The organism is Caballeronia sp. NCF2 (genome assembly GCF_023631205.1).
Taxonomy (GTDB): domain Bacteria; phylum Pseudomonadota; class Gammaproteobacteria; order Burkholderiales; family Burkholderiaceae; genus Caballeronia; species Caballeronia zhejiangensis.
Genome location: NZ_JALQDN010000054.1, coordinates 112893 through 342408 on the forward strand (window position 1 = coordinate 112893; position 229516 = coordinate 342408).

Annotated in this window: 212 protein-coding genes, 1 tRNA gene, 2 pseudogenes and 3 riboswitches (1 of these 218 running past the window's edge); of the genes and pseudogenes, 91 read left to right on the forward strand and 124 right to left on the reverse strand. The window is 63.8% G+C overall.

Annotated elements, in window-relative coordinates; translation table 11 throughout:
* Positions 1-104: 104 nt before the first annotated feature.
* Complete coding sequence (locus NCS02_RS18155) at positions 105-1481, forward strand: ethanolamine ammonia-lyase subunit EutB (protein WP_250440660.1); 1377 nt, start codon at positions 105-107, stop codon at positions 1479-1481.
* On the forward strand, positions 1478-2236 hold the full coding sequence (gene eutC, locus NCS02_RS18160; RefSeq protein WP_250503029.1) for an ethanolamine ammonia-lyase subunit EutC: 759 nt from the start codon (positions 1478-1480) through the stop codon (positions 2234-2236). Before NCS02_RS18155 ends, eutC begins: the two co-directional genes overlap by 4 nt.
* Here the strand turns inward: eutC and NCS02_RS18165 are convergent.
* The 3 genes and pseudogenes from NCS02_RS18165 to NCS02_RS18175 form a co-directional block, all read right to left on the reverse strand.
* Positions 2233-4095, reverse strand: a pseudogene (locus NCS02_RS18165) (sigma-54-dependent Fis family transcriptional regulator). The gene eutC and the pseudogene NCS02_RS18165 overlap by 4 nt on opposite strands.
* Before the next feature lie 118 nt (positions 4096-4213).
* Positions 4214-4387, reverse strand: a complete 174-nt coding sequence (locus NCS02_RS18170; protein WP_008353131.1) for a DUF1328 domain-containing protein — start codon at positions 4385-4387, stop codon at positions 4214-4216.
* Positions 4388-4548: 161 nt separating this feature from the next.
* Entirely contained in the window at positions 4549-5706 is a 1158-nt protein-coding gene (locus tag NCS02_RS18175) for an OpgC domain-containing protein (RefSeq protein ID WP_250503031.1), read from the reverse strand.
* Between the two features lie 268 nt (positions 5707-5974).
* On the opposite strand from NCS02_RS18175, the gene NCS02_RS18180 reads away from it, so the two are divergent.
* Both NCS02_RS18180 and NCS02_RS18185 read left to right on the forward strand, forming a co-directional pair.
* Positions 5975-6715, forward strand: coding sequence for a TerC family protein (locus tag NCS02_RS18180; RefSeq protein ID WP_008353127.1), 741 nt, complete (start codon positions 5975-5977; stop codon positions 6713-6715).
* 56 nt (positions 6716-6771) lie between these two features.
* Positions 6772-7980 (forward strand): glycosyltransferase family 87 protein, encoded by a 1209-nt coding sequence (locus tag NCS02_RS18185; RefSeq protein ID WP_250503032.1) that lies wholly within the window; start codon positions 6772-6774, stop codon positions 7978-7980.
* 6 nt (positions 7981-7986) lie between these two features.
* Here NCS02_RS18185 and NCS02_RS18190 read toward each other — a convergent pair whose 3' ends face one another.
* The 5 genes from NCS02_RS18190 to cbiE are packed head-to-tail and all read right to left on the reverse strand — an operon-like array spanning position 7987 to position 12167.
* Complete coding sequence (locus tag NCS02_RS18190) at positions 7987-8394, reverse strand: DUF4186 domain-containing protein (protein ID WP_250523255.1); 408 nt, start codon at positions 8392-8394, stop codon at positions 7987-7989.
* A gap of 4 nt (positions 8395-8398) precedes the next feature.
* Positions 8399-9127 carry a precorrin-4 C(11)-methyltransferase gene (gene cobM, locus NCS02_RS18195; protein ID WP_250503033.1) on the reverse strand — a complete coding sequence of 243 codons (729 nt, stop codon included), beginning with the start codon at positions 9125-9127 and terminating at the stop codon, positions 8399-8401.
* Positions 9124-9855 (reverse strand): cobalt-precorrin-6A reductase, encoded by a 732-nt coding sequence (locus NCS02_RS18200; RefSeq protein WP_250503034.1) that lies wholly within the window; start codon positions 9853-9855, stop codon positions 9124-9126. Before NCS02_RS18200 ends, cobM begins: the two co-directional genes overlap by 4 nt.
* Positions 9852-10949: a cobalt-precorrin-5B (C(1))-methyltransferase gene (locus tag NCS02_RS18205; protein WP_250503035.1), complete on the reverse strand. Its 1098-nt coding sequence runs from the start codon at positions 10947-10949 to the stop codon at positions 9852-9854. The genes NCS02_RS18200 and NCS02_RS18205 overlap by 4 nt, the downstream gene beginning before the upstream one ends.
* A gap of 6 nt (positions 10950-10955) precedes the next feature.
* Positions 10956-12167, reverse strand: coding sequence for a precorrin-6y C5,15-methyltransferase (decarboxylating) subunit CbiE (gene cbiE, locus NCS02_RS18210; protein ID WP_175979434.1), 1212 nt, complete (start codon positions 12165-12167; stop codon positions 10956-10958).
* A gap of 76 nt (positions 12168-12243) precedes the next feature.
* Positions 12244-12432, forward strand: a riboswitch (cobalamin riboswitch).
* 64 nt (positions 12433-12496) lie between these two features.
* On the opposite strand from cbiE, the gene cobG reads away from it, so the two are divergent.
* The 4 genes from cobG to cobJ are packed head-to-tail and all read left to right on the forward strand — an operon-like array spanning position 12497 to position 16749.
* Positions 12497-13765, forward strand: a complete 1269-nt coding sequence (gene cobG, locus NCS02_RS18215) for a precorrin-3B synthase (RefSeq protein WP_250519918.1) — start codon at positions 12497-12499, stop codon at positions 13763-13765.
* A complete protein-coding gene (locus tag NCS02_RS18220; protein WP_008353117.1) occupies positions 13758-14384 on the forward strand; it encodes a precorrin-8X methylmutase in 627 nt (208 codons plus the stop codon). The genes cobG and NCS02_RS18220 overlap by 8 nt, the downstream gene beginning before the upstream one ends.
* Positions 14381-15109 carry a precorrin-2 C(20)-methyltransferase gene (locus NCS02_RS18225; RefSeq protein ID WP_250503037.1) on the forward strand — a complete coding sequence of 243 codons (729 nt, stop codon included), beginning with the start codon at positions 14381-14383 and terminating at the stop codon, positions 15107-15109. The genes NCS02_RS18220 and NCS02_RS18225 overlap by 4 nt, the downstream gene beginning before the upstream one ends.
* Complete coding sequence (gene cobJ / locus NCS02_RS18230) at positions 15097-16749, forward strand: precorrin-3B C(17)-methyltransferase (protein ID WP_250523256.1); 1653 nt, start codon at positions 15097-15099, stop codon at positions 16747-16749. Before NCS02_RS18225 ends, cobJ begins: the two co-directional genes overlap by 13 nt.
* Positions 16750-16763: 14 nt before the next feature.
* Here cobJ and NCS02_RS18235 read toward each other — a convergent pair whose 3' ends face one another.
* The 6 genes from NCS02_RS18235 to cobW form a co-directional block, all read right to left on the reverse strand.
* Positions 16764-17219, reverse strand: coding sequence for a type VI secretion system amidase immunity protein Tai4 (locus NCS02_RS18235; RefSeq protein WP_250456831.1), 456 nt, complete (start codon positions 17217-17219; stop codon positions 16764-16766).
* A complete protein-coding gene (locus tag NCS02_RS18240; RefSeq protein ID WP_250503039.1) occupies positions 17216-17689 on the reverse strand; it encodes a type VI secretion system amidase effector protein Tae4 in 474 nt (157 codons plus the stop codon). Before NCS02_RS18240 ends, NCS02_RS18235 begins: the two co-directional genes overlap by 4 nt.
* Positions 17690-17860: 171 nt before the next feature.
* Positions 17861-18430: a vWA domain-containing protein gene (locus NCS02_RS18245; protein ID WP_250435925.1), complete on the reverse strand. Its 570-nt coding sequence runs from the start codon at positions 18428-18430 to the stop codon at positions 17861-17863.
* 119 nt (positions 18431-18549) lie between these two features.
* Complete coding sequence (locus NCS02_RS18250) at positions 18550-19557, reverse strand: magnesium chelatase ATPase subunit I (RefSeq protein ID WP_250503040.1); 1008 nt, start codon at positions 19555-19557, stop codon at positions 18550-18552.
* Positions 19554-23330 carry a cobaltochelatase subunit CobN gene (gene cobN / locus NCS02_RS18255; RefSeq protein WP_250523257.1) on the reverse strand — a complete coding sequence of 1259 codons (3777 nt, stop codon included), beginning with the start codon at positions 23328-23330 and terminating at the stop codon, positions 19554-19556. The genes NCS02_RS18250 and cobN overlap by 4 nt, the downstream gene beginning before the upstream one ends.
* A 5-nt stretch (positions 23331-23335) precedes the next feature.
* Positions 23336-24421: a cobalamin biosynthesis protein CobW gene (gene cobW, locus NCS02_RS18260; protein WP_250435930.1), complete on the reverse strand. Its 1086-nt coding sequence runs from the start codon at positions 24419-24421 to the stop codon at positions 23336-23338.
* A 121-nt stretch (positions 24422-24542) separates the two neighbouring features.
* Positions 24543-24800: riboswitch (cobalamin riboswitch) on the reverse strand.
* Positions 24801-24867: 67 nt separating this feature from the next.
* Here cobW and NCS02_RS18265 point away from each other — a divergent pair.
* The 4 genes from NCS02_RS18265 (at position 24868) to NCS02_RS18280 (ending at position 27668) form a co-directional block, all read left to right on the forward strand.
* Positions 24868-25272, forward strand: coding sequence for a cobalamin biosynthesis protein (locus tag NCS02_RS18265; protein ID WP_250519919.1), 405 nt, complete (start codon positions 24868-24870; stop codon positions 25270-25272).
* Between the two features lie 249 nt (positions 25273-25521).
* Positions 25522-26124, forward strand: coding sequence for a cob(I)yrinic acid a,c-diamide adenosyltransferase (gene cobO / locus NCS02_RS18270; protein ID WP_175979443.1), 603 nt, complete (start codon positions 25522-25524; stop codon positions 26122-26124).
* A gap of 3 nt (positions 26125-26127) precedes the next feature.
* The gene (locus NCS02_RS18275; protein ID WP_250503043.1) at positions 26128-27426 is read left to right on the forward strand and encodes a cobyrinic acid a,c-diamide synthase CobB; all 1299 of its coding nucleotides are present in this window, start codon (positions 26128-26130) and stop codon (positions 27424-27426) included.
* Complete coding sequence (locus NCS02_RS18280) at positions 27423-27668, forward strand: DUF1289 domain-containing protein (protein ID WP_008353096.1); 246 nt, start codon at positions 27423-27425, stop codon at positions 27666-27668. Before NCS02_RS18275 ends, NCS02_RS18280 begins: the two co-directional genes overlap by 4 nt.
* Positions 27669-27702: 34 nt before the next feature.
* Here the strand turns inward: NCS02_RS18280 and NCS02_RS18285 are convergent, their stop codons facing one another.
* Together NCS02_RS18285 and NCS02_RS18290 are read right to left on the reverse strand one after the other, a co-directional pair.
* A complete protein-coding gene (locus NCS02_RS18285; RefSeq protein ID WP_250503044.1) occupies positions 27703-28485 on the reverse strand; it encodes a CbtA family protein in 783 nt (260 codons plus the stop codon).
* A gap of 9 nt (positions 28486-28494) precedes the next feature.
* Positions 28495-28728, reverse strand: coding sequence for a CbtB domain-containing protein (locus tag NCS02_RS18290; protein ID WP_034471940.1), 234 nt, complete (start codon positions 28726-28728; stop codon positions 28495-28497).
* Between the two features lie 29 nt (positions 28729-28757).
* Positions 28758-28884: riboswitch (cobalamin riboswitch) on the reverse strand.
* Positions 28885-28932: 48 nt separating this feature from the next.
* Here NCS02_RS18290 and NCS02_RS18295 point away from each other — a divergent pair.
* From NCS02_RS18295 to hmuQ, 3 genes are read left to right on the forward strand one after another with little or no spacing between them, the layout of a single operon-like run.
* Positions 28933-29499, forward strand: coding sequence for a histidine phosphatase family protein (locus NCS02_RS18295; protein WP_250503045.1), 567 nt, complete (start codon positions 28933-28935; stop codon positions 29497-29499).
* Positions 29500-29558: 59 nt separating this feature from the next.
* Positions 29559-29930, forward strand: a complete 372-nt coding sequence (locus NCS02_RS18300; RefSeq protein WP_034471935.1) for a DUF1428 domain-containing protein — start codon at positions 29559-29561, stop codon at positions 29928-29930.
* Between the two features lie 50 nt (positions 29931-29980).
* On the forward strand, positions 29981-30295 hold the full coding sequence (gene hmuQ, locus NCS02_RS18305) for a heme-degrading protein HmuQ (protein ID WP_008353090.1): 315 nt from the start codon (positions 29981-29983) through the stop codon (positions 30293-30295).
* Positions 30296-30403: 108 nt separating this feature from the next.
* Here hmuQ and NCS02_RS18310 read toward each other — a convergent pair whose 3' ends face one another.
* Positions 30404-30727: a hypothetical protein gene (locus NCS02_RS18310; protein ID WP_008353089.1), complete on the reverse strand. Its 324-nt coding sequence runs from the start codon at positions 30725-30727 to the stop codon at positions 30404-30406.
* Between the two features lie 128 nt (positions 30728-30855).
* Positions 30856-31797, reverse strand: a complete 942-nt coding sequence (lhpI, locus tag NCS02_RS18315) for a bifunctional Delta(1)-pyrroline-2-carboxylate/Delta(1)-piperideine-2-carboxylate reductase (RefSeq protein ID WP_250503046.1) — start codon at positions 31795-31797, stop codon at positions 30856-30858.
* Positions 31798-32028: 231 nt separating this feature from the next.
* Here lhpI and ppk2 point away from each other — a divergent pair, with 231 nt between their 5' ends.
* Positions 32029-32925 (forward strand): polyphosphate kinase 2, encoded by an 897-nt coding sequence (ppk2, locus tag NCS02_RS18320; RefSeq protein WP_008353084.1) that lies wholly within the window; start codon positions 32029-32031, stop codon positions 32923-32925.
* 20 nt (positions 32926-32945) lie between these two features.
* Here ppk2 and NCS02_RS36485 read toward each other — a convergent pair whose 3' ends face one another.
* From NCS02_RS36485 to NCS02_RS18345, 5 genes are all read right to left on the reverse strand, one after another.
* Positions 32946-33329 carry a hypothetical protein gene (locus tag NCS02_RS36485; protein ID WP_308196618.1) on the reverse strand — a complete coding sequence of 128 codons (384 nt, stop codon included), beginning with the start codon at positions 33327-33329 and terminating at the stop codon, positions 32946-32948.
* 1 nt (position 33330) lies between these two features.
* Positions 33331-34830 carry an efflux transporter outer membrane subunit gene (locus NCS02_RS18330; RefSeq protein ID WP_033537058.1) on the reverse strand — a complete coding sequence of 500 codons (1500 nt, stop codon included), beginning with the start codon at positions 34828-34830 and terminating at the stop codon, positions 33331-33333.
* Positions 34831-34835: 5 nt separating this feature from the next.
* Positions 34836-38036 carry an efflux RND transporter permease subunit gene (locus NCS02_RS18335; protein ID WP_008353078.1) on the reverse strand — a complete coding sequence of 1067 codons (3201 nt, stop codon included), beginning with the start codon at positions 38034-38036 and terminating at the stop codon, positions 34836-34838.
* A 31-nt stretch (positions 38037-38067) separates the two neighbouring features.
* Complete coding sequence (locus NCS02_RS18340; protein WP_175979449.1) at positions 38068-39264, reverse strand: efflux RND transporter periplasmic adaptor subunit; 1197 nt, start codon at positions 39262-39264, stop codon at positions 38068-38070.
* 92 nt (positions 39265-39356) lie between these two features.
* The gene (locus tag NCS02_RS18345; protein WP_008353075.1) at positions 39357-40175 is read right to left on the reverse strand and encodes an alpha/beta hydrolase; all 819 of its coding nucleotides are present in this window, start codon (positions 40173-40175) and stop codon (positions 39357-39359) included.
* A gap of 217 nt (positions 40176-40392) precedes the next feature.
* Between NCS02_RS18345 and NCS02_RS18350 the strand changes: the two genes are divergently transcribed.
* The 4 genes from NCS02_RS18350 (at position 40393) to NCS02_RS18365 (ending at position 42716) form a co-directional block, all read left to right on the forward strand.
* Positions 40393-41403, forward strand: coding sequence for a LysR family transcriptional regulator (locus tag NCS02_RS18350; RefSeq protein ID WP_008353073.1), 1011 nt, complete (start codon positions 40393-40395; stop codon positions 41401-41403).
* 38 nt (positions 41404-41441) lie between these two features.
* Positions 41442-41972, forward strand: a complete 531-nt coding sequence (locus tag NCS02_RS18355) for a GNAT family N-acetyltransferase (RefSeq protein ID WP_008353072.1) — start codon at positions 41442-41444, stop codon at positions 41970-41972.
* A 189-nt stretch (positions 41973-42161) separates the two neighbouring features.
* The gene (locus NCS02_RS18360) at positions 42162-42533 is read left to right on the forward strand and encodes a DUF4148 domain-containing protein (RefSeq protein WP_008353071.1); all 372 of its coding nucleotides are present in this window, start codon (positions 42162-42164) and stop codon (positions 42531-42533) included.
* Between the two features lie 15 nt (positions 42534-42548).
* A complete protein-coding gene (locus NCS02_RS18365) occupies positions 42549-42716 on the forward strand; it encodes a hypothetical protein (protein WP_250503047.1) in 168 nt (55 codons plus the stop codon).
* 45 nt (positions 42717-42761) lie between these two features.
* Here NCS02_RS18365 and NCS02_RS18370 read toward each other — a convergent pair whose 3' ends face one another.
* Complete coding sequence (locus tag NCS02_RS18370; RefSeq protein ID WP_250503048.1) at positions 42762-45284, reverse strand: adenosylcobalamin-dependent ribonucleoside-diphosphate reductase; 2523 nt, start codon at positions 45282-45284, stop codon at positions 42762-42764.
* A gap of 181 nt (positions 45285-45465) precedes the next feature.
* Between NCS02_RS18370 and mobB the strand changes: the two genes are divergently transcribed.
* Positions 45466-45990, forward strand: a complete 525-nt coding sequence (mobB, locus tag NCS02_RS18375; protein WP_008353068.1) for a molybdopterin-guanine dinucleotide biosynthesis protein B — start codon at positions 45466-45468, stop codon at positions 45988-45990.
* Here the strand turns inward: mobB and NCS02_RS18380 are convergent.
* The 4 genes from NCS02_RS18380 to NCS02_RS18395 all read right to left on the reverse strand — a co-directional run bounded on the left by NCS02_RS18380 (position 45987) and on the right by NCS02_RS18395 (position 49517).
* A complete protein-coding gene (locus NCS02_RS18380; protein ID WP_033537076.1) occupies positions 45987-46187 on the reverse strand; it encodes a DUF2783 domain-containing protein in 201 nt (66 codons plus the stop codon). The two genes, mobB and NCS02_RS18380, sit on opposite strands and share 4 nt — an antisense overlap.
* A gap of 8 nt (positions 46188-46195) precedes the next feature.
* Positions 46196-47875: an FAD-dependent oxidoreductase gene (locus NCS02_RS18385; protein ID WP_250503049.1), complete on the reverse strand. Its 1680-nt coding sequence runs from the start codon at positions 47873-47875 to the stop codon at positions 46196-46198.
* Between the two features lie 288 nt (positions 47876-48163).
* On the reverse strand, positions 48164-48946 hold the full coding sequence (locus NCS02_RS18390; RefSeq protein WP_250503050.1) for an IclR family transcriptional regulator: 783 nt from the start codon (positions 48944-48946) through the stop codon (positions 48164-48166).
* Positions 48947-49007: 61 nt separating this feature from the next.
* On the reverse strand, positions 49008-49517 hold the full coding sequence (locus NCS02_RS18395) for a cupin domain-containing protein (RefSeq protein WP_250503051.1): 510 nt from the start codon (positions 49515-49517) through the stop codon (positions 49008-49010).
* 88 nt (positions 49518-49605) lie between these two features.
* Here NCS02_RS18395 and NCS02_RS18400 point away from each other — a divergent pair, with 88 nt between their 5' ends.
* Positions 49606-50337 (forward strand): ABC transporter substrate-binding protein, encoded by a 732-nt coding sequence (locus NCS02_RS18400; protein WP_250503052.1) that lies wholly within the window; start codon positions 49606-49608, stop codon positions 50335-50337.
* Positions 50338-50351: 14 nt separating this feature from the next.
* Positions 50352-50774: a GNAT family N-acetyltransferase gene (locus tag NCS02_RS18405; protein ID WP_008353060.1), complete on the forward strand. Its 423-nt coding sequence runs from the start codon at positions 50352-50354 to the stop codon at positions 50772-50774.
* Between the two features lie 50 nt (positions 50775-50824).
* On the opposite strand, the gene NCS02_RS18410 is transcribed toward NCS02_RS18405, so the two are convergent.
* Positions 50825-51514, reverse strand: a complete 690-nt coding sequence (locus NCS02_RS18410; protein WP_250523258.1) for a DJ-1/PfpI family protein — start codon at positions 51512-51514, stop codon at positions 50825-50827.
* 120 nt (positions 51515-51634) lie between these two features.
* Between NCS02_RS18410 and NCS02_RS18415 the strand changes: the two genes are divergently transcribed.
* Together NCS02_RS18415 and NCS02_RS18420 are read left to right on the forward strand one after the other, a co-directional pair.
* Positions 51635-52621 (forward strand): GlxA family transcriptional regulator, encoded by a 987-nt coding sequence (locus NCS02_RS18415; RefSeq protein ID WP_250503054.1) that lies wholly within the window; start codon positions 51635-51637, stop codon positions 52619-52621.
* Positions 52622-52797: 176 nt separating this feature from the next.
* Positions 52798-55719, forward strand: coding sequence for a bifunctional diguanylate cyclase/phosphodiesterase (locus tag NCS02_RS18420; protein WP_250519920.1), 2922 nt, complete (start codon positions 52798-52800; stop codon positions 55717-55719).
* A gap of 9 nt (positions 55720-55728) precedes the next feature.
* Here NCS02_RS18420 and NCS02_RS18425 read toward each other — a convergent pair whose 3' ends face one another.
* Complete coding sequence (locus NCS02_RS18425) at positions 55729-55965, reverse strand: hypothetical protein (RefSeq protein ID WP_250435947.1); 237 nt, start codon at positions 55963-55965, stop codon at positions 55729-55731.
* A 121-nt stretch (positions 55966-56086) separates the two neighbouring features.
* Here NCS02_RS18425 and NCS02_RS18430 point away from each other — a divergent pair, with 121 nt between their 5' ends.
* Both NCS02_RS18430 and pqqA read left to right on the forward strand, forming a co-directional pair.
* Complete coding sequence (locus tag NCS02_RS18430) at positions 56087-56320, forward strand: DUF2795 domain-containing protein (RefSeq protein WP_008353051.1); 234 nt, start codon at positions 56087-56089, stop codon at positions 56318-56320.
* Positions 56321-56788: 468 nt separating this feature from the next.
* Positions 56789-56863 (forward strand): pyrroloquinoline quinone precursor peptide PqqA, encoded by a 75-nt coding sequence (pqqA, locus tag NCS02_RS18435; protein WP_008353049.1) that lies wholly within the window; start codon positions 56789-56791, stop codon positions 56861-56863.
* Positions 56864-56927: 64 nt separating this feature from the next.
* Here pqqA and NCS02_RS18440 read toward each other — a convergent pair whose 3' ends face one another.
* The 9 genes from NCS02_RS18440 to ehuR all read right to left on the reverse strand — a co-directional run bounded on the left by NCS02_RS18440 (position 56928) and on the right by ehuR (position 66632).
* Positions 56928-57203 (reverse strand): hypothetical protein, encoded by a 276-nt coding sequence (locus NCS02_RS18440; protein WP_241814105.1) that lies wholly within the window; start codon positions 57201-57203, stop codon positions 56928-56930.
* Positions 57204-57290: 87 nt separating this feature from the next.
* On the reverse strand, positions 57291-58709 hold the full coding sequence (locus NCS02_RS18445) for an aspartate aminotransferase family protein (RefSeq protein WP_008353047.1): 1419 nt from the start codon (positions 58707-58709) through the stop codon (positions 57291-57293).
* 47 nt (positions 58710-58756) lie between these two features.
* Positions 58757-60235 (reverse strand): NAD-dependent succinate-semialdehyde dehydrogenase, encoded by a 1479-nt coding sequence (locus NCS02_RS18450; RefSeq protein WP_250503056.1) that lies wholly within the window; start codon positions 60233-60235, stop codon positions 58757-58759.
* A 195-nt stretch (positions 60236-60430) separates the two neighbouring features.
* Positions 60431-60910 (reverse strand): Lrp/AsnC family transcriptional regulator, encoded by a 480-nt coding sequence (locus tag NCS02_RS18455; RefSeq protein ID WP_175979575.1) that lies wholly within the window; start codon positions 60908-60910, stop codon positions 60431-60433.
* Between the two features lie 4 nt (positions 60911-60914).
* The gene (gene doeB, locus NCS02_RS18460) at positions 60915-61937 is read right to left on the reverse strand and encodes a N(2)-acetyl-L-2,4-diaminobutanoate deacetylase DoeB (RefSeq protein ID WP_250435951.1); all 1023 of its coding nucleotides are present in this window, start codon (positions 61935-61937) and stop codon (positions 60915-60917) included.
* Positions 61938-61941: 4 nt separating this feature from the next.
* Complete coding sequence (gene doeA / locus NCS02_RS18465; RefSeq protein WP_250503057.1) at positions 61942-63168, reverse strand: ectoine hydrolase DoeA; 1227 nt, start codon at positions 63166-63168, stop codon at positions 61942-61944.
* 11 nt (positions 63169-63179) lie between these two features.
* Positions 63180-64184 (reverse strand): cyclodeaminase, encoded by a 1005-nt coding sequence (locus NCS02_RS18470; protein ID WP_175979463.1) that lies wholly within the window; start codon positions 64182-64184, stop codon positions 63180-63182.
* A 4-nt stretch (positions 64185-64188) separates the two neighbouring features.
* Positions 64189-65154 carry a hydroxyectoine utilization dehydratase EutB gene (gene eutB / locus NCS02_RS18475; RefSeq protein WP_250456852.1) on the reverse strand — a complete coding sequence of 322 codons (966 nt, stop codon included), beginning with the start codon at positions 65152-65154 and terminating at the stop codon, positions 64189-64191.
* Positions 65155-65234: 80 nt separating this feature from the next.
* Positions 65235-66632: a MocR-like ectoine utilization transcription factor EhuR gene (ehuR, locus tag NCS02_RS18480; RefSeq protein ID WP_250519922.1), complete on the reverse strand. Its 1398-nt coding sequence runs from the start codon at positions 66630-66632 to the stop codon at positions 65235-65237.
* A gap of 226 nt (positions 66633-66858) precedes the next feature.
* Between ehuR and ehuB the strand changes: the two genes are divergently transcribed.
* Genes ehuB through ehuA form a run of 4 tightly spaced genes read left to right on the forward strand, consistent with a single transcriptional unit; the run spans position 66859 to position 69971 of the window.
* Positions 66859-67713 carry an ectoine/hydroxyectoine ABC transporter substrate-binding protein EhuB gene (gene ehuB, locus NCS02_RS18485; RefSeq protein ID WP_175979466.1) on the forward strand — a complete coding sequence of 285 codons (855 nt, stop codon included), beginning with the start codon at positions 66859-66861 and terminating at the stop codon, positions 67711-67713.
* Between the two features lie 49 nt (positions 67714-67762).
* On the forward strand, positions 67763-68455 hold the full coding sequence (gene ehuC, locus NCS02_RS18490) for an ectoine/hydroxyectoine ABC transporter permease subunit EhuC (RefSeq protein ID WP_008353030.1): 693 nt from the start codon (positions 67763-67765) through the stop codon (positions 68453-68455).
* A gap of 5 nt (positions 68456-68460) precedes the next feature.
* Positions 68461-69120: an ectoine/hydroxyectoine ABC transporter permease subunit EhuD gene (gene ehuD, locus NCS02_RS18495; protein ID WP_208456975.1), complete on the forward strand. Its 660-nt coding sequence runs from the start codon at positions 68461-68463 to the stop codon at positions 69118-69120.
* A 26-nt stretch (positions 69121-69146) separates the two neighbouring features.
* Positions 69147-69971 carry an ectoine/hydroxyectoine ABC transporter ATP-binding protein EhuA gene (gene ehuA / locus NCS02_RS18500; protein WP_284504347.1) on the forward strand — a complete coding sequence of 275 codons (825 nt, stop codon included), beginning with the start codon at positions 69147-69149 and terminating at the stop codon, positions 69969-69971.
* A gap of 29 nt (positions 69972-70000) precedes the next feature.
* Here ehuA and NCS02_RS18505 read toward each other — a convergent pair whose 3' ends face one another.
* Positions 70001-71407 (reverse strand): cytochrome c peroxidase, encoded by a 1407-nt coding sequence (locus tag NCS02_RS18505; protein ID WP_175979468.1) that lies wholly within the window; start codon positions 71405-71407, stop codon positions 70001-70003.
* Positions 71408-71608: 201 nt separating this feature from the next.
* Between NCS02_RS18505 and NCS02_RS18510 the strand changes: the two genes are divergently transcribed.
* The 3 genes from NCS02_RS18510 to NCS02_RS18520 are packed head-to-tail and all read left to right on the forward strand — an operon-like array spanning position 71609 to position 74196.
* The gene (locus tag NCS02_RS18510) at positions 71609-73171 is read left to right on the forward strand and encodes an FAD-dependent oxidoreductase (protein WP_250503060.1); all 1563 of its coding nucleotides are present in this window, start codon (positions 71609-71611) and stop codon (positions 73169-73171) included.
* A gap of 10 nt (positions 73172-73181) precedes the next feature.
* Positions 73182-73799, forward strand: a complete 618-nt coding sequence (locus tag NCS02_RS18515; protein WP_250456855.1) for a UdgX family uracil-DNA binding protein — start codon at positions 73182-73184, stop codon at positions 73797-73799.
* Between the two features lie 16 nt (positions 73800-73815).
* The gene (locus NCS02_RS18520; protein WP_008353024.1) at positions 73816-74196 is read left to right on the forward strand and encodes a DUF3175 domain-containing protein; all 381 of its coding nucleotides are present in this window, start codon (positions 73816-73818) and stop codon (positions 74194-74196) included.
* Between the two features lie 66 nt (positions 74197-74262).
* Here the strand turns inward: NCS02_RS18520 and NCS02_RS18525 are convergent, their stop codons facing one another.
* Positions 74263-74424 (reverse strand): hypothetical protein, encoded by a 162-nt coding sequence (locus NCS02_RS18525; protein WP_167561849.1) that lies wholly within the window; start codon positions 74422-74424, stop codon positions 74263-74265.
* A 177-nt stretch (positions 74425-74601) separates the two neighbouring features.
* Here NCS02_RS18525 and NCS02_RS18530 point away from each other — a divergent pair, with 177 nt between their 5' ends.
* Genes NCS02_RS18530 through NCS02_RS18540 form a run of 3 tightly spaced genes read left to right on the forward strand, consistent with a single transcriptional unit; the run spans position 74602 to position 76579 of the window.
* Positions 74602-74769, forward strand: coding sequence for a hypothetical protein (locus NCS02_RS18530; RefSeq protein WP_250435961.1), 168 nt, complete (start codon positions 74602-74604; stop codon positions 74767-74769).
* Between the two features lie 22 nt (positions 74770-74791).
* Positions 74792-76111: a PQQ-dependent sugar dehydrogenase gene (locus tag NCS02_RS18535; RefSeq protein WP_008353020.1), complete on the forward strand. Its 1320-nt coding sequence runs from the start codon at positions 74792-74794 to the stop codon at positions 76109-76111.
* Complete coding sequence (locus NCS02_RS18540; RefSeq protein ID WP_250503061.1) at positions 76112-76579, forward strand: hypothetical protein; 468 nt, start codon at positions 76112-76114, stop codon at positions 76577-76579.
* Between the two features lie 27 nt (positions 76580-76606).
* Here NCS02_RS18540 and NCS02_RS18545 read toward each other — a convergent pair whose 3' ends face one another.
* Positions 76607-78802, reverse strand: a complete 2196-nt coding sequence (locus NCS02_RS18545; protein WP_250503062.1) for a hybrid sensor histidine kinase/response regulator family protein — start codon at positions 78800-78802, stop codon at positions 76607-76609.
* Positions 78803-78999: 197 nt separating this feature from the next.
* Positions 79000-80202 carry an ammonium transporter gene (locus NCS02_RS18550; protein ID WP_250503063.1) on the reverse strand — a complete coding sequence of 401 codons (1203 nt, stop codon included), beginning with the start codon at positions 80200-80202 and terminating at the stop codon, positions 79000-79002.
* Positions 80203-80515: 313 nt separating this feature from the next.
* On the opposite strand from NCS02_RS18550, the gene NCS02_RS18555 reads away from it, so the two are divergent.
* Positions 80516-81310 (forward strand): crotonase/enoyl-CoA hydratase family protein, encoded by a 795-nt coding sequence (locus tag NCS02_RS18555; protein WP_250503064.1) that lies wholly within the window; start codon positions 80516-80518, stop codon positions 81308-81310.
* A gap of 13 nt (positions 81311-81323) precedes the next feature.
* Positions 81324-81974 carry a phosphoribosyltransferase gene (locus NCS02_RS18560; RefSeq protein ID WP_034471932.1) on the forward strand — a complete coding sequence of 217 codons (651 nt, stop codon included), beginning with the start codon at positions 81324-81326 and terminating at the stop codon, positions 81972-81974.
* Here NCS02_RS18560 and mdeB read toward each other — a convergent pair.
* A complete protein-coding gene (gene mdeB / locus NCS02_RS18565) occupies positions 81971-84679 on the reverse strand; it encodes an alpha-ketoglutarate dehydrogenase (RefSeq protein WP_250456860.1) in 2709 nt (902 codons plus the stop codon). The two genes, NCS02_RS18560 and mdeB, sit on opposite strands and share 4 nt — an antisense overlap.
* A gap of 139 nt (positions 84680-84818) precedes the next feature.
* Between mdeB and NCS02_RS18570 the strand changes: the two genes are divergently transcribed.
* From NCS02_RS18570 to NCS02_RS18580, 3 genes are all read left to right on the forward strand, one after another.
* Positions 84819-85349, forward strand: coding sequence for an Lrp/AsnC family transcriptional regulator (locus NCS02_RS18570; RefSeq protein WP_008353006.1), 531 nt, complete (start codon positions 84819-84821; stop codon positions 85347-85349).
* A 158-nt stretch (positions 85350-85507) separates the two neighbouring features.
* Positions 85508-86320, forward strand: coding sequence for a mechanosensitive ion channel family protein (locus NCS02_RS18575; protein WP_250435972.1), 813 nt, complete (start codon positions 85508-85510; stop codon positions 86318-86320).
* An 82-nt stretch (positions 86321-86402) separates the two neighbouring features.
* Positions 86403-86567, forward strand: a complete 165-nt coding sequence (locus tag NCS02_RS18580) for an FmdB family zinc ribbon protein (RefSeq protein ID WP_008353004.1) — start codon at positions 86403-86405, stop codon at positions 86565-86567.
* A gap of 3 nt (positions 86568-86570) precedes the next feature.
* On the opposite strand, the gene NCS02_RS18585 is transcribed toward NCS02_RS18580, so the two are convergent.
* From NCS02_RS18585 to NCS02_RS18595, 3 genes are all read right to left on the reverse strand, one after another.
* On the reverse strand, positions 86571-87473 hold the full coding sequence (locus tag NCS02_RS18585) for a LysR family transcriptional regulator (protein WP_350029895.1): 903 nt from the start codon (positions 87471-87473) through the stop codon (positions 86571-86573).
* Between the two features lie 199 nt (positions 87474-87672).
* The gene (locus tag NCS02_RS18590; RefSeq protein ID WP_175979479.1) at positions 87673-88437 is read right to left on the reverse strand and encodes a ParA family protein; all 765 of its coding nucleotides are present in this window, start codon (positions 88435-88437) and stop codon (positions 87673-87675) included.
* A gap of 231 nt (positions 88438-88668) precedes the next feature.
* Entirely contained in the window at positions 88669-89178 is a 510-nt protein-coding gene (locus NCS02_RS18595; protein ID WP_175979480.1) for a DUF1269 domain-containing protein, read from the reverse strand.
* Between the two features lie 173 nt (positions 89179-89351).
* Between NCS02_RS18595 and NCS02_RS18600 the strand changes: the two genes are divergently transcribed.
* Together NCS02_RS18600 and NCS02_RS18605 are read left to right on the forward strand one after the other, a co-directional pair.
* Positions 89352-90227, forward strand: a complete 876-nt coding sequence (locus tag NCS02_RS18600; RefSeq protein ID WP_250503066.1) for an ATP adenylyltransferase family protein — start codon at positions 89352-89354, stop codon at positions 90225-90227.
* 54 nt (positions 90228-90281) lie between these two features.
* Complete coding sequence (locus NCS02_RS18605) at positions 90282-91328, forward strand: S1C family serine protease (RefSeq protein ID WP_250440693.1); 1047 nt, start codon at positions 90282-90284, stop codon at positions 91326-91328.
* Positions 91329-91381: 53 nt separating this feature from the next.
* On the opposite strand, the gene NCS02_RS18610 is transcribed toward NCS02_RS18605, so the two are convergent.
* Complete coding sequence (locus NCS02_RS18610) at positions 91382-91672, reverse strand: hypothetical protein (protein ID WP_008352995.1); 291 nt, start codon at positions 91670-91672, stop codon at positions 91382-91384.
* A gap of 282 nt (positions 91673-91954) precedes the next feature.
* On the opposite strand from NCS02_RS18610, the gene NCS02_RS18615 reads away from it, so the two are divergent.
* On the forward strand, positions 91955-92128 hold the full coding sequence (locus NCS02_RS18615; protein ID WP_160172894.1) for a hypothetical protein: 174 nt from the start codon (positions 91955-91957) through the stop codon (positions 92126-92128).
* A gap of 64 nt (positions 92129-92192) precedes the next feature.
* On the opposite strand, the gene NCS02_RS18620 is transcribed toward NCS02_RS18615, so the two are convergent.
* Complete coding sequence (locus NCS02_RS18620) at positions 92193-92567, reverse strand: hypothetical protein (RefSeq protein WP_175979482.1); 375 nt, start codon at positions 92565-92567, stop codon at positions 92193-92195.
* A gap of 255 nt (positions 92568-92822) precedes the next feature.
* Here NCS02_RS18620 and NCS02_RS18625 point away from each other — a divergent pair, with 255 nt between their 5' ends.
* The gene (locus NCS02_RS18625; RefSeq protein ID WP_250503067.1) at positions 92823-93257 is read left to right on the forward strand and encodes a hypothetical protein; all 435 of its coding nucleotides are present in this window, start codon (positions 92823-92825) and stop codon (positions 93255-93257) included.
* Between the two features lie 11 nt (positions 93258-93268).
* Here the strand turns inward: NCS02_RS18625 and NCS02_RS18630 are convergent, their stop codons facing one another.
* Together NCS02_RS18630 and NCS02_RS18635 are read right to left on the reverse strand one after the other, a co-directional pair.
* Positions 93269-93475: a hypothetical protein gene (locus NCS02_RS18630; protein WP_250503068.1), complete on the reverse strand. Its 207-nt coding sequence runs from the start codon at positions 93473-93475 to the stop codon at positions 93269-93271.
* 232 nt (positions 93476-93707) lie between these two features.
* Positions 93708-93854: a hypothetical protein gene (locus tag NCS02_RS18635; RefSeq protein ID WP_160172893.1), complete on the reverse strand. Its 147-nt coding sequence runs from the start codon at positions 93852-93854 to the stop codon at positions 93708-93710.
* Between the two features lie 296 nt (positions 93855-94150).
* On the opposite strand from NCS02_RS18635, the gene NCS02_RS18640 reads away from it, so the two are divergent.
* Positions 94151-95089: a DMT family transporter gene (locus tag NCS02_RS18640; protein WP_250503069.1), complete on the forward strand. Its 939-nt coding sequence runs from the start codon at positions 94151-94153 to the stop codon at positions 95087-95089.
* Between the two features lie 14 nt (positions 95090-95103).
* Here the strand turns inward: NCS02_RS18640 and NCS02_RS18645 are convergent, their stop codons facing one another.
* Positions 95104-95319 (reverse strand): helix-turn-helix domain-containing protein, encoded by a 216-nt coding sequence (locus NCS02_RS18645; RefSeq protein ID WP_008352988.1) that lies wholly within the window; start codon positions 95317-95319, stop codon positions 95104-95106.
* Between the two features lie 589 nt (positions 95320-95908).
* Between NCS02_RS18645 and phaP the strand changes: the two genes are divergently transcribed.
* Positions 95909-96475 (forward strand): TIGR01841 family phasin, encoded by a 567-nt coding sequence (gene phaP / locus NCS02_RS18650; RefSeq protein WP_250503070.1) that lies wholly within the window; start codon positions 95909-95911, stop codon positions 96473-96475.
* Positions 96476-96524: 49 nt separating this feature from the next.
* Here the strand turns inward: phaP and NCS02_RS18655 are convergent, their stop codons facing one another.
* From NCS02_RS18655 to NCS02_RS36320, 4 genes are read right to left on the reverse strand one after another with little or no spacing between them, the layout of a single operon-like run.
* On the reverse strand, positions 96525-96893 hold the full coding sequence (locus tag NCS02_RS18655; RefSeq protein WP_033537083.1) for a DOPA 4,5-dioxygenase family protein: 369 nt from the start codon (positions 96891-96893) through the stop codon (positions 96525-96527).
* Positions 96894-96947: 54 nt separating this feature from the next.
* Positions 96948-97295, reverse strand: a complete 348-nt coding sequence (locus NCS02_RS18660; protein WP_175979484.1) for a hypothetical protein — start codon at positions 97293-97295, stop codon at positions 96948-96950.
* Positions 97292-98803, reverse strand: coding sequence for an FAD-binding oxidoreductase (locus NCS02_RS18665; protein WP_250503071.1), 1512 nt, complete (start codon positions 98801-98803; stop codon positions 97292-97294). Before NCS02_RS18665 ends, NCS02_RS18660 begins: the two co-directional genes overlap by 4 nt.
* Positions 98803-98931: a hypothetical protein gene (locus NCS02_RS36320; RefSeq protein ID WP_268811676.1), complete on the reverse strand. Its 129-nt coding sequence runs from the start codon at positions 98929-98931 to the stop codon at positions 98803-98805. The genes NCS02_RS18665 and NCS02_RS36320 overlap by 1 nt, the downstream gene beginning before the upstream one ends.
* Before the next feature lie 130 nt (positions 98932-99061).
* Here NCS02_RS36320 and NCS02_RS18670 point away from each other — a divergent pair, with 130 nt between their 5' ends.
* The 4 genes from NCS02_RS18670 to NCS02_RS18685 all read left to right on the forward strand — a co-directional run bounded on the left by NCS02_RS18670 (position 99062) and on the right by NCS02_RS18685 (position 104254).
* Positions 99062-100465: an aminotransferase-like domain-containing protein gene (locus NCS02_RS18670; protein WP_008352982.1), complete on the forward strand. Its 1404-nt coding sequence runs from the start codon at positions 99062-99064 to the stop codon at positions 100463-100465.
* A 24-nt stretch (positions 100466-100489) separates the two neighbouring features.
* Positions 100490-102823: an ATP-dependent DNA helicase gene (locus tag NCS02_RS18675; protein ID WP_250503072.1), complete on the forward strand. Its 2334-nt coding sequence runs from the start codon at positions 100490-100492 to the stop codon at positions 102821-102823.
* Positions 102824-102942: 119 nt separating this feature from the next.
* Positions 102943-103437 carry a hemerythrin domain-containing protein gene (locus NCS02_RS18680; protein ID WP_250436001.1) on the forward strand — a complete coding sequence of 165 codons (495 nt, stop codon included), beginning with the start codon at positions 102943-102945 and terminating at the stop codon, positions 103435-103437.
* 82 nt (positions 103438-103519) lie between these two features.
* A complete protein-coding gene (locus tag NCS02_RS18685; protein WP_033537062.1) occupies positions 103520-104254 on the forward strand; it encodes a 2OG-Fe(II) oxygenase in 735 nt (244 codons plus the stop codon).
* A gap of 18 nt (positions 104255-104272) precedes the next feature.
* On the opposite strand, the gene ribA is transcribed toward NCS02_RS18685, so the two are convergent.
* Entirely contained in the window at positions 104273-104941 is a 669-nt protein-coding gene (gene ribA, locus NCS02_RS18690) for a GTP cyclohydrolase II (RefSeq protein ID WP_008352974.1), read from the reverse strand.
* Between the two features lie 144 nt (positions 104942-105085).
* On the reverse strand, positions 105086-105844 hold the full coding sequence (locus NCS02_RS18695; protein ID WP_284504349.1) for an NADPH-dependent F420 reductase: 759 nt from the start codon (positions 105842-105844) through the stop codon (positions 105086-105088).
* A gap of 152 nt (positions 105845-105996) precedes the next feature.
* On the opposite strand from NCS02_RS18695, the gene ahpC reads away from it, so the two are divergent.
* A complete protein-coding gene (gene ahpC, locus NCS02_RS18700; protein ID WP_008352971.1) occupies positions 105997-106560 on the forward strand; it encodes an alkyl hydroperoxide reductase subunit C in 564 nt (187 codons plus the stop codon).
* Between the two features lie 147 nt (positions 106561-106707).
* Positions 106708-108294: an alkyl hydroperoxide reductase subunit F gene (ahpF, locus tag NCS02_RS18705; RefSeq protein ID WP_008352970.1), complete on the forward strand. Its 1587-nt coding sequence runs from the start codon at positions 106708-106710 to the stop codon at positions 108292-108294.
* A gap of 62 nt (positions 108295-108356) precedes the next feature.
* Here the strand turns inward: ahpF and NCS02_RS18710 are convergent, their stop codons facing one another.
* Entirely contained in the window at positions 108357-109586 is a 1230-nt protein-coding gene (locus tag NCS02_RS18710; protein WP_250503074.1) for a sensor histidine kinase, read from the reverse strand.
* Positions 109587-109868: 282 nt separating this feature from the next.
* Between NCS02_RS18710 and tam the strand changes: the two genes are divergently transcribed.
* Positions 109869-110648: a trans-aconitate 2-methyltransferase gene (gene tam, locus NCS02_RS18715; RefSeq protein WP_250503075.1), complete on the forward strand. Its 780-nt coding sequence runs from the start codon at positions 109869-109871 to the stop codon at positions 110646-110648.
* 3 nt (positions 110649-110651) lie between these two features.
* Here the strand turns inward: tam and NCS02_RS18720 are convergent, their stop codons facing one another.
* On the reverse strand, positions 110652-111587 hold the full coding sequence (locus NCS02_RS18720; RefSeq protein WP_008352964.1) for a LysR family transcriptional regulator: 936 nt from the start codon (positions 111585-111587) through the stop codon (positions 110652-110654).
* Positions 111588-111754: 167 nt separating this feature from the next.
* Between NCS02_RS18720 and NCS02_RS18725 the strand changes: the two genes are divergently transcribed.
* The 3 genes from NCS02_RS18725 to NCS02_RS18735 all read left to right on the forward strand — a co-directional run bounded on the left by NCS02_RS18725 (position 111755) and on the right by NCS02_RS18735 (position 117191).
* On the forward strand, positions 111755-113338 hold the full coding sequence (locus tag NCS02_RS18725) for an aldehyde dehydrogenase (NADP(+)) (protein WP_250503076.1): 1584 nt from the start codon (positions 111755-111757) through the stop codon (positions 113336-113338).
* A 543-nt stretch (positions 113339-113881) separates the two neighbouring features.
* Positions 113882-115828 carry a zinc ribbon domain-containing protein gene (locus NCS02_RS18730; protein ID WP_250503077.1) on the forward strand — a complete coding sequence of 649 codons (1947 nt, stop codon included), beginning with the start codon at positions 113882-113884 and terminating at the stop codon, positions 115826-115828.
* Positions 115829-116051: 223 nt separating this feature from the next.
* Positions 116052-117191, forward strand: a complete 1140-nt coding sequence (locus NCS02_RS18735; RefSeq protein WP_008352958.1) for a TAXI family TRAP transporter solute-binding subunit — start codon at positions 116052-116054, stop codon at positions 117189-117191.
* A gap of 10 nt (positions 117192-117201) precedes the next feature.
* Here NCS02_RS18735 and pdxR read toward each other — a convergent pair whose 3' ends face one another.
* From pdxR to NCS02_RS18760, 5 genes are read right to left on the reverse strand one after another with little or no spacing between them, the layout of a single operon-like run.
* Complete coding sequence (gene pdxR / locus NCS02_RS18740; RefSeq protein ID WP_250503078.1) at positions 117202-118653, reverse strand: MocR-like pyridoxine biosynthesis transcription factor PdxR; 1452 nt, start codon at positions 118651-118653, stop codon at positions 117202-117204.
* 21 nt (positions 118654-118674) lie between these two features.
* Positions 118675-119040 (reverse strand): type II toxin-antitoxin system VapC family toxin, encoded by a 366-nt coding sequence (locus NCS02_RS18745; RefSeq protein WP_008352955.1) that lies wholly within the window; start codon positions 119038-119040, stop codon positions 118675-118677.
* Positions 119034-119252 (reverse strand): ribbon-helix-helix domain-containing protein, encoded by a 219-nt coding sequence (locus NCS02_RS18750; RefSeq protein WP_008352954.1) that lies wholly within the window; start codon positions 119250-119252, stop codon positions 119034-119036. The genes NCS02_RS18745 and NCS02_RS18750 overlap by 7 nt, the downstream gene beginning before the upstream one ends.
* A 47-nt stretch (positions 119253-119299) precedes the next feature.
* The gene (locus NCS02_RS18755) at positions 119300-119563 is read right to left on the reverse strand and encodes a helix-turn-helix domain-containing protein (RefSeq protein WP_250503079.1); all 264 of its coding nucleotides are present in this window, start codon (positions 119561-119563) and stop codon (positions 119300-119302) included.
* Positions 119560-120990: an aminotransferase-like domain-containing protein gene (locus NCS02_RS18760; RefSeq protein WP_175979496.1), complete on the reverse strand. Its 1431-nt coding sequence runs from the start codon at positions 120988-120990 to the stop codon at positions 119560-119562. Before NCS02_RS18760 ends, NCS02_RS18755 begins: the two co-directional genes overlap by 4 nt.
* Before the next feature lie 151 nt (positions 120991-121141).
* On the opposite strand from NCS02_RS18760, the gene NCS02_RS18765 reads away from it, so the two are divergent.
* Together NCS02_RS18765 and NCS02_RS18770 are read left to right on the forward strand one after the other, a co-directional pair.
* On the forward strand, positions 121142-123457 hold the full coding sequence (locus NCS02_RS18765) for an FdhF/YdeP family oxidoreductase (RefSeq protein ID WP_250503081.1): 2316 nt from the start codon (positions 121142-121144) through the stop codon (positions 123455-123457).
* Positions 123447-123863, forward strand: a complete 417-nt coding sequence (locus tag NCS02_RS18770) for a hypothetical protein (RefSeq protein WP_250440703.1) — start codon at positions 123447-123449, stop codon at positions 123861-123863. Before NCS02_RS18765 ends, NCS02_RS18770 begins: the two co-directional genes overlap by 11 nt.
* A gap of 71 nt (positions 123864-123934) precedes the next feature.
* On the opposite strand, the gene NCS02_RS18775 is transcribed toward NCS02_RS18770, so the two are convergent.
* The 8 genes from NCS02_RS18775 to NCS02_RS18810 all read right to left on the reverse strand — a co-directional run bounded on the left by NCS02_RS18775 (position 123935) and on the right by NCS02_RS18810 (position 140101).
* Complete coding sequence (locus tag NCS02_RS18775; RefSeq protein WP_008352950.1) at positions 123935-126673, reverse strand: MGH1-like glycoside hydrolase domain-containing protein; 2739 nt, start codon at positions 126671-126673, stop codon at positions 123935-123937.
* 84 nt (positions 126674-126757) lie between these two features.
* A complete protein-coding gene (locus NCS02_RS18780; protein WP_250503082.1) occupies positions 126758-128695 on the reverse strand; it encodes an amylo-alpha-1,6-glucosidase in 1938 nt (645 codons plus the stop codon).
* Positions 128696-129557: 862 nt separating this feature from the next.
* Entirely contained in the window at positions 129558-130838 is a 1281-nt protein-coding gene (locus tag NCS02_RS18785; protein ID WP_250503083.1) for a DUF445 domain-containing protein, read from the reverse strand.
* A gap of 11 nt (positions 130839-130849) precedes the next feature.
* Positions 130850-131269: an ACT domain-containing protein gene (locus NCS02_RS18790; RefSeq protein WP_250458001.1), complete on the reverse strand. Its 420-nt coding sequence runs from the start codon at positions 131267-131269 to the stop codon at positions 130850-130852.
* Positions 131259-137072, reverse strand: a complete 5814-nt coding sequence (gene uvrA, locus NCS02_RS18795; RefSeq protein WP_250440712.1) for an excinuclease ABC subunit UvrA — start codon at positions 137070-137072, stop codon at positions 131259-131261. The genes NCS02_RS18790 and uvrA overlap by 11 nt, the downstream gene beginning before the upstream one ends.
* Before the next feature lie 177 nt (positions 137073-137249).
* On the reverse strand, positions 137250-138140 hold the full coding sequence (locus tag NCS02_RS18800) for an alpha/beta fold hydrolase (RefSeq protein ID WP_250523259.1): 891 nt from the start codon (positions 138138-138140) through the stop codon (positions 137250-137252).
* Positions 138141-138203: 63 nt separating this feature from the next.
* Entirely contained in the window at positions 138204-139328 is a 1125-nt protein-coding gene (locus NCS02_RS18805; RefSeq protein WP_250503085.1) for a succinylglutamate desuccinylase/aspartoacylase family protein, read from the reverse strand.
* Positions 139329-139330: 2 nt separating this feature from the next.
* Positions 139331-140101, reverse strand: a complete 771-nt coding sequence (locus NCS02_RS18810; protein ID WP_008352936.1) for a transporter substrate-binding domain-containing protein — start codon at positions 140099-140101, stop codon at positions 139331-139333.
* Positions 140102-140215: 114 nt separating this feature from the next.
* On the opposite strand from NCS02_RS18810, the gene NCS02_RS18815 reads away from it, so the two are divergent.
* Positions 140216-141139 (forward strand): LysR family transcriptional regulator, encoded by a 924-nt coding sequence (locus NCS02_RS18815; RefSeq protein ID WP_250503086.1) that lies wholly within the window; start codon positions 140216-140218, stop codon positions 141137-141139.
* Here the strand turns inward: NCS02_RS18815 and NCS02_RS18820 are convergent.
* The 15 genes from NCS02_RS18820 to NCS02_RS18890 all read right to left on the reverse strand — a co-directional run bounded on the left by NCS02_RS18820 (position 141124) and on the right by NCS02_RS18890 (position 154830).
* The gene (locus tag NCS02_RS18820) at positions 141124-141627 is read right to left on the reverse strand and encodes a DUF6496 domain-containing protein (protein WP_008352931.1); all 504 of its coding nucleotides are present in this window, start codon (positions 141625-141627) and stop codon (positions 141124-141126) included. The two genes, NCS02_RS18815 and NCS02_RS18820, sit on opposite strands and share 16 nt — an antisense overlap.
* A 73-nt stretch (positions 141628-141700) precedes the next feature.
* Entirely contained in the window at positions 141701-143512 is a 1812-nt protein-coding gene (locus NCS02_RS18825; protein ID WP_250458006.1) for a TadE/TadG family type IV pilus assembly protein, read from the reverse strand.
* Positions 143488-144234, reverse strand: coding sequence for a TadE/TadG family type IV pilus assembly protein (locus tag NCS02_RS18830; RefSeq protein WP_250503087.1), 747 nt, complete (start codon positions 144232-144234; stop codon positions 143488-143490). Before NCS02_RS18830 ends, NCS02_RS18825 begins: the two co-directional genes overlap by 25 nt.
* Positions 144231-144725 carry a TadE/TadG family type IV pilus assembly protein gene (locus NCS02_RS18835; RefSeq protein WP_008352927.1) on the reverse strand — a complete coding sequence of 165 codons (495 nt, stop codon included), beginning with the start codon at positions 144723-144725 and terminating at the stop codon, positions 144231-144233. The genes NCS02_RS18830 and NCS02_RS18835 overlap by 4 nt, the downstream gene beginning before the upstream one ends.
* Complete coding sequence (locus NCS02_RS18840; RefSeq protein WP_250503088.1) at positions 144722-145597, reverse strand: tetratricopeptide repeat protein; 876 nt, start codon at positions 145595-145597, stop codon at positions 144722-144724. Before NCS02_RS18840 ends, NCS02_RS18835 begins: the two co-directional genes overlap by 4 nt.
* A complete protein-coding gene (locus tag NCS02_RS18845; RefSeq protein ID WP_175979507.1) occupies positions 145594-146559 on the reverse strand; it encodes a type II secretion system F family protein in 966 nt (321 codons plus the stop codon). Before NCS02_RS18845 ends, NCS02_RS18840 begins: the two co-directional genes overlap by 4 nt.
* Entirely contained in the window at positions 146556-147530 is a 975-nt protein-coding gene (locus NCS02_RS18850) for a type II secretion system F family protein (protein WP_175979508.1), read from the reverse strand. The genes NCS02_RS18845 and NCS02_RS18850 overlap by 4 nt, the downstream gene beginning before the upstream one ends.
* On the reverse strand, positions 147527-148951 hold the full coding sequence (locus NCS02_RS18855; RefSeq protein WP_008352923.1) for a TadA family conjugal transfer-associated ATPase: 1425 nt from the start codon (positions 148949-148951) through the stop codon (positions 147527-147529). The genes NCS02_RS18850 and NCS02_RS18855 overlap by 4 nt, the downstream gene beginning before the upstream one ends.
* Positions 148951-150171: a CpaE/TadZ family protein gene (locus NCS02_RS18860; RefSeq protein WP_008352922.1), complete on the reverse strand. Its 1221-nt coding sequence runs from the start codon at positions 150169-150171 to the stop codon at positions 148951-148953. The genes NCS02_RS18855 and NCS02_RS18860 overlap by 1 nt, the downstream gene beginning before the upstream one ends.
* Positions 150172-150191: 20 nt before the next feature.
* A complete protein-coding gene (locus NCS02_RS18865) occupies positions 150192-150578 on the reverse strand; it encodes a CpaD family pilus assembly lipoprotein (protein WP_175979509.1) in 387 nt (128 codons plus the stop codon).
* 10 nt (positions 150579-150588) lie between these two features.
* On the reverse strand, positions 150589-151977 hold the full coding sequence (locus NCS02_RS18870; protein ID WP_033536724.1) for a type II and III secretion system protein family protein: 1389 nt from the start codon (positions 151975-151977) through the stop codon (positions 150589-150591).
* 245 nt (positions 151978-152222) lie between these two features.
* Positions 152223-153185, reverse strand: coding sequence for a Flp pilus assembly protein CpaB (gene cpaB, locus NCS02_RS18875; protein ID WP_250503089.1), 963 nt, complete (start codon positions 153183-153185; stop codon positions 152223-152225).
* A 12-nt stretch (positions 153186-153197) separates the two neighbouring features.
* Complete coding sequence (locus NCS02_RS18880; protein WP_008352914.1) at positions 153198-153707, reverse strand: A24 family peptidase; 510 nt, start codon at positions 153705-153707, stop codon at positions 153198-153200.
* 32 nt (positions 153708-153739) lie between these two features.
* Positions 153740-153925 (reverse strand): Flp family type IVb pilin, encoded by a 186-nt coding sequence (locus NCS02_RS18885; RefSeq protein ID WP_175979510.1) that lies wholly within the window; start codon positions 153923-153925, stop codon positions 153740-153742.
* A gap of 473 nt (positions 153926-154398) precedes the next feature.
* Entirely contained in the window at positions 154399-154830 is a 432-nt protein-coding gene (locus NCS02_RS18890; RefSeq protein WP_250503090.1) for a low affinity iron permease family protein, read from the reverse strand.
* Between the two features lie 54 nt (positions 154831-154884).
* On the opposite strand from NCS02_RS18890, the gene NCS02_RS18895 reads away from it, so the two are divergent.
* Positions 154885-155457, forward strand: coding sequence for a DNA-3-methyladenine glycosylase (locus NCS02_RS18895; protein WP_008352911.1), 573 nt, complete (start codon positions 154885-154887; stop codon positions 155455-155457).
* A gap of 4 nt (positions 155458-155461) precedes the next feature.
* Here the strand turns inward: NCS02_RS18895 and NCS02_RS18900 are convergent, their stop codons facing one another.
* The 4 genes from NCS02_RS18900 to NCS02_RS18915 are packed head-to-tail and all read right to left on the reverse strand — an operon-like array spanning position 155462 to position 160050.
* The gene (locus NCS02_RS18900) at positions 155462-156652 is read right to left on the reverse strand and encodes an ABC transporter substrate-binding protein (protein WP_008352910.1); all 1191 of its coding nucleotides are present in this window, start codon (positions 156650-156652) and stop codon (positions 155462-155464) included.
* Positions 156653-156683: 31 nt separating this feature from the next.
* On the reverse strand, positions 156684-157391 hold the full coding sequence (locus NCS02_RS18905) for an ABC transporter ATP-binding protein (protein ID WP_249798690.1): 708 nt from the start codon (positions 157389-157391) through the stop codon (positions 156684-156686).
* Entirely contained in the window at positions 157388-158173 is a 786-nt protein-coding gene (locus NCS02_RS18910; RefSeq protein WP_250503091.1) for an ABC transporter ATP-binding protein, read from the reverse strand. Before NCS02_RS18910 ends, NCS02_RS18905 begins: the two co-directional genes overlap by 4 nt.
* On the reverse strand, positions 158170-160050 hold the full coding sequence (locus NCS02_RS18915) for an ABC transporter permease (protein WP_250503092.1): 1881 nt from the start codon (positions 160048-160050) through the stop codon (positions 158170-158172). Before NCS02_RS18915 ends, NCS02_RS18910 begins: the two co-directional genes overlap by 4 nt.
* A gap of 201 nt (positions 160051-160251) precedes the next feature.
* On the opposite strand from NCS02_RS18915, the gene NCS02_RS18920 reads away from it, so the two are divergent.
* The 3 genes from NCS02_RS18920 to NCS02_RS18930 all read left to right on the forward strand — a co-directional run bounded on the left by NCS02_RS18920 (position 160252) and on the right by NCS02_RS18930 (position 163315).
* A complete protein-coding gene (locus NCS02_RS18920) occupies positions 160252-160443 on the forward strand; it encodes a hypothetical protein (RefSeq protein ID WP_008352906.1) in 192 nt (63 codons plus the stop codon).
* 147 nt (positions 160444-160590) lie between these two features.
* Positions 160591-161925 (forward strand): glutamine synthetase family protein, encoded by a 1335-nt coding sequence (locus tag NCS02_RS18925; protein ID WP_008352904.1) that lies wholly within the window; start codon positions 160591-160593, stop codon positions 161923-161925.
* Positions 161926-161938: 13 nt separating this feature from the next.
* On the forward strand, positions 161939-163315 hold the full coding sequence (locus tag NCS02_RS18930) for an aspartate aminotransferase family protein (RefSeq protein WP_250458013.1): 1377 nt from the start codon (positions 161939-161941) through the stop codon (positions 163313-163315).
* Here the strand turns inward: NCS02_RS18930 and NCS02_RS18935 are convergent.
* Both NCS02_RS18935 and NCS02_RS18940 read right to left on the reverse strand, forming a co-directional pair.
* Entirely contained in the window at positions 163299-164195 is an 897-nt protein-coding gene (locus NCS02_RS18935; protein WP_250503093.1) for a LysR substrate-binding domain-containing protein, read from the reverse strand. The two genes, NCS02_RS18930 and NCS02_RS18935, sit on opposite strands and share 17 nt — an antisense overlap.
* 67 nt (positions 164196-164262) lie before the next feature.
* Positions 164263-165216 (reverse strand): 2-hydroxyacid dehydrogenase, encoded by a 954-nt coding sequence (locus NCS02_RS18940; RefSeq protein WP_008352899.1) that lies wholly within the window; start codon positions 165214-165216, stop codon positions 164263-164265.
* Positions 165217-165470: 254 nt separating this feature from the next.
* Here NCS02_RS18940 and NCS02_RS18945 point away from each other — a divergent pair, with 254 nt between their 5' ends.
* The gene (locus NCS02_RS18945; RefSeq protein WP_250519925.1) at positions 165471-166853 is read left to right on the forward strand and encodes an MFS transporter; all 1383 of its coding nucleotides are present in this window, start codon (positions 165471-165473) and stop codon (positions 166851-166853) included.
* A gap of 52 nt (positions 166854-166905) precedes the next feature.
* Here NCS02_RS18945 and NCS02_RS18950 read toward each other — a convergent pair whose 3' ends face one another.
* Positions 166906-167541 carry a TetR/AcrR family transcriptional regulator gene (locus NCS02_RS18950; protein WP_175979518.1) on the reverse strand — a complete coding sequence of 212 codons (636 nt, stop codon included), beginning with the start codon at positions 167539-167541 and terminating at the stop codon, positions 166906-166908.
* A 151-nt stretch (positions 167542-167692) separates the two neighbouring features.
* On the opposite strand from NCS02_RS18950, the gene NCS02_RS18955 reads away from it, so the two are divergent.
* From NCS02_RS18955 to folE, 4 genes are all read left to right on the forward strand, one after another.
* Positions 167693-168124, forward strand: a complete 432-nt coding sequence (locus NCS02_RS18955) for a YybH family protein (RefSeq protein WP_008352894.1) — start codon at positions 167693-167695, stop codon at positions 168122-168124.
* 14 nt (positions 168125-168138) lie between these two features.
* Positions 168139-168582 (forward strand): VOC family protein, encoded by a 444-nt coding sequence (locus NCS02_RS18960; RefSeq protein ID WP_008352892.1) that lies wholly within the window; start codon positions 168139-168141, stop codon positions 168580-168582.
* A 72-nt stretch (positions 168583-168654) separates the two neighbouring features.
* On the forward strand, positions 168655-168858 hold the full coding sequence (locus NCS02_RS18965; RefSeq protein ID WP_008352891.1) for a hypothetical protein: 204 nt from the start codon (positions 168655-168657) through the stop codon (positions 168856-168858).
* 91 nt (positions 168859-168949) lie between these two features.
* Positions 168950-169600, forward strand: coding sequence for a GTP cyclohydrolase I FolE (folE, locus tag NCS02_RS18970; protein ID WP_008352890.1), 651 nt, complete (start codon positions 168950-168952; stop codon positions 169598-169600).
* 70 nt (positions 169601-169670) lie between these two features.
* On the opposite strand, the gene epsC is transcribed toward folE, so the two are convergent.
* On the reverse strand, positions 169671-170663 hold the full coding sequence (epsC, locus tag NCS02_RS18975) for a serine O-acetyltransferase EpsC (RefSeq protein ID WP_239294389.1): 993 nt from the start codon (positions 170661-170663) through the stop codon (positions 169671-169673).
* Between the two features lie 111 nt (positions 170664-170774).
* Complete coding sequence (locus NCS02_RS18980; protein ID WP_250523260.1) at positions 170775-171008, reverse strand: hypothetical protein; 234 nt, start codon at positions 171006-171008, stop codon at positions 170775-170777.
* 272 nt (positions 171009-171280) lie between these two features.
* On the opposite strand from NCS02_RS18980, the gene NCS02_RS18985 reads away from it, so the two are divergent.
* Positions 171281-171895 carry a DUF3005 domain-containing protein gene (locus tag NCS02_RS18985; RefSeq protein WP_250503094.1) on the forward strand — a complete coding sequence of 205 codons (615 nt, stop codon included), beginning with the start codon at positions 171281-171283 and terminating at the stop codon, positions 171893-171895.
* A gap of 75 nt (positions 171896-171970) precedes the next feature.
* Here the strand turns inward: NCS02_RS18985 and NCS02_RS18990 are convergent, their stop codons facing one another.
* A complete protein-coding gene (locus NCS02_RS18990) occupies positions 171971-172123 on the reverse strand; it encodes a hypothetical protein (protein ID WP_008352886.1) in 153 nt (50 codons plus the stop codon).
* A 152-nt stretch (positions 172124-172275) separates the two neighbouring features.
* On the opposite strand from NCS02_RS18990, the gene NCS02_RS18995 reads away from it, so the two are divergent.
* The 3 genes from NCS02_RS18995 to NCS02_RS19005 all read left to right on the forward strand — a co-directional run bounded on the left by NCS02_RS18995 (position 172276) and on the right by NCS02_RS19005 (position 173946).
* Positions 172276-172728 carry a hypothetical protein gene (locus NCS02_RS18995; protein ID WP_175979520.1) on the forward strand — a complete coding sequence of 151 codons (453 nt, stop codon included), beginning with the start codon at positions 172276-172278 and terminating at the stop codon, positions 172726-172728.
* Between the two features lie 107 nt (positions 172729-172835).
* Positions 172836-173438: a short chain dehydrogenase gene (locus NCS02_RS19000; protein ID WP_175979582.1), complete on the forward strand. Its 603-nt coding sequence runs from the start codon at positions 172836-172838 to the stop codon at positions 173436-173438.
* 82 nt (positions 173439-173520) lie between these two features.
* Entirely contained in the window at positions 173521-173946 is a 426-nt protein-coding gene (locus NCS02_RS19005; protein ID WP_034473104.1) for a GNAT family N-acetyltransferase, read from the forward strand.
* Here the strand turns inward: NCS02_RS19005 and NCS02_RS19010 are convergent.
* The 5 genes and pseudogenes from NCS02_RS19010 to NCS02_RS19030 all read right to left on the reverse strand — a co-directional run bounded on the left by NCS02_RS19010 (position 173943) and on the right by NCS02_RS19030 (position 179685).
* Positions 173943-174881 carry an SMP-30/gluconolactonase/LRE family protein gene (locus NCS02_RS19010; RefSeq protein ID WP_250440726.1) on the reverse strand — a complete coding sequence of 313 codons (939 nt, stop codon included), beginning with the start codon at positions 174879-174881 and terminating at the stop codon, positions 173943-173945. The genes NCS02_RS19005 and NCS02_RS19010 overlap by 4 nt on opposite strands.
* Before the next feature lie 28 nt (positions 174882-174909).
* Positions 174910-175963 (reverse strand): annotated as a pseudogene (locus NCS02_RS19015) (HipA N-terminal domain-containing protein).
* On the reverse strand, positions 175963-176217 hold the full coding sequence (locus NCS02_RS19020; RefSeq protein WP_250503095.1) for a helix-turn-helix domain-containing protein: 255 nt from the start codon (positions 176215-176217) through the stop codon (positions 175963-175965). Before NCS02_RS19020 ends, NCS02_RS19015 begins: the two are co-directional and overlap by 1 nt.
* Before the next feature lie 136 nt (positions 176218-176353).
* Positions 176354-177931 (reverse strand): aldehyde dehydrogenase (NADP(+)), encoded by a 1578-nt coding sequence (locus NCS02_RS19025; RefSeq protein ID WP_250503096.1) that lies wholly within the window; start codon positions 177929-177931, stop codon positions 176354-176356.
* A gap of 224 nt (positions 177932-178155) precedes the next feature.
* Complete coding sequence (locus NCS02_RS19030) at positions 178156-179685, reverse strand: MFS transporter (RefSeq protein ID WP_250503123.1); 1530 nt, start codon at positions 179683-179685, stop codon at positions 178156-178158.
* Between the two features lie 338 nt (positions 179686-180023).
* On the opposite strand from NCS02_RS19030, the gene NCS02_RS19035 reads away from it, so the two are divergent.
* Both NCS02_RS19035 and NCS02_RS19040 read left to right on the forward strand, forming a co-directional pair.
* Complete coding sequence (locus NCS02_RS19035; RefSeq protein WP_008352872.1) at positions 180024-180743, forward strand: helix-turn-helix domain-containing protein; 720 nt, start codon at positions 180024-180026, stop codon at positions 180741-180743.
* A gap of 165 nt (positions 180744-180908) precedes the next feature.
* On the forward strand, positions 180909-182207 hold the full coding sequence (locus NCS02_RS19040; RefSeq protein ID WP_008352871.1) for an SUMF1/EgtB/PvdO family nonheme iron enzyme: 1299 nt from the start codon (positions 180909-180911) through the stop codon (positions 182205-182207).
* Positions 182208-182225: 18 nt separating this feature from the next.
* Here the strand turns inward: NCS02_RS19040 and tatA are convergent, their stop codons facing one another.
* From tatA to NCS02_RS19055, 3 genes are all read right to left on the reverse strand, one after another.
* Complete coding sequence (gene tatA / locus NCS02_RS19045; protein WP_008352869.1) at positions 182226-182429, reverse strand: Sec-independent protein translocase subunit TatA; 204 nt, start codon at positions 182427-182429, stop codon at positions 182226-182228.
* 234 nt (positions 182430-182663) lie between these two features.
* Positions 182664-184880, reverse strand: a complete 2217-nt coding sequence (locus NCS02_RS19050; protein WP_250503097.1) for a TonB-dependent receptor — start codon at positions 184878-184880, stop codon at positions 182664-182666.
* A 241-nt stretch (positions 184881-185121) separates the two neighbouring features.
* Positions 185122-186339 (reverse strand): PepSY-associated TM helix domain-containing protein, encoded by a 1218-nt coding sequence (locus tag NCS02_RS19055; protein WP_250523261.1) that lies wholly within the window; start codon positions 186337-186339, stop codon positions 185122-185124.
* Positions 186340-186596: 257 nt separating this feature from the next.
* Here NCS02_RS19055 and NCS02_RS19060 point away from each other — a divergent pair, with 257 nt between their 5' ends.
* Positions 186597-188762 (forward strand): TonB-dependent siderophore receptor, encoded by a 2166-nt coding sequence (locus NCS02_RS19060; protein ID WP_502800887.1) that lies wholly within the window; start codon positions 186597-186599, stop codon positions 188760-188762.
* Positions 188763-188932: 170 nt separating this feature from the next.
* Positions 188933-189856: a sterol desaturase family protein gene (locus NCS02_RS19065; protein ID WP_250503098.1), complete on the forward strand. Its 924-nt coding sequence runs from the start codon at positions 188933-188935 to the stop codon at positions 189854-189856.
* A gap of 63 nt (positions 189857-189919) precedes the next feature.
* Here the strand turns inward: NCS02_RS19065 and NCS02_RS19070 are convergent, their stop codons facing one another.
* Complete coding sequence (locus NCS02_RS19070; RefSeq protein ID WP_250503099.1) at positions 189920-191482, reverse strand: MFS transporter; 1563 nt, start codon at positions 191480-191482, stop codon at positions 189920-189922.
* 143 nt (positions 191483-191625) lie between these two features.
* Here NCS02_RS19070 and NCS02_RS19075 point away from each other — a divergent pair, with 143 nt between their 5' ends.
* Positions 191626-192345 carry a hypothetical protein gene (locus NCS02_RS19075; protein ID WP_250503100.1) on the forward strand — a complete coding sequence of 240 codons (720 nt, stop codon included), beginning with the start codon at positions 191626-191628 and terminating at the stop codon, positions 192343-192345.
* Here the strand turns inward: NCS02_RS19075 and NCS02_RS19080 are convergent.
* Both NCS02_RS19080 and NCS02_RS19085 read right to left on the reverse strand, forming a co-directional pair.
* Positions 192281-193459, reverse strand: a complete 1179-nt coding sequence (locus NCS02_RS19080) for a porin (protein ID WP_008352860.1) — start codon at positions 193457-193459, stop codon at positions 192281-192283. The two genes, NCS02_RS19075 and NCS02_RS19080, sit on opposite strands and share 65 nt — an antisense overlap.
* A gap of 117 nt (positions 193460-193576) precedes the next feature.
* Positions 193577-193984: a hypothetical protein gene (locus NCS02_RS19085; RefSeq protein ID WP_008352859.1), complete on the reverse strand. Its 408-nt coding sequence runs from the start codon at positions 193982-193984 to the stop codon at positions 193577-193579.
* 267 nt (positions 193985-194251) lie between these two features.
* On the opposite strand from NCS02_RS19085, the gene NCS02_RS19090 reads away from it, so the two are divergent.
* Positions 194252-194509 (forward strand): hypothetical protein, encoded by a 258-nt coding sequence (locus NCS02_RS19090; protein ID WP_033536715.1) that lies wholly within the window; start codon positions 194252-194254, stop codon positions 194507-194509.
* Positions 194510-194585: 76 nt separating this feature from the next.
* Entirely contained in the window at positions 194586-196982 is a 2397-nt protein-coding gene (locus NCS02_RS19095; RefSeq protein WP_008352857.1) for a phosphoketolase family protein, read from the forward strand.
* Position 196983: 1 nt separating this feature from the next.
* On the opposite strand, the gene NCS02_RS19100 is transcribed toward NCS02_RS19095, so the two are convergent.
* Both NCS02_RS19100 and NCS02_RS19105 read right to left on the reverse strand, forming a co-directional pair.
* Positions 196984-199248, reverse strand: a complete 2265-nt coding sequence (locus NCS02_RS19100; protein ID WP_502800888.1) for a mechanosensitive ion channel family protein — start codon at positions 199246-199248, stop codon at positions 196984-196986.
* A 138-nt stretch (positions 199249-199386) separates the two neighbouring features.
* A complete protein-coding gene (locus tag NCS02_RS19105) occupies positions 199387-200010 on the reverse strand; it encodes a TetR/AcrR family transcriptional regulator (RefSeq protein ID WP_008352853.1) in 624 nt (207 codons plus the stop codon).
* A 272-nt stretch (positions 200011-200282) separates the two neighbouring features.
* Between NCS02_RS19105 and NCS02_RS19110 the strand changes: the two genes are divergently transcribed.
* From NCS02_RS19110 to NCS02_RS19120, 3 genes are read left to right on the forward strand one after another with little or no spacing between them, the layout of a single operon-like run.
* On the forward strand, positions 200283-201404 hold the full coding sequence (locus tag NCS02_RS19110; protein ID WP_175979529.1) for an efflux RND transporter periplasmic adaptor subunit: 1122 nt from the start codon (positions 200283-200285) through the stop codon (positions 201402-201404).
* Positions 201401-204523, forward strand: a complete 3123-nt coding sequence (locus NCS02_RS19115) for an efflux RND transporter permease subunit (RefSeq protein ID WP_250503102.1) — start codon at positions 201401-201403, stop codon at positions 204521-204523. Before NCS02_RS19110 ends, NCS02_RS19115 begins: the two co-directional genes overlap by 4 nt.
* Entirely contained in the window at positions 204520-206055 is a 1536-nt protein-coding gene (locus NCS02_RS19120; RefSeq protein ID WP_250458026.1) for an efflux transporter outer membrane subunit, read from the forward strand. Before NCS02_RS19115 ends, NCS02_RS19120 begins: the two co-directional genes overlap by 4 nt.
* Here NCS02_RS19120 and NCS02_RS19125 read toward each other — a convergent pair.
* From NCS02_RS19125 to NCS02_RS19135, 3 genes are all read right to left on the reverse strand, one after another.
* The gene (locus NCS02_RS19125; RefSeq protein WP_250519926.1) at positions 205980-207272 is read right to left on the reverse strand and encodes a chloride channel protein; all 1293 of its coding nucleotides are present in this window, start codon (positions 207270-207272) and stop codon (positions 205980-205982) included. The two genes, NCS02_RS19120 and NCS02_RS19125, sit on opposite strands and share 76 nt — an antisense overlap.
* Positions 207273-207363: 91 nt before the next feature.
* The gene (locus NCS02_RS19130; protein ID WP_250519927.1) at positions 207364-208365 is read right to left on the reverse strand and encodes a sulfate ABC transporter substrate-binding protein; all 1002 of its coding nucleotides are present in this window, start codon (positions 208363-208365) and stop codon (positions 207364-207366) included.
* 95 nt (positions 208366-208460) lie between these two features.
* Positions 208461-209060 carry an RBBP9/YdeN family alpha/beta hydrolase gene (locus NCS02_RS19135; protein WP_250436067.1) on the reverse strand — a complete coding sequence of 200 codons (600 nt, stop codon included), beginning with the start codon at positions 209058-209060 and terminating at the stop codon, positions 208461-208463.
* A 159-nt stretch (positions 209061-209219) separates the two neighbouring features.
* Here NCS02_RS19135 and NCS02_RS19140 point away from each other — a divergent pair, with 159 nt between their 5' ends.
* From NCS02_RS19140 to NCS02_RS19170, 7 genes are all read left to right on the forward strand, one after another.
* Positions 209220-210026, forward strand: a complete 807-nt coding sequence (locus tag NCS02_RS19140; RefSeq protein WP_250436068.1) for a GntR family transcriptional regulator — start codon at positions 209220-209222, stop codon at positions 210024-210026.
* 68 nt (positions 210027-210094) lie between these two features.
* Positions 210095-211831, forward strand: a complete 1737-nt coding sequence (locus NCS02_RS19145) for a fumarate reductase/succinate dehydrogenase flavoprotein subunit (RefSeq protein WP_250458028.1) — start codon at positions 210095-210097, stop codon at positions 211829-211831.
* A gap of 10 nt (positions 211832-211841) precedes the next feature.
* Positions 211842-212087, forward strand: a complete 246-nt coding sequence (locus tag NCS02_RS19150) for a 4Fe-4S dicluster domain-containing protein (RefSeq protein ID WP_008352838.1) — start codon at positions 211842-211844, stop codon at positions 212085-212087.
* Positions 212088-212104: 17 nt separating this feature from the next.
* A complete protein-coding gene (locus NCS02_RS19155) occupies positions 212105-213511 on the forward strand; it encodes an ABC transporter substrate-binding protein (RefSeq protein WP_250503105.1) in 1407 nt (468 codons plus the stop codon).
* 4 nt (positions 213512-213515) lie between these two features.
* Positions 213516-214334, forward strand: a complete 819-nt coding sequence (locus tag NCS02_RS19160; RefSeq protein ID WP_208456974.1) for an ABC transporter permease — start codon at positions 213516-213518, stop codon at positions 214332-214334.
* Positions 214331-215161 (forward strand): ABC transporter ATP-binding protein, encoded by an 831-nt coding sequence (locus tag NCS02_RS19165; RefSeq protein WP_175979536.1) that lies wholly within the window; start codon positions 214331-214333, stop codon positions 215159-215161. Before NCS02_RS19160 ends, NCS02_RS19165 begins: the two co-directional genes overlap by 4 nt.
* Entirely contained in the window at positions 215158-216159 is a 1002-nt protein-coding gene (locus NCS02_RS19170; protein WP_250503106.1) for a HEAT repeat domain-containing protein, read from the forward strand. The genes NCS02_RS19165 and NCS02_RS19170 overlap by 4 nt, the downstream gene beginning before the upstream one ends.
* Here NCS02_RS19170 and NCS02_RS19175 read toward each other — a convergent pair.
* The 10 genes from NCS02_RS19175 to fdnG all read right to left on the reverse strand — a co-directional run.
* Positions 216125-217924, reverse strand: a complete 1800-nt coding sequence (locus NCS02_RS19175) for a RecQ family ATP-dependent DNA helicase (RefSeq protein ID WP_250503107.1) — start codon at positions 217922-217924, stop codon at positions 216125-216127. The two genes, NCS02_RS19170 and NCS02_RS19175, sit on opposite strands and share 35 nt — an antisense overlap.
* 70 nt (positions 217925-217994) lie before the next feature.
* A tRNA-Sec gene (locus NCS02_RS19180) sits at positions 217995-218090 on the reverse strand.
* A 67-nt stretch (positions 218091-218157) separates the two neighbouring features.
* Positions 218158-218775: a DedA family protein gene (locus NCS02_RS19185; RefSeq protein ID WP_008352832.1), complete on the reverse strand. Its 618-nt coding sequence runs from the start codon at positions 218773-218775 to the stop codon at positions 218158-218160.
* A 22-nt stretch (positions 218776-218797) separates the two neighbouring features.
* Entirely contained in the window at positions 218798-220801 is a 2004-nt protein-coding gene (locus NCS02_RS19190) for a VTT domain-containing protein (protein WP_008352831.1), read from the reverse strand.
* Between the two features lie 27 nt (positions 220802-220828).
* Positions 220829-222736, reverse strand: a complete 1908-nt coding sequence (selB, locus tag NCS02_RS19195) for a selenocysteine-specific translation elongation factor (RefSeq protein WP_250523262.1) — start codon at positions 222734-222736, stop codon at positions 220829-220831.
* Positions 222733-224178 carry an L-seryl-tRNA(Sec) selenium transferase gene (selA, locus tag NCS02_RS19200; protein ID WP_008352827.1) on the reverse strand — a complete coding sequence of 482 codons (1446 nt, stop codon included), beginning with the start codon at positions 224176-224178 and terminating at the stop codon, positions 222733-222735. The genes selB and selA overlap by 4 nt, the downstream gene beginning before the upstream one ends.
* Positions 224175-225149 carry a formate dehydrogenase accessory protein FdhE gene (gene fdhE, locus NCS02_RS19205; RefSeq protein ID WP_250436075.1) on the reverse strand — a complete coding sequence of 325 codons (975 nt, stop codon included), beginning with the start codon at positions 225147-225149 and terminating at the stop codon, positions 224175-224177. The genes selA and fdhE overlap by 4 nt, the downstream gene beginning before the upstream one ends.
* A gap of 103 nt (positions 225150-225252) precedes the next feature.
* Positions 225253-225903 carry a formate dehydrogenase subunit gamma gene (locus NCS02_RS19210; protein ID WP_008352824.1) on the reverse strand — a complete coding sequence of 217 codons (651 nt, stop codon included), beginning with the start codon at positions 225901-225903 and terminating at the stop codon, positions 225253-225255.
* Positions 225890-226834 carry a formate dehydrogenase subunit beta gene (fdxH, locus tag NCS02_RS19215; protein ID WP_008352823.1) on the reverse strand — a complete coding sequence of 315 codons (945 nt, stop codon included), beginning with the start codon at positions 226832-226834 and terminating at the stop codon, positions 225890-225892. The genes NCS02_RS19210 and fdxH overlap by 14 nt, the downstream gene beginning before the upstream one ends.
* Positions 226835-226844: 10 nt before the next feature.
* Positions 226845-229516 carry the 3' portion of a formate dehydrogenase-N subunit alpha gene (fdnG, locus tag NCS02_RS19220; protein ID WP_144403755.1) on the reverse strand. Its footprint extends 397 nt past the window's final position, so 2672 of the gene's 3069 nt are visible here — the last part of the coding sequence; its start codon lies beyond the right edge, outside the window — the gene reads right to left on this strand; the stop codon is at positions 226845-226847.

Here is a 229516-nt window from a genome sequence, read left to right on the forward strand (position 1 = left end):
TCGCATGCGGGCGGATTTCGGCCCGGACGCGCTTTTTTTGACCGACGCGCGATGCCCGCGAAAGCGGCTAAAGTGCATGAATCGATGCTTCCGAGAGGAAAGCGATGAGCTTTCACGAGACGATTGGCGCGCGCCGCTACCGCTTCGACGATCTGAAGACGCTGCTCGCGCGCGCCAGCCCGCGGCGCTCCGGCGACGAACTCGCGGGCATCGCGGCCGCCACCGAGGAAGAACGCGTGGCCGCGAAAATCGCGCTCGCGCAGTTGCCGCTCGCCGCGTTTCTCGACGAGCCGCTCATTCCCTACGAGGACGACGAAGTCACGCGCCTCATCGTCGATACGCATTCGCGCGAAGCGTTCGCGCCGATCGCGCACCTGACGGTCGGCGAATTCCGCGAGTGGCTGCTCGCCGATACCACCGACACCGCCGCGCTCGAACGCATCACGATGGGCGTGACGCCGGAGATGGCCGCCGCCGTTTCCAAGCTGATGCGCAATCAGGATCTGATCCTCGCTGCCAGAAAACGCCCGGTCGTCACGCGCTTTCGCACGACGATCGGCCTGCCGGGGCATCTCTCGGTGCGCCTGCAGCCGAATCATCCGACCGACGATCCGAAGGGCATCGCCGCATCGATGCTCGACGGCCTGTTGTACGGCTGCGGCGATGCCGTCATCGGCGTGAATCCCGCATCGGATTCGCCCGCCGCCATCGGCAAGCTGCTCGCGATGATGGACGATTTCCGCCAGCGCTACGACGTGCCGATGCAGTCGTGCATCCTCACGCACGTCACCAACACGCTCGCCGCCATCGAGCAAGGCGCGCCCGTCGATCTCGTGTTCCAGTCCGTCGCGGGCACGGAGCGCGCGAACGCGAGCTTCGGCGTGTCGCTCGCGTTGCTGGAGGAAGCGCGCGACGCGGCGCTCTCGCTCAAACGCGGGACCGTCGGCGATAACGTCATGTACTTCGAGACGGGGCAAGGCAGCGCGCTGTCGGCGAACGCGCATCACGGCGTCGATCAGCAGACCTGCGAAGCGCGCGCGTACGCGGTCGCGCGCCGCTTCCAACCGCTTCTGACGAACACGGTGGTCGGCTTCATCGGCCCGGAATATCTCTATGACGGACGGCAGATCATCCGCGCGGGACTCGAAGACCACTTCTGCGGCAAGCTGCTCGGCGTACCGATGGGCTGCGACATCTGCTACACGAATCACGCCGAAGCCGATCAGGACGACATGGACACGCTCCTCACGCTGCTCGGCGTGGCGAACGTCAACTTCATCATGGGCGTGCCGGGCGCGGACGACGTGATGCTCAACTATCAAAGCACGTCGTTCCATGACGCGCTCTATATCCGCCGCGCGCTGAACCTGAAACGCGCGCCGGAATTCGAAGCGTGGCTCGCGAAGATGCGCGTCACCGATGGCCGCGGCAATCTGCTCGCCGCGCCCACGCAACCTTTGCTCGACTGGATCGACTCATGACGAACGCCGATGCCTGGGACGCGCTGCGGCGCTTCACCAACGCGCGCATCGCGCTCGGCCGCGCGGGCAGCAGCCTGCCGACCGCGCCCTTGCTCGCATTCGAACTCGCGCATGCGCAGGCGCGCGACGCGGTGCATCAGCCGCTCGATACCGTCGCGTTGCGCGAAGCCGTTCGCGCCGCCGGCTTCGATACGCTCGATGCGCAAAGCGCCGCGCCGGATCGCGATCGCTATCTGCGTCGGCCGGATCTGGGCCGCGTGCTGAACGATGAAAGCGCGCAACGGCTTGCAGCGCACGCATCCGAAAGCGATATCGTTTTCGTCGCCGCCGATGGCTTGTCGGCCTTCGCCGCGCAACGTCACGTCGCGCCCTTGCTCGCGACATTGCGTGCGCGGCTCGACGGCTGGAACGTCGGTCCCGTCGTGATCGCGACGCAGGCGCGCGTCGCCCTCGGCGATCGCATCGGTGAGCTTTTGCGGGCGCAGATCGTCGTCGTAATGATCGGCGAACGGCCGGGGCTCAGTTCGCCCGACAGCCTCAGTCTTTACGTGACCTACGCGCCGCGCGCCGGACGCAACGACGCCGAGCGCAACTGCATATCGAATGTGCGGCCCGAAGGACTCGACTACGAAATCGCCGCATTCAAGCTGATGTGGCTGCTGAACGAAGCGCGCCGCCTGAAGCTCACCGGCGTCGGGCTGAAGGATCACAGCGGCGCGTTGCCCGCGTCCGACGCGAAACTGCCAGCCGATTAAACGCGCAACTTCCGATACAGCGTCGTGCGCGATATGCCGAGCGCGCGCGCCGTCGCGGATACATTGCCGCCGTGCGCCTTGAGCGCGGCGCTCACCGCGCTCGCTTCGATGTCGACAAGACGCGCGACGTTCGCGGGCGGCGTTGCGTTATCGAATTTGGGCTGTTCGCCGAGTTCATCGACGAAATCGTGCGGAAGATGTTCGATGCGGATATGCGTGTCGTGATCGTCGAGCATCGCGGACGCCGTGCGCAGGACATTGCTCAACTGCCGTATGTTGCCCGGCCACGGATGACGCGCGAAGAGCGCGAGCACGTCGTCGTCGACGTACACGACGCGCCCGGCGAAACGCTCGTGCCGCAGAATCTTGTCGACGACCGCGCGCAGGTCGGAGCGCGCGGCAAGCGGCGGCAGCGTCACCGAAAGACCGTTGATCCGGTAATACAAATCTTCGCGGAATTCGCCCTGCGCGACGCGCTCGCGCAGCTTGCGATTGCTCGCGCAGACGAGCATGAAATCGACCGGCACCGCGCGCGCGGCGCCGAGCGGCTCGACGACGCGTTCCTGCAGCACGCGCAGCAGACGGCTTTGCATCGCGAGCGGCATGTCGCCGATTTCATCGAGAAAGAGCGTGCCGCCGTTCGCCTGCACGATCTTGCCGATCGCGCCGCGCTTCGCCGCGCCCGTGAACGCGCCCTGCGCATAGCCGAAAAGCTCCGATTCGATCAGCGTCTCCGGCAGCGATGCGCAGTTCACCGCAACGAACGGCCCCGCGCGGCGCGGCGAATCGTCGTGGATCGCGCGCGCGAGCATTTCCTTGCCCGCGCCCGTTTCACCGCCGATCAGAATCGGTATGTTCTTGCCAATGACCTTGCGCACGCGCGCGACGATGTCGTTCATCTGCGCATCGCCGGTACAGAGATCGGCGAGGCTCGAACCGGCGCGCTCGCGTGTGGGGATCGTGCTCGTCGTGCTCGGGACGCTCGACATGTTCCGCGCGTGAAAATCGACGCTCGCGAACACCGCGACGCCGCTAGGCAGTTCGAGCCGGCAAGGCGCATCGCCCGCGCGCGCGATGAGTTCATCGACGCGCTCGCCGAACAGCGCATCGAGCGTCTGCGAACGCAAAGCGCCGAGTTCGAGACCGAGCTGAAACTGCGCGCTGCGGTTCGCGCAGAGCAGGCGCCCGTCGAGATCGAATACGGCGATGCCTTACATCAACGTGCCGATGAACTCGGGCCGGCTATGGAAACGGATGCGCAGGCCGTCGCTGAAGCCGCTCGCGATCAGTCGGTTCTCGATCATCTGCGCGGACATTTTCACGAGCGCCATCGTGTGCTGGTGATAGCCGCGTCGGTCGCCGGTGACATCGAGCACGCCGGAGAGATTGCCGTGCGGATCGAGGATCGGCACGCTGGAACACGTCAGAAAGTGATTGGCGCGCAGGTAGTGCTGGTCGCCGTGCACGGTGACGGCCGTGCGCTCGGCGATCGTCGTGCCGATCGCGTTCGTGCCCTGATGCTCCTCGCTCCAGAGCGCGCCCGCGCGCAGCGCGACTTTTTCGGCGCGCGCGAGGAAGTCGTCGTCGCCGAGTGAATGCAGGATCAATCCGCTCGCGTCGGTGAGCGCGATCATGCTGTGCGTATTGGCGATCTGCGCGTACAGCGTTTCCATCACCGGCAGCGCGTGAGCGAAGAGCGCACGGCTTTCATCGAGCTTGACGGCGAGCTCCGTGCCCGACAGCACGGCGTAATCCGGGCGCATCGTCTCGCACAGCCCGAACGTGGCCGAGCGCTCGTGCGAATGACGAATGACGTCGCGTTGCGCCGACTGCAAGGCCGCGCCGATGGCATGCTGCATCGCCTCCTCCTTTTCGATTCACGGTCGCGTGAACGTCTTCTCGGGGCAATGTAACACCGTCGCCGCACGCGGGTCGATGCGAGGAACCACGCGGTACGGCGCCCGGCGCTTTCCCGCGCTACAGCACGAGCGAGCCCGCCGAAATCGCGACGACGAGGAATATGACGAACAGAATCAGGAAGATGAAGAAGCAGATCTTCGCGATGCCCGCCGCACCCGACGATACGCGCGTAAAGCCGAAGAATCCGGCGACGACAGAAATGATCGCGAAAAGAATGGCGAGCTTGAGCATGGCAGATCCGATGTTTGTGTTGTGTTCGGTGACTGTTTGCAAGACCTGTGCCTCGGTTCTTCGCGGGCGGTGCTTATCGGAGTCGGCGGCAAAATCAGACCGTTAGTTGCAATGAAAGCGCGATAAAAAAGCGGGCAGTTCGACTGCCCGCTTCGAAGAGATCACCGTATGCCGCGCGCCCGATTGTCGGCTGCGGCGACCGTCGCGGGTGCGGCGGCGGCCGTCGCCGGGACAGGCTGACGGGTGCCGAGCCAGTTCGAGATCCGCTGATGCACATGCGGCACGGCAAGTAGCGCGCCGATCGCGATGGCGTCGGCGGCGAGTCCGGCAGGCACGTTGATGAGGCCATCGGTCAACGTGAACAGGATCGAATCGACGACGAGCGAAATCACCGTTCCCGCCACGAATGACACCATGCCCGCGCGTCCCAATGCGCCGACCCACGGCAGGCGCGTCGCCACCGCCTTGACGACGCCGTAGCGCGCCAGATTCGCCGCGATCCACGCGATGGCGAGGAAATTCACGACGCGCGGACCAGCAAGGTCGCGCTTGAAGGCGCTGTCCAGCACCGGCGGCAGCACGAGCAGCTTGTAGTACGCCATGCCGGCGATCAGCGCCACGGCGCCCGCGCTCACGATCCAGCCGAAGCGGTTCGCGCTCACGCGTTGATAGATCGGCTGGCAGCGCGCCAGCACGCCGAGCACGAACATCAACTGCCAGGCGGCGGGATTGAAGTCCCACAGATTGTCGTCGACGGACGGCATGAATTCGCCGATCTGCGCCGCGAACGCCCACACCGCGAGGCTTAGACCGAGCAGCAGCCAAGGCTTGCTGCGCGCGAGCGGCAGCATGAGCGGCACGGCGAGTGCGAAGAGCGCGTACATCGGCAGGACGGCCGAGAGATAAGGCTGGCGCTCGAATGTGAGAATTTCCGCGATCGAGGAAACCGGCTGCGACATCAGCGTGTCCAGATCATGCAGCGCGAGATTCGGCGCGTGGCCAAAAAAGGGCCGCAGCAGGAACGATGCGACGAGCATCAGCGCCGCCGTGACGAGAAACGCCCGATAAAGCTCGAACGCGCGTTTCACGAAGCGCCTGCGCGCCGCGCTTTCCGAGCGGCGCTCCGCGAGCGACGCGTAGGCCGTCGCCGTGGCGAAGCCGCCGAGGAACACGAAGACTTCGGCGGCGTCATTGAGCGCGAAGGCATGCAGCGTGAAACGCGACACCATGCTGCCGCCGATATGATCGACGACGATGATCAGCAGTACCAGTCCCCGGAAGAAGTCCAGCTCGACGAGACGTTTTGATTTTTGCTGCATGCGGCTTGCTCAGTGTCCTTGCGGCGACAGTTAAACACGGCCGCGAACACGCGGCGCGAAAGCATTGGAGTTTACCCGTATTTGCGGCAGTGCATCACGCGAACAGATGCAAATAAGCGTTTCAAATCCGATATTTGTCGGTTTGAACAACATCTCGCGTCGGGGATTGTCACCGGCTGGTTTCGATCAGGCGCAAGCTTTCAAGTTCATTTCATTTTTCCCGCCGAACAGGCTAATATCTCGCCCTCATCTCGAACGCTCCCGAACCATGGACTATCTCGTTGCCCTTCTCGCCGATCCCGCCGCCTGGGCCGCACTCGCGACGCTCGTCGTCATGGAAGTCGTGCTCGGCATCGACAACCTGATCTTCATTTCGATCCTGACCAACAAGCTGCCCGCGGCGCACCGCGAACGCACGCAGCGCATCGGCATCGCGCTCGCGCTCGTGATGCGGCTCGGCCTGCTCGGCACGGTCGCGCTGATCGTCCGCCTCACCACGCCGATCTTCGAAGCGTTCGGGCACGGCTTTTCCTGGCGCGACCTGATTCTCATCGCGGGCGGCGTGTTTCTCGTCTGGAAGGCGACGACGGAAATCCGCCATCACGTCACGCACGACGCCGACGAACACGCCGGCCCCGCGTCGGGCAAGAGCCTGACGCCGCTGTCGGCGATCGGCCAGATCCTGCTGCTCGATCTCGTGTTTTCCATCGACAGCATCGTGACGGCGGTCGGCATGACCGAGCACATTCCGATCATGTTCGTCGCGGTGATCGCCGCCGTCACCGTGATGCTGTTCGCGGCCGGTCCGCTGTCGCGCTTCATCGAGCGCAATCCGACGATCGTCATGCTCGCGCTCGGCTTCCTGCTCGTGATCGGGATGACGCTGATCGCCGAAGGCTTCGGAACACACGTGCCGAAGGGCTACATCTATGCGGCGATGGCGTTCTCGGCGCTGGTCGAGGGCCTGAACATGCTCGCGCGGCGCGCCAAGGGACGCGTTCGCGAGTAGCGCGCGCGGGCGGACGTTCGCTAAAGTTTCGGCGCCATCCGGCCGATATCGGACGGATGAGCACCCAACCCGCTTCCATCGAACGCGCGCCCGGTCGGCGCTGGCTCAACGGCTCGCGCGTGAGCGCTTATTGCGCGACGATCCTCGTCGTGCTCCAGTGTTACGGGCTCGTTCTCGCCGTGCGCAGTGCCGTCGCGGAGAAAGGTCATCCGGCCGGCTGGGACTTTCTGACGTTCTGGTCGGCTGCGCGCCTCGCGCTCGCGGGGCATCCGCTCGACGCCTATTCGGCGGACGCGATCAAGCACGTCGCGCAGCAACTGGGGCCGCACATCATCCTGCCGGGGCCGTGGTTCTATCCGCCGAACTTTCTGCTGCTGGTGCAGCCGTTCGGCTTGCTGTCGGCGCCGCTTGCCTACGCGCTGTTCGCTTCGATTTCGTCGGTCGTCTTCGTGCTGCTGGCCCGCCGCGCGCTGCCGATCCCCGACATGATCATGTGGATCGTCGCGTTTCCCGGCATCTGGCTCAACGCGGCCCAGGGACAGAATGCCGCGCTCACCGCGAGTCTCGCGCTCGCCGCATTTCTCTCGATGCCAAAACGGCCGATGCTCGCGGGCGTCTTCATCGGCCTGCTTTCGATCAAGCCGCATCTGGCCATCCTGTTTCCGCTCGCGCTGGCGTGCGCGGGCATGTGGACGACCTTCATCGCCGCCGCGCTAACGACGATCCTGTTCACCACGGTTTCGGTCGCCGTCTTCGGCCTCGACATCCTGCCGGTCTTTCTCCACGGACTGCACGATGCCAACGGTTTCACCGCGAGCGGCAGTCTTCCTTGGTTTCAGATGGCGAGCCTCTTCGCGAGCCTGCGCATGGCGCACGTCGCGACCGGTCCCGCCTATGTCGCGCAGGCGTGTCAGGCGATCGTGGCGATCTGCGCCGTCGCGTGGGTATGGCGCAATGCGAAAGGACTGGAAGTTCGCGCGACGGCGCTCGTCGCCGCGACGTTCATGATCAGCCCCTACATCTATAACTACGACGGCGTGTGGCTCGGCATCCCGCTGGCACTCATCGCCGCGCGCGCGCTGCGCGACGGATGGCTGCGCGGCGAGCCCGCGATCCTGTTTTTCGCGTGGATCTATCCGCAGTTGGGAAATCAGTTGGCCAAGGACTGCGGCGTAGGTGTAGGACCGCTGGTTTTCGCGTTGCTGATTTTCGTGGCGGTGCGGCGCGCGCGTCTCGAAGCCGCGGGCGCCGATCCGTCGCGTTAGAGCGCGTCAGAAAGGCAGTTCGCGCTGCGGATTGTCGGGCGCGGGCTGGTTCGACGCCGCCGGCAGCGGTTGCGCGCGCAGCCAGCGTTCGATGGCATCGATGACATGTTGGCGCTCGGCGTCGTCGAGCGCTTTTCCCGCCGCGATGCCGTGCCATTTCGCGAGACACGAGCGGCAGCACGTCGCCGTCGCGTGCTGCGCGATGAACACAGGATGCCCGCGAAACGGTGTCTGCTTGCCGTCGTTCAGCGGCGCTTGCGGCGCAAGCCGCTTGCCGATCAGCTCATGCGCCTGCGCCACGACCGTGTCGACGCCCTTCTCCCTTAAAACTTTCCCCTCACGCACGCCGAGCGCGAAACGGCGCCGGAATGCCGATTTCGCGAGCGCATCGAAGACGGCGTCGAGGTCGCGCATCGCGTCATCGATCCTTCGCGTAGAGCGTGGACTCCGCGAAGCCGTCGGCGGCCAGCACGCGTCCGACGAGAATCATCGCCGTGCGTTCCATGCCCGCCTCGCGCACTTTCGGCGCGATGTTCGCGAGCGTCCCTTCGACGCGCGTCTCGTCCGGCCAGCTCGCGCGAAACACGACCGCGACGGGACACTCCGCGCCGTAATGCGGCACGAGCTCCGCGACGATGCGCTCGATATGCCGCACGCCCAAATGAATCGCGAGCGTCGCGCGATGACGCGCGAGATCGGCGAGGCTCTCGCCTTCGGGCATCGACGTCTTCGTCGCGTAGCGCGTGAAGATCACGGTCTGCGAGATGCCGGGCAGCGTCAGTTCGCGCTTCAGCGCCGCCGCCGATGCCGCCGTCGCCGTGACACCCGGCACCACTTCGTAGGGAATCGCGAGCGCGTCGAGCCGGCGAATCTGCTCGCCGATCGCGCCGTACAGCGACGGATCGCCCGAATGCACGCGCGCCACGTCGTGCCCGTTCGCGTGCGCTTCCTGCAGGAGCGCGACGATCGCGTCGAGATCGAGCTCGGCCGTGTCGATGCATTTCAGCGCGCGATGTCCGTCGAGGACTTGCGTCGGCACGAGCGAGCCGGCGTAGAGAATCACGGGACATGCGCGGATCAGCCGCTGCCCCTTTACTGTGATGAGTTCGGGATCGCCCGGTCCGGCGCCGATGAAATAAACGGTCATGGTCTGGTGAGCCAGTGTTGAAGCGCGTCGCGGGCGCTGGCGGCGTCGTCGAAAATGCGGTCGGCGTCGGGAAGCGCGGGCCGCGTGAGCATGACGACGGCGATACCGCGTTCCCGCGCGACCGCGAGCTTCGCCTCGGTCGCCCGCCCGCCGCTGTTCTTGCTGACGACGACATCGATACGCGCCGCGTCGAACAAGGCGCGCTCGCCGGCGAGATCGAACGGACCGCGCGCATCGACAATGCTCGCGCGCGCGTTGCCCGGATGCGCGTCGAGACAGCGAATCGTCCAGTGCTGCGACGCGGGAATGTCGTGCAGATGCGCGAGCGCCTCGCGCCCGAGCGTGAAAAGCGGCCGATGAAACGGCGCGATGCATTCGACGATCTCGCGCCAGTCCGACGCCTCGCGCCAGTCGTCGCCCGCCTGCGGCTGCCATACGGGACGGCGCACCGCCCAGAGCGGCACGTCGGCGAGCGCGCAGGCATCGAACGCGTGGCGGCTCATCTGCGCGGCATAGGGATGCGTCGCATCGACGACGAGCGTGATGTGCTCGTCGCGCAGATATCGCACGAGCCCGTCGATGCCGCCGAAACCGCCGACGCGCACCGTGCACGCCAGATCGCCCGGCACGCGCCCGAGGCCCGCGAGACTGTAGACGTGCGTCGCAGGAAGCGCACGCGCGATCGCGAGCGCATCGCCGGTGCCGCCGAGCAGCAGCACGCGCGTCATGCCGCGCTCCCGACGATATTGCCCCGCCGGTCGATCGCGAAGGTCTCGACTTCGATGCCTGGCGGCAGCACGTCGAGCGCGACATCGCGCGCGCGTCGGCAGACGATATCGCCGAGCGCGATGCCTTCCGCGCGTGCGAGCTTGAGCGCTTCCTGACTCGTGTTGGCCGCGCGCATCGACGCCAGCAGTTCGGCGTTCGCGCCCGCATCGGCGGCCCAGACGGCGAGCAGCGGCAAGTCGATGCTCGAACTGCGGCTGTGCAGATCCATATGCCCCGCCGCGAGCTTGGACAGCTTGCCGAAGCCGCCGCACAGGCTCAGCTTGTCGACGCTCGCGCGGCGCAAATGCTTGAGCACCGCGCCCACGAAATCGCCCATTTCGATCAATGCGATGTCGGGCAGGCCGTAGCGCGCGCGCATCGCGTCCTCGCTCTGGTTGCCGGTGCACGCGGCGATATGCCGATACCCGTTCGCCCGCGCCACATCGATGCCCTGATGAATCGACGCGATGTACGCCGAGCACGAAAACGGTCTGACGATGCCGGTCGTGCCGAGTATCGACAATCCGCCGACGATGCCGAGGCGCGGATTCATCGTCTTCTGCGCGAGCGCTTCGCCGTTCTCCACGCCGATGGTCACGTCGAAACCGCCGCGATAGCCGACGCTTTTTGCGAGCGCGTCGAGATGCTCGGTCATCATCTTGCGCGGCATCGGATTGATCGCCGGTTCGCCGACGGCGAGCGCGAGGCCCGCGCGCGTCACCGTGCCGACGCCCGCGCCCGCATGAAAGCGCACGCCCGGTTCCTCCGACAGTCGCACGCGCGCGAACACGAGCGCACCGTGCGTGACGTCGGGATCGTCGCCCGCATCCTTGATGACGCCGGCTTCGGCGGCGGCGCTTTCATCGGGTAAACGGCGGCAGAACGAAAGCATCATCGTCACGCGCTGGCCCTTCGGCAGGACGATCTCCGCGCGCTCGCTCGTCTCACCGAGCAGCAAGAGGCGCGCGGCCGCGAGACTCGTCGCGGTCGCGCAGCTTCCTGTCGTGTAGCCGCTGCGCAGCGGCGCGGCTTTCTCCGGCGTCTCTTCACGCATGACGCATCACGGTTTGCTCGCGTGCAGGACGGTGATCGGCAGCGCCTGACGCCACGTGTCGAAGCTGCCGAGCGGTTCCGCCTGCGCGACGCCGATGCGCGTCAGCTCGCCGCCGTGGCGCGCGCGCCATTCGACGAGCGCCGCCTCGCTTTGCAGCGTCACCGCATTGGCGACGAGCCGCCCCCCCTGACGCAGACGCGCCCAGCACGCATCGAGCAGGCCCGGCACCGTCAATCCACCGCCGATGAACACCGCGTCCGGCGCGGGAAGGCCGTCGAGCGCGGCGGGCGCTTCGCCTCTGACGAGTTGCAGCGCGGGCACGCCGAGCGCATCGCGGTTGTATTCGATGAGACGCTGACGGCTCTCGTTCGCTTCGATCGCGATCGCCCGACACGCGCCATGCGCGCGCATCCATTCGATGCCGATCGAGCCGCAGCCCGCGCCGACGTCCCACAGCAGTTCGCCGGGCTGCGGCGCGAGGCGCGCGAGCGTCACGGCGCGCACGTCGCGCTTCGTCAACTGGCCGTCGTGGCGGTAGGCGTCGTCGGCGAGACCGGGCGTGAGCGGCGGCCCGGCGTGGCCGGCGTGCGTCCGGCACTCGATCGCGATGAGATTGAGCGCGGCAACGACGGGCTCGCGCCAGTCGTCGGCACGCTCGTCGATGCGGCGTTCGTCGCTGCCGCCGAGATGCTCGAAGACGGTCATGCGGCTCGCGCCGAAACCATGCGCGGTCAGAAGCGTGGCGACGGCGGCGGGCGTCGTGCCGTCCGCGCTCAGCACGATGAGGCGCACGCCGCGATGCAGATTCGCGAGCAGCGACGCCGCCGGCCGCCCGACGAGCGATACGCAGACGGCGTCTTGGAGCGCCCAGCACAGGCGCGCCGCCGCGAGCGACAGCGACGACGGCGCGGGAATGACGCGCATTTCGCCGTTGGCGACTTCGCGCGCGAGCGTCGCGCCGACGCCGAAGCACATCGGATCGCCGCTCGCGAGCACGCAGATGCGCGTTTTGCCGTCGCCGCGGTCGGCGAGCACGGCATCGAGCGAAAAGGGTTTCGGCCACGGCATGCGGCGCGCGGCGATGCGATCCGGCAGCAACGCGAGATGACGTTCGCCGCCGTGGATCGACTGGGCGTCGAGAAGCGCGCGACGCGCGGCGCGGGAAAGTCCGTGCCAGCCGTCTTCGCCGATGCCCACCACGGTCAGCCAGTTCGACATGCGCGGTCTCCTTGCTGCGATTCCGATCGCGTTCCCGGATACATGCCGGAAGCGCTCGGAGGGTCGATAAAAGCGGGCATAATACAGGTCCGTCGGCGCCCGGGGTCGTGAGACCGAGGGCTTAAAAGGGAACACAGCGAAACTGTGGCTGCCCCCGCAATTGTACGCAGCGAGTCCGCGCTCCACTGCCACTGGTTTTTACCGGGAAGGCCGGCGCGAATGTCGACCTGCCAGCCAAGAGACCTGCCGACCCAACGCATTCGCGCGACGCCGACCGGGCGGGGTGTACCGGTTCGCTCATCACGCGCGAAGCCCAACGGGTCACGCTTTTGAATTCTTTCGACCGCTCATCGCTCAACGCAACGCCGCGTGCTTCCGCATGCCCGGGCCTGATGCGCATCGTGCCCGCGCGCGATGGCGGCCTTGCGCGTCTGCGTCTCGCGGGCGGCGTGTTGAGCACGCGGGCGGCGCGGGCCGTCGCGCGCGCGGCTCGCGAGTACGGCTCGGGCGTGATCGAAGTGACCAATCGCGCGAATCTGCAACTGCGCGGCATTCGCGACGATGCCCACGCCGCGCTCGTCGACATCGCCCTCGACGCGGGCCTCGGCCCGTCGACGGCGGGCGCAGACGACATCCGCAACGTAATGCTGAGCCCGCTCGCGGACGACGGCACGCGCGCGCTCGCCGCGCGGATCGTCGATGCGATGCAGGCCGATGCGTCGCTGCATGCGCTGTCGCCGAAATTCGCGCTCCAGCTCGACGCCGGCGAGCGCCTCGCGATGCTCGATCATCCGCACGATCTTTGGCTTTCCGCCATCGACGATGGCGCGCGCTTCGCATTCGGCCTCGCCGGAACGATGCGCGATCCGGCGCTCGGCGCGATCTCGCGCGACGATCTCGTGATGTTCGTCCTGAACGTGTTGCGCAGCTTTCTCGCGCTGGCGACGCCTGAAGAACATCGCATGCGCGATCTGCTTGCGCGTATCGGCGTTGCGCGCTTTCTCGACGCCTTGCGTTTCGACGCCGATATCGCGACATGGACACGCGCACCCGCCGATGCATCGCTGCGTCTCGGCGCGCACGAGGAGCCGCATCGCGCGACGTGGTACGCGGGTGCGCAAACGCCGCTGGGCCGTCTCGATGCGACGACGCTCGAAGCGCTCGCCAATCTCGCCGACGCACACGGCGCAAGCCGCCTGACGATGACGCCGTGGCAAAGCGTGCTGATTCCCGGCCTCGCGGCGCATTCAGCGCATGACATGCTGCAAGGGCTGCACGCGCTCGGCCTTGCAACCGGCGCGCACGAACCGCTCGCGCGCCTCATCGCGTGCGCGGGTTCGGAACGCTGCGCAAAGAGCCGTGCCGATACCAAAGCCGATGCTCACCGGCTCGCCGCGCTCCTGCCTTCGGATGACGGGACGCAGGTGCATCTGAGCGGCTGCGAGCGTTCGTGCGCGGCGGCGCATCCGGTTCCGGTCACGCTCTACGCAGTCGCGCCCGGACGATACGACTTACATCGCGACGCACGAGCCGTCGCGCGCAATCTGACCATCGAAGAGGCGGCCGAACGGCTCGCCCGGAGCCATGCCGATGCTTGACTACATCCGCGACGGCGCGGAGATTTATCGTCAGTCCTTTGCGACGATCCGCGCCGAAGCCGACCTCGCCGCCATTCCCGCCGATCTGGAGAAGCTCGCCGTGCGGCTGATCCATGCGTGCGGCATGGTGGATATCGTGAGCGATCTGCGCTTCTCGCCCGGCGCGGGCAGCATCGGAAGAAAGGCGCTTGCAGCAGGCGCGCCGATCCTGTGCGATGCGCGCATGGTCGCCGAGGGCATCACGCGCGCGCGCTTGCCCGCCGACAACCGCGTGATCTGCACCTTGAGCGATCCCTCGATTCCCGAGCGCGCCCGCGCGATGCGCAACACGCGCTCGGCCGCCGCGCTCGAACTATGGCGTGCGCAACTCGAAGGCGCGATCGTCGCGATAGGCAACGCGCCGACCGCGCTCTTCCATCTGCTCGACATGATCGATGCCGGCGCGCCGAAGCCCGCGCTCATTCTCGGCTTTCCGGTCGGTTTCATCGGCGCGGCGGAATCGAAAGCGATGCTCGCCGCCGATAGCCGCGGCGTGCCCTTCGTCGCGCTGCTCGGCCGGCGCGGGGGCAGCGCGATGGCAGCGGCCGCAGTGAACGCACTTGCTTCGGAGGCCGAATGATGCGCGGACGTCTCTTTGGATTAGGCGTCGGCCCGGGCGATCCGGAGCTGATCACCGTGAAGGCGCTGCGGCTTTTGAAGACCGCGCCGGTGGTCGCGTATTTCGTCGCAAAGGGCAAGAAGGGTAATGCGTTCGGCATCATCGAATCGCATCTCGACGATACGCAGATGCGCCTGCCGCTCGTCTATCCGGTGACGACCGAAGCGCTCGAACCGCCGCTCTGCTACGAGACGATCATCAGCGCGTTCTACGACGAAGCCGCGCTCACGATATCCGGTCATCTCGAATCCGGACGCGATGTCGCCGTGATCTGCGAGGGCGATCCGTTTTTCTACGGCTCATACATGTATCTGCACGATCGTCTCGCAGCACGCTTCGATGCAGAGGTCGTGCCGGGCGTGTGCTCGATGCTCGGCGGCGTGGCCGTGCTCGGCGTGCCGCTCGTGTATCGCAATCAGAGCCTGTCGGTGCTGTCGGGCGTGCTGCCTGAAGACGATCTGAAGCGCCGTCTCGAAGCAGCCGATGCGGCCGTCATCATGAAGCTCGGCCGCAACTTCGAGAAAGTGCGGCGCGTGCTGGGCGAACTCGGCCTCGACGATCGCGCGTTGTATGTCGAGCGCGCGACGATGACCAACCAGCGCATCGTGCCGCTCGATGAAGTCGATCCGATGGCATCGCCGTATTTCTCGCTGCTCGTCGTGCCGGGGAAAAAATGGCGTGCATGAAGGCTTCCATGCCGATGGCGATCGTCGTGCTCGGCGCGGGCGCGCTCGATACCGCGCGTCGCATTCAGGCGCGCTTTCCGCAATCGCGCGTGCATGGACTGGCGAGCCGCGTGAGCGCGGACATCGCGTATGACGACTTCGGCGCGCACGTGCGTGGTCTGTATGCGTCGGGCGCGGCGATCGTCGCGCTGTGTTCCGCGGGCATCGTGATTCGCGCGCTTGCATCCTGTCTCGCCGACAAAGGCAACGAACCGCCCGTGCTCGCCATCGCGCAGGATGGCAGCGCCATCGTGCCGCTGCTCGGCGGCATGAGCGGCGTGAATGTGCTTGCGCGCGAGATCGGCGACGCCTTGCAAGTCGCACCCGCGATCACGACGAGCGGCGAATTGCGCTTCGGGAAATGTCTGCTGGCGCCGCCCGAAGGTTATGCACTTGCGGATATCGAGCAAGGCAAGCGTTTCGTGTCCGACCTGCTGGCGGGCGCGACGACGCGCATCGAAGGCCACGCGCCCTGGCTCGACGATGCCGCGCTGCCTCGCAACGACGATGCGCGTCTTGCCGTTCGCATCACGCCGCTTGCCACGCGCGATGAAAACAGCCTCGTGATTCATCCGCGTTGCGTGCTTGCGTGGATCGAAGATATTTCACACGACGATGACGTCGCCGAACGCGTGCGAGCTGCCTTGAACGAACGTGGTCTCGCACCGCTTGCGCTCGCGGCGTTGACTGCGCCCGCTCGCTACATGGCTTCGCGTCCGCTCGAAGATGCGGCGCGTGCGCTCGATGTGTCGTTGCGCTTCTGCGATGCCCCGCCATTCGCTCGCAACGATGCGCGAGGCGTTGCGCTGCACGTCAGCGATACGCCGATCGATGCGGGATCGATCGGCCATGCGCGCGGCACGCTGACGGTGATCGGCCTTGGTCCCGGCAAGGCGGAACTGATGACGCCCGCCGCAAGAAGCGCGCTTCACGACGCACAAGACGTGCTCGGTTACGAGACGTATGTGCGTATGGCGGGACCGTTTCGCGACGACCAGCGCGTGCACATCACCGACAATCGCGAGGAACTGCAGCGCGCGCGACACGCGTTCGAACTCGCGAGTGAAGGCCGACGCGTGATCGTGGTGTCATCGGGCGATCCCGGCGTGTTCGCGATGGCCGCAGCGGTGCTCGAAGCACTCGACGTAGGACGCGCCACGCATCCCGAATGGAATGCGGTGAAGCTTCAGATCGTGCCGGGCGTGTCGGCCTCGCTCGCGACGGCCGCGCGCGCGGGTGCGCCGCTCGGCCATGACTTCTGCGTGTTGTCGTTGTCGGATAACTTGAAGCCGTGGAGCGTGATCGAGAAGCGCATCGCGCATGCAGGCGAAGCGGATCTTGTGATGGCCTTCTATAACCCGCTGTCGAAGGCGCGGCCGTGGCAGTTCGATCGTGCGATCGACGTCGTGAAGCGATATCGGGACTCGGACACGCCGGTCGTGCTGGGAAGAGATATCGGACGTCCGGCGGAGGCTTTGCGCGTCATTGAGCTCGGTGAACTGAAGAGCGAGCTCGTCGACATGAGGACGATGGTCATCGTCGGATCATCGATGACGCGTGTCGTCGGGGATTGGGTTTATACGCCGCGGTGGTATGACTGAGGATGCGTCGAGAGTCAATGCTTGCCCGCTTTTGAACGCGAACGTACCGTCCAGTCAGGGTGCGCTACCCGTCGTTTGACCAGCCGCTCCAATTCCTTGCTGTGGTACAGGTCGAGGCACTTGAGAAAATCGAAGCGAATGTCCGCTCCCTTCGCTTCGGCCTCGACAAGCGGATTATAGTAATCGCGCCGTAGATGCTTGCGCACTAGCGCCTCCACTTCCGCGGGACTTTTATCGAGGTCGTAATAAGTCCAGTCTCTCAGTGCGCTCGCGCTACTTCCGGCATCGACGGCTGCGTCGTTACTGCCTTTGTACGCTGTGGCGACGCATATGGCCAAGACCATGTCCTTGTAATTCTGGGCGTAGGTGCGCGATGGCGCTTCCGGCGAGTTTTCGTTGGGGGGAATGGTCTGTCCGCTTGCCGTAGCGCACGCCAGCGCGAGAATCACCAGGCTGGTCCATCGCTTCATGACAGGCTCCAAAAATGCGCCTGGTCGGTCCTGTTTCGAACCCCAGGTTCGTTGAAGTAACAACTGTCGTAGCAAACGATACCGTTGTACAAGGTGGCATGGCCTTGTGCGTCTCGCCATCCCGACGTTTCAAAAAGAATCACACCTTTTTTGCCTGCGAGCCTGCCGCCTCCCGAGGGCGGATATTCAATCGTTTCCGGCTTGCCCCAACGCTGTTTGAGAAATTCGATGAGGTCCACCACGCGAAAGAAGTAGCGTCGACGATCAGCGCCTGAAACCGTCTTCCCATCGATGGCTGGAATGGTCGCGCCCGAGTGATTCAAGATATGGCTCATGCGAACCGCGCATGTGTTCTTCCACCTCGCTTCCGCACCCACCTCGTTGATGTTGGCGGCTACCTTCCCACCAATCACCGTCGCGACCTTCCCCTCGGATTCGATGGATCGAAGATTTCCATGGATGCCGACCACGCGGCCGCAAAGCTTGGTCTGTACATTTGTTATCCTAATTATTCATAGCCAAACAACTCCGAAATATGCAGGCGATTATAAAGTCGATATGGCTCGCTGAATCGGCTGCAAGCCTGATCGCGCAAAATTCGGACAATCACCGTGGCAGTCGGCAATATTCGAATCGATTGCTCAACAATCCGAGATTCTTATCAGCGCATCCGCAAGCACATATCTCGCGCTCCACTCGCGCGCGAGCGCCTCGCCGCGCCCGACCCGAATCGCACCTTCCTCGAAATCGACGACGACGATCTCATCCGCTGCGTGAGGTGCTTGCGGTTGCTCGTTCGTTCGCCCGTCGGTGAGCACCCACAAGCAGCGCCGTTGCACTGGTCTGCGCCGAGCCGCTCTTTCGAGCACCGTTCCCGCGCTCGCCAGCCCAAGCGCGAGGGGCGTGCCGCCACCGCCGCCGATCGGCGCGACCCACCGCTCATTGAACCAATGCGCCGCGCCCGGCTGACGACGCACTTCCGCGCGTGCACCGCCGAAACATATCAGCGCAATCTCCGCCCGCTCACGATAAGCGCGATCGAACAGCGCGACGAGCATGCCCTTCGCGCGCGCAAGGCGCTCGCCGGCGAGCATCGAGCCGGAGCAATCGAGCAGAAAACAATGCAGCACCGCACCGTCGCCCTGCGTGCGCCGGTATCGCAAATGCTCCGTAGCAAAGCGCGCGGAACGCTTTGCGCGCAATGTCGCCATCCAGTCGATCGACGCGCTGACTTCGCCCTCGCGCGTCGCGCTGCGGCCTTTCGCGAACGCTTCGTTCCATCGAAGACGATGCCTTGTGTCGAAGGCATTCGCGTCGCGCCTTCGATGGTTCAGGCTTTTTTTGCGGCGAGCGGCCTCACTTGCTTGACCTTCGCGGTTCCCGTCGGCTCCGGCGGCATGTAGCCCCAATCCGCTTGGTTCGAGCCTGCATCGGGCGACGTCGACTCGCGGCCTGCCGGTTCGCGTGAAGGCGCTTCCCCTTCTCTTCGCCGATGCTTGAGCACCGCATCGGCGACGCGTTCGACGTGCGTGACGTTCACGCCCGCTGCTTCCTCCAACGCAGCCAGCGCACGCGCCGCGCGCAGCATGACGATGTCCGCACGCAAGCCGTCGACATGCGCCTCGATGCAAAGCTCGCTCACGCGCGCATGAACCGGATCATCGAAATCGAATGACGACAATGCCGCGCGCGCCGCGTGAATGCGCGATTCCAGCGAAGCCTGCTCGTCGCGATGCCGCGCGCGAAACGCATCAGGATCGGCATCGAATGCAAGACGCGCCTTGACGATACGTTGCCGCACGAGCGCATCGAAGCAATTGTTCATCTCCACGGCAAGACCGAAACGATCGAGCAATTGCGGCCGCAACTCGCCCTCTTCCGGATTCATCGTGCCGATCAGCACGAAGCGCGCGTCGTGCCGATGCGAAATGCCATCGCGCTCGACGATGTTCACGCCGCTCGCCGCAACATCGAGCAACTGATCGACGAGCGGATTCGGCAGGAGATTCACTTCATCGACATACAGCACGCCCCGATGCGCCTTCGCAAGCAGGCCCGGAGAAAACTTCACACCGCCGTCGCGCAATGCGCTTTGGATGTCGAGCGTGCCGATCAACTGTTCCTCGCTCGCGCCGAGCGGCAAGGTCACGAGCTTCCCTTCGGGCAGCAACTCCGCGAGTGCGCGCGTCGCGGTGGATTTCGCGGTGCCGCGCGGCCCGCTCACGAGCACGCCGCCGATCGAAGGATCGACGGCCGCGAGCAAAAGCGCCTGCTGCAAGGGCGCCTGTGCGACGAGCGCCGAAAAAGGAAACACGGCAGATGTGATGGATTCGTTCAAGAATGTCGGCCTTCGATGTGCTGTTCGACATCGAGCAGATGCCGTTCGACCTGCTCGCGATAGCCAGCGGGTTGCTGCCACAGACCGCGTTGCATCGCTTCGAGCAGACGCTCGCAGATCGATTGCAACGCGTGCGGATTGTGCTGCGCAATGAACTCGCGCGTGTCGGCATCGTTCACATAGGCATCGGTGACCAGCGCGTACTGATGATCCGACACGACGCGCGCGGTGGCGTCGTAGCCGAACAGGTAATCGACGGTCGCCGCGAGTTCGGACGCGCCCTTGTAACCGTGCCGCTTCACGCCATCGATCCACTTCGGATTGACCACGCGTGAACGCACCACGCGCGCAATCTCTTCGTTCAGCGTGCGAACGCGCGGCGCAGCGGGATTGCTGTGATCGGCGTTATACGTCTGCGGCTGCACGCCCGACAGATAGCGCACGGCCGCGACCATGCCGCCCTGGAACTGGTGATAGTCGTTCGAATCGAGCAGATCGTGTTCGCGATTGTCCTGGTTCTGCACGACGACATCGAGCGTCGATAGCCGCGCGCCGAAGCTCGCGCGTGCTTCGACGCCATCGCCCGATTGCGAATACGCGTAGCCGCCCGCGCTTTGATACGCGGCGGAAAGATCCGCATCGGTCTGCCATTGCTTTGCGTCGATCAGTTCCTGCAGACCCGCGCCGTATGCGCCCGGCTTCGTGCTGAACACGCGCCAGCCCGCTCGACGCCGCGCGTCCTTCGTCTCGATGCCGCGCGCGATCAGCTCGTCGCGCTCACGAAGGATGCGCGCGCGGATCGGGTTGACATCGGCGGGCTCGTCGTCCAATTCGGCGACGGCCTGCACCGCCGCATCGAAGAGATGAATGAGATTCGCGAACGCATCGCGGAAGAAGCCCGATACGCGCAATGTCACGTCGATGCGCGGCCGGTTGAAGATCGAGATCGGCAGAATCTCGAAGTCGGTCACGCGATGACTGCCCGCCGCCCACTTGGGCCGCACGCCGATCAACGCGAACGCCTGCGCGATATCGTCGCCGCCGGTCCGCATCGTCGCCGTGCCCCACACCGACAAGCCGATTGCCCGCGGAAAATCGCCGTGATCCTGCACATGGCGTTCGACCAATGCGTTCGCCGACTTTACGCCGAGCGACCATGCGGCTTGCGTCGGCAATGCGCGCGTATCGACGGAATAGAAGTTGCGGCCGGTGGGCAGCACGTCCGGTCTGCCGCGCGAAGGCGAGCCGCTCGGACCCGGCGGCACGAAACGGCCTTCGAGACCTCGCTTCAGTTGCGTCAGCTCTTGCGGGCCGCACGCATCGAGCCGCGCGAGCACATCGCCACGCAGACGTTCGAGCACGAGCGATGCACGCGGTCCGGGCGCGGCTGCGTCAGCATCGGACAATAGTTGCATCGCTAACGATTCGAGGCGCTCGCGCGTATCGCCTTGATGACGCCACGGCGCTTCACTCACATCGGCAAGTGCTTGCGGACGCGGGCCGGTCCACGGCGCGGCCCAATCCGCATCGAGCGGATCGAAGATATCGGGCAATTGCAGATCCCGTGCGATCGCGACGATCAGGCTCGCGTTCGCGCCCTGGCCGTCGCCGATCGGAAAGCGGCCGAGCGCGAGCAGCGTGTCGCGTCGTTGCACGCCTTGCGGCGAGACACCGAATACATGCAGGCCGTCGCGAATCTGCGCTTCCTTCAGTTCGCAGAGATAGGCATCGGCGCGCGTGAGCAACGCGTCTTCACCCACGGTATCGCGTGGCGCATCCAGCCCGAGTTCCTCGTGCAGCCGGTTCTCGACGATGTTCGCGAGAATCGTCTTGCGCAGCAGCTTCGCGCGGCGCACATCGACCATCAACGCTTCGTAGTATTCGTCGACCTGACGCTCGAGATCCTGCAATGGCCCATAGTTCTCGGCGCGCGTGAGCGGCGGCATCAGATGATCGATGATCACGGCCTGCGCGCGGCGCTTCGCCTGACTGCCTTCGCCCGGATCGTTGACGATGAACGGATAGAGATGCGGCATCGGTCCGAGAATCGCATCCGGCCAGCACGATGACGACAACGCGACGCTCTTTCCCGGCAGCCATTCGAGATTGCCGTGCTTGCCGACATGCACGAGCGCATCCGCCTGAAAGCGCAGACGCAGCCAGAAATAGAACGCGAGATAGGAATGCGGCGGCACGAGTTCGGCATCGTGATAGCTCGCGTAATCGTTGCGCTGCCGCGAACGCGAAGGCTGAATGCCGATGAACACTTCCCCGCAGCGATAGCCCGCGATCATGAAACGGCCGCGTCTGATCGTCGGGTCGTCTTCGGGTGCGCCCCAGGTTTTTTCGAGCGCGGCGCGCGCATCGGCGGGCAGTGTGCGATACGCGTCGAGATAGTCATCGAGCGAAAGACTCTGCAACGCAGGGCGCATATCGCGGACGACGGGATCGTTGGTCACGCCTTCCGTCAACGCGGCGATGAGCGCATCGCCGTTCGCCGGCATGGTGCCGACGCGATAGCCTTCTCGCGCGAGCATCGACAGAATGTTGATCGCGGATGCGGGCGTATCGAGTCCCACGCCATTGCCGATGCGCCCTTCGCTCGCCGGGTAGTTCGCCAGCACGAGCGCGATGCGCTTCTGCGCGTTCCGCGTATGACGCAGCTTGGACCACCGCCGGCTCAGTTCGGCGACGAAGCGCACGCGCTCCGCGTCGGCCTGATAGCGCACGACATCCACCTGCGTATGCTTGCAGTGATATGCGAGCCCCTTGAAACTCACGGCGCGCGTGATGATGCGGCCATCGACTTCGGGAAGCGCGACATGCATGGCGACGTCGCGCGAATTCAGGCCGTGATTGTCCTTCTGCCAGTCATCGCGATTGCCGCCGCTCAGGATGACTTGCAGCACGGGCGCATCGCCCGCGACTTCGAATGCTTCGTCCTCGCCGATCACGCTCGCCGCAAAAGCCGTCGTGTTCAATACGAGCGATGCGCGATGCTGCGCGCACAAACGCTCGACCACTTCGCGGTTCACGCTTTCCTTGAGCGACGAAATCGCGATCGGCAACGGATTCATGCCTTCCTTTTCGAGCGCTTCGATGAGCGCATCGAACACGGCCGTATTGCCCGATTGCAAATGCGCGCGGTAAAACAGGATCGCGGCGACGCCCGCGCCTTCGGTCCAGCGCGCCTGCCAGTCGTCGATGACCGCGATATCGCGCTCGGGATGATAGATCGCGACGGCGGGCAGCGGACTCGGCGGCTGCGGCTCGCGCCCGAAGCCGAACGCGCGATGCGCGATCGCGCGTAGAAACTCCTCGGCATTGCGCGCGCCGCCTTCGCGCAGATAGCGCGACAGCTCGCGGCAAAACGCTGCATCGGCCGTGCTCTTGCCGATAAGATTCGGGTCCTCGGTGAGATCGCCCGAAAACATCGCGAGCATCTGCTTGCGCTCTTTCGCGAGCGCGACGAGCCGCTCGATGCCGTACGGCCAGTACGATTCGCCGCCGAGATGATCGACGATCACGACCTTCGCGTGACGCAATACATCGTCGACATAGAAATCGACCGATGCGGGCTGACGCAGAAACGATTGATTCGCGAGCCGCACGTCGGGAAAGCCCGGCTCGAGACGCGGAAACGCGCTCGCGAGCAACGCGAGCGTCGTATCGGCGGAGCTGAGCACGACGATCGGCGCGCTCGTCTGATCGATACGCATGACGCCCTGCGCGTCGTCGACGAAGCCTCCCGGCGTCGTGCGGAGCAGATGCATCGCGGTTACGCCTGCACGGGCGCGCTCGCGAGCGCGGCGTCGAACGCGCGTTGCAGCGTCGCGCGTTCGAGGTCTTCGCCGATCAGCACGAAGCGGCTTTGGGTCTTCGCTTCGCCCGCTTCCCAGCGGCGGTCGAAGTAACTGTCGAAGCGTCGTCCGACGCCTTGCACGACGAGCCGCATCGCCGCGCCCGGCAACGCAGCGAAACCCTTCACGCGATAGATCGTGTGCTGCTCGACGAGCGCATGCAGCGCGGCCAGCGCCTGCTCGCGCGATTCGACGTTGCCATGCACGACGACCGAATCGAACTCGTCATGATGATGATCGGCGTGGCCTGCTTCATCGGGCGAACCGTGATGATCGTGCCGCAAATGAATCGTCTCTTCCGATGCCGATTCGAGACCGAGCAATGTATGCACATCGAGCCTGCCCATCTGCGCGGGCACGATCTTCACTTCGGGCGGAATCTCGGGCCGCACGAGCGCTTCGACCTTTCGCAGCGCTTCATCATCCATGAGATCGGTCTTGTTGACGATGACGAGATCGGCAGACGAAAGCTGGTCCTCGAACAGTTCATGCAGCGGCGATTCGTGATCGAGATTGGGATCGGCCTTGCGTTGCGCATCGACGGCGACGGGATTCGCCGCGAACTGACCGCTCGCGGCAGCGGGTCCATCGACCACGGTCACGACGGCATCGACGGTGAATGCGTTCTTGATCGACGGCCAGTTGAACGCCTGCACGAGCGGCTTCGGCAAAGCGAGACCGGACGTTTCGATCAGCACGTGATCGATGCTCTCGCGCCGCTCGACGAGTTGTTCCATGACCGGATAGAACTCTTCCTGCACGGTGCAGCAGAGACAACCGTTCGCGAGCTCGTACAGATTGCGGTCTTTGGAGCCGGCTTCATCGTCGCAACCGATGCCGCAACCTTTCAAGATCTCCCCGTCGATGCCGAGCTCGCCGAACTCGTTGACGATCACCGCGATGCGCTTGCCTTGCGCATTGGAGAGGATATGCCGCATCAGTGTGGTCTTGCCGCTGCCGAGAAAGCCGGTCACGACCGTGACGGGAATCTTGCGGGTTTGCATCGTCGCTCCGTGGCTTCGGTTGCATGCGCTTCATGTCGCGCGATGCCTGGCAACGCGGCTGGATGAAAGGGAAACGCACGCTTTTATGGATTATGGGCCGCGCCGCATCCCCGCGACAGCAAGCCCCGCTCAAAGTCTGGCCGGTATCCGGGCTGACGACGACGCCGCTTCGCCTTCCCGCGCGTTTCTCACGCGCAGTGGCTTCGAAGCCGGCTTCCCGTACACGCGATGAAAATGCCGTGCGCGGTGAATCGCTTACCGTTGCGGGGGCAGCGCAGGTTGACGTGCGTTCGACGAATCGAAAGGAACGCGCCCTGCTTCCCGTTTAACTGCGCACGAGAGAATCCGCGCGCGAGCACCAAAACTGCGTGAAAGTCTAGGCCCGGCGGGCGCGAGCGTCAAGAAAGGTGGTAAGGTCGGCGCACATGGAATCCGTCATCGCTCACATGAATCAGCCCGCTGTCACGCGTCTTTCCGTGGGGATCGGCTGCAGGCGGGGCGCGAGCGCCGACGCAATCGAGCACGCCGTGCGCGGCGCTTTGGGCACGCTTGCGTTCGGCGACATCGCCATCATCGCGAGCATCGACGCGAAACGGCACGAGGCGGGACTGCTCGCGTTCTGCGAGCGTCATCGTCTGACATTGCGCTTCTACGGCGCCGATGAAATCGCGCAAGCGCCGCGCACGGCGATATCGCATCATGCAATGGCGCATATGAACGTCGATGGCGTATGCGAGCCTTGCGCGCTGCTCGCGGGCAACGCGCGAACGCTCATCGTGCCAAAGACGATCGATTGTGGCGTAACCGTCGCGATCGCAGCGATGCATGCGCCCCGCGCGAACGGAACATGAATACCGGTCTTGCGGTCGTGCGCGGACGCGGCGTTTCGGCGAGCGGCTTCGCCACGACCGGTTTGAACTTGTCGCGGCAAAGCCAGACGAGAACGCCAAGCGCGACGAGTTCCAGATAGAGATAGAGCGCGTCCATTTGCTTGCTCCTCGAGTCGGTGATTACGTTGATTGCATGATGCCTGCCGTCTGTTAGCGCAGAATTAAGCCGCCGCCTGTTGTACGATACGGCCGTCTTTCTCTGGAGCTCCCGTGAAAACCGATACCGAATCGCATCTGCGCATGACCCAGCGCCGCAAGGAAGGCCACGAGAAAAAGCAGGCCGCCGCCGATCACGAGAAAGGCCTTTTGATCGTGAATACCGGCAACGGCAAGGGCAAGACAACGGCCGCGTTCGGCATGGCGGTGCGCGTGCTCGGACACGGCATGAAGCTCGGCGTCGTGCAGTTCATCAAGGGCGCGCTGCATACATCGGAGCGCGATTTCCTCGGCGCAATCGCGCATTGCGATTTCGTCACCATGGGAGATGGCTACACCTGGAACACGCAGAATCGCGAAGCCGACATGGCCACCGCGCGCAAGGGCTGGAACGAAGCGCGCCGCATGATCGAGAGCGGCGAATATCAGATGGTCGTGCTCGACGAACTCAACACCGTGCTCAAGTACGAGTATCTGCCGCTCGATGAAGTGCTCGACGTGCTGAAGGCGCGGCCCGCGATGCTGCATGTCGTCGTGACCGGTCGCCACGCGCCCGATGCGTTGATCGAACTTGCCGATCTCGTCACGGAAATGCGGCTCGTGAAGCATCCGTATCGCGAGCAAGGCGTGAAAGCGCAACGCGGCGTCGAGTTCTGAGCGATGCCCGACTGCCCCGCTCTCTTCATCGGCGCGAGTGCGTCGCATCAAGGCAAGACCACGGTGACGGCGGCGCTTGCGCGTCATCACACGCGCCGAGGACTGAAGGTACGCGTGTTCAAGACCGGCCCGGATTTTCTCGATCCGATGATTCTCGAACACGCATGCGGCGCGCCCGTTTATTCGCTGCATCTGTCGATGGTCGGGCTCGATGCGTGCCGCGCGTTGCTCGCCAAGGCCGCGCGCGAGGCCGATCTCATTCTCATCGAAGGCGTGATGGGTCTCTTCGACGGCACGCCGAGCAGCGCCGATCTGGCCGCCACGTTCAACGTACCGGTGCTCGCGGTGATCGGCGCGCACGGCATGGCGCAGACGTTCGGCGCCATTGCGTTCGGGCTCGCGCGTTATCGCGAAGATGTGCCCTTTCATGGCGTGCTCGCGAATCGCGTTGCATCGGCGCGCCATGCGCAGATGTTGTCGGAGACTATCCCCGTCGACTTGCGTTATTGCGGCCATCTGTCGAATGCGGACGATATCGCCTTGCCCGAGCGTCATCTCGGTCTCACGCAGCCCGATGAAATCGCGGGCCTCGACGCACGGCTCGACCGCGCCGCCGATGCAATCGCGCAAACGACGCTCGCCGATCTTCCGCCGCCCGTTCATTTCGACGATGCGACGCTGCCCGCGCCGCCGCGTCTGCTCGACGGTGCGCATATCGCCATCGCTCGCGATGCGGCGTTCTCGTTCGTGTATCCGGCGAATGTCGATGTGCTCATCGCCATGGGCGCGCGCATCAGCACGTTTTCTCCGCTCGCCGACGAACCCGCGCCGCACGATGCCGACGCGCTCTATCTTCCCGGCGGCTATCCCGAGCTGCATGCCGCGGCGCTCGCTTCGAACGAACGCGCGCGTGCATCGATCGTTGCGCACGTCGAGCGAGCGAAGCCCGTGGTCGCGGAATGCGGCGGCATGCTGTATCTGCTCGACACGCTGACCGACATCGAAGGCACGCGGCATGGGATGCTCGGCATCCTTCCCGGCGACGCGGCGATGCAACGCAAGCTGTCGCGCCTCGCGATGCAGCGCATCGACACGACGCATGGCGCGATGACCGGTCACACATTCCACTACTCGACGCTCGACACGCCGATGCAGCCGGCGCTCAAGGCCGCTCATGCCACGACCGGCAGCGAAGGCGAAGCGCTCTATCGGCATGGTTCGGTGTCGGCCACTTACATGCACGCTTACTGGCCGTCGAATCCGGCCGCGGCCGCTGCGCTCTTTCGCGGCGAATCACTATGACAACGACGCAAGACGATCTCGCTTTCACCATCGAACGCGCGAAAGCGCAGGAACCCATCGGCTCGCCATGCACCGATGTCTGCAAGCTCGATCAGGAAACGGGCCTGTGCCTCGGCTGCTTCCGAAGCCGCGAGGAAATCAAGACCTTCAGATCGATGGACGATGCCGCGAAGCTCGATCTGTTCGATGAATTGCTCAAGCGTCGTGCGGCGAAAGAGCAAACGAAAAGCCCGCGTTCCTGACGAAGCGCGGGCTTCATGAGCGACGCCGAACCGCTTACGCCGCAGCCATTCTTCTCACCGCCGGCCGCTCGAGTTCACGCGCTGCGAGCGCACCGAACACGAGACCGAGCGTCGTCCATAACAGCGCCTGCATGCCGATAGCGGCCACGCGGAAATTCCACAGCAGCGAAGCGGAGAAATCCGCGGGCACTTCATCGACGGACGGCAGCGCGACCTGCGCCGCCACGATCACGACGATATACGCAGCCGCCGCGATGAGCGTCGCGTTCCACCCGCCATGCCGCGCCACCATGCGCCGCTGCAAGCGCACGGCGAAGACGGCAGCCGCGATGGAAATCGCCACCATGCCGAAGAAAAGCGCCGTGCGCGGCCCGATGGTCTCGGCATTGCCGACAGCGGGCGGATTGGGCGGGTACTTGAGGAACGGCACGATGGCGACGCTCACGAAGCCGAACAGCGCGAGCAATGCCGACGTGCCGCGCGCGCGCAACGCGCCGAGCCGTCCATAAGCAAACGCGAACACGAGCGAGAAGAGACCGCCGAGCGCGGTGCCGAACACGGCGACGCCGGTCAGAAGGCCGAGGCCAGCTTGCGTATCGCGAGACACGAGCGCTTCGTCGCCGTGATCGTGCGAATGCGCTGGCGTGGCAGCCGCATCGGCATGACCGTGCTCATGTTCGTGTTCATGCTCGTGCTGTTCCTCGAACGCGATGGCGCGTGCCACCGACGGTTCACCGAACCCACGCGCGAAGCCGAAGCCGATCAGGCCCGCGACCAGTCCCGCGATCATGCCGCGTATCAGCAAAGTGCGAATCATGATGCTTCCTCAGTGGCACGGAAAGCCGAGCAAATGCCGGCCGTCATGCACGAATTCGTGGACGTACGTGCCCGAGAAAATCGACGTCGCGCCCTGTTCGGCGCCGACGAAATAGATTGCGATCAGCAGAATGAGGCCGATGAAGACGGCCCACGGCAACACTTCACGCACCGGAATGGGCACGGGTGCATCGAGTGACGGGGAAACCGGAGCGGAAAAGACCGGCGCGTTGGAAGCATTCATGGTGGTTCTCCAGGGAAAAGCGCGTCCCGATTGACGAAGAGCATGCAGCGGGGTCTGACTCGCGGCGCCGCGCTTTCGCGTTGACGTACCGCACACAGTGGCGCGACCGTGCCGGGTTTGCACCGGCTTCCTCGCACTGCAAGCTTGCCATTCTATGATGATCCGCTGCAAAGTAAAACGATTCCGATTCGACCGCCACCTGCCTTGGAACTCATTCTTCTCTGTCACGCCGCCACGCGCGCGATGAAAACCGGGCACTTTCCCACCGGCGACGAACCTCCCGAGCGCGATGCGCGCGCGCAGCTCGCGTCATTGCACGCCTTGCCCGACACGCGCGTGATTGCGAGTCCCGCGCGCGTCGCGCGTGAAACGGCGGCGTGGATCGCGGATGCATTCGAGATCGTTCCCGCGTTCGACGACATCGACTATGGCCGCTGGCGCGGGCATTCGATACGCGAAACGGGCGAGCGCGAACCGGAACATGTCGCTGCATGGCTCGCGGATCCCGATGCGCGTTCGCACGGCGGCGAAAGCGTCGCCATGCTCGCCGCGCGCGTCGCCGAGGGCTTCGCTTCGATCGACCGGCTCGACGCGGGGCGCTGCATCGTCGTCACGCATGCGATCGTCGTGAAAGTGGCGCTCGCGCATGCGCTTCGCATGCCGCTCACATCGATCTATGGGATGAACTTCGCGCCGCTCTCGTCCACGGTGCTGGAACGCGCCTCGCCCGCCGATACGTGGACCGCCCTGAACTTCGCTGCATACGAATAGCTCAAAGCAGACAGCGCATCGCGTGCGCGGTGCGCGTTCGACTCAACCAGGAGACTCAGATGGCGCACTACGTGGATGGATTCGTCGTACCTGTACCGATCGACAAGGTCGACGCTTATCGCCGCATGGCCGAAGCCGCCGGCAAGATCTGGCTGGAACACGGCGCACTGGAGTTCGTGGAAACCATCGCCGACGACGTGAAGCCCGGCAAGCTCACATCGTTTCCACAGAGCGTGCAGATGAAGGAAGGCGAGACCGTCGCGTTCTCGTATATCGTCTACGAATCGCGCGAGCAGCGCGATAGCGTCAACGCCAAAGTGATGGAAGACCCGCGCCTCAAAACGATGATGGAATCCGGCGAGACGCCGTTCGATCCTCAACGCATGTTCTTCGGCGGCTTCACGACCATCGTCGAACTCGGGCGCGACTGATCGTTCTTATCCGCTCAATCGAGTCACTACTTCGAAGGAACCGCATCGACATGTATATCGCCATGAACCGCTTCAAGATCGTGCCCGGCGCCGAAGCCGACTTCGAACGTCTGTGGACGAGCCGCGATACGCATCTGAAGGATGTGCCCGGGTTCGTCGAGTTTCATCTGCTCAAAGGGCCGGTGAAAGACGATCACGTTCTGTATTCGAGCCATACGATATGGGCGAATCAGGCAGCCTTCGAAGACTGGACGCGTTCGGACGCGTTTCGCGCCGCGCATCGCAATGCCGGCGGCGAGACGCGCCAGCTTTATCTCGGTCATCCGGAATTCGAGGGCTTCGAAGTCATTCAGACCGTCAAATAGAGCGGTCAAGGCGCAACCGAACGTTCGCGCACTTTTCAGCGAGCACGCGCGTTTTACACACGTGTGAAAAAACGCGCTTCGCCGAAGCTGTCTTTTCAGACGTGTTTTCTAGGCCTTTGCGCCGCGCGCCATGCGCTGCAGCGTCGATGAATCGATCGCCGCCGCGCAGATTCGCACCGCTTCCTTCAGCGTGCGCGGACGCCCCGCACCGAATTGCGATTCCAGCATCGCGACGGCGCGCAGACGCTCGTCATTGCCGAGTTTCTCGCCCGTCGCAAGCTCAAGAACCGAGATGAAATAAGCCGCAGGCGGCGCCGCGCTCGCATGCGGAGTCGTCTGGCGTTCCCCGTCCGCCGCGCCACCCGCGCCCTCACGTCCGTCGTCGCGCGCCGGAATCCACGGGTGCCACTTGCTGTCGTATCGACTTTTCATGGGTTAGTTCGCTGGCTCGATTGCTGTGGCGCACCTTGGCGCCGTTTGTCATGTGACGCTTATGGCGTCTCTGTCATTAAAGAGACCTACAGCAAGTACCGTTCCAAGCTGGCGTTCCCTTGCACGGCCTAGCGCGCCGCGATGCTTTCCTCCGACAAAACCGCACGCGCGACGCGACATGCCGCAAGATCCCAAGCCGCGCAGCCGACCGATTTGAACATCACCGGTTGCAATGCATCAACGGCTTTGGACGGCGCCGCGAGCGCGACCGCCAATGCGTGCACATCGTTCCATTCGACGCTCGCGAGAATGAAATCGCCTGCTTCGTGACGCGCGCCCGCAGGGTCGTCGACGTAAAGCGCGCTTGCATGCACGGTCGCGGCGGCGATCTCGGCGGCATCGGCGGTGAATGCGCCCACGCCGATCACGAGGCGGCCCGCGCGCGCGGGCAACGTATAGACCGGCGTCTTGCTCGTGGTCGCGGCGATGACGACATCGATCGAATCGGGAATCGTGGACTCGTCGAGCGCGGCAAGCTGCTTCGAAAGCGATGCATGCGCCGCACAGAACTCGCGCGCCCGCCCGGGACGGGAGCCTTGCACGAGGATGCGCGCATCGGGATAAATAGCGGCGAGCGCCTCGACGTGATACGCAGCCTGCTTGCCCGTACCGATGACGAGCACCTCGCGCGGCGCGGCATCGTGAAGCGCGCGGATCGCGAGCATCGATACCGCCGCCGTGCGCCGGCCCGTCACCGTCGGGCCATCGAGCATGAATTGCGGCACGCCTGTCATGGCATCGTAGGCGGTCACCTGACCGTGGATCGTCGGCAGGCCGAGCGCGCCGTTGCCCGCGCAAACGTTCACGAGCTTGTGCATCGCGAGATCGGCGGCGCTCGCGGGCATCGACAACATCACGCCGCCTTCGATCGGCACCACCATGCGCTCTGGACTCACGATGCGTCCCGCCGCGTAATCGAGCATCGTCGCGGCGAGGGTGTCGACAAGCCGGTCATACGGCACGAGGCGCGCGGTTTGAGCTTCGTCGAAACTATGGATCGTTGCGGTCATCGCGTTCGCTCGCTTGATATGGGGAAGATGAAATCGAACTTCAAAATGCCATCGAAGTGCCGGAACATTCTAACGGCGCGCGACGCCGCGTCATAAAGCAGCGAATCGCTCGCTAGAATGAACGAATCAGCCGCTGTCATGTGACTGCCATCGAATGTCGTCACAATCGGCCGTCCCGCGCCGCGACCGTCATCGCGACGGCGGCAGCCCAAGAACGCCACGGAGCCCCTCATGAACACGACGGAAAAGCAGCGCCGTTTCCACGCCGACATCATCGACAGCTACGACGAAGAGTTCGAGATGGAGATCGACGATCGCTTCCTGGACGGCGAATCGACTTTCTCCGATGAAGAGCGTCAGTTACGCAAGACCTATTTTCGCGAGCTGTTTCGCTTGCAAGGCGAACTCGTGAAGCTGCAGGACTGGGTCGTGCACGAGGGGCATCGGCTCGTGGTGCTGTTCGAGGGACGCGATGCGGCGGGCAAAGGCGGCGCGATCAAGCGCATCACGCAACGGCTGAATCCGCGCGTGTGCCGCGTGGCCGCCCTGCCCGCGCCGAACAATCGCGAGCGCACGCAATGGTATTTCCAGCGCTACGTGTCGCATTTGCCGGCGGCGGGCGAGATCGTGCTGTTCGATCGAAGCTGGTATAACCGCGCGGGCGTCGAGCGCGTGATGAACTTCTGCACGGACGAAGAGTATGAGGAATTCTTCCGCTCGGTTCCCGAGTTCGAGAAGATGCTCGTGCGAAGCGGCATTCAGATCGTGAAGTACTGGTTCTCGATCACCGACGACGAACAGGAAGTGCGCTTCCAGGCGCGTATCGAAGATCCTTTGAAGCAGTGGAAACTGAGCCCGATGGACCTGGAGAGCCGCCGCCGATGGGAGGCCTACACGGCGGCCAAGGAAGTGATGCTTCAGCGCACGCACATTCCCGAAGCGCCGTGGTGGGTCGTGCATGCCGTCGACAAGAAACGTGCGCGCCTGAACTGCATTCATCACTTGCTGAGTCAGGTGCCGTATCACGATGTCGAGCATCCGCCGATCGAACTGCCCGACCGCGTGTTCAACCCCGATTATTTGCGCCAGCCCGTGCCGGATGAGATGTACGTTCCCGAAGTGTATTGAGGTCGATAGCGCGGCGCGCGTCAGCAGCAGTTGTTGCAGGGCAGATGCTTCACGCTCGCGCCATTGCGCTGACGCGAAACCGCATGACGCAGCGCGAACTGATATGCGTGCTGCGAACCTCTCAATACCATCACGAACATTACTTGCGCGAGATTGAAGTCGAGCGTGACCATCAGGCGCGTCAACAGTAGCAGTGGCAACACCACCGCCGGCTGATACAGTTGTTTTGCGATCAAGTCTTTCATCATCGGCTCCCTATCCCATGATTGAAATTCTATGGATTCGAGCCGTGCGGATAAACGCCCCGCAGGTGAAGACATATGTTCCGGGAGGCGAACAATCGAGCTGTCATCGATGCGCGCCCCGAGAAAAAATGGCCCTGCGCGATGCAGGGCCATCTTCATGCTACTTCTGCGCGAGACTCGGCTCGGGCACCGGCGTGGGCTTCGCATCGCCCCAGCCGCCGCCCAGTGCGCGGATCAAATTCACCGTCGATACCGCCTGCGTGCCCCGCAACTGCACCGAGGCGCGCTGCGTCTGCAATACGGTGCGCTCCGCATCGATCACGTCGAGGTAATTCACCGCGCCTTCGGTGTACTGCGTGCGCGACAACTGCGCGGCACGCACCGACGCCTTCACTGCATCGTCCTGCGTCGCGGTCTGATCTTCGAGGATGCGCAGATCCGACAGATTGTCCTCGACCTCGCGGAACGCAACGAGCACCTGCTGACGATAGTTCGCCGAATCCTCTTCATATATCGCGCGCGCATTCGCGAGATTGCCCTTGCGACGGCCGCCATCGAAGATCGGGATATTCAGCGCCGTACCCGCGAACGGCCCGAGCAGGAATGTGCGGCTCGACCACTTGAAGAGATCGCCGAGCGTCGCGGATTCGAAGCCGCCCGAGCCCGTCAACGTGAGCGACGGGAAGAACGCCGCCTTCGCCACGCCGATACGCGCATTGGCCGCAGCCATCGCGCGTTCCGCCGCCGCGACATCGGGACGACGTTCGAGCAGCGCCGAAGGCAAACCGGGCGGCACGCGCACCGTTACCGGCTTGAGCGGATTCGCGGCCATCGTGAATTCGGCGGGCGACTTGCCGAGCAATACCGCGAGACTATGTTCCGATGCCGCGCGCAGACGTTGCACCGTCATCGCATCCGAACGCGCTGTCGCGAGCTCGGACTTCGCGCGGGCCACGTCGAGTTCGCTGATATCGCCTTCGGTGTAGCGGCGTTGCACGAGCTTCAACGCTTCCTCGCGTAGCTGCACGGTGCGCGTGAAGACATCGCTTTCCGCATCGAGCTCGCGCAGATTGAAGTAGTTCTGCGCGACGTCAGCCTGCAATGCCAACTGCACCGAACGGAACAACGCCTCGCTTTGCTGCGTGTCCGCGTTCGCGGCTTGCACCGAGTTCGACACGCGGCCGAACAGATCGACTTCATACGACACGCTCGCCTGCGCGCGCCACAGCGTTTGCGCAGGCACGTTGCCATCGGCGGGCAGGAACTGCGATGCCGGCGAGAACTTCTCGCGCGTCGGGCCGAAGCCCGCATCGAGCGTCGGGAACAAGCCCGCCCGCGCCGTCTGGTTGATCGCGCGCGCTTCCTTCACGCGCGCGGCCGCCGCCTTCAGGTTCTGGTTCGCGTCCTGCGCCTGCTTTTCCAGATCGTTGAGCGTGGCGTCGTCGAAGATCGTCCACCATTCGCCGCGCATCATCTCTTCGGACGGCTGCGCGGTCTTCCACGTACCCGCTTCCGATGCATCGAGCGTCTTTTGCGGCGTTTCCTTGTAGGCGGACGGCGCATTGACGTCGGGCTTCTCGTAGGTCGGCGCGAGCGAGCAGCCCGCGACCAGCAACAACGACGCCATCAGACTCGATAAAACATGCAGCTTATTCATCATTCACCTCACTGCGCTTCGACCGAAGCACCAATACCGCGCATCTGCGGATGCGTGCCGTGCTTGTCCGTTACGTGCTCGGTGCGCGAGAGCTTGCGCAGGATCACGTAGAACACCGGCGTCAGCATCAGGCCGAAGAGCGTCACGCCCAACATGCCGAAGAACACCGCCACGCCCATTGCATGACGCATTTCCGAACCCGCGCCCGTCGACAGCACGAGCGGCACCACACCCATGATGAACGCGATGGACGTCATCAGAATCGGGCGCAAACGCAGGCGGCTCGCTTCTATCGCGGCCTGCACGATCGTGCGTCCTTGCATCTCCAGTTCGCGTGCGAACTCGACGATCAGAATCGCGTTCTTCGCCGACAAGCCCACGAGCACCATCAAACCGATCTGCGTGAAGATGTTGTTGTCGCCATCGGTGAGCCATACGCCGACCAGCGCGGACAAAATACTCATCGGCACGATCAGAATGACCGCGAGCGGCAGCGTCAGGCTTTCATACAACGCGGCGAGCACGAGGAACACGAGCAGCACGCTGATCGGGAAGACCCACAGCGCAGCGTTGCCCGCGAGGATCTGCTGATACGTGAGATCGGTCCATTCGAACTTGATCCCGCGCGGCAGCACTTCGGCCGCGATGCGTTCCGCCGCCGCCTGCGCCTGGCCCGATGAATAGCCGGGCGCAGGACCGCCGTTGATATCGGCGGCGGTATAGCCGTTGTAGCGCACGACCATCTCCGGACCATACGTCGGCGTCACCTTCACGAGCGACGACAAGGGCACCATGTCGCCATTCGCGTTACGCGTCTTCAGCAAGCCGATGTCTTCCGGATTCGCGCGGAACGGCGCATCCGCCTGCACGCGCACCTGATACACGCGTCCGAAGCGATTGAAGTCGTTCACGTAGAGCGAGCCGAGATACACCTGCATCGTGTCGAAGACGTCCGTCACCGAGACGCCCAGCTGCTTCGCCTTCACGCGATCCAGATCGACGTTCAACTGCGGCACGTTGATCTGATAGCTCGAGAACGTCGGTCCAAGCTCGGGCGTTTGCGATGCGCGCTTGATGAACGCCTGGGTCGCATCGGCGAGTGCCGCATAGCCGAGCGCGCCGCGATCTTCGAGCTGCATCTTGAAGCCGCCGAGCGTGCCGAGACCGAGCACCGGCGGCGGCGGGAACACGGCGATGAACGAGCCCTTGATGCCCGCGTACTTCTGATTCAGCGCGCCGGCAATCGCGCCTGCGGACAGCGCCTTGTCATGCACGCGCTCCTTGAAGGGCTTCAGCGTGACGAACACGATGCCCGCGCTCGACGAGTTCGTGAAGCCATTCACCGACAAGCCCGGAAACTCCACCGCGCTTTCCACGCCCGGCTGCTTCAGCGCGATATCCGACATCTGACGGATCACGCCTTCGGTGCGATCGAGCGATGCGCCGTTCGGCAACTGCGCGAAGCTGATGAGGTACTCCTTGTCCTGCGCGGGCACGAAGCCGCCCGGCACGATCTTGCCCATCAGCACCGCGCCGCCGAGCAGCACGGCATACACGACCATCATCAATGCCTTGCGGTTGATGACGCTCTTCACGCCCTTGCCGTACGCATCCGAACCGCGATGAAAGACCTTGTTGAAGCCGCGGAAGAAGCCGCCGAACACGCGGTCCATGCCTCGCGTGAGCCAGTCCTTCGGCTCGTCGTGGCCTTTCAGCAGCAGCGCGGCGAGCGCCGGCGACAGCGTCAGCGAGTTGAAGGCCGAGATCACCGTCGAGATGGCGATGGTCATCGCGAACTGCTTGTAGAACTGGCCCGTGAGACCCGACATGAACGCGAGCGGCACGAACACGGCAACGAGCGTCAATGCAATCGCGATGATCGGCCCGCTCACTTCGCGCATCGCCTGATACGTCGCTTCTCTCGCCGATAACCCCGCTTCGATGTTGCGCTCGACGTTCTCGACGACCACGATCGCATCGTCGACGACGATACCGATCGCAAGCACCATCCCGAACAATGACAACGCGTTGATCGAGAATCCGAATGCAAGCAGCAGCGAGAATGTGCCGACGATCGACACCGGCACCGCGAGCAGCGGGATGATCGACGCGCGCCACGTTTGCAGGAACACGATCACGACGAGCACCACCAGCGCGATCGCCTCAGCGAGCGTGTGAATCACGGCTTCGATACTGGAGCGCACGAACTGTGTCGGGTCATAGACGATCTCGTATTCGAGACCCGCGGGCATGTCCGCCTTCAGTTCCTTCATCGTCTTGCGGACTTCGTCGGAAATCTGCAGCGAGTTCGCGCCCGGTTGCTGATTGATTGCGATTGCAACTGCCGACTTGTTGTCGAGCAACGAACGCAGACCATATTCCGATGCAGCCAGCTCGACGCGCGCGACATCGGAGAGATGCGTGACCGCGCCATCGGGCGACGTCTTCAGCACGATGTCGCGAAACTCCGACTCGTTCTGCAAGCGGCCGCGCGCATTCACGTTCAGTTGCAGCGGCACGTTCGGCAGCGTCGGCGATCCGCCGATCACGCCCGCCGCGACCTGCACGTTCTGCTCGCGGATCGCGTTGACGACATCGGTCGCGGTCATGCCGCGCTGCGCGACCTTTTGCGGATCGAGCCACACGCGCATCGAGTAATCGCCCGAGCCCCACAGCTGCACTTCGCCCACGCCCGCGATGCGTTCGAGCCGGTCCTTCACGTTGATCAGCGCGTAATTGCGCAGATACGTCATGTCGTAACGGCCGTTGGGCGAATTGAGGTGAACGACCATCGTCAGCGTCGGCGACGATTTGATCGTCGTCACGCCGAGACGCTGCACGTCCTGCGGCAGACGCGGCAATGCCTGGTTCACGCGGTTCTGCACGAGCTGCGTGTTCTTGTCCGGATCGGTGCCGAGCTTGAACGTTACGGTCGTCGTGAGATTGCCGTCGCTGTTCGCTTGCGACTGCATGTAGAGCATGTCCTCGACGCCGTTGATCTGCTCTTCGAGCGGCGAGGCCACGGTCTCCGCGATCACCTTCGGGTTTGCGCCGGGATACTGCGCATGCACGACGACCGAAGGCGGCACGACTTCCGGATATTCGGAGATCGGCAGCTTGAACATCGCGATGACGCCCGCCAGCAGCACGACCACCGATAGCACGCCCGCAAAGATCGGGCGATCGATGAAAAATTTGGATATGTTCATGACGAGTTCTGTCTGTTGCGGATGACGCGCATCACTGTGCGGATGCCGTCTTCACGGCGGGCGCTTTGTCGTCGTCATTCATCGCGACGTTGTTGGCCTTGATCACATCGTTGGGACGCACGCGCTGCAGGCCGTTGACGACGATGCGCTCGCCCGGCTGCAAACCCTTCGAGATCACGCGCAGGCCTTCATGCGTCTGACCCAGCGTGACTTCGCGATACTGCACGCGGTTGTCCTTGTCGACGACCATCACGTACTTCTTGTCCTGATCGGTGCCGATCGCTTCGTCTTCCACGAGCACGGCCGGATGCGGCGAGCCGCCGCCGACCTTCACGCGTGCATAGAGCCCGGGCACGAGCGTGCCGTCGGGATTGTTGAAGCGCGCACGCACGCGGATGGTGCCGGACGTCGTATCGAGCCGGTTATCGACGGAATCGACGACGCCTTCGCGCGAATAGCCATCTTCGTTCGCGAGACCGAGCGACACCGGCACCGTGCTGCCCGCATCGCGGCCGAGATAGCGCAGATACGTCTGTTCATCGACATCGAAGGATGCGTAGATCGGCGATACGGAAACAAGCGTCGTGAGCAAAGGCGCATTCGCCCCCGTCGACACGATGTTGCCCACAGTAAGTTCCGCGCGCGACACGCGGCCCGACACCGGCGCGACGATATGCGTGTACGCGAGATTGATCTTCGCGGCTTCGAGCGCAGCCTGCGCGGCCTTCAGGTTGGCGACGGCCTCGCGCGCAGCGTTCTGTTTCTCGTCGTAGTCGCGCTTGGCGATCGCGTTGTCGGCGAGCAGGCGTTCGGCGCGCGCCGCATCCGTCGACGTATAACCATTGCGCGCCTGCGCCGCCGCGAGCTGCGCCTGAGCGCGGTCCACTTCGGCTTCGTAAGGACGCGGATCGATCGTAAAGAGCGCATCGCCCTTCTTCACGAGCTGGCCGTCCTTGAAATGCACCGCGACGATCGTGCCGGGAACGAGCGGACGAATGTCGACGTGATCGACCGCTTCGAGCCTGCCCGAATAGCTTTGCCAGTCGGTGATGGTCTTCGACACGACCGCTGCGACGTCCACTTCCGTTGCAGTCGGGCTGTGCGCGGCGGCTTTGGCTTCGTTGATCGCCGAATCGCCGTGGCCGCGCAAGGCGGTATAACCGCCCGCGCCGGCGACGATCAGCACCGCGCCTAGCGCGGCGTAGATGCGTTTGCGAGTGAATGACATGGTGAAGGCTCCGGTTAGCGTTGAGATTGTTGTTGTGTGATGCGTGGCTGGCGTGCCGAATCTTGCGGTTATCTTTCGCGCTTACTTCGCGCTTACTTCGCGCGTGCGAGGCGCTTCCTGAAGAACGCGACGACATCCGCGAGCGCTTCGGGATGCGCGGCGAGCGCCTGGTGCGAGGTCTTGCAATGACGCGTGACTTCGGTCGGCACACCCGCTGCGATCAATTCGCCCGCGTATTTCTCGGCCTCGATATGCAGCAGATCGTGCTCGGCGCTCGCGATCATCGCGGGCGGCAATCCGCCGAGACGTCGCGATTCGAGCGGCGCGGCGTACGGATGCAGACGTTGCGACGGATTCGGCAGATACGCGCGATACCACTGCGCGCATTCGCATGCTTCGAAATCGGGGCACAGCACTTTGCGTTCGTCGGCGAGGCGCGTCATGCTCGGGTCGAGCAACGGCGCGAGCAGCGCTTGCGCGGACATGCGAATATCGCCGCGATCGCGCGCGATGGCCGCGACGCAGGTCGCGAGATTGCCGCCCGCGTCATGGCCCACGACGCCGATGCGCTGCGGGTCCGCGCGCTGCGAACGCGCATGCGCGACGGCCCATTGCGCGGCGCGATAGCCGTCTTCGGGCGCGGCGGGAAACGGAAACTTCGGCGCGAGCGAATAGCCGACGGACACGACCCACGCGGGTGTATCGCGCGCGATCGTCGCTGCTGCGATATCCGCGTCGTCGAGTCCGCCACGAATGAATCCGCCGCCGTGGAAGTAAAGAACGATGGGCAGGATCGTGCCGTCCGATGCGGGACGATAGCTGCGCAGCGTGATCGGCTGCGCGTGTCCCGTGATGTGCACATCTTCGATGCACAAGCGCGGACTCGACTCCAGATCCAACAGTGTTGCCATGGTTATTCTCGGTGCGAGGCCCATGCTGCAAGGCCTTCACGCATAAGTTGCGATGCTGCGAATTCTGGAGGCCGCGCCTTTTTTAATAAATGCCTATAATCCGGCAACACAATTCGGTCGCACCGAACAATCGTGGTTATCCCTCGCGATTGTTCTTCCGTCATTCTTTAGCGCGCGCTTAAATAGTTGCATCGCTAAGTAAAGAAGGTGAGAGAACATGGATCGGCTTCAGGCAATGCAGGTCTTCACTCGCGTCGTCGACACCAACAGCTTTTCCCGCGCAGCGGACACGCTCAATCTGCCGCGCGCCTCGGTCACGACGATCATCCAGAATCTGGAAGCGCATCTGAACGTGCGGCTGCTTCAGCGCACGACGCGCAGGCTCAATCTCACGCCGGACGGCGCAGCGTATTACGAGCGCTGCGTACGCATCCTCGCGGACATCGAAGAAGCGGAAGGCTCGTTTTCGAACAACGGGAAAGGCCCGCACGGCAAGTTGCGCGTGGACATGCCCGGCGCGATCGGGCGGCTCATCGTGATGCCGCAGCTATGCGATTTCCACACGCGCTATCCGGAAGTCGAACTGATGATGGGCTTCGGCGACAAGCCGGTCGATCTGATTCAGGAAGGCGTCGATTGCGTGATTCGCGTGGGCACGCTGCAGGATTCGAGTCTCGTCGCGCGCCGCATCGGCGTGTTTCAGGGCGTGACGGTGGCCGCGCCCCAATATCTGGAACGCAACGGCACGCCGAAAACCATCGACGATTTGCAGAATCACACGGCGGTGAATTATTTTTCGAGCCGCACGGGCCGCATCATGGACATGGATTTCGTCGTCGACGATGAAACCATCGAAGTGAAGATGCGCGGCATGATCGCGGTGAACGACGCCGAAGCGTATCTGAGCTGCGGCCTGAAGGGCGTCGGCATCATCCAGGTGCCGCGCTTCATGGCGCTGCCGCATCTGCGCGCGGGCGAGCTCATCGAAGTGCTGCCGCAATGGAATCCGCTGCCGATGCCTATTTCCGCGGTGTATCCGCATAACCGGCATCTGTCGCCGAAGGTGCGCGTGTTCGTCGACTGGGCCGCGGAGTTGTTCGAGCGCTGCCCGTTGCTGCAAGGTCAGAAGGATGCAGAGGAACGCTGCCTGCCGACGAGCACGCCGTCGCCGACCATCGTGCGGCATGGCACGCCGGAAGTCGCGGGCACCGAGGACATAGTTGCATAGCTAAGCATCTGCCGAGAGGCGGCCACGGAAAACAAATCATGAACAATGAGATTACCGTGCGCCGCCTCGGCGCGAATGAAGTCACGCGGTATATCGAAGCGCTGGCGGACGTGCTCATCGATTGCGTCGAAGGCGGCGCGTCGGTCAGTTTCATGTTGCCTATTTCGCGCGCGACCGCCGTCGAATTCTGGACGCGCGTCGCCAATGGCGTCGTGCGCAACGAACGCATCCTGCTCGTTGCAGAGAGCGCGGACGGGCATGTGCTCGGCACGGTGCAGGTCGTCATCGATCAGCCGGAAAATCAGCCGCATCGCGCCGATATCGCGAAGATGCTCGTCGCGCGCCGCGCGCGACGCCGTGGCATTGCACAGCATCTGATGAGCGCCGCCGACGATGCCGCGCGTGCAGCCGGCAAGTCCGTTCTCGTGCTCGATACCGTCACCGGCGGCGATGCAGAACGTCTCTACCAACGCGCCGGATGGCAGCGTGTCGGCGTCGTGCCGAACTACGCCTTGATGCCCGACGGCACGCTCTGCGGGACTACGTTCTTCCATAAGCAGCTTGCCTAGCGCGCCCTGCAAACGCCCACGCATCAAGCCTCTGCGCGATTATTCGCCGAAATCGATAAATCTATTCGCTGATACGGCATTTATCCGCCGGTATCGCGCGGCTACATTCAATCCCAACGCAGCACGCTCAACGCCGAATGCAATCCGCATTTGCCCGCACGCTGCATCGGAATGAAAGGAGTCGCAAGCATGAAACAACTCATCACGGGGTTTTCTCTCGCAGCCATCTCCGCCGTCGTCACGACGACCGCTTTCGCGGAGAGCGGCCAGGGCATCGGCCACGCAGGCACGTATCAGGTTCAGACGCAAACTCAGGCCAATGCGAGCGATACGCCCAAGACACGAGCGCAAGTGCGTGCCGAACTCGCGGCCGCGTACTCGAACGGCTCGTTGCCGGCATTGAATCGCAACACGTATCCGGATCGCAGCATGTGGGGCGATGCCATCGCCGCGCAAAGCGATCAACGCGCACGCGATGCGGCGCAAGCGGAAGCGCGCAATCGCGGGATCGTCGAATACGCCAATGGCTCGGCGACGCAAGGCAACGTGATCGCGCGTTGATTGCGCGATCGGCAAATGAATCAAGAGGTCATCATGTTCGAGAACACGTCGCTCGATCAGTTCTCGCTTCTCGACGAACTGCCAACGCTCACGCCGGTGTGGCATCCGTTCACGCAGCACAGCGCGCATGAACCGGGCGTTGCACAAGATACGAAGCAGGACAGCACTGAACGCTCGCATTGAGCGTGACAGGAAGGCGCGGACGAATGCCCGCGCCTTTTTTTCAACTCAACCGCACGCGCCGATTTCGCCGCATGCCGTGCAGAAGTCGCAGCCGTCCTTGCGGATCACTGCATTGGCGCCGCATGTCGCACATTTACGGCCGTGCATCAGGGGCAGGCTATGTGGATCGATTTCGCCTTGCGCGGCACCTTCGGATATGTCATCGCGTTCATCGGCTACAGCTACCGGATGCGGCGCGCGATCGGCGCCCTTGCGCGCAAGCACGCGCGACGGTACCTGGTTGCCTTCTGCATCGAGAAAACCGCGTCGATGAAGAATCTGCTGGATCGCATACGCTAGCGCGGCCACTTCCGAATCGTGCCAGCGCGGACTGCGATGTCCGTCGAGCCTTTCGACATCGCCGAGACGCACTTGTCCGCGATCCCACGACACTTTACGCATGTCCTGAAGCGTGCGCGCCGCGAAGCCGCCGCGCGCGGCCAGCGAGATCGAACGCATCGTCGCCGTGATCCATTGCTGTGATTCGTCGCGCTGCCCGGTGGGAATGAAGAACTCGATGGGCCGTTCGATCGTCACGTCCTCGCCGCCGATGCGCCCCGTCACTTCGATGAACGACACCGCCAGATAGAGCGACTTCTTGCCCGCCTGCGTCAGATACTCGACCTTCTCGATGATCGCAGGCAGCTCTCCTTTGGGCCGATGATCGATCGCGATGCGCAACGGATCGAGATCGAGCTCGGGGTCCGGCGAATCGCTCGGCGTTTCGGCAGGCGCGACGGACAGCACCGCGCCCAGCGTCTCGTTGGGCCGATACGTTGCAAGCCCTTTCAAGCCGCGCCGCCACGCTTCGAAATAGAGATCCTGAAACTTGTCGAACGGATAATCGGCGGGCACATTGACGGTCTTCGAGATCGACGTATCGACGAAAGGCTGCACCGCCGCCATCATTTCCATGTGATCGTGCGCGGACATGTCCAGCGCGCTCACGAAGTAGTCGGGCAACGCATTGACATCGCCGCCCATCTCGCGATACAGCCGGTATGCGTGATCTTCGACAGCGAAGGTCTGACGCGAACCGTCGGCCATGCGCTTCGTGCGCTGATACGTCCACGAGAACGCGGGCTCGATGCCATTCGATGCGTTGTCCGCGAACGCGAGGCTCACGGTGCCTGTCGGCGCGATCGAAAGCAGATGGCTGTTGCGAATGCCGTGCTCGCGAATCGCACGCTTGATGTCGTCCGGCAAGCGCGAGGCGAACGTGCCCTCTTGCAGATAATGCTTCGCATCGAAAAGCGGAAACTTGCCGCGCTCCTTCGCGAGCTCGACGGATGCGCGATATGCTTCGTCGCGCATCGTGCGTGCGACGCGCGTAGCGAAATCGCGGCCCTCCTGCGCGTCATAGCGCAAACCGAGCATCACGAGCGTATCGCCGAGGCCCGTAAAGCCCACGCCGATGCGCCGCTTCGCCGCCGCTTCGCGCGCCTGTTCTTCGAGCGGCCAGAGCGTGACGTCGAGCACGTCGTCGAGAAAACGCACTTGGGTGCGCGTCGTGCGCGCGAGGCCGTCCCAGTCGAACGACGGCGCGCCGCCACGGATCTGCGCAAACGGATCGTGCACGAAGCGCGTGAGATTGAGCGGGCCGAGATTGCAGCAACCGTATGCGGGCAGCGGCTGCTCGCCGCATGGATTGGTCGCGCGGATCGACTCGATCGCGCGCAGGTTGTTGTCATCGTTCATGCGCGACATGAACACGACGCCCGGCTCCGCGACATCGTAGGTCGAGCGCATGATCGTGTTCCACACTTCGCGCGCCCGCACTTCGCGATAGACCCACAAGCCATCATCGCGCTGATGCATGTCCGCGGCTGCGCGTTGCGCGGGCGATGGCTCGGCCTTGTGCACGAGCTGCCACGACGCGTCGTCGGCGACGGCCTGCATGAACTCGTCCGTCACCGCGATCGATACGTTGAAATTGTTCCAGCGTCCTTTCGTGTGCTTCGCCGCGATGAATTCGAGCAGATCGGGATGCGTGCAGTCGAGAATGCCCATTTGCGCACCGCGCCGCGCGCCGGCGCTTTCGACCGTGCGGCACGATGCATCGAATACATCCATGTAGCTGCATGGGCCTGACGCCGCCGATCCGGTCGAATGCACACGCGCGCCTCGCGGACGTATGGCGGAAAAGTTATAGCCGACGCCGCCGCCGCGACGCATCGTCTCGGCCGCTTGCAACAGCGCGACGTAGATGCCCGGCAAGCCGTTGCTATCGACGCCCTGTATCGCATCGCCGACCGGCTGCACGAAACAGTTGATGAGGGTCGCATCGATGCCCGCGCCCGCCGCGCTCATGATGCGCCCCGCGCCTAGCGCGCCGCGCTTGAAGTTATCGACGAACTCCGCTTCGATCTTCGCGCGCGTTTCTTCAGGCTCGGCCCGCGCGACACCGCGCGCCACGCGGCGATAAATATCGTCGACGCGAGTCTCGTCGCCCTTGGCGTATTTTTCGAGCATCACGTCGATGGAAAACTGCTGCGGTGCGATAGCGGTGCTGGGATTGTCTTCGGCCATGTCGGTTCCTTGAATCACTGAGGCGGCAGGCGTCGGGGTCGGAAACCCGCTATGCGCCGACGCGTTCCGCCGCAAAGGCAATGCCCGACGATAGCGCGATTTCTCCCCGCTCGCCATCGAGCCGTTAAACTCGCTTGATCGAAACCAGAACAATCAGCCGACCATTCGCATGAACTCGCGCATGAACTCGCGTCATCCGCCGCTCTTCGGCATCTCGGGCCGCTCGGGCCAAGGCAAGACCACGTTGATCGAAGCGCTTCTGCCGTGGCTGCGCGCACGCGGCGTCACCGTCAACGTCATCAAGCACAGTCATCATTCGATCGAGCTCGAACCGCCCGGCAAGGACAGCGCGCGCTTTCGTCGCGCGGGCGCGGGAGAAGTGTTGATCGCATCGCCGTACCGCTATGCGATCGTGCGCGAGTTGAATGGCGACGCAGAGCCGCCGCTGAGCGAACTGGCCGCGCGACTCAGTGACGCGGACCTCGTGATCGTCGAAGGATTCGCGCGCGAAACAATGCCGCGCCTCGAAGTCGTGCGGCCCTCGGCGGGCCGCGATCCGCTTTACAAGAGCGATGTAGAGATAGTTGCAATCGCAACCGATGATGCCGCCGCCCTCGATTCAAACTTGCCGAAGCTCGATCTGAACGACATCGCGAGCATCGGCGCGTTCATTTGCGAGCGCATGGGCATCGCGCTGAACGACTAGTTCGCGGCGAGGCCCTGACGCGCCATCGCGAGCGCTTCTTTCAACACTTCGTTATCGCCGATGTGATTCGCGAGCAGCAACACGAGCTTTGCGTTGAGCATGTGGCTGGCTTCGTCGGAGAGGCCGTTGTGCGTGTCGATGAGGCGCTCGTAGAACGCATCGTGATCGGCGATATTCAGTTCGAGATTGAGCTTCATACGATTCATCATCCGTTGCAGGTTGCACGCTTGACCGCAGCCGTCACCGATGCGGCATCGAAGGCACGCCAGCGCGCGCATACGTGCTGATCGGGACGCAGCAGATAGAACGTGCCGGGACGCGCGTCGAAGCGATGCGCGACCATGCCTTCCACATCTTCCACGACCGTCACGCCGGGCACGGTACACATCATGCCTCGAGGCACGACGACGAGCGCATGAACCGGAAGCCGCCCGTTCGACAAAGCAGCCAGGCTTTGCGCGCAGACTTCCGGGCCGTGTCCGAGCCCGCAGAAATAGATGCCCGTGAATGCGCTGCCGTGCGTCTGCGGCAACAGCCATGCGTCGCGGTCATCGACGCGCACGGGCGCATCGACGCACGGCGCGCCGGGAATCATCGCGCAATTGAAGGCGTCGCCTTCCTTGTCGGGCGTATTGAGTGTCGAGTCGCGCAGCACCGCGGGCACCGAGAGCCGTCCACTGTTCGCAATGCGTCTTGCGAACGCGCAGTCCCTCGCGAGATTGAGCGTCGCATCGCGAAAGAGCCTCGAAACGGCGCTCTTCGGCGTGATGAAGTCGGTGGCGCGCGTCGAGTTGAGGATGTTTTCGTCGGCGGCGTATTCGCGCTCGGATGCGTAGGTGTCGAGCAGCGTATGCGGCGCATCGCCGTTCACGACCAGCTTCAGTTTCCAAGCGAGATTGTCCGCATCCTGCACGCCGCTGTTCGCGCCGCGCGCACCGAACGGCGACACGCCATGCGCGGAATCGCCCGCGAAGATGATGCGTCCGTGCCTGAAGTCGTCCATACGCAAACAGGAGAACGTGTAGACGCTCACCCATTCGAGTTCGAATTCGGCGTCTTCGCCAAGCAACGCCTTCACGCGCGGAATCACACGCTCGGGCTCTTTTTCCGCGACCGGGTCCGCGTCCCAGCCGAGCTGAAAATCGATGCGCCATACATTGTCCGGCTGACGATGCAGCAGCACCGACTGATTGCGATGGAACGGCGGATCGAACCAGAACCAGCGTTCGGTCGGGAACGGCGCCTTCATCTTCACGTCGGCGATCAGGAAGCGGTCCTTGAACGTGCGGCCGTGGCTGTCCAGACCGAGAAGCTTGCGCATCGCGCTGCGAGAACCATCGGCGGCCACCACGTAGCGCGCCTTGAGCGGATACGCGCCATCCGGCGTTTCGACTTGCAGTTCGACGTGATCCTCGTGCTGCGTCACGCCGGTCACGTTGCTCTTCCAGCGCAGTTGCAATGGCTCCAGTTGCATCGCGCGTTCGGCGAGAAAGCCTTCGACGTAGTACTGCTGCAGGTTGATGAACGCGGGTCGCGAATGGCCGGTTTCCGGCAGAAGATTGAACGTGTAGACAAGCTCATCCTGCAGAAACACCTTGCCGACATTCCAGCTCACGCCCTTCTCGATCATCCTGTCGCCGCAGCCCAGACGATCGAAGATTTCCAGCGTGCGCTTGGCGAAGCAGATCGCGCGCGAGCCGCTCGACACGGTGTCGTCGTTATCGAGCAGCACGGTACGCACGCCCTGCTGCGCGAGATCGATGGCCGTGGCCAGTCCGACCGGACCTGCGCCGACTATCGCAACGGGATAAGGCGACGACGCGGGCGCATCGTGATCGGGCGCGCGTTCATAGTCGAAGCGCAGAGAGGCGTAGTTCACGGACATTCGGTCGTCTCCATCGTCGAGTCGCTTTCGTCTGACAGGACTGGGTCGGCTCGGGCGCGAATCGCTTCGCTTTCGGTTAGTTGTTCATCATTGTACAAGCCGTTTTACAGTGTTGAATTTAGGTTTACCCGAATGCCACGGACGAGCGCTTGCATCCGCTTACGGTTTCTTCAAGGTACGCCCGTTCACGGGAATGCGGCGTGCAAACGCAGCAAAGCCCATATGGACTTCAGAGGATGAAAAGTGAATGCCGGGGCACTGGCGCCCCGTTTGATCGCGCGACTTCGATCAGACCGCGACGAAGCCGAGCATCTTCGATACGCGCTGCGCGCACGCGTGCAGCGCCGTCGCGATGTCGCCGTTCCACGCGCCGTCGAACGATCCGCTCGGACCGATCGCCGTGATCGCGAGCACGATATTGCGCGTGTGATCGAAGACCGGCGCGCTCATCGCGCTGATGCCCGCGACGGGCTCGTCGATCGCCCGCGCGATGCCGTGCTCGCGCACTTCGGCGAGCATCGCGTCGGTTTGCGCACGCGTGTAGTCGCGCCGTTGCGCGCCGACCTGCAACGCGCCCGCACGCTCGATGGCGACGAGCGCTTCGACGGTCATCGGCGGCAGATAAGCCGCGAATGCGCGGCCCGTCGCCGTCTGCAGCAACGACATCACCGTGCCCGTACGCATCGTGACGTGGATGGGCACGCTCGCCTGCTGGATGTGAACGATGGTCGGTCCATAGCTGCCCGCAGTCGCGAGCGCGACCGTATGCTCGATGCGGGGCGTCACGTTCGCTACTTCCGCAATCGCGAGGCGCACCGGATCGACGCGCTGCAGACTGATCAGACCCATTTGCAGCGCGAACGGCCCGAGTTCATAGCGGCCCGTCGCGGGATCCTGCTGAATCAGGCCGAGATTGCCGTAAGACACGAGATAAGGATGCGCCTTCGCCGACGGCATGCCGGCTTTCTTCGCGAGATCGCCGAGCAGCAACGGGCCGCCGTGGTCCACGAGCGCGCGCAAAAGCGCTCCGCCTACTTCGATCGATTGAATCCCGCGGCGCACTGCGCTCATGCCTGACCTTGTGTTGTTGTCCACGATGCGCGCGATGATAACCGCACTCGCGTGCGTACCGTCATACTTCGGGGTTCAGGCGCTCTATCAATTCGCGATGTTGCGGATAGCGCGCCTCCAGCGTGCCCGGCACGGCCAGTTCGAACTCGCTGAACTCGAAACCCGGCGCCACCGTGCAGCCGACGAGCGATACGCCTTCTCTATCGTGACATTCCGCCGCGAACCAGTCGCCCGCTTCGACGACGGTCTGAAACACGGCATCGGCACGATCGAGCGCATTGCCGAGCCGATGCGTGACTAGCGTTCCGTTCGCTTTGAGCACATGCACGTCGATCGGATCGCCTGCGTAGAAGTGCCAGACTTCATCGGAGCGAATGCGATGCCATGCCGAATGCGCGCCATCGCAAAGCAAAAAGTAGATCGCGGTGGACGCCGAACGCGTTTCGCGTTCGTCCTCGCGCACGACGTTGCCGCTCGCGCGATACGTCTCGCGAAAGAAGCCGCCTTCGGGATGCGGCTCGAGCTTCAGACGCCGAATGATTTCGCTGCTGTCGATGCGTTCGCGTTGCATGTCGTTCCGTTGGCAGAGCGGTTGCGGTTCGCGTATTCTGCATCGGATTGCTCGTATCGCCATGCTCTTCAACTCATCGACCAACACCATGACTCTTTCTTCTTCCTTGCTCAACGCTTTCGCGCCGACCGGCACGCTGCGCGCGTCGATCAATCTCGGCAATCCGATCCTCGCGCATCGCACCGACAGCGGCGAGCCGGGCGGCGTATCGGTGGACATCGCGCGCGAGCTGGCGTCGCGGCTCGGCGTGCCTGTCGCCTTCACGTCGTTCGACCGGGCCGCCGAATCGGTCGAAGCCGTCACGAACGAAAGCGCGGACGTCGGCTTCTTCGCGATCGATCCGCTGCGCGGTGCGGGCATCGCGTTCACCGCGCCGTACGTGCTGATCGAAGGCTGTTATCTCGTGCGCGAGGCATCGCCGCTCACGCGCAATGAAGATGTGGATCGCGAAGGCAATCGCATCATGGTCGGCAAGGGCAGCGCGTATGACCTCTTTCTCACGCGCGAGATCAGGCATGCGCAGATCGTACGCACGGCGTCGTCGCAGGCCGTCGTCGAAGCCTTCCTGCGTGACGGCCTCGAAGTCGCCGCGGGCGTGAAGCAGCAACTCGAAGCCGACGCGTCACGCACGCCCGGACTGCGCCTGCTCGACGGACGCTTCATGGTGATCCAGCAGGCGATGGGCTTGCCGAAGCGCCGCGGCGACGAAGCCGCGCTTTATCTGCGCGACTTCGTGGAGGATGTGAAGCGCTCGGGCTTCGTCGCCGCTGCGCTTGCACGGCACGGTATCAAGGGGGCATCGGTTGCCCCGGCAGCGTAATCGCTCACGCGTCGATGAACGCCGGCGTCACGCTCGCCATCACCGACTGGATCGACGCGACGTTCGAGCGCGACGTCGCGGGCGGGCTTGCCGCGTTCAATCGCGCGCAACTCGGGCCGAGCCATCAACGCGATCTGGCGGTGTCGCTCTATCGCGATGACGACTTTCTGGGCGGGCTCGCAGGCTACACGGCGTGGGACTGGCTCTTCGTGAAATGGCTGTGGATACGCGAGGACGCGCGCGGCGCCGGACTCGGCGCACGCGCGCTCGAAGCCGCCGAAAGCGAAGCGAAAAAACGAGGATGCCGCGCCGCGTGGCTCGATACGGTCAACCCCGCAGCGCGCGCCCTCTACGCGCGCTGTGGTTACGAGCTTTTCGGCGAACTCGCGGATTTTCATGCGGGTCAGCCGCGCTACTTCATGCAAAAGCGCTTCTAGTCATTTGGCGTTTTGCATTTCGCATGCATGAGACCAAAGCGCATTTTGAATTAAGCATGCGATTTCAGCCGTTCCGCGACACGCGCCGTGATCGCACTGCGCGCGGCCAGCGACGGCGCGCAACGCTCGCGCACATCGTTCGCGACCGCGGCGGGCGCGCGCGCCGGATCGCCCGAGTCGAACGGCGGCGCCGGCGCGTATTCCATCTGCAATTGAATCGCCTGCGCTTCGTGCTTGCCGACGAGTTCGGCCGCGAGCGTCAGCGCGAAATCGATGCCCGCCGTGATGCCGCCGCCCGTGAACAGGTTGCCGTCGCGCACGACGCGCTCGTGCACCGGAATCGCGCCCAAATCCGGGAGCAGATCGTGATACGCCCAGTGCGTCGTCGCACGCTTGCCGCGCAAAAGCCCCGCCGCGCCGAGCACGAGCGAGCCGGTGCAAACCGAGGTCACGTAGCGCGCGCCCGCCGCCTGTTCGCGGAGGAAGGCGAGCGTTTCCTCGTCTTCCATCAGATCGCCGACGCCTGAACCGCCCGGCACGCACAGCACATCGAGCGCGGGGCAATCCGCGTAGGTCACGTCGGGCGTCAGGATCATGCCGGCGCTCGACCGGACGGGCTCGCGCGTCTTCCGGACGAGATGCACCTTCGTGTCGGCCATGTGCGCGAACACGTCGTAGGGGCCGGTCATGTCGAGTTGCTGCACGCGAGGAAACAGCAACAGGCCGATATGTAGCGTCATCGTTTTCTCCTTGATCGAGCGTGTTTTTCGTGTGGACGAACCGATGCTACGCCGCTACGCTATGGCGAATTCGACACATAACCCACGTTTTACGCCATCTTGTCTTTCGTGGAAAACGCCATGCGAACCATCGACGTGCTCGCCTTCCCCAACGTGCAGTTGCTCGACGTCGCGGGCCCGTTGCAGGTGTTCGCGTCCGCCAACGACCTGGCGGTCGCGGCGGGCTTGCAGCGGCCGTATCAGCCGCGCGTGGTTGCGCGGGGCGGCACGGTGAACGCGTCGGCGGGACTGGGGCTCGTCGGCGAGGCATTGCCCGATGCGAGCGAAGCGTGCGACACGCTGATCGTCGCGGGCGGCTGGGGCGTGCACGAAGCGGTGCACGACCGCGAACTGGTCGATTGGGTGCGCGCGCGTTCGGCGCACGCGCGGCGCACGGCGTCCGTTTGCACGGGCGCGTTTCTGCTTGCCGCCGCCGGCCTTCTCGACGAACGCCGCGCCGTGACGCACTGGACGCGCTGCGGGGAACTCGCCACGCGCTTCCCGGCGATCCACGTCGAGCCCGATCCGATCTTCATCCGCGACGGCGACGTATGGACATCCGCGGGCGTCACGGCGGGCATCGACCTGTCGCTTGCGCTCGTCGAAGACGATCTCGGCCGCGCGCTCGCGCTCGACGTCGCGCGCCATCTCGTCGTGTTCCTCAAGCGCCCCGGCGGGCAGGCGCAGTTCAGCGCGGCGCTGTCGTTGCAGCAGTCGGGCGAACGTTTCGGCGAGCTGCATGCGTGGATCGCTGAAAATCTCGCGGCGGATCTTTCGGTCGGCGTGCTTGCCGCGCGTGTCGGCATGAGCGAGCGCAGCTTCGTGCGCCATTACCGCGCGCAAACCGGCATGACGCCCGCGCGCTCGGTCGAACGCATGCGCCTCGAAGCCGCGCGCCGCCTGCTCGGCGATACGGCGCTTCCCGTAAAGCGCATCGCCGCGCGCTGCGGATTCGGCACCGAGGAAACGATGCGGCGCGGTTTTCTGCGTTCGCTGGGCGTGTCGCCGCAGGCGTATCGCGAGAGATTTACCGGGCACGATCGCGTCGAAACCGCGCATCCGGCATGAATGCCCGTATGCATTGCGGCACGAGCGGCTTTTTTTGAACCGCATGCTCAAGGCTGTATGCTCCGTGCCGTTACCCATATAGAGCCTTTGCTTGTGACGCGCGCCCGGAGCAGCGTGCGAGCGCAGTCGCTGAACGAGACCCGCCCGACGTGGCGGCAATATGGCCTGGAGCGCCGATGAGTGTGTTTCCCGCGTACGACGCGCAGGTTGCCCGCGCAACCGCGGTCGAGCCTGCAACCGTGGCGGCGACCGATGAAAAGGTTTTCGCGAGCGTGGCGTCATCGATCGACGCATTGCTGCGCGAGGCCGCCGCGATGGGCTGCCCGCAGCAATGGGCGTGGTATCGCGCGGGCGAGCAGTTGCATCTCGAGCGGCGCGGCGATGCAGCGCTTCCCGATGCGCAGGAATGGCCGCATGGCATCGCCGAGGAACGCCTGACGGAGGTGTGCATCGATAACGGCTGGCACTGCTGGCCGACCGGACGCGGCGAGAGCGTGCTCGGCTGGCTGCTCGCGCCGGTCACGCATCGCGACGACGCGCATCTCGCCGAACTCGCGCGCACGCTCGGCGAGCGCGTGCAGGCCGATGCCCTCGCACGCGCGCAACTCACGCAGCGCGTGCTTTATGAAATCGCCTATCTGGCGAGTTCCGTGCCCGAGCGCGCCGATTTTCTGCGCGGCGTGCATGAACGGCTCGGCACGCTCATCGACGCGGAGAACTTCTATCTCGCACTCTACGATCGCAAGACGGGCAAGATCACGTATCCGTATTATGTCGACGTCATCGATACCGACGTCGTCGCGGCCGAAAACTACGACATCCTGAATCCGGAACGTCTTTCGATGACGGGTCGCGTGCTCACGAGCGCGCAGCCACTTTTCATCACCGCCGCGGATATTTGCGCGGCGGAGCGCGCGGGCCATTTCTATTGCATCGGCGACCGCCCCGAGTTCTGGATGGGTGCGCCGCTCAAGAATGCGAGCGACGAGGTATTCGGCATGCTCGCGATGCAGGTCTATGACGTATCGCGCATTTATACCGTCGAGGACCGCGCGCTCTTTCTGGTCGTCGCACGACATGTGGCGATGGCGCTCGACCGCATCCTGCATCGCGCCGATCTCGAAGAGCAGGTCGCGCACCGCACGTCCGAACTGTCGAAGCTCAACGCGGCGCTGCGTCACGGCATCGCCGAGCGCGAACGATCCGAGCATCTGCAAGCTGCGCTCTACCAGATCGCAGAATTGTCGAGCCGTCCCGGCGACATGATGGAGTTCTTGCGCAGCCTGCATGGGATCGTCGGCGAATTGCTTTACGCGCGCAATTTTTATATCGCACTCATCGAACCGGAAACGGACGAAGTGTCGTTCCCGTATTACGTCGATGAAATCGTGCAGGAGCGCCCCGCGCCGCGACGCGGACAACGCGGCCTCACCGAATATGTGATCCGCGAGCGGCGCGCGCGGCTGATCGATCATGCGGAGGCGCTGCGTCTCATCGAAGAAGGCGCGTTCGAGATCGAGCATAGCGAAGTGCGTCTGCGATCGTGGCTCGGCATTCCGCTCTTCGATGGCGATGTCGTGCGCGGCGTGCTCGCCGTGCAAAGCTATTCGCCGCTCGTGCGCTATTCGCTGCGCGATCAGGAACTGCTCACCTTCGTGTCGCGGCATATCGATACGGCGCTTTCGCGTCGGCGCGATGCCGAAGCGCTGCATGCCGCGAACCTCGAACTCGAAGCGCGGGTCCAGGCGCGCACGCGCGAACTCGACGATGTCAACGCACGCCTGCTTTATGAGAACTCGCACGATTCATTGACGGGCTTGCCGAATCGAAGCCATCTGATGCACAAGCTGCGCTGCGCATGGCAGGACTATCAGACGCGCGGCGACCAACTCTCGGTGATGTTCATCGACCTCGACCGATTCAAGGTCGTGAACGACAGCCTCGGGCATCACTTTGGCGACATGCTGCTGGTTCAGGCCGCGGCGCGCTTGCGCGATTGCCTGCGTTCGACGGATCTGCTCGCGCGCCTCGGCGGGGACGAATTCGCCGTGCTCTCCCCGGATGCACACGTTCGCGATGCGGTATCGATCGCCAAGCGTATTCTGGCCGCGTTCGATCTGCCGTTTCACATCGAAGAGCATGTCGTGTTTTCGTCGTGCAGCATTGGCATCGTGAGCGCGGACAGCCAGTTCCATACCGAGCCCGCCGACCTGTTGCGCGACGCCGATACCGCGATGTATCGCGTGAAAAATGCGGGACGCGACAGCTTCGTCGTGTTCAATCAAGAACTGCGACGTCAGGTGTCGGACCAGGTGGAACGTGAGGGCGCATTGCGCAATGCGATCAAGCGCGATGACGAACTGCTGCCTTATTTCCAGCCTATCGTCGACGTAAAGAGCGGTGAGATCGTCGCGCTCGAAGCGTTGATCCGCTGGCATCAACCCGATGGCCATATCGTCGGGCCGGGTGAATTTCTTCCTTCGGTCGAAGGCTTGAGGCTCATCGGCAGACTCGATCTATACATGCTCGAACGCGTTGCCGCGATTCTCTCGAATGCGCGCTTCGCGCACTGGCCGCCGGTGCATGTGAACTGCTCCAGCTATAGCATGACGCGCCCCGAATTCGCCGATGACGTTCTGGCGCTATTGCGTCGCTATCGCGTCTCGCCGTCGCGCGTGTGCCTCGAGCTTACCGAAGGCGCGCTCGTGGCCGAGCCCGATCTCGCGCGGCGCACCATGCAGCGACTGGCCGACAACGGCATGTCTGTCGTGCTCGACGATTTCGGCGCGGGATTTTCGTCGCTCAGTTATGTGCATCAATACCAGTTCACCGGCCTCAAGATCGACAAGTCGTTCATTCTCGAACTGACCGAAAGCCCGCGCAGCCGTGCGATCGTGCGCGCGATCGTGCGCATGGCGGAATCGCTCGATCTGACGCTCGTCGCGGAAGGCGTCGAAGATGCGGCGACGCTCGCCGTGTTGCGCGACATGGGCGCGGCGCAGGCGCAGGGCTATTTCTTCGACAAGCCGCTGCCGCTCGACGCGCTCACACGCACCGCGCTCGCTCCGCGCGCGACGACGGCAAGCGCGGCACTGTAGCCGCGTGCATCAAGGCATACCGCCCAGCGACGGTGAAATGATGCTGCCCGGCTCGCCCTTCGGCGCACCGCTCTCATCGGCCACGGCGCGTGTCGACACCGGCGCGTGGTTCTTCGCGCAGGTCTCGACCGAGTCGCTGCCGAGGCATTGCTGAAAGCCATCGGCAGTTACCTTGGTGTCGAAGCTATAGATGATCTCGCCGACCTTGACTTCGGTGTCGGAGATGCGGTCTGCTGCAATAGCCATGTTATGTCTCGCCTCGATTTCGGTTGGAACGTATCGACAATTCAGCATCAACCGATCCCGGTGACGGGTACGCGCGTTGCTGAATCGTCAGGGTTATCGTCGAATCGAAAAGGAGGCGGAAATGGCACAGCATCCCGCGCATTCGCAGAATCACCGGCATCCGGATGAGCCGCGCCCGGAAGAAATCGCGCGCGTGCTGAAGGGCGCCGACTATCCGATGGGCAAGGAAAAACTTCTGACGCTCGCGAAAAGCAATGGCGCGGACGGCGAGGTCTTGGCCGTGCTCAACAAAATGACCGATCGCAATTTCGACAGCGAAGATGCGGTGCTGCGCGAAGCCACGCGCGTCGAGTAACAGCGACATAACTTTCGCTTATTCCGCAATGCGGCATTCAATCCTGCCGCCCCACGCTTTCGATCTTTCCGCAAGGCACGTGTTTTACGAGGAAAATGTAATGGCCGAAAAACCCGCAGCTCCCGATACGCACGACAAGCCGCGTGCGCCCGGAGGCAATAATCTGAGCAATATCGACCCTGCTGAAGCTGACCGGGTAATCCCTCGGCCGGGAGAGGCAACGGAACCCGACCCGGTCCATGATCCTGACAAGATCGGCACGACACCTGACGATTCGGGAAATCGCCCGAGACCGCTATAAAAAATTTAAATGAACGCCGGTGCAATTTCCAATCGTGTCATACCTGTTCTCGCGCTAGCATCTAAAGTGCGTCGATTTGGGATGCGCGGCTTTGCACGGCGCCTGCAGCAGAAGAACCGCGCAATGGCCCGGCATCCGTCTGGCCAATCATTGCACAAGGAGGCTCTATGAAGTGGGAAACCCCGAGTTTCACGGATATGCGCTTCGGCTTTGAAATCACGATGTATATCGCGACGCGCTAATCGGAAATGACAAAACGGCCACCTGAGTGGCCGTTTTGTTTTATGGGCGCGTCGAATCGATGCGTCAATCTTTGCCCGGCGTCCTGGATTGTTCGTTCGCGGGATCGGGAAGATCTGCGTTCTGTGCGTCAAGCCCGCCCTTTCCTGCAATTTCCGGCTCATTGCCCGATCCATAAGGCACTTCCGCCGTCTGATGCGGATGCTGATCGAGCCGACGGTTCTCCGGTTCGATCTCCGCTGCATTCGGGTGAGGCGCGGAATGCGGTTGTTGATGGCGTTTCTCTTCGCTCTCGCTCATCGTGAATCTCCTTTCGATGGGGCACCGAAGATTACTCAGCAACGCACGTTCCTTCAGACTCGCAAAAAGGGCCCGCAATGTTTCGCGAGCCTCTGCCAACACAACTACCCATACCGCTACTCAAGAGAATCAGATCGCTTGCGTAGCGAGTGCCGAGCCGATAACTTCGTTCGCCACCGCATCCACGGCCTGCTTCACGATGCCGACGATTTCGTCCGCTTCTTCACGCGTCGTGACGAGCGGCGGCGCGAAGCCGAGGATATCGCCATGCGGCATGGCGCGCGCGATCACGCCGCGTTCGAGTGCTGCCGCCGATACCTTCGGGCCGACCTTCAGCGCGGCGTCGAACGGCGTGCGCGCGTCCTTGTCGGCCATGAATTCGAGCGCCGCGAGCATGCCCGCCCCGCGCACTTCGCCGACGAGCGGATGCGAATCGAAAGCCGTGTGCAATTGCTGCTGGAAATACGCGCCGACATCGGCGGCATTCTGCGTCAGGTTTTCGCGCTCGAGGATATCGAGGTTCGCGATAGCAGCAGCCGCGCAAATGGGATGCCCCGAATACGTCCAGCCGTGTCCCATCGGACCATGTTCCCGCGAGCCCTTCTCGATCACGTCCCACACCTTCTCGCCGACGATCACGCCCGACAGCGGCGCATAGGCGCTCGTCAGGCCCTTCGCGACCGTGATGAGATCGGGCTTGATGCCGAAGTGCTGCGCGCCCATTTTCGAGCCGAGACGGCCGAAGCCGCACACGACTTCATCGGAGATCAAAAGAATGTCGTGCTTCCGCAGAACATCCTGGATAGCTTCCCAATAACCTTGCGGCGGCGCGATGATACCGCCCGTGCCCATGACCGGTTCGGCGATGAATGCAGCGATCGTATCCGCGCCTTCTTTCGCAATCAGCTTTTCGAGTTCATCGACGCAATACGCGGTGAATTGCGCTTCGCTCATGCCGGCGGGCGCCTTGCGATACCAGTGCGGACACACCGTGTGCTTTACGCGGTCGATCGGCAGATCGAAGTTCTGATGAAAGCTCGGCAGGCCCGTGAGACTGCCCGTCACGATGCCCGAACCGTGATAACCGCGCTCGCGCGAGATGATCTTCTTCTTGTTCGGACGGCCGAGAACATTGTTGTAATACCAGACGATCTTGATCTGCGTTTCGTTCGCATCCGATCCCGACATGCCGTAATACACCTTTTTCATGCCCTCGGGCGACCAGTCGATGATGCGCGACGACAGCTCGATGATCGTATCGGTCGAGTGACCGACATACGTGTGGTAATACGCGAGCTTCTTCGCCTGCTCATAGATTGCGTCGGCTACTTCGGTGCGGCCATAGCCGATGTTCACGCAATAGAGGCCCGCGAATGCGTCGATATAACTTTTACCTTGATGATCCTGAATGCGGATGCCCTTCGCGCCCGTGACGATCTTGCCGGGCAGCGCGCCGCTCGCGTGATCGTGTGCATGCGTGGACGGATGCATGAAGTGCGCGCGGTCTTCGGCGAACAGTTGCTCGAGCGATTGATTCTGCTGGGTCATGTGCTTCTCCTTGATATGCGGTACTGCGTGTCTCTGAGGATAGGTCTTCAGGCCGCGCTCGTGAGCGGCAGGCCGAGATTGCCGAGGCAAAAGTATTTCGTTTCGACGAAGGGCTCGAAGCCTTCCGCGCCGCCTTCGCGTCCGAGGCCCGATGCCTTCATGCCGCCGAACGGGATCGGCGCGCCGGTGAACTTCACGCCGTTGACCGACACCATCGCGAAATCGAGTCGGCGCACGAGCTGGAAGATCGTGTCGATGCGCGTCGCACAGACGTAGGCGGCGAGGCCGTATTCGGTGTCGTTGGCGCGCGCGACGGCTTCGTCGAGCGTATCGAACGGCGAGATCGCGGAGATCGGCGCGAAGTTCTCTTCGTCGTAGATACGCATGCCCGGTCTGGCATCGGCGACGACGGTCGGTTCATAAAACCAGCCACCGAGCGCATGAGCTTTGCCGCCGACGGTGATGCGCGCGCCTTGCGCCTTTGCATCCTCGACACGAGCGACGGTCGCATCGAATGCGGCCTGATGCATGAGCGGACCGACATCGACATTTGCTTCGAAGGCCGTCCCTACTTTCAGCGCTTTCACTGCTTCCGTGTAGCGTTCGACGAACCGTTCATAAAGCGGACGCGCGACGAGAATGCGGTTCGCAGCGCAGCAATCCTGCCCCGAGGTTTGAAACTTCGCACCCACTGCAACGCGCACGGCCTGTTCCAGGTCCGCGTCTTCCGTCACGATGAAAGGCGCGTTGCCGCCCAGTTCCAATGCGAGCTTCTTGATGCCCGCCTGCGCTGCCGTCTTCGCAACGAGACCGCCGACGCGCGTCGACCCCGTGAAGCTCACGGCGCGCACGCGCGTATCGCTGACGAGCGTTTCCATCGCCATTTGTGGCTCGCCGATGACGACGTTGAACACGCCCGGCGGAAAGCCTGCTTCTTCGGCGAGTTGTGCGAGTGCGATAGCGGAGAACGGCGTTTCGTGCGCGGGCTTCACGACGACGGTGCAGCCCGCGGCAATCGCGGCGGCGGCCTTGCGCGTGATCATCGCGACGGGGAAATTCCACGGCGTGATCAATGCCGCGACGCCGACCGGTTCCATCACGGTGCCGAGATGCGCGCCATCGATATGCGTCGGAATGGTGCGGCCCGCCAGGCGTTTCGCTTCGTTCGCGAACCATTCAACGAAGCTCGCCGCATAGGCGATTTCGCCTTTGGATTCCGCGAGCGGCTTGCCTTGCTCGAGCGACAAAATGCCGGCAAGGTCCGATTGATGACGCACGATGAGTTCGTGCCAGCGCAGGAGCAGCGCACTGCGCTTTTGCTGCGGCATCCAGCGCCATGACTGGAATGCGCGATCGGCGGCATCGATCGTCGCGACGATTTGCGCCTGATCGAGCATCGGGACATGGCCGATGACGTTCTGATCGGCGGGATTGGTTACTGCAATCGATGCGGCGCTGTCGCTGTGAATCCAGCGGCCGTCGACATAACAGAGGGATTTGAATAGAACGGGATGGCCCAGCAGCATGTTCGTCTCCTTGCTCAAAGCGTGCTTGATTTGCATGGTTCGATGGGTCCACTTTAAGGGCGTTGCCGCGATGGAGTTTTTTGTTATTGCCCTCGGGCGGTTGGTGTTTTTTCTGTTTTTTCTGTGCTTCTTTGTGCGTTTTTTTTGGGCTTCCCCGAGCCGACACAAATACGGGATCCGGCAACCAAAAAATAACTAAACCACATCGTCAACCCAATCCGGCGGCCCTTCCGTACTATTCTTCACGACTTTCGTAACGATATAAGTGAAGTACCGCTCGATACCCAACTCTTCGACGAGCAAAGAATCGATGAACCGCTGATAGTGATCGATATCCCGCGACACGACGTGCAGCACGTAATCCACGCCGCCGCCGGTGGCATAACACTGCACGATCTCGGAAGCCGCCGCGATGCGCTCCTCGAAGCGCCGCATATCTTGCGCGGTATGACGCGAAAGCGTCACCTCAACGACAATACGGCTGCCCTTGAAAGCAGCCGTCCAGTCGATATCCGCGCGATAGCCCTTGATAAGCCCGCTGTCTTCGAGTTTCTTCACACGCTCCCACGCGGGCGAGATCGACAAATTGACCTCTTCCGCAAGGCGCGATTTCGTTATGCGGCCATCCCGCGCAAGAATGCGCAGAATGGCCAGATCGTAGCGGTCGAGCTTGATCAACTTACACGCTCACGGCAATGTTGCGTTCGACGATATCCGCGACCACGGCCACGGTGTCGCCCATCTGCACGAGGCCCGGAAAATGCCGCGCCGCAAGCAGTCCGTCACGCTTCGCGCGATATTCAACCGGCGTCGCGCCCGTGCGCGTAACGTCATACACGCGCGCAAGCACATCGCCCGCTCTCACCATGTCGCCGAGATCGCGGCACATTTCGAGCAGGCCCGTATGCTCGCTCGTCGTGTAGCAGGAACCATCCGGCATGTCGAGCAACGTCGTCGTGCGCGCTTCGCCGCGAACCACCTCCTTCTCGATGATGCCCGCATACGCGAGAAAGCCGTACACGCCGCGCTCCGCCACCGCGACGCTCTTCGCCGTCGACGAACCGCCACCGCCCAGTTCCGTCGAGACGAACACCTTGCCCGCTTCCTCGGCCGCGCTGTCATACAGACCGATGCTGTCGAGTTCGAGCATCCGCATCGAATACGGCGCCCCGAATGCGCGCATCGCGGCTTCGCAACGCGACTGCTGCGTCCCGTCGTTCAATACATGAATGGCCGCAAACGGCAGAAAATCGAGCGTGCGGCCGCCCGCGTGGATATCGAGCACGTAATCGGCGAGCGGCAACAGATGACGCTGAAAGTAATCCGCGATCTTTTCCGTCACCGTGCCGTCGGGCTTGCCCGGAAAGCTGCGATTCAGATTGCCCGCGTCGATCGGCGAAGTGCGCGAACCCGCGCGAAACGCCGGATAGTTCATGAACGGCACGATGACCACACGGCCGTTCACGTCGCTTGCCTTCAACGTCGATGCGAGCTTCGCCAGCGCGATCGGCCCTTCGTATTCGTCGCCGTGATTGCCGCCCGTGAGCAGCGCGGTCGGTCCGTCGCCGCGCTTGATCACGGTGACGGGAATCATCACGGCGCCCCACGCGGAATCGTTGCGCGAATACGGCAGCTTCAGAAAGCCGTGCTGTTCGCCCTCTGCATCGAAGTCGACGGTCGGGCTGATCGGTGACGCGCGCATCGTGCTACTCCTTCACGAACAATTTGCGAGGCGTGTTGCAGAAGGTCTCGACGCCGGTGTCCGTAATCAGGATGCTCTCCGTGATTTCGAGGCCCCAGTCGTCGAGCCACAGCCCCGGCATGAAGTGGAACGTCATGCCGGGTTCGAGGACGGTCTGGTCCCCAGGACGCAGGCTCATCGTGCGCTCGCCCCAGTCCGGCGGATAGCTCGCGCCGATCGGATATCCGCAACGGCTATCCTTCTCGATGCCGAACTTGCGCAACACCGCGAAGAAAGCATTGGCGATGTCCTCGGTCTTGTTGCCCGGCTTCGCCATCGCGAGACCCGCCTCGATGCCTTCGACGACCGCCTTCTCGCCTTCGATGAAATGCTGCGGCGGGCGGCCGAGATACACCGTGCGCGAGAGCGGGCAGTGATAGCGCTTGAAGCATCCGGCGATTTCGAAGAACGTGCCCGCATTCGCCGTGAACGTCGAGTCGTCCCATGTGAGATGCGGCGCAGCAGCGTCGGAACCCGTCGGCAATAGCGGCACGATCGCGGGATAGTCGCCGCCATAACCTTCGACGCCCGTGATGCCCGCTTCGTAAATCTGCGCGACGAGATCGCTCTTCTTCATGCCCGGCTCGACCGTGTCGAGAATGCGCGCATGCATCTTCTCGACGATGCGCGCCGCGACGCGCATGTACTCGATCTCGCGCTTCGACTTCACTGCGCGCTGCCAGTTGACGAGCGCGGTCGCATCGACGAACTTCGCGTTCGGCAGATGCTGCGTCAGCGACGCATACGCCTTCGCGCTGAAGTAATAGTTGTCCATCTCCACGCCGATGCGCAACGTGTCCCAGCCACGCACGGCAATTACTTCGGATGACAGATAATCCATCGGATGGCGCACCTGCGACTGCACATAGTGATCCGGGTAGCCGACGATATCGTCGTGCGACATGAACACCGTGCGCTTCGCGCCGTTCGCGTCCTGGCCACGGCCGTACCAGACCGGATCGCCGTGCATCGCGAGCAGCACGCATTGATGCACGTAGAACGACCAGCCGTCGTAACCGGTGAGCCACGCCATGTTGGTCGGGTCGGTCACGATCATCAGATCGATGCCCGCTTTCTCCATCGCGCGCCGTGTCTTCGCGATTCGCGCGTCGTACTCGCTGCGTTCGAACGGCAGGCGTACCACGGGCGCCCCTCGTTCATCCGGCTTCTTCTGTTGCGTGATTTCGGACATCGTCCCCTCTATCAAGCGGTCACATCGTTGTGGAAAATGGTTCCTGCCTGTGCCGCGCGCGCTCGCTGAATGGCGAGCGTCGCGATCGCGGTGTCTTGCGCGCCGGTGCCGGTCAGATCGCAGACGGTGATCTCGTCATCGCTCATACGGCCTTGAGCCTGTTGCGCGATGACTTCGCCAAGCTCGGCAAAAGATGCATCAGCATCCGTCACGCCCGCTTCGATCGCATGATGCAGCTCGCCGAGCACGCGCACTTGCTGAAGGCGGTCGCACACATAGCGCGCTTTGGCGAACACGTCCGGAGCGATTTCATTCTTGTGCTCCGCATCCGATCCCATCGCGGTGATATGCAAGCCCGGATGCAGATCGCGTGCGTGTATCAGTGGCTCGCGGCTCGGCGTCGTCGTGATGGCGATATCGGCGTGCTTCAACGCCTGGTTCACGCTGTCGGCGACATCGCACGGCAAGTCTTCGCAGTCACGCGCGAACTGCTGCGCGCTCTTCGGATCGCGCGCCCATACGGTCACATGCCCGATGTCGCGCACGAGCCGCAACGCCTTCAATTGCAGACGCGCCTGCTCGCCCGCGCCGATAATCGCGACGCGCTTCGCATCCTTGCGCGCGAGCCAGCGCGAGGCAACCGCGCCCGCCGCAGCGGTACGCACGGCGGTGAGATAACCGTTGTCGAGCAACACGGCTTCCGTGAGACCGGTGCGCGCGGACAGCACGAGCATCAGGCCATTGAGGCTCGGAAGTCCGAGCGACGGATTGTTGAAGAAGCCAGGGCTCACCTTGATCGCGAAGCTCGGAAAGCGCGGCAAATAAGCGGTTTTCACGTCGACTTCGCCGGCGTGCTCGGGAATGTCGAGACGCAGGATCGGCGGCATTGCGACGGCTTCGGTCGCGAGCGACTTGAACGCGGCTTCGACTTGCTCGATCGCGTCGAGGTCAAGCGGCACGAGCTTGCGCAATTGCGCCTGCCCGAGCAGCACGGTGGAGGTATCGATGTTGGACATGGGTTCAGGCCGCTCCGATGAGTCGACGATGCGTTGCGATATCGATGTTGCTGCCGCTCACGACGATGACGATCGGTCCGTTCGCGGCTCCAATCGCGCCGTCGAGCAAAGCCGCGATGCCGACCGCCGCCGCCCCTTCTACAACGAGCCGCTCTTCGCGATACGCGTGCACGATGCCGCGCGCGATCGACACTTCATCGAGCAGCACGACATCGTCGATGAGATCGCGCGTCATCGCGAACGTATGTCTGTTATCGAGGCCGATGCCGCCGCCGAGCGAATCGGCGAGTGTTTCGAGTTCATCGACGAACACCGGCTTGCCTGCCGCGAGACTCGCATGCATCGCAGCGCCGCGTTCCATCGACACGCCGATCATCTTCACGTCGGCACGAATGCTTTTCGCCGCGAACGCGACGCCGCTGAATAGCCCGCCGCCCGACAAGGGCACGACGATGCTCGCCGCATCGGGCAGCGCTTCGAGAATTTCAAGGCCAATGGTGGCTTGCCCCGCGATCACGCGTTCGTCGTCGAAGGGCGGCACGAATGCATAGCCTTCTTCGCGCACGAGACGTTGCGCTTCGACCTGTGCATCGTCCTGACTCTTGCCGACGATGACGACACGCGCGCCGAGCGCGGCCACCGCATCGACCTTGTTCTTCGGCACGAGCGACGACATGCACACTGCAGCTTCGATGCCGAGCGCGCGTGCCGCGTGTGCAACCGCGCGGCCATGATTGCCCGTCGATGCGGTGACGACACGCTTGCAGCCTTGCTCCGCGATCTGTGCGAGCGCATTGGTCGCGCCGCGCAGTTTGAAGCTGCCCGTAGGTTGCAGCGTTTCGAGCTTTAGATGAACGGGCACGCCCGCGATGCGCGAGAGCGACAGCGAATGAACCAGCGGCGTGACGAGCGCGCGGCCTTCGATGCGCTGGCGGGCGCGGTAGACATCGGCGAGCGTGAGTGCGGACATGTGCGCCTGAATTGCGTTTGAGCTAACCATGCAACTCAGTCTAATGTCCTAAAAAATCGTTTTCGATTGTCCTAGTTCATTTAGTTGAAGTCATGCACATGCGGGTACTGACCGAAGACTTCGCGCATCGTTTCGACCGCGCTGCGAAACGTGCTTTCGCCGACTTCCGCGCCCACGCATAGCCGCACCGCATTGGGCCGGTCCGCGCCGCGCACGAGAAACGGATCCGGCGACGTCACGGCGATATTGCGATTGCGCAATTCACGCGTGATGCGCTCCGCTTCCCATTCGTCGGGCACACGCAGCCATACCGAAAGCGCGTTCGGATGACTGCCGAGCACGTATTCGCCGAGCACTTCGCGCACGACGCCCTGGCGTGCCGCGAGCCGCTCGCGCTGAATCTCCACGAGACGTTGCGCCGTGCCATCCGTGATCCAGCGCGCGGTGACTTCCGCGATGGGCGACGTCGCCATCCAGCAACTGACGCGCAGCACGCTTTCCGCACGCAACGCAAGACGCCGCGGCACCGTCATGAAGCCCGTGCGCAAGCCGCTCAATACGGACTTGGTCATGCTCGTGCAGTAGAAAGCGAGTTCCGGAATGAGGCTCGCGATAGGCGTCTGCGTTTTCGCGGGCAACGCGCCATAGACATCGTCCTCGATCACATAGACGCCATAGCGTTCCGCGATGCGCGCAATCGCGCGGCGGCGCGAGTCGGGCATCATCGCGACCGTGGGATTGTTCAGCGTCGGCGTGCAGACGAGCGCGCTCACGCGTTCGCTGTCGCAGACTTCCTCGAAGTGCTCAGGGCGAATGCCGTGCTCGTCGATCTCGAGACCTTTGAGCGTAAACCCCAACACGTTCGCCGATCCGATTACGCCGTGATCGGTGAGGCTTTCGCACAGCACCGTATCGCCCGGCCCGACGATGCTCGCCAGCGCAAGGAAGATGCTATGCGCGACGCCGTTGGTGACGAGCAGCGTCTCGACCTTCGCGGGCATGTTGAGCGAAGCGAGCCATTCGACGCCCGCCTGTCGATGACTGTCGAAGCCCGCAATCGGCCGGAACGCACGTATCCACGGCTGATCGTCGATGGTCGAAAGCGTCGCGCAGACCTTGCGCCACATCGAGTCATGCTCGGGCGTATGCACGATGCGCGCGATCGAGAAATCGACGACCGAGCGCTCGGCGGTGTCGAGCATGTAATTGGACATCGTTTCGGTCACGCGCGCGCTGACGAAACTCCCGCGTCCGACCTCGCATCGAATCAGCCCTTGCCGTTCGAGTTCCTTGTAGGCATTGGTGACGGTCTGCACGCTGATCGCGAGATCGGCGGCGACTTCGCGTTGCGGCGGCAACCGTGCGCCCGATGCTAGCGCGCCGCTTTCTATATCGGCGGCCATCGCCTTGACGAGCCGCTTGTACTTCGACTGCACGCCCTGCACGGTACGCACGGCGTCGCGCCATCTTTCATTCACTTGCTGTTCCTCGCATGCCTGGTTCCATGCGCAATAGTGGCCCAAAAGCGCGCGCGAAAATAATTGTCCTAGAGCAATCGGAACAAATATATGGCTTTGTATTCTGCGTCGGTGGCTATGCGGCGAGTGACTCCAAAGCCCCTTGGAGTAAGGGTTTTCCTCGGTCTCTCACATGCAGCGCCGCCCCACTCGACCACGCTTGAAGAACCATTACTACGGGAACGATATGAACACGAAGCGACTGTCTGGAATGCTGGCGGCGGCGTGCGTCGCGGCAGCGAGTCTTGCCGCCTATGCCACGAGCGCGAACGCGGAAACCACCTTGCAGCGCATCCAGCGCACCGGCGAGGTGCGTATCGGCTATGCGAACGAAACGCCCTTCGCCTACACGACGCCCGATGGCACCGTAACCGGCGAATCGCCCGAGATCGCGAAGAAGGTGTTCGCCAAGCTCGGCGTGAAGAAGGTCGATGCGGTGCTGACCGAATGGGGCGCATTGATTCCGGGCCTCAAAGCCGGCCGCTTCGACGTGATTGCAGCGGGCATGTACATCACGCCCGAGCGTTGCAAGCAAGTGGCGTTCGCCGATCCGCAATATCAGATTCCCGACACGCTGCTGACGATGAAGGGCAATCCGAAGAACCTGCACAGCTATGCCGATGTCGCGAAGCAGCCGGACACGAAGCTTGCTGTGATGGCAGGTACGGCGGAACTCGGTTATGCGCGCGCGGCGGGCATCAAGGACGACCAGATTCTTCAGGTTCCGGACACGACCGCGCAATTGCAGGCCGTGCGCGCGCGTCGCGCCGACGCGGCTGTCGGCACCGCATTGACGATGAAGGGCCTCGCCGAAAAAGGCGGCTCGTCGGTCGAGGCGATCAAGCAGTTCAACGACGATCCGAAGCACACAGGCTATGGCGCGCTCGCGTTCCGACCCGAAGACACCGATCTGCGCGACGCCGTCAACAAGGAGCTGCATCAGTGGCTCGGCACCGACGATCATCTGAAGACGGTCGCGCCCTTCGGCTTCGACAAGTCCAACGTGACAGCGAAGAAAGCGCCGGAACTGTGCGCCGGTTGAGCATCGATGCATCGCGACGCGCAGCTTCATCTACTAGCGAGGAACCGTCATGAGTGACCTCCGTGAGCTTCTGCCCTTGATGATGAAGGGCACACTCGTCACGATCCAGATCGCCTTCATCAGCATCCTGCTTGCGATCGTCATGGCGGGCGTCGCGACGGCGTTGCGCGCCGCGCCATACCGTGTCGTGCGATGGATCGGCAACGTGTATGTCGAAGTGTTTCGCGGCACTTCGCTACTCGTGCAGTTGTTCTGGCTCTTCTTCGTGCTGCCGCTGCCGCCGTTCAACGTGCAACTGACGCCCTTCACGGTCGCCATCGTCGGGCTCGGGTTGCACTACGGCGCGTATGGCTCCGAGATTCTGCGCGGCGCGCTGCGTTCGGTGCCGGGCGGACAGTACGAAGCGGCGCTCGCGCTGAACATGCCGGCCACGGCGCGGCTGCGTCGCATCGTGCTTCCGCAGGCGATGATCAACGCGCTGCCGCCCGCGACGAATCTGATGATCGAACTGTTGAAGGGCACATCGCTCGTCTCGCTGATCACGCTGTCGGATCTCACGTTCCGCGCGCGCCAGCTCGACGAAGCGACCTTCAAGACAGCGGAAATCTTCGGGCTCACGCTGCTCATCTACTTCGTGCTCGCGCAGGTGATCGTCGCCGTGATGCGCGTGTTCGAGCGGCGCGTGAGCAGTCATGTCGCGATCCGTCGCGCGAGCCGCACCTTACCGGGGGCCGCATCATGACGTCGCTGGGTCAACTCTTCGATGTGAAATACGCGCTGCATATCCTGCCGGAACTCGCGCGCGCGGCGACTTATACGATCGGCATCACGCTCGTCGGGTTCGCCATCGCGCTCGTGCTCGGCCTCGTTCTCGCCATCATGCGGCGCAGCGATTTCGCGCCGCTCGCGAAGACGACTGCGTTCTTCATCGAGTTCATACGCAGCACGCCGCTGTTGATTCAGGTGTACGTGCTCTTCTATGTCGCGCCGCTTTACGGCTTCACGATGTCGGCGTTGACGGCGGGCACGCTCGGCATCGCGGTCCATTACGCATGCTATGTGTCCGAGGTGTATCGCGCGGGACTCAACGGCGTTGCACGCGGACAATGGGAAGCATCGTGCGCGCTGTCGCTCCGGCCGTGGCGCACCTATACCGGCGTGATTCTGCCGCAAGCGATCCGCCCGGTGATTCCCGCGCTCGGCAACTACCTTGTTGCGATGTTCAAGGACACGCCGGTGCTCTCCGCGATCACCGTCGTCGAACTGATGCAGCAGGCGAAGAACATCGGCTCCGAGACCTTTCGCTATCTCGAACCCATCACGATGACCGGAATCTTCTTTCTCATCATCAGCGTGACGTTCGCTTCGGGCGTGCGTCATATCGAACGGCGCGTGAGGCTGCCATGACCGCGACTCAATACCAGGAGCAGCAGATGAAACGGGATTTCGACCCCGCGCTCGGCGGCGCAGCCGACGCCAGCGCGAACACGCCGATGGTGCGCTTTCGCAACGTCACCAAACGCTACGGCGCGCTGACCGTGCTCGACGGCCTCGATCTCGATGTCGCGCCGAACGAGAAGGTGGCGATCATCGGGCCGAGCGGCTCGGGCAAGTCCACGCTATTGCGCGTACTGATGACGCTCGATCCGCTGACCGATGGCGTCATCGAAGTGGACGGGCAGCCGCTCACGCACGAAATGCGCGGCGGCAAGCTCGTGCCCGCATCGCCGCGGCATGTTCGTCAGGTTCGCAGCAAGATCGGCATGGTGTTTCAGAGCTTCAATCTCTTTCCACACATGACCGCGCTCGCGAATACGATCGAAGCGCCAATGAGCGTGCTCGGATTGTCGAAGAAGGAAGCGACCGAGCGCGCGCGCGAACTGCTGTCGCTCGTCGGCCTCGCGGAGAAGTGCGAGCATTACCCGTCGCAATTGTCGGGGGGACAGCAGCAGCGCGTCGCGATTGCGCGAGCGCTCGCCATGCGGCCGAAGATCATGCTGTTCGACGAAGTGACATCCGCGCTCGATCCCGAACTATGCGGCGAAGTGCTCAACGTGATTCGCCGTCTCGGCGAAGAACACAACCTGACGATGCTGATGGTCACGCACCAGATGGGCTTCGCGAAAGAGTTCGCCGATCGCGTGTGTTTCTTCTCGCAAGGCAAGATCATCGAACAGGCGCCGCCGCAGCAGTTCTTCAGCGCACCGCAGCATGAGCGCACGCGGCAGTTCCTGCGTGCGGTGACCGAGGCGCTTTGATTCGTTGCTGCGCGCGGCGCGGGTGCGGCTTACTGCGTGCTCGCCGCCAGCGGCGTATAGGTTCCCGTGAGTGCCTTGAGGAACGCGACGATCGACTCGACATCCGCTTCCGATAGCTTCGTTCCCACTTCGTACTTCGCCATGTCGCGAACGGCCTGATGCAGGTCGTTCACGTTGCCGTCGTGGAAATACGGCGCGGTCAGCGCGACGTTGCGCAGTCCCGGCACCTTGAAGCGATGCAGATCGCCCGGATCGCGTGTCACGTTCGCGCGGCCTTTGTCCGCATCCGTCAATGCAACGCCGCGCGCCGCGAAGTAATCGCCGGCAAGTCCCATCCGTTCATACGACTGGCCGCCGAGATTCGCGCCGACGTGACAGGTCGCGCAACGGTTCGCCTTGAATAGCTGATAGCCGCGCAATTCCTGCTCGTTGAGTGCGGTCTTGTCGCCGCGAAGATAAGCGTCGAAACGGCTCGGCGTCAGCAAGGTCTTTTCGAATTCGGCGATGGCGTCCGTGATGTCGTCGCCCGACCAGCCGCGTTCATACACACTCGTGAAGGCGCGCGTGAACTCCGCATCCTTGTTCAGCTTCCCGATGATCTGATCCCACGAAACCGAAGCCATCTCGACCGGATTCAGCGGCGGCCCGCCCGCCTGATCCTGCAGCGTCGCGGCACGTCCGTCCCAGAACTGCGCGTGATTCAGCGCCGCGTTGAATACGGTCGGCGCGTTCACGCCGCCGAGTTGACCGCCCACGCCGAGCGATAGCTTGCGGTTGTCGACGCCACCGGTTCCGAGGCCATGACAGCTCGCACACGAGATCGAATTGTCAGACGACAGGCGCGGATCGTGGAACAGGCGCATGCCGAGCGCGACCTTGCGCGCATCGACGGGCAGCGATGCCGGCAATGGCTGCACCGGCTCGTTCGCGAATTCGTCGCTTACGCCGTGCGTCGCATAGTTCGCTTTGCGGACATCGGCGATCCATTCGAGCAGCATGTCGCGATCATCCTGCGTCAGGCCCGTGCTCCAGTGCACGGCGCGGAACGCAGCGGGCGGCATCGTGCCGTCTTTCACGACTGTTTCGAGCTTGGCGATATCGGCTTCAGGCGCGGGCGTGCCGTCTTCGAGAGCGTTGTACAGCGCGTCGATACGGAAATGACGCAGCCCTTTCTCGACGTCATGCTTCGATAACTGCGCGATGCCAGGCCATGTCGAATACGACGGCAATTCGGCCTTCGTCGAATGGCAGTAATAGCATGCGTTGCGGTTCAGCACGTTGCGAATGGAACCCGCTTGCGCCGACGACACCGGTCCTTCTGCGGCCTTGCTCGCATACGCCGTGTCGTGCAGATACGCATAACCCGACATGCCCAGATATCCTGCAATGACGACCCCCGCGACCGCTAACAACGACTTCTTCAACATGTTTGACATCGACTGGCTCTAGCTTTCGAATTAGTTGGCTAGCGATGCTAACGAACGCGGCCGGAATCGTGGTTGAGAGCCGTCAACGTTCTTTCCCGGACAACTTGTCGCGCCTGATGCGTGGCGTCGAATGCCGTGCGCCATGGCGTCGCATGAGCGTCGAGGACCGTTTATTGCTTCACGCTCATTCGATGACCACCGGAGAGTGCGATGCCCCCCACCCTGCATAAAGTCGCGCGTTTCGCGGATCTGTCCGCCGGGCGCGGCACGCGCGTGTGCGTCAAGAGCGAAGACAAGGACGCGAAGGACATTCCGATCCTCCTCGTGCGCGACGGAGAGAATGTGCGCGCGTACACCGCCAAATGCCCGCATGCGGGCGGACCGCTCGACGAAGGCGCGATTTGCAACGGACGCATCGTGTGTCCGTGGCACAAAGGCACGTTCGATGTCGGCGACGGCAGTCTCGTCGAGCCGCCGCCTTCGAAGGCGTTGACGCGCTATGAAGCGATGCTCAAGGACGGCGATGTGTATGTGTCCGCGCAACCCATGGAGAGCGGCGACGTATCGCAGAAACAGACCAACGATAGCCGGACCATGCTCATCGTGGGCGCGGGCGCGGCGGGCGCGGCCGCTTGCTCGGCGTTGCGCGAAGCCGGTTTCGGCGGACGCATCGTGTTGGTCGGCGGCGACGCGCGCGAGCCGTACGATCGCACCTCGCTCAGCAAGTTCACGCTCGCGGGCGACATGCCACCCGACGACGTTCCGCCCCTGCTCGACGACGATTTCTTCGCGAAGCACGACATCGAACGCAACGAATCGCCTGCCGTTCATCTCGACGCGAAGAACCGGCGCGTCGAACTCGCAAACGGGCACAAGATCGATTACGACGCCGCGCTCGTCTGCACCGGCGGCGTGCCGAAGCCGCTTACGACGCCCGGCGCAAACCTCGCGCATGTACATCTGCTGCGCACTCGCGACGATGCGCGTGCGATCCTCGCATCGCTCGAACAGCACAAGCGCGCGGTGATCGTCGGGGCGAGTTTCATCGGGCTCGAGGCGGCTTCATGTCTGAGGAAGCGAAACGTCGACGTGACCATCGTCGCGCCGGGCAAGGTGCCGTTCGCGAAGCAGTTCGGCGAGCGCATCGGCGAGATGTTCAGAAAGCTGCACGAGAAGAACGGCGTGACGTTTCATATGAATGCACGCGTAAGCACATTGAGGGGCGGCAACGCGGTGAGCGAAGTGATCCTCGATTCCGGCGAGAAGATCGCAGCCGATGTCGTGCTCGCGGGCACGGGCGTCGATCCCGCCACGTCGTTTCTTGCGGACGTCGAGCTCGCGGACGATGGCGGCATCGATGTGGACACGTCCATGCTCGCCGCGCCCGCGCTCTATGCCGCCGGCGATATCGCGCGCTTTCCGTTGCCGCGCTCGGACCAGCGCGTGCGCATCGAGCATTGGCGTGTCGCGCAGCAACATGCGCGCGTCGCCGCGTACAACATGGCGGGCAGCGCACGCACGTATGTCGGCGTTCCTTACTTCTGGACCTATCACTACGAGAAGACCTTCGACTATCTTGGACATGTCAGCGAGCCCGACAGCGTCGAAATAGACGGCGATCTCGAAGCGCAGCATTTCATCGCGTATCTGATGAAGGATGGACGCGTGGGCGCGGTGGTCGCGTGCGAACACGACGCCGCCGTGTGCCGTCTCGCCGAAGCGATGCGCGAGCCGCTCACGCTCGAAGACGCACGTCGCATCGCCAACGCCTGAGCGCGCGAACATGGCCACGAAACGCGCCGATATCGACCCGCAACAGACGCCCGCATCGCTCGACGAATGCCGGCGTTGCGCGCTCTGGGAACACGCGACGCAAGCGGTGCCGGGCAACGGTCCGCGTCATGCGCCGATCATGATCGTCGGCGAGCAGCCGGGCGATCAGGAAGACTTGCAGGGCAAGCCGTTCGTCGGGCCTGCCGGCGCGATGCTCGATCGCGCGCTCGAAGAAGCCGGCGTCGCGCGCAAGGAGGTGTATGTAACGAACGCGGTCAAGCACTTCAAGTGGGAACCGCGCGGCAAGCGGCGTCTGCACAAGACGCCTGCGCAGCGCGAGATCGATGCCTGCCATTACTGGCTCGATCGCGAGACAGGCGATGTTGCGCCGCAAGTGATCGTCGCGCTCGGCTCGACTGCGCTCAAGTCCGTGTTGCGCGATTCGAAGGCGACCCTGCAGGCCTCGATGGGGCACGCGCTCGAACACGAGGGACATGCGATCGTCGCGACCTATCATCCTTCGTTCGCGTTGCGCGCGCCCGATCCGGAGACACGCGAGCGTGCATACAAGGCAATCGTCGAAGCGTTGCGCGATGCACATCGGCTCGTCGCGCGTCATCGGAAATAGCGTTGAGGGAATGACTATGACAACGAGCGCAAAGACAGCAGCGAAAAAGAAGAATAGCGGCAAGCGGCCCAGCACGCGCCAGCGGCATTCGCTTGCGAGCGTCCGCAAGAAGCCGGAGCGCACGACGCATCGCTGGTCGCATCATGTGATGGAAACGAGCGATGCAATGGATATTCAGCGCGACATCTTCAAGACCGGCAACGCGCAGGAGATCGCCGATTCGCTCAAGCGCTCGTCGACGCGCAGCACCCGCCGCAAGGGCTCGCCGTTTCAATCGGCAATGTCGATGCTGAACTTCTACATCAATCGCGCGGGCCGCAATCTGCCGAAGTCGCGCAAGAGCACGCTGGAACGCGCGAAAAAACGCTTGCGCGAAGCGTTCGGACGCAAGCCCTGAAACGTCCGCGCGGCCTCGTCGGAACGAGGCCGCGCGCGTTGCGTGGCTACCGCTTCTCCATGAAGATCAGGGTTGCCGCTGACCGCCCTGATGCTGTGGCAACGGCTGATTCTGCTGCTGCTGACCGCTCTGCTGATCCTGTTGCGGTTGCCCCGGCGACCGGTCTTGCTGGCCGTGCTGCTTGGGCGTCGATGGCTGATTGCCCGTTTGCTTTTGATTTCCGCTCATGAAGCCCTCCTGGCTAAGTCATCGCGTAGGTTAAAAGCCTCGGCTTGCGCCGCACGATAGTGCGAGCATCGCGCGTACCAGAACGGACGTCCGCATGATGCGGGCGCTTCGCAACGTCACGAGGAACGTCTCTTGCTTCCGCTAAGAAACGATGCGACCCGCTCAAAGGAGACAGCAATGGTGCAAGAACCTCCTCTCAATCCCGGCGATGAAGCCGAGCCCGGCGCGCCCGGTACCGGCGAAGACATCTGTCCGGACTGCAACGGCTCGGGCAAGCTCGAAGGCGCCGACTGCAAGACGTGCGGCGGAACGGGCAAGGTGACGCAAGGCATCGGCGGCGGTTGAATCGACGTTTCAGGAGTCACGTTTGAAAACGCATCCGAGCCATCTGGCAGGCACGGTCGCGCTCGCGTTGTTGCTCGCGAGCGGCGCGGCCATCGCCGACGATTACGCGAACGACTTTGGCCCGAACCCGACGCTGCCCGCACCGCGCAGAGCGATGATGCCGACGGTGAACATCGCGCCTGCCAAACCTTGGGCGCAGGGACAAAAACCCATCGCGCCCGAGGGTTTCGATGTGACCGCGTTCGGCACGGGGCTCGAACATCCGCGCTGGCTTGCGACGCTGCCCAATGGCGACGTGCTCGTCGCCGAAAGCAATGCGCCCGCGAAGCACGACGAAAACGCAGGCATCAAAGGCTTCGTCATGAAGAAGGTGATGAAGCGCGCGGGCGCGGCCGTTCCAAGCCCGGACCGCATCATGCTGCTGCGCGATGCCGATGGCGACGGAATCGCTGAAACGCGCAGCGTGTTCATCGACAAGCTGCATTCGCCGTTCGGCATGGCGCTCGTCGGCGACGATCTCTACGTCGCGGATACCGACGCGATCCTGCGCTTCAAGTACGAAAACGGCACGACGCAAATCACGACGCCGGGCGAGAAGTTCATCGACTTGCCTGCCGGCGATATCAACCATCACTGGACGAAGAACATCATCGCGAGCCGCGACGGAAGGAAGCTCTACGTGACGGTCGGCTCGAACAGCAATGTGGCGGAGAACGGCATCGACGCGGAGAACGGCCGCGCGGCGATCATGGAAGTCGATATCGAATCGAAGCAGTCGCGCCTCTTCGCGACGGGCTTGCGCAATCCGAACGGCATGGCGTGGCAGCCGCAGAGCGGCGCGCTCTGGACCGTGGTCAACGAGCGCGACGAACTCGGCAACGACCTCGTGCCGGACTATCTGACCTCCGTGAAAGACGGCGCTTTCTATGGCTGGCCATACAGCTATTACGGTCAGCATGTCGATGATCGCGTGAAGCCGCAACGCGCGGATCTCGTGCAATCGGCGATCGCGCCGGACTATGCGATCGGCGCGCACACCGCTTCGCTCGGTCTCGCGTTTTATGACGGCACCGCATTTGCGCAACGCTATCGAAATGGCGCGTTCATCGGTCAACATGGTTCGTGGAATCGCAAGCCGAGAAGTGGCTACAAGGTGATCTTCGTGCCCTTCGACAATGGCAAGCCTTCAGGACCGCCCGAAGATATTCTGACGGGCTTTCTGTCGTCGGATGGTCATGCGCTCGGCCGTCCTGTCGGCGTGGCGATCGATGGCAAAGGCGCATTGCTCGTCGCCGACGATATCGGCAATACGGTGTGGCGGGTCGCGCCCGCCGCGAAATAAATGGCCGCGCGAAAGTCGGCACGCGGCGCGCCGGGTCTCTTCGCGCTCGCGGAAAAGCAGATCGTCGGGCTTTACGATGCGGGCGTGATGTCGCCTGCGGTGCTGCATCACGTCGTCGCGGCTTACGCGAATAGCAGCATCGACTGGAACGAAGATGGCACGCTGCAAACCGTCGATGGCCATACGGTGCACGAAGCCGTCGTGCTCGTGATGATGCCGGGACGTGCGTTGAAGAACGCACGCAAGGACTTCATCTCCGTGGTCGAGCATCTCGCGGGCGGCGCGCGCGAGACGCAAGAGGACGAAGCGCAAGCCGAGGACGACGAAGATCTCCTGACTCAACTGGGCGGCGACCCATCGCCGCCGCGCGCGAAGGCGCGCGCCGCGAAGAAGAGCACGGAAGAAGAAGCCGAGCCGAAGCGCGCGGCGTTCAATCCGCTCGTCGGCGCGCGTGCCGTGCGCAAGTAGCGGCATCACGGCACGCGCCTGTCGCGATCAATGCGGCACGCCCGGCGCGATGAGATCGAGCAGATCGTCCATGTCGAATGGCTTCGCGAGAATGGGCACGCCGAGATGCTTCGCGCGTTCGAGTTCATCGGCATAACCCGTCATCAGCACGAGCTTCTGCGATGGCAAACGCGACATGATCTGCTCGGCCAGATCGATGCCGTTCATGCGGCCCGGCATCTGCACATCCGACAACACGAGATCGAATCCATAACCTTCGCCCAATAGCGCGAACGCGGCATCGGCGCTTTCTTCGTGATGCACCGCGCAGCCGAGCACTTCGAGCACCGCCGTCACGCCCGCCGCGACATCCGCGTTGTCTTCCACGAGCAGCACCGACGTGCCGCGCAACGGCTCGTCTTCTTCATCGGATACGGGCACGATCGGCGGCGTCTCGACATCGGGCGGCACATAGGCCTTCGATTCCTTCGGTGCCGGACCATGATGGCGCGGCAGATAGAGGCGCACGGTCGTGCCCGATCCCGCCACGCTCGTGATGCGCGCCGTGCCGCCCGCCTGCTCGCACGCGGCGAGCACCTGCGTGAGGCCGAGGCCCGTGCCCGCGCCGCGCTGCTTCGTCGTGAAGAGCGGCTCGAACGCGCGGCGCTGCACTTGCTCGGTCATGCCTTCGCCGTTGTCGGTGATCGAGACGAGCACGTATTCGCCATCGGGAATATCCGTTTCCGCGCCGCGCACGCGCGCGTTCTGGCAACGGATCAGCACGCGCCCGCCGTGCGGCATCGCATCGCTCGCATTCACCGCGACGTTCACGAGCGCGATCTCCAGTTCGACCCGATCGGCCATGACGCGCCACAGATCGGGCGATAACTCCAGCGTCACCGCGACGGACGGATGCACCGATTTCTTCACGAGATCGAGCACGCTTCGCAGCCAGTCGGCGGGATCGACGAGCTCGCGTTTCAGCGGCTGCTTGCGCGCGACGCTCATCAGCCGCCGCGCGAGCGATTCGGCCCCGGCCGTGGCACGTTCCACCGCGAGCACTTCGCTTTCGACGTCGTTGAAGCGCTTGTGTCGGGCAAGCTCCATGTTCGAGCCGACGACCATCAGCAGATTGTTGAAGTCGTGCGCGACGTTCGCGACGAGATTGCCGAGCGCGCCCATGCGCCGCAATTGCCGGCTCGACGCCTCGACGGAAAGGCGCGTCGCGACTTCGGCCTGCCAGCGTTCCCATGCGGCCTGCTCCGCATTGAGCCGGCGGATCGAGAACAGGATCAGCAGCCACACCGCGATGCACGGCACGAGCGCCATCGTCGCGACGAGCGCAAGGTGATTGCGCCAGCGAGCGAGAACAGCGGAGGCCGCATAGCCCGTCGACACATAGAGCGGATAGTCGCCCACGCGTCTGAACGCGAGCAAGCGATCGACGTGATCGACGGTCGAACGAAGACGCATGCTGCCGTAAAGCTCGTTGTTGCGAAACGCGGCGGTAAAGGGTGTATTGGTCGCGGGTTGCCTGCTCTCCATGGCGGCCGGAAAGCGCGCGAGGATATTGCCGTCGCGCCGATAAAGCCCGATGACGACCGCCTTGTCGCCCGCCGCGAGTTCGCGATAAAAATCGGTGAGGTAGTCGCGCTTCAACGCAATCGACACGACGCCCAGAAACTTCCCGTTTCGGCCGATGCGTCCCATCGTCGTCGTGAAGACATCCGAGCGCGCCACCTTGCCGCGCAAGGGCAACGAAAAGTACGTGACGGGCGCCACCGCACGCGCGGACTGGAAATCGTCGCGATCCTCGATCGATATCGCGGGCGCGGGATACCAGCGGCTGTTGGCGAGCAGCGCGCCTTTCTCGCCGAACACGGAGATCGCCGCGATTTGCGCGAGCGTGCCGCTCATGTCGTCGAGCGTGCGATGCAGCTCCGCTTCGCGGCTCTTGATGAGCGCGTCGTCGCTATCGCCGAGCAGATCGACGATGCGCGTCTCCAGTTGCTGATTGAGGTCGATCACTTTCAGCGCGTGCTCGTCGGCGACGCGCGTGAGGCGTTCCGTGAGTTCCCGCGCATCGGCGAAGCGGCGCTGATGATCGTAGTAGCCGTAGATGCAAAGGCACGCGACCGGAATGACGATGGATGCGCCCAATACGAGCAGCAGCACCTTGCGCATCGATGCGAAATGGCGGGCAGGCAGCGGCAGATCGAATGTCGCGGTCTCTGTGGAGTCCAAGCGTTGCGTCTCCGAGGAAGTCGACCGGCATATCGTAACCGGCGAGGAGTCGGAGCGGTATGAAGAATGAAGAAAACGCCGGCATTCTCTTTAAACGCGGCGAGTGCATCGGTCGCCGGCGGCCTTTCTTCTGATTTAGCCAGGCGCATGCCTGGCCACTCGTCGCAGGGCTTGTGGACCCGGCGCGAGCGTCGGCTTCAGCCGGCCATTTCGCGATCGGGCGTCGCGGATATGCGATGAATCGCGAGATCGGCGCCATTGAACTCTTCTTCGCGATCGAGCCGCAGGCCCACTGTCATCTTGATGGCGCCATACACGAGCGCACCGCCCGCGAGCGCGAGCACGACGGCGCCCGCCGTGCCGATGAGCTGCGACCCGATCGACACGCCGCCGATGCCGCCGAACGCCTTCTGCCCGAACACGCCCGCCGCGATGCCACCCCACGCGCCGCACATGCCGTGCAGCGGCCACACGCCGAGCACGTCGTCGATGCGCCAGCGGTTCTGCACGCAGGTGAACATCTGTACGAAAAGCACGCCCGCGACCGCGCCGACGATCAGCGCGCCGAGCGGATGCATGAGGTCCGAGCCCGCGCATACCGCGACGAGACCCGCGAGCGGCCCGTTATACGTGAAGCCCGGATCGTTGCGGCCCGCGAACCATGCGGCGAGCGTGCCGCCGACCATCGCCATCAGCGAGTTGACGGCGACGAGGCCGCTGATCTTGTCGACGGTCTGCGCGCTCATCACATTGAAGCCGAACCAGCCGACCGCAAGCACCCACGCGCCGAGCGCGAGAAACGGAATGCTCGACGGCGGATGCGCGGCGATGCGCCCGTCCTTGTGATAACGCCCGTGACGCGGCCCGAGCAGCAGCACGGCGGGCAACGCGACCCAGCCGCCGAACGCATGCACGACGACCGAGCCGGCGAAATCATGAAACGGCGCGCCGAACGTGTGCGTGAGCCACGCCTGAATGCCGAAACGCTCGTTCCACGCGACGCCTTCCAGTAAGGGATAAATGAAGCCGACGATCACGCAGGTCGCGAACAGTTGCGGATTGAACTTGGAGCGCTCCGCAATGCCGCCCGACACGATCGCCGGAATCGCCGCGGCGAAGGTCAGCAGAAAGAAGAAGCGCACGAGCGCATAGCCGTTGTGCTGCGCGAGGATATCGGCGCTGTGCATGAACTGCACGCCGTACGCGATGTTGTAGCCGATGAAGAAGTACGCAAGCGTCGACACGGCGAAGTCCACGAGGATCTTCACGAGCGCATTCACTTGATTCTCGCGGCGCACGGTGCCGAGTTCGAGAAAGGCGAAACCTGCGTGCATCGCAAGCACCATCGCGGCGCCTAACAGCAGAAAAAGAGTGTCGGTTCCGGATTGGAGTGCCTGCATGATTCGAGCGATTGGTCTGGAAGAGGCGCACGTTTTGCAAGTTCCGGGCCAAGTTGGCGCAGACGGCATCCAAACGGTGCAGACGCTTTGCGCAGCGCGGATTGGCATGGTGCAACGGGCCGTGACGCTAACTTTTTCGGTGCGCCCGATCTTGGTGCAGTGCCCCGTTGCATGGCATTGAATGCACCGCGCAAGAGCCAAATATTTCGATGCGAAGGGACGCCGTAGGCTTATCGCAAGCATGCGATGCGATGCACGTTCGCGTTGCGCGGCGAGTATTCTGAAGACTGGTCGCGTGCAAAACGGAGTGGCCATGACCTCACGCATCGAACGATTTGGCGAGCACGTACGCATGGAATCGCATGAGCGCGATCCGCGTGTCGTCACGGTCGTGCTCGATCGGCCCGCGCGTCGCAATGCCGTCGATCGTTCCATGGCCGACGCATTGCGAGAGGCGTTCGAGCGCTTCGATGCCGACGATGCGTTATCCGTCGCCGTGCTATGGGGCGCGGGCGGCACGTTCTGCGCGGGCGCTGATCTGTCCGCACTCAACGATGACGCGCGCCGCAACAAGATCCATGCCGACGGCAGCGGCCCCGGCCCGATGGGACCGACGCGGCTCACGCTGCACAAACCCGTGATCGCCGCCATCGCCGGTCATGCGGTCGCAGGCGGACTCGAGCTTGCCGCGTGGTGCGACCTGCGCGTCGTCGAGGAACACGCGGTGCTAGGCGTGTTCTGCAGACGCGTCGGCGTGCCGCTCATCGATGGCGGCACGACACGGCTGCCGCGTCTCATCGGCATGTCGCGCGCGCTCGATCTGATCCTCACTGGCCGCGCCGTCGATGCTGACGAAGCGCTCGCTATCGGCCTTGCGAATCGCATTGCGCCGGCGGGCGAAGCGCGCAATGTCGCCGAAGCGCTCGCATGCGAACTGGCCGCGCTGCCGCAGGCCGCGTTGCGCGCCGACTTATGCTCCGCGCACGACAACGCATTCGATGCCGACCTGGGCCGCGCCTTGCAGCGCGAAGGCGCGAGCGGATATCGCGCGGTGTTCGATGAAGGTCTCGAAGGCGCGACGCGTTTCATCGCAAGACATCGGGACTGAAAGGACGAGCGACATGAACTCAGTGTTCGAGAACCGTAGGGAAGCGGGCCGCGAGCTCGCGCAGCATCTCGGCGCGTATGCGGACCGTGACGACGTCACCGTGCTCGCATTGCCGCGCGGCGGCGTGCCCGTGGCATACGAAGTCGCACGTGCATTGCGCGCACGGCTCGATGTGCTCGTCGTGCGCAAGCTCGGCGTGCCGGTGCAGCCGGAACTCGCGATGGGCGCGATCGCATCCGGCGATGCGTTCTTTCTCGACGAGCGCATCGTGGAATATGCAGGCGTCGGGAAAGACGAACTCGATCGCGTGATCGCGATGGAGCGCGCCGAGCTCGAGCGGCGCGAGGCGCTGTATCGCGGCGACATGCCGCCGCTCGATATGAACGGACGCGTGGCGATCGTCGTCGATGACGGCATGGCGACCGGCGCAACGATGAAGGCCGCGGCGATGTCCTTGCGTCATGCGCGCCCGTCGAAGATCGTCGCGGCGCTGCCCGTTGCGCCGCTCGATTCGGAAGCGCGCGTGGAAGATATCGTCGATGAATTCGTCTGCGTAATGCGGCCGCATCGATACTTCGGCGTCGGGCAGTTCTACATCGACTTCGATCAGACGAGCGACGACGAAGTGCGCGAGTTGCTCGATGCGGCCCGCAAGGATGTTTAGCGCAGCCAGGGCGCGTCGTGCGATTCCTGCGTCTTGCCGTATTTTTCACGCGCGGCCTTCAACGACTGCTTCTCGATGACGCCTTCGTCCACGAGCGATTTCAGCGCGGCGATGACGATCGATACGCGATCCACTTCGAAGAACTCACGCAACGATTGACGCGTATCGCTGCGGCCGAAGCCATCGGTGCCGAGCGTGACGTAACGGCGCGGCACATACGCGCGAATCAGTTCGGGCACCGCGCGCACATAGTCCGTCGCCGCGATCACCGGCCCGCGCGATGATTCGAGCGCGCGCGTGACGAAGGGCACGCTCGCATCGTCGTCGGAGAGGCGCGCCGCGCGCTCGCATGACGCGCCATCGCGATGAAGCTCCGTGAAGCTCGTCACGCTCCACACGGCGGCGTCGATGTTCCAGTCGTCTTTGAGCATCATGCGCGCGGCGATCGCTTCGTTGAGGATCGCGCCCGAGCCGAGCAATTGCACTTGCGCATTGGCATCGCCGCCGATGCGATAGATGCCGCGCAAAATGCCTTCGCGCGTGGACGCATTCAGCGCACTGCCGGGCGCGGAAGGCTGCGCGTAGTTTTCATTCGTCACCGTGATGTAATAGAACACGTCGTTCTGGCGTTCCATCATCTCCTGCATGCCTTCATCGACGATAGCCGCGACTTCGTACGCGAACGCGGGATCGTAAGCGCGGCAGTTCGGAACCGTCGATGCAGAGAGATGGCTCGTGCCGTCCTGATGCTGCAAGCCTTCGCCGCCGAGCGTCGTGCGGCCCGCCGTCGCGCCGATGAGAAAGCCGCGCGAACGCTGATCCGCGGCCGCGAAAATCAGATCGCCGATGCGCTGAAAACCGAACATCGAGTAATAGATGTAGAACGGCAGCATCGGCAGATCGTGCACGCTGTATGAAGTCGCCGCCGCGATCCACGACGACACCGCGCCCGCCTCCGAAATGCCTTCTTCGAGAATCTGCCCGCGCGTGTCCTCGCGGTAATAGAGCATCGAGCCCATGTCTTCCGGCTCGTATAACTGGCCGAGCGGCGAATAGATGCCCACTTGCCTGAAGAGATTCGCCATGCCGAACGTGCGCGCCTCGTCCGCGACCACAGGGACGACGCGTGGTCCGAGCGTCTTGTCCTTCAGCAAGCTGCCGAGCATGCGGACGAAAGCCATCGTCGTGGACATTTCCTTCGCTGATGCGTCGAGCGCGAACTGGCCCCACGTAGCGAGCGCGGGCGGCGTGATGCCAAGCGAAGCCTTCGCGCGACGTCGCGGCAGATAACCGCCCAACGCCGCACGACGCTCGTGCAGATAGCGCATTTCGGGCGCGTCATCCGCGGGCTTGTAGAACTTGAGCTGCTCGACATCGTTATCGGAGAGCGGCAGGCGGAAACGATCGCGGAACTGCTTGAGATCGTCGAGATCGAGCTTTTTCTGTTGATGCGTCGTCATGCGGCCCTGCCCCACCGCGCCCATGCCGAAGCCCTTCATCGTCTTCGCGAGAATCACCGTCGGCTGGCCCTTGTGCGAAAGCGCCTTCGCATAAGCGGCGTGGAGCTTGCGCACGTCGTGACCGCCACGGCGCAAACGGTCGATATCTTCATCCGACATATGCGCGACGAGCGCCGCGAGTTCCGGATTCTGCCCGAAGAAGCGCTCGCGGTTATAGCGGCCGTCATTCGCCGAGAAAGTCTGGAATTGGCCGTCGACGGTATGCGCAAATGCGCGCAGCAATGCATTGGAGCGATCGCGCGCGAACAGCGCGTCCCAGTCCGAGCCCCACAAGACCTTGATGACGTTCCAGCCCGCGCCGGTGAATTGCGCTTCGAGTTCATCGACGATGCGCCCGTTGCTGCGCACAGGGCCATCGAGCCGCTGCAGATTGCAGTTGATGACGAACACGAGGTTATCGAGTTGCTCGCGCGCTGCGAGCGACAGCGCGCCGATCGATTCCGGCTCGTCCATTTCGCCATCGCCGAAGAAGCCCCAGACCTTGCGGCCTTCCGTGTTCTTGAGATTGCGGTTCTGCAAATAGCGCATGAAGCGCGCTTGATAAATGGAATTGATAGGACCGATGCCCATCGACCCAGTGGGGAACTGCCAGAAATCCGGCATCAGCCAGGGATGCGGATAAGAGCACAAGCCCGGTCCCGCGATCTCGCGCCGATAATGCTTCAGATGTTCTTCGCCGAGAAAGCCTTCGAGAAACGCGCGCGCATAGACGCCCGGCGACGAATGCGGCTGAAAGTAGACGATATCGCCGCCATGCGTTTCATTCGCGGCTTCAAAGAAGTGATTGAAGCCGACCTCGAAAAGATCCGCCGCCGATGCATAACTTGCGATATGGCCGCCGAGTTCGCCATAAGCCCGATTCGCGCGCACGACCATCGCGAGTGCATTCCAGCGCAACACCGCGGCGAGCTTTTCCTCGATGTCGAGATTGCCGGGATAAGGCTGTTGCTGCGCCACGGGAATCGTATTCGCATAAGGCGTCGCGCGCGCCCGCGCCGATTCGACGCCCACCGACAGCGCGTGCTCCGCGAGCCGGTCGAAAAGATACTGCGCGCGATCCTTGCCTACGTGTTCGACGACCGCATCGAGCGCCTCCAGCCATTCGGCGGTCTCGCCGGGATCGATGTCCTCGCGTCCCTTGGCAATGGAAAGAAGCTGGGTGGTACCGCTCGACAAGTCCGTCATGGCGCGACTCCGCGTTGGCTAGAGAATACGCTCAAGCATATCCTTTGATGCGCAGAATGTGCGTCTCATTTGGCTGCCTTCTCGCTTTGCTGTAGTGTGTTTATTCTTCGGAAACGCCAAAAACCGGAATCTTTCGACTATGACAGCACACTCGAAGCAGCGCCTCGACCGCATCGACATCGGCATATTGAATGAGCTACAGCAAAACGCGCGCATCACCAATTCGGAACTCGCCCGCGCCGTCAATCTTTCGCCGACGCCCTGCTTCAACCGCGTGCGCGCGCTGGAGAAGGCGGGCCTTTTCAAGCAGCACGTCACCTTGCTGAATCCGGAAGCGCTCGGGCTTTCCATCAACGTCTTCATTCAGGTCAGTCTGGAAAAGCAGATCAAGGATGCGCTTGCGCGTTTCGAGCAAGCGATCAGCGAGCGGCCCGAAGTGATGGAGTGTTATCTGATGACGGGCGATGCCGATTACCTGTTGCGCGTCGTATTGCCCGACGTCGCCGCGCTGGAGCGCTTCATCCTGGAACGGCTCACGAAGATGCCAGGCGTTTCCAACATTCGTTCGAGCTTTGCGCTCAAACAGGTGCGCTATAAAACCGCGCTGCCGTTGCCCGCGTCGGGATTGACCCTGCCCGATCAGAATGCCGACGAGGCAGAATGGACCTGATGGATAGTGCAACGAGCGGTCGATCCTTCCGACAGCACTAAACATTCCTGTAATTCTTGCGATGACGCGGTGCATCGCCTATAACTCGTGTGGCCTGTGCGGCATGTTTTCCCGGCTTGACGTGTTCTCTGACGAATTACCACGCACGCGAGAAAGACATGAACATCGAAACCGTACGTGTATTCATCATGACGCGCGGCGTCGATTTCGCGATCATGGTGATCGGCGCGATCGCGCTGTGGATCATCGGGCGCTGGCTGATCGGTCTCGTCACGAGCACGATGCGCAAGCTTCTTTCGCGCAACGGCCGCGTCGATCCGACGCTCGCGCATTATCTCGGCTCCATCGTCGGCGTCATTCTCAATCTGCTGCTCGTACTCGCGATTCTGCAGATTTTTGGCGTGCAGACGACGTCTTTCGCGGCGTTGCTCGCGGGTCTCGGTCTCGCTATCGGCACGGCATGGGGCGGGCTGCTCGCGCACTTCGCGGCAGGCGTGTTCATGCAGGTGTTGCGGCCCTTCAAAGTGGGCGATTTCGTGACCGCGGGCGGCGTGACCGGCACCGTCACTGAGCTTGGTCTTTTCGGCACGACCATCACGACGCCCGACAACGTCGCGGCCATCATCGGCAACAACAAGATCTTCTCCGACACGATCTGGAATTTCAGCTTGCTGCCGCATCGGCGCGTCGAACTGAGCGCGAAGATCGCGAATGGCGTCGATCCGCTCGATGCCATCGCGCGTCTGAAGGAAGCCGTCGCGAAGATACCGAACGTGGCGACCACGCCGCCGCCCGATGTCGAAGTGCTGTCGTTCACGCCGGAAGGACCGCTTCTGTGCGTGCGGCCTTACACCAATACAAACGACTATTGGCAGGTCTATTTCGACACCAATCGCGCGATCATCGAAACGTTCAGGCAAGCCGGCTATCCGACGCCGGAAACGCCGCTCGTGCGCCGCGTCGTCAACTGATTTTCACGCGCGAATGCTGAACTAGAATGAGTGGAACCGGCGTGCCTTGCGCCGGATCACCGGTCGCGCGCGGGAGGATGCCATGCCGACTTATCAATACCGTTGTCAGGATTGCGGCGAGACCTTCGAGCACGCGGAGCACATCGTCGAGCATGCAACGGTGCAACTCAAATGCCCGAAGTGCGGCAGCGAGAAGGTCGCGCACGCACCGGCGCCGTTCGTCGCGAAGACCACGAAGAAAAGCTGAACTTCAAGCCGCGCGAAACCGCACTTCGTGCGACGGCAGGCCGCCCAGACGTTGCGCGACGTGATCGATGAACGCGCGCAAGCGCGGCGCTTCGTGACGGCTCGGCGGCCATAGAATCTGAAACACGCCTTCCGGACGCATGTGTGCGCCGAGCACCGCGCGCAGCATGCCGCCGTCCATCGCGCTCTTCGCGACGAAATCCGGCACGCACGCGAGCCCCAATCCGGAGATGCAGCCTGCGAGCACGGCTTCCATGTCGTTGAACGTGAGCGTCGCGTGCGGATCGATTGCGAACGTGTGATCGTCACGCGCGAAACGCCAGGGCTCGGGACGGCCGCTCGCCGGAGAACGGAAGCGGATGCACGCATGGCCATCGAGATCGCCGGGCGTCGCGGGCTCGCCATGACCCGCGAAGTATGCGGGCGAGCCAATCACGACCGGACCGTATTGCGTGAGCGGGCGCGCGAGCAATTGCGAATCGGCGAGACGCCCTGTGCGGATCACCGCGTCATACCCTTCCTGCGTGACATCGACTACGCGATCGCTGAATTCGATATCCAGTTCGATGTCCGGATAGCGCCGCCTGAAGTCCGGCACGAGCGGCATCAATAGCCGCGTGCCGAGCGACGGCGCGCTGATGCGCAGGCGTCCGCGCGGCGACGACGTCGAATGGAACAGCTCGTTCTCTGCTTCTTCGAGATCGGCGAGCATGCGTTTGCAGCGCGCGAAGAAACGTGCGCCTTCGTGCGTGAGGCCGATCCTGCGCGTCGTGCGATTGAGCAGTTGCACGCCGAGCTTCGCTTCGAGCCGCATCACGCTCTTGCCTACTGCCGAAGCCGACAATCCGAGCGCGCGCCCTGCCGCGACGAAGCTGCCCGACTCGGCGGCGCGCACGAACGCGACCATGCCGGAAAGACTTTCTGTCGATGGAGGCGCCCCGGACGAAGTCGCCGTGAGAGACCCGTGCGAAGCCTGCGATGGAACGGTGGTCATATTCATGTTCTGGCGAAAAAGAAGGCGCGACGGATTGCGCCTGTCTTCTGCAAGAACGTGCGTGATGCCGATTTATTCCCGACTTACCCGCGCTCTCGTGTAGTGCGGCGCGTCAGCCGTTCAGTTCCTCGTGCAGCGCGACGTATTCCTGCGCGAGCTTGTGACGCGGTTCGAGATAGATCATCGGCCGCGCGTGCTGATGGCTCTCGCGGATTTTCACGGAGAGCGACAGATGCGAATTGAGCACAGGCAAATCTTCGCCGCGTAGTTCCTCGACGAGTTGCTGGGGCAGGCTTGCGCGCGGCTGGAACTGATTGATGACGATGCCTTCGACGCTCAGATCCGGATTGTGATCGTGGCGGATCTCCTGCACGTTATCGAGCACCGAATAGAGCGCGCGGCGCGAGAAGTCGTCGCAATCGAATGGAATCAGACAGCGCTCCACGGCGATCAATGCGGAGCGCGTGAAGAAGTTGAGCGCGGGCGGCGTGTCGATATAGACGGCGTCGTAGTGTTGCAGTCCCTTCAATGCGTCACGCAGCTTATAGATCTTGTAGCGCGATTCGAGCTTGCTTTGCAGCGCTTCGAGATTCGGATGCGACGGCACGATGTCGAGATTCTCGAATGGCGTTGCATGAATGAAGGACTCGAACGCCGGTTCGCGAAAGCTATAGCTCAATGCGGATTCGAAGAAGCTTGCGAGATTCGGCTGTGCATCGCGGGCTTGTTCGCCTAGCAGGTACTGGCTTGCATTGCCCTGCGGATCGAGGTCGATGACGAGTGTGCGCAGGCCCCGGGAAGCGCTGATCGCGGCGAGATTGCAGACGATGGTGGACTTGCCTACGCCACCCTTTTGATTGAAGACCACACGGCGCATCGGTTTTTCTTCCTGGGTTTGTGAACGCTCGTTTCTTTGTGCGTTCTGGCTGGGGTTGAGCGGTTCCAGGGATGTGATCTTATCGCATCAATATGGTTGCGGTTTTTGGCTTTGGGTTTTTGTTCGTTTGTTCGGGAGGTGTCGCTGGATCCCGTATTCGTGTCGGTCTATTAGCACTGCCCCTGTGCTAATAGACCACTAAGAAAACGGGATCCGGCGAAAGCGAAAAAATCAAGGAAAAGCCGGAATCGTAGGATCGGCCCCTTCGACATCGGCCTCCGGATGATGACTCTTCACCAGCGCCTCGATCTCCTCGACACGATCCTTCGGCACATCGACCATCATCAGCAATTCGCCATCGTCGATCGCCTGCTCGAACCGCCGCAAGCGCGTATTGGGAATGCCCACGCCGATCATCGTCGCGGCCCATGCGCCGAAGCCCATGCTCGCCAGCGTCATGCAAACGACCGCGCCGCCGGCAATCGTCAAACCCGCAGGCGGAAATGCCATCGCAACAAGTCCGGCGAGCGCGCCCGTCACGCCTCCTGCAGCCGTTCCGCGAGCAAGCGCAGGCAAGAGATCGGTGCGTTGAACGAGTGTCGCTTGAGGCAAATCCTCCAGCGGTTCATGAGGCCGCGCAAGCACATGGATATGCCGCCATTCGATTCGCTTCAGCAGCAATTCGTCGATGATCCCCTTCGCGCTCGCCACACTCGGCAGCAGAAAATAGATGCGCCTCATCTCGCACCTCCATATCGGAGCGTCATGAATCCAATATAGACGACGCGCACAGGAACGCTTTTCAACACGCACGAAGCAGGTCACCGTGCTTGGGTATCACCATGCAGGCAGCGCACGCTTATGCGAGTATCTCCGGATTCGTTCGAACGATTCGCATTCGGAAAAGGAGCAGCATGACGCACATGAACACCCCTTCGTGGCAGGACGTAATCATGCAAACCGAACGCGCACTCGCATGCGGCGCACTGCGTTCGTTCGATACCGCGCAAAGCGTGATCGAAGATGGCGGCGTGCGCTTTCTCGTACGACAGGCCGCTAATATCGCGCGCAAGGAGCAGGCATCGAAACTCGCGGCAAAGTCCGCCGCCGATGCCGCGAGCGCATGGCGCGATCCATTCTCGCCATGCGAGGAAGCGCTGCGTGTCGGCGATATCGGCGAGCGGCATTTTCTGTTGCTCAACAAGTTCAACGTGCTCGCGCATCATCTGCTGATCGTGACGACGGACTTCGAGCCGCAAGAGACGCTCATCAGCGAGGACGACTTCGCCGCGCTCTTTGCCTGCCTCGATCGTTTCGATGCACTCGGCTTCTATAACGGCGGCAGCATCGCCGGATCGAGCCAGCCGCACAAGCATCTGCAGATGGTGCCGCTGCCGCTCGATGGTCAGGCATTGCCGATCGAAGCGGCCATCGAAGCGGCGCGCACGAGCGGCATCTTTCGCGTGCCGCAACTCGCGTTCGCGCACGCAGCCGCATGGCTCGACGATGACAGCATCGCCAACGTGCACGCAACCTATCTGCAACTGCTGAACGCGATCGGCGTGCAACCGCTCGATGTTATGGGCGTCGAACATCAAAGCGCGCCTTACAACCTGCTCGTCACGCGTCGATGGATGCTCGCGGTGCCGCGCAGCGTATCGCATGTCGAGGGCGTCGCGGTGAATGCGCTCGGATTCGCCGGCTCGCTCTTCGTTCGCGACGACGCACAGCGCGAGGTCGTCGAAACGCTGGGTCCGATGAAACTACTTGCAAACGCAACTATCTCTTGAAATCGGCTCCGGCGACCCGCATGTCCGCATCCAGACATCGGGAGTTCAAGGAACATGGGAAGCCGGCCTCAATTCATCGACGATCTTGCGCGCGGGGCGCAGGACGCCGCGCCCTCCACCCCGCTCGACCCCATCGACGCTATCGACGATGGGGCCCTGCTCGACGCCTATTCGCGCACCGTCATCGGCGCGCTGGAGCGCGTGCAGCAAGCAGTCGTGTTCATTTCCGTCGAACGTCAACTGGCCGACGCGCGCGGCGCGCGACGCAGTGTCGGCGGCACGGGCTCGGGATTCATCTTCACGCCCGACGGCTATCTGCTGACCAATAGTCACGTCGTGCACGGCGCGACGCATATCGTCGTCACGCTCGCCGATGGCACGCGCTTCGACGCCGATCTCGTCGGCGACGATCCCGCAAGCGATCTCGCGGTGCTGCGCATCGGCTCGCCGGAGCCGCTGGCGCATGTCGAACTGGGCGACTCGGGCCGCCTTCGCGTAGGACAGATCGCGATCGCGGTAGGCAATCCGCTCGGGCTCGCGCAGACCGTCACGACGGGCGTCGTCTCCGCGCTCGGCCGAACGCTGCGCTCGACTTCGGGCCGCATGATCTATGACGTCATCCAGACCGATGCCGCGCTCAATCCCGGCAACTCGGGCGGGCCGCTCATCAATTCGGCAGGCCAGGTGATCGGCGTGAACACCGCGATCATCGCCGGCGCGCAGGCCATCTCTTTCGCGACCGCGATCGATACGGCGAAGTGGGTCATCATGCAGATCTTCGCGTACGGGCGCGTGCGGCGCGCGTATATCGGCGTGGCGGGTACGACGACGCCGATCTCGCGGCGCGTGCAGCGCTTTTTCGCGCTTCCGTCGGCAAGCGGCGTGCATGTGATGGAGATCGTCAAAGGCAGTCCGGCCGCGCTCGGCGGCCTGCGCACAGGCGATCGGATCGTCGCGGTGGATGACGTCGCCATCGATAGCGTCGACAGTTTGCAGCGCACGCTGGACGCATCGCGCATCGACAGGCCGGTGAAGATCGCGGTGCTGCGCGGCACGCAGAAGCTCGATATCGACGTGACGCCCGTCGAGCAGACGGGCTGACGCGGCGGCGGCGCGTGCCTCGATGCACACGCGCCGCCTCCCAACGCTTCGCTTCACTTCCTGCTGCCGGTCTCTCGCGCCGCTTGTCCCGCGTACCCCGTGTTTCGTGCGCGCGCATCGGCGAAAACATCGGCCAGACGCTCGCGCAGCGCGTCGGCGTCGCGGCGCAACGGCGCGTTCGCCGACGCATCGATCAACGCATCGATACGCCGTTGCCAGTACGCCTGCTGCATGACGGCATGCCGCATCGGCTCCCCGCGTGCTTTCGCCGCCACGCGCTCAAGCTCCGCGATCATCCGGCCGATGTGCGCGAGTTCCTCCTGCGCGAGCTGATCGACGCTCACAGGCTCCTCCTCGTTCCGCGTCTGTCATGGAGCGCGGTTCCATGAATGCTAAACGTCGCAACCGAAGGCTTTATTCCAGCGGCGCAAGGAAACGAAGCGATTCCGCACCCTGGCCCGCGCTTTGCGCTGTTTGCAATGTCTCGACGGCTATGTGCGCTAACGACCGGTCGCGCGTGCGCGGCTCCGGCCTAATGTGGAAGCAGCAGACAGTGTTCGCGCGCACGGGCCGCCCCGTTCGAACGAGCCTGCCCTGTCGGGGAAGGTCCTAGAAAAAGGATTGCCATGACCACGCACAAGAAAAACCAGACGGCGATGCGCCGCGAAGCGTTCCGTTGCACTGGCGCACAACTCGACGCCATCCTGCGATTCGGCGAGGAACGCAAGCTGGAGAATCAGCCGTTGCATATCGTCGTCGCTGAATACTGGCGCTATCAGGCGCACGCGAAAGCCGCCTGATCGTTCGTACTTCTCGCCGGTTTCGAAGCATCGCCCGTGCGGGCCGCGCGGCGCTATGTCCCCGCTATTGTCCCGACAGCACCCGCTGCTTCAGCACCCAGATTGCCGTGGGCACTGCGTAGTAAGCGCTGACATTGCCCGTGACGAGCTTGCCCGTCAGTTGAATGCGTGCGTTCTCCGTGGGCGTCGCATCGATGATCTGGACCGCCGACACATTCGTCTGCTGGCGACCGCCTTGTCCTGTGCTCGCGCTCATCACGCACACCGGACGCGACAGCGATAGCACCCACGCGGGCTTGGGGGACGCATCGCCTTCGCGTGCGGCCTGGCGCGTCGCCGTGCCTTCGAGCGTGACGACATCGCCATCGTTATAGCAAGGCGCCGCCGCTGCGGAGCCTGCCATCAGCACGAGCACCCAAGCACAGGCTTTCGCAATCATTCGAACCTCGCGAAGAGCGCGTCGCGTGACGCGCGGATCCGGGAAAGAAGCTCAGTTACTTTAGGTGATCGGCGTTGGGGTCGCAACCTGCGGACGAATGGTCATCCTCGGCGCTCCTTTCAAAACCTTCATTCGGGAACGCGTGTTGCTGCACTTCATCTGACGAATCGAAAGAGCGCGGATCATGACTGCGAAAGACCGCGCATGAAGACATTGCCGGTCCGCGACTCATTCGGACTGACAGAGGGGGCGACGATGAATCAGGTCATAGTTGGTGTGTTCGGATCCTATCGGGACGGACACGACGCGCTTCGCGCATTGCAGCTCGCGGGTTTGCGACGCGACGACGCGCATCTTTATCGGGCCGGACGTGGCGAGAGCGATATCGATGCTCTGCTGCCGCCCGCGCACGACGAGGACGATGCGGAGTACGTCGCTCATGGCGAGCATCAAGGCGTGATCTGCGCGCGCAATCGGTTCGTGCCGCACGAGCCGGTCTCGCCGCGCCCGCCCGCGTCTCATGCCGCCGACGACGCCACGCCACAGCGCACGCTGCTCGTCATCCGCATCAACGATGACATCAAGCCGAGCGCGATCGGCGAAATGCTGCACGAGCACGGCGCGATCGCGGTCAAGGACGCGAGCGGCCACTGGCGCTTCTCCCCGTTCAGGAATCCGGCGGGCGTCTGAGCGCAGCGTTTTCAGTGCATGCCCGGACGAGGTTTGCGAAAGACGGACGGCGCTTCGGACTCGGCGCGCTCATCGCCTTCCGATGGGTCGTCGGGCGAAGGCTCGTTGGCGAGATCGCGCGCTTCCTGCGCCGCCGCCGCCGCACGCAACGTCCGACAGCGCGCCGAGTGGCGGAACGTCGCGAGCAGGCGAACGACTTCGCGTGTTCTCGTTCTCATTGTTGCCTCCTTCGAAGCAGTTGAGAAACTACTTTAAGTGTAGGCGGCAAATGCTCAGGCGCAAGGCGTTCCATCGAAATAATGTGCGCCGGCGCATGCGCGTTGCATGCGTTTCGGACGCGCATGAAAAAGCCGGACGGATGCTTGCGCACACGTCCGGCTCTTTTCTCACTTTCACGTCACGTTTTACTGCTGCTGCGGATAGTGCCTTGCTTCTACTGCTTCTACTGCTTCACTGCTGAAACACCTGTACCTGCTCCGGGGCCGCACGAGCGATCGGGAACGTATCGGCGGCGCTGTAACTGTTACTCATCGACATGAATGCGATAAGGCTCATCGACATCATGGCGGCCGCAAGGATGATGCGCTTCTTTTGCATGGCTGCTATTCGTTCTCTCGTTTGGCGTGCAACGAATAGTAGAGCGTCGAAGATAGGAAAGCGCTAATCCGCGTCTTAATTCAAGGCACAAAAAACTAGGAGCGAAAAGCACGACCGCCAGCAATCGGCATGAGCGCAGCATGCGATTGTTCGAACCGTCTAGTACATTTCCCGCGTCGTGCCCTGTGCGCAACACGGCGGAAAAGAACTTTACTGTTGCCTTGCCAGCGTCCTGCGATGCCGGGAGAATTGAAGCAACGGCCTAAAAACCGTTCCTTCACTACCACGAGAGTTCGATGGCAACCTTAGAGGGCAAGGCGCAATACCGCATTGATACCGATAACACGGCAGCCGGTATCGCCATCATGATCCTGACGACCGCGACCTTCGCGGCAAGCGATTCCACCGTCAAGCTGATCGGCACCGCCGTCCCTCTGCTGGCTTTGCTCTGGGTTCGCTATCTTTTCCAGATGATCGTCATGGGCGCGTGGCAGATACGCCGCCGCGCGTACGGCCTCTTTCGCACGGGCAGCGTCAAGTTGCAGATCGTGCGCGCGGTGCTGCTGCTGACCAATTCCGCGTGCACGTTCGCAGGGCTGCGGCATCTTCCGTTGCCCGTCAGCACGTCCCTCGCGATGCTCGCGCCACTCATCTCCACACTGCTCGCCGCGCTCGTGCTGAAAGACGACGTGCCGCGCAGCAAGTGGGCGCTGGTCGCGATCGGTTTCGTCGGCATGCTCCTGGTCGTGCGGCCGGGCGGCAGCTCGTTTAGCTGGACGGTGATCTATCCGATCGGCGCGGCGACGACGTTCGCGTGTTTCCAGGTGGTGTCGAGCCATCTTTCGCGCGTCGACGACGCGATCACGACCAACTTCCTCACGGCGCTCGTCGCGACGCTCATGCTGTGCGTGCTCGTGTGGATGGATCAAGCCGAAATGCTGCCCGCGCTCGCGCAGGTACGATTCGAAAGCTGGCTGCTCGTCGTCTTCATGGCGACGATGGCGACCACCGGCCACGGACTCATGCTTCAGGCGCTAAAGCGCGCGCCGCTCTCCGTGCTGACGCCGCTCGGCTACGGCCAGCTCGCGTTCGCCGCCCTTTTCAGCTGGTTGCTCTTCGGACAAGTGCCCGACTTCTGGATGGCGATCGGCATGTGCGTGATCGCGGCGAGCGGCATCGGCACCGTGCTCCTGCATGGACGCAAGGCGGCGCCGGCCGTATCGGCGGATGTCTGACGATAACGAAACGCTCAGTTGGCGGCGTGCGCGCGCTCGGCCTGGCCCGTGCAGAGCCAATGCGGATCGATGTCCAGCGCCTTCGCGATGCGATTGAATGCCGCGAACGGCGGAACCGTGATGCCGCGCCGCCAGAATTGCACGTCGTGCTCGCTCACGTCGAGCCAGCCAGCGGCTTTTGCGGAACTGATGTTTGCCTTCTGCAAGGCCCGGTCGAGTCGTGCGGCCATGGCGCGCCGCAAGGCGTTGTCTTCGTGACTGCGTTCAAGGTGGCCAAGGGTTTGGGAATGTCGCCCCATTTTCTTCAAGTCTCTCGATTTATATCTTTATGCCGTTCAGCGCCGGCTCATTAGCGCGAGGTGAATCCTACTGATTCACGATGACGCGGCAGTGACAGAAATACCGGAAAATCGTCCGTCCTACCGAAAGCCCGTCGCGCATGTTGCAGTGCGAGATTCTTCCAATTAACGCATCAATGCGTCAAGTGGGGAAACAACGCATTCGGGAACTTTTGTCTTAGGGGTTTACGACAGGCCGCGCCTGGACGCCTGCAGCAAGCGTTTAATGAACGCACGTTCGCAGGCCGACTGGTCGGGATTATTTCTTTTCTACCTGCATTCGTGTGATGTGTGATGAGTCCTTAATCGCTCCGCTTATTTACTTTGCGCTCACTGTTATTTTTGAATAAACGGCTGAGTGGTTTAAAGTCAAGCCGGGAAAACTCAATTGACACACCACACGCTTGCCTTAAAATAAGTCGTTCGCTGCATTGCACAAATACATCGGCAATCAATTGGCAATTTCCATATGGAGTCGAGCATGAGCAGTCTTGCGCCCGAAAATGTAATCGCGTCACAAAAGGCGGGGGTCGACACCACGTTCGGTGTCGCCGCACAAGCCGTCGAAGGCTTCGAAAAGCTGATCGATCTGAACGTGCGTACGGTCAGGAAGGCGCTCGACGAGCATCAGGCGCTCATCGCCAGAACGCTCTCCGTGCGCGATCCGCAGGCGTTCTTCGCGCTTCAGAACCAGCACCTGCAAGACAGCGCCCAGCGCGTTCAGGCCTATTGGCTCGGCGTCTATGAGATCGCGTCGGGCGTGCGCGGCGGCTATCTCGAAGCCGCGCAGGACCAGATCGCGAAGTCTCAGCGCAATGTGCAGGCGTTCGTCGAGAGTCTCGCGAGCAATGCGCCGGTCGGCAGCGAAGCCGTCGTGACGGCGTGGCGCACGGCGATCGATGCCGCGACGGAATCGGCGAATTCCGCTTACGAAGCGGCGAAGAAGGCCGCGCAGCAAGTGGTGGAGGCCGCGCAAAACGACGCCTCGGTGGCTGGCCAGACGGCCGTGCGCGTGGTGTCGTCGAAGACGGCAAGCGCGAAGAAGTAACTCGCCGGCGATCCAGCAAAAGGCGGACGCGGTCCGCCTTTTTTACGTCTCAACCGCCCAGACTCTTCAGCGAGAGTTCGTGCGACCGGCCGATCCACACCGCCGAGTCGCGATGATCGACGAGCGCGTCGCCCGTATTCGGATGCATGAAGACATCGAGCGCGCCGTGATTCAGCGTGAGCCACGCGAGCATCGGCGCGAGCAGCGCATCGCCGAATCCCAACTGGAACGACCACATCGGATGCGGTCCGACCGGGCGCTCGTGAAAGCGGCCCAGACGCAGCGCGCCATCCTGCAATTCGGTCGCAAACCGCTGCTCGATCACGAGCCGAAGCTGCCACGCGGCGTCGCGGCTCGCGGCATCGAAATAGACATGCGCGTGCCAGTCGGCGATCGTGCGTGTGTCCGTGGCGTTCATCGTTTCGTCCGTGCGCGGCAATATTGAGATGCGTGTCATTTTAGCGAACCGCGTTCAGCAACGTTCGAGCGTCCAGAGCACGGCGCCGTCACCGAACGTTCGATGATGCGTCGCGCGCATGCCGACGCCTGCGCCGAGTTGAGACAACACGAACGCATCGGCGTAGCGCGTGATGCCGCCGATCGCATGCGACGACGACAGGCGTTCGATCCACAGCCAGCCCGCATCGCCCGACAGAGATGCGATCTGCGCGCCCGTCAGACGCGCGCGCCGCACGATGATGCCGCCTTGCGGCAAGTCCCCGTCGACGACCCACGTGCGCGCCGATGGCCGCGTCGCGCCGCCGAACGGCATCCACGGCACGACGCCCATCGCGATAAGAAACGCGCGCCGTGTCGTCATCGCCAGATCCCCTGCTTGCCGGGCGACAGAATCCCGTTCGGATCGAGCGACGCCTTGATCGTCTTCGAAAACCGCATCAGCGCGTGATCGTTGAAATCGTATTGCGCGGCGGCGAGGTCCATGTACGACAGATGCGTGCGATATTGCCCGTAGCCCGCCGCGCCCGCATCGCGGATCAGCGTTTCGACGAGCGCGCCGGCATCGCGCGATTGTTTCGGATCGTCGCGATCGAAAATCGCCGCGAAGATGTGATGCATCGCGCGCTCGCCGGCCGTGAATCCGCCGTAATAATCGAAGCCGAATTGCGCGGCGCGCTCGCGCACCATGCGGACCTGCTTCACGGCATCGCGTCCGATGGGCGGACAGATCGGCGAGAAATCGATGTGCGCGCCCGAGCCGCCGCGCCAGTTGAGCAGATTGAACGCTTCGAGTCCCGGAATGCCGACTTGCGCGCGATCGCCGCCGCCTTCCGGCTCGACCGATGCATCGCGATACGGCATCTCGAAGAGCGTCGCGCCCGCGATCGGCCTGAAGCGCGCATGCACGATATCGCGCCGCGCCTCGACGAGCGCTCTCGGCCCATACAGGCAGAAGCGCAGGTTCCAGCGCCCGATGCCGATCTTGCGTGCCATGGCGTCGATGGCGTCGTCGGGCATCGCGCCGTCGCCGTCGAACCATTGCTTGCGCGTCGACACGCCTGCCGCCCAGCGCACCGCGCTTTCGATGACCGCGTTGCTCTGGATGGTGCCGTCCATCTTCAGCGGGCGCAGCGTATCGACGACGCGTTCGAGATCGTCCTCGCGCGCGAATGCGTAGCGGCAGATCATGTAGCCCTCGGGCGCGGGCATGAGCCAGACGCCGAGCTTCGTGACAACGCCGAAGTTCGATTGCATGAACATGCCGTCGTACGAAGGCCCGAAGCCGCTCTTGAATACCTGCCAGTCGCGGCTCGACGACATCGCGCCCATGCCGGTGCGTACGACATCGCCGTTCGCGAGCACGACTTCCATGCCGCACTGATTCGCCGCATGGTCGCCGTATGGCGTCGTGCCGTAACCGCGTTCGAGCGTGTTGCCGATCACGCTGCCCCATCCGGCCGCGGGCGGATCGAGCCAGAAGCGCCGCGGCGTGCCGAGCGCGCGATACAGGTCGTAATACGTCACGCCCGGTTCGACGAGCGCATAACCCAGCGTTTCATCGATCTCGACGATGCGATTCATCCGCCGCAAATCGAGCACGACGCAACCAGGCATACGCGGCGCGGCGCCGCCGTAAGCGAAGTTGCGCCCCGTCGATACGGTCCAGAGCGGCACGCGATATCGATTCGCGACCGCCAATGCCGCACGCACGCCTTCGACGTCCTTCGGCAACACGACAGCAGATGGCGCGTGTGCGGATGCATCGCCGGGCGCGAACGGATCGAGATACGAAGCGATATCGTCCGCGAGCACCGCATCGTTGCCGAGCGCCGACTTGAACGCCGCGAGCGCCGCGGGCAAATACGGCATCAATATCCGCCGCTGCTGCCGCTGTTCGATGTCGTGCCCGACGCGCCCGAGCTGCCATCGGTCTGACATCCTGCGAGCAGGCCGGCGAGCAGCGCGAGCATGACTGTTGCGATTCTGGCGAGCTTCATGGAACCACCTCCGAAAGATTGAAAAGCGGGCACGGCGATTAAGCCGCTTATTCATTAAACGCGCGGCGGGGCGTCGATATTCCGTCGATAAAGCGTGAGACAATTTCGCGCCCTTTCACCGATACCCGCGATGAAGCGCTACCAAGCCCTTGCCGACACGATGGCCGCCGAGATACGCGCGGGCCGCCTGCCTGTCGGTGCACGGCTGCCTTCGGTGCGGCATTTGACGACGCAATACGGCGTCGGCCAGTCGACGGTCTTTCGCGCGTACTACCTGCTCGAAGAATGGGGCTTGATTCGCGCGCGCGAACGTTCCGGCTATTACGTCGCGCCGGGCGCCGCACTCGCGCCGAAAGAGAGCGCGACGCTGAAAGAACCCGCGCCAATCGACGTAAGCAGCCTCGTGTTCTCCGTGCTCGACGCCGTGAAGCGCCCGGACGTCGTGCCGCTCGGCTCCGCGTTTCCATCGCCGGCGCTCTTTCCGTTGCAGCGTCTTGCGAAGTCGCTCGCGCACGCGGCGCGGATGCTCGATCCGTGGAGCACCGTCGTCGACATGCCGCCGGGCAACGAGGCGTTGCGCGGACAGATCGCGCTGCGTTATATCGGCATGGGCATCGCGCAGCCGATGGACGAACTCATCGTCACGAACGGCGCGATGGAAGCGCTCACGCTTTGCCTCATGGCCGTCACGCAGCCGGGCGATGTCGTCGCGATCGAATCGCCGTGCTTCTATGCCGCGTTGCAGGCTATCGAGCATCTCGGCTTGCGCGCGGTGGAGATTCCGGTCGATCCGCAAGACGGTCTCGATCTCGACGTGCTCGCCGAAGCGCTCGACAAGCATCCGGTGCGCGCGTGCTGGTTCATGACGAACTTTCAGAATCCGACCGGCGCGACGCTTTCCGTCGAGAAAAAGCGCGCGCTCGTCGCATTGCTCGCGAAGCACGAGGTTCCGCTGATCGAAGACGATGTCTACGGCGAACTGCATTTCGCGCAGGATCGTCCGCCGCCCGCGAAAGCTTTCGATACGAACGGGCTCGTGATGCATTGCGCATCGCTGTCGAAGACGCTTGCGCCGGGGTATCGGCTCGGCTGGGTCGCGGCGGGCCGTTTCGCCGATGCGATCCGGCGTCTCAAGCTGATGACGAGCATTTCCACCAGCGTCCCGATTCAGGCGGGCATCGCCGATTATTTGCAGCACGGCGGCTTCGACAAGCATTTACGCAAGCTGCGCGGCGCGCTTCTCGTGCAACGCGATGCGATGGAGCACGCCATCGCGCGCTGGCTGCCGTCCGACGTCGCATATCGGCGGCCGGACGGCGGCTATTTCCTGTGGCTGCAACTGGCCGATCACGTCGACGCGATGCAGTTGCATCGGCGGGGACTCGAACACGGCATCAACGTGACGCCGGGGCCGATCTTCTCCGCGCGTCACGATTTCGGGAATCATGTGCGCGTCAATTTCGGTCATCCATGGTCGCCGCAAATCGACAACGCGATGAAAACGCTCGGAGAACTGCTGCGCGCGGCTTCGTGAAAGGCGCGTGCTAGACTCCTGTACATGCATACAGTATCCGAGCCCGCCTACACCGTCGCCGTGCGCGCGCTGTGCGAGTTCACGGCGAAACAGGGCGATCTCGATCTACGCTTTACGCCGACGCCGAGCGCGCAGGAAGGCGTCGCCGGCCATGTCTCGGTGACGAACCGTCGGCCGGACGGATATCAAAAGGAAATTTCGCTTTCGGAAACCTACGGCCCGCTACTCGTGCGCGGCCGCGCCGATGGCTACGATCCCGCGCTCAACCGGCTCGAGGAAATCAAGACGCATCGCGGCAAGCTCGAATCGATGCCGGAGAATCATCGGCATCTGCATTGGGCGCAGGCGCGCGTCTACGGACATCTGATGTGCCGAAAGCTCGGGCTGGAAGCCATCGACATCGCGCTCGTCTATTTCGATATCGTCGATGAAACCGAAAGCGTGCTCGTCGAGACGCAAACGGCCGCAGCGCTCGCCGTGCATTTCGAGGCGCAGTGCGAACGCTTCATCGCGTGGGCGCGGCAGGAACTGGCGCACGGGGCGGCACGCGACGAAGCGCTGAAGACGCTCGCGTTCCCTCACGCCGATTTCCGCCCCGGCCAGCGCGCGCTCGCGGAAGCGGTGTATCGCTCGGCGGTGTCGAAGCGCTGTCTCGCCGCGCAAGCGCCGACGGGCATCGGCAAAACGGTCGGCACGCTCTTTCCGCTCCTGAAGGCGTGGCCCGGCCAGCAGCTCGACAAGATCTACTTTCTCACCGCGAAAAGCGCGGGACGGCAACTCGCGCTCGACGCGCTCACGACGCTCGCCGCGAAGCCGTTGCGCGTCGTCGAACTCGTCGCGCGTGACAAGGCTTGCGAATATCCCGATCGCGCGTGTCACGGCGAATCGTGTCCGCTCGCGCGCGGCTTCTACGATCGCCTTGCCGATGCGCGCGCCGCCGCGCTCCAATGCACGCAGCTCGATCGGGCGTCGGTCGCCGAGGTCGCGCGCCGGCATGACATCTGTCCGTACTATCTGAGCCAGGAATTGTCGCGCTGGAGCGATGTGATCGTCGGCGACTACAACTACTACTTCGACACGAGCGCGATGCTCTTCGCGCTCGCGGAGGCGAATCGCTGGCGCGTGGCGGTGCTCGTCGACGAAGCGCACAACCTCGTCGAACGCGCGCGCGGCATGTATTCCGCGACACTCGATCAGTCCGCCTTCAACGCGATGCGCCGCGGCGCGCCGGGCGTGCTCAAGAAGGCGCTCGGGCGCGTCGCGCGAAGCTGGAGCGAGACGGCGAGCGAGCAGCAAGCGTCGGGCATCGAGTACGCGGCGCATACGGAGCCGCCCGCGCGCTTTTTGACCGCGCTCGGGCAAGCCGTTTCGCTGATGACAGAAACGCTCGGCGAACAGCCCGACGCCTTCACGCCCGACACGCTGCGCTTCTATTTCGATGCCGTGCATTTCACGCGCATCGCGGAGCGTTTCGGGTCGCATTCGATCTTCGACATCACGCTTTCCGGCGCGAACGCAAACGCGAGCGCAAACGCGAAGAAGCGCAATGCCACGCTCTGCCTGCGCAACGTGATTCCCGCGCCGCATCTCGCGCCGCGATTGGCGCGCGCGCACAGCGTCGCGCTCTTTTCGGCGACGCTCACGCCCGCGCACTTTTACGCCGATACGCTCGGCTTGCCGGCATCGAGCGTGCGGATCGACGTCGAATCGCCCTTCTCTGCCGATCAGCTCGACGTGCGCGCGATCGCCGATCTTTCGACGCGCTATCGGGATCGCGAGCGCTCGGTGGATCGCATCGCCGATCTCATCGCCGCGCAATACTTCCGCGCCGAGGGCAACTATCTGAGCTTCTTCAGCAGCTTCGACTATCTGACGCAAGTGGCGGCGGCGCTGGCGGCGCGTCATCCGTCGATTCCCTGCTGGCAGCAGTCCCGCGCGATGAGCGAGGCGGCGCAACGCGAGTTTCTCGCGCGCTTCGTCGCCGATGGACGCGGTATCGGATTCGCGGTGCTGGGCGGCGCGTTCGGCGAGGCGATCGATCTGCCGGGCACGCGTCTCATCGGTGCGTTCGTCGCGACGCTCGGGCTGCCGCAACTCAATCCCGTCAATCAGCAAATGAAAGCGCGCATGCACGAGGCGTTCGGCGAGGGCTATGCGTACACGTATCTTTTTCCCGGCTTGCAGAAAGTGGTGCAGGCGGCGGGACGCGTGATTCGCGGACCGCTCGATCGCGGCGTGCTTTATCTGATCGACGACCGCTTCGCGCGCGCCGAAGTGCGGCGGCTGCTGCCCGCGTGGTGGCAGGTGAAAGTGCTGCGCCAACGCGACTTGAGCGAATCGAGAAATACCACTATCTAGACGCGCGCACCGCCGCCGTTAACTGATCCATAGCGGGCATTCGTCTTGCTTTTTTACGGCACCTTGGGGACACGCAGATGTCGCTACCGGGCCGACAGAGCCCACTATTGGAGAACCCCATGTCCACCGCTCAAACCCCGCGACCCATCGATGCGCTCGACATGCTCGAAGCCGATCACCGCGCCATCGAACAATTGTTCGATGCCTTCGAACGCGCGGACCACGACGATTTCGAGCGCAAGAACTCGCTCGTACAGCGCGCGTGCGAACTGTTGACGATCCATACGATCGTCGAGGAAGAATTGTTGTATCCGGGCGCGCAGAACGCGCTCGAAGCGGACCGGCGCATCGACGTGGACGAAGCCTACGTCGAGCATTTTCTGGTGAAGACGCTGATCGAACGATTCGCGAACCTGCGCGCCGGCGAAGACGGTTTTGACGCGACGTTCAAGGTGCTGAAGGAAAACGCGGTGCATCACATCGAGGAAGAGGAAACCGTACTCTTCCCGGCCGTGCGCAAGACGCAGATGGATCTCGTCGCGATCGGCGCGAAGATGGCCGCGCGCAAGGCCGCGCTGCACGAACGCATCGCGGAGACTGCGGCCGCGCACTGAATTGCACAGCAAGAGCCGGAGTGCGTGCGTCGCGTCGCGGGCGCACACTTCATTCGAATTCACGCACATCCGGAGGAACGACATGAAGGTGCTCGAACGCGCGACGGCAGACGATATCGGCGATCGCATCGACGCGCTCGACTGGGCCGATCTCGAAGCGCAACTCGATAGCTTCGGCTGCGCGACGGCGTCGGCGCTTTTTTCGCGCGACGAATGCGAGGCGCTCGCGGCGCTTTACGATCGCGACGGCATTTTTCGCAGCCGCGTCGTGATGGAGCGCCACGGCTTCGGGCGCGGCGAATACAAATACTTCGCGTATCCGTTGCCGGGCGCGCTCGAACGCGTGCGGCGCGCGGTGTATCCGCATCTCGCGCCGGTCGCGAATCGCTGGAACGAGGTGATGGGCATCGAGACGCGCTATCCGCGCGAGCATGCGGCGTTCATCGAGCGCTGTCATCGCGCGGGGCAGACACGGCCGACGCCGCTCTTGCTACGTTACGTGCCCGGCGATTTCAACTGTCTGCATCAGGATCTCTACGGCGAGCACGTCTTTCCGATTCAGATGGCGATCCTGCTTTCCGCGCCCGGCCACGATTTCACCGGCGGCGAATTCGTGATGACTGAGCAGCGTCCGCGCATGCAGTCGCGTGCGGAAGTCGTACCGCTTTTGCAAGGCGATGCGGTGTTCTTCGCGGTGCATCATCGGCCGGTGCAGGGCACGCGCGGGCCGTATCGGGTGAACATGAAGCACGGCGTGAGCCGCCTGCGCTCGGGACGCAGGCATATGCTCGGGGTAATTTTTCACGACGCGCAGTGAGCGCGCGCACTGTCGGGCTTACTCGTTCTCGTCGAAGTAATGCCCGAAGCGCGCCTGCTTCGTCTTGATGTAGCGCTCGTTTTCCTCGCGCATCGGGATGGCGAGCGCGACGCGTTCGCAGACGGGAATATCGTGCCTGAGCAGCGTGTCGAACTTCGACGGATTGTTGCTCATCAATCGCACCGACTTCACGTTCATGGAACGCAGGATCGCGGCGGCGGAATCGTATTCGCGGGCGTCGTCGGGCAGGCCGAGATGCAGGTTCGCATCGACGGTATCGAGCCCCTGTTCCTGCAGCGCGTATGCACGGATCTTGTTCGCGAGGCCGATGCCGCGCCCTTCATGGCCGCGCAGATACAGCAGAATCCCGCGAGCCTCCGCGGCGATATAGCGCAATGCCAGATCGAGCTGCTCGCCGCAGTCACAGCGGTACGAGCCGAAGACATCGCCGGTCACGCATTCGGAGTGCAGGCGCGTCAGCACGGGTTCGCCGCTGCTCACGTCGCCCATCACGAACGCGATGTGCTCCACATCCGTGTGCTTCACGCGATAGACGTACGAAGCGAAAGTGCCGTAGCGGGTCGGAATGGTGGCGGTCGCCACGAGTTCGACGTCCGCGCACTCGTCGCACTCGCCGAAGCGGTGTTGCGGGTTCTGCACGTCCTGCGTAGGAGAAGCGGTTTTCATAGTCAATCTGCGAGTCCACGACGCCGGACGGCGGCTGCATTTTTGCGCCAGCCCGGTTCGTCATGTTAAAGCCCATCGGGAAAGTTTGCAGATTGTCTCACGGCGCGCGCGCGTTCCCGCGCTTTACCGTACGGTCTTTCGCTTCTACGCGGGTTGGTCGAAGGTGCCGGGACTCTTGTCCGTCGCGCGCCATTCGGGCTTGCGCACCGGATCGGCCTTCTGAAGCGCCGCGCGCAGGCCGGCGGCGTCGAGGTCGGCGGTGTAGACGGGCGTCGCGGGCTGCTGACGCCAGGAATCGTCGATCTGGCCGGCATCGACCGGATCGAAGCCGATCTCATCGACGAGCTTCATCACGACGGCCTTTGCCTTCGCGTCATCGCCCGCGACCGGCAGCGCGATGCGGCCCGGCGTTCCCGGCGGCTTGCCGCGGTTCTTCAGGTGATCCGCATAGATATTGTTGAACGCTTTCACGACCGGCCGACCGATCTGCTGCTCGACCCAGCGGCTCTCGGGCGTGCCCTTTTCGATGCCTTCGATCCGCCCGTCGCGCTGCTGCGGATAGTAGTTACCGGTGTCGATCACGACGACGCTCGCCGGCACGCCCGCAAACAAATCCTTCGGCAGGTTCGGCACCTTGGCTTCGGGAATCGTGACGACGACGACTTCGGCGTCCTTCACCGCGTCCCGCGCTTCGACGGCCTTCGCGCCGGTCTCGCGCTCGATATCCGCGAGCGACGCCGGGCCGCGCGAGTTCGCGATACGCACGTCATGCCCTTTCTCGGTGAAGCGCAGTGCCAGCACCGAACCGATATTGCCCGCTCCGATGATTCCTATTTTCATACTGCCTCCTTGAAATGAAAGTGAAAGCGACCAAGTCTGTTTAAGGAACCTGCGAAGGCGCATGCAATCAGAATGCCTTGTGCGGGAAAACGCCAAAATATCGCGTCGATAGCCCGGCGCTATCCCGACAATAAAATCAATCCACTTCGCAAGTACGATAGCTTTCCTGTATAGTTCACTTACTTCTTCAACACCACTCCAAAAGGAAACTGGTAATGCCCATCATCAACAGTCAAGTCAAGCCGTTTAAAGCAACCGCCTATCACAATGGCGAGTTCGTGACCGTCACCGATGAAAGCCTGAAGGGCAAGTGGTCGGTGTTTGTGTTCTATCCGGCCGATTTCACGTTCGTCTGCCCGACCGAACTGGGCGACCTGGCTGACCGCTACGAAGAATTCAAGAAGCTCGGCGTGGAAATCTACTCGGTTTCGACCGACACGCACTTCACGCACAAGGCATGGCACGACACGTCGGACACGATCCAGAAGATCAACTATCCGATGATCGCCGACCCGACGCTCGCGATCTCGCGCAACTTCGACGTTCTGATCGAAGAAGAAGGCCTGGCGCTGCGCGGCACGTTCGTGATCAACCCGGAAGGCGAGATCAAGCTGTGCGAAGTGCACGACAACGGCATCGGCCGCGACGCTGGCGAACTGCTCCGCAAGGTTCAGGCTGCTCAGTACATCGCGAAGAATCCGGGTCAAGTGTGCCCCGCCAAGTGGACGCCGGGCGCTGAAACGCTGACCCCGTCGCTCGACCTGATCGGCAAGATCTAAGTCTCGTACTTCACGAGCGCTGTATCGAACTTGCCGCGGTTCTGCGGCAGGTTCACCCCAAAAAACGTGTTCGTCCGGCGCTGCGAATTTCGCAGCGCCGCGGCGGAACACGTCTGCAATATCCCAAGTCAAGGAACGGACATCGCCATGCTCGACGCCAATCTCAAGAATCAATTAAAAGCGTATCTGGAAAAAGTCACCCGGCCGATCGAACTCGTCGCCTTCCTCGACGACAGCGACAAGTCGCGTGAGCTGAAAAGCCTGCTCGACGAGATCGCTACGCTGTCTGCGCGGATCAGCGTCGTCGAGAAAGAGGACGCCAGCGTGCGTCGTCCGTCCTTCACCATCGGCGAGGCGGGCAAGGCTGCGGGCATCCACTTCGCCGGCATCCCGATGGGCCACGAATTCACGTCGCTCGTGCTCGCGCTGTTGCAAGCCGGCGGCCATCCGATCAAGCTCGACGACGCCATCATCGAGCAGATCAAGAATCTCGACGGCGACTTCGCGTTCGAGACGTATTTCTCGCTGTCGTGCCAGAACTGCCCGGAAGTCGTGCAGGCGCTGAACGTGATGGCGATCATCAACCCGCGCATCAAGCATGTCGCGATCGACGGCGCGCTGTTCCAGCAGGAAGTCGAGGAACGCCAGGTCATGTCCGTGCCGATGATGTTCGTCAACGGCGAGAGCTTCGGCTCGGGCCGCATGGGCGTGAAGGAAATCCTCGCGAAGCTGGACACGGGCGCATCGGCGCGCGCGGCGAAGGAACTCGAGAACAAGCCGGTGTTCGACACGCTGATCGTCGGCGGCGGTCCTGCCGGCGCGGCGGCGGCGATCTATTCGGCGCGCAAGGGCATCGCTACGGGCGTCGTCGCCGAGCGCTTCGGCGGTCAGGTGCTCGATACGATGGCCATCGAAAACTTCGTCTCCGTCAAGGAAACCGAAGGGCCGAAGTTCGCCACGGCGCTGGAGCAGCACGTCAAGAGCTACGAAGTCGATATCATGGACGTGCAACGCGCCGAGAAGCTGGTGCCGGGCCGCATCAATGAAATCCATCTCGCGAGCGGCGCGGTGCTGAAGGCGAAGACCGTGATTCTGTCGACCGGCGCGCGCTGGCGTGAAATCAACGTGCCGGGCGAGCGCGAGTATCGCGGACGCGGCGTGGCGTACTGCCCGCACTGCGACGGCCCGCTCTTCAAGGGCAAGCGCGTCGCCGTGATCGGCGGCGGCAATTCGGGCGTGGAAGCGGCGATCGACCTCGCGGGCATCGTGTCGGCGGTGACGCTGATCGAATTCGGCAATGAGCTGCGCGCCGACGCGGTCCTGCAGAAGAAGCTGCGCAGCCTGCCGAACGTGACGATCGTCACCGAGGCGCAGACGACCGAAGTCACCGGCGACGGCAAGAAGGTCAACGGCATCACGTACACGGACCGCGCGACGGGCGCGAGCCATCACGTCGAGCTGGAAGGCGTGTTCGTGCAGATCGGCCTCGTGCCGAACACCGAATGGCTGAAGGGCGTAGTCGAGTTGTCGAAGCACGGCGAGATCGTCGTCGATGCGAAGGGCGCGACCTCGCTGCCGGGCGTGTTCGCCGCGGGCGACGTGACGACGGTGCCGTACAAGCAGATCGTGATCGCGGTCGGCGAAGGCGCGAAGGCGGCGCTCTCGGCGTTCGACCATCTGATCCGCGCGTCGGTGGAAGACGAAGCAGTGGTCGAAGAAGAAGCGGCGGCCTGAGCATCGTTCAGGCGTCGTGGTGACCGGAAGGCGGACGGGGCGACCCGTCCGCCTTTTTTCGTTTATTGAGCGTCGGAAGCCTTCGGTTCCAGCACCATCGGGAACGTCACTTCGAACACGCTTCCGCGCCCTTTCGACGACTGGAAGCGCAGTTCCCCTTCCAGCGTGCGCGACAACTCCTTGACGATCGCAAGGCCGAGCCCGGCGCCGGGAATGTCGTCATCGGCGGCGCGCTCGAATTCCTCGAACACGCGCTCCTGATCCGCCACGCTGATGCCGACGCCCGTATCGGCGACGCGCAATTTCCAGCGCTGATCGGGCGCGGCGGCGATCGACAGTGCGATCTCGCCCGACGACGTGTACTTGATCGCATTCGACAGCAGATTCAGCGCGACCTGCTTCACCTTCAGCCGGTTCGACGTCACCTCACCGAGCGCCGGATCGAGATGGCCGATCAGCTTCAATCCCTTCGATTCGGTCGCGACGCGGCAGGCCTGCATCAGCTCGTCGAAGAGACCGACGAGATCGAACGGCTCGACCGTCAGCACCGAATCGTCGCCCAGCACTTTCGAATATTCGACCATCTCGTCGACGAGCGACGCCATGTCGGCGACTTGCCGGTTCGCCAGTCCGAGCGCCGTCTCGCGCTTCGCGGCCGAGCGCGAGGCCAGTTGCAGCGCCGTCGAGAACACGTTGAGGAAATTGCGCAGATCGTGCGCGACGCGCCGCGTGACCTGCATGCGCGTCTCGTACAAATCGCCGATGAGCTTTTGCCGCAGCGTGAGCTCGTAGTTGGCGCGCTCCAGCATGCCGGTGTATTCGTCGATCTTGCGATCGCGCTCGCCGATCGCCTCGCGAATCGACGCCAGCGTGACGAAGCTCACGACTTCATCGGTCATGAGGCGCGCGTGCTCTTCGTCGGCGCGCGAAAGATCGTCATGGGCGCCCGCGTATTCGCCGATCGCGAGCAGCAACACCTGACGAAAAAGATCGAGTTCGCGCACGAGTTCATCGATACGGTAGCCTTGCTGCCAGCGCCATTGCCCGTGTTGGCGCGCGTCGCGCTCAATCGCGCCTTCCTGGTCGCGCAGATTGCGCGATTCCAGCACGATGCAGATTTCATCGAAGATGCTCGGCAGATGATCCGCAAGCTGCCGATACGTGAGCTGATCCGAATGTTCGACTTCCTGATCGCCGAACACGAGCTTCATCCAGCGTTCGGTGAGCGCGTCTTGCTGCGCGCGCAGCGCGTCCACGAGACCCTTCAAGCCGCCGACTGACGTGTCGCTCATCTGCGAGTCCCCGAGTGCTTAAGGCGCCGGAGGGCGGCGCGAATGATGTTCGTGATATGCATGCGAAAGCAAGTTCCGATATTGCCTGGAACCGCCCGCGAATGCTTCGCCAGTATAGGCGCGATGCCCGCGCGAAAGGGACATATCCGAGTTTTTTCAATGACTCGCGTGCACATCGGATTCAGCGTTCCATTCAAAGGCCGTCGCGCGGCTTTGGATCGGCGCGGCCCGCGCATCTAGAATCGCGTGTGATATCACGACGAACATCGACTGGAGCCTTCAATGACGACATCATCGCCCGAATGGCAAGCGCGCCAATATTCGCTGTTCGAGGAAGAGCGCACGCGCCCCGTCCGCGATCTGCTGAACGCGACTCATGCGCGAGCCGCGCGCACGGCGGTCGATCTCGGCTGCGGCCCCGGCAATTCAACCGAAACGCTCATCGCGCATGCGCCGAACGCGCGCGTGATCGGCGTCGACAATTCGGGCGACATGATCGACGCGGCGAAAAAGCGCCTGCCCCAAGTCGAATTCGCGCTCGCCGACATTTCCGCGTGGCAGGCAGAAGGACCGTTCGATCTGATTCTCGCGAACGCGGCGCTGCAGTGGGTGCCCGATCACGAGACGCTGTTTCCGTCGCTCGCCGGCAAGCTCGCGAAGGGCGGGCAGCTCGCCGTGCAGATGCCCGACAATCTCGACGAACCCGCGCACCGCCTGATGCGCGAAGCCGCCGCCGATGGCCCTTGGCGCGACAAGCTGAAGGGCGTGGAGCGCACCGCGCGCTTCCGGGCGGACTGGTATTACGCGTTGCTCAAGCCGCTGTGCGCGCGCGTCGACGTGTGGCGCACGACGTACCATCATCCGCTGGACGGCGGCGTCGATGCCATCATCGAATGGTTCAAGGGCTCGGCGCTGCGGCCGTTCCTCGCGAAGCTCGACGAAAAGGAAGCGGCCGCGTTCCTCGACCGCTATCGCGCCGGCCTAGAAACCGCATATACCGTTTTCGACGACGGCAGCGTGCTCCTGCCCTTCCCGCGCCTGTTCATCGTCGCGACGCGCTGAGTGTCAGTTGGGCCGGCGCTGCTCGCGCAACATCTGCACGAACTGCCGCGCCGCCGGCGAAAGCTCGCCGCCCCTGCGCGTGACGATGCCGTAGGTCTGCGATTTCGACTTCATGCGAACGGGCAGAATGCGCAGCATGCCGTGGCGCTCGAACACTTTCGCGACGCTCGCCGGCAGAATCGACACGAGTTCCGCGCTCTCTTGCAGCAGCGTCACGGTCATCAGCGGCGAGGCGGTGGAAATCGGATTGGCGGGCATCGGCAGGCCGGCGAGATCGAGTTCGCGTTCCAGCAATGCGCTCATCGGCATATAGCTCGGATACGTGACCCAGCGATAGCGCGCGAGATCGGCGAAACCGACTTCCGGCTCGCCCGTGCGCTCGTGACCCTGACCGACGACGATGCAAAGCGGCTCGTCCGCCAGCGGCTGATACTGATACTTCGACGGCTGATCCGACACGCTCGAGCGCCCGATGACGAGATCGACGCGGCCGTCGTCGAGCATCGGCAGCATGCGCGCGCTCGTATCCTCGACGATTTCGATCGCCAGATCCGGATGCTTCGCGTGCATCTCGTTGACGATCGGCGCGACCACGCCCGGCACCGCGCCCATGATCGTGCCGACGGTCAGCCGCCCGCCCGTGCCCGCGCGAATCTGCGCGACTTCCTGGCAGAGCGCGTTGAGATCGGCGGCCAGCACGCGTGCGTAGCGCACCACGCAGCGGCCGAACGGATTCGGGATCAGCCCGCTCTTCGCACGCTCGAATAGCGGCGCTTCCAGCATGGATTCGAGTTCGGCGAGCGCCTTGCTCGCGGCGGATTGCGTCATCGCCATGGCGCTCGACGCCTTGTGCAGCGATTTGTGGTCGTCGAGCGCGATCAGCAGTTGAAGCTGCTTCATGCGCAGCCGCGACATCAATACATCGAGCGTGTTCTTCATCTTTCGGCGTGCGGGAAAGCGCGGGGTGATTCCAAAAAGCGATCAAGCGATGGAAAGGTTTCACTATACAGGCGCACGCGCGAAGCCGTATAGTCGGGCAAGGTGCAGTCATCGTACAACCGGTACATGCGGCTGCCGCGAATCACTCCAAGCAAGGACGAGACATCATGCAACTCACTGGCAACCTGCTCATCGGTCAGGAATCGGTCTTCGGCTCGAACGGCTCGATCAAGGCCGTCAACGCGTCGACCGGCGCGGCCATCGAACCGGCTTTCGGCGGCGCGACGCTCGCGGACCTCGACCGCGCGTGCGCCCTCGCCTGGGCCGCGTTCGACGTCTACCGCGAAACCGCGCCCGAAGCGCGCGCGAAGTTCCTGGAAACGATCGCGCAGAACATCCTCGATATCGGCGACGACCTGATCGAGCGCTGCATGATCGAAAGCGGCCTGCAGCGCGCGCGTCTCGAAGGCGAGCGCGGCCGCACGGTCGGCCAGTTGCGCATGTTCGCCGATGTCGTCCGCAATGGCGATTTTCTCGGCGTGCGGATCGATCCGGCGCAACCCGAGCGCAAGCCGCTGCCGCGCGTCGATCTGCGTCTGCGTCATATCGGCGTCGGCCCGGTCGCCGTGTTCGGCGCGAGCAACTTCCCGCTCGCGTTCTCCGTCGCCGGCGGCGACACGGCGTCGGCGCTCGCCGCCGGTTGCCCGGTCATCGTCAAGGCGCACTCGGCGCATCCCGGCACGGCGGAGCTCGTCGGCCGCGCGGTGCAGAAGGCCGTGAAGGACTGCGGCATGCCCGAAGGCACGTTCTCGCTCCTCTTCGACAGCGGCCGCGACATCGGTCAGGGCCTCGTCGCCGACAACCGCATCAAGGCGGCGGGCTTCACCGGCTCGCGCGGCGGCGGCGTCGCGCTGATGAAGATCGCGGCGGCGCGCAAGGAACCCATCCCCGTCTACGCGGAAATGAGCAGCATCAACCCGGTACTGCTGTTCCCGAACGCGCTCAAGAATCGCGGCGAAGCCATCGGCAAGGCGTTCGTCTCGTCGCTCGTGCTCGGCGCGGGCCAGTTCTGCACGAATCCGGGCCTGATTCTGGCCGTCGACGGCCCGGATCTCGACAAGTTCATCGAAGCGGCTTCCGCTGCGCTCAAGGAAACCGCCGCGCAGACGATGCTCACGCCGGGCATCTGCAAGACGTACGCGAACTCGGTCGCGAAGACCGCCGATAACGCCGACGTGACCACCGCCGCGCGCGGCCTCGAAGCGAAGGGCGACAATCAGGGCCAGTCGGCGCTGTTCGTCACCACCGCCGAAGCGTTCCGCAAGAATCACGATCTGCAAGAGGAAATCTTCGGTGCATCGTCGCTGGTCGTGCGTTGCCCGAGCCTCGACGCGATGATCGATCTGATCGAATCGCTGGAAGGCCAGTTGACCTCGGCGCTGCATATCGACGAGGCCGATTACGCCGATGCGAAGCGCGTCCTGCCCGCGCTCGAGCGCCGCACCGGCCGCCTGCTGGTGAACGGCTTCGGCACAGGCGTGGAAGTCGGCCACGCGATGGTGCACGGCGGCCCGTTCCCGTCGACGGCGGATGGCCGCTCGACTTCGGTCGGCAGTCTCGCGATCAACCGTTTCCTGCGCCCGGTCAGCTATCAGGATCTGCCTGACGCGCTTCTGCCCGACGCGCTGAAGACGGCGAATCCGCTCGGCCTGAACCGCCGCATCGACGGCAAGCTGCAACTGGCGGAATAACGCTTCGGGTCGGTCTGATGAAAGCCGCGGCGCGTCATTCGCGCCGCGGCTTTTTCGCTTCTGCGCAACGCCGGAGCACGAAAGGCAAACCTTTCGAACGATGATTCGGAAGCCTTACCAATCTCCCGGCAACGTCCGCCGCTTCGGGCGATCCGCATTGACATACTCGGCGTGGGCTCGCTACAACGTTTCATCACGCGCTCGAATCGCTTTCACATCAGTGGGTTATCCGGCGATCGCGCCCCGTTGTCTTTTTTCGGCTAAGGATTGGCGATTCAAAACCGCCGCCGCGATCCCAAAATGTCAGAAATATCGTGAGCGAGAGCACCGCCCGGAGTAGGGGCGAAAGGCAATTGACGTCCGATAGTGGTTGAACCATAGTCGGATAGTCGTTTCCCGCTGGCGCGCGCGCCGCGCGGACAAAGAATACGAAGGATTGCTGCCGCGGGACGCCGTTCCCGCGTACAGGCGCGACGGCTCGGCGCGCATTGGCGGCCACGCGATTTTGGCAACCTCACGCACACGTCCTTCGAGGGCTTTAGCATGACCACGCGACTGACGTTTCCCGCATCCATGTTCTCCGTCGTCTGCCAGCGGTGCGGCAGCACGGTGCGCAAGAACGCCGACAGTTGCCCCAATTGCGGCGCAGACCGAAGCGCCGCATTCGGCCAGACGCGCGAGGCCGCCTCGGGCAAATCGCGCAAGAACGTTTTCGAAGAGGCATCGGCGCCGCTCGCATCGGCGGGTGCGTCCGCATCCGGTTCTTCCGCTTCCCTCGACTCGGATGGCGCCGGGCGCGTCGAGCCGGGCATGCGCTCGCGCTGGACGGAGCGCGCGAGTGAGCGCATCGCGCAAAAGGCGGCGGAATATCGCGCGCGCCGCGCCGAGGAATCCGCACGCAACGCCTTCGCCGATTCCAGCAACGATCCCGACGCCCTGCCCGGTTCCGAGCGGTGGAACACGAAGAAGACAGTCATCGCCGGTGCATGCGGTCTCGTGTTGCTGCTCGGCGCGACGTTCTATTACCAGCTTGGCGATTCGGACGGCGGTTCGAGCACGCCATCCGCGGATCACAGCGTTTCGGGCGTGATCGACTCCAAGGTCGGTTCGCTGATGCGCGGCGCAACCGACGCGCCCGGCACGCCTGCCGCACCGGCCGCGGCGGACCGGCGCCCGTTGGCCGCCGCTCCGTCCGGCAATGCGCTGCAGGATGTGCGCGTCGCGCTGGATCAGCACGATCTCGCCACGGCCCGCGCGCGGCTCAAAATGCTTCCGCCGCAGCAACAGGCGCGCGCCGACTACGAATCGCTGAAGGACGAGCTCGTCAAGCGCGAAGCGCAGCGCGACGCCGCGCTGCAACTCGCGCGCGCCTGCGAGCGCACGTCCGCGTGGGCGTGCGTGCAGCAGAACGCGGGCGAGGCGCTCGCCCTCGACGGCAGCAACATCGAATCGCAAGCCATGCTCGAACGCGTGATTTCGCACGCGGGCTGGCTCGCGCCGACGGCAGTGGCCGCGCTCGCCAAACGCGTGCCGGGCACGGCGCCCGCCGCGGATGCCGCGAACACGGCGGCTGCCGCGCCCGCTCAACTTCCCGCGCAGGCAAACGTTGCAGCGGCGGCCGCGCAGGCCGCGAAGACGAACGGGTTTGCTCAGAAGCCCACGCCGGACAGGCGCACGGTGCAACGCAGCACCGCCGCGCGCTGGGCCGACGACGACGCTGCCTACGAATCGCGCGCGGAGAAAATCGCGCGTGGCCAGGCGGCGACCGCCGCGATCACCGCGACGACGATCAATCCGCCGCCCGCGCCGACCGTCGCCACGACGATGACGATGCCCACGCCCGCGCCGCAAGCGGCCACGCAACCGACGCCCCAACCGACGCCCCTGCCGACGCCCCTGGCGACGCCACAACCGGCCACGACACAAGCCGCCGTGCCCGCGCCGTCGCAACCGGCCGCTGCGAAGGCCGCTCCGCCGCCCGTCACGCAAGCGGCGCGCGCGCCCTATTATCTCGGCGAAGAAAGCGCCCAGCCTTCCGCCGCGAATTCGCGTGCCGCGAACCCGCGCGCGCCCTATTACATCGGCGACGAGCCGCCGCAGCAAGCCGCTCGTCCGGCCAATCCGCGCGGCGCGTATTACCTGGGCGAAGATCCGCCGCAGCCGTCCGCGCCCCCGACGCGCACCGCCGTGCCGCATCCACCGCAATCGGGCAATCAGAGCAGCGCGCTCCCGCCATCGACGGCGACGATGCAAGCAGCCGTGCCCCGTCCGCCCGCGGCCGTCGCACAAGCCGTCGCCCAGCCCGTCGTGCAGACGAACGTCGCGACGCGCAGCACGCAGGCCGCGGCCACGACCGGCGCGTCGCCGCAGTTCGCCACGGTGCCGGCCGGCTCGCATGTCGACTCCGACAAGTCCGAGGAACTCGAACGCGCCATCAAGCAATACGGCTGGAGCGGCGGCGATTCGGCCTCGAAGCCGCCGTCGCGCTGAAAACGGCAAAAAAACGCAAAAAAACGCACAAGAACGACGCAAGAACGACGCAACTACAAGAACACGCAGAGACAACACCGACGCACCGCAAGCACGCGCCGCGCATCTTCGCGCCGGGCCGCATGCGAGTGCCCGCGCATGAGCAGATTGCGCGCGACGCGGACGATTCCCGCATCGTGCGAGTTTCAAAAAGCACCCGTCCAACTCCGACTAAGGGTCAATCATGTTCACCACGAAATACATGCGCAACGCCGCACGGGGCGCGCTGACGCTTCTCGCCATCGCCGGGATGATCGGCGCGGGATCGAGCTTCGCCGCCGATCCGATTCCCTACAAGATCACGACGGGCCAGGAACGCGGCACGTATATCCAGATCGGACAGGACTTGTCGAAGTACGTCGCCGAGCCGGCCGGCATCGAACTGGAAGTGCTGCCGTCGAAAGGGTCGGCGGAGAACGTGCAGCGCATGCGCTACGAGCCCGGCGTGAAGTTCGCGCTGGTGCAGTCGGACGTGTATCAGGCGTACATGGACATGGCGACCTCGGGCAATGCGGACGCGGGCAAGATCATCAAGCCGCTGCGGCTCATCATGCCGCTCTACGACGAAGAGATTTACTTCGTCACGCGCGCGGACTCGCCGATGAAGTACATCCACGAGATCAAGGGCAAGAACATCAGCGTCGGGCCGATCGGCAGCGGCACGGCGCAATCGGCGGAGACGCTGTATCGGCTGATGTTCGGCGAACCGATCGCCGAAGCCAACGAGCAGCATCTCAACAACGAGGATTCGCTCGCGCGGCTGATCGTCGGGAAGATCGACGTGGCGGTGATCGTCGCGGGGCAGCCGGCGAAGCTCTTTCAGGACATGAATCCGGAGCTGCTCAAGCAGATCAGGCTGCTGCGCCTCGATCCGAACGCGCAGGAAACCGCGCGCGCGAAGCAGACCTATTTCCCGGCGACGATCCGCACGACGAGTTATCCGAACTGGATTCAGGAAGACACGCCGACGCTCACCGTGAAGGCGTTTCTCGTGACCTACGATTACGGTTTGCGCGGCACGGTCGGCGCGCTGTCGAAATTCGCCGATTCGCTGTGCTCGAACTTCGACACGCTGCAGGCGAACGGCCATCCGAAGTGGAAGCAGGTGCATCTCGAACTGCCGCCGCTCACGAAGGGCTGGAAATACTATCCGCCGATGGAAAAGCACTTGCGCGCGTGCATCGCGCAGCGCACGGCGGCCGCCGAGCAAGCGCAGAATCCGACGCGCAAGGTCGCGACGCGCGACGCCGACGCGGCCGCGCAAAAGCCGAAAAAAGCGGCGTGTTCCGCGCAGGAAAAGCTGCTGTTGTTGTGCGATCAGTGACGCCGCGAAGCTAGCGGACGAGCGTCGGCATGAGCGCGGCGAGGCGCGTCGCGCCGCGCTCGATCGCCGTGACGTGCGTCCCGCCGTAGCCGAGCAGCACGCCTTGCTGCGCCGGCTCGCCCGCGTAGAACGCGCGTATGCCGTACAGCCCGACCGATACGGCGCGCGCCGCCGCGACGACCTCGTCTTCCCGCACCGAACCGGCGAGCCGCGCGACGAGATGGATGCCCGCCGTCGCGGGCAGCGGCTCGAACCAAGGCGCGAGCTCGCCTTGCAGACGTTCGATCAACAGCGCGCGGCGTTCCGCGTACGCCTTGTGCATGCGGCGCAGATGCTTCGCGTATTCGCCATCGAGCATGAACGCGCCGAGCGCGGTTTGCGTCAGCATGCAGCTGTGCCAGTCGCAAATCTGCTTTGCGTTCCAGAGCGGTTCGGAGAGTGTCGCGGGCGGCACGACGTAGCCGAGCCGCAGATCGGGAAAGAGCGTCTTCGAAAACGTGCCGACATACGCGACGAGTCCCGCGCGATCGAGACTCTTCAGCGATTCCACCGGCCGCCCTTCGAAGCGGAATTCGCCGTCGTAGTCGTCCTCGACGATCACCGCGCCGCGCTTGCCCGCCCATTCGAGCAACTCGACGCGCCGCTCGAGGCTCATCGGCATGCCGAGCGGAAACTGATGCGACGGCGTGACGTAGACGAGCCGCGTGTTGCGCGGCAGCTTTCTCACGACGATGCCCTCGCCATCGACCGGCACATGCGCGATGCGCGCGCCGAGCGCCGCGAAAAGCGCCCGCGCCGGCGGATAACCCGGCTCTTCGACCGCGACGACATCGCCCGGCTGGATCGTCACGCGCGCGAGCAGATCGAGCGCCTGTTGCGCGCCCTGCGTGACGATCACGTCCTGCCAGTTGCAGACGACCGCGCGGCTGAACGCGAGATAACGCGCGATGCCGAGCCGCAACGCCTGCTCGCCGCCCGGATCGCGATAACCCGCGACGCCGCCGCCCGCGCGCGCCTGCGTGCGCAGTGCCTGATTCAGGCAGCGTCGCCAGGCGTCGTAGGGAAAGAGCGATTTGTCGGTTACGCCGCCCTTGAAATCGCAGTCGAGCGTTTCGTCGGCGGGCGGCATCGGCATCGCCATGCGCTCGGGCATCTTGCGCCAGATGCCGGTGGCGCGGGCGCGGGCCGATACGGGTTCGGTGCGCGCGGTCGGCAGGCGCGTGAGCCCTTCAGCGACAAACGTGCCGTCGCCGGCGCGCGTGCGCAAGAAGCCTTCCGCGATCAGCCGCTCGAAGACATCGAGCGTGGTCTTGCGCGAGACGCCGAGCTGCGCGGCGAGATCGCGGGTGGACGGCAGGCGCGCGTTCGCGGCGAGCCGCCCTTCGATGATGCCCGCGCGTAGCTGGCCGTAGATCTGGCCGGTCAGGTCGCGGCGGCCGTGCAGGGTGATGTGGATGTCCAAGGGTGCTGGCGACCGACGCGGCTACAGTTGATAGGGCATCCGCACGCCCGGATCGTCGGGCGGGAAGTCCTTCGAGTTGCGCGAAACGAGCAGCGCATTCACCGATTGCGCCGACGCCCACACGATCGCATCCGGCAACTTGATGCGCGATTTCCTGCGAATTCCGATTGCGAGGTTCGCGACGGCCGAATCGAGCGGCACGAGATCGAAGGTGGACAGCCAGGCGCGCAGCGACGCTTCACTGTCGGGTTTGGCGCCCTCTAGAACTTCCATGAGCGTGATGATGCTGATCGACCGCTCTTCGTAACGCTCGATCTCCTTGCGTGCCGCATCGATTCCCAACAGGTAATCGATCAGGATGTTCGTGTCGAAAAGCGCTCTTACCATTCTTCGCGCAGCTCCCGCTGATACTGCAATCCATCGATCTTTCGCTCTTGCCATAAGCCGAACACATCGACGGCAGAACGGCGCTTGTTGCTCGCGACGTACGCGCTGATCGCGTCCCGAATGACCGCGGCTCGCGGGCGCTGCTGCTCTTCGCCGATCGCGGCGAGTTCGTCTATCTGTTCGTCGGGCAAATCGATCAAGATCCTTCCCATGGATACCTCGCTATACGATATACATATGGTATATCACCATAGCCCATTTATTCGCCTGCGCTGAAAATCGACTGACACAAAGTCACGCCTTGCTCGCTCAACCCCGCGCTGCCCGTCCCATCCTCGTTCATCCGCACCTCGACAAATCCCGCTTCCTCGAGCCCGGTCAATTGCCGACGCAACGCGCTCATCGGCAAACCGGACTGCTTCGCCAATTTCGCGAGCGACCACGCGCGTTCCGGGGTTTCCGTGTGTGCGCGCCAAAGCTGTGTCAGCACGGCGACGAGCGCCGGATCGATGTCATCGTTCATGCGCGAATCCCCATAGTGATCTCCCTGCCCGCGAGTTCGCCGAGCCGCCGCAACGCGGCCTCGCTCTGCGCGGTCCACGGATAACTGTAGTTCAGCCGGATGAAATGGCTAAAGGCGTTGCGCGTGGAGAACATGTAGCCCGGTCCGACCGTGATGCCGCTGTCGAGCGCGGCGCGATAGAGCCGCATCGAATCGACGCGCTCCGGCAATTCCACCCATAGCACATAGCCGCCCTGCGGCGCCGATGTGCGCGTGCCCGCCGGAAAGAAGCGCTCGACCATCGCGCTCATGATGCGCGACTGCTGCCGATACAGCTTGCGCACGCGCCGCAGATGCCGGTCGTAGCCGTCCTGCCGCAGATAATCCGCGATCGCGACCTGCGGCACCGATGGCGTCGTCAACGTGTTCAGAAACTTGAGCTTCTCGACTTGCGCCCGATACCGTCCCGGCATCGCCCAGCCGATCCGGTACGACGCCGTCAGACTCTTCGAAAACGACGCGCAATGCAGCACGAGCCCTTTTGTATCGAAGTTCTTGAGCGTCGACGGGCGCGCATCGCCGTAATAAAGCTCGTGATAGACATCGTTTTCGATGACCGGAATATCGTGCGCGGACAGCAATTCGACGAGCCGGCGCTTGCGCTCGTCCGGCATCTGGAAGCCGAGCGGATTCTGGAAGTTCGGCATCACCATGCACGCGGCGATCTTTCTTCGTCCGATGATCCGCGCCAGAGCGTCGATGTCGATGCCTTCCGCCGGATGCGTCGGCACTTCGATCGCGCGCATCCCGAGACGCTCGATCGCGTGCAGCATCGCGTAGTAAGTCGGCGATTCGACGGCCACCGTGTCGCCGGGCTGCGCGACGGCCTGCAGGCTCAGGTTGATCGCCTCAGTCGCACCGACCGTGATGACGATCTCCTCCGGATCGACCGGCACGCCGTTTTCGGCATAACGCCGCGCGATCTGGCGAATCAGCTCGGGATTGCCGGGCGGCAGATCGTCGATGAGATTCCAACTCGCCTGCCGCCGCGCGATCGCGTTCGCGTACTGGTTGATGCGCCGCCACGGAAACGGCTCGGGATCGGGATACGGCGAGCCGAACGGCACGGCGTCGTGAGCGCGGATGCTGCGCAACGTCGAAAGCACGAGCCGGCTCACATCGACTTCCGATGCCGTCGCGATCACGCGCGTCGGCTGACTGTGCGCCGCGCCCGCCTGCGGTTTTGCGCGCACGAAATAGCCGGACTGCGGACGCGTCTCCAGAATCCCGCGGCTTTCCAGGATCGCGTACGCATGCAGCACCGTCTTGATGCTCACGCCGTGCTGCTGGCTCGCCTGCCGCACCGACGCGATCTTCTCGCCGGGCGTGAACACGCCGCGCCGCACGGCTTCCTCGATTTCATCGGCGAGCTTTTCGTAGAGTTTCAACTGGATTTCGTTCTGAAGCGGCAATGCGTCAAGTCTAGGGCAAATCGACGCAACTGTACTCCTTCTATTTCGCATTTTCTGTGCGCCGCGCGCGATTCGGAACACAGTACGCTTCCGACATCGCAAGCCAAAAAGCATCATCCGACAAGCCATGTTCAAGAAGCCCGAAGAACGCATCGAACCCTATACGCATCCCGCCGCCGGCTGGGGCGCGCTGAAGCAGGTCGCCATCAATCTCGTCAAGGAGAAGGTGGCGGGTGGCAACTACAAGACGCTCTTCAAGCAGAATCAGCCGGACGGCTTCGATTGCCCCGGCTGCGCGTGGCCCGACCGCGAGCACGGCTCGACCTTCGAATTCTGCGAGAACGGCGTCAAGGCCGTCGCCGCCGAAGCGACGAGCAAGCGCGTGACGCCCGCGTTCTTCGAGGAGCACACGGTTTCGTCGCTGATGACGCAGAGCGATTACGAACTGGAGCAGCACGGCCGGCTGACCGATCCGCTCGTCTACGACGCAAAGCGCGACCGCTATGTGCCGATCGATTGGGACGATGCGTTCGAACTCATCGCCTCGCATCTGAAGAAACTCGACGATCCCGATCGCGCCGCGTTCTACACGTCCGGCCGTGCGAGCAACGAAGCCGCTTTTCTGTATCAATTGTTTGTGCGGATGTACGGCACGAACAATTTCCCCGATTGCTCGAACATGTGCCACGAAGCGACGAGCCGCGGCTTGCCGCATACCGTCGGCATCGGCAAGGGCACCGTCACGCTCGACGACTTCGAACACGCCGACACGCTGCTGCTCTTCGGCCAGAATCCGGCGACGAACCATCCGCGCATGCTCGGCGAGTTGCGCGAGTGCGTGAAACGCGGCGCGACCATCGTGTCGATCAATCCGCTGAAGGAGCGCGGCCTCGAACGTTTCGCGAGCCCGCAGCACACGCTCGACATGCTCTCGCCGAAGGGCGTGAAGATCAGTTCGGTGTTCATCCGCCCGAAAGTCGGCGGCGACTTCGCGCTGATCAAAGGCGTGGCGAAGCGCGTGATCGAACTCGACGACGCCGCGCGCGCGAACGGTGGCGAGCGCGTGCTCGACGTCGATTTCATCGCGGAGCACACGGTCGGCTTCGACGCCTTCGCCGACGACCTGCGCGCCGAAAGCTGGGACGCGATCATCGCGGAATCGGGCGTGGAGATGGACGATCTGCTGAATCTCGCCGACATCTACGCGAAAGGCCGCGCCGTCATCTCGACGTGGGGCATGGGCCTCACGCAGCACAAGAACTCCGTGCCGACCATTCAACTGCTTTCGAACCTGATGATGATGCGCGGGAATATCGGACGGCGCGGCGCGGGCTTATGTCCGGTGCGCGGCCATTCGAACGTGCAGGGCGACCGCACGGTCGGCATCGAGGAAAAACCGACGCAGGCGTTTCTCGACCGGCTCGGCGCGGCCTACGATTTCGAGCCGCCGCGCGAGCATGGCTACGACGTCGTCGAAACGATTCACGCGATGCTCGAAGGCAAGGTGAAGGTGTTTATCGGCCTGGGCGGAAACTTTTCGATCGCGACGCCCGACACGCCGCGCACCTGGGAAGCGATGCGCTCGTGCGATCTCACGGTGCACATCACGACGAAGCTCAACCGCAGCCATCTCGTACACGGCCGCGACGCGCTCATTCTGCCGACGCTCGGCCGCACCGAGATCGATGTTCAGAACGGCGTGCCGCAAGGCGTGTCCGTCGAGGATTCGATGAGCATGGTGCACATTTCTTACGGCATGAACAAGCCGGCCTCGGCGAATCTGCTTTCCGAAGTCGCGATCGTCGCACGCATGGCGCACGCGACGCTCGGCTCGGCCAAGGTCGACTGGCGCGCACATGAGGGCGACTACGCGCTGATCCGCGATGGCATCGAAAAAGTGCTCGACGGTTTCGAGCGCTACAACGAACGCCTGAAGCAGCCGGGCGGTTTTCATCTCGGCGTGGCCTCGCGCGATCGCGTCTGGAAGACGCCGAGCGGCAAGGCGCAGTTCATCGTGCACAGGATCGCGGTCGATACGCCGATCCACCGCGCCCGTGCGCTGTACGGCGACCGTCTCATGACGCTGATGACGACGCGTTCGCACGATCAGTACAACACGACGATCTACGGTCTCGACGATCGCTACCGCGGCGTGTACGGACAGCGGCGCGTGCTGTTCGCGAACCGCGAGGACATCGACATGCTCGGGTTCGAGCCGGGCGAACTGGTGGATATCACGAGCGTGTGGGACGACGGCATCGAGCGTCGCGTAGACGGTTTCAAGCTCGTCGAATACGACATTCCGCGTGGCTGTCTCGGTGCGTATTATCCGGAGACCAACCCGCTCGTGCCGCTGTCATCGGTTGCGGATGGCGCCGGTACGCCGACGTCGAAGTCCATTCCCGTGCTGCTGACGTCGTCCAGTCAGGCCATTGCTGCCTGAAACCGCTGCGCGACGCGATGCCGCCAAGCACGCGGCATCGCGCTCTCTCGCGCTGACGGATACGGCGTTCGAGCGCGGCGGCGCCGCTGAACCAGCGATCGGCGCATGCGCCCAGCATGGCGAGGATGCCGGCCCACGCGATCAACCCGGCGGCGAAGCTGTTGAATTCGCCGCTGAACCAGACGCCGCCGAGCATTGCGGCCGCGAACACCAGCATGACGATGGCGAACGGGGGGCAATGTTCGTGTTCGATATGAGCGCGGCCGCCAGCGCCCAAGCCCATTTGGTAGCCGCTGAGAGAATATGCGCTAATGGACTGCGCCATTTTGTCCTCCAGACTGTTATCAATTTGTGTTTCCACAAACTTACGCAGTTGGAGCGATCAGTAATACCAGACAATTCCTAACAACGCTTTCGACCTGTGGCGCTTGACTTTCGCCGAACCCCGCAAAACGCGATGCCACCGCGATTCACGCCTCATTTCGCTCCTGCGAACTCCTGAACATCGGCATCGGCTTCGCCGGCGAGCGGCACGACGCCGGACGGCCCCGTCGCATGCGGATGCAGCAACAGCGCGACGAGCCCGCTCCAGCCCGTCTGATGCGACGCGCCCACGCCGCGCCCGTTGTCGCCATGAAAATACTCGTGAAAGAGCACGAGATCGCGCGAACGCGGATCGGCCTGTAGCAGCGGATAGGCAGCCATCACCGGACGCTCGCCGTTCTTGTCGAGCAGAAAGAGCGTGGTCACGCGGCGCGCGAGTTCGTCGGCGATTTGCGCGAGCGAAAACTTCTGTCCCGAGCCCGTCGGATATTCGACGCGAAAATCGTCGCCGTAATAGCGATGAAACTCGTGGATCGATTCGATCAGCAGATAGTTGACCGGCATCCACACCGGACCGCGCCAGTTCGAATTGCCGCCGAACACGCGCGAGTCGGATTCCGCCGGAAGATACTGGATGCCGAAGCTTTCGCTGTTGTGATAGAAGACGAACGGGTTATCGAGATGCACGCGTGACAGCGCGCGCACGCCGTGATCGGAAAGGAATTCGGTTTCGTCGAGCATGCGCCTGAGCAGCGCCTTCATGCGATGCCCGCGCAACAGCGACAGCAGCACGCTGTTGCCCTGACCCGCCACGTTCCAGCGCGACACGAGCCTCGAAAGATCCGTTCGATGTTCGAGAAACCAGTGCAGCCGTTCGCGCAATTCCGGCAGCGAGCGATACACCTTCGGCTCCAGCACATGCACGGCGAAAAGCGGAATCAGCCCGACGATGGACCGCACGCGCATCGGCACATTGGTTCCGTCGGGCAGGCGCAGCTTGTCGTAGAAGAACTCGTCCTCGCTGTCCCAGAGACCGGTGTCGCAATCGTCCTCGCAGCTCACCGCTTCCGCGATATACAGGAAGTGCTCGAAGAACTTCACGGCGATATCGACGAACACCTTGTTCGCGTATGCGAGCTCGAGCGCGATACGCATCAGATCGAGCGCGTACGCGGCCATCCATGCGGTGCCGTCGGCCTGATCGATGTGGCCGCCCGTCGGCAGCGGCGACGAGCGATCGAAGATGCCCACGTTGTCCAGGCCGAGAAAGCCGCCCTGGAAAATGTTCTTGCCGTCGGCATCCTTGCGATTCACCCACCATGAGAAGTTGAGCAGCAGCTTGTGGAACACGAGTTCCAGAAAATCGCGATCGCCCTTGCCGGTGATCGCGCGGTCGATCTCGTAGACGCGCCACGTCGCCCACGCGTGCACGGGCGGATTGGCATCGCCGAAAGCCCATTCGTACGCGGGCAATTGACCGTTCGGATGCTGATAGCGGTCCTTCACGAGCAATAGCAACTGACGTTTCGCGAACTCCGGATCGATGAGCGCGAACGCCGCCGCATGAAACGCGAGGTCCCACGACGCGTACCACGGATATTCCCACTTGTCCGGCATCGACACGATGTCCGCGTTGCACAGATGCCGCCAGTCCGAATCGCGTCCGGTGCGCCGCTGCTTCGGCGGCTTCGGCTGAAGCGGATCGCCGTCGAGCCAGCGCGTCACATCGAACTGATAGTACTGCTTCGACCACAGCATGCCGGCGAGTGCCTGGCGTTGCACGAGCCGCTGATCGGCATCGGCGATATCGTGCTGCAGCGCGCCGTAAAACTCGTCGGCTTCCGCGATGCGTCGCGCGAAGAGACCATCGACGTCGAGCGGCACGGCGTCCGGCGCGGACTCGGGCCGCCAGCGCAGATACACGACCGCCTTGCCGAGCGGCTCCAGTTCGAGATGCGCGTGCGCGGCCGCGCGCGTGCCCTTGTCGCGGCGAATCGCGTCTTCGTCGCCTTGCAGGATGTAATCGTTGAAGCCGTCCTTGAACGGTCCCGTGCCTTCCATGTGGAAGAGACGCCTGACGTTGGTCTCGTTCTCGCAGAAGAGCCATTCCATCGCGCTCGCGTCCGGCGACCACGCGGTGACGACCATCGGTTCGTGCGCGCCCTGTTCGGCGAGCACGTAGGTGCCTTCGCCCTGCACCGTTTCCACCTTCAGCGAGGGCTTGATCGGCGTCGGCTTCCACGACCAGGTATTGCGCGCCCAGATTTGCGGCAGCACGTCGAGCGCGGCCCGCACGTCGCTGCGATTCTCGATCGTCACGCGCATCACGATGTCGTCCGGCGTGTGCTTCGCGTATTCGACCTGCACGTCGAAGTAACGCGCGTCGTCGAACACGCCCGTGTCGAGCACTTCGTATTCGGGCATGTCGGCGCCGCGCCGCGCGTTTTCATCGACGAGATCGGCATACGGATACGCCGCATGCGGATACTTGTAGAGCATGCGCATGTAGGAATGCGTCGGCGTGCCGTCGATGTAGAAGTACAGTTCCTTCACGTCCTCGCCGTGATTGCCTTCCTGGTTCGTCAGACCGAAGAGCCGCTCCTTGATGATCGGATCGCAGCCGTTCCAGAGCGCGAGCGAGATGCACCAGTTGAGTTTGTCGTCGCCGAAACCGGCGATACCGTCCTCGCCCCAGCGATACGCGCGGCTGCGCGCATGATCGTGCGGAAAGTATTCCCACGCGGTGCCGAATTCGCTGTAGTCCTCGCGCACGGTGCCCCATTGGCGTTCGCTCAGATACGGTCCCCAGCGCTGCCAGCGTGGGCAGTCCTTCGAATGGAGCCTCAGGCCCTCGACGGTTTCGAGCTGGTTGACGGGGCGCGATTTCGACATGGGCGACTCCTCGATGGCGGCGTGCTGAACGACGGGCAAGTCTCGTAATTTAGCGCGTTTTGACGCCGGCCCGCGCGCGCCGCGCTAGGTTGCGCCGAGCAGCTTTTCGATGCGCAGGAGCTCCGCGAGCGACCACGCCTGAAACGGCGTCCCGCCGGGCGTGTGCGGCGCATCGGCATCGGCGACTTCGCTGACGTGATCGAGACCGTAGCGATCGAGATGCGCGTAGAGCGGCGTCAGAAAACGCTCGCGCGCGCCCGCCGCGCCGTGCACGCGCACCCACGCCTCGACGAACGGGCCGATCAGCCACGGCCAGACGGTGCCCTGGTGATACGCGCCATCGCGATCCAGCACGCCGCCCGCGTAGTTCGCCCTGTAGGCCGGATCGGACGGCGCGAGCGTGCGCAAACCGGGCGGCGTGAGAAGTTGCGTTTCGACCTGATCGACGACCGCGCGCGCGATATCGCCATCGACGAGCGGAAACGGCAAGCCGCCGACCGCGAAGATCTGATTCGGGCGAATCGATCGATCGACGCGACCGGGTTCGTGATCGACGTCGACGACATCGAAGAGCGTATGCGTGTCCGGATCGACGAAGCGCGCGGCGAACGACAACTGCGCCTGATCGCGCAACGCCTGCCAGCGCGGATTCCACGCGCTCGCGATCGTGAGCGCGTTGATCCACAGCGCCTGCACCTCTACCGGCTTGCCGATACGCGGCGTCACGACCCAGTCGCCTGCCTTCGCGTCCATCCATGTGAGCTGGACGCCGGGCACGCCCGCGCGCAGCAGACCGTCCACATCGGCGGCGATGCGAAAGCGCGTGCCGCGCGAATAGCCGTCGAGAATCGCATCGACGGCGCTTTGCAGGCGGCTTGTCGTCGCCGCGTGCGCGTGCCCCGTCGCCAGATAATCGTGCACGGCGACGACGAACCACAGCGAGGCATCGACGGAGTTGTATTCGGGCAGGCCGCCGCTGTCCGGAAAGCGGTTCGGCACCATGCCTTCGGAAATCGTATCGGCCCATTCGAGCAGGATCGATTCCGCTTCCTGATGCCGGCCGGACACGAGCAGGAGGCCGCGCATCGAGATGAAGGTGTCGCGGCCCCAGTCGGTGAACCACGGAAAGCCCGCGATGATCGTTTTGCCGACATTGCGCGTGACGACGTACGCATCGGCGCTGCGCGCGAGCCGCGAGCCGAACGCCGCGCGCCGTTCCTTTTCCCGCGAGGCGAGATGCGATGCGTGCGCGAGCGCGCTGTCTTCGAACGGCTTGTCGTGGCCGGCGTGCGCGTGGAGGATCATCACGGCTTCGCCGCGCGCGAGATCGAAGCTGAAGATGCCGGGCGTCGCGAGGTCTTCGGTGAAATCGAGTCCGCGCTCGCGTTCGCGCACGTAGCAGAAGTTGCGATACCAGTCGGGGGCGTGATCGTAAGCGCCGTTCGACGTGACGCAAATCGTCGGCAAATCGCCATACGGCTGCCATTGCACGCGCTCGCCTTCCAGTGTGGCATCGAAGGAAAATGCCGCGTTTTCGTGGTGCAGCGCGTGGTAGTCGCGGCCTGAGAGCAGCGGGCGGACTTCCAACTTGGCCGCTTTCGATGCGCCCTCGAGACGCCAGCGCAGGACGGTTTGGCGGGCTTCCTTTGCAACGAACGCTTCTGCGACGATGATCGTTGCGTCGTCGTGACCGATGCGGTAGCGCCATGTGGGCCACGGATCTGTATCGAATGAAAGGAGGCTTGCCGTCGTGTCGGGATAGAGGATGTCGGGGGCGTAGCGCTGCATCGTCAGAGGGATACGCGCGTTGCCCGTTTCGAGCCATGCTTCCATGCCGTTGATGAGCACGACACGGCCAGCGGGCGGTTGAGTCGCCGTCAGCAGCAGCGCTTGGTAGCGACGTGTGCGCATCGTGCCGACCGTGCCGGAGGCGAAACCGCCGTAAGCATCGGGTTCGAGCCATTCGTCTTCCAGACGCGCAGCGTCGATCGGCGATTCATCGGTGCGTTCGATGCGTGTCATGGTTTTGTTTTTTTTGCTGGATTGCGTGTTCGTGGCGGCTCGGGGTTTCGCCGGATCCCGGTTTCGTGGCGGCTCGGGGTTTCGCCGGATCCCGCTTTCGTGGCGGCTCGGGGTTTCGCCGGATCCCGCTTTCGTGGCAGCTCGGGGTTTCGCCGGATCCCGCTTTCGTGGCAGCTCGGGGTTTCGCCGGATCCCGCTTTCGTGTCGGTCTATTAGCACTGCCCCTGTGCGGGGCGGCAGTCACTTTCTTTGCTGCTGCAAAGAAAGTAACCAAAGAAAGCAGCTCCCGATACGCCCGCGGTCACACGCAATTTGGGTAGTCCTCTCGTCCATCGTGGGCTGCCTAAAGAGTGCCCTCATCACAATCACCGGGCTTGGCTCGCGCACGGTCTGACTAGCTAGTAGTTACAACGCGCGGGTCCAGCAATCATACATCCGGCACAGCGCTACGCGCTGCCGCCCGGTATGCGAGGGAAACCAACGTGCGGCGATTGCAGTGAGATGGAGACGTTAGTAGAGAAGCACATGCATCCCCGATGGACCGGTCGGCCGCGAAGCGGGCTGGAGCTATTTGGTGCTGAACCAGTTTGGTGTGTGGTGCGATGGTTCAGACCGTGCGCGAGCCAAGCCCGATGGGGCCTATGAGGGCACTCTTTAGGCAGCCCACGATCGACGAGAGGACTACCCAAATTGCGTGTGACCGCGGGCGTATCAGTAGCTGCTTTCTTTGCTTACTTTCTTTGCAGCAGCAAAGAAAGTAAGTGCCGCCCCGCACAGGGGCAACGCTAATAGACCGACGCGAATACGGGATCCGGCGAAACCCCGACCCGACACAATCACGGGATCCAGCGAAGAAACAAAATCAACCAAGAACCACACTCACAGCGTGAATCAAAATCCCGACGGCGCCTCCCACAAGCGTCCCATTCACGCGAATGAACTGCAAATCCCGCCCAATATTAAGCTCAACATCCCTGACGAGCGTCGCATCGTCCCACTGCTTGACGGTGGCGGCAATATGCTTCGCGATGCCATCGCGCAACTCCGGCGCAAGCGCCTTCAAAGCATCGCGCATATGCTCGTTAATCGACTCGCGTAATGCCGGATCGCTGCCGAGCGCCTCGGCAAAACCGCCCGCCATCGCGACGACCTTCGCATGCAGCGCCGAATCCGGCCGCTTGATATCCGCATCGAGCCACGCGATGAACTCGTCCCACAGCCCGTTCACGTATGCCCGCAACTCGGGCCGCTCCAGCCACTCACGCTTGTGCTCGTCGATGCGCGCCTTGAACGCCGGATCCGTCTTCAACCGCTCGACAAACCGCTCCACAGCCGCATCGAAAGCCTTGCGACGTTCGTGCTCGGGATCGCTGCTTACATCGTGCAGCCATTGATTCGCGCCGCGCACGAGACCGGCCGCAAACTTGTTGCCAAGGTCTTCAGCATTCAGTCCGACGAATCCCAGCATACCGACGAGCTTCGGATACTCCTCGCCCGCCACCGCGACGATGCGCGTCGCGAGCATCTCCTGCACTTCGGGCTTGTCGAGCCACCCGGCCAGTTGCTTCAGGCCCTCATCGAGCAGCAACTGATGACGCCGGTCCGATATCAGCGTCGACAGCACGCTTCCCGTCGCGCTCGCCAGATCGAACGACTCCGCGCGACGGCGCAGCGTCTCGTAGAGCATCGACTTCACGCGCTCGTCATCGACGAAAGACAGCAGTTGCCCGACCGCGCCCACGGCCTTCTTGCCGAGCAACTCGGCATTGGCAGGCTCGGCCAGCCACATCGACAGACGGCTCGCCGGATCGAACGCATTCACGCGCGCGACGAGCGCATCGGTGCCGAGAAAACGGTCGCGAACGAACACGGCCAGGTTGTCCGCGACGCGCGCCTTGTTCGCGGGCAGGATCGCGGTGTGCGGAATCGGCACGCCAAGCGGATGCCGAAACAGCGCGACCACCGCGAACCAGTCGGCGAGCGCGCCGACCATCGCGGCTTCCGCGAACGACGACACCCACGCCCACGCGCCCGCATCGTGCTGGCTTTTCGCGAGCGCGAACAAGGCGCCGGCCGCGACGAGCAGCCCGGCGGCGAACCATTTCATTCTTCTCAGCGCGACGGCTTTGTCCTGCGTTTCCATCTATGTCGGTTTCATGGTTTTGATGAGGCCGAAAGCTTACCAGCAGCGCGTTGCAAATCCCGAAGGACTTCGACGGCGCGTTCGCCCTCTTCGACCGGAACGAAGATGTGATCGTGATACGCCGCCGCAATCACATTGCAACTGATGTTCGCCTCGCCGAGCGCACGCGCGAACGCCGCCGTCAAGCCGACCGCGTTCAGATCCGAATGAACGGTCAGCGTGATCCAGGCCGCGCGAAAGAGCGGCGCGACGCCGGCCGCCTGCGCCGCGCTTTCTTCCATCACGACCGTCAATCCCTCGCGCTCGCGGAACGTCGCGACGATGCCCGCGCCGCTCGCCACCGCATCGTGCGGCAGCGACGCGAACACGTACGCGCCCGGCTGCAGTTCGGGCTCCATCGACGCGATCAGCGTATCGAGATCACGCAGCATCTTCGGTCTCCCGTGTCCGCGCCAAAACCGGCCGCAGCGCAGCGCCGGTATGACTGCGCGGATGCGTCGCGAGCGTGTCCGGGTCCGCCGCCGCGACGATCGTGCCGCCATTCACGCCGCCTTCCGGGCCGAGATCGAGCACCCAGTCGGCTTCGGCGATCACATCGAGATCGTGTTCGATGACGATCACGCTATGCCCGCCATCCACCAGACGATGCAGCACGCGTATCAGCTTCGCGACGTCCGCCATATGCAGGCCGACGGTCGGCTCATCGAGCACATAAAGCGTGTGCGGCGGCTTCTGGCCGCGCCGCGTGACGTCGTCGCGCACTTTCGACAGTTCGGTGACGAGCTTGATGCGCTGCGCCTCGCCGCCCGACAGCGTCGGCGACGGCTGGCCGAGCGTCAGATAGCCGAGGCCGACATCGCGCAGCAATTGCAGCGGATGCGCGATGCTCTGCATCGACGCGAAGAACTCGACGGCTTCGTCGATCTCCATCGTCAGCACTTCGCCGATGTTCTTGCCGCGCCATGTCACCGCGAGCGTTTCCGGATTGAAGCGCTGGCCGTGGCACACGTCGCACGGCACTTTGACATCGGGCAGGAAGCTCATCGCGATGGTCCGCACGCCCTGGCCTTCGCATGCCGGGCAACGGCCATCGCCCGTGTTGAACGAGAAACGCGACGGCGTGTAGCCGCGCGCGCGGGCCTCGAGCGTATCGGCGAAGAGCTTGCGGATCGTGTCCCACATGCCGATGTAGGTGGCCGGGCACGAACGCGGCGTCTTGCCGATCGGCGTCTGATCGACTTCGAGCACGCGATCGATAGCCTCGAAACCGGTTACGCCCGCGCAGCCCTGCCACGCATGCGCGACATCGAACGTCGGACGCGGCGCTTCGCGCGCGAGCACGCTGGCGCGCGACCCGGCAGCGGGCTTGTCCGCTTGCGCGGCCTTGCGCGCGCGCCGCACCGCAGGCGACGACAACACCGAACGGCCGACGGCATCGAGCAGGTTCGTCATCAGCACGTCGCGCGCGAGCGTCGATTTGCCCGAACCCGACACGCCCGTAATCGCGACGAGCCGATTCAGCGGCATCGTCGCCGTCACGTTGCGCAAGTTGTGCAGCGTCGCGCCTTCGACCGTCAGCCATTGCTCCGGCACGGCGGCGCGCTTCGCGGTCGCCGCGCGCACTTCGCGGCGCGGCTGCAACGGATGCACGATCGGATTCGCGAGGAACTGGCCCGTGAGCGACGCCTTGTGCGCCGCGAGATCCGTCACGTTGCCCTGCGCGACGACCGTACCGCCGCGCTTGCCCGCGCCCGGCCCGATATCGATGATGTGATCCGCGCGGCGAATCGTGTCTTCGTCATGCTCGACGACGACGAGCGTATTGCCTTTGTCGTTCAGCTTCTTGAGCGCGGAGAGCAGGATCAGGTTGTCGCGCGGATGCAAACCGATGGTCGGTTCATCGAGCACGTAACACACGCCTTGCAGATTACTGCCGAGTTGCGCCGCGAGACGGATGCGTTGCGCTTCGCCGCCGGAAAGCGTCGGTGCGGCGCGATCGAGGCTCAAATAGCCGAGCCCGACTTCTTCGAGGAATTGCAAGCGCCCTTCGATTTCACTGACCACGTCACGCGCGATATCCGCATCGCGGCCCTTGAGCTTGAGCGATGCAATCCACTCGCGCGTATCGCTGACGGTCCATCGTCCGACTTCCGTGATCGGATAATTGCCGAACGTGACGGCGCGCGCAACATCGTTCAGACGCGTGCCTTCGCATTCCGGGCAGGGCTGATCCACGATATCGTCCGGTTCCTGATCGACCGAGCCGATGCTCTGCTCGCGTCCGCGATCGTCCTGCGCGAAGAGCGTGTCGTCGAACGCGGCGCGCTGTTCGCGCGTGAGCTTCACGCCCGTCCCGACGCATGTGTTGCACCAGCCGTGTTTGCTGTTGTACGAGAACATGCGCGGATCGAGCTCCGGATAACTCGTGCCGCAAACCGGGCACGCGCGCTTCGTCGAGAACACGCGCGTTTCTTCCTTGCCGCGACGCGCGCCGTCGTGCCACGACCCATGCAATTCATCGAGCGGCGCGCAAAGATGCATGACGCCCTTGCCGATTTCGAGCGTGTCGTCGAGCAAACGCCGCAGTTCCGCTTCGTTGTCCGCCGACACGACGAGATCCGCAACCGGCAATTCGATCGTATGTTCACGAAAGCGATCGAGCTTCGGCCACGGACTCACGGGCAGAAATTCGCCATCCACACGCAGATGCGTATTGCCGCGCGCCTTCGCCCATTTCGCGAGATCGGTATAGACGCCCTTGCGATTGACGACGAGCGGCGCGAGCAGTCCGACATGCTGCCCCTTGAAATCGCGCATGATCTGCGCGGCGATCGATTCGGAACTTTGCGACTGGACCGGCGTGCCATCGTGAATGCAATGTTGAATGCCGAGCTTCACGTACAGCAAGCGCAGGAAGTGCCAGACTTCGGATGTCGTCGCGACCGTCGATTTGCGTCCGCCGCGCGACAGGCGCTGCTCGATCGCGACGGTCGGCGGAATGCCATAGACGGCATCGACTTCCGGACGGCCCGCCGGCTGCACGATGGAGCGCGCATATGCGTTCAGCGATTCGAGGTAACGGCGCTGACCTTCGTGGAAAAGGATATCGAACGCGAGCGTCGACTTGCCCGAACCGGACACGCCCGTCACGACGTTGAACTTGTTATGCGGAATATCGACATCGAGCGACTTCAGATTGTGCTCGCGCGCGTTGACGATCCGCACCACGTTCTCGCCCTGCAACGCACGTCGCGCGCTCGCGACTTCCGCCGCGAGTTGCAGCGGCACGCCCGCGCGCTTTTGAGCCGCGCCGGGCGCCATCGCTTCTTCGTATTCGACCAGCGCGCGGCCCGTATGCGATTGTTCGCATGCCGAAACATCGTCCGGCGTGCCGACGCATACGAGCTGCCCGCCGCCATCGCCGCCTTCCGGACCGAGATCGATGATCCAGTCGGCCGCGCGAATCACATCGAGATTGTGTTCGATGACGATCAGCGAATGACCGCGTTCGAGCAGGCGCCGCAGTGCCTGCATCAACTTCGCGATGTCGTCGAAATGCAGGCCCGTCGTCGGCTCGTCGAACATGAAGAGACGGCTTTCGCTCTTGCTGGTCTGCGACGTTTCGGCGAGAAAGCCCGCGAGCTTCAGACGCTGCGCCTCGCCGCCCGAAAGCGTCGGCACGGGCTGGCCGAGCTTCACGTATTCGAGACCGACATCGACGATCGGCTGCAGCACGCGCAGCACTTCCTTGTCGCCGGCGAACAGCGCGACGGCTTCGCTCACCGTCAGTTCGAGCACATCGGCGACGCTCAACTGACGATCGCCGCGCTCGATCTTCACTTCGAGGATTTCCGCGCGATAACGGCGTCCGTCGCAATCGGGGCAACGCAAGTAGACATCGCTCAGGAACTGCATCTCGACGTGCTCGAAGCCCGAGCCGCCGCACGTCGGGCAGCGTCCATCGCCCGAGTTGAAGCTGAACATGCTCGCGCTATAGCCGCGCTGCAACGCGAGCGGCGCCTTCGCATAGAGCTTGCGAATTTCGTCGAACGCGCCGACATAGCTCGCCGGATTCGAGCGCGCCGTGCGGCCGATCGGCGACTGATCGACGAACACGACATCGCTCAAATGCTCCGCGCCCTTCAGGTCGCGATACGCGCCGGGCGCTTCCGTCGCCTTGCCGAAGTGACGCATCAGCGCGGGCGCGAGCACGTCCTGGATCAGCGTCGATTTGCCCGAGCCCGATACGCCCGTCACGCACACGAGACGTTGCAGCGGAATGTCGACCGTGACGTCGCGCAGGTTGTGATCGCTCGCGCCTTCGAGCGTGAGGCGCGGCGTGTTCGCATCGACGACGCGGCGATTCCAGTTCGACGCATGCGCGACATGCTTGCGGCCGCCGAGATACGCGCCGGTGAGTGTGTCGGTGACTTGAATGTCGTCGGGTGCGCCGTCATAGACGATCTGCCCGCCGCGCTCGCCCGGACCCGGTCCCATGTCGATGAGACGATCGGCCGCGAGCATCACCGACGGATCGTGCTCGACGACGACGAGCGTATTGCCCGCGTCGCGCAGACGATGCATCGCTTCGACGATGCGGTTCAGATCGCGCGGATGCAAACCGATGCTCGGTTCATCGAGCACGAACAGCGTGTTTACGAGCGACGTGCCGAGCGCGGTCGTCAGATTGATGCGCTGCACTTCGCCGCCGGACAGCGTGCGCGACTGGCGATCGAGCGTCAGATAACCGAGACCGACATCGCAGAGATATTTCAGGCGCGTGCGGACCTCGGCGTGCAAGAGCTTGAGCGCTTCGTCGAGCAAGGTCGACGGCAGCGTCAGCGAATCGAAGAAGCGGCGGATGCGCTCGATCGGCATCAGCATCAGATCGTGCACCGTGAGGCCCGGCAGCGCTTCGAGTTGCGCGCGCGTCCAGTCGACGCCTTCCGGCATGAAGCGATCTTGCGGCGCAAGCACTGCGTCGGCCTGTTCCTTCGTGCCGAGACGCCACAGCAGCGATTCGGTTTTCAGACGCGCGCCGGCGCACACCGGACACGTCGTATAGCTGCGATATTTCGACAGCAGCACGCGGATGTGCATCTTGTACGCCTTCGACTCCAGATAATCGAAGAAGCGCTGCACGCCGTACCACTGGTTCTGCCACTTGCCCGTCCAGTCCGGCGAGCCCTTGATGACCCAGTCACGCTCCTGCTGCGTGAGATCCTTCCACGGCACGCCGAGGCGAATGCCCGCCTTCGCGCCGTAGCGCACGAGATCGTCCTGGTTCTCTTTCCACGCGGGCGTCTGCAATGTCTTGATCGCGCCTTCGCGCAGCGTCTTCTTTTCATCGGGGATGACGAGACCGTAATCGACGCCGATCACGCGTCCGAAGCCGCGGCACGTCTCGCAAGCGCCATACGCGGAATTGAACGAGAACAGCGCCGGCTGCGGATCGGCGTAGCGCAGATCGCTTTCCGGGCTGTGCAGGCCGGTGGAAAAACGCCAGATCTCCGGCTCGCCTTCGTCTTTCAGCACATAGACGTCGACGCGGCCCGTGCCGCGCAGCAACGCGCTTTCGATCGCCTCCAGCGCACGCGAACGCTCGATGTTCTGCAAGCGAAAACGATCCGCGACGACATCGAGCATCTGCCGTTTGCCGCTTGCGGTTTCGACGTGGCGTTTCGCCTGCACGCGCGTATAGCCGCTCGCGGAGAGCCACTGCTCGACCTCCTCGTCGCTCGCGGTGTCGGGCAATTCGACCGGAAACGTGATCGCGAGACGCGGATCATCGGCCCGCGTGCGTTCGAGCAGTTCGGCGTAGATCGTCTCGGGCGTGTCGTGACGCACGCGATGCGACGTCTTCTTGTCGAAAAGTTCGGCGGCGCGCGCGTAGAAGAGCTTCAGATGATCGTTCAGTTCGGTCATCGTGCCGACGGTCGAACGCGAACTGCGCACCGGATTCGTCTGGTCGATGGCGATCGCGGGCGGCACGCCGTCCACGCGATCGACCTGCGGACGGTCCATCCGGTCGAGAAACTGGCGCGCGTACGCGCTGAAGGTTTCGACGTAGCGCCGCTGGCCTTCCGCGTAGAGCGTGTCGAACACGAGGCTCGACTTGCCGGAACCGGACGGGCCGGTCACCACCGTCATCTGGCCGGTGTGCAGGTCGAGATCGAGATTCTTGAGGTTGTGCTGACGTGCGCCGCGAATGCGGATTGCGTTATTCGATGCCAATTTTTCAACCGGTTCAATAAGTTAGGCGGCACCCTCGAAGTGTTCGACGAGGTCGCACGAGTGTTCGGAAGTGCGTGGCCGCCATAGCGATCAGTACTGTACACGCATACAGTGTTTGCCGCCAAACGTGTCGGAAGTGTCCGGTGACACTGCGCAAGGGGCTCGCCTGCTCGGCGATCACTTCAGATGTTCGATGACCGCATCCGCGACGGCATCCGGCGCCTCGCGCAGCGGAAAATGCCCGGCGCCATCGATAACGACGCGCCGATAGCCCGCCGTGAAGTAGCGCGCTTGGCCTTCCGAGCTCGCCGGTTCGTCGCAGGCGTCCGCGCCGCCTTGAATCATCAAGGCCGGTACGCCGATGCGATCGATCGTCGCAAGCCGCGCGTACAGATCGGCGAGCGCCGGATCGGACGGCTGATCGCTCCGCCAGCGCCGGCGATACGCGTTCAGCGTGATCGGCACCCAGTCGGGATTGTCGAATGCGCGCGCCGTCGCCGCGAATTCGACTTCGTCGAACCAGCCGGGCGGCGACCATGTGTCCCACTGGATGCGCGCGAAGCCTTTGGGATTGGCGGCGACGGCGTCCGGGCCGCCGTCGAGCGACATGAACCATTGGTACCAGAAGCGCCGCGCCTGCGAGAAGTCGGGCAATTCGAAGACGCCGCGCGGCTGATACGCCAGCGCGAGCGCGGCCATGCGGCGCACGCGCTCGGGAAACAGCGTGGCGATCGTGTAGGCGGCGCGCGCGCCCCAGTCGTGGCCGACGACATCGAACGTGGCGATGCCGAGCGCATCGGCGAGATCGACGGCGTCTCGCGCGAGCGCGACGCCCGAGCCGTCGCGCACGGCGTCGTCGCGCAGGAAACGCGTGCCGCCCGCCCGGCGCAACTCCGGCACGACGGTTCGATAGCCGGCGTCGTTGAGCCGCGCGGCCACGGCATTCCACGCGCGCGCCGCATCCGGCCATCCGTGGATCAGCAGCACGACGGGCGCGTCGGCGGGACCGGAATCGGCGTAAGAGATATCGAGCGTCAGCGTGCGCGCGTGGCGTGCGAAATCCAGCATGGCGAGACTCCTCGAAAGCGAGGAGTCATTCTAGCGAGCAGTGAAAACACGCGCTCGGCGCGCTCACGCCCCGATCAACACCCCGCTCCTGATCGCCTTCTCACCCGTTACGCGTCCCATCGGCGCGCCCGCGTACACGAAGCGGACCGCGCGTCGCATGTAGAACACGCCGTCGTTGGCCGTCGTGACGGTCGTCACCGAGTCGGTGACCGGATCGACGATATCGAAGACCGGATCGCCCGCTTGCAGCCGCGCGCCCACTTTCGCGCGATACACGACGATCCCGCTCGCCGGCGCCGTCAGTTGCTGGCTGCCCGCGAGCGGCGTCGCGGCCTGCGCGAGCGGCGGCGCGTCCTTCGCCTCGCCTTCGATCACGCCGCGCGCGATCAGATAATCGACGATGGCCTCCGCATCCTGCGACGCCGTGTCGTAATCGACATCGCGCTGGCCGCGATGCTCGATCGTCGCCGCAATGTTCGGCGCGCCGAGCGGCGTTGCATCGCCGAGGCGCTCGCGCAGCTCGTTCCACAAAAGCGCATGAACCTCGTCGAAAGATTGACCGCCCGAATCCGTCGCCAGCAGCACGCCGTTCGCGCCGAGATAGCGCGCGAGCGGCTCGATCGCGGGCCAGCTCGCGGGACTCGTGTAGATGTGCATCGTCGCTTCGAGCGAGCAATGCAGATCGAGCACGACATCCGCTTTCGACGCCAGCCCGAGCAGCGCAAGCCGCAGCGATTCGAACTCGTTCTTCGCGGTCGTTTCGCCGAGCATCTCGACGAGCGCGCCGCGCAGCAGACGCGCGTTGTGCGCGGCATCGCCGGACGATAAGCGCGCGCCCACGCGTTCGATCAGCGCGGCAGCGGACGGCATCGGAAAATTGCGGTTGAAGTTGTGGCCGCTGTTCGCCTCGAAGCGCCCGAGGAATTGCCCGAGCACATGCTGCGACAAGCCGATGGGATTCGCCACCGGCACCAGCACGATTTCGCCGCGCATGCGCCCTTCGGCTTCGAGCGCGGCGAGACGCTGCTTCAAGGTCCACGCGGTGAGCATGGCGGGGGTTTCGTCGGCGTGCAGCGACGCTTGCAGATAAACGCTTTCGCCGTTCGCGGCATCGCCGAAATGAAAGCTGACGAGTTCGCGCGACGTGCCGAGCGTCGTCGACACGAGCGGATGACGTTGAGTGTGCATGTTCAGTCGCCGTAGACGTCGAAATCGAAATACTTGCGCGCGATTCTTTGATACGTGCCGTCCGCGCGCATGTCGCCCACGGCCTTGTCGACCTGGGCCTTCAGCGCCGCATCCTCCTGCCGCAGACCCATGCCGACGCCGTGATCGCCCATCGACAGCGGCTCGCCGACGAACGCGAAGCCCGCGCCGCGCGGCGTCTTCAGAAAGCCGTGCTCCGCTTCGACGGAACCGAGCAGCGCGGCATCGATGCGTCCCGCGGTCAGATCGTTGAGCACGCCGTCCATGCTCTGATACGCGACCACTTCGACGCCGCCCGGCTGCCAGTTCTTCATCGCGTAGGTTTCGAACTGGCTGCCGCTCTGCACGCCGATGCGCTTGCCGCGCAAGCCCTGCGCGCTCGCCGTGAGCGGCGCGCCCTGCTTCGCGATCAGCCGCGAGCGGAACTGGAAGAGCTTGGTGGAGAAAGCGATCTGCTTCATGCGCTTGTCGGTGATCGCCATCGACGACATGATCCCGTCGATCTTGCGGGCCTGCAGCGCGGGAATCATCCCCGAGAACTCGAGTTCGACCCACTGGCAGCGCATCGCGATGCGGCGGCAGATTTCATCGCCGAGATCCACGTCGAAGCCCGCGACGTGGCCATCGGGCGTCTTCACGTCCATCGGCGGATAACCGGGATCGATGCCGAGGCGCAAGGTGTCGGCGTCTTTAGCGTGAACCGGCGCGGCGGCGGCGAGCGCGGCGGCGAGAAAAAGCGTGCTGAGTCTGAGCATGAACGCGGTGCCTCCTGATTGTGGCCACCGATGGTACGGGCCCAAAACGCTCGCAAAAAGAGGCGTTTTGCTTATCATGTTCAGTTTTCGAGATCACCGACGGAGACGCCGAACGTGGATCTGACTCTCACGCAGTTGCGCATGTTCGTCGCCGTCGCCGATGCGGGCAGCGTGCGCGCCGCCGCGCGCCGGCTCGACGTTGCGCAAAGCGGCATCACGCAGCAGTTGCAGAAGCTCGAAGCGATCGCGGGCGGGCCGCTCTTCGAACGCGACGTGCGCGGCGCGCGGCTCACGCCGATCGGCGAGCGCTTGCGTGTACGCGCCGACTTGATTCTGGGGGAATGCCGCAAGACGGAAGACGAGATGCGCCAGTTGCGCGGCGAACTGACGGGTCGCGTCGCGCTCGGACTCGCGGCCGAAGCGACGATGCGGCTTTTTCCCGCGCTGCTGGCGAGCTATCGGGAGCGCTGTCCGCGCATCGATGTGCATCTGACGAGCGCGACGTCGCGGATGCTGACTTCGTGGGTCCGCGACGGCAGCCTCGATTTCGCGCTCGCGCTCATCGCACCGGGCGCGGACATCCACGACATGGAAACGACGCCGCTCTTCGATTCCGACGTCGCGGTGATCGCGCGGCGCGGTCATCCGCTCGCACGTTCGCGCGCACTGGCCGACTTGCAGAACGCCGAATGGGTCAGCACACGCCAGCGCGGCGGCGGCGCGCCGGCCAACAAGCTATCGGCGCTCTTCGAGCACGCGAAGCTCGCGCCGCCGCGCATCGCCGCGACGACCGAAGCGGTCTTCGACACGCTGCATTGCCTTGCGTCGAGCGATTATCTCGGGCTCGAACCCGCGAGCCTCGCCGGACATCCGTTCTTTCGCGAGCACGTCGAGATCGTGCCGATCGCCGAACGTGCCGGGAGAACGCCCGTCTGCCTGCTGCGCTGCGCGGGCGTGCCGCTCACGCCCGCCGCGCAGGAACTCGCGACGATGGCCGTGTCGTACGCCCGGATGCTGCCGACTCAACGCGATGCGTGACGCGCATGCGAGCCTTTGGACTTCGCGGCCGCGTTCCTGCGGCGCGTCGCCCAGCCCTTCTTCGCGGCTGCCGAGCGATCCGCCGCCGAGCGCCGGCTCGCGGCTGCATGCGTCTGCCGCGACAGCGACTTGTGCGAAGCGGCCTTGGTGCTTTCGCGCTTGAGCACGCGCGTGGACGTTGCCGAGCGCTTCGCCTTCGACTCCGTGCTCGGGCTCTTCTTCGTCCGATGCGCGGCCTTGGTGTCCTGCGCGGCCTTCTTGCGTGTCGCCTCGGACGCCGTGCCCTTCTTCGGCGGCTTCATCTTCACGCCTGAGCGACGCGCCTCGGACAAACCGATGGCGATGGCCTGCTTCGCCGATTTCGCGCCGTGCTTGCCCTCGCGAACGTGATCGATCTGCTCCTTCACGAATGCGCCGGCTTGCGTGCTCGGGGACTTGCCTTCGCGTTTGGCTTTCGCCGCGCGCTCGAGAGTTTTCTTTTCGGGCATGTCGGACCTCCTTGGTGAAGTGGACTTGCCCTGACGAAGCGAGCAACGTGCGTGCCCGCCTCGCCCGAAAACCTTACTGTGTAAGACGCAGCACGCCTAGATTGCCCGCGATCTGCTGGAAGATCTGATTGAGCGTCGTGTTGCTCGGCGCGTGATAGTAGTTGCCGGGGCTCGCGCAGTTCTGCATCGTCGTCTGCGCGCTCACGCTGGCCGTATCCGTTCCGTAAGTGCCGAACGTAATCGAATAGATGATGATGCCGTCCTGCTTCATCGCCGAGCACACCGCGAGCTGGTAGGTGTTGATGTCGTCGACGGAGCCCATCGAGCCGGGGCCTTTGGGGAACACCGTGCTCGACGTCAGATCCGCGCGGCCCACGCCCGACAATCCGTTGAATGCCTGCGGCGGCATGAAGCCCGTCGATCCGCCCGGATCGTTCTCGCCGTCCGTCAGCACGATGACCACGCGCTGCAAGCCCTGCGTCGTCTCCGGGCGCGGCAAGGACGTGTCGGTAGAAATGAAGCCGTTGCCCGCGCCCGCCACATTGTCCGACCACGACGACTTCAGCATGCGCCAGCCCCACAGGAGACCGGTCGGGATCAGCGTCGAGCCGGCCGCCTTCATGTTGGTGATGGCGGTCGTCAGATCGCTCTGGCTCTTCGTGAGAAAGAGCGCAGGCGCGATGTTGCACGGACCGTTGGTGCCGTAGTTGGTATTGCCGTTCTGATCGTAGGTCGTGGTTGAAGTCGAATTGCTGCTCGAATTGACGTACCACTGGTCGTAAATCGCGGGCGGCGTTGCGCCCGAGTATGTCGTACCACACGAAGTCGTCACGCTGCCGCTCGTGAGATACGTGAGCGGCGCGCCGACCGTGACGGTCGGGTTGCTGTTGATCGTGCAGGTGGTGATCTTGTTCTTCGTCGATTTGGTGTACGTGTAGACCGAGAAGCTGTTCTTCGGCACATTCCAGAAGAAGGGCCTGAAGTTCGGCGACGACGCCGGCTCGTAGGCCTCCGCGCGCAGGTTGCCGCCCGCGTCGCGCGGCTCGACCGCGCAGCCGCCCCAGCCCGAACCCTTCCAGTTCTTGCTGGCGGTCATCGACATATGCTGGGCGTTGTAGTTGTCGAACAGCGGCGTGATCCACTTGCCGGTGGGCTGCAACGCATTCTTGACGTTGACCATCGTCGTGAACGGCACGAGGCCGACATACGAATCGGTCGTGGACGACTGGAAGATGCTGGTGACGAGATTCTGCGCGGCCGCGCGCAAGCCCGTGATCTTCGTGCCCGCCGTGTAGTCCTTGGTGTTCGCGTAGTCGGACATCGAGCCGGTATTGTCGAGCACCATCACCAGTTCGAGCGTGCTCTTGGGCAGGCGCAGCGCTGCGTTGCTCGCGCTGACGGTCGCCGTGTCGGGATTGGTCTGGTTGTTGCCGCTGTCGGAACCCGTGTCCGTCTTGGCCTTGCCGAAGAAGACCGGCGCGAGCAACGGCATCGAGCCGGATGCCGAGAGCTTGATGGTCTGCCCCGTCGCGGGCGCGCCCGTCACCGACGCCGAGAAATTCGCGTTGGGCATGTTCAGCGACAGATAGCCGGACGGCATGTTGACGTCGTAGAACGCGCGCGCGTCGGTCTTCCAGTTGGCGAGATCGGCGGGCTTGGTGGTGTCGTAGTGCGCGAGATCCGCGCCCGCCGAGAGCGTCGCGACGTCGAGCGCCATCTGCATGCGCGCCTGCGTCATTTCGTAGTGGATCGAGTCGATGGCCATGCACATCGAGCCGATCATCATGCTCGCGCAGATCGCGAACATCATCGTGACGGCGCCCTCGTCGCCGCACACCAGATTGCGCGCGCTGCGCGCGCTCAGAGGGCCGTGCTGCTTTCGCATTGCGATGTCGACAAGGTCGAGGATGGGTTCGAGAGCGCCAGCACCTGCCCGTTGCGCGGACGAACGAAGACACGCTCGTAGATCGTCGTCTCGCCCGGAGCGCTGCGCCAGAACGGCGCGGTCATCGAGAACGGCGTGTAACGGTAGAAGACTTCGATCGCCACCGCCGAATCGCCGTAGCGGAACGGCCAGTTGCTCGGCACGACCTTCGTCGCCGTGACGCTCGACGTCATGCCCGTCGGCTGCCATTTCGGCTTCGCGCTCCACATGATCGCCGGCGTGCCCTTGGTCTGCGCGAGCGTTCCGCCCATCTGCGTGCAATTGCAGTTCACATTCTGGTCGCAGATCGCCGTGATGATGACGCCGCCCTTGCTGTCGAGCGTGTTCGGCTGCGCGAGCGTGACCGCCGCCGCCCAGATCGACGTGAGGCTGTTCGCGTTGGTCGCGTTGTTCTTGTCCGACGTGTCGTCGATGACGTTGCTCATCTGGCCGATCGAATCCGCGAGCGTGAACGCCGTATGCTCGACGAGACTCACGGCGCGCATGTACAGATACAGCTCGGTGAAGCCGAGCAGGATCAGCAGCATCACGGGCACGACGATCACGAATTCGATCGTCACGGCGCCGCGCTCCGAGCGCATGAGCCGTCTCGACACCGAGCGCGCGCGTCGCGTGACGGCCGCCGCGAACAGGGATCGCATCGTTGCGCTGACGGGCTTCATTTTTCGTTTTGCACGAGATAGTTGCGTTGGAAGGTCATCGAGTTGATGCCGAAGAGCTTCGGAATGCCCGAGAAGGTCGGCATCGTCACCGTGATCTGGTAGAGCACGACATCGCCGAAGCCGCCCATCGTGTCCTCGTAGTTGCCTGCGGAAATATCGTTGTACGAGTCGTACGCGTAGGTCTTGATATCGACGGTGCCGTTGATGTTCTTCCAGCCGCCGAGAATGTTGTTGACGATGCGCGCCGCCTCCTGGCTGCGCGTGCCGCTCGACGGATCGGTCGTCGTGAGCCCCGCGCGCGAGGCCTGCTGCGCCGCGTATTGCACGGAGGCGTCGACGATCATGTCGAGCGCGACTTCGACCGTGCCGAGAATCAGGATGAACAGCACCGGCGCGACGATCGCGAACTCGATCGCCGATACGCCGCGCTCGTCGCGCGCGATGCGCTTCCAGAAGCGGCGGTTTCCGAGCGACCGCGCGCGCAAGATCATTTCACGCTCGCCGTCTGGACCTTGGGCGTCGCGATCGCGGAGACGGCGACGCTCTTCGACGGCTGCGCGCTCGTCTGTCCGTCGCGCTCGCGCTGCAGTTCGTAGTAACGCAGGTTGTCGCGCACCGACGCCTTGGGCAAATCGCGCGACAGGATCGCGGCGGCGGCTTCATCGTTGCCGAGCAGGCCGTACGCGAGCGCGAGATTCTGGCGCGCTTGCGGCGGCGCGGCGGGAAAGCGCGTCACGTCGAGCAGCACGTTCGCGCCCTGACGCGGATCGCCCGACAGCGTGAGCGAAAGACCGAGATTCAGCGACAGCATCGGATCGCCCGGATTCGCGATCAGCGCTTCGCGCAGCAGCGCTTGCGCGTGCGCGTGATCGCCGGAGAGATCGAGCGCCGCGCCGAGGCCCGCGCAGGCGAGCGGATCGTTCGGCGTGATCGCGAGCACGCGATGATACGTCGCGATGGCGTCGGCGAAACGTCGTTGATGAATCGCCACGCGCGCGATGCCGATGAGCGGCGGCGTCGCCTTCGGATCGATCTGGCTCGCGCGCTGATAGTAGACGCCCGCGCGCGTGAAATCGCCGACGCCGTACAGCGTGTTGCCGAGACCCGTCAGGCCGGGCACGGACTTCGGATCGGCCTGCACGATCTTCTCGTACAGCGAAGTCGCGAGCTCGAAGTTGTTCGATTCGAGCGCCGTGTCGGCGATGCGCAGTTCGCTCATCGTGCTCGGCGCGGAGTTGCGCAGCACGGGGCGCGTTTCGGTCACCTGGCGCACGGTGGTCGTGCAGCCGGTGGCGGCCAGCACGAGTGCGAGCATGGAGGCGAGTGCCGCGATACGCGCGGTGCGTTGGAAGGATGGCTTCATTTATTTCCCGCGATGAACGCAAGCAACTGAATGACGGCAGGGCCCGCCGCGATCGAGATGATGGCGGGCAGAATGAACAGCATCATCGGCACGACCATCTTCGGCGCGAGCTTCGCGGCCTTCTCTTCGAGCGAGACGATATGCGCGAGACGCTCGGTGCGCGACAGCGTGCGCAGCGCCTGCGTGATGGGCGTGCCGTAGCGCATCGACTGCGTGAGCGTCGAGATGAGCGCGCGAATCGACGGCAGATCGATGCGCTCGGCGAGATTGTTGAGCGCGCGCGTGCTGTCGCCGGATAGCTTGAGCTCGTCGGCGGCGAGCGCGAATTCGTCGGAGAGCGGCGGGCAGATCGTCTTCAGCTCGTTGGCCACGCGCCGGATCGACACGCCCAGGCTGTTGCCCGCGTTCGTGCAGATGACGAGCAGATCGAGCGCATCGGGCAGGCAGCCGGCCATCATCTTGCGGCGGCGCGACGCCCGGAACGCGACCACGTACTCCGGCAGGATCATGCCGACGATGAACACCATCAGCATCGCGATGCCGCGTGCGGCCGGATACGCGCCGACCATCGGAATGCGCGAGCCGAGCATCACGGTGGCCGCCGCGCAGGCGAGCCCGCAGAAGAATTTCACCGCGAGCAGGATCGACACCGCGAGGTTGCTGCGATAGCCGCTGCGCACCATTTCCTTCTGTAGCTTGAGCCGATATTTCGCATCGAAGAACGGGATCTTGTCGCCGATGCGCGCGAGCCGGCGCATCACGCGCTCGCCGCGCGTCATCGTATCGCCGTCGTCGTCCGTCGCGACGTTGTCGGAGCGGTGCGTGGCCGCGGCCATGCGCGCGCGCTCCGCGATGCGCCCGCGCGTGCCGCCGTGCTTGGTCATCCACCAGATGGCGAGCGCGGCGAACAGGCCGAACAGCATCAGCAGATTGATGAGCGTTTCGAACTGGTTCTGGTTCATCGCGAGGTATCGAGTTTCGACATCTTGCCGATCACGATCAGGCCCACGACGATGGAAATCACGCCGAACGTGAGCACGTTGTTACCCGAATCGGTGTTGAACAGCACCATCAGATAGTCGCGGTTGAGCGCGTACATCGATCCCATGATGACAACCGGAATCGCCGCGAGAATCTTCGTCGTGATGCGCGCCTCGCCCGTCAGCGCCTTGGTTTTCTGGCGAATCTCGCGGCGCGTGCGAACGATGCCCGACAGGTTTTCCAATGTCTCGCCGAGCTGGCCGCCGGTTTCGCGCTGCAGCAGCAGACATACGCAGAAGAACGAAAAATCCGCGATCTCGATGCGCCGCATCGCCACCGCGAGCACTTCTTCCAGATCGAGGCCGACCTGCAGCGAGTCGGCCATCAATTGGAACTCGCTCTTGAGCGGCTCGCGGCATTCGCTCGCCGCGCTGCCGATCACCTGCGTCACGGGCACGCCCGCACGCACCGCGCGCACGATCATGTCGATGACATCGGGGAAGCCGTCGAGAAAGCGCTTGCGAAAACGCTCGACGAGAAAGCGGTACGACTGGGTCAGCGCGAGCGCCGGCAGGCCGATCGACACGAGCGGCGGCAGAAAATCCGGCATCGGCGCGAAACGGTTGACGATGACGGCGACGAGCTCGCCCGCGAGCGTCGCGACGATCACGATACGAAGGCCGTTCGCGCCCGCGACCGTGCGCAGGCGCGCGAGGCGCGGCCCGGTCCAGCGCGTGAAAGCGTTCTCGTGGCGATTGACGTGGAAGATGTCGAGATCGTGCTTGCTGGCCTTCGCCACGTTCGCGCCGCGCCCGGCGAACGATGTCTGCATGCGTTGGCGGATGCGCGACGGCGGCTGATTGTTGCGCATGTCCTGCACGATGACGACCATCACGCCGAACAGCATCACGCAGACGAACGAAGCGACGGTGATGAGATTGACGAGGTTCATGGCTTCATCGCTTCCAGAAGCGCATCTTCGAGGCCGTAGTACGCGGCGCGCTGCGCGAAGGCCGGACGCACGGCGGCGGTTTCGAAGACGCCCTTCACTTCTTCGCTGTAGGCGCTCGCGTCGTAGCGGAACGTGAACAGATCCTGGGTGATGATGACGTCGCCTTCCATGCCGACGAGCTCGGTGATGCGCGTCACGCGCCGCATGCCGTCGCGCATGCGCTCGATCTGCACGATGAAATGCACGGCGCTCGCAATCTGACGGCGGATCGACAAGAGCGGCAGGTTGCCGTTCGCCATCATCACCATCGATTCGAGACGCGTGATGCCGTCGCGCGGCGTGTTCGCGTGGATCGTGGTCATCGAACCGTCGTGGCCGGTATTCATCGCCTGCAGCACGTCGAACGCTTCGGGGCCGCGCGTTTCGCCGAGGATGATGCGGTCCGGGCGCATCCGCAGCGCATTGCGCACGAGATCGCGCTGCGTCACGGCGCCGAGACCTTCGGCATTCTCCGGCCGCGTCTCCAGACTCACGACGTGCGGCTGCACGAGTTGCAGTTCGGCCGCATCCTCGATCGTCACCGTGCGCTCGCCGTGGCCGATGAAATGAGACAGCGCGTTGAGCAGCGTCGTCTTGCCCGACCCGGTGCCGCCCGACACGATGATGTTGAGGCGGCATGTGCTCGCGAGCTTGAGCACGGTCGCCATTTGCGCGGACAGGTTGCCCTGCGTCGCCATGCGATGCAGCGTGATGTTGCGCTTCGAGAACTTGCGGATGGAGATCGACGCGCCGTGGATCGCGAGCGGCGGCAGCACGACGTTTACCCGGCTGCCGTCGGCGAGACGCGCATCGACCATCGGACTGCTTTCGTCGACACGACGTCCGACGCCCGCCGCGATGCGCTGCGCGACGTTGACGACGTGCGCGTTGTCGCGGAACTTGCAGTTGGTCAGTTCGAGCCGGCCGTGCCGCTCGACCCAGACCTGATCGGGACCGTTGACGAGCACGTCGGTGATGGTTTCATCGGCGAGCAAGGGTTCGATCGGGCCGAGACCGAACATGTCGTTCAGCAGCTCGCCGACGATCTGCACCTGCTCCGCGATCGTGACGTTCAGGCGCTCGCGCTCCGCGACATCGAGCACCAGCGTTTCGACCGCAGGCTTCATCTGCTCGCGCGTCTTGCCGACGGCCGCCGACGGATTCATCGCCGCGAAGACGCCCGCGCGGATCGTCTTGAAGAGATCGGAGCGCACGAGCGCTTCGTTGCCGTCCGGCTGCTGCGAGCGCACGGGCGCAGGCGCGGGCGCGGCGGCCTGCTTCTCGACGAGCGAAAGCGGCGGCGCCTCACCTTGCGGCTGTCCGTTCGCGCCGTCGCGGGAATCGGACGGCGGCTCTGCGCGCACCTGCTTTTGCCCGAACATCACGCCCTCCGGAGCTTGAACTTGCTCAGGAACGAGCGCTCGACCGTCGCGTGCTGGCCGGTGAGGTCATTGGCGATGCGCGCGATAGTCTGCGTGAAGCCGTTCTGCGCGCGCTCGACCGGCGCTTCGCCAAGGTTCTCGGCGGTCGCGAGCGCTTTCGGCTCGAACTGCACTTCGTGCAGCACGGTGCGGCCGATCGCCGTCATGAAATCCGTTTGCTGCACCTTCCCTGCGGCCGCCGCGTTCGGATTGTTGAGCACCACGGAAGTCGGCGGATTGTTGTCGCGATCCTCGATGTAGCGCAGCATGCGGATCGTCTCGCGCGTCGCATGCACCGAGCGGTCCGCGACGAGATACACGCGCGACGCGTGATCGAAGGCTTCGGCGGCGAGCGGGCCGTTCGGATCGCCGATATCGAGAATCACGTAGTGGAAGCTGTCGCACAGAAGCTCGACGACGCGGCGCAGCGCGCCCGGCTCGAACTGCTTCGTCGTGCCGTAGTCGATATCCGCCGACAGGATGAAGAGGCGGCTGCCGTTCGAGACCAGCGTGCGTTCGACATATTGCGGATCGAGACGATGCACGTTCTGCAGCACGTCGACGAGGCCGTTGTTGCTCTGCGTGCCGAGCATGCTGTTGGCGGCGCCGCCGCACATCTTCAGGTCCACGTACGCCACGCGGCGATGCGTGTCCTCGGCGAGATAACGCGCGAGATTGAGCGCGAGCGTCGTCACGCCGACGCCGCCGCGCGCGCCCGCGAACGCGATGGTCTTGCCGGCGCGCGCGAGCGTCACCGGGCTCACCTTGCCCTCGGAGACGTTGACGGTGCGCTTGAGCAGCTCGACCGTCAGCGGCTTGACGAGATAGTCGCGCACGCCGATCTTGAGCAGGCTGCGGAACAGGCCGACGTCGTTGCGCTCCCCGATCGCGACCACCTGCACCGAGGGCTCGCACACTTCCGCGAGACGGCCGAGGTCGGAGAGCGGCATCACCGATCCTTCCAGATCGACGAGCAGAAAGAGCGGCGATCGCTCGATCTTCGACAGATGCGCGATGGCGTCGTCCACGTTGCCGACGGCGATGTGAACGTGCGGCATCGCCTGTTCGAGCACGAAGCTCTTCAGGACCTGCTCGGTCTTGCGGTCCGCCACGAACGCGATGAAGTCGGCGATCCGGACGCCCTGCTTGCCTTTGAAGAAGCTGATCTCGGTGGTGCTCATGTTCTCGGTCCGTGAAGGCGCTAGTTCGAATCGCGCGTCGACGACTTGTCGAGCTGGAGGACGTGGCCGGTTTCGTAGCGGCGCATCGCACTGGCGGCGGTCGCGCCGTCGGCGGGGCCGAGCGGCTGCGGCGCGACGATATCGGCCGGATGCGCGAGCTGCGCCGCGAGATTCGTGTAGGTCGCGCAGCCCCATTGCATCGACGGGCGCTGCCTGCCGGCATCGGAGAGAACGGGCGGGCGCGAGAGCGCCGCGCAATCGGGCGGCACGGCGCCGGTGCCGTCATAGCCGATCACCGATTCGTTGGGCATGTTGCGCGGCGGGTGGAAACACCCGGACAGGCCGCACGCGAGCGCGAGCAGCACGGCGAGGGTCGAGACGCGGGTCGGGCGAAGTGCGAGTTTCATGGCTGGGCGCTCAGTAGACGTAGCCCGCCGCGCCGACGAGACGCGGTTCGGTTGCGGACGGCTGCGCGCCCGCCTTGCGCTGGAAGCTGTATTCGACGTCGCTCGAAGGCGAGATCAGCGAATCGAGCGGCGAACGCAGCTTCGCGGGATCGGTCGGCTCGACGAGATACGGCGTCACCATGATGACCAGCTCGGTCTTGTTGTTCTGGTAATTCGACGACGAGAACAGCTTGCCGAGCACCGGAATCGAGCCGATGCCGGGAATCTGCGAAACGATGTCGGTGGTATTGCTCTGCAACAGCCCGCCGATCGCGAAGCTCTGGCCGCTCGCCAGCTCGACGGTCGTATCGGCGCGGCGCACCGAGAGGCCCGGCACGGTCACGCCGCCGGTCGTCACGCTCGCGGTCGAATCGATCTGGCTCACTTCCGGGCGCACCTTCAGGCTGATGCGGCGTTCGTTGAGCACGGTCGGCGTGAAGTCGAGCTTGACGCCGAACTGCTTGAATTCGACCGAGATCGCGCCGTTGGTCTGCGAGACGGGAATCGGAAACTCGCCGCCCGCGAGGAAGCTCGCGGTCTGGCCGGACATCGCGACGAGATTCGGCTCGGCGAGCACGGTGAGCAGGCCTTCCTGATTCAGTGCGTCGATGAGCGCGCGAATGTCCGTATTGCCCGCCTTGAAGCCCGCGAGAACGGAGAACGCGTTGTTGGACGGCAGGTTGATCGGATACACGACGCCGCCGTTCGAACCGACGATCGGCTGGCTCAGATTCTGGATCGCGCGGCCCGCGAAGAGCCCGCCGAGCCAGTTGCCCGAATTGCCGAGCGCCTGCCAGTTGATGCCGAGCTGCTGCGTCACGTTGCGGTCCACTTCCGTGATGCGCACGCGCAACTGCACCTGCAGCGGACGGTCCACCGTCAGGCGGTTGATGAGCACTTCCTTGTCGGCGAGAAACGGCGTCAGCGCCTGCACGATCGCATCGGCATCGCTGGAAGTCGGCACCTGGCCGGAGACGAGCAGCGAGCCCTGGCCCGAGCTCGTCTGCAGGTTCAGGTTCGGAAAGCGCGCGGCGAGCATGTTGCGCACCGAGAGCATGTCGCGCGCGACGACCACGGTGCGCTGAAGCAGCGTCTTGTTGCCCGGCCCGAGCACATACAAGGTCGTCGTGCCGTTCTTCTTGCCGAGCACGAACACGGTCTTGGGCGAAGGCACATGCACGTCCGCGATCGACGGGTCGGCCACGAACACCGAAGTCGCATCCTCGGGCAGGCGCAGCATCGTGCCCTTGCCCGCGTCGAGCGTAAGCGGGCCGAGCGTGACGGCGGCGTCCGCCTGGGCGGCGAGCGCGGTCCGCGCAGGCGCCGCGGCGCGCACGCGAGTCTGCTGCGCGAGCTGCATGGCGGGCGCGGCGTCATCGCCCGGCTTCGTGGACATGACCGGCTGCGCCGCCGCTACGGACCCCGCCAGCAGCGCGCCGGCGCACGCGAGCGCGATTCGTGCGTTCCGCACGGTTCGCGCGCTCCGTCTTTCGATGCTGCTGAAGTCCAACTGCGTTCTCATGAGATTCGATCCTGGCACTGTGCTGCCGTGACTTGATGCTGCTGCTCCATATCGGCGCCGCGTTCGGCCGCGGCGGACGATGCTCATCGGGCCGGCACGCTCGGAATCGGCGGCGCGGCGTCCGACGATCCGCCGACCTGCGCGACCGTCGCACCGGCTTCGCCCTTCTCCGATCCGCGATAGATCGTGACCGGACGCGCGGGCGCCGCCACGCGAACCGGCGCGCTGACCTGCGTCTGGCGCGAGCGCGGCAGATCGCGCACGGCGCGCGAGATGTCGCCGGCCCAGATCGGCGCGTGCTGCGCGGACGATGCAGGCGCCGCCGCAGTCGCCGATGCGTTCGGATCGCGCTTGTCGGTCGCGAAGCTGCGCAGCGCGAGCGAAAGGGAACCGAGGCGCGCCGCCACGGCGACGACCTCGCCCATGCGCGGCGTCACTTCGAGCGTCACGGTGCGGGCGCGCGCGATGGGCTCGCTGCTGTCGCCGTTGTTCTTGGGCCGCTTGATCTCCGAGCCGACGGCCAGCACGCGTACGTGCTCGACCACGGTTTCGCTCGATACGGCCATGTCCGGCGAATCGGTGCGGCGCTCCATTTGCTGCGTCAGCAACAGATCGACGTAATCGCCCGGCTGAATCAGACCTGCGTTGCCGGAGACGTCATCGACCGCGACGGACACGGCGCGCATGTCGGGCTTGAGCGTCGCGGCGAGAAAGCCGGGTGCGTTCGGCAAAAAGACATCGGCCGCGGTCAGCACCGCGCCGCTCGCGGCCGGATGGCGCAGCAGCGCGCCCTTGAGGTCGGGCGCGTTCTGCGCGCCCGAAATGATCGCGTTGGGCGGAATCTGGTTGGCGGGCATCGCCTTCCACGCGAGGTCTTCGTCGCGCAGAAGCAGGCCTTGGGGCAGATCGGCGGCGCTCACCTGCACCTTCTCGGTCGTCACGGGCTGATTGGGCGGGCGCGAAGCGCTCGCGACCACGACGCGCACGATGAGCGCGATGAGCAGCGCGCCGATCAGAAGCATGGCGAACTTGATGATGTTGGACATGAGCGCGCCGTCCTATCGGATCGCAAAGAAAGGCATGAGCGCCGGCAGCACGATCACGAGACCGCCGCCGAGCGCGAGGGCCACGCCGTACGGAACGCCGCGCGCGCCGGAGAACATCGCGAGCGCTTTCATGGGCATGAACCGTTGCACGGGGTCCATGTGGCGCGTCGCGAGGCTGATGAGGGACACGACGGTCCCGATCACGGAAATCAGGGTTAAGGCGGGCAAGGACAAAGCGAGTCCGGCCCAGAGAAAAATCACGGAGGCGAGTTTCGCATCGCCTCCGCCCAGCATTTTCGCCGCGAACAGCACGGCGCAGACCAGGAATACGCCAATCGCGAGCAGCAGATGCACGATGACATCGTCGACCGGCATGCGGCGCGCCAGCGCGTCGGCAAAGAAGAGCGCCCCGACGACCAGCACGATTTTGGTCGGCAGGCGTCGGGAGCGCACGTCGATGACCGCGAGCCAGAGCAGCACGCAGAGCACGATCAGGCGGATGGCAAGAGACAAGAGCTGCACGTTGGTCTCGTTGTTGTGTGGGCCGGCGCTTGTTAGTTCGCGCTGCTTTGTGCCGTCGTGACCTTGTCGAACAGGGTCGAGAACATCGTTCCGACACTGGTGCTGAACGTGCTCGCCATCGCGCCGAGCGCCAGCACGACGATGCCGGCCAGGACTGCATACTCCATCGCGCTGACGCCGCGCTCATCGCGCACGAATGCCTTCATCAGTTTGCGCATTTTTCTTTCCTTCAAGGGTTTAGGTAGGTGTGGGCCCGGCAAAAGGAATACCGGGCAGGACCCATCCTAGCCATTTTGGGAAGGAATAACTTCGCGAATTAAAGCCTGAAATGGCCTCTTTCCGAGGTTTAGAAAAACGATGCGCGCGCCCTTTGTCGGCAACAATCCGAAATACTTTAGAGAGTGGATTTTTTCTTTTTTTATTTTTAACCAATCGACAAGACGGGCGCCCTATCGTTTTAAGCAGATCCCGCAAACTTTAGAGAAACCGTTTACTGATGTCTGGCGAAATGCGCTCGTAAGAAACGGCTCGACAAAACCTGAGCGATCCGGAGCCAGGCGCGCGGCGCAGCGCGAACCGCGCCGCCGCGAAAACGCAAGATTACCTTTTATTACCTGCTTTTGTCACGCAGTTTGCGCAACTCGCAAGATTATTATCCAAGGCCCCTCTTTCATGCCTTTCCATGCAAGCTTTATCCATCGCGCTTCTCGTCTTGTGGAAAAGAAGGCATGTCGATATCGCTGCTTGCCGAGCGGAAATTATCGCGCGCTTCTTGCGCGAGCTTTTCATAACGCTTGCGAAAAACCGTGAGTTCCTTTTCATCGAGCTCTTCGAGATCGAGCAGCGCGTTATGCGCCTTGTCGATTGTGCGAATCAGTTCGTCGAGCTTGATCTGCATCGCTGCGGTGTCGCGGTTCTGCGTGTTCTGGATCAAGAACACCATCAGGAAAGTGACGATCGTCGTCGACGTATTGATGACGAGCTGCCATGTATCGCTGAAGTGAAAGAGCGGTCCCGAGACGGCCCAGACGATCACGAGCACCACGGCGATGACGAAGGTCGATGCGCGGCCCGCTAATTGCGCGAGCGCATTCGAGAACCTGAGAAACCACGAAGTCTTCATTCGGCGTCTCCTGAGCTTGAGGATCTGCTACGGGGCGCGGCTAGAATACCGCTTGTGAACACGAAGCCCAAACCCATCGATTTCTACGCGCCGTCCGAGATCGTCGCGCAACGCCTGATCGGCGCGATCGTGACCGTCGACGGTATCGGCGGCCGCATCGTCGAAACGGAAGCGTACGACCGCGAAGATCCGGCCTCGCATAGCTTCTCCGGTCCGACGCCGCGCAATGCAGCCATGTTCGGGCCGCCCGCGCATGTCTATGTCTATCGCTCTTATGGCATTCACTGGTGCATGAATTTCGTGTGCCGCGAAGCCGGTCATGGCGCGGGCGTGCTGATTCGCGCGATCGAACCGCTCGTCGGCATCGATGAAATGCGCGAGCGGCGCGGCCTTGCGCCGATCAAACTGCTGTGCTCGGGACCGGGCCGCGTCGCGCAGGCGCTCGGCATCACGCACAAGAACAATGGCATGTCGCTGCTCGAAGCGCCGTTTCATATCGAGCCGCCCGAGGAAGAATGCGCGATCGTTCAAGGACCGCGCATCGGCATCAGCAAGGCGATGGACGTGCCGTGGCGTTTCGGGCTTGCCGGTTCGAAATTCGTCAGCAAGCCCTTTCCGAAGGATTGACGCTTCAGTCAGCCGGACGCAGCTTCTTCACTTCATCGTCCGATGGCTGCACGCTCGCGCCATCGACATAACGGAAGGACGTCATCACGCCCTTGCCGTCTTTCAGCCCGGTTACGCCGACATACGCGCCCATCGTCGATTGATTGTCCTCCTTGCGATACGTGATCGGACCGAACGGCGTATCGACAGGCAAGCCCTTGAATGCGGCCGCGAGCTTGTCGGCGTCGGGCGAGCCCGCTTTCTTCAGGCCGTTCGCAATCGACATCATCGCCGTATAGCCGACGACCGAACCGAGGCGCGGATAGTCGTGATACTTCGCCTCGTAAGCGGCGACGAACTTCTTGTTCGCCGGCGTATCGATCGAATACCACGGATAACCCGTCACGATCCAGCCGACCGGCGCTTCCTTGCCGAGCGGATCGAGATAATCCGGCTCGCCCGTCAAAAGCGATACGACCGCGCGATTCTTGAACAGGCCGCGCGTATTGCCTTCACGCACGAACTTGCCGAGGTCCGCGCTGAAGAGCACGTTGAAGATGCCGTCGGGCTTTGCATCGGCGAGCGCTTGCGTGACCGCGCCGGCATCGATGTTGCCGAGCGGCGTCGCCTGCTCCGCGACGAACTCGACATCCGGCTGCGCGGCCTTCAGCAAGCGCTTGAACGTGGCCACCGCCGATTGCCCGTACTCGTAGTTCGGATAGACGAGCGCCCAGCGCTTCTTGCCGAGTTTCGCGGCTTCGGGCACGAGCATCGCGACCTGCATGTAAGTCGAAGGACGCAGCCGATATGTGTACTTGTTGCCGTCCTGCCAGACGATCTTGTCGGTGAGCGGCTCGGCTGCGAGGAAGAAGATGCGCCGTTGCTTGGCGAAGTCCGCGAGCGCGAGACCCGTATTCGACAGATAACCGCCGAACAGCAATTTCACCTGCTCGCGCGCGACGAGCTCTTGCGCGACGCGCACTGTATCGCCGGGATTGCCGTTGTCGTCGCGCGAGACGACTTCGAGCTTGTTGCCGTTGATGCCGCCCGCCGCGTTGATCTCGTCGAGCGCGAGATTCCAGCCGTTCTTGTACGGCATGAGAAACGCGGGCTGCGCCTTATAGCTATTGATCTCGCCGATCTTGATGGTGTCGGCGTGCGCGGCGAACGCCATGCCCGCTGCGATGGCCGCGATAGTGAAGCGCATTGGCGCCATTGAATCTTCTCCTCTCCGTTTGAATGATCGTTTAAACGCCGAGCAACTCGCGGCGCGCGGCATCGTCGCTCGCGAATGCGTGCATCGGGCCTTCATGGCGAATCTGCCCTTTTTCCAGCACATAAACGCGATCGCTGACGAGTTCCGCGAAATGCAGATTCTGTTCCGACAGCAGTATGGCGAGCCCTTCGCGCTTCAGTTCGAGAATCATATCGGCCATTTGTTCGACGATGACAGGCGCGACACCTTCCGATGGCTCATCGAGCAACACGAGGCGCGGATTGCCCATCAGTGTGCGCGATACGGTCAACATCTGCTGCTCGCCGCCGCTCATGCGGCTCGCGCGGCGATTGCGCATTTCGCCGAGATTCGGGAACACGCGAAAGAGCTTTTCGGGCGTCCACGATGGCGCATCTTCGCGCGGCGGCTGCCGGCCCGTGTCGAGGTTCTCCATCACCGTGAGATCGCCGAACACGCGGCGATCTTCGGGCACGTAACCCAGCCCCTTGCGCGCGATGCGATGCGGCGCCATGCCCGCGATGTCTTCGCCCATGAACGACACCGCGCCCGATATGCGCGGCAGAAGACCCATGACGGCTTTCATCGTCGTGGACTTGCCCGCGCCGTTGCGGCCCATCAGCGCGACCACTTCGCCTCGTCCGACTTCGAAGCCGACATCGAACAGTATTTGCGCGCGGCCATGGAACGCATTCAACGCATCGACTTTGAGCAGCGTCATGACGATGCCCCCGCATTCAACGCCGCACGCGGCGCATACGATGCGCCCGTGCCGAGATAGACCTCGCGCACGCGGGCATCGTCGCGGATCGCTTCGGCATCGCCTTGTGCGATGAGACGTCCGCGCGCGAGCACGATCAGCTTGTCCGCATGTGAAAAGACCACGTCCATGCTGTGCTCCGTGAACAGCACGCCGATGTTGCGCTCTTTCGCGAGACGCGCGGTGAGCGTCATCAATTCATTGCGTTCCTGTGGCGCCATGCCAGCGGTCGGTTCGTCCATCAACAAGAGCTTCGGATGATTTGCAAGCGCGATAGCAAGCTCGACGCGCTTCACGTCGCCGTATGCGAGCACCGCGCAACTGCGGCGCGCATGCATCGCCATGCCGACGAGATCGAGCAACGCCATCGCTTCGTCTTCCCTCCACGATTCGACGCGCCCGAACAGCCTGTAGATGCGCCGCTCGCGCGAAAGCAATGCCATCTGCACGTTTTCGAGTACGGTCATCGAATTGAAGGTCGCGGCGATCTGAAACGTGCGCGCGACGCCACGCCGCCAGATATCGCGTGGACGCATGCCCGCGATATCGTGACCGTCGAAGCGGATCGCGCCGGAAGTCGGCTTGAGCTGACCGTTGATCATGTTGAAGCACGTCGATTTGCCCGCACCGTTCGGACCGATGAGCGCGAGCAATTGACCGGCTTCGAGATCGAATGAAACGTCGTCGACGGCGTGCACACCGTCGAACGACTTCGAGAGATGCGCGACGGATAGCAGGCTCATTGCGCCTCCCTGAAAAAGCGCTCGCGCACGAAACCCGCGATGCCTTGCGGAAACGCGATGACGAGCACGAGGATCGCCGCGCCGAGCAGCGCTTGCCAGTAGTCGGTCTGACGCGCGACGGCATCCTGCAGCCAGGTGAACACGCTCGCGCCGACGATCGGACCGGCAAGCGTCTGGATGCCGCCGAGCAGGACCATCACGAGGCCGTCGACGGAGCGGCCGACGCTGATCGCTTCCGGCGAGATGTTGCCCTTCGAGAACGCATAAAGCGAACCCGCGAGCCCGCACACGAGCGCCGCGACGATGAACGCGGCCCACTGCACGCGCGCGACGTTCACGCCGATCGCTTCGGCGCGCAACGGCGAATCGCGACCGGCGCGCATCGCGAGACCGAGCGGCGAGAAAAGCATGCGCCGCAAAAGCCATACGCCGATGACGGCGAAGAAGAGCGTGAGGTAGTAGAACGCGACGGGAGACGATAGCCACGGCGACGGCCAGATGCCCAATATGCCGTTGCTGCCGCCCGTCACGGCATCCCATTGAAAGACGACGGACCAGACGATCTGCGCGAACGCGAGCGTGAGCATCGCGAGATACACGCCCGATAAGCGCACGCAAAACCAGCCGAACACGATCGCGCCGATGCCCGCAATCAGCGGCCCGAGCACGAGCGCGGCTTCCATTGGTAACGCGAATACCTTGAGAAACAGCGCCGCGCCGTATGCGCCGAGGCCGAGGTACGCCGCATGACCGAACGAGTGCATGCCGCCCGGTCCCATGATGAAGTGCAGGCTCGCGGCGAACAGCACCGCGATCATGATCTCGACGAACAGCACGGGCATGTACGGAAACGCATCGGCGGCGAGCGGCGCGAGCGCAAGCGCGATCACGGCGATGAACGCCGCGATCCTCATGTTTCGCGTGGCGGGTAGCAAAGGCCGGTCGGCGGGCGCGGCGGAACGTGCGATCGTCTGCGGACGGCCGAAGAGTCCCCACGGACGCAGCACGAGCACGACCGCCATTACGACGAACTCGGCGACGAGCGTGAACTTCGACAGCGAGAAGCCGACGCCCATGATCGTTATGTTCCCGATGCCGATGCACATCGCCTTGATTTCGGCGATCAATAGCGCGGCGACGAACGCGCCCGGAATCGAGCCCATGCCGCCGACCACGACGACGACGAACGCATTGCCGATGGTCTCGATATCGAGCGAGAGATTCGCCGACATGCGCGGCACCTGCAGCGCGCCGCCGAGTCCCGCAAGCATCGCGCCGACGAAGAACACGCCGGTAAAGAGCCACGCCTGATTGACGCCGAGCGCGCCGAGCATCTCGCGATCCGCGCTCGCCGCGCGCACGAGCGTGCCCCAGCGCGTGCGCGCGAGCGCATACCAGAGCATGAACAGCACAAGCGGGCCGATGACGATCAGCGCGAGATCATAGGTGGGCAACGCATGACCGAGCAGCTGCACCGCGCCTTCGAGATGCGGTGCGCGCGGGCCGAACAGATCTTCCGGTCCCCAAAGCCACAGCGCCGCATCGCGAATGATGAGCACGAGCGCGAACGTGGCAAGCAGATGAAACAACTCCGGCGCGCGATAGATGCGCCTCAGCACGCTCACTTCTATTACTGCGCCGATCGCGCCGACCAATAGCGCGGCGCCCGCGATCGACGCCCAGAACCCCGCGACGCTTTCGCCGAAGCGGCTCGTCAGGCTGTACGCGACATACACGCCGAGCATATAGAGCGAGCCGTGCGCGAAGTTGACGATGCGCGTGACGCCGAAGATCAGCGACAGTCCCGAAGCGACGAGAAAGAGCGCAGAAGCATCGGCGAGGCCGTTGACGAGTTGAACGAGCAGGTTGGAGAGCATCGGCTCTGTGAGCATTTCGGCGGAAAGAGCCGACATTATCGATGAATTGCGCAACCTTCTCGTGGCGCGACAGAAACATCCCGCGTGAAAACCACTGGAAAAAACGTATTGACGGCGTTTATGTCTCGTATATGCTCGCTGAAGGGCAATTGTCGGCATGGGCAATCGCTCTGCAAATCCACTCGACCAACGAGTCTTATCGTGAAAGTCCAAAGCCCTCTGGCACGCAGGAGCCATCACTCCCGCGCCGATCGCTGCGGCAAGCTTCCCGATCGCCGCTTCCTGTCGGTTCTGACCGTCCTCTCCCGCCGCTGCGTGCGGCGTCGCAACGCGATTTCCGCGCGCGCGTTCATCGCCGTGCATTGCGTCGGCGCGGCTTCGCTGCTGCCGTAGCGCCTCCTCTCGTTTTCTTCTCCATCAGTTGTTGGTCCGCGCGCGTGCGCCCGCACGCGTGAACGCGCGCGTCCTGCTTCTTCGCGCATTCGCGATGCATCGCGAAGGCCGTGGACGCGTGCGCCCTATCGAAACGTGAGAACGAACATGGAACGCATCGACGAATTCCTGCGAAAACATCGCATCACCGAAGTTGAAGCGATCATTCCCGACATGGCCGGCACCGCGCGCGGCAAGATCATTCCGCGCAGCAAGTTCGAATCGGGCGAAGCGATGCGCCTGCCGCAAGCCGTGATGATCCAGACCGTGACGGGCGACTATCCCGTCGATGGCAGCTTCACCGGCGTCACCGATCCCGACATGGTCTGCGTGCCCGATCCCGCGACGATCCGCCTGATTCCGTGGGCCACCGATCCGACCGCGCAAGTCATCCACGATTGCGTGCATTTCGACGGCACGCCTGTCGCCATTTCGCCGCGTCGCGTGCTGCGCGAAGTGCTTCATAAATTCGCCGCCAAGGGCTGGCGGCCTGTCGTCGCGCCCGAACTCGAGTTCTTTCTCGTCGATATGAATCGCGATCCCGATCTGCCATTGCAACCGCCGGTGGGCAGAACCGGGCGCGCGGAAACGGGGCGTCAGGCGTACTCGATCGATGCCGTCAACGAGTTCGATCCGCTTTTCGAAGACATCTATGAATACTGCGAGATGCAGGAGCTCGAAGTGGATACGCTGATTCACGAAGTGGGCGCGGCGCAGATGGAAATCAACTTTCTGCATGGCGATCCGCTCAATCTCGCGGACCGCGTGTTTCTTTTCAAGCGCACGGTGCGCGAGGCCGCGCTGCGCCACAAGATGTACGCGACCTTCATGGCGAAGCCGATGGAAAACGAACCCGGTTCGGCGATGCATGTGCATCAGAGCCTCGTCGATGACGAGACCGGCCGCAATCTCTTCACCAATCGCGAAGGCGAACCGACGGGACTCTTCTATAGCTACATCGCGGGCTTGCAGAAATACACGCCCGCGCTCATGCCGATCTTCGCGCCGTATATCAACTCTTATCGCAGGCTATCGCGCTTCATGGCCGCGCCGATCAACGTGCAATGGGGCTATGACAACCGCACCGTCGGCTTTCGCGTGCCGCACTCGTCGCCGCAGGCACGACGCATCGAGAATCGCATTCCGGGCGTCGATTGCAATCCGTATCTCGCGATTGCCGCCACGCTCGCCGCGGGTTATCTCGGCATGACGCAACATCTCGAACCGACCGAACCGCTCGCGAGCGATGGTTATCGCCAGCCTTATCAATTGCCGCGCAATCTCGACGAAGGCCTCACGCTGATGGGCGCTTGCGAGCCGCTTGCCGAAATGTTCGGCGAGAAGTTCGTGCGCGCCTATCTCGCGCTGAAGGAAACCGAATACGAAGCGTTCTTCCGCGTGATCAGTTCGTGGGAACGCAAGCATCTGCTATTGCACGTTTGAAGGAGCCGACAACATGAACGATCGAATCGATTCGACGGCGCATTACCGCGCGCTCGACGCCGCGCATCATCTGCATCCGTTCTCCGATATGGGCGCGCTCAATCGCGCGGGCAGCCGCGTGATCGTGAAGGCCTCAGGCGTGTATCTGTGGGATTCGGAGGGAACGCGCATCATCGACGGCATGGCGGGCTTGTGGTGCGTGAACGTCGGCTATGGACGCCGCGAACTCGCCGATGCCGCACTGAAACAGATGCAGGAACTGCCTTACTACAACACCTTCTTCAAGACGACGCATCCGCCGATCATCGAGTTATCGGCGATGCTTGCCGATGTCGCGCCCGCGAAGTTCAATCGCTTTCTTTATTGCAACAGCGGATCGGAGGCCAACGATACGGCGCTGCGCGCCGTGCATCGCTATTGGGCCGTGCAAGGACAAACGAAAAAACGCTATGTCATCGCGCGAGCGAATGCGTATCACGGCTCGACGATCGCGGGCGCAACGCTCGGCGGCATGAGCTATATGCACGAGCAGATGCCATCGAAGATGGAGCATGTCGCGCATATCGACCAGCCTTACTGGTTCGGTGAAGGCGGCGCGATGAACGAAGAGGAATTCGGCATTGCGCGTGCGCGTCAGCTCGAAGATATGATCGTCGAACTCGGCGCGGAGAACGTCGCCGCTTTTATCGGCGAGCCGTTTCAGGGCGCGGGCGGCGTGATCTTTCCGCCATCGACTTATTGGCCGGAGATCGCGCGCATCTGCCGCAAGCATGACGTGCTCTTGATCGCCGATGAAGTGATCGGCGGCTTCGGCCGCACAGGCGAGTGGTTCGCGCACGAGCACTTCGGCTTCGAGCCGGATGTCATCACGATCGCAAAAGGTCTTACGAGCGGCTATGTGCCGATGGGCGCCGTCGCGCTATCGGATCGCATCGCGAATGCAATCGTGAATGGCGGCGAATTCAATCACGGCTTCACGTATTCGGGGCATCCGGTCGCGGCGGCAGTGGCCGTGGCTAACCTCAAGTTGCTGCGAGACGAAGGCATCGTCGCGCGCGTAAAGCACGATGCGGGGCCGTACTTTCAAAAGCGATTGCGCGAAGCGTTAAGCGATCATGCGATCGTCGGTGAAATTGCGGGCACGGGGCTCGTCGCCGGCATTCAGCTTGCCGAAGATCGCGCGACGAAAAAGCGCTTTGCCAATGGCGACGATATCGGCACCATATGCCGCGACTTCTGTTTCGCGGGCAATCTCGTGATGCGCGCGAGTCACGATCGCATGTTGCTTTCGCCGCCGCTCGTCGTCACGCATGACGAGATCGACGAAATCGTCGATAAAGCTCGCGCCGCCATCGATGCGACCGCGCGCGCGATCACGCACGCCGCGTAGCGAAGTATTCCGCCGCCATGTGCCTAAACGCCGTGACGGCGGGATTGTCTTGATCGGCACGCCACGCCATGCTCATTTCGGCCTGAACGGCGTTGCCCGCAATTTCCCTGAACTCGACACTGTCGTAATGAAACCGTTGCGACGATGCGGGCAGAATCGATACGCCCAGCCCTGCACGCACGAGCGAAAGAATGGTCGGCGTCTGATCGATGTATTGCGCGAAGTGCGGCTTCACTTCATCGGCGACGAGCATGCTCATGATGCGGTCGTAGAAGTATTTGCCGTGCGTGGGCGAATGCATGATGAAGGGCTGCTCGTGCAACTGCGTGAGTTCGAGCCGGTCGAAACGGCACAGCGCGTGTCCCGCAGGCAATGCGACGATCATCGGCTCGCGGTCGACGAGAAGAAACTCCACTTTCTGCCGCGAAGGCAGCGGCCGCATGAAGCCGAGATCGATCGCGTTTGCCTCGAAGGCTTCGATCTGCGCGACGGAAATCATCTCGAGCAGCACGACGTCGATATCGGGCAGATCGCGCTTCGCAGCGACGAGCAGTTCGGGTATCAGCTCATAGCCCGCCGCGCCCGTGAAGCCAATGCGTACGCGCCCCGTCTTGCCCTTGCTCGCGCGCCTCACGGTGCTTTCGGCTTGCTCGGAAAGATTGAGCAGGCGCGTTGCATCGGCGAGAAACACGCGCCCTTCGGTCGTCAGCTTGACCGTGCGCCCGACGCGCTCGAACAGCTTCACGCCGAGGTTTTCTTCGAGCAGATGAATCTGTCTGGAAAGCGGCGGCTGCGTCATGTTGAGCAGCGCGGCCGCGCGCCTGAAGTTCAGTTCCGTCGCGGCCGCAACGAAGCAACGTACTTGTCCGAGATCGAGCATTCGTAATCGACGTTGAGGTGATGGCCGATCATTATATGTTCGCCCCGGACGCGTTCATGCGCGTGCGTCAGGTCGTGAGGCTGCCTTCGGGGCGCTGTCCCGCAAGAGCCTGAGCGAGACTCGCGAGCACCATCTCGCCCATCGCCGTGCGCGATTCGACCGTTGCGCTCGCGCGATGCGCCTGCAGCACGACGCGATCCATGCCGAACAATTCGGCCGGCACATTCGGCTCATCGACGAAAACATCCAGTCCCGCGCCCGCGATCACGCCACGCGACAGCGCTTCGACGAGATCGCTTTCCTCGACGAGCTTGCCGCGCGCGATGTTGATGAGATAACCGTCCTTGCCCAACGCATCGAGCACGGCCGCATTAACGATGCCCTTCGCTTTATCGGCTGCAGCGGCGAGCACGAGAATGTCGCTTTCGCGCGCAAGCGACAGCAGATCGGGCACGAAGCGATAGTCGATATCGTCCATCGCGCGTACATCGGTATAAGCGATCGGACAACCGAACGCGGCGGCGCGTAGCGCAATCGCGCGGCCCACCTTGCCGAGGCCCACGATGCCCACGCGCTTGCCGCTGAATCGGCGCGACAACGGAATCGCGCTCGGGCTCGGGTTGTTCACCCACTTGCCGGTCTTCACGAAATCGTTGCCGGGGCAGATCTCGCGCAGCGTGGTCAGGATGAGACCGATGGCGAGATCGGCAACATCTTCGGTCAACGCGCCGAACGTACCCGTCACCGGCAACCCGCGCGAGCGCGCGAATTCGAGGTCGACGGCATCGGTGCCGACGCCGTTCACCGCGATCACCTGCAATGCAGGCAAGCGTTCGATGAGATCGTTGGCGATGCCCGTATGTCCGCCGGTAATCACGCCGCGAATCGAAGCGCCGTGTTCGCGGATATACGCGTCCTTGTCTTCCTGCTCGAACAGCCGATGCATCGTATAAAGCGCATTCAGCTTTTCATTGATGGCCGGTACGAGGATGGGATTGAGTTGCAGAATGCTCGGCTTCAATTCGCGTGCTCCATGGTGTTCGTTGCGATGTGGAGCGGATCATGTCTGCTTTCGGCGATAACGTCCAATCCCAAAACGCTATCAATTGATCCACGAATCGACGCATTGCATGCCGCGCTTCGATCGATTCAATCCGGGAATCAGGTAATAGCAATAAAAGATTGGACGCTCTTGTCCACGCTCCCCACAATTCGAAGCATCGGAAGGCACATCGACAATAAAGCCTTGCACATAACATCGGAGACAACAGCGCAATGAACAACGCTGACGGCATCGTCGCTTCCTCGAAAGCGGAACCTGTTGCGGAGAGACACACGAAACACCGCTGGGTCGTGATGGGACTGATCTTCTGCATCTGGGCGATCGCGTGCGCGGATCGCGCCAACTTCGGCATCGCGCTGCCGTATCTGAAGAGGGAATATCACATCACCAATACCGAGGCCGGTCTCATCGTGAGCCTGTTCTCCTTCGCTTATGGCTTCGTGCAGATTCCCGTCGGCCTCCTCTACAAGCGACTCAGCGAAAAGACCACCGGCCTGCTGTTTTCCGTCTTCATGATTCTCACGTCGGTATTCACCGGATTGATGGGCACGACATCGTCGGTGTTTCTGCTGATGGCGTATCGCGTGGGTCTCGGCTTGTCGGAAGGACCGCTCGGCATCGGCTGCACCAACGTCATCAACCGATGGTTCCCCGCAAGGGAAAAAGGCACGGCCACCGGCCTGTGGATCGCCGCATCGAAGCTCGGGCCGCTGATCGTGCCGTCGGTGTGCATCGTCGTGATCCAGTTGTGGGGATGGCGCGAGATCTTCTATGTGTTCGCGGTGCCGGGCATTCTGCTCGCCGTCGTATGGATGTTCTTCGTGACGAACTCGCCCAGCGAGAATCGCTTCTGCTCGCCCGCCGAGCGCCGCTACATCGCCGATGAAACGACCGTCGGCAGCAACGGCGGCAAGTCGCTGTCGCGCGCGCGCATGACGCCGATGCCCCGGCTCGACGCTATCAATCGCACGAAGCGCGTGCCGCAGCTCGAAACGATTCGCCAGGTCTTCGGCTCGTGGAATATCTTCGGCATCGCGCTGGGCTATGGCTGCATGATCGGCATCAGCAACATCTTCATCTCGTGGATTCCCACTTATCTCGTGACAGTGAAGGGCTTCGCTTCGGTGAAGATGGGCTTCCTTGCATCGGCGCCTTTCATCGGCGCGGTGACGGGCAACATGCTCGGCGGCATCATCTCCGATCGTCTGCTTGGCGGACGCCGCAAACCGATGATGATGCTCGGCGCGCTCGGCACGATGCTGATGACCTTCCTGCTGATCGATGCGCCCGACAGCGTCGCCTATCTCGGCGCGGCGCTGATGCTCGCGGGCCTGATGCTCGGCATCGGCTTCGCAGGCTACTCCGCGTATCCGATGGGTCTCGCAACCAAGGCCACCTATCCGACGGCGTTCGGCATCGTGAACTCGGTCGGACAAATCGGCGGCGCCTGCGCTCCGCTCGCGGTCGGCCTGCTGCTCGACAGCTATAACTGGACCGCGGTCTTCCTGTACATGGTCGGGACCGCGACGCTGTGCCTGCTCTTGTTGCTCAGCGTGGTCGAACCGATAACCGACTCATCGGAACCGGCGAAATGAAATTCAGTTGATTCGATGATGCTTCGCGCCGCTCCTCGCGGCGCAATTTCTTTCAAAGACCGCTCTCGACCATATCGAGAAGCCGCTCGGCAAGCGGTTCGATCTGCGTGCGCTTCAGCCCCTGCAAAGGGCCTTCGATCAGCAAGAGCGCGAAGCCGTGCACCGCGCTCCATGCTAGATATTCCGCTTCGGGCCGGCGTTTCGCTTCGAGCGCGCCCGCCTCGACCATGTCGTCCAGCGCGCGGCTCAGCAACTCGAACGGATCGAGACCGCCCGGCCCCGCGCCATAGGTTTCCTCGTGTTCCGTCCATTCCGTTTGCGGCGCCGCGAACGCCGTGCGAAACAATCCCGCTTCCTTTTGCGCAAAACGAAGATATCCCGTGCCGATGGCGCGCAAACCCGCGCGCGCCGCATCGGCACGGCGGCGCTTCTTCGGGCGCGACGCGAGTTCCTCTTCCATTGCTTGCGCGACGAATGACAGCGCCGCCGAGCGTACCGCCGATAGCAATTCCTGACGGCTCCCGAAGTGACGATAGGCCGCGTTCGGCACGACGCCCGCCCGGCGCGTGGCTTCCCGCAAGACGATCGCGTCGGGGCCGCCTTCGCGCGCGAGTTCGATTCCCGCATCGATCAGCGCGCGTCGCAAATCGCCATGTCGATAGGTGCTGCGCGGCTTGCCATTTGTCATTTTGATTCGTGTGACTTCGATTATGTGGACACTGTTCATTATCTCTGCTACTTTTTGTGGACGGTGTACACAACACAAAAAATAGTTCTGCATCGGTGTTTGCCGTTGCATTGTCACGACGCGGCGGCATCGTATGCGAAAGGAGGTTCGCATGGCGAATACAAATGATCGTACGGATCCGCATGACGATATCGCGCGCATCCGCGAAATGATCGAGGCGTGGCGGCAGGCAGTGCTGGCGAAAGACGTCGATACGCTCGTCAGCCACTACGCGCCGGATGTCGTCGTGTTCGACGTCGTGCCGCCCGCGTCGATCAGGGGCATCGAGCACTATCGCGAGAACTGGCGGCGCTGGTTCGACAGCATGAAAGCCCCGCTCTCATTCGAAATGCGGGAAGTGGAAGTCGCCGCGAGCGGCGATCTGGCTTACGCGCACTCCGTCAACCGCGTCGCCGTGGGCGAACAGGAGGACATCGTGCGCGCGACCGTGTGCTTCAGAAAGATCGATGGCGACTGGCGTGTCGTGCACGAGCACGCATCGGTGCCGCTCATGATGGATATGGACCCTGACGAAACGTCATAACTCAAGGAGCAGTCATGCAAGTGCAACCCTATCTGTTTTTCGAAGGCCGCTGCGAGGAAGCGATCACGTTCTATCGCGAGAACCTGGGCGCGCAAGTCGTCATGATGATGCGCTTCAGCGAAAACCCCGACGCCGGCAAGGCCGAAGCCGCGAGCGGTTGCGGCGTGCCGTCGGGATCGGAAAACAAGATCATGCATGCGGCATTCACCATCGGCGATTCAATGGTGATGGGCTCCGACGGCATGTGCAGCGGCAACACCGAGTTCAAGGGCGTATCGCTTTCGCTCACGGCCGATGACGAACAGCAGGCGGAAAAATACTTCAACGCGCTATCGAACGGCGGCCAGGTGCAGATGCCGATGACGCAAACCTTCTTCGCCAAGCGCTTCGGCATGGTGACGGACAAATTCGGCGTCAACTGGATGGTGCTCGGCGGCGTCGAAGGTCAGCCGCAATAAGCATGCGACGACCGTCCGGCTGGAACGCGGCTTGCGCGCCTTTCATCGCATCAATTCGAAAGGAGGCGCACCATGAGCAACTACGCCGGACGTTCTCAGGAAGACCGTATCGCGCAACGCAAGGGCAACAAGCAGACAGCGCAGGAACAGCCGGGCGGGAACATGGCCGAACCCGGCACGGAGCCCAACAAGGACCATAGCAGCGGCGTGCTGACGGAAGAAGGCAAGCAGGTGTGGCGCACGGGTTCGGGCATCGACGGTGGGGGAAAGACCTGACATCCGTATCGGCCTTCTGAAACGTGAAACAATGGCGGGGTGCCAAAAATATCGCATGTACTATTTGCACCTTGACTCATAGGAGCTTTCGATGAGCGCCCCGCGCAAAAACAATCTTTCAGGTTCGGACATGCCTGCTGATGGAGCCGATCGTCCGACCCGCGAGGAAGCCGAAGCCGCTGTCCGTGTTCTGTTGCGCTGGGCGGGCGACGATCCGCGCCGCGAAGGCCTGCTCGATACACCGGGCCGCGTCGTGCGCGCATATGAAGAGTTTTTTGCGGGCTATACGCAGAATCCGCATGACATCCTCGCTCGCACGTTCTCGGAAGTGCAAGGCTATGACGAAATGATCGTCCTGAAGGACATTCGTTTCGAGAGCTATTGCGAGCACCACATGGTGCCGATCATCGGCCGCGCGCATGTCGCTTATCTGCCGAACAAACGCGTCGTCGGCATTTCGAAGCTCGCGCGTCTCGTCGACGCCTTCGCGAAGCGTCTGCAGATTCAGGAGAAGATGACCGCGCAGATCGCCGATACGCTGAACGAAGTGCTGCAGCCGCTCGGCGTCGGTGTCATTCTGGAAGCCGCGCATCAATGCATGTCGACGCGAGGCGTGCACAAGGCGGGCGTGTCGATGGTCACCTCGCGCATGCTCGGCTCATTCCGCGACGATCCGTCGACGCGTCGCGAGTTTCTTGCCATCGTCGGCAATCAGAACGCGTTCAGCGTGTCGAATACGTAAGGCCGCCGCAAGCAAAGCGCACGCGCGAACGCAAACGCAAACAAACAAAAAGGGCCTCGCGGCCCTTTTTTCATGCGCCGAATCCGTTGCCCGGCGTGCCCGGTCCCGAACCTTCGCGAATCTTGCCCTGCGATACGTTGCTGCCCGGCGGCACGCTATGCGTGAGCCACACATTGCCGCCGATGACCGAGCCTTTGCCGATGGTCACGCGGCCGAGAATCGTCGCGCCCGCGTAGATGACGACATCGTCCTCCACGATCGGATGCCGTGCGTTGCCTTTGACGAGCGCGCCATCGCTCGTCGAAGGAAAGCTCTTCGCGCCGAGCGTCACGGCTTGATAGACGCGCACATGCTGGCCGATCACCGCCGTCTCGCCGATCACGACGCCCGTGCCGTGATCGATGAAAAAGCTCGGCCCGATGGTCGCGCCCGGGTGAATGTCGATGCCCGTCAGCGAATGCGCGATCTCGTTGATGAAGCGCGCGAGCAAGGGCACGCCGAGCTTGTGCAACGCATGCGCGAGACGATGATGCGTCATCGCCCAGACGCCCGGATAACACAGCAGAATCTCGGTGATGTGCTGCGCCGCCGGATCGCCGGTGAAAGCAGCTTGTATGTCGCTCACGAGCAGCGCGCGGATATGCGGCAACTGCGCGCCGAACTCGCGCGCGATCGCGAAGGCTTGCGCCGAGAGATCGGCTTCGCTCGTATCGCGATGTTCGGGCAGGAAGCGCAGCGCGCGGCGAATCTGTTCGCGCAACAGACGCAAGTTGGTTTCGAGCGTTTGCCCGACATAGTAGTCGACGCTTTCGTCGGTCAGATCGGGCGCGCCGTAATGCGTGGGAAAGAGCGCCGAGCGCAGGCCGTTGACGATCCCGACGATGGCCTCGCGTGAAGGCAGTTCACGTATGCCGAGCGGATGCCGCGTGCGATGAAGCTCTTCGCGCGACTGGCGCAAGTCCGCGACGATGCGGGCGAGGCCCCATTCCTGAGGCGTGTCGAGCGCGGTGTCGCGGGATGTTTCGAGCGGCGGTACTGCGCCGAACGTGGGCATGTTCTGCATGTCGGGCAAGAAGCGAGGGACGGATTAAACGACAAGCGTAACCGGTTTTGCGAAAGCCTGCCGTCCGGCCGATCGCGCACCCGCGTCCCCGATGCTCGCGCGGAACATCGCTCAGGCTGTGACGTTGCTTGCGTCGATCCAGCGCACGGCCCAGTCGCGCGCGTGCGCGATGGCTTGGCCTTCGTTGCGGAATCGCAGCTCCGAAGGAAAGAATCGGTTCGCGACGAGCTCGCCATCGCTCGATCGCGAGATCACCACGTACGGCTGGTAGCTGCCATCTCCGGCCCGGGCGGGCGCGCAGTTTAGAAGGTAGCCTCGATGTGAAAAGGCTGCATCGTGTTGCATGAGTCACCTGTGTGAAAGTGCCCTGCTCGTTCGAATCGCATTGCTCTTTTTCGACCCTCCTGATTGCTCGAGTTTCGCGTATTGCGCTTTGCCGCCGACAGGTTCCAAATAATACTTGCAGGAAATCGGCTTGGGGTCGAAAAAAGGGCTGAAATTTTAAGTATCTCCGAAGGCGCTCTCCGGCAAGGCTCGCGGTTCCGTCGCCAAATATCCGGAACGAGTCTTGCGTGAGGGCTTGGTCAATTCAGGTCCAACTGCAACGGAGCAATGCGATGAACAACGCTGAATCAAACGATCCGCAGAACAAGCAGAAGGAGCAGGTCGCCGACAGTCCGATCAAGACGCCCGGCGCGGAAACCGCTCACGTGAAGATGAGCGATGCGAACAAGGCCGCAGCGGGCGGCGAAGCGCACGCGGGCGCGGGCGCCGGTGCGAAGACGGAGACGACGAAGGCAGGCATGCATATCGGCCCGCAAGGTCTCTATGAGAAGCCGCCGCGCGGCGTCGATGTCGCCAACGACGACGGACTCGACGACACCGTCGATGCCGACGCGAAGAGCATTCATGCGCGACGCGAAGCGGAAATGCTCGCGCGCGAGCCGGATTCCGTCATCACTTCGAATGCGACGACCGTGAACTTTGTACCCGAACCGGGCGATGGTCTCGGCGGCTTCGACAGCCGTCCCGGCCGCAATGGCGTGTTGCTTGCGCTGGAGCGGGGCTATCGCCTGATCGATCGCGGCATGGTCGCGCCGACGGTGCCCGAGGTCGAAGACAAGGTGCGTTTCGAAGGACGCGACCCGCACGGCCACACCTTGCGCGGACGCAAGCACTACGCGCTGAATCATCTGCGTCCGTCGCGGCTCTTCGAGCTCGAACGGAAATGAGCACGACCGCCGTCGCGCATAAGCAAAGAGCCGCATGGACTATGCGGCTCTTTTTACTTGCGTGGGCTTCGCGCGTTACTTTTTTTCTTCCTTCTCGTCATCGGTTTCGATGCGCGTCACGCCGCCCGTTGCAGGCGGATCGCTCGCGGGGAACGTGTCTTCGACTGCCTTGTCGAGATCTTCGTCGTCACGTTCCGAATGCGGATTCTGTTCCTTCAGATTGCCCATCGTCTGCTCCTTTGCTCGTTGCTAATCGACGTAATGCGAAGCAACGCGCGTTCCTTGAGCGTGGCACGGCGTATGCTCAGGGACACGGCGAACGAAGCGCCGCAGCGCAACATACATCGCCGGCGCACGAGAGTCGATAAAGGGGAAACCACATGACGACCCACGCATACGACGGTTACACGCAAGAGACCGAAGAGACCACGCAACTTGAACCGGCTACGCGCCACGCCGTTACGCCCGAGCAGCGCTTTACATCGGCGATCGCGTGTCTCGGCGCGGCCTGGGCGCTGTCATGGGCCGAGTTCGCATTGACGCTCGCCATCGGGCTTCCAGGCGATGCGTCGAGCCATCCGCTCGCCGCGATGGTCGCGTCGCGGGTGCTCGTCGGCCTGCTCTATGTGTGCGTTGCATCACGCCTGCAATGGGCGCGCTGGCTGACCGTCGTGCTCGGATTCGTGTCCGTCGCCCTCGTCGCGCCGACCCTTGCGCTGCAATGGCATATCTTTCCGGCGGCCGCGTTCGTCTGCGGCGTCGGACTCGTCTGCAAGTTCGCGGCGTCGCTCTATCTTCTTTCGCCGATGCCAGGACGCCTCGCGACGCACTAGCCATTCGAAACTCGCGGTTTGCAATCCTTGAAGCGGACGCGGCTTTTTCGCGCGTCCGTCCGCTCGCACAATGCATGACCACCTTCAACGTCATCCATGCGAGCCCGATCATGAAAATCGCTGTCATTGGTGCAACCGGCACGGTCGGCCAGGCGGTCGTCGCCGAATTGAAAGCCCGTCACGAAGTCATCGAAATCGGTGCGACGCGCGGGGCGCATCGCGTCGATCTGCTCGATCTCGACAGCATCAGAAAGCTCTTCGAAACCATCGGCAAAGTGGATGCGATCGTCGCGACCGCCGGTCATGTGCACTTCGGCCCGCTCGTGAAGATGACGCCGGAGCAATTCCGTCTCGGTCTCAACGACAAGCTGATGGGCCAGGTCAATCTCGTGCTCACCGCGCGCGATTACCTGAACGACGGCGGCTCGTTCACGTTGACGAGCGGCATCGTCGGCGCGGAGCCGATTCGCGAGGGCGCGAGCGCGGCGGCGGTCAACGGCGCGATCGAAGGCTTCGTGCGCGGCGCGGCGATCGAACTGCCCCGCGGCCTGCGCATCAACGTCGTGAGTCCGACGATGCTCGAAGAGGCGCGCGAAAGCTTCGGCCCGTATTTTCGCGGTTTCGAGGCCGCGAGCGGCGCGCGCGTGGCGCTGGCGTACAGCCGCAGTGTCGAGGGCGCGGAGACGGGGCGCATCTATACCGTCCACTGACACTTGCGCGCGCGAAGTGTGCATGGAGCGCGACGCATCGATCGCTTATGCTCGGCGCTTCGAAAAACTCATGGAGCGCGCGATGCAATGGACCCGGGACGGCTATCGGCTGAGCACGGACATCGACGAATTCGACTTCGATGTCGTGCATCGCTATTTGAGCGAAGTGGCGTACTGGTCGCCGGGCATCGCGCGAGAAAAGGTCGAGCGCGCCGCGCGTCATTCGCTCGCGTTCGGGCTCTTTCACGGCAACGCGCAGATCGGCTATGCGCGCATGATTACCGACACGACGACATTCGCCTATCTCGCGGATGTGTTCGTGCTGCCCGAGCATCAAGGCGCGGGCCTCGGCACATGGATGATCCAATGCGTGATGGCGCATCCCGATCTTCAGGGACTGCGCCGCATGATGCTCGTCACGTCCGACGCGCACGGGCTCTACGCGCGCTTCGGCTTCGCGGCGAGCCAGCATCCCGAGCGCATCATGGAGAAGATCGGCAAGGCTTAACCGCCCTTCACGCCCTGCGTGTTGACGTAAAGCGCATAGAGCCCGTGACTCGCCGCCATGAACAACCGGTTGCGATGCCGTCCGCCGAAACACACGTTCGCGCAACGCTCGGGCAAGTCGATGTGGCCGATCGCTTCGCCTTGCGGCGTGAAGACGCGCACGCCGTCGAGTTCGGCGTCGCCCATGCCCCAGCCGCACCACAGGTTGCCGTGAATATCGACGCGAAAGCCATCGGGGGTGCCGGGGCCCGCATCGATGAGCGGGCGCGCCTCGCCTAGCCTGCGACCGCCGTCGAGCACGTCGAACGCGTAAATCTTGCGCGGCGTCGCGCGCGATTCCACCACATACAGCACCGATTCGTCCGGCGAGAACGCGAGACCGTTCGGGCCCACGAAGGCGTCGATCATCATCGTGATTTCGCCGCTCTGGCCATCGACGCGATAGACGCAGGGCTTCAGTTGCGCCTCGTTCTTTTCGCCTTCGTAGAAACCGTCGATGCCGAAGGTCGGATCGGTGAACCAGATCGAGCCGTCCGACTTCACGACGACATCGTTCGGCGAATTGAGCGGCTTGCCGGCGTAGCGATCGGCGATGACGGTGATCGATCCGTCGTATTCGGTGCGCGTCACGCGCCGCGTCAGATGCTCGCAGCTTACGAGCCGGCCTTCGCGATCGCGCGTGTTGCCGTTCGCGTTGTTCGACGGCTTGCGAAACACGCCGACTTCGCCGCTCTCTTCGTCCCAGCGCAGGATGCGATTATTCGGGATGTCGCTCCAGAGCAGATAGCGGCCGTCGCCGAACCAGACCGGCCCCTCGGACCAGCGCGCGCCCTGATACAGACATTCCACCGACGCCGATGCGATGCGCAGTGCATTGAAACGCGGGTCCAGCACGCGCACGGCGGGGTCGGGATAGCGGCGGTCGGGGTGGGTCATCTTTCTTGTCTCCGGTTGGGGGTTGTCTTCACGGTTCGCCGGCGGCCACGCCGGTCAACTCGGCGATCGATCTGTTCAGCCCATCGAAGATACGCTCGGCGACCCGAGGCGGAAAATCGCCGGGCAATTGCGCTGTCACTTCGTCGATGACCGTCGGCGCGGGTTCGACGATGTGCCGGATGATCGGCTCCGCGCTGTCGCCGAAACCGCATCTCTGCGCCATCGCGTCGAAGTGCCGGCGCTTGATCTCGCGAAACGCGTAGCGCCTGCTCGCACCGGGGATGGCCATCGCCAGCTTCGCCTTGTCCCACGACCATTGGTTGGCGCCGTCGCCTTCTACTGGCCAGATCGACATGACGTCATAGAGCGGCGTGAGGCGGTATTGTCCGCCCCTCGCCAGATGAATGCTGAAGTTCTTCGCGTGACCGTCGGGCGCGGCCAGCAGCCAGAACAGGATCTGCGCGCTCACGAGCGTTTGCACGTCACGGCGCGCTTCGGTCGACTGTTGCAGCACGCGCGCGAGATCGCGTCGGCGTCGCGCCATGGGGCTTGAGCCATCGTCCGTCGTGCCGCAGCAGCGCGGTCTTTTCCTGCGCGCCCGCGAGCGAAATGCGGAAGTCGTCGTCATGGTCGGTGCCCAAGGGCATGCCGCCGGCCACCTGATTCAGCAGGCTTTCGACGTCATCGTCGCTGAACGGCGTTCCTTCGATGCTTTCGATGTCTTTCGGCGCTTCGTCGTCGGCAAGCAGTTGCACGGCACCGACACAATCGCGACCGATGGCCCGCAGCAAGTCGAACGCATCGGCGCTGTCGGTCTGGAAGCGCTGCGCGATGCGGCGGCGAATCGGCTCGCTGTCGGGCAGAAGATTGTCGAAGTAGTTGAGCACGGCGTCGCCTTTCAGCGGCGCGCCGTCGAGACCGATCGGCAGCGACAGCGAGAGCGGACGTGCCTCGTCCGAGCGAATCCACTCGGTGTCGTATATGAGTTCCGCCGGTCCGCGCGTAGGCAGATTCCACGTTGCCACGCGCTTTCCGTTGGCCCATACGGACAACGCGCGGGAATGAAGCCGACGCCCGGCCATTACCGGTCGGCCTCGTTTGCTTCGATCAGCGACGTGTCGGGCCGGGCCTGCACCAGCAACTGGAGGCCGTAGACGCCGAACACCGCGAGGAGTTGATCGAGCGTCAGCGAGCTTGAATCGCGCTCCAGGGTAGAAAGCCGGCTTTGGCTGATGCCGAGGCGCGCCGCCGCCTGCGTCTGCGTCAGTCCGGCCTGCTTGCGGCCGGCCGCGAGCACATGGCCCATCTGCGCGACTGTCACGATAACTTGTTGCATGGCGCAAATTATCTGTGTGACGAAATAGAAGCAGTTTATTCGCCACACAGATAATCGGTCACCTACAAATCAGAGCGAGTATCTGCGAGAAGAATAAATACCGTTTATTCGTCCCGCAGATATTCGATGCCGGCGCTCAGTTCGGCCCCAGCTCTCCATCCCTCAGACGCCACAAGTTCAATGGATTGTCGTCCGCCAGCGCAGCCGGCAACAGCGCCGCCGGCAGATCCTGATAGCACACCGGGCGCAGGAAGCGCTCGATCGCCATCGCGCCGACCGACGTGGAACGGCTGTCCGATGTGGCCGGGAACGGCCCGCCGTGCACCATCGCGTAGGACACTTCGACGCCCGTCGGAAAACCGTTCGCGAGAATCCGGCCCGCCTTGCGCTCGAGCACCGGCAACAAGCGCCGCGCAAGCTCGACGTCGCCCTTTTCCATCAGCAGCGTCGCGGTGAGTTGGCCTTCGAGATGGCGCGCGACGGCGATCATCTCGTCCTCGTTGCGGCAAATGACGATCACCGACGTCGGTCCGAAAATCTCGCCCGACAGTTGCGGCTTGGCCAGAAATTCCTCCGCATTCACGCGATACAGCACCGGCAGCGCGCCGCTCGGTGCGTCGCCCTTCACGCCGGTCGCGATATTGCGCGCGCCGGACGCGTCGCGTTCCTGGATCCCGCTCGCGTAGGCCGCGGCGATCTGCGCGGTGAGCATTGTCTGCGTTTCCTTCTTCATGATCGCGGTGGCGGCAAGATCGATGAAGTCGTCGAGATCCGGCCCCTCCAGCGCGATCACGAGGCCCGGATTCGTGCAGAACTGGCCGACGCCGAGCGTCACCGAATCGATGTAAGCCGCCGCCAGCGTGTCGCCGCGCGCTTCCAGCGCGCCCGGCAACGCGAAAACCGGGTTCACGCTGCTCATTTCGGCGAAGACGGGAATCGGCACCGGGCGTTTCGCCGCGATATCGACGAGCGCGAGCCCGCCGCGCCGCGAGCCGGTAAAGCCGACGGCCTGAATCGCCGGATGCGCGACGAGCGCCTCGCCGATCGCATTGCCCGCGCCGACGACGAGCGAAAACGTGCCCTCGGGCAAGCCGTTGTCGGCGACCGCCTTCTGCACCGCGCGGCCGACGAGTTCGGACGTGCCGAGATGCGCCGGATGCGATTTCACGACCACCGGACAGCCCGCCGCGAACGCCGAGGCGGTATCGCCGCCCGCCACCGAAAACGCCAGCGGAAAATTGCTCGCGCCGAACACGGCGACCGGGCCGAGCGGAATCTTTTGCAAACGCAGGTCGGATCGCGGCAGCGGTTTTCTGTCCGGCTGCGCGGAATCGAGCGTCGCCGAGAGCCAGCGGCCCTCGCGCACGAGCGATGCGAAGAGCCGCAACTGCCCGACCGTGCGGGCGCGCTCGCCTTCGAGACGCGCCTTCGGCAGCGCGGATTCGGCCATCGCGCGCTCGATCAGCGTATCGCCGAGCGCGATGATGTTGTCCGCGATCGCTTCGAGAAACTGCGCGCGCGTTTCGAACGGCGCGTGGCGATAGTCGTCGAACGCCGCTTCGGCCAGCTCGCACGCGCGCGCCACTTCCGCCGCGCCGCCGCCGCCGAACTCGGGTTCGAGATCGGCGTTGCGCGCGGGGTCGAACGCGCGGAGCGTGGCATCGGTGCCCCGCACGGCCGATGCCCCGATCAGCATTTCTCCGGTGATCTTCATTTCAGCTCCTCATCTCTTGTTGGCGATGGGCGGCGAGCGCTGGGCGCGGCCGCCCGCTAAAGCGAGTGACCCGCGCCCCGCGCAAGCGTTCCGCGCGAGGCGTGCGAGTGGTCATCGAGAGCGGTGAAGCAAATGCGGTGCGCGGTCGAAGCCGAAGCGAAAACCGGTCTTGCGTTGACGCCAGAAACTATAGGCGCGACGCACCACTTGCGAAAGGAAGCGCCTCAGGTTTTGGCGACGGGCGTCGCGGACTTCCTGAACGTGATGTGCGCGATGCGCCGCACCAGCAGCGCCGCCACGAGCGCGGCGACGGCCGTCAGCAGCACGCCGATGTGGATCGACTGCACGAGCGCGTCGCGGGCGGCATCGAAGAGCGCGGGCCCGTCGAGACCGGCCGCGCCCAGTTCGGCGAGGATGCGCTCGCGCAACGCTTCATCGACGAGAATGCGCGGATCCGACAGCCGCGGCAGCCACTGCGCCGACACCGACGGCCCGAGCACGCTCACCGTGCGCGCCACGACGCTCGCATAGTGATGCGCGACGATCGTCCCGACGATGCTCGTGCCCATCATCCCGCCGACCATGCGCGTCGATTGCAGGAGCGCCGTCGTGATGCCGAAGCGCTCGCGGCCCGCGATCTCCTGCCCGAAGATATTCATGTTGTTGAGGATGAAGCCGAGGCCGATGCCGGTCGCGGCCATCGGCAATTCGATCCACACGTGCGGCGTCGATTCGCGCGCGAACGCGAGTCCGACCGACGCGATCAAAAGCAGCGTGAAGCCGATCGACAGGATATTCACCGGCTTCTTCATGTGAATCACGATGCGCGTGTTGATGAAGCTGCCGAGCGCGATGCACGCGGCGATGGGCGTCGCGAGCAGACCCGCGGCCTGCGGCGACAGGCCGAAGCCGCCTTGCAGCAGGAGCGGCGCGAAGAAGATCAGCGAGAACATCACGAAGCCCGCGAGAAACGAGAGCGTGAAGAGCGTGTTCATCTGCGCGTCGCGGAAAATGTCGAGCGGGATGATCGGATGCGTCGCGCGCCGCTCGCAGATCAGGAGCGCCACCGCGCACACCGCTACGCCGATGCCGAGCGCGACATTGGCGGCCGTCAGCCCGTCCTGCGGCAGCGCCTCGATCAGCGCCTGAAAGCCGCCGAGCACCAGCGCGACGAGCGCCGCGCCCGTCCAGTCGATCTTCACGCCGCCCTCGCGCGGCCGATGCAGGTTCGGCAGATGCGCCCAGATGAAATACAGCGCCGCCGCGCCGACCGGCAGATTGACGAGAAACGTCGAGCGCCAGCCCCAGTGCTGGCTCATCCAGCCGCCGAGCGACGGCCCGGCCGCCGTGCCGATGCCGTAAGCCGCCGCGAGCACGACCTGCCAGCGCACGCGGGCGCGCGGATCGGGGAACAGATCGGGAATCGACGCGAACGCGGTGCCGACCATCATCCCGCCGCCGACGCCCTGCAGCCCGCGCGCGAGCACGAGGAACAACATGCTGGGCGCGAGGCCGCACAGCACCGACGCGGCCGTGAACGTAATCACCGCGGCGATCACGAAGCGCTTGCGGCCGAAGTAGTCGCCGAGCCGCCCGAACACCGGCACCGTCACGACCGACGCCAGCAGATACGCGCTCGCGATCCACGCGTAGAACTCGAAGCCGTGCAGCTCCGCCACGATCGACGGCAGCGCGGTGCTGACCACCGTCTGATCGAGCGCGACGAGCATGTTGACGAGGCCGATGCCGAGCATCGCGTAGAGAGCGGTTCTGAACGGTAAAGCAGGCGGCGATTGAGTCACGGTCGGGCGGGCGGGATGGAGAGGTGCTAAAAAGAGATCGCGCCGCCGTTTGTTAAGCGGACGCTGATGTAGAAGAACCACGAATTGTACGGCCTGACTTGCGCCAGATCGACCTATCGCAAAAAAGCATCGGCGCTGATTCCGTCGACCATTGGCGATCTCGGTAAAAAAGCAACCCAGTAAGGTAAAAAAGTTTGACCGATGCCGTGCCCGCGTCAATTTTTCACGCGGGCCAATGGTTGCCCTATGGGAGAATCGTTTTGTCATTCATCAACAAAACGAAGCCCAAAATGTCCGTCGTGTCCGAACTTTCCCGTGCGCGCCGCAATTCGGCGCACTGCTCCACGTGCGCGATGCGTCATCTGTGCATGCCCGAAGGCCTGTGCGCGAACGACATCGCCAAGCTGGAGAACATCATTTCGGTGACGCGCAAGGTCAAGCGCGGCGACGCGCTCTTTCGCGCGGGCGACCGCTTCGATGCCCTGTTCGCCGTGCGCTCCGGGTCGATCAAGACGGTCATCACGCACGACGGCGGCCGCGAGCAGGTGACGGGGCTGCTGCTCGCGGGCGATGCGCTCGGTTTCGAAGGCATCGAGGAAGGCGAGCATACGTGCGATGCGATCGCGCTCGAAGACAGCTCCGTGTGCGTCGTGCCGTATTCGCTTTTCGAGCGCATGTGCCGCGAAACCGACGCGCTGCAAAAGCGCCTGCATCGCATGATGAGTCACGCGGTGAACCGCGAGGCGAATCACGTCGTGCGGCTCGGCATGCTGCGGGCCGACGAGCGCGTCGCGCGGCTGCTGCTCGATCTTTCGTCGCGGCTGTCGAAGCGCGGTTACGCGTCGTCGGAATTCACGCTGCGTATGACGCGCGACGACATGGGCAGCTATCTCGGCATGACGCTCGAAACCGTGAGCCGCACCCTGTCGCGTTTCGACAAGGCGGGCCTCATCGAGACGCAGGGCAAGTTCATCCGCATTCGCGACTTCGACGCGCTGCGCGCCGTCTGACGGGACATCGTCTGCGATTATTGCGTCGGCCCGAATAATCGCCGCCTATTTTTCTGTTGGCATGCGCTTCGCTACGGTTTAGTCTTTTCGATTCGACCGACGCGCGCTACGGCGCGCGATTTGGTCGATTGCGAAGCCACTGGCCAGCCACGGAGATTGGGCGACATGAACCGCGAACCTTCCCTGCGTCATCCGCTGCTCGAGCGCCTCGCCGAAGCGCGCCGCGTCACCGACGAGCTTTTCAATGTCGTCAAGCCCGAGCACCTTTACGACAGGCCGATCGCCGAGCGGCATCGCATCGTTTTCTATATCGGGCATCTCGAAGCCTTCGACCGCAATCTGCTCGATCAGCGGCTCTTCGATCTGCCGAGCCCGAATCCCGCCTACGACCAGCTTTTCGCTTTCGGGATCGATCCGGTGGACGGCGGCCTGCCGACCGATCAACCGTCCGACTGGCCTTCGCTCGACGAAGTGCGCGCGTATCGCGACACGGTTCGCGCCGAGATCGACGCGCATTTCGATCCGATCAGGATCGCCGCGGCGCCGCTTTCGGCAGACGAGCCGCCCGCGAAGCTGCTCGAAGTGGCGATCGAGCATCGGCTGATGCACGCGGAAACGCTCGCGTACATGCTGCATCAATTGCCGGTCGATAGAAAAATCGCGCCATCGAATGCGTTTTCGGAACGTTCGTCGGATCGCGATCTGTCGCACGAAAGCGTGCGCGTGCCGGCGGGCAGCACGACGCTCGGGCTGACGCGGGAAAGCGGCCTGTTCGGCTGGGACAACGAGTTCGGCGAGGAACGCATCGAGGTGCCCGCGTTCGAGATAGACCGCCATATGGTCACGAACGGCGACTATCTGCGTTTCATCGATGCAGGCGGTTACTGGAATCGCGATTACTGGGACGACGCCGACTGGGCGTGGAAGGAAGAGCAGCGCATCGCGCACCCGGCGTTCTGGATTCCCGGCGACGACGCGAACGCATGGCAGCTACGCACGATGTTCGACGAAATCGCGCTGCCGCCCGACTGGCCCGTCTACGTGAGCTACGCCGAAGCGAAGGCGTACGCGCGCTGGGCGGGCAAGTCGTTGCCGACCGAGGCGCAATGGCAGCGCGCCGCATCGGGCGCGCCGCATGTCGCGGAAGGCAACTTCGATTTCCGCCGATGGGACCCGGCGCCGGTGCAGGCGCATCCGGAGAATCGCAGCGAGTTCGGCGTCGAAGGGCAATTCGGCAACGGCTGGGAATGGACGTCGACGGAATTCGGCCCGCTGAACGGCTTCGAGCCGTTTCCGTTTTATCTCGGCTATTCGGCGAATTTCTTCGACGGCAAGCATTTCGTGATAAAGGGCGGCTCGGCCCGCACGGCGGCGTGCATGTTGCGGCCGAGCTTCCGCAACTGGTTCCAGGGGCATTACCAGTACGTCTATGCGGGATTTCGCTGCGTGAAGAACATCGATTGAGCGATCACCGCGCGCAACTTATCGTGCGGTCACATCCTTGGCCGGGACGTCGATGGTCGCCGTTGCATTGGCGGCCGGCGTCGCGCTTTCGCCCACGCCATCCTTGAAAGCCTTGACCGCGCCGCCGAGATCGGAACCGACGCTACGCAGCTTTTTGGTGCCGAAAACGAGCGCGACGATAGCCAAGACGATGAGCCAATGCCCGATGCTAAGACTTCCCATATCACCTAACCTCACAGAGATAAACGTTGAAACCGGGCGGAATGCGCAAGATTTACTCGACGCCCCGCTCGCACTTTGCGTATTCTGTCATAAAAATCAACAACTTATGTGACCCCGTTTTGAACTGCGCTCGGTAAACGGCCGGCTCCCGAGTATTTATTGCCTCGGCCCCCAAAATGGAAACGCCGCGCGTCCTCACGAGCGCGCGGCGTTTTTCGCTTGCTATCGACGCGATCAGAAATCCGTTGTCACCGACAGCAGCACCGTGCGCGGCGCGCCTTGCGTCAGATAACCGCCGATCGTCGAAGCCCAATACGACTTGTTCGCGACGTTGAGCACGCTCGCGCGGAACGTCGTCGGCTTGCCATAGATCACGGTCGCGTAACGCGCGCCGAGGTCGAAGCGGTTCCAGTGCGGAATCGACAGCGTGTTGGTCGTGTTCAGATACTGCGACCCGGTATAGATCCAGCGCGCCGTCAGCGTGAGGCCGTTGAGCATCGGCACGTCGTACTCCGCGTTCACGTTGAACATGAACGTCGGCACGCCGATCGGCTTATTGCCGTCCAGGGAGGCGTCGCCGAGACCGTATTGCGTCGCGTGGATATACGTCGCGCCCGCGATCAGGCGCACGCCGCGCACCGGCTCGCCGAACACCGACGCCTCGATACCGCGATGGCGCTGCGTGCCGTCCGAGACAAAAACGTTCGACGTGTTCGTGTAGGTCAACGGCTTTTCGATCTGGAACGCCGCGATCGACGCGCCGTACTGGCCGTTGTCATACTTTGCGCCGACTTCCCATTGCTTCGACTTCTCCGGCGGCAGCAGTTGCCCGGTGTTGACCGCGGTTGACGGCGCCGCCTCGCCGATCGTCAGCGCTTCGCTATGGTTCGCGAAGAACGACACGTTCTGCCACGGCTTCACGACGAGACCGAACAGCGGCGTCGTCACCGAGTCGTTGTAGGCCTCGGTCTGAACGCCCGTGTAGTCGAAGTTGTTCGCGTGGATGTCCTGGTGACGCACGCCGACCGTGAACAGCACGCGGTCGTTGAGGAAGCCGAGCGTGTCGGAGATCGAGACGCTGCGCAGCAGGCTGAGCGACGTGGTTTGCGGATCGGCGAGATTGCCCGCCTGCCCGATCGTCGCCGGATACGGAACCTGCGGCGTGTCGTAGATGCTCGACGCCCAAGAGCCGCTGTACGTGTACGCCGACCTCGAATCGACGCGCACGATCGACGCGCCCGCCGTCACGAAGTGCGACACCGGGCCGGTGTTGAAGTGACCGCGCACGCCGGCTTCGGCGGAAGTGCCGTCTTCCTTGTGCGGCACGCCGAGACGCGATTGCGTGACGCCCGTCGTATTGATGCTCGGCGACGAATACTCGCCGTGCTCGTCCGTATGACGCGCGCCGCCCGTCACGTAAGCCGTCCAGCCGGGCAGGAAATCGTATTCGGCGCGCAGGATGCCGACCGTGTCTTCGATCGAACTGTAGGTCCACGACTGCCCGTAGTTGTACGACGCCGACGGCGGTTCGGGAATGTAGTTGGCGTAGTCGTAGACCGTCGAGCGGCCGCCGTTCACGCGCTGGCGCTGATACAGGAAATCGGCGTACAGACGCAGTTTGTCGCCGCGCCAGTCGAGCGCCACGGCGGTCGTGTTATCCCGCCGATGTTCGTTGTCGATCGACGTCTCGCCGTCGTGATTCGCCTGATTCACGCGGATGCCGAACTGCCCTTCGCTGCCAAATCTGCGGCCGACATCGACATGCGCGCCGATCGTACCGGACGTCTCGCCATCGATCGTCACGCGCGTGAGCGGCTTGTCGTCGGCGCGCTTGAGTTGCAGATTCAGCCCGCCGCCCACCGCCGAGCCGTTCGGCGATGCGCCGTTCAGAAACGCGTTCGCGCCCTTGAACACATCGACGCGTTCGAGCGCATCCGTCGAGACGAGCTGACGCGGCGTGATGCCGTAGAGACCGTTGAGCGAGACGTCATCGCCTTGCAGCTCGAACCCGCGAATGATGTACACCTCGGAGAAGTTGCCGAAGCCGAACGCCGTACGCACCGCCGGATCGTTCGCGAGCACGTCCGAAAGCGTGCGCGCCTGCTGGTCCTCGATCAGCTTCGACGTGTACGTCGTCATGCTGAACGGCACGTCGATCATCTTTTGCTGGCCGAGCACCCCGAAATCCGCGCCGCGCGCGACCTGGCCGCCAGCATAGGTCGGCGCGAGATCGCCGGGCAACTGTTCCTTCGACGCCTGAACCTTGACGGCGGGCAGCGTGCTCTCGGCGGGCGAATTCGCGCCTTCAGCGTTGCTTGCGCCGGACGATTGCGCGTGAGCGGACAAGGAAAACACCGCCGCGACAGCCGCGACGATGGCTACGCTCGACGCGCGACGGACGAGCGCCTTCGCAGGCGTGGCCTGCAAGGTGGAAACACGGGAAACGGGCATGAATCAGAGAGGAACGTCGAAGTTGGTCGGTCTTCCGTCCCGGGGCGCGAATGGAATCCGGGCGGCATTGTTCTGAGCGTCGAAGCAAGCCGCGCAAGCGCGCGGCAGCCCGAGGCCGTTGTGCGCCGCATTATATTGCAAATAAGAGTCGTTATCATTCCGATAACGAGAGATTTGTCGTAACGCAACGTCTGACGCGCGTCAGGCTTTTGAATCGCGCTTTATGCGAGGATCCTCGGATTTACGAAGTCATTGAACGTGCCGACCGCGCATCGGCGACGGCGGCCGAATGACGGCGCGCCGCGCGCTTCCTGAACCAGATGATGAGCCCCGTCGCGCTGAGCACCGCGACCGCGATGCCCACGGCGCTCACGAGAATCCGTCCGCCGAGGCCGACGATGCGCCCCGAGTGCAGCGGAAACTGCGCCTGCATGAAGATGTCGCCGGCCGAGCCGCGGCCCGGAATCGTCGATCCCGCGAGCGCGCCCGTCTGGGCGTTGTAGTACAGCCAGACGTTGCCGAGACCAACGTCGCCGTGATCGTGCCCCGGCGCGAAGAAACCGACGCCGTAAGCCTTGAACATCGGCGCGTAGTAGAGCGCGCCCGGCGGTTCGGTCAGGTTCTCGCGTTTCGCGTCGCGGGCGGCCATCTCCAGAATCTGCTCGCGCGTCGCTGGCGCCTTGCCCGGCGGGCCGGCGCGCACGAGTTCGGGGTTGTCGAGGAAAGAAGGCGAAAGCTTCGAGAACATCGATACGACCGGGCGCATCACGGGTTCGGAAAGATTCATCGAGATCGAGGTGAGCGCCATGACGAGCAGAAGGCCCCAGATCCACACGCCGCCGGAGCGATGCAGGTCGAACGTCAGCGCGTAGCCGCCGCGCTTCACGCGGAACGCGAACGACTTGCGCCACGCCTTCACGCTCGGAAACGACAGAATCAGCGCGATGCCGCTATCGAAGAACCAGAGAATGCCCACGATGCCGATGAGCCACGTGCCGATATCGAAGCCGCCGACGACCGGCAAATGCAGCGTGTAGTGCAGCTTGTAGAGGAACGGCATCAGATCGATGCGCGCGAGCGACACCGCGCCCCACATGCGCTGCGCCTGCACCTGCCCCGTCGCGGGATCGACGGCGATCTGGTTGTACGGCACGTCGAACGGCGCGTTCGTCGCCGGATTCGTGCGCGGCATCACCATCATCTGCGCGGTGTGCCCCGGCTCGATGCCGAGCGGCAGGTACGTCACCTCGACGCGCGGATCGGCCGCTTCGACGCGCCGCGCGAGTTCGAGCGGCGGAAGCGCGGGCGCATCGGTGCGCGCGTTGAAGAACGACGGATTCAGCAGCGCGTCGATCTCGTGATCCCACGCGATGATCGCGCCGGTCAGACCCGAGACGAAGAGAAAGAGCGCGGTCGCGACGCCGAGCCAGCGATGCAGGCGAACCAGAACCGGCCTCATGCCCGCTCCTCGGGGCGATAGTCGTGCGCGACGGCGATCATCTTTTCGACGTGATGTAAATAGGAATTGTTCGCAATTCTATCGACGACTGATCGGCCACACAAGCTTCTCGTAAGCTGCTTACCATTTTTTGTCACGAATCCGTGCCGACAGTGGAGCAAAAGTTTACAAGCTCGCGATGTTCAGGGCAGAATGCCGTCGCCCGATAATGCGAACGATTCGCATTTAAAACAACTCCAACCGACGACGGACAGACCATGAAATCAGCGACGCGCTCGCGCGCATTCCCGGCCACATCGACGATGCGGCCTTCGACCCTCGCCGCCCTGCTGCTCTTCGCGATGAGCCAGTCCGCGATGGCGCAAGGCAGCGACGGCGCGCAAGCCGCCGATCAACCCCACGAGGCGTCGCTGCCGGCGGTGTCCGTCACCGCGTCGCAGGACACGCTGCAGCATCTGCGCGACGACGTGTCGAGCGGCGCGCTCGGCTCGCGCACGCAACTGGAGACGCCCTTCTCGACGACGATCGTCACCGGCGAGGAGCTCGCCGACCGGCAGGCCAACAAGCTCGGCGACGTCTTCGCGCAGGACGCTTCCGTGTCGGACAACAGCAATCCGTACAACGCGTGGGCGAGCTACATCACCGTGCGCGGCATGCAGCTCGACTGGCAGAACGGCTTCAGGCTCGACGGCCAGCCGTACAACGGCTACGGCATCACGATGCCTTACGAGCAGCTCGAAAGCGTCGAACTGCTGAAAGGGCTGTCGGGCTTTATGTACGGCTTCGGCGCGCCGGGTGGCGTCGTGAACTACGTGACGAAAAAGCCGCCCGCGACCGACAGGCAGATCGCGAGCGTCGATGTCGGCTATCGCTCGACGTCGGTCTGGACCGAGCATCTGGATCTCGGCGGGCGCGTCGGCCCGGACAGCATGGTCGGCTACCGCTTCAACGCGACGCACGAGGAAGGCAAGACGTACAACGACGGCAACGTGCGGCGCGATTCCTTCTCGCTCGCCGCCGACGCGCGCCTGACCCGCGATCTCACCGCGACCTTCGGCGCGCTGTATCAGGAGCGGCATGCGTCCGGCATCACGACGGCGATTTCGACCGCGCGATATACCGGCACGTCGCTGCCGGCGACGCTGTCCGGCGGCAGCAGCACGCTGCAGACGCCCGATCAGCATCTGAACACCAACCTGCAGATCTACACCGCCGGCCTGCATTACAACCTGAGCCCGGACTGGACGCTCTCGGCGACGTACAGCTTCAGCAAGAGCACGCGCTATCGCAACGAAGGCACTTGGTATCTGCTCGATCAGGCAGGCGATTACGACGACTATCGCTTCGAAGGCAAGGAAGGGCATCAGCTGAACACGTTCCGCGTGATGGCCGAAGGTCTCGTGAAGACGGGACCGCTCAGGCATCAGCTCGTGTTCGGCGCTGATTACCAGAAGCAGACGACCGACTACGGCGCGAACTCCTTCTATGCGCAGCTCGGCACGGGCAACCTCTATCAGCCGAACGTGAATCGTTACGACAGCTCCGGCTTCTACACCTATCGCGCCGCCGACGTCACGCAGAAGGCGCTGTTCGCGAGCGACACGATCGCGCTGACCGAGCGCTGGTCCGTGCTCGGCGGCCTGCGCTACACGAACTACGAGCAGCACGGTTACGGCCTCGACGGCAGCACGTCGTCGACGTACACGCAAAACGGCGTGCTCACGCCAACCGTCGCGCTGATGTACAAACTCACGCCGGGCACGACGCTCTATGCGAGCTATGTCGAATCGCTCGAAGCGGGCAACGTCGTCGGCGACACCTATGCGAACGCCGGGCAATTGCTCAAGCCGCTGCGCAGCAAGCAATACGAAGTCGGCGTGAAGAGCCAGAACGCACGCTGGAGCGCGACGGCCGCGTTGTTCCGCATCGAGCGCGGCGCGCAGTATGCCAACAGCGACAACGTCTTCGTCGAGGACGGCGAGTCGATCTTTCAGGGTGCCGAAGCGGGCGCGGACGTGCGTCTCGGCCGGGACTGGACCGTCGGCGCCGATCTGATGTGGATCGCGACGCACTACGAGAAAGGCTCGACCAACAACGGCAATCGCGTCGCGGGCGCGCCGGGATTCGTCGCGGCGGCGCACGTGAATTACGCGGTGCCCGTCGTTCCGGGCCTGACGCTCGGCGCCGATGCGAAGTTCACCGGCAACACGAGCCTCAGTCCGTCCGGCGACATCAAGGTGCCGGGCTATCTGGTGATGAACCTCGGCGCGACCTACACGACGCGCATCGCCGGACATAACGTCGGGCTGCGCGCGGCCATCGACAATCTGACGAATCGCCGTTACTGGGAATTCCAGTACGCCGATTACATCCAGCCGGGCGAGCCGCGCACGCTCTCACTCAACGCGCGCGTCGAATTCTGATCCTTGCCGCGCGACATGCCTTGAAATAACTGGTCCGAGAGGCCCGCCCCTTGTGCCGCAAGGCTTGGCGGGCGGGCCGTGACATTCCGTGAAATAGTTTGCGCGTGGTTTTTAACCGGGCCGATCGCCACAATGGGTTCATTCGCAACCACCCACCAAGGCGAACAATCATGGAACTGGAACTGCTCGGAAAAATCTCGATGTACGTGATGGGCATCGTCCTCACCGCGTCGCTGCTCGAGGCCGTCGTCCTGCATTTCAAGTACAAGGGCACCGACAAGGCGTTCGACTGGCACGAGACCTGGATCTCGCTCGTCGATCTCGTCGGCCGCAAGCTCCTCGCGTTCCTGCCGCTCTCGCTCGCGACGCCCGTCTTCAACTTCGCGTGGGAGCATCGCATCCACACGGTCACGACGAACACGGCGCTCACGCTGTTCCTGCTCTTCATCGGACAGGAGTTCTGCTACTACTGGTATCACCGCGCGTCGCACACGATCCGCTTCTTCTGGGCGAATCACGCGGTACATCATTCGCCGAACCAGTTGACGCTGTCGTCGGCGTATCGGTTGGGCTGGACCACCAAGATCGCGGGCTCGGCCATCTTTTTCACTCCGCTCGTGTGGTTCGGCGTGAAGCCCGACGTGGTGCTCGCGGTCGTGTCGATCAACCTCCTCTATCAGTTCTGGCTGCACGCAACGTGGATTCCGAAGCTCGGCTGGCTCGAATATGTGTTCAACACGCCGTCGGCGCATCGTGTGCACCATGCATCGAACGCGACATATCTCGATGCGAACTTCGGCGGCGTGCTCGTGATCTTCGATCGCCTGTTCGGAACGTACGTGGAAGAGCGCGCCGATGAGCCGTGTGTCTACGGCCTGACGACGCCGGTGACGTCGCATAACCCGATCGTCGTCGAGATGCAGCACTGGGCCAGCCTCGCGAAGGACATGTACAACGCGAAGAGCGTGTCGGATGCGGTCGGCTTCCTGCTGCGTCCTCCGGGCTGGCTGCCGAACGGCGAAGGCGACACCACCGAAGAATTGCAGAAGCGCGCCAAGTCGATCGAACAACAACCGGCCCACGCGGGCCGATAACGAAAGCCTCGCAGCGGTACTTTCGAATCCCGATGTCCGGTTCAGCGCCGGCATCGGGTTTTTTCATTTGCGGCGCTGGATCGTCGCAGCCGCCGCGCCCGCCGCCGCAAACGCGCACGCGGCGGAGAGCGCGGCGACGGCGCGCAACGCATCGGCGATGGCATCGGCTTGCGCGCGGGCGAGCGGCGCCGATGACGCTTCGGACGTCGGCTGGGCGTCCAGCGCGCGCATGCTGTCGCGCGGCACATGCAGCCGATCGAGCCGCGCCGACAAAGCCGCGTCGTGCGACCACACGAACACGATGCCGAGCACCGCGATCGCGAGCAGACTCGCCACGCGCGCGACCGCGTTGTTGATGCCCGACGCGATGCCCGCGCGCTCGCTTCCCGCCGATGCCATCACGGTCGTCGTCAGCGGCGCGACGGTGATCGTCATGCCGAGCCCGAGCACGACGAGCGCTGGCAGAAAGCCCATCCAGTAGCTGCCCGCGACGAACGGCAGCGCGAGCATCGCGAAGCCCAGACCCGCCACGCACGGACCGGCGATCAGGAGCGCACGCGCGCCGAAGCGGCTCGTCAGCCCGCCCGTGAAACGCGACAGCAAACCGATGATGAGCGGCATCGGCAACACCGCCGCGCCCGCTTCCGTCGCGGTGAAACCGTATGCGCGAATCAGCGTGTACGGCAGGAAAAACAGCACGCCGCCGAGCCCGAAGTACAGCAGCAGCGTGACGATATTCGCGCCGCTGAAATCGCGCGAACGGAAGATGTCGAGCGGGACCATCGGATCGCGCGATTTGGCTTCGATCGCGATGAACGCGGCGAGCAGCACGATGCCCGCGCCGATCATCCCGAGCACGAGCGGATCGGCGAAACCGCGCGACGGCGCTTCCGTGAGACCGTAGGTCAGCATCGCGAGGCCCGCCGCCGTGCTCGCCGCGCCGGGCCAGTCGAGGGTTGGCGGCGCGTCGGCGTCGTGGCTGTCGGGCACGGAAGCCATCGCCAGCGCGATCGTCGCGGCCGCGAGCGGCACGTTGAGGAAAAAAATCGCGCGCCACGAAATTGCATCGACGAGCCAGCCGCCCGCCGCCGGACCGACCGACGACGTGATCGCGCCGACGCCCGCCCACGTGCCGATCGCGCGCCCGCGCGCCTCGCCGTCGAATATCGCGCCGATGATCGCAAGGCTGCCCGGCACGAGCAGCGCCGCGCCGATGCCCTGCAATGCGCGCGCCGCGATCAGCCAGCCCGTGCCCGGCGCGAAGCCGCACGCCGCCGACGCGACCGTGAAGATCGCGACGCCCGCGACGAACACCTTGCGCCGTCCGAGCTTGTCGCCCATCGCGCCGCCGACCAGCACGAGCGCGCCCAGAAACAGCAGATACGCGTTGACGACCCACTGCATCGCCGCAATGCTCGCGCCGAGCTCGCTCTGGATCGACGGCAGCGCGACGTTGACGACCGAGCCGTCGATGAACGCCATGCTCGATCCGAGAATCGTCGCGGACAGCGCGAGGCGCTTGCGATGGCACGGCTGATCGGCGGCGACGGGTTGCGCGCGGATCGCGAGTTCGTCGCAAGGACTCGCGGGCGAGGCGACGGCGTGCACGCGTTGCGGGTTGTTCAATGGCGCTCCTGGTCGACGAATCCGCGGATAGAAGAGGCTAACCGGTTCTGCATTTTCACGCCCGCGACGTGGTTGGCACGCTCGCGCGCACGCCCCGGCCCGGCGGGTTAAGCTAATTGCTTCACTCGCATCGAGATGCCGCCATGAGTCGAACAGACGGAGTCGCGCAAAGCCGATGGCTCGTAGATGCGCGCGAGGAAATCGCCGCCGCGCTTCGGACTTCCGACGAAGCCTGGCTTCACGACATGAGCATGCGCTGGGGTTGCCGTCTCGCGATGCTCGTCGCGGATTTCGGCGTGCGCGTGATGCTGCGTGAGGAAGGCGTCGTCATGAAGCTCGAGCCGCCGCCGGAGGTCGACAGCGCGCTCATCGAGTTCTGCGAAGGGAAGGCCGATTCGCTCGCGCGCGCCGCGTGGATCAAGCTGTCGAAGTTCGAAGAGCACGCGATCGCCGTGCTCGAAGCGAGCGCGCTCATTCAGGGCGATGCGCAATGCACCGCCTGCCGCGAAACCATTCTCGCGTGGCGTCAGATGCTCATCGCCGCGAACGAGTGGCCGCGCGAGGAAGCCGATCCGTACATCAGCCACGCCTGCCGGCCGATATTGAAGCAGTTCATGAATCTCGCGTCGTGCGCGACGGACGGGCATCAGTTCGAGCTCGCGCGCGCAGGCGATTACGAAGAGACATGGCGCGAGTTCGAGAACTTCTGTTCCGATGAAGATGCGCCGCCCGTGACCGGCTGGGGCCGCAAGTATCGGCATCGGGCAAACGCATTGCCGATGCCTCGTGCGTTCCAAGTCAGAACCGATGCCGCAAGCCGACCGTCGCTTCGACCTGATTGCTCGTCGACGATGGCGCCGTGAGGCCGTTGATCCACGCCACACCCAATGGCGAATTGGCGCTGGCGCTCACGCCTTGCCATACGCCCTGGATGTAGACATCGGTGCGCCGCGAGAAGGCATAGCCGGCCATCGCGCTGACTTGATTCCAGTGCGGATTGCCCGCGCCCGCGAGCCCGCCCGCGCGCGAATACGTGTACGCGGCCGAAAGTTCGACGGCGGGCGTCAGCGCGTAGCGCACGTTGCCTTCGAAGTTCTGGACATGCGTCGAAGAGCCGGTCTGGAACAGCTCCGTCAGATTCGTCTGGGTATAGACGAGGCCCGCCACCGCCGGGCCGATCGCGTAGCTCACGCCCGCGCCCCACGTCTGCTGACGGCCCGCCAGCGCGCCTAGCGGAACGGCCGTCGTCGTGAGCACGCCCTGTAGCGAAGAGCCGGTCGTATCGGTGACGGCGCCGTTGGTGTTCAATTGCCCCGGCGTCGCGGCGTCGCTGTTCAATTGCAGGAAGCCCGCGCCGAAACTAAGCGGTCCCCACATATACGACATGCCGAAGCTGTACGCACGATTGTTCGAAAATCCGCCGGCCTGGTTCGAGAAACCATATAACGCACCGAGCTTGAATCCCGCGAAGTCCGGGCTCTGATACTTCACGGCGTTGTTGATCTGGAACGAATCGTTGAGGTTATCGATATCGAATGGATGTGCGAAATGCGTGCCGCCATACTCCGTGCCCGTCAATGATAGTGGCGCGACGAAATCCACCATGTCGTCGGTCTGACGGCCGAACGTGATAACGCCGTAATCGCGGCTCGACAAGCCGACATACGCCTGCCGGTTGAAGAGGCGGTTATTCACCGACGATTGTCCATTGTTCAGATTGAAGCCGCTTTCCAGATTGAAGATAGCTTTCAATCCCCCGCCGAGATCTTCAGCGCCGCGCAAGCCCCATCGGCTGTATTGGACTGGGCCGCTTTTCAGTTCCCAATTGCTGTGGCCGCCGCCGGTCGGCGTGATCTGATTGTTCGAATACGTGATGCCGGCGTCGATGAGGCCGTAGAGCGTCACGCTGCTTTGCGCGTGGGCCGCGCCCGCGCAAGCGATCATCGTGGCCGCACCGCTCATAAGCAACTTTTTCATTTGCCGAGGCTCCATCGATGTCGGGTAAAGACACGCATGCCTCATCCACTTTATGCGACCGAAACGATAACCGGCAACCTGAAAATATCGCGCGCGAGCACGGGCTCGGGCGTCCGCTTAAAAGTCGTGGCGCACCGAGAATGTCATGCCCTTTTCATGCTCGTGATTCACGCCGAGCTGCGGATTGGCAGAGAAATGCCAATCGTCCGTGTCGTTCGTGATGTCGTCGCGCGGCTGCACCCGAACGGGCGCCGAATTGGGCGATAGCGGCAAGGGATAAGCCCGCGCGAGCTGGCTCAGATCGGGATGAACATTTCTTTCGTACTTCGACAATGCGATGGCGTCGAGCGCGTCCATCGTGCCCTTGAATGCATATCGCGGATGACGAGGCCCGACGCGAGACACGCTTTCGGTCGAGACAATGGCTGGCGCGGGAAAGAACAGCACATTCGCCGCCACGCGCTGATTGGGGATCAGGCGAGCCTGTTCGCTGGCTGATGCGAAGCTGCCGACAACAAAAGCCATGATGCCGGCGACCCAATACCTTCGGATAAGACGTGTCATCGAATGCCCGAAAGACGCTACGGTCGAATGAAATTCAGCGCTCTTAAATCATTTTAATTCATTTGGCGGTGCGTTTCCTGACGATGACGCCATCGAATCGTAATCACGAATTGTGCAACGAATCGAAATGTGATTCTCGAATTGCATGACGGGTTTCACAACTCTGCGCGCAGCATCTATCTTGAAGAGCGGATCGACTCCGATCACGCATCTTCCGGAGACCACATCATGTTTGCGCGCAAGCTCCGACTCATTGCCTTGTCCACTGCAATACTCGTCTGCGCCATACCGAATGCCTCTTTCGCAACGGAACAGGCACAACAACGCCGCGCGGGACGCGACGTCCGCCAGGACACGCGACAGCACGCACGCCATACGAAACAGGATTGCCGCGCGGCGAATCAGCAATCGAACGCGAGTTGCCGTCACGACAAACGCGACACGAAGCAACAGGGACGACAGGCAGCACGCAATATCAAGTATTGATGTGCGGGACAGGTTGTTTCCTGTCTATCGCATTCCCGCAATCGCCGATGAACGTTCAATGAAAGGAGACCTCGTGATGAGCAAGCACTCCAGAAATGGCGCGTCGCATTCTTCTGCTCTCGAAGGCGATGAACTTCGCCTCGTCGATGCGTGGTGGCGCGCGTGCAATTATCTTTCGGCAGGCATGATCTTTCTCGCCGATAACCCGCTGCTACGCGAACCGCTGAAGGCCGAACACGTCAAACACCGGCTGCTCGGGCACTGGGGCGCGAGTCCCGCACTGTCGTTCGTATGGGCGCATCTGAACCGCGTCATCAGGCGCGACGACATCGACGTGATCTTCATGGCCGGCCCCGGTCACGGCGCGCCCGGCGTGCTCGGTCCCGCGTATCTCGAAGGCACGTATTCGGAGGTCTATCCGGACAAGAGCGAAGATGCCGAAGGCATGCAGAAGTTCTTCAAGCAGTTTTCCTTTCCGGGGCATATCGGCTCGCATGTGACGCCCGAAACGCCGGGATCGATCCATGAAGGAGGCGAACTCGGCTATAGCCTTTCGCACGCTTATGGCGCGGCACTGGACAATCCGGAGTTGATCGTCGCGTGCGTCGTCGGCGACGGCGAAGCGGAAACCGGTCCGCTCGCAACGGCGTGGCACTCGAACAAGTTCATCAATCCCGCGCGCGATGGCGCGGTGCTGCCGATCCTCAATCTCAACGGCTATAAGATCGCGAATCCGACGATCCTCGCGCGCATCGGTCATGACGAGCTGGAGGCCTTGTTCGTCGGTTATGGTTATCGGCCTTATTTCGTCGAGGGATCGGATCACAACGAGATGCATAAGAAGATGGCGGAAACGCTCGATGCCGCGACCGCCGACATCCGCGCGATCTGGGACAAGGCGCGCAACGATGGCCATGTGAAACGGCCGCGCTGGCCGATGATCGTTTTGCGCACGCCGAAAGGCTGGACCGGTCCGAAGGAAATCAACGGACATAAGGTCGAAGGTTCATGGCGCGCCCATCAGGTGCCGTTCTCCGACGTGCATAACAATCCCGCGAATCTCGCCGTGCTCGAACGCTGGATGCAAAGCTATAAGCCCGAAGAACTCTTCGATGAAACCGGCCGCCTGCGTGAAGAGATCAGATCGATCGCGCCCGTTGGCACACGGCGCATGAGCGCGAATCCGCATGCGAATGGCGGCACGTTGCGCAAGGAACTCAAGCTGCCCGATTTCCGCGACTATGCCGTCGATGTCGGTCAGGCCGGCAAGCTCCTGCACGAAAATACCCGTCCGCTCGGCGCATTCCTGCGCGACGTCATGCGCTGCAACATGGACCGGTTCCGCGTGTTCGGCCCCGATGAAACGGCCTCGAATCGGCTTCAGGCGATCTATGAAGTCAGCAAGAAAGTCTGGATGGCCGACCTTCTGCCCGAAGACGAAGACGGCGGGGAGTTGTCCCGCGACGGCCGCGTGATGGAAATGCTTTCCGAGCACACATTGCTCGGCTGGCTCGAAGGTTATCTGCTTTCAGGGCGGCACGGTTTCTTCCACACGTACGAAGCGTTCGCGCATGTCATCGATTCGATGTTCAATCAACATGCGAAGTGGCTCGACATCTGCAAGAACCATGTGCCCTGGCGCGCATCGGTTTCGTCGGAAACGATTCTGCTTTCATCGACGGTATGGCGGCAGGATCACAACGGCTTCTCGCATCAGGACCCGGGCTTCATCGATCTCGTCACGAACAAGAGCCCTTCGGTCACGCGCGTGTATCTGCCGCCCGATGCCAACACACTGCTCGTCGTGGCCGATCAATGTCTGCGCTCGACCGACTGCATCAACATCATCGTCGCGGACAAGCAGAAGCATCTGCAATTCGCGACCATCGACGAAGCGATCGTTCATTGCGCCAAAGGCATCGGCATATGGCGGCGCGCGAGCACCGATGAAGGCGAGGAGCCCGACGTCGTGCTCGCCTCTTGCGGCGATGTCGCGACGCAAGAAGCGCTAGCCGCCGCGGCGATCCTGCGCGAGCAGTTGCCCGAATTGAAATTGCGCTTCGTGAACGTAGTCGATCTCTTCAAGATGCAGCCCGACACCGAGCATCCGCACGGATCGAGCGCGCGTGAATTCGATAGCCTCTTCACGCTCGACAAGCCTGTGATCTTCAACTTCCACGGTTATCCGTGGCTGATTCACAAGCTCGCTTATCGCTTTCACAATCACGAGAATCTGCACGTTCGCGGCTATAAGGAAAAAGGCAACATCAACACGCCGCTCGAACTGGCGATACTCAATCAGGTCGATCGTTTCAATCTCGTCATCGATGTGCTCGATCGCGTGCCGCGCCTGCAGGCAAGGACCGCGCACTTGAGGGAGGACATGAAGAACGCGATCATCCGTCACCTCGATTACGCGCATACGCACGGCACCGACAAGCCGGAAATCGCCGACTGGGTATGGCCCTTCTGAATCACGGAGATTCCTTGAGCACGCGAAGATCCGGCTGCACGGCGCCATCCGCTGCATGCCGGGTCTGAGCCTGCGAGCGTTCGTCGCTCTCCTTCGATGTCTGGATGCGCATCTGCGGCAACATCATCTCGATGCCCGCTTCATCCATCTTGAGTTTGAGCCTCGCATTGAAGGCGCGCGCGACGCTCCATTGCTGGAGCGGTTTCGTCTTGATCTGCCCTTTCACGACGATGCAGTTCGACTCGAAGCGATCGAGTCCCCACACTTCGACCGGCCCGATTATTTCGTTGCGAAAGCGAAAGTCGGCCATCATGTCGGCGCCCACTTCGTTGATCATGCGCGTGATGTCGTCGAGCTTCGCCGAGAACGGCACGCGCACTTCGAACACTGCATTCGCGAAATCCCGCGACAGGTTCTTCACGATCTTGATCTGCGAAAACGGAATCGTGTGAACCGCGCCTTGTCCGTCGCGCAGGCGCACCGTGCGGATCGTCAGGTCCATCACGGTGCCCGCGTGTCCGCCGTCGATGTCGATCCAGTCGCCGACCGAAATCGTCTCCTCGACGATGATGAACAGCCCCGTGATCAGATCGGTGACGAGCGATTTCGCGCCGAAGCCGACCGCCAGGCCGATCACGCCGGCGCCCGCGAGCAGCGGCGTCAGGTTGATGCCGAGACTCGCGCACGCGACGATGGCCGCGAGGCTCGCGACCGTCACGAAGATGCCATTGCGCACGAGCGGCAACATCGTGCGGGCGCGCACGCCGGGACTCAGCGCCTTGTTGCGCGAACTGTTCTGGCCGAGCGCTTCGAGTATCACGGTATCGAGCACGATCCAGATGAACCACGCGCCGAACACCGTCGCGACGACCGCGATCAGCGCGTGCCTGAAGCCGGGCGTCATCGCGCTGTGCCTGATGAGCCGCGCGATCGGTCCGCTCCATAGCTCGAGCTCGAAGCGCAGATAAGCCAGCCAGATCAACAATACGATCAGCGTGCATCCGAAGCGCAACAGGCGCGTGAGATGCGGCGCGCGGCGCTGCGCGCGCGTGTCGCGCCGGCGCGTCAAATGCAGCAGCAGCGCGGACGCGAACAGCGTAAGCACGAGCAGCGCCGCGCTCAATAACGACGGCCGCAGCACGTCGCCTTCCGCGCCGCGCCCGTCGATGATCGCGACCACCGATGCCACCGCGATCAGCAGTATCGGGATATGCCATAGCGACGCGAGGATATCGAGCGCTTCCGTCGCGAACTGATGATCGCGCCTGCGCGCATACGGCCGATTGCGGATCAGATGCGTCACGGGCCGCCGGTAAGCGAGCGCGAAATAGCCGCACAGCAACGCGGCGGCGAGCCCCGCGAAGGTCGAGATGATGCCCGCGAGATTGGGGCCGAGCTGCCGTGTGACATCGGCGTTGGCAGTGGCATCGCCGAGCGCGCCGGATGCGCCGATCGCAAAGAGCGGCCAGAGCGTGCGCGTCAGCAGTTGCTGCACGGCCACGCGCCGATGCGCCGTGCTGAACACCGAAAACACGATCATGCAGATGGCCGAGAAGATCGAGCCCGCGACGATCGCATAAGCAATGACGAGCCCGAGCGTGCGGCCGAGCGCATCGGGCATCGCGCGCACGAAGAGCAGCACCGCGATGAACGCGACCACCCACGGCCCCGTCTGACGCAGCGCGAACGCGAGCAATTGCGTCGATGTCGGATTCGGCGCGAGCGCGACGTCGCGGCCATAGCGCGCGAAGATGCGCCGCTGCACGCGGATCAGCAAGAACGCGCACAGGCCCCATCCCGCGAGCGTCGCGCCCATGCCGCTGACGATCCTGCCGAACGATTCGCCTTTCGCGCCCGTGACGACGGCCTGCAATTCGCCCGCGGCCGCACTGCCGCGCGCGGTCCAAAAACGCATCGGCGTGAGCCCTTCGCTGAGATTCGTTTCGACGGATGCAATGCCCGATGCGATCGCGCCAAGAAGATCGGCATTGGCAGGCGCGGGCGTGGCGGGCGCGGCGCTCTGCGTCGCATCGCGTAACGCTTTCAATTGCGTGACGAGCGCGCTGCGTTGCGCGTCGTTGTCGAGCGTGCCGATGAGGCTGTTCAGCGAACGCACCATTTCGGCCTGACTCGCGGACGACGGCGCGGACGCCGCGGTCGCATCGGCGGGCGTCTGCGGCGCGATGAACTTCTGCATCGCACCGGTCAGCGGCGCGGCCATCGCCGGAAACACGCACGCACATCCGATCAAGACACCGAGTGCCATCAGGACACGCCTCGCATCGATGTGCCGCGTGAATGCGCTCATGGAGTCGCCCTCCAGGATCATCGCCGTTGCGCGAGATCGCGAACGGCTCTCGCGCAAAGATTAGCGTATCGAATTCAGGCGTGCCATCAGGCTGTCCTATTCGGCGGCGCCGCTCAGCACGACACGCCGGAAGAATTGCGCGAGGACGTCCTCGGCGAATTGCGCCGGCACCGACTGCGGGTCCGACGAATAGAAGAACTGCACGCCGTCGCACAGCGCGATGAGGCCGAGCGCCATCTGTTCGGGCGGCATGGTGAGCGGCGTGCCCACGCGTTCGGAAAAAGCGCGGATGTAATCGGTCGTGGTCTGACGCAGTTCGCGCATCAGCGCATTGAAGCTCGCGCGGAACCTCGCGTCGCGGCTCGCGTGCAGCTTCGCTTCGACCCACAGAAGAAAGCACGCGTTGTTCTGATAGCACTCGCTGTAGTACTGCAGCACGCGCGCTTCCATGTCGGCGCGCGACGCCTCGCCATCTTCGAAAATCGTGGAGAGGCGCTGCATGATCGTGTCGTGATCGCGCTTGAGCACTTCGAGCAGCAACTCGGCCTTGCTAGAAAAGTTCGAATAGAACGCACCGCGCGTGTAGCCCGCGTCGGCGGCTACATCTTCGACGCTCGATGCGCCGAATCCTTTCTTCGTGAAAACCGCTTGCGCAGCGTCGAGCAGACGCTGACGCGTCTGGTCACGGCTCTGCTCGCGGGTGAGACGGACTGGTTTCATGCGCGCAGTGTAGCACCGCAGGGCTTACGAATCCGTCTTTGCATTCAGATACAAGTGTGTATTAGAATTCACTTCGTATTTGCGTCCGGGTCGTCGAAACCCTTGCCGGACGGGGCTTTCAGGTCGATGCATCAATCCGCCCCATTCAGGCTCGTTTCTCGAAATTGCTGCCGGACAGCCCCGGACAACCCATTTCCCCTGCTTTGCCCACGAGCGGCGCGTCACGTCTTCGCGGCGCGCGGCACCATGCCCTTGCGGGCGCCGAGGTTCCTGTGAAGCTCTTGCACTCACCCGCGTCGGTCGTGGCGCGCGCGGCATTCGTCCCGATCGTCTGTGTTGCGCTCGTCGCCTGCAAGCGGCATGAAGCGCCTGCGCCCGCACCGCGTCCGGTCGTCGCCGTCGCGGCACAAGCCGACGGCCACGCGACCGCGTCGAGCCTGCCCGGTCAGGTGCAATCGCGTTATTCGACGCCGCTCTCGTTTCGCATCAACGGCAAGATTCTCGAACGGCGCGTGCGCCTCGGCGATAGCGTGAAGGCGGGGCAAGTCGTCGCCCGGCTCGATCCCGCCGATGCCGAGAAGAACAGTGCCAGCGCCCGCGCGCAGCTCGATGCGGCCGAGCATCAGCTCGTCTATGCAAAGCAGCAACTCGATCGCGATCGCGCGCAGGCCGCCGAAAATCTCATCGCGCCCGCGCAGCTCGAACAGACGCAGAACGCGTATGCGTCGGCGCTCGCGCAGCGCAATCAGGCGCAGCAGCAAGCGGGGCTCTCCGCCGATCAACTGCGCTACGCGACGCTCGCCGCCGATCACGCGGGCGTCATCACCGCAGAGCAAGCCGACACCGGCCAGAACGTCACGGCGGGCCAGGCCGTTTATACGCTTGCATGGAGCGGCGATATCGACGTGATCTGCGACGTGCCCGAAGCCGCGCTCGCCGCGTTCGCCGTCGGACGCGAAGCGAACGTGAAGCTCGCCGCACTGCCCGGCAAGACCTTCAAGGCGCGCGTGCGCGAACTGTCGCCCGCCGCCGACACGCAAAGCCGCACCTGGCGCGCGAAGCTCACGCTCGAAGCGCCGACGCCCGATGTGCGGCTCGGCATGACGGCGGACATCGCGTTCGCGGCAGCCAGCGACGCGAAAGGCGCGTTCACGATTCCATCGACGGCGCTCTTTCACGACAACGGCCATCCCGCCGTGTGGATCGTGAAGCAACCGGGCGATGCGCTCGAACTGCGGCGCGTCGAAGTCGCGCGCTATGGCGAGCGCACGGTGACGCTCGCGGGCGGCATCGCGGCGGGCGAGCGCATCGTGTGGCAAGGCGTGCATACGGTGTCCGCGGGCGAGAAAGTGCGCGTCGTCGCGCCGCTGCATCCCGAGGACTTCGCGTCATGAGCGATACACGCGAAGACAACGACGCCTATCGCCACGAAGAAGGCCGCTTCAATCTCTCCGCGTGGGCGCTGCGGCATCGCGCGCTCGTCGTGTTTCTCATCGCGATGGCGACGATCTTCGGCATCCTCGCGTACACGCGGCTCGCGCAGTCCGAAGACCCGCCTTTCACGTTCCGCGTGATGGTGATCCGCACGTTCTGGCCCGGCGCGACCGCGCGACAGGTGCAGGAGGAAGTGACCGACCGCATCGCGCGCAAGCTGCAGGAAACGCCCTACACGGATTTCATGCGCAGCTATTCGCGTCCCGGCGAATCGCTGATCTTCTTTCAGATGAAAGATTCCGCGCCCGCGAAAGACGTGCCCGAGGAGTGGTATCAGATCCGCAAGAAAGTGGGCGATATCGCCGCGACCTTGCCGCCCGGCACGCAAGGCCCTTTCTTCAACGACGAGTTCGGCGATGTCTACACCAACATCTACGCGCTCGAAGGCGACGGCTTCTCGCCCGCGCAACTGCACGATTACGCCGATTCGCTGCGCACGGTTCTGTTGCGCGTGCCGGGCGTCGCGAAAGTCGATTACTTCAGCGATCAGGAAGAGCGCATCTATGTCGAGATCCCCAATACGACGCTCACGCGTCTGAACATCTCGCCGCAGCAGATCGCGCAGGCCATCGACGGACAGAACGCCGTGTCGAGCGCGGGCGTGCTGACCACGCCGAACGATCGCGTATTCGTGCGTCCGAGCGGCCAGTTCAAGAGCGTGGACGCGCTCGCCGATACGCTCATCAACGTGAACGGGCGTTCGTTCCGGCTCGGCGATATCGCGACGATCAAGCGCGGCTACATCGATCCGCCCGTCACGCAGATGCGTTCGGCGGCCGTGCCCGTGCTCGGCATCGGCATCACGATGCAGCCGGGCGAAGACGTCGTGCGTCTCGGCAAATCGCTCGATGAAACGATGATCAAGTTGCGTGCGCAACTACCCGCGGGTTTGAAGCTGACGGAAGTGTCGAGCATGCCGCGAGCGGTTTCGCATTCCGTCGACGACTTTCTCGAAGCGGTCGCCGAAGCGGTCGTCATCGTGCTGATCGTGAGCCTCGTATCGCTCGGCGTGCGAACGGGCATGGTCGTCGTGATCTCGATTCCCATCGTGCTCGCCGTCACCGCGCTCTTCATGTATTTCTTCGATATCGGCTTGCACAAGGTTTCGCTCGGCACGCTGATTCTCGCATTGGGTCTGCTCGTCGACGACGCGATCATCGCCGTCGAGATGATGGCCGTGAAGCTCGAACAAGGCTGGAACCGCACGCGCGCCGCCGCGTTCGCCTACACGAGCACGGCGTTTCCCATGCTGACCGGCACGCTCGTCACCGTCGCGGGCTTTCTGCCGATCGCGCTCGCGAAGTCGAGTACCGGCGAGTACACGCGTTCGATCTTCGAAGTATCGGCGATCGCGTTGATCGCATCGTGGCTCGCGGCGGTCGTGCTGATTCCGCTGCTCGGCTACAAGCTGCTTCCCGAGCGCAAGAAAGAAGCGCATCTGCCCGACGATCACGAACACGATATCTACGACACGAAGTTCTACGGACGCCTGCGCCGATGGGTCGGCTGGTGCGTGAAGCGGCGCTTCGTCGTGCTCGCAGTCACGGTCGTGCTCTTCGTCATCGCGATGGCCGGCTTCACGCTCGTGCCGCAGCAGTTCTTCCCGAGCTCGGATCGACCCGAACTTCTGATCGACGTGAGATTGCAGGAAGGCGCATCGTTCGAAGCGACCCTGCGCGAAGCGAAGCGTCTCGAAGAAGCGTTGAAGGGCCGCGATGAAATCGATCATGTGGTGAGCTTCGTCGGCACCGGCGCGCCGCGTTTTTATCTGCCGCTCGATCAGCAATTGCCGACGCCCAACTTCGCGCAGTTCGTCGTCACCGCGAAGTCGGTCGAAGCGCGCGAGCAGCTCGCGCGCTGGCTCGATCCGATGTTGCGCGAGCGCTTCCCCGCCGTGCGTACGCGCCTGTCGCGTCTGGAGAATGGTCCGCCTGTCGGCTATCCGGTGCAGTTTCGCGTGAGCGGCGACGATATCGGCACGGTGCGTCATATCGCGGAACAAGTAGCCGGCGACATGCGCGCCGACTCGCGCACGACGAATGTGCAGTTCGACTGGGACGAGCCATCGGAGCGCTCGGTGCGCTTCGAGATCGATCAACAGAAGGCGCGCGATGCGGGCGTCACGTCGCAGGACATATCGAGCTTTCTCGCGATGACGCTGACCGGCACGACCGTCACGCAGTATCGCGAGCGCGACAAGCTCATCAGCGTCGACTTGCGCGCGCCGCGCGCCGAGCGTGTGGATCCTTCGCGGCTCGCGACGATCGCGATGCCGACGCCGCACGGACCGGTGCCGCTGGGGGCGCTCGGCCGCGTCGTCGATACGCTCGAATACGGCGTGATCTGGGAACGCGACCGCCAGCCGACCATCACCGTGCAATCGGATGTGAAGGGCGACGCGCAAGGCATCGACGTGACGCACGCCATCGACGAGAAGCTCGACGAGATTCGCCGCGCGTTGCCCGTGGGTTATCGCGTGGAAGTGGGCGGATCGGTGGAGGAAAGCGGCAAGGGTCAGGCGTCGATCAACGCGCAGATGCCGGTGATGGTGATCGTGGTGCTCACGCTGCTGATGATTCAATTGCAGAGCTTCTCGCGCGTGATGATGGTCGTGCTCACCGCGCCGCTCGGACTCATCGGCGTGGTCGTCACGCTGCTCGCATTCGGCAAGCCGTTCGGCTTCGTCGCGATGCTCGGCGTCATAGCGATGTTCGGCATCATCATGCGCAACTCGGTGATTCTCGTCGATCAGATCGAGCAGGACATCGCGTCGGGGCACAAGCGATTCGATGCGATCATCGGCGCGACGGTGCGGCGCTTCCGCCCTATCACGCTGACCGCAGCCGCCGCCGTGCTCGCGCTGATTCCGCTTCTGCGCAGCAACTTCTTCGGCCCGATGGCCACCGCGCTCATGGGCGGCATCACGAGCGCGACCGTGCTCACGCTTTTCTATCTGCCCGCGCTCTATGCCGCGTGGTTTCGCGTGAAGCTCGACGAACGCGAAGGAGCATCGTCATGAATCGCCGGCTATTGATGACTTGCGCGTGCGTCGCGTTGAATGCGTGCGCGCTCGGCCCCGATGGCAAGCCGCCCGCGATGCCGCAGCCCGCGCATTACGGCGCCGAAACGCAAGTGCAGGCGAGCGTGAGCGCAGAAGGCGCGTCGCAACGTTTCGATGTGGGCGCGAAGCCCGTGCCCGAATGGTGGAAGCGCTATCGGTCGGATACGCTGAATGCACTCGTCGATGAAGGCTTGCGCGCGAGCCCGAATCTCGCGGCAGCCGACAAGAGCCTCGTCGCGGCGCGCGAACAGTTGCGCGCGCAAGTGGGTTCGTCGCTGTTGCCGCAGATCGATGCGGGCGGACAAGCGACGCGGCAACGCGGCTTCGGCATTCCGCAGGGCGGCCCGCCGACCGTGCTCTACAACCTCTTCGTCGGGCAGATTCAGGCGCAATACACGTTCGATCTCTTCGGCGCGGCGCGCTATGCGAATGCATCGCTTGCCGCGCAGGTCGACCAACAGGCCTTTCAACTCGATGCCGCGCGCCGTGCGCTTGCTGCGAACATCGTGACGGGTGCGATCGGCGCGGCCGCGTTGCATGCGCAGATCGACGTGACGACGCGTCTCGTCGCGCTAGCCAACGACGACGCGCACGATGCCGAACGCCGCTACGCGCTCGGCTCCGCATCGCGCGCCGACATGCTCGCCGCACAGCAGAACGCGGCGTCGCTCGCATCGCAATTGCCGGGCTTGCGCGCGCAATGGCTTGCGACCCGCCACGCGCTCGCCGTCCTGCTCGGACGCACGCCCGATCAGGCGCCCGACGATCTCGATCTCGCGAGCCTCGCCGTGCCGTCCGATGTGCCGGTCGTGCTGCCGTCGGAATTGCTGCAGACGCGCCCCGACATCCAGGCCGCCGATTCGGCGTTGAAGGCGTCGGCGGCGCAAGTCGGCGTCGCGACGGCGCAGTTGTTTCCGAGCTTGTCGATATCGGCATCGATGGGCAAAGGCGGCTTCGACTGGCCGACCGCGCTCTCGGGCGCGGGCGCGTTGTGGAGCGTGGGCGCATCCCTGTCGCAGCCGATCTTTCATGGCGGCGCGCTGCTCGCGCAACGGCGCGCGGCCATCGCCACGTATGAGGCCGCCGTCGCGCAGTACAAGCAGACCGTGCTCGCGGCGTTTCAGAACGTCGCGAACACGCTGGCGTCGCTCGAAACGGACAGCGAAACGCTCGCCTTCGCCGATCGCGCGAGCAACGCGGCACGCGATGCATCGGCGGATGCGGCTGCGCGCGTGCGTCTCGGCGCGATCCCGCCTCGCGCGGCGCGCGGCAGCGAGCAGCAGTATCTCAACGCGCGGCTTGCGACGATCCGCGCGAGCAGCGCGCGTCTGAGCGATACCGCCGCGCTCTTTCAGGCGATGGGTTCGCCGGTTGCGCCGGAAGCATCGGTCGTGCAAACGCGATGTTCGGACGATCAGTCGGAGAGACCTCGCAACGTTTGCTGCGGCGCGGCCGAAGGCGCGGGCGAACGTTGCGCGAGCCAGCGATAGGTGAGCGTCGCGCCCGCTATCGCAATCGCCGACGGAATCAGGAAGTCGTGATCGAAACGCGTGAATTCGAGCATCAGCACGAGCGCGGTCAGCGGCATCTGCATCGCCGCGCCGAGAAACGCACCCGCGCCGATGACCGCGAACGCGCCGAGCGGCGTGCCCGGCCAGATGCCGTTCCACAGACTGCCGAGCACGATGGCGAGCAGCGCGCCGTTGGTGAGGCCCGGCGTGAGCAGGCCGCCTTGCGCGCCCGCGCGCAGCGAGCTCACTTCGATCGTTACCTTCAGGACGAGCAGCACGCCCGCGAGCGCGAAGCTCACGTGATCTTCGAAGGAAAGACCGGCCGGACCTTTGCCGTTTCCCGCGAGCTGCGGGTAATACATGACCAGCGCGCCGACTAGCGCGAAATTCGCGATCGTCAGCACAGGCAACGTCTTGCCGCGTGGCGCGTTTTCGCGTGCGGCGCTCGTGAGCTTCGCGAAAAGACGCGCGGCCGCCCCGAAAACCGGCGCCATGACAACGGCCCACGCGAGCAGTTGCGCGTTCAGCGTGAAGTCCGGCAGATGATACTGATGCCCGTCGCCGAGCCCGATCCACGCGACCATTGCCGCGATCGACGACGTCACGAACGCCGCCGCGATGATCGCGCCATCGAACGTGCAGAGCAGCACTTCCAGCACGAACACGGCGCCGCCGAGCGGCACGTTATAGACGGCGGCGAGCCCCGCGCCCGCGCCGCACGCGACCATGATGCGCGATTGCGCGGGCGTGAGTCCCGCGTAGTGCGCGAGCCAGCCGGACCATAACGCGCCGATTTCGCGCGGCGCGACTTCGCGGCCGAGCGGCGAGCCCATCGCGACCGTGACGATCTGCAGGAGCGCATGCGCGATCGTGCTGCCGGTCGGCATGCGCGGATCGTCGGCCTTGACGGCCTTCGCGATGCTGACGAGCGGTTTGCCGAAGCGATGCACGCACCACCAGCCGACGCCCGCGACGACACCGCAAAGCGTCAGCACGATGAAGCGCCGCGCGGGCGACGCAGCCGATATGCCTTCGAGAAAGCTTTCGCCGCTGGTGAACGCATCGAGGCTGTAGCCGAACGCGACGTGCTGGATCAGATGCAGCAAGAGCGCCAGCGACATGCCGCCGAGACCCGCGCCCAGACCGACGAGCACGGTAACGACGATGAGCTTCGCGCTTGCGTTCGACGAGGGCATCGCAGTCACCGTTGGGGGAAAACGTACAGCTTAATCCCAAGTCCCCCAGTTGCTCTTCGCGCTGCGCACGCAGTTTCGAATACGAACGATGCTAGTTCTTGTCCGCCACGACCTGATCGAACGTGCCGCCATCGGCGAAATGCGTCTGCTGCGCCTTCTGCCAGCTTCCGAACATCTGCTCGACGGTGAAGGTTTTCAGCGGCTTGAACTCGCTCGCGTGTTTTGCAAGCACGTCGGCGTTGCGCGGACGCAGATGATGCTGCGCGATGATTTCCTGCGCGGCAGGCGTGAACAGAAAGTCGAGATACGCCTGCGCTTCCTTGCGCGTGCCGCGCTTGTCCACGACCTTGTCGACGATCGACACAGGCGGTTCCGCGAGCAGACTCACCGACGGATACACCGCCTCGAAGTCCTTCGCGCCCGGTCCCGCGCTCATCAGGCCGACTTCGTTTTCGAAGGTGACGAGCACATCGCCGATGCCGCGCTGCGTGAAGGTCGTCGTCGCGCCGCGCCCGCCCGTATCGAGCACGGGCACGTTCTTGAAGACGGCTTTCTCGAAGTCTTGCGCCTGCGCGTCGCTTGCGCCTTGCTGCTTCTTGAAGCCCCATGCCGCGAGATACGCATAGCGTCCGTTGCCCGATGTCTTCGGATTCGCAATCACCACTTGCACGCCGGGCCGCGCGAGATCGCTCCAGTCCTTGATGTTCTTCGGATTGCCCTTGTGGACGAGGAAAACCATCGTCGTCGTGTAGGGCGCGCTCACGTCCGGCAGACGGCTGCGCCAGTTCGCGGGCACGAGCTGACCGCGCTCCGCGAGCAAGTCGATGTCGTTGGGTTGATTCATCGTGACGACATCGGCCTGCAAACCTTGCGTCACCGACAACGCCTGCGCGCTCGATGCGCCATGCGACTGCCGCACCGATACCGTCGCGCCCGACTTCTTTTTGTAGTCCGCGACGAAGGCCGCGTCGATATCCTTGTACAGCTCGCGCGTCACGTCGTACGAGACGTTGAGCAGCGTCGTGTCCGCATGCGCGAAGCTCGCCGCGATGCCGAGTGCAACCGTAACGATCAGCTTCTTGTGAACTGCCATTTTCTCTCCAAAGACAAGGGGTTTGTCTACCGCACAACAGACAAAGGCCGCCCGAGGGCGGCCATGCATGCATTGAACGAATTCAGACAGCGGGGTCAACCATACGCGCGCTGTTCCTCCTCTTCGTATTCGGGCGACGCGCGGCGGGCGAGCGTTTCGACGAAATGCTTCGCGAGCGGCCACGGCCCAAATCCCGCCGATGTATTGATATGCCCCGCATCGCCGAGATTGACGAACGCGCTGTTCCAGCGCTGCGCGAGCGTGCGCGCGTCGTCGAGCGGCATCCACGGATCGGTCTCGCTGCCGACGACGAGCGACAGCGTATCGAGCCTGCGCGCGTTGAACGCGCCCGCGAAACGGAACTTCGCCGGGCTCGCGGGCGCGACGAACAGCACGCCCTTCACGTTCGGCAAGTATGCGTGACTCAGCGCATGTCCCGTGGCAAGACAGCCGAAGCTATGCGCCGCGATGACGACAGGACCGTCGATGCCCGCGAGGACGTCGAGGACGGCATCGCTCCAGATCGCGAGATTCGGCGTGCTCCAGTCGCGTTGCTCGACGCGCCGCGTGCCGGGCATCTCGCGTTCGAGCCAACTCTGCCAGTGCGCGTCCTCGCTGCCGTGCAAGCCGGGCACCGTGACGAGCGTGACCGCGTTTCCTGCGTTTCGTGCATCGGGCGCGTTACGATGATTCATCTTCGATCCTCGCTGGACTCGAACTGGACAGGTTCCATTCTCGTGCAGCGCGCAGCGGGCGCTAACCAATATTTCGTCATTTGTTTATGGCGATGCCGCCGGGGCGCGCCGCTATAATCGCAGCTCGAAGCGCCCGCCTTCCTTCCCCTTCCCGCTCTCATGCCGACCCGTCGCCCTTCCGTTTCGCTCGATTCGCACGTACCGCTCTACACGCAGATCAAGGACGTGCTGCGCTCCGGCATTCTCGATGGCCGCTATCCGCCGATGAGCCGCATGCCCTCGGAAAGCGAGCTAATGACGATGTTCGACGTGAGCCGCATCACGATCCGCCAGGCGCTCGGCGACCTGCAAAAGGAAGGGTTGATCTTCAAGGTCCACGGCAAGGGCTCGTTCGTATCGCAACCGAAGGCGTTTCAGAACGTGACGTCGCTGCAGGGTTTCGCCGAGGCGATGTCGGAGAGCGGACACGAGATCATCAATCGCGTCGTGCAGATGCGCGTCGTGGCCGCGCCGCCCGAAGTCGCCGCGCAACTCGCGCTTGCCGAAGGCAGCAGCGTCGCCGAGATTCATCGCGTGCGCCTGCTCAATCGCGCGCCCGTTTCGTACGAAGTGACGTTCCTGCCCGAAGCCATCGGCAAACGCCTGAAGCGCGCGGAGCTCGCCACGCGCGATATCTTCCTGATGCTCGAAAACGACTGCGCCGTGCCGCTCGGTCACGCCGATCTGGCGATCGACGCCATCGCCGCCGCGCCCGACATCGCGGATGCGCTCGACGTGAAAAAAGGCGCACCGCTTCTGCGCATCGAGCGCCTCACGCACGATGCCGGCGGCAAGCCCATCGACTTCGAATACCTCTATTTCCGAGGCGATACGTTCCAGTATCGGCTGCGCATCGATCGCGAACGGACCTCGCCCGCCGCATCGCGCGTTATTCGAAGCAGGCACAAGCAAAGCAAAAACAATTGATTCCCTCGCGGTTCGCGCACTTCTAGAATCTGGTCCTGACTTGTCATAACAAGCGGCGAAACCAGATCATGCAGACCCACGAACTCGAATACGACATCGTCGTCGTTGGCGGCGGCACGGCTGGGCCGATGGCCGCCGTCAAGGCGAAACAGCGCGACCCGAATCTGCGCGTGCTGCTCATCGACAAGGCGCACGTGAAACGCAGCGGCGCGATCTCGATGGGCATGGACGGCCTGAACAACGCGATCATTCCCGGCCACGCGACGCCCGAGCAGTACACGAAGGAAATCACCGTGGCCAACGACGGCATCGTCAATCAGGCCACGATTTATGCGTATGCGCGCCACAGCTTCACGACCATCGAGGAGCTCGATCGCTGGGGCGTGAAGTTCGAGAAGGACCATACCGGCGACTATGCCGTGCGCAAGGTGCATCACATGGGCGCGTATGTCTTGCCGATGCCCGAAGGTCACGACGTAAAGAAGGTGCTGTACCGGCAATTGAAGCGTGCGCGCGTGGAGATCACGAATCGCGTCGTCGCCACGCGTCTTCTGAATGGCCCGAATGGCGAGATCGCGGGCGTCATGGGCTTCGATTGCCGCACCGCCGACTTCTACGTGATCCGCGCGAAAGCGGTCATTCTCTGCTGCGGCGCGGCCGGCAGATTGGGCCTGCCCGCATCGGGCTATCTGATGGGCACGTACGAGAATCCGACCAACGCCGGCGACGGTTACGCGATGGCGTACCACGCAGGCGCGGAACTCGCCAATCTCGAATGCTTCCAGATCAATCCGCTCATCAAGGATTACAACGGCCCGGCATGCGCGTATGTGACGGGACCGCTCGGCGGTTATACGGCGAATGGCAAGGGCGAGCGCTTCATCGAATGCGATTACTGGAGCGGGCAAATGATGTGGGAGTTCTATCAGGAACTCCAGAGCGGCAACGGGCCGGTGTTTCTCAAGCTCGATCATCTCGCGGAAGAAACGATTCAAACGATCGAAACGATCCTGCACACCAACGAGCGGCCGAGCCGTGGGCGCTTTCATGCGCGGCGCGGTAACGACTATCGCTCGCGCATGATCGAGATGCACATCTCGGAGATCGGCCTGTGCAGCGGACACAGCGCATCGGGCGTATGGGTCGACGAGCACGCGCGCACTTCGGTGCAAGGGCTTTACGCGGCGGGCGACATGGCCGCCGTGCCGCACAACTACATGCTCGGCGCGTTCACTTACGGATGGTTCGCCGGTGAAGATGCCGCCGCGCATGTCGCCGGCCGCGCGCTGCCCGCGCTCGACGCATCGCAGATCGAACATGAGCGTGCCCGCATCTTTGCGCCGCTGTCGCGCGAACATGGCCTGCCGCCCGCGCAAGTCGAATACAAGCTGCGCCGCTTCGTGAACGACTATCTACAGCCGCCGAAAGTCACGCGTCGCATGGAGATCGGCCTGCAACGCTTCGCGGAGATTCGCGAGGACGTCGAGCGTCTCGGCGCCGCCGATCCGCACGAGCTGATGCGCGCCGCTGAAGTCGCCGCGATCCTCGATTGCGCGGAAATGGCCGCGCGCGCGTCGCTGTATCGCACGGAGAGCCGCTGGGGCCTTTATCACCATCGCGTCGATTTTCCTGAGCGCAACGATGACGAATGGTTCTGCCACGCGCATCTGAAGAAGGACGCATCGGGACGCATGACGTCCTTCAAGAAACCCGTGGAACCGTACGTGGTTCCCGTCGACGAGTCCGAGCGCGGCGCGTATTCGCGTCTGCGCGTGGCTCGCACGTCGCAGCCCGTCGCTGCATAGGAGAGAGAACATGGCACTCGTGCCCCGCGAAGCGCGCCAGCGCTCGAGCCTTCCCGTGATGATCGACGAAGACAAGTGCATCGCCGACAAGGGTTGCACGGTCTGCATCGATGTCTGTCCGATGGACCTGCTCGCAATCGATCCCGACACCGGCAAAGCCTTCATGAAGTTCGACGAATGCTGGTACTGCATGCCCTGCGAACGCGATTGCCCGACCAATGCCGTGCATGTCGACATTCCCTATCTTCTTCGATGATGACGAGGACTCGCTTCATGAAACGAACGCTATCCATCGCGCTTGCAGTCGCCTTGTTCGCGGGCGCTGCGCATGCGGAAACGATCCGCGTCGCTATCGGCACGCAGGACACGACGATCAATACCGCAGCCGGCGGCGCATTGATCCGCGAACTGCATCTGCTCGAAAAGTACTTGCCGCACGATGGCAAATACAAGGACGCGCAATACGACGTTCAATGGAAGAACTTCACGAGCGGCGCGCCGATCACGAACGAGATGGTCGCGGGCAAGCTCGATTTCGGCTCGATGGCGGATTTCCCCGGCGTGCTGAACGGCGTCGCGAATCAGAAGGCCGGCAAGAGCAGCATCTTCATCAGCGTGTTGTCGGGCAGCGTGCGCGGCAGCGGCAACGGCATCGTCGTGCCGACGGATTCGCCCGCGCAGTCCATCGCCGATCTGAAGGGCAAGACGATCACCGTTCCGTTCGCATCGACCGCGCACGGCATGTTGCTGCGCGCGGTCGCGGCGCAAGGATGGGACCCGGAGCGCGATGTGAATATCGTCACGCAGGCGCCCGAAGTCGCCGGACCCGCATTGCAGACGCGCAAGATCGACGCGCACGCGGACTTCGTGCCCTTCGCGGAGCTGTTTCCGTATCGCGGTTTCGCGCGCAAGATCTACGACGGCTCGCAGGCGGGATCGCCTACGCTGCACGGCACGCTCGTCGAAAAGGACTATGCGCAGAAGTATCCGGAGATTGTCGTCGCGTACTTGCGTGCCGCGATCGAAGCGAATCGTCTGCTCACGGCGGAACCCGAGAAGTACAGCGAGCTGATTGCGAAGGTGACGGGCATCGAGCCTGAAGTCGACTATCTCTTTCACGGTCCGCTCGGCTTGCAGACGCGCGATCTCACATGGAAGCCCGAGTATCGCAAGGCCGTGCAGACATCGTTCGATACGCTCAAGCTGCTCAAGCGTGCCGACGGCGATCTGAACGCCAATAGCTTCATCGACGATAGTTACTTGCGCGCCGCATTCAAGGCCGAGCATCTCGACTACGAAGCGGCACTGAAGAACTATGCGCCGGCGCCGCTCGTCGCGAACGATGCGCTGACGGGCAAGCCCATCGCAAAGACGGATCGCGTCGCGCAGATCTGGGTGCGCGGCGAGCCGAAGGTGCGCAGCTATGCGTCGCCGGAAGAAGCGGTGCGCGAGCTCGGCACGCTCGAACGCGATGGCAAACAGGTGCGCGCGTTCTATGCGCAGGATCGTGAGAGCGGCATCAAGCTGCTCGGCAATCAGGCATGGTTCGCGAAGACCGGCGACGGCCAGTTGAACGCGTTCCTGCTGAAGGATCGCGCCGAGGCCTGGGCGAACGCGCACGGCGGACAAGTGCTCGACTTCGCCGCCGCGCGCCAGCCGACCGCGCTCGCCAACCGATGAGGCCATGATGGCGACGCTCGCATACTCCGCTCCTTCGTTGCTGCGTTCACGCGGCGCGCGCGCCGGCGTGCAGTGGGCGTCGCTCGCGCTGTGCATCGCGTTATGGCATCTGGCGACGACGCATCGCTGGAACCTCGGCATCGTCACGTTCGAGAATGTGCCGACGCCCGCCGATACGCTCGCGGCCATCATCGATCTCGCGCATTCGCCCAAGCTCGTGGCCGACCTCGCGAGCAGCGTGAGACGCATCGCGGCGGGTTATGTCGCGGCGGCGGCGAGCGGCGTGGTGCTCGGAATCGCCATCGGCCGCTCGCAATGGTCGCGCCTCGCGTTGCTCACGCCGCTCGAAGTATTGCGGCCGATTCCCGCCGTCGCGTGGATTCCGCTCGCGATCCTGATGTTTCCTTCCTCCGAAATGTCGATGATCTTCATCACCTTCACCGGCGCGTTCTTTCCGATCCTGCTCGGCACGATACACGGCGTCGAAGGCGTGGAGCCACGGCTCGTGTCGTCGGCGCGCAGTCTCGGCGCGGGCAATCGCGTGATCCTGCGCGAAGTGATCCTGCCGGGCGCGGCGCCCGCGATCGTCACCGGCCTTGCCATCGGCATGGGCACGTCGTGGTTCTGCCTCGTCACCGCCGAGATGATCTCGGGGCAATACGGCATCGGCTATTACACATGGCAGTCGTACACGGTGCAGCGTTATCCCGATGTCGTCGTCGGCATGTTGCTGATCGGCCTGCTCGGCATGGGCAGCAGCGCGCTCGTGCGCGTCGCGGGCACGCGGCTCACGCCGTGGCTCGCCGCAGGGAGGATTCGATGAGCGCGGGCCGCATCCAACTCGAAGCGCTCGGCATTGCGTTGGGCGACGGCGCGAGCGCATTCACCGCCGTGCGCGATGTGAACGCGGTCATCGAGCCGGGCGAATTCGTCTGCATACTCGGGCCGTCGGGCTGCGGCAAGTCGACCTTGCTTGCCGCGCTCGCGGGACATGTCGCGCCGAACGCGGGCCGCGCGACGCTCGATGGCAAGCTCATCGAAGGACCGCATCCCGAGCGCGGCATGGTGTTTCAGCAGCACACGCTGCTGCCGTGGCGCAAGACGCTCGATAACGTTGCGTTCGGACTGAAGATGCGCGGCGTGAAGAAACGCGAGCGGCATCTGCGCGCGCGGGCGTTGCTCGATCGCGTCGGGCTGGGCGCGTTCGCGGAGCGCTATCCCGCGCAGCTTTCGGGCGGCATGCAGCAACGCGCGGAGATCGCGCGCGCGATGCTCAACGAGCCGCGCGTGCTGCTGATGGACGAACCCTTCGGCGCGCTCGATGCACAAACGCGCGCATCGATGCAGGCGCTTCTGCTCGATGTATGGAGCGAGCGCCGTCCGACGGTCATGTTCGTCACGCACGACATCGACGAAGCGCTCTTTCTCGCTGATCGCGTTCTCGTGATGAGCCATAGCCCGGGCACGGTGCTCGAAGAACTGCGCGTGCCGTTTGCGCGTCCGCGTGAACGCGAGCTCGTCACGGAAGCCGGATTCGTCGCGTTGAAGCGTCGTTGTCTCGCGTTGCTTCGTTATCCGCTTGCGAGCCCGATGGCCGCATCGAACGACGCGCCCGCGCGCATCGACATATCACACTCCGTTCTCTCATGACGCACACCAATCCACTTTTCGATACCGTCACCGACGCCGCCCTCGCCGCGCGCTTCAACGATGCCGATGCCGCCGTGCGCCGTCTCGCCGTGCTCGAAGCCGCCGACCTCGAAGACGAAGCCTGGCTGCCCCTGCTCGCCGATGCCCTGCGCCACGACACGGATGCCGACGTGCGTCGCACCGCGGCGCAACGTCTCGGCGCGTGGGAAACGGACGAAGCAGTCGATGCGCTATGCGCCGCGCTCGACGACGCCGATACCGATACGCGCGAAGCCGCCGCCGACAGTCTCGCTGCGTTGAAAGATCCCGTCGCGGGCGAACGCCTGCTGCCGCATCTCGCCGATGCCGATACCGATGCCGACGCGTTCAAGCGCGCGGCCCTTTTGCGCGCGTTGCGCGAATTGCGCTTGCCGAGCGCGGCCGGACCTGCGCTTGCGGCGCTAGCGAATGCGTCGCCGTTCGTGAGGCGCGAGGCCATCGGCGTGCTGGGCTGGCTGCGTCATGTGGATGCGCTGCCGCAGTTGAAGCACATCGCGCGCACCGATGCTTCGACGGAAGTGCGTCACGCTGCCGTCGGCGCATTGGGCTTCGCCACCGACGACGGCGTGATCGAAACGTTGATCCACGCGCTCTCCGATCGAGCGTGGCGTGTGCGTGAGGAAGCCGCCGCGACGCTCGGCAAGCTGCGTCTCGTCGCCGCGCGCAATGCATTGGAAGACGCCCTCTCCGACGACTATTGGCAAGTCACGTTGCAGGCGACACGCGCGCTCGGACGTTTGCGCGATGTCGCAAGCACGCATGCCGTGTCGGAACTGCTGACGTTTCCGATCAGCAACGTGCGCAAGGAGGCCGCGCTTTCACTGGGCGAACTCGGCGATACGCATGCGCTCGCCGTGCTCGAAGCCGCACTCGACGACGGCGATCCGGAAGTGCGCAAGGCCGCGCGCATCGCGATTGCGCAGATCAGCGAGCGGCACGCTTCACATAGCGCGCGATGAAGGTGCGCGTCTCGTCATCGGGAAAGCGCACGGCGACGCGCTCGCCGCTGATCATTTCGACAATGCCTTCGCCATAACGACGCACTTTCACGCGCTCGCCCGGCGCGAACGCCTTCGTCTTGCGATCGGCTTGCTCTTCTTCTTTGGCGCGCATCTGTTCGCGCACTTCGCGCGGGCTCTCGATCACCTCCGGCGGATGCACGCAGTTATCGCACACGCCGCAGTGGCCGCCGTCGAGTTCGTCGTCGGGCGCGCGGTAATGCACATCGCTCGCGCGCAGCGGCGCGGACGTGCGCGCGTCGTTCATGTCGTCGGCGAAGTAGTCGAGCAGCATGCGCCAGCGGCACTGCGCGCTCTGCGCATACGCGATCATGCGCTCGAGCACCGCGCGATCGCGTTCGCTGCGCGCCGCGTATTCCTGCGACGCCCCTTCGAGCTTCGCGATGGCCGCATCGTCGTCGACGAGCTTCATGCCGCCGCGCCGCGTGCGACGCGTCATGCCGAGATCGTTGAGCAGCGCCGCCGCCACGCGCAGCTTGTTCGCGCCGATGTTCGGCAACGCTTCGCGCAGACGCGCAAGCGGCTTGTCGAGCGTGCGGGCGGCATCGTCGCTCGCGAGTTCGCGCACTTTCTCCGCGACGCGCGCAATCATCTCCGCGCTCGGATATCGGCCGCTCATGAAGAACTGCTGCACCTGCTTGTCCTTCATTTCGAACAACAGCGTGCAACGCGCGGTCTCGCCGTCGCGGCCGGCGCGCCCCGCTTCCTGATAGTACGCATCGAGACTGCCGGGCATCTGCGCGTGAATGACGAAGCGGATGTCGGGCTTGTCGATGCCCATGCCGAACGCATTGGTCGCGACCATCACGCGCGCGCGGTTCTCCATGAACGCGTCCTGCGATGACGAGCGGGCGCCCGACGACAGCTTGCCGTGATAGCGCTCGGCCTCGACACCCGCATCGACGAGCGCGGCATGCAGCGCCTCGCATTCCGCGACCGTCGCGCAATAGACGATGCCGCTCCCCGCTTCGCCCGTCGCGATCTCGATCGCGCGCCGGCGCCGGTCATCCGGGTTCGTGAGTTGTTCGACGCTGAAATGCAGGTTGTCGCGAAAGACGCCCGTATGGATGACGTTCGCGCGCTTCATCTCCAGTTCGCGCACGATATCGACGATGACGGCGGGCGTCGCCGTCGCGGTGAGGGCGAGCACGGGCGGACGGCCGAGCGTCTTGATCGCGTGGATCAGTTCGACATATGCCGGCCGGAAATCGTGGCCCCATTGCGAGATGCAATGCGCCTCGTCGATGACGGCAAGCGCGATCGGCGGCATGTCCTTCGCGGTGAGTTCGGCGGTGAATTCGGCATCGACGAGACGCTCGGGCGTGACGAAGAGCATGCGGATTTCGTGTCGCGCGATGGCCTGCATCGCGTCGCGCTGTTCACTCGCGGAGAGCGTGCTGTTGAGCATGGCGGTCGCAATGCCCGCTTCGACCAGCTTCGTGAGCTGATCGCGCATCAGCGAAATCAGCGGCGACACGATGACCGTCATGCCATCGAATTGCAGCGCGGGCAATTGATAGCACAGCGACTTGCCCGCGCCGGTGGGCATGACGGCGAGCGTGTCGTTGCCGTCGAGCACGCTGCGAATCACGTCTTCTTGTCCGGGACGCAAGTGCGGAAAGCCGAAGACTTTGCGCAGCGCGGTTTCGAGTTCGCGATCGAGCGGCTTGCGCGATTGCGTGTGGATGTCGGCTCTGTCGTTCATTCGAAGGTAACGCGGATCGTGGATGCGCAATGACATCCGCAATTGGCGTTCCTTGCGAGACAGGCTTGCTTGGCGGAAGGCAGCCGGAGTCGAACCGACCTGGGAATGTCTGACATCCCCAACCGGGTTTGAAGCCCGGCCGCACCACCGGATACGGATGCCTTCCTTTGAAAACCACGGCGCTGCACGTCCGATCGAATTTCGACCGGGCGTCCGATTATAACGGCGCGTTCTCAGCCGTTGCCATCGCGCGAGCGCGGCTGTCGCCGCCGCATCAGCCGATAAACGCAATAGACGAGCGCCGCCGCGACGAGCACATCCACCACCGTCGCGCCATGCGATTCCAGTTCGAGCACGGCGACATGCAGTTGCCGCTCGAAAAGCGCGCCGCCCAATACCCAGAACGACGCCCACGCGGCTATTCCAGCCGTATCCCAGAAGAAGAACGCGAGCGCGGCGATGTGCGTCGTGCCCATCAGCGGCGGCGTGACGAGACCGAGACCCGGCACGAACTTCGATACCGCGACGATCGGCGCGCCATGACGCTCGAACAGTTCGCCGGTCGTACGCATCCCGCTGTCGACCGCATACGATCTGCGCGAGAGCGCCGCGACGAGCCGACGTCCGTAGATGCGCCCCGCCGAGAACCACACGCTGTCGCCGAGCAACGCGCCGCACAGCGCCGCGAACAGCACATGCGCGAACGAGAGGCGTCCGCTCGCCACGGCCGAGCCCGCGAACACGAGCAAAGGCGCGGACGGCAGCGGCACGCCGAGGCGCGTCAGCAGAACGTTCGCGAAGACGGCAGCGCCGCCCCATTGCACGATCGCCGACGGAGGAATCTGGATCAACCGGCACCTCTCGATCGCAACATCATTCGGACCTCGACTCGACGAGCATCACCGGCACGTTGCCGCACCCCGCGCTGCTCGCAATTTCGATACCGCGCCAGGGCGTGCCCTCGCCATGATCGAAGGCCATCGGATCGACGCGCCGGTCCGGGCGCAGCACGTTGAACGGCCACGACGGACGGCGCAGGCGCTCGTGCACGACCGAGCCGAGCCAGATCGGCGCGGGCGGCGCGCCTGCGTCCTGGCGCACTTCGTAATGCGTGGGCCAGAAGCGCAGCACGTCGCGCTCGTCGGCGCCGCGCACGGAACGCGCGAACACGAGCTTCGACGGCTCGCCGTTGTTCAGGCGCGGCAACGCGGGCAACGCGATGGCGGGCGCATTCGGCAACACCACCGACATCACGCTCTTCAGGCTCACGTGCGACACCTCCGTCCAGCCGCGCGATGCCAGTTGCGCGCGAATCTGCTCGGGCGTCGCCGCCCATTGCACGGTGATCGGCTCGCGACGATCGCCCTCCATGCTCGCTCGATAACAGGAAAACGTGCGCCATACCGAATCGGTCCACTGAATCGGCGTAATGACGACGGTCGATGGCACGACGCTGTGCGCCTCCGTTTCATCGCTCGTTTGCAGCGCGACGCTCGCGCAGATCACGGCAAGCACGGCGACCGGCATCAGCGGCCGCGGCGGCGGCTTGCCGGGATTGCGCCATACCGCCGTGAGCGCGATCAGGAAGACCCAGACGGCGGCGAGCGCCGCGCTGCCGAGCGCATCGGAGATGGTGAAGCGGCCGAAGTACAGCCCCGCCAGACCGACCGCCGTCACGATGGCCGAGGTCGCCGTCGCGATGAACACGCCCGTCAGGATGCCCACGCGCCGCAGCAGCAGGAACGCGAGAAAGCCGTAGATCACGACCGTCGCCGCGACGTCGCTGTTCGGAAAGCGATGCTCCGACGGCGCGAACGAAACGAGCGCCGGCTCGTGCGCGGTGAAGCGGATCGCCGCGACGAGCAATTGCGAAAACGCCACGGCCACGACCCAGTACGTGACCGTGCGCCAACGCCGTTCGAAGCTCATCCACACGATGACCGTCGCGCCGAGCGCGAGCAGCGTCTGCGTGCTGCCGAGCGTCGCGGCGACATCGAGGATCGAATCGGTCCAGGTCGACTGGAACGATTGCAGCAGCCGGTAAATCGACACATCGACCTGAACGATCGACGCGCCGCGCGCCACGTTCGCGAGCACCGAGAAAAAGAGGATCGCGGACGCGAGCAGCAGCACCGAGATCATGACGATGAGGCCCGTCGCCGGATTGCCCGGATCGAGCGCGCGCGAGACGAGCCGCGCGGGCAGGCCGTTGCCCTTCCGCGCCCAGGAGAGCAGCGCGTCGCGCGACGCGATGGTCCAGCGCATCGCGTGCGAAACGATCACGCGCGCGAGATTGAACACGATCCACGCTAGCGCCGCGACGAGAATCAGAATCACGACGAGCCGGATCGAGACCGCGCCCGCCAGTTCGATCGACGCGCCGAACACGACGCCCGGCAGGATATGCGTCGGCGCCCAGATGAGCGCGCTCAGTATGTTGACGACGAGAAAGCGCGCCGGCGTCATGCCGGTCACGCCCGCGACGACCGGCACGACCGCGCGCATCGGCGCGACGAAGCGCGCGAGCACGACGCTCTTCGCGCCGTGCTTGTCGAAATACTTCTTGCCGGCGACGAGCGCGCCCGGATGCGAGCGGAACGGCCACATCTGCGCGATGCGGTCCGCGTAGTGCTGGCCGAACCAGAAGCTCGCGGCGTCTCCCGCAATGGCGCCCGCGATCGCGCAGACGAATACCCAGCCGAGATTCAGCGCGCCCGCGCCGACGAGCGCGCCCGCGATGAACATGGCCGTGCTGCCCGGCACGAACGTGCCGATGAACGCGACCGATTCGAGAAACGACGCGAGCAGCACGACCGCGAGCGCCCACTCGGGGTGGCTCGACATGACATGCAGCAGCCTGAAGTAGAGATGCTCCATCGTGATGGAAGGACGAGCGCGCAATCGTCAGACGGACTCGTGCCAGCGGCTATCGGCGCGCAAGAGGTGCAGGTCGCGGTGGAATCGAGTGTACCCAACCCGGTCGAAGAACTCCAAAATCTGTATCGCGCGCTTGCGGCCGAGCGCGCTCGCATCGCGGAAAGCGGCCGCACCGACCGCGCCGCCCTGCGTTTGCGCCGATTGCGCGACGAGTTGCGCCAGCGCGCCGATCGACGCGCGGCAATAAAACAGATCGCGCACCACCTGATACACGTCGCCGCGGCGCGCGAGCTTCCTGAGCAGCCTGCGCATCTCGTCCTCGCCGACGCCCTGCGCCTTCGCCAGATCACGCACCCAGGGCGGATCGAAACGCCCTTCTTCGAGCGATGCGAGCACCGCGCGAGCGAGCGCTTCCTCGTTGTCGTCGAGCGTCACCGCATGCGACGGCAGATGCAGCCACGGCCCGCTCTTCGCGATCGCGCAGCTCGTCACCGCATCGTCGACGAGCGCGCGCCACAGCGCGTCCGGCGCCAGCGGCGCGGCCATGCGGCGCAGACGCGCGGCGTCGGGGCCTTGCTCGTCGGGAAAGCGTTCGTGGAAAGCGGCGAGCGCATCGAGCAGGCGCGCCTTGAGCGCATCCCAGTGACGCGCCGCGATGTAGAGCATGTCATCGTGCGTGGGCACGGCGCGCACGCCTTCGGGCGACAGGCCGCGCCCGTACAAATGCTCGACAAGCGAGCGCGGCAAGCCATACGGCGCTTCGTCGAAAAGCGCATCGGCGCGACCGGTATCCAGCATCGCGACGAGCGCATCGAGCCACGCGCGGCGCGCCGGCGTGCGGCGCTCGCGCGCGGGCGCGAACGGATCGAGCACGCGCCCGCCGCCGACCGTCCGGTTCGCCTGCGCGTTGCGCACGATGAAGCGGTCGCCGGGCAGCGCACAAACGGGTTGATCGAAGACGAGCTGCACGCGCGCCGTGTTTCCCCCAGCGAGCGTATCCGCTTCGAGCAGCGCCACATGCGCGACGCGATGCGTCGTGCCGAGATGCACATGCAGGGGCGCCCAATGTGTGAGCGTGAGTTGCGCATCGCCGAGCAAGCTCAGTTCGACATCGATCCGTTCGGATGCCCGCGCGAGCCGCGCATCCACGATCCAGTCGCCGCGTGCGAGCGCATCCTTGTCGATGCCCGCGAGATTGAGCGCGCAGCGCTCGCCCGCACGGCCCGTCTCTGCGGCGCGATTCTGCGCGTGAATGCTCCGCGCGCGCACGGGCTCGCCGCCGGATTCGCGCGGCGCGAGCGCCAGCATGTCGCCGACGTTCACGCGGCCCGCGAACACCGTGCCCGTCGCGATCGTGCCCTGCCCCGTCAGCGTGAACACGCGATCGACCGCGAGCCGGAAGAAGCCATCGTCGCGGCGCGTGCGCCAGTGCGCGGCGGCATCGTGAAGATACGCTCGCAACAAAGCGACGCCCGCGTCATCGTCTTGGGTCGCATCGGTGTCGAACAAGGGCGCACCGTGCAACGGGCCGCGCGCGAGCAACGCCGCGATTTCGGCATGCACGTCGCGCACGCGCGATGCCTCCACGCGATCGCACTTCGTCACCGCGACCGCGCCGCGCGTCACGCCGAGCAGTTCGAGGATCGCGAGATGTTCGCGCGTTTGCGGCATCACGCCGTCGTCGGCGGCGATCACGAGCAAGGCGAAGTCGATGCCGCACGCGCCCGCCGCCATCGTGTGCACGAGTTTCTCGTGTCCGGGCACGTCGATGAAGCCGAGCACGCCGCCGTCGTCCAAAGGCACGTACGCGTAGCCGAGTTCGATCGAGATGCCGCGCGCCTTCTCTTCCTTAAGCCGGTCGGTGTCCACGCCCGAGAGCGCGCGCACGAGCGTCGTCTTGCCATGATCGATATGCCCCGCCGTGCCGACGATCATTCGCGTGCGTCCTCGCCTGCATCCAACTGCGCGATGAACGCGGCTTCATCGGCTTCTTCGAGACAGCGCAGATCGAGACGCAGCGCGCCATCGGCGATGCGCCCGATGACCGGACGCGGCAACTCGCGCAGCCGCTTCTCGATGCGATTGAGTTGCCCGCCCGCGCGTTTGCCGCTCGCGAGACGCACCGCGAGGCCGTAGCTCGGCAGCACGTCGACGGGCAATGCGCCGCTGCCGATCTGGCTGAACATCGGTTCGGCGCTGACCGTGAAGGCATCGCCGATCATGCGCTGCAACGCAGGTTCGATGCGTTCGGCGGCGAGGCGCATTGCGTCGGCGGGACGCGTGAGCAGACGCAATGTCGTGAGACGCTCGGCCAGCGTTTCAGGCGCGCGATAGAGACGCAGCACGGCTTCGAGCGCCGCGAGCGTGAGCTTGCCGACGCGCAATGCGCGCTTGAGCGGATGCTTCTTGATCTTCGCGATGAGATCCGCGCGCCCGACGATCAGGCCCGCTTGCGGCCCGCCCAACAGCTTGTCGCCGCTGAACGTGACGAGATCCGCGCCTGCCGCGACCGTCTCGCGCACGGTCGCTTCGCGCGGCAAGCCCCATTGCGCGAGATCGACGAGCGTGCCGCTGCCGAGATCGACCGCGACCGGCAAGTTCCGCGCTTTCGCGAGCGGCGCGAGTTCGGCGAGGGTGACTTCCTTCGTGAAGCCGCTCACGGCGTAGTTGCTGCAATGCACCTTCATCAGGAGCGCGGTCTTCGCGTTGATCGCTTCGTCGTAGTCTTTCAGATGCGTGCGATTCGTCGTCCCGACTTCGCGCAGCTTCGCGCCCGCACGATTCATGATGTCGGGAATGCGGAAAGCGCCGCCGATCTCGACGAGTTCGCCGCGCGACACGATCACTTCCTTGCGCGAAGCGAGCGCGGAAAGCGTCAGCAGCACAGCGGCCGCGTTGTTGTTGACGACGGTCGCGGCTTCGGCGCCCGTCAGCTCGCAGATGAGGCCGTTGATGAGATCGTCGCGATCGCCGCGCGCGCCGGTGTCGAGATCGAACTCGAGATTCGCCGGACGCGTGAGCACTTCGGCGACCGCGCGCACCGCTTCGTCGGGCAGCAGCGCGCGGCCGAGATTCGTATGCAGCACCGTGCCCGTCAGGTTGAAGACGCTGCGCACGTTGCTGCGCGCGCGTTTCGCGAGCCGCGCGTCGACGGCGAGCGCGAGTTGCGCATCGCTCAGTGCATCGACGGACGCGCGGCCCGCTTGCGCATCGGCGCGCCATGCATCGAGCGTCGCGCGCAATGCGGCGAGCGCCTGCGTGCGGCCGTACGTGGCGATCACCGCCTCGAACTCCGCCGATGCCAGCACGCGCTCGACCGATGGCACGCGAGCCATCAATGCGCGCAACTCGCCGCCGTCGCCTGTGACATCGCTCATCGATCGCCTTCCTGTTGTTCGGGCCAGAGCCACGGATGCGGCGCCGCGCGCCGAAAACCCGCATCGCCCATCAGGAGATCGAGCGTGAGGCTCGCGAGATCGTCGGCGTAAGGTTCGAAGTCGTAAGCCTTCTCCTGATAGCCGATCTTGCGATACGTGCCGCATTCGTCGCACGATTCCGCCTTGAGCGGCGCGCTTGTCGCCTTCGCCGTTTTTTCTTCCTCGGGTTCGTCGCCCGTACCCATCACGTGATACGCGATGCCTTTGGTCGAATCGCAGTTCGTGCATTTCGCGCGGACCACGTGAAGCTCCGTCGCGCACAGTCCGCATTGCACGTAGCGATAACCTTCATACGCGCCGCCCACGCGCACGATGCTCGCGACCGGCACCGAGCCGCAGACGGGACATACGCCGGGCGTGTCGAGATACGGCACGTCCCGCATGTCGATGCGGCTCGCGAGATCGGTCCACACGACTTGCAGCGCGGCCGCGATGAGGGGCGCGGCGGCCGGATCGATTTCGGCGAAGCGCAGCGCGAGGATCGCGTCGGCTTGGTCGTCGAGCGCGGCGGCGTCGAGCGCGCGCAGACGGGCGACGAGTTGCGCGAGCGCGGGCGTTAGCGCGCCGGCGGCTTCGATGCCGTCGAGCAGCATGAAGAGTACGTCGCGCCAGGCGGGATCGCGGTCATCCGTGAGCGCGGGAACGATCGGCATCGAATGACGCTGATTCAGTTCGATGGACTCGCGCGAGGGCATCGGCGCATTGAAATGCGCGAGCACGCGCTGCTGGGCGTCGGCGAGCGCGGCCATCAGGCGCAGATAACCGGAGATGGGATTGCTTGCGTCGGCGAGTTGCCGAAGACGTGCGGCGCGCGTGGCGAATATCGTCGCGCGCTCCGGCATGCGCAAACGCGGAATGGCCGACGGATCGAGCGATTCGATTCGCGAGGCTTCGACTATGCGTTGGACCACGGAAGGTTTCCTCGCGGGGTGAACGGTCGACCGAGCATATCAGCAAAACGGATATGAAATGGACCGCACCCCGCACGTATTGGCCCAACGTCGCGCCGGATTTCTACTTCCCGATCATCTCCCTGAACCACCGCGGATGATGCTTGCGCGCCCATCCATACGTGACAGTGCCGCGCGTCATCGCGCCGATCGAACCCTTCACCCAAAGCGCCGCATAGATATGCACGATGATCGACACGATCAGCACGAACGCCGTCGCCGCGTGCACGACGGAAGCAAGACGAATCACGGTAATCGGGAAATAGAACGCGAAGTATCTGCGCCAGATCACGATGCCGCTCACGAGCAGCAACACGAGACTCGCCACCATCACGAAGAACAACAGCTTTTGCCCGGCGTTGTACTTGCCGATCTCAGGCAGGCGATCCTCGCGATTGGTGAGCACGTCGTTCATCTGCTTCATCCACTGGACGTCGTTCTTGTCCAGATAGTTGTGATGCCAGAAGCGCAGCGCAAGGATCATGAAGGAGATGAACATCACGCAGCCGACGAACGGATGCAGGATGCGCGTCCATTGCCCGCCGCCGAACACGGCATAGAGCCATGCCATCGACGGATGAAACATCGCGAGTCCGGACAGCGCGAGCAGCACGAAGGTGATCGCGGTGATCCAGTGATTCGTGCGCTCGTTCGGCGTGTAGCGCACGATCAGCCGATGGCCCTTCACGTCACGCAGTTCGCTATCGTGTTTCATCTGTACGCTCCTGTCCGCCTTCACGCCGACGCTGCACTTCTTCCGCTTCGCGATGCGCTTCGAGTTCGTCTTCCTCGCTGACTTCGTTCGGCCCGACGCGCGTGTAATGGAAGAAGCCCGCAAACGCCGCCAACGCGATGCCGATCATCGCGAGCGGCTTCGTCACGCCCTTCCATATCGACACGAGCGGACTGATGTGCGGATCCTTCGCGAGCCCGTGATACAGCTCCGGCTGATCCGCGTGATGCAGCACGTACATCACATGCGTGCCACCCACGCCCGCCGGATCGTAGAGGCCCGCGTTAGCAAAGCCGCGCTCCTTCAGATCCTCGACGCGATCGGCCGCCTGCTGCTGCATGTCGACCTTGGTGCCGAACATGATCGCGCCGGTCGGGCACGTCTTCACGCACGCGGGCTCCTGCCCGACCGCGACGCGATCCGAACATAGCGTGCACTTGTACACGCGATGATCTTCCTTCGAAAGCCGCGGAATATTGAACGGGCAGCCGGTAATGCAATAGCCGCAGCCGATGCAGTTCTCCTCGTGAAAATCCACGATGCCGTTCGTGTACTGAATGATCGCGCCCGGCGAAGGACACGCCTTCAGGCAACCCGGATCCTCGCAATGCATGCAGCCGTCCTTGCGGATCAGCCATTCGAGATCGCCCTTCGGATTCTCGTATTCGGTGAAGCGCATCACCGTCCACGAATGCTCCGTCAGGTCGCGCGGATTGTCGTAGATGCCGGTCGTGTGACCGATATCGTCGCGCAGGTCGTTCCACTCCATGCACGCCGTCTGACACGCCTTGCAGCCGATGCACTTCGACACGTCGATGAGCTTCGCCACCGTGCCCGTCACCGGCTCGCGTATTTGCGTCTGCGGCACGGTCGTCGCGGAGAGACGCTTGATATCGAGCGATTGCAGAGCCATCTCGTCCTCCCTATGCCTTCTCGACCTTCACGAGGAACGACTTGAACTCGGGTGTCTGCGAGTTCCCGTCGCCCACGGAAGGCGTGAGCGTGTTGACGAGATAGCCCGGCTGCGTGAGGCCCTTGAAGCCCCAGTGCAGCGGCAGGCCGACGGTGTGCACCTTCTTGCCCTCCACAGTCAGTGGTTTGATGCGCTTCGTGACGAGCGCCACCGCGACGACATGCCCGCGATTGCTCGACACCTTCACGCGATCCCCCGCGACGACGCCGACTTCCTTCGCATGCTCCTCGCCGATCTCCACGAACTGCTGCGGCTGCACGATCGCGTTGAGCCGCGCGTGCTTGGTCCAGTAGTGGAAGTGCTCGGTGAGGCGGTACGTGGTCGCGGTGTCCGGGAACTTGTCGGCGGTGCCGAACGCGGCGCGATCGTCGGGGAAGACGCGCGCGGCCGGATTGCTCGTCACCGCCTTGTTGTCGGGGAAGAACGGGTTATGGCCGAGCGGCGTCTCGAACGGCTCATAGTGCGCGGGGAACGGGCCTTCGTTCATGCCGTCGCGTGCGAAGAATCGCGCCACGCCCTCCGGATTCATGATGAACGGACTCATGCCCTTGTCCGGCGGTTCGTCGACCTTGAAGTCGGGGACATCCGGACCGCCCCACGCGCGCCCGTTCCACGCGACGAGCTTTCTCGACGGATCGAACGGCTTGCCGTTCACATCGCACGATGCGCGGTTGTACAGCACACGCCGATTCGCCGGCCACGCCCACGCCCAGCCGAGCGTCTGCCCGATGCCCGTCGGATCGGAGTTGTCGCGCCGGCCCATCTGGTTGCCCGCCTGCGTCCACGATCCGCAGAAGATCCAGCATCCGCTGGCGGTCGAGCCGTCGTCGCGCAGTTGCGCGAAGCTCGCCAGTTGCTCGCCGCGTTTGGCGAGGACCTTCGTCTGATCGGTCGGATCGGTGACGTCGGCGAGCGCGCGGCCGTTGAACTCCATCGCGATTTCCTCCGGCGTCGGGCTTTCCGGGTCCGCGTACGGCCACGTCATCTTCAGGATCGGATCGGGATATTTGCCGCCCTTCTCCTGATATGCCTTGCGCATGCGCAGCCACAATCCCGACATGATCTCGAGATCGCTTCGCGCTTCGCCCGGCGGCGTCGTGCCCTGCCAGTGCCATTGCAATACGCGCGACGAACTGACGAGCGAGCCGCGCTCTTCGGCGAAGCAACTCGTCGGCAGACGGAACACTTCGGTCTGAATCTTCGACGAATCGACATCGTTGAATTCGCCGTGATTCTTCCAAAACTCCGACGTCTCGGTCGCGAGCGGATCCATGATGACGAGCCATTTCAGCTTCGACAGGCCGAGCCCGATCTTCGCCTTGTTCGGCGCCGCCGCAAGCGGATTGAAGCCCTGGCAGATGTAGCCGTTCATCTTGCCCTGCGCCATCAGCTCGAAGACCTGCAGCATGTCGTAGGACTTGTCGAGCTTCGGCAGCATGTCATAGCCGAAGTTGTTGTCGGCCGTCGCGTTATCGCCCCACCACGACTTCATGAAGCTCACGTAAAACGCGCGATAGTTCTTCCAGTAGCTCAGTTGATTCGGCCGCAGCGGCTGCGACGCGCGCTTCTTGATGTAGTCCTCGTATTCCTGCTCGCCTTCCATCGGCAAGGTCATGTAGCCGGGCAGCAGATTCGACATCAGGCCGAGATCGGTCAGGCCTTGAATGTTCGAGTGCCCGCGCAGCGCATTCATGCCGCCGCCCGCGATGCCGATATTGCCGAGCAGAAGCTGCACCATCGCGCCCGTGCGAATCATCTGCGCGCCGACCGAGTGATGCGTCCAGCCGAGCGCATAGAGAATCGTGCCGGCGCGATTCGGCGCCGCGGTCGTCGCGAGCATCTCGCAGACCTTGAGGAACTTGTCGGTCGGCGTGCCGCAAACCTTCGTCACCATTTCCGGCGTGTAGGCGGCGTAGTGCTGCTTCAACAGGTTGTAGACGCAGCGCGGATGCTGCAAGGTCGGATCGGTCTTCACATAGCCGTCGTCGCCGCGCTCGTAATCCCAGCTCGTCTTGTCGTACTTGCGATGTTCCGCGTCATAGCCCGAGAACACGCCGTCCTTGAACGCGAAGTCCTCGCGCACGATGAACGACATGTCCGTGTAGTTCTTCACGTACTCGTGCTGGATCTTGTCGTTCGTGAGCAGATAGTTGATGACGCCGCCGAGGAACGCGATGTCCGTGCCGGTGCGAATCGGCGCGTAGAAATCCGCGACCGATGCCGTGCGCGTGAAGCGCGGGTCCACGACGATGAGACGCGCGCGCCGATGCGCCTTCGCCTCCGTCACCCACTTGAAGCCGCACGGATGCGCCTCGGCTGCATTGCCGCCCATCACGAGAATCAGGTCCGTGTTCTTGATGTCGACCCAATGGTTCGTCATCGCTCCACGGCCAAACGTCGGGGCAAGACCTGCCACCGTCGGGCCATGTCAGACACGCGCCTGATTATCGAATGCGAGCATTCCCCAACTGCGCACCGTCTTGTGCGTCAGATAGCCAACTTCGTTGCTTCCCGCCGACGCCGCCAGAAAGCCCGAAGTCAGCCATCGATTGACCGTCTTGCCGTCGGGCGTCTTCTCGACGAAATTCGCATCGCGATCTTCCTTCAACAACTCGGCGATGC

Bases quoted from the DNA above. Each gene is read 5' to 3' on its own strand.
- NCS02_RS18205 (WP_250503035.1), bottom strand. From the start codon at position 10,949: ATGCGTGAAGAGACGCCGGAGAAAGCCGCGCCGCTGCGCAGCGGCTAC.
- NCS02_RS18590 (WP_175979479.1), bottom strand. From the start codon at position 88,437: ATGCGCCGTGTGGTCTTCAATCAAAAGGGTGGCGTAGGCAAGTCCACC.
- NCS02_RS19005 (WP_034473104.1), top strand. From the start codon at position 173,521: ATGCAATGGACCCGGGACGGCTATCGGCTGAGCACGGACATCGACGAA.
- NCS02_RS18410 (WP_250523258.1), bottom strand. From the start codon at position 51,514: ATGACGCTACATATCGGCCTGTTGCTGTTTCCTCGCGTGCAGCAACTC.
- ehuB (WP_175979466.1), top strand. From the start codon at position 66,859: ATGAACACGAAGCGACTGTCTGGAATGCTGGCGGCGGCGTGCGTCGCG.
- NCS02_RS18985 (WP_250503094.1), top strand. From the start codon at position 171,281: ATGAACAACGCTGAATCAAACGATCCGCAGAACAAGCAGAAGGAGCAG.
- NCS02_RS18745 (WP_008352955.1), bottom strand. From the start codon at position 119,040: ATGGTAAGAGCGCTTTTCGACACGAACATCCTGATCGATTACCTGTTG.
- NCS02_RS18810 (WP_008352936.1), bottom strand. From the start codon at position 140,101: ATGCTCAGACTCAGCACGCTTTTTCTCGCCGCCGCGCTCGCCGCCGCC.
- NCS02_RS18685 (WP_033537062.1), top strand. From the start codon at position 103,520: ATGAAGGTGCTCGAACGCGCGACGGCAGACGATATCGGCGATCGCATC.
- NCS02_RS18870 (WP_033536724.1), bottom strand. From the start codon at position 151,977: ATGCAGCTCGCGCAGCAGACTCGCGTGCGCGCCGCGGCGCCTGCGCGG.
- doeA (WP_250503057.1), bottom strand. From the start codon at position 63,168: ATGTCCGAAATCACGCAACAGAAGAAGCCGGATGAACGAGGGGCGCCC.
- NCS02_RS18340 (WP_175979449.1), bottom strand. From the start codon at position 39,264: ATGTCATTCACTCGCAAACGCATCTACGCCGCGCTAGGCGCGGTGCTG.
- NCS02_RS18850 (WP_175979508.1), bottom strand. From the start codon at position 147,530: ATGAACCTCGTCAATCTCATCACCGTCGCTTCGTTCGTCTGCGTGATG.
- NCS02_RS18955 (WP_008352894.1), top strand. From the start codon at position 167,693: ATGGCGAATACAAATGATCGTACGGATCCGCATGACGATATCGCGCGC.
- NCS02_RS18155 (WP_250440660.1), top strand. From the start codon at position 105: ATGAGCTTTCACGAGACGATTGGCGCGCGCCGCTACCGCTTCGACGAT.
- NCS02_RS18680 (WP_250436001.1), top strand. From the start codon at position 102,943: ATGTCCACCGCTCAAACCCCGCGACCCATCGATGCGCTCGACATGCTC.
- NCS02_RS18595 (WP_175979480.1), bottom strand. From the start codon at position 89,178: ATGAGGCGCATCTATTTTCTGCTGCCGAGTGTGGCGAGCGCGAAGGGG.
- NCS02_RS19085 (WP_008352859.1), bottom strand. From the start codon at position 193,984: ATGGCTTTTGTTGTCGGCAGCTTCGCATCAGCCAGCGAACAGGCTCGC.
- NCS02_RS18840 (WP_250503088.1), bottom strand. From the start codon at position 145,597: ATGAAGCCATCCTTCCAACGCACCGCGCGTATCGCGGCACTCGCCTCC.
- NCS02_RS18725 (WP_250503076.1), top strand. From the start codon at position 111,755: ATGCAACTCACTGGCAACCTGCTCATCGGTCAGGAATCGGTCTTCGGC.
- cobM (WP_250503033.1), bottom strand. From the start codon at position 9,127: ATGACCGTTTATTTCATCGGCGCCGGACCGGGCGATCCCGAACTCATC.
- NCS02_RS18675 (WP_250503072.1), top strand. From the start codon at position 100,490: ATGCATACAGTATCCGAGCCCGCCTACACCGTCGCCGTGCGCGCGCTG.
- ppk2 (WP_008353084.1), top strand. From the start codon at position 32,029: ATGAACACGACGGAAAAGCAGCGCCGTTTCCACGCCGACATCATCGAC.
- NCS02_RS18555 (WP_250503064.1), top strand. From the start codon at position 80,516: ATGACCTCACGCATCGAACGATTTGGCGAGCACGTACGCATGGAATCG.
- NCS02_RS18355 (WP_008353072.1), top strand. From the start codon at position 41,442: ATGAACAATGAGATTACCGTGCGCCGCCTCGGCGCGAATGAAGTCACG.
- ahpF (WP_008352970.1), top strand. From the start codon at position 106,708: ATGCTCGACGCCAATCTCAAGAATCAATTAAAAGCGTATCTGGAAAAA.
- selB (WP_250523262.1), bottom strand. From the start codon at position 222,736: ATGATCGTCGGCACGGCGGGGCATATCGATCATGGCAAGACGACGCTC.
- NCS02_RS18385 (WP_250503049.1), bottom strand. From the start codon at position 47,875: ATGTCCGTGAACTACGCCTCTCTGCGCTTCGACTATGAACGCGCGCCC.
- NCS02_RS18765 (WP_250503081.1), top strand. From the start codon at position 121,142: ATGTTCAAGAAGCCCGAAGAACGCATCGAACCCTATACGCATCCCGCC.
- NCS02_RS18750 (WP_008352954.1), bottom strand. From the start codon at position 119,252: ATGGGAAGGATCTTGATCGATTTGCCCGACGAACAGATAGACGAACTC.
- NCS02_RS18390 (WP_250503050.1), bottom strand. From the start codon at position 48,946: ATGAGCGCAGTGCGCCGCGGGATTCAATCGATCGAAGTAGGCGGAGCG.
- NCS02_RS18280 (WP_008353096.1), top strand. From the start codon at position 27,423: ATGACAACGACGCAAGACGATCTCGCTTTCACCATCGAACGCGCGAAA.
- NCS02_RS18830 (WP_250503087.1), bottom strand. From the start codon at position 144,234: ATGAAGCCCGTCAGCGCAACGATGCGATCCCTGTTCGCGGCGGCCGTC.
- NCS02_RS18885 (WP_175979510.1), bottom strand. From the start codon at position 153,925: ATGCGCAAACTGATGAAGGCATTCGTGCGCGATGAGCGCGGCGTCAGC.
- NCS02_RS18655 (WP_033537083.1), bottom strand. From the start codon at position 96,893: ATGAACGCCACGGACACACGCACGATCGCCGACTGGCACGCGCATGTC.
- selA (WP_008352827.1), bottom strand. From the start codon at position 224,178: ATGAGCGATGTCACAGGCGACGGCGGCGAGTTGCGCGCATTGATGGCT.
- NCS02_RS18395 (WP_250503051.1), bottom strand. From the start codon at position 49,517: ATGCAACGCGAACGCATCGACAGCAGCGAAATCATTCGGCGTCTGAAG.
- NCS02_RS18960 (WP_008352892.1), top strand. From the start codon at position 168,139: ATGCAAGTGCAACCCTATCTGTTTTTCGAAGGCCGCTGCGAGGAAGCG.
- cobJ (WP_250523256.1), top strand. From the start codon at position 15,097: ATGGCGTGCATGAAGGCTTCCATGCCGATGGCGATCGTCGTGCTCGGC.
- NCS02_RS18285 (WP_250503044.1), bottom strand. From the start codon at position 28,485: ATGATTCGCACTTTGCTGATACGCGGCATGATCGCGGGACTGGTCGCG.
- NCS02_RS18930 (WP_250458013.1), top strand. From the start codon at position 161,939: ATGAACGATCGAATCGATTCGACGGCGCATTACCGCGCGCTCGACGCC.
- tatA (WP_008352869.1), bottom strand. From the start codon at position 182,429: ATGGGAAGTCTTAGCATCGGGCATTGGCTCATCGTCTTGGCTATCGTC.
- NCS02_RS18370 (WP_250503048.1), bottom strand. From the start codon at position 45,284: ATGGCCGAAGACAATCCCAGCACCGCTATCGCACCGCAGCAGTTTTCC.
- NCS02_RS18855 (WP_008352923.1), bottom strand. From the start codon at position 148,951: ATGTTCGGGCAAAAGCAGGTGCGCGCAGAGCCGCCGTCCGATTCCCGC.
- NCS02_RS18625 (WP_250503067.1), top strand. From the start codon at position 92,823: ATGAATCAGGTCATAGTTGGTGTGTTCGGATCCTATCGGGACGGACAC.
- cpaB (WP_250503089.1), bottom strand. From the start codon at position 153,185: ATGTCCAACATCATCAAGTTCGCCATGCTTCTGATCGGCGCGCTGCTC.
- cobW (WP_250435930.1), bottom strand. From the start codon at position 24,421: ATGCAAACCCGCAAGATTCCCGTCACGGTCGTGACCGGCTTTCTCGGC.
- NCS02_RS18910 (WP_250503091.1), bottom strand. From the start codon at position 158,173: ATGAGCCTGCTATCCGTCGCGCATCTCTCGAAGTCGTTCGACGGTGTG.
- NCS02_RS18995 (WP_175979520.1), top strand. From the start codon at position 172,276: ATGACGACCCACGCATACGACGGTTACACGCAAGAGACCGAAGAGACC.
- NCS02_RS18645 (WP_008352988.1), bottom strand. From the start codon at position 95,319: ATGGCCGCACGACTCGACCGGGCCTTGCAGAAGGCAAACATCAGTTCC.
- folE (WP_008352890.1), top strand. From the start codon at position 168,950: ATGAGCGCCCCGCGCAAAAACAATCTTTCAGGTTCGGACATGCCTGCT.
- NCS02_RS19030 (WP_250503123.1), bottom strand. From the start codon at position 179,685: ATGCTCGGCATCGGCCTCGTCAACATGCTCGTCGCGCTCGATCAGACG.
- NCS02_RS19050 (WP_250503097.1), bottom strand. From the start codon at position 184,880: ATGCCCGTTTCCCGTGTTTCCACCTTGCAGGCCACGCCTGCGAAGGCG.
- NCS02_RS18515 (WP_250456855.1), top strand. From the start codon at position 73,182: ATGGCCACGAAACGCGCCGATATCGACCCGCAACAGACGCCCGCATCG.
- tam (WP_250503075.1), top strand. From the start codon at position 109,869: ATGACGACATCATCGCCCGAATGGCAAGCGCGCCAATATTCGCTGTTC.
- NCS02_RS18380 (WP_033537076.1), bottom strand. From the start codon at position 46,187: ATGAAGCTCAATCTCGAACTGAATATCGCCGATCACGATGCGTTCTAC.
- NCS02_RS18835 (WP_008352927.1), bottom strand. From the start codon at position 144,725: ATGATCTTGCGCGCGCGGTCGCTCGGAAACCGCCGCTTCTGGAAGCGC.
- NCS02_RS18600 (WP_250503066.1), top strand. From the start codon at position 89,352: ATGACGCACATGAACACCCCTTCGTGGCAGGACGTAATCATGCAAACC.
- phaP (WP_250503070.1), top strand. From the start codon at position 95,909: ATGAGCAGTCTTGCGCCCGAAAATGTAATCGCGTCACAAAAGGCGGGG.
- NCS02_RS18845 (WP_175979507.1), bottom strand. From the start codon at position 146,559: ATGAACCAGAACCAGTTCGAAACGCTCATCAATCTGCTGATGCTGTTC.
- NCS02_RS18415 (WP_250503054.1), top strand. From the start codon at position 51,635: ATGCGAACCATCGACGTGCTCGCCTTCCCCAACGTGCAGTTGCTCGAC.
- cobN (WP_250523257.1), bottom strand. From the start codon at position 23,330: ATGCATCTGCTCCGCACGACGCCGGGAGGCTTCGTCGACGACGCGCAG.
- NCS02_RS18450 (WP_250503056.1), bottom strand. From the start codon at position 60,235: ATGCTGCTGGGCCATCCCGTTCTATTCAAATCCCTCTGTTATGTCGAC.
- NCS02_RS18335 (WP_008353078.1), bottom strand. From the start codon at position 38,036: ATGAACATATCCAAATTTTTCATCGATCGCCCGATCTTTGCGGGCGTG.
- NCS02_RS18820 (WP_008352931.1), bottom strand. From the start codon at position 141,627: ATGCCCGAAAAGAAAACTCTCGAGCGCGCGGCGAAAGCCAAACGCGAA.
- NCS02_RS18710 (WP_250503074.1), bottom strand. From the start codon at position 109,586: ATGAGCGACACGTCAGTCGGCGGCTTGAAGGGTCTCGTGGACGCGCTG.
- NCS02_RS18420 (WP_250519920.1), top strand. From the start codon at position 52,798: ATGAGTGTGTTTCCCGCGTACGACGCGCAGGTTGCCCGCGCAACCGCG.
- NCS02_RS19140 (WP_250436068.1), top strand. From the start codon at position 209,220: ATGCCGACCCGTCGCCCTTCCGTTTCGCTCGATTCGCACGTACCGCTC.
- NCS02_RS18890 (WP_250503090.1), bottom strand. From the start codon at position 154,830: ATGAAGACTTCGTGGTTTCTCAGGTTCTCGAATGCGCTCGCGCAATTA.
- fdxH (WP_008352823.1), bottom strand. From the start codon at position 226,834: ATGGCTCTGCAATCGCTCGATATCAAGCGTCTCTCCGCGACGACCGTG.
- NCS02_RS19120 (WP_250458026.1), top strand. From the start codon at position 204,520: ATGAATCGCCGGCTATTGATGACTTGCGCGTGCGTCGCGTTGAATGCG.
- NCS02_RS18310 (WP_008353089.1), bottom strand. From the start codon at position 30,727: ATGAAAAGTCGATACGACAGCAAGTGGCACCCGTGGATTCCGGCGCGC.
- NCS02_RS18925 (WP_008352904.1), top strand. From the start codon at position 160,591: ATGGAACGCATCGACGAATTCCTGCGAAAACATCGCATCACCGAAGTT.
- NCS02_RS18345 (WP_008353075.1), bottom strand. From the start codon at position 40,175: ATGGCAACACTGTTGGATCTGGAGTCGAGTCCGCGCTTGTGCATCGAA.
- NCS02_RS19145 (WP_250458028.1), top strand. From the start codon at position 210,095: ATGCAGACCCACGAACTCGAATACGACATCGTCGTCGTTGGCGGCGGC.
- NCS02_RS18720 (WP_008352964.1), bottom strand. From the start codon at position 111,587: ATGAAGAACACGCTCGATGTATTGATGTCGCGGCTGCGCATGAAGCAG.
- NCS02_RS19115 (WP_250503102.1), top strand. From the start codon at position 201,401: ATGAGCGATACACGCGAAGACAACGACGCCTATCGCCACGAAGAAGGC.
- NCS02_RS19035 (WP_008352872.1), top strand. From the start codon at position 180,024: ATGTCCGTCGTGTCCGAACTTTCCCGTGCGCGCCGCAATTCGGCGCAC.
- NCS02_RS18805 (WP_250503085.1), bottom strand. From the start codon at position 139,328: ATGCACACTCAACGTCATCCGCTCGTGTCGACGACGCTCGGCACGTCG.
- NCS02_RS19055 (WP_250523261.1), bottom strand. From the start codon at position 186,339: ATGAGGCCGGTTCTGGTTCGCCTGCATCGCTGGCTCGGCGTCGCGACC.
- NCS02_RS19080 (WP_008352860.1), bottom strand. From the start codon at position 193,459: ATGAAAAAGTTGCTTATGAGCGGTGCGGCCACGATGATCGCTTGCGCG.
- NCS02_RS18635 (WP_160172893.1), bottom strand. From the start codon at position 93,854: ATGCAAAAGAAGCGCATCATCCTTGCGGCCGCCATGATGTCGATGAGC.
- NCS02_RS18860 (WP_008352922.1), bottom strand. From the start codon at position 150,171: ATGAGCACCACCGAGATCAGCTTCTTCAAAGGCAAGCAGGGCGTCCGG.
- NCS02_RS18965 (WP_008352891.1), top strand. From the start codon at position 168,655: ATGAGCAACTACGCCGGACGTTCTCAGGAAGACCGTATCGCGCAACGC.
- NCS02_RS18445 (WP_008353047.1), bottom strand. From the start codon at position 58,709: ATGACCCAGCAGAATCAATCGCTCGAGCAACTGTTCGCCGAAGACCGC.
- NCS02_RS18530 (WP_250435961.1), top strand. From the start codon at position 74,602: ATGGTGCAAGAACCTCCTCTCAATCCCGGCGATGAAGCCGAGCCCGGC.
- NCS02_RS19155 (WP_250503105.1), top strand. From the start codon at position 212,105: ATGAAACGAACGCTATCCATCGCGCTTGCAGTCGCCTTGTTCGCGGGC.
- NCS02_RS19040 (WP_008352871.1), top strand. From the start codon at position 180,909: ATGAACCGCGAACCTTCCCTGCGTCATCCGCTGCTCGAGCGCCTCGCC.
- NCS02_RS18865 (WP_175979509.1), bottom strand. From the start codon at position 150,578: ATGAAACTCGCACTTCGCCCGACCCGCGTCTCGACCCTCGCCGTGCTG.
- NCS02_RS18905 (WP_249798690.1), bottom strand. From the start codon at position 157,391: ATGACGCTGCTCAAAGTCGATGCGTTGAATGCGTTCCATGGCCGCGCG.
- NCS02_RS36485 (WP_308196618.1), bottom strand. From the start codon at position 33,329: ATGAAGATGGCCCTGCATCGCGCAGGGCCATTTTTTCTCGGGGCGCGC.
- NCS02_RS18430 (WP_008353051.1), top strand. From the start codon at position 56,087: ATGGCACAGCATCCCGCGCATTCGCAGAATCACCGGCATCCGGATGAG.
- NCS02_RS19210 (WP_008352824.1), bottom strand. From the start codon at position 225,903: ATGAAACACGATAGCGAACTGCGTGACGTGAAGGGCCATCGGCTGATC.
- NCS02_RS18605 (WP_250440693.1), top strand. From the start codon at position 90,282: ATGGGAAGCCGGCCTCAATTCATCGACGATCTTGCGCGCGGGGCGCAG.
- NCS02_RS18900 (WP_008352910.1), bottom strand. From the start codon at position 156,652: ATGGCGCCAATGCGCTTCACTATCGCGGCCATCGCAGCGGGCATGGCG.
- eutC (WP_250503029.1), top strand. From the start codon at position 1,478: ATGACGAACGCCGATGCCTGGGACGCGCTGCGGCGCTTCACCAACGCG.
- ehuC (WP_008353030.1), top strand. From the start codon at position 67,763: ATGAGTGACCTCCGTGAGCTTCTGCCCTTGATGATGAAGGGCACACTC.
- ahpC (WP_008352971.1), top strand. From the start codon at position 105,997: ATGCCCATCATCAACAGTCAAGTCAAGCCGTTTAAAGCAACCGCCTAT.
- cbiE (WP_175979434.1), bottom strand. From the start codon at position 12,167: ATGTCGAACTGGCTGACCGTGGTGGGCATCGGCGAAGACGGCTGGCAC.
- NCS02_RS18670 (WP_008352982.1), top strand. From the start codon at position 99,062: ATGAAGCGCTACCAAGCCCTTGCCGACACGATGGCCGCCGAGATACGC.
- NCS02_RS36320 (WP_268811676.1), bottom strand. From the start codon at position 98,931: ATGAAGCTCGCCAGAATCGCAACAGTCATGCTCGCGCTGCTCGCCGGC.
- NCS02_RS18365 (WP_250503047.1), top strand. From the start codon at position 42,549: ATGAATCAAGAGGTCATCATGTTCGAGAACACGTCGCTCGATCAGTTC.
- NCS02_RS18540 (WP_250503061.1), top strand. From the start codon at position 76,112: ATGGCCGCGCGAAAGTCGGCACGCGGCGCGCCGGGTCTCTTCGCGCTC.
- NCS02_RS18945 (WP_250519925.1), top strand. From the start codon at position 165,471: ATGAACAACGCTGACGGCATCGTCGCTTCCTCGAAAGCGGAACCTGTT.
- NCS02_RS19135 (WP_250436067.1), bottom strand. From the start codon at position 209,060: ATGAATCATCGTAACGCGCCCGATGCACGAAACGCAGGAAACGCGGTC.
- NCS02_RS18570 (WP_008353006.1), top strand. From the start codon at position 84,819: ATGACAGCACACTCGAAGCAGCGCCTCGACCGCATCGACATCGGCATA.
- NCS02_RS18505 (WP_175979468.1), bottom strand. From the start codon at position 71,407: ATGTCAAACATGTTGAAGAAGTCGTTGTTAGCGGTCGCGGGGGTCGTC.
- NCS02_RS18200 (WP_250503034.1), bottom strand. From the start codon at position 9,855: ATGACGCGCGTGCTGCTGCTCGGCGGCACCGGCGATGCGCTCGCGATC.
- NCS02_RS18620 (WP_175979482.1), bottom strand. From the start codon at position 92,567: ATGATTGCGAAAGCCTGTGCTTGGGTGCTCGTGCTGATGGCAGGCTCC.
- hmuQ (WP_008353090.1), top strand. From the start codon at position 29,981: ATGTATATCGCCATGAACCGCTTCAAGATCGTGCCCGGCGCCGAAGCC.
- NCS02_RS18405 (WP_008353060.1), top strand. From the start codon at position 50,352: ATGAACGCCGGCGTCACGCTCGCCATCACCGACTGGATCGACGCGACG.
- NCS02_RS18235 (WP_250456831.1), bottom strand. From the start codon at position 17,219: ATGAAGCGATGGACCAGCCTGGTGATTCTCGCGCTGGCGTGCGCTACG.
- NCS02_RS19160 (WP_208456974.1), top strand. From the start codon at position 213,516: ATGATGGCGACGCTCGCATACTCCGCTCCTTCGTTGCTGCGTTCACGC.
- NCS02_RS18550 (WP_250503063.1), bottom strand. From the start codon at position 80,202: ATGCAGGCACTCCAATCCGGAACCGACACTCTTTTTCTGCTGTTAGGC.
- NCS02_RS18735 (WP_008352958.1), top strand. From the start codon at position 116,052: ATGTTCACCACGAAATACATGCGCAACGCCGCACGGGGCGCGCTGACG.
- NCS02_RS18585 (WP_350029895.1), bottom strand. From the start codon at position 87,473: ATGGTCGCGTTCGTGCGCGCCGCCGAGTCGGGCAGCTTCGTCGCGGCA.
- NCS02_RS18225 (WP_250503037.1), top strand. From the start codon at position 14,381: ATGATGCGCGGACGTCTCTTTGGATTAGGCGTCGGCCCGGGCGATCCG.
- mobB (WP_008353068.1), top strand. From the start codon at position 45,466: ATGAACTCGCGTCATCCGCCGCTCTTCGGCATCTCGGGCCGCTCGGGC.
- NCS02_RS19020 (WP_250503095.1), bottom strand. From the start codon at position 176,217: ATGCAACAAGTTATCGTGACAGTCGCGCAGATGGGCCATGTGCTCGCG.
- NCS02_RS18935 (WP_250503093.1), bottom strand. From the start codon at position 164,195: ATGCTCGATCTCGGACAAGTACGTTGCTTCGTTGCGGCCGCGACGGAA.
- NCS02_RS18615 (WP_160172894.1), top strand. From the start codon at position 91,955: ATGACCACGCACAAGAAAAACCAGACGGCGATGCGCCGCGAAGCGTTC.
- NCS02_RS18360 (WP_008353071.1), top strand. From the start codon at position 42,162: ATGAAACAACTCATCACGGGGTTTTCTCTCGCAGCCATCTCCGCCGTC.
- NCS02_RS18785 (WP_250503083.1), bottom strand. From the start codon at position 130,838: ATGGAAACGCAGGACAAAGCCGTCGCGCTGAGAAGAATGAAATGGTTC.
- NCS02_RS18525 (WP_167561849.1), bottom strand. From the start codon at position 74,424: ATGAGCGGAAATCAAAAGCAAACGGGCAATCAGCCATCGACGCCCAAG.
- NCS02_RS18640 (WP_250503069.1), top strand. From the start codon at position 94,151: ATGGCAACCTTAGAGGGCAAGGCGCAATACCGCATTGATACCGATAAC.
- ehuA (WP_284504347.1), top strand. From the start codon at position 69,147: ATGAAACGGGATTTCGACCCCGCGCTCGGCGGCGCAGCCGACGCCAGC.
- NCS02_RS19090 (WP_033536715.1), top strand. From the start codon at position 194,252: ATGTTTGCGCGCAAGCTCCGACTCATTGCCTTGTCCACTGCAATACTC.
- NCS02_RS19095 (WP_008352857.1), top strand. From the start codon at position 194,586: ATGAGCAAGCACTCCAGAAATGGCGCGTCGCATTCTTCTGCTCTCGAA.
- NCS02_RS19065 (WP_250503098.1), top strand. From the start codon at position 188,933: ATGGAACTGGAACTGCTCGGAAAAATCTCGATGTACGTGATGGGCATC.
- NCS02_RS18790 (WP_250458001.1), bottom strand. From the start codon at position 131,269: ATGCTGCGTGATCTCGATACGCTGATCGCGTCGATGGAGCCCGAACTG.
- NCS02_RS18800 (WP_250523259.1), bottom strand. From the start codon at position 138,140: ATGCTGGATTTCGCACGCCACGCGCGCACGCTGACGCTCGATATCTCT.
- NCS02_RS18775 (WP_008352950.1), bottom strand. From the start codon at position 126,673: ATGTCGAAATCGCGCCCCGTCAACCAGCTCGAAACCGTCGAGGGCCTG.
- NCS02_RS18630 (WP_250503068.1), bottom strand. From the start codon at position 93,475: ATGAGAACGAGAACACGCGAAGTCGTTCGCCTGCTCGCGACGTTCCGC.
- NCS02_RS19150 (WP_008352838.1), top strand. From the start codon at position 211,842: ATGGCACTCGTGCCCCGCGAAGCGCGCCAGCGCTCGAGCCTTCCCGTG.
- NCS02_RS19190 (WP_008352831.1), bottom strand. From the start codon at position 220,801: ATGGAGCATCTCTACTTCAGGCTGCTGCATGTCATGTCGAGCCACCCC.
- epsC (WP_239294389.1), bottom strand. From the start codon at position 170,663: ATGCAGAACATGCCCACGTTCGGCGCAGTACCGCCGCTCGAAACATCC.
- eutB (WP_250456852.1), bottom strand. From the start codon at position 65,154: ATGTCCGCACTCACGCTCGCCGATGTCTACCGCGCCCGCCAGCGCATC.
- NCS02_RS19170 (WP_250503106.1), top strand. From the start codon at position 215,158: ATGACGCACACCAATCCACTTTTCGATACCGTCACCGACGCCGCCCTC.
- lhpI (WP_250503046.1), bottom strand. From the start codon at position 31,797: ATGACCGCAACGATCCATAGTTTCGACGAAGCTCAAACCGCGCGCCTC.
- NCS02_RS18950 (WP_175979518.1), bottom strand. From the start codon at position 167,541: ATGACAAATGGCAAGCCGCGCAGCACCTATCGACATGGCGATTTGCGA.
- NCS02_RS18290 (WP_034471940.1), bottom strand. From the start codon at position 28,728: ATGAATGCTTCCAACGCGCCGGTCTTTTCCGCTCCGGTTTCCCCGTCA.
- NCS02_RS18520 (WP_008353024.1), top strand. From the start codon at position 73,816: ATGACAACGAGCGCAAAGACAGCAGCGAAAAAGAAGAATAGCGGCAAG.
- doeB (WP_250435951.1), bottom strand. From the start codon at position 61,937: ATGCGCGCGTCACCGATCAGCCCGACCGTCGACTTCGATGCAGAGGGC.
- NCS02_RS19130 (WP_250519927.1), bottom strand. From the start codon at position 208,365: ATGGCAGTTCACAAGAAGCTGATCGTTACGGTTGCACTCGGCATCGCG.
- NCS02_RS19060 (WP_502800887.1), top strand. From the start codon at position 186,597: ATGAAATCAGCGACGCGCTCGCGCGCATTCCCGGCCACATCGACGATG.
- NCS02_RS18915 (WP_250503092.1), bottom strand. From the start codon at position 160,050: ATGCTCTCCAACCTGCTCGTTCAACTCGTCAACGGCCTCGCCGATGCT.
- NCS02_RS18695 (WP_284504349.1), bottom strand. From the start codon at position 105,844: ATGCGCCTTCGCAGGTTCCTTAAACAGACTTGGTCGCTTTCACTTTCA.
- NCS02_RS18300 (WP_034471935.1), top strand. From the start codon at position 29,559: ATGGCGCACTACGTGGATGGATTCGTCGTACCTGTACCGATCGACAAG.
- NCS02_RS18425 (WP_250435947.1), bottom strand. From the start codon at position 55,965: ATGGCTATTGCAGCAGACCGCATCTCCGACACCGAAGTCAAGGTCGGC.
- NCS02_RS18730 (WP_250503077.1), top strand. From the start codon at position 113,882: ATGACCACGCGACTGACGTTTCCCGCATCCATGTTCTCCGTCGTCTGC.
- NCS02_RS18990 (WP_008352886.1), bottom strand. From the start codon at position 172,123: ATGGGCAATCTGAAGGAACAGAATCCGCATTCGGAACGTGACGACGAA.
- NCS02_RS18330 (WP_033537058.1), bottom strand. From the start codon at position 34,830: ATGATGAATAAGCTGCATGTTTTATCGAGTCTGATGGCGTCGTTGTTG.
- NCS02_RS18245 (WP_250435925.1), bottom strand. From the start codon at position 18,430: ATGGCGACATTGCGCGCAAAGCGTTCCGCGCGCTTTGCTACGGAGCAT.
- NCS02_RS18180 (WP_008353127.1), top strand. From the start codon at position 5,975: ATGGACTATCTCGTTGCCCTTCTCGCCGATCCCGCCGCCTGGGCCGCA.
- NCS02_RS19125 (WP_250519926.1), bottom strand. From the start codon at position 207,272: ATGCCCTCGTCGAACGCAAGCGCGAAGCTCATCGTCGTTACCGTGCTC.
- NCS02_RS18220 (WP_008353117.1), top strand. From the start codon at position 13,758: ATGCTTGACTACATCCGCGACGGCGCGGAGATTTATCGTCAGTCCTTT.
- NCS02_RS18350 (WP_008353073.1), top strand. From the start codon at position 40,393: ATGGATCGGCTTCAGGCAATGCAGGTCTTCACTCGCGTCGTCGACACC.
- NCS02_RS18665 (WP_250503071.1), bottom strand. From the start codon at position 98,803: ATGCCGTATTTGCCCGCGGCGCTCGCGGCGTTCAAGTCGGCGCTCGGC.
- NCS02_RS19075 (WP_250503100.1), top strand. From the start codon at position 191,626: ATGAGTCGAACAGACGGAGTCGCGCAAAGCCGATGGCTCGTAGATGCG.
- NCS02_RS19165 (WP_175979536.1), top strand. From the start codon at position 214,331: ATGAGCGCGGGCCGCATCCAACTCGAAGCGCTCGGCATTGCGTTGGGC.
- NCS02_RS18755 (WP_250503079.1), bottom strand. From the start codon at position 119,563: ATGAACGATGACATCGATCCGGCGCTCGTCGCCGTGCTGACACAGCTT.
- NCS02_RS18780 (WP_250503082.1), bottom strand. From the start codon at position 128,695: ATGACACGCATCGAACGCACCGATGAATCGCCGATCGACGCTGCGCGT.
- mdeB (WP_250456860.1), bottom strand. From the start codon at position 84,679: ATGACGGACTTGTCGAGCGGTACCACCCAGCTTCTTTCCATTGCCAAG.
- NCS02_RS19100 (WP_502800888.1), bottom strand. From the start codon at position 199,248: ATGGCACTCGGTGTCTTGATCGGATGTGCGTGCGTGTTTCCGGCGATG.
- NCS02_RS18275 (WP_250503043.1), top strand. From the start codon at position 26,128: ATGCCCGACTGCCCCGCTCTCTTCATCGGCGCGAGTGCGTCGCATCAA.
- NCS02_RS19010 (WP_250440726.1), bottom strand. From the start codon at position 174,881: ATGACCCACCCCGACCGCCGCTATCCCGACCCCGCCGTGCGCGTGCTG.
- ribA (WP_008352974.1), bottom strand. From the start codon at position 104,941: ATGAAAACCGCTTCTCCTACGCAGGACGTGCAGAACCCGCAACACCGC.
- NCS02_RS18575 (WP_250435972.1), top strand. From the start codon at position 85,508: ATGAACATCGAAACCGTACGTGTATTCATCATGACGCGCGGCGTCGAT.
- NCS02_RS18660 (WP_175979484.1), bottom strand. From the start codon at position 97,295: ATGACGACACGGCGCGCGTTTCTTATCGCGATGGGCGTCGTGCCGTGG.
- NCS02_RS18170 (WP_008353131.1), bottom strand. From the start codon at position 4,387: ATGCTCAAGCTCGCCATTCTTTTCGCGATCATTTCTGTCGTCGCCGGA.
- NCS02_RS18400 (WP_250503052.1), top strand. From the start codon at position 49,606: ATGACTCTTTCTTCTTCCTTGCTCAACGCTTTCGCGCCGACCGGCACG.
- NCS02_RS18185 (WP_250503032.1), top strand. From the start codon at position 6,772: ATGAGCACCCAACCCGCTTCCATCGAACGCGCGCCCGGTCGGCGCTGG.
- NCS02_RS18560 (WP_034471932.1), top strand. From the start codon at position 81,324: ATGAACTCAGTGTTCGAGAACCGTAGGGAAGCGGGCCGCGAGCTCGCG.
- NCS02_RS18580 (WP_008353004.1), top strand. From the start codon at position 86,403: ATGCCGACTTATCAATACCGTTGTCAGGATTGCGGCGAGACCTTCGAG.
- NCS02_RS18470 (WP_175979463.1), bottom strand. From the start codon at position 64,184: ATGTCCAACATCGATACCTCCACCGTGCTGCTCGGGCAGGCGCAATTG.
- NCS02_RS18980 (WP_250523260.1), bottom strand. From the start codon at position 171,008: ATGCAACACGATGCAGCCTTTTCACATCGAGGCTACCTTCTAAACTGC.
- NCS02_RS18265 (WP_250519919.1), top strand. From the start codon at position 24,868: ATGAATCAGCCCGCTGTCACGCGTCTTTCCGTGGGGATCGGCTGCAGG.
- NCS02_RS18175 (WP_250503031.1), bottom strand. From the start codon at position 5,706: ATGCAGCAAAAATCAAAACGTCTCGTCGAGCTGGACTTCTTCCGGGGA.
- NCS02_RS18190 (WP_250523255.1), bottom strand. From the start codon at position 8,394: ATGCGCGACCTCGACGCCGTCTTCGATGCGCTCGCGAAATCGGCATTC.
- NCS02_RS19025 (WP_250503096.1), bottom strand. From the start codon at position 177,931: ATGAAGATCACCGGAGAAATGCTGATCGGGGCATCGGCCGTGCGGGGC.
- NCS02_RS19175 (WP_250503107.1), bottom strand. From the start codon at position 217,924: ATGAACGACAGAGCCGACATCCACACGCAATCGCGCAAGCCGCTCGAT.
- NCS02_RS18825 (WP_250458006.1), bottom strand. From the start codon at position 143,512: ATGCGAAAGCAGCACGGCCCTCTGAGCGCGCGCAGCGCGCGCAATCTG.
- NCS02_RS18510 (WP_250503060.1), top strand. From the start codon at position 71,609: ATGCCCCCCACCCTGCATAAAGTCGCGCGTTTCGCGGATCTGTCCGCC.
- NCS02_RS19105 (WP_008352853.1), bottom strand. From the start codon at position 200,010: ATGAAACCAGTCCGTCTCACCCGCGAGCAGAGCCGTGACCAGACGCGT.